The following is a 230686-nucleotide window of genomic DNA, read 5'->3' on the forward strand; positions in this document are numbered from 1 at the left end:
TATCTGGGTAACTCTGTGGGTGATTATAGGTTACGTCATTTCCATTATCAAAATTGTCTACGATTTCATTACCACCTATTGTTGTTCCTATAGAAATAAAATAGCCCGTAGAATTAGGTGAGAAGTTCCAACTAATCGGCATGTTTATAGGAATATTTTCAGCATCATCTGCAGGTGAGATAATTGATGTACAGTTAGGTGCTGTTGGAATAATCTCTGTAGTGAAATTAGTTTCATTACAGCCAGTTGCGTTTCCTACCGCATTATAGGGTGTAATCGTTACGAAATAATCCGTGCCTTCTAGAAAATCCACTGGCGGATTATAAAACGTAGAATTACCATTATCAAAATTATTTAATATATCCGTAGCACCAGGTGTTGTTCCTATAGATAGTAAATAGCCAGTTGCAGTTGCTTCTGTATTCCAATCTATGTTAGTGTCTAAGGCTACATCAATATCATTGTCTGCAGGTGAGATAATAGAGTTACAATTAGGTGCTGAAGTAATAATTTCCGTAGTAAAACTAGTTTCCGTACAGCCAGTTGCGTTTCCAGCGGTATTATAAGGAGTTATTGTAACATAATAAGTTGTGTCTTCTAGAAAATCCATTGGCGGATTATAAGACGTAGAATTACCATTATCAAAATTATTTAATATATCTGTAGTGCCAGGTGTTGTTCCTATAGATAGTAAATAGCCAGTGGCAATAGCTTCTGCATTCCAATCTATGTTAGTGTCTAAGGTTACATCAATATCATTATCTGTAGGTGAGATAAGCGTTGCACAATTAGGGATTGCCTCAGCAGTTGTAAATGAAAATCCGTTAATGCAGCCACTCTCGCCAGAAATACTATTAAAAGCTTGTATCTCTACTAAAATTAATGTGTTAGCAGGGAGATCTGACATTAAGCTTAAAAAAGTCGCATTATTAATTGTTCCAGAAAAAATATTTGATGCTCCAGGTAAGCCTGTACCTATAAAAATTAAATAACTATCAGCATTAAAAGCAGGGAACCATGTAATTGTTTCATCCAGTGATACGTTAATTTGGTTATTTAATATAGATACAGGATGTGGACAACCGACAGGTAAAGTTTCAGTTGTGAAACTAGTTTCTGCACAGCCAGTTGCGTTTCCAGCGGTGTTATAAGGAGTTATTGTAACATAATAAGTTGTGTCTTCTAGAAAATCCATTGGCGGATTATAAGAAGTAGAATTACCGTTATCAAAATTATTTAATATATCTGTAGCGCCAGTTGTTGTTCCTATGGAAAGTAAATAACCAGTGGCAGTAGCTTCTGTATTCCAATCTATGTTAGTGTCTATGGTTACATCAATGTCGTTATCTGCAGGAGAAATAATAGAAGTACAATTAGGTACAAAGCTGTTAATTATAAGAGTGATTTCATTTCTTTCTAAAACTAGCTGTTGTCCATTATAAGGGCTCACCACTATATCGCTACTTACCTCGCAGTGGTAGATACCTGCATCAGTTGATTGTAAGTTGGTAATAATATATGTATCGTTGTCTGGAGCACCTGCGATGCTGTTACCATCTTTAAACCATTCATAATGATTTTGAGCTCCTGAAGCTGTAGTCGTCATTGTAACGTTACCTCCAGTGTTTGCATTAATAATATCTATAGTGTTAACTTTTTCTTGAGGTTCATTAGAATAAAATGGACTTACTGAAATATTATCTCTGTAGTAAATGTGCTCATTTTCAAAATCCCCAAATTGAAAACTGTTATTACTGAAAATATAATAGCTTAAACTAGGCAAGCCGGTAAGGTTAGGTAGTGTGCCAGAAAAATTATTGTTACCTATATCTACTATACTTAGATTGGGATAAGTATTAAAAGAATTTAAAATAGCGGGATCACTTAATAAATTTCCACCCATAGCAAAATAAGTCAGTGTTGTTGTGGAAGGAGGAGGTGTTAATGATGTTAATTGATTTGTAGAAAGGTTGATACTACGCATCAACGGATTGTTGGAAAAATCCATATTTATCAAATTGTTTCTTCGTATCCAACACCTGTTTAGAACTAGATTTTGTGATAAATCAACGGTAGTTAATTGGTTGCTTTCAAAACCTATATATTCGAGTAAAGGAGCTTGGGTAAAATCAATGTTTGTTATGTCACAGTTGTCAGCACTAAATTTTTCTAAAACAGGTTTAGATCCCATTCCGACTGAAGTGATTGGGTTAGCTCCTATATTAATTTCTTCTAGTGCTAGGTTAGAAAATAAATCTATTGTAGAAAGTTGATTGCCATTAATGAGTACTCTTACTAATGCTGTATTTAAAGATAGGTCTAAGGAGTTAAGAGTGCAATTAGCAGCTCTTAATAATTCTAACTGTATATTTAGTGAGATATCAAGTGCTGTAAGTGCGTTATTTGATAACGTTAAATCTGTAAGAGCAAGGTTATTTGAAAAATCTAGACTGGTAAAAAGATTATTGGATAAGTCTAAGTCTGTCAAGCTACTCAATATAGGTAAATTTAATGTGCTTAATTGATTTTGAGATAGATTAAGAATTTCCAGATCTGCTACTCCAGAATTAAAACTAGTGAATTGATTTTCTTCAATATTTAATTCAATAAGGTTGTTGTGAGTTGAAAGGTCTATCCCAGTCAGTTGATTATTAGCGGCATTTACTTCGATAATACTGTTAGGTAAAAGTAATGATGTGATTAAATTGTTAGAAACATTCAAATCTTCTAGAGAGCTAAGATTTGTTAAATCTAATGTAGTTATCATGTTACCTGTGCATCTTAACGTTTTGAGGGAAGTAAAGTCTTGTATACCAGATAAATCTGTGATGTTTCCTGTAGGTATATTTAGAACAGTTATAGTGTTTATGTTTGCAGTAGTGACCTGTCCATCTAGTATGTTATCATAACCACTATTGATTAACTCTTGCTCAAAAAGTATATCTGGTATTATCGTATTTTGACTGTAGCTAACTGTAAGGAACGTAGATATAAATAGTAGGATAAAGGCTTGTCGCATGTTATAATAGTTGAAGATTCAAAAATAATGAAGTTTTTGTAGTTCTTTTCTGATTGAAAGATAATTGAGGTATCTTTATGAGTTCCGCTTTCGCGAAAGCGGAATTAAAAAAAAGCTTTTATTCCTTCTTTTTCTTTTTAGATAGCATGATCTTGATTATAGATATTTTGCTAAGGGTTAAAACAATAATGAAAAAAATAACTACTATAAGAACCCAAATAGGCTGGTCAGACTTATAACCTGTAGTAAGACGTTGCACTACATAATAAATAAGTCCAGCATTCATACCTATCATGCCCAGCGGCATAAGAATGTAAATGAATATAAAAGCGGTGTATTCCATGCCGTTTATTCCTATAGGTATATAAAAAGCATAGGCAACGCCTATAAGTACGTAGCCTAGTAAGGACAATGACATGAGTAAGCCGGCTAACATCAGTACTACACTAGCTATCGATCTTGAGTCTAGGTCATTAGTTTCTTGATTATAAGAAACTGGGTGCATTTCTCCATTTTGATAAGGTTCTCCAGAGCTTATGTTTAATTCTCTAGTTATAACGTCTCCTTGATCCGTAGTAAACTGTACGGTAGGTGCGTACATGGTTGTAGTGTTCCCATCACTGTCTTCACTTTCATAGGTTCTTACATCAATTACTGTTGCTTCATACCTGTGATGTACCACGTTACCATAAAGTCCAGATAATGTTAAACTTAAAAATGTAAAAGAAAGCGCGCACATACACAGATAGACTAATGTGACATAACCCACCATTATGCATCCAGGCTTTTCATCAGGATCTTTATCGCTTGCCATGCGCTGCGCAATGCGGTATGCTATGTAGCATGCAACTAATAATAAAGTGATATAAATAGCTAGTCTCATGGTGTAAAAATAGAAGGTGGCAAGTTATAAAAAGGATTAAAAGGTAACTTAGTTGTAATAGGGTAAAACAAGTTGCTTTAAAAACTAGATTTTCATAGACTTAAGTATTGTTAATGATTAAAAAAGGATGTACTTTTGCAAACCCAAATCGAGAATAAGGAAACCGGTTGGGAATCAAATATTTATATAACTCTTCTTTAAAAGGTTCTATAAGTTTCCGCTACTTTTTTAGAATACAAATTTTAATCAGCAACCTATTATGGCTGAAAATCAAACAAACAAAGAGTGGGACGCTTCACAAGATGGTGTAGCAGACGCTCAAACTGAGAAAAAAACTCCAGTAATTACTTCTCCACAACAAGAAGATCCTGCTGCATTTCTAGACTCTTTTGACTGGGAACGTTATAGTGAAGGAATCGAAAAAGTTGATGAAGAGCAATTAAAGGCTTTTGAAAAATTAGTATCTGACAACTTTGTTGACACTATCGATACTGATGTAATTGAAGGTGTAGTTATCAAGATTACTGATCGTGATGCTATCATTGATATTAACGCAAAGTCTGAAGGTGCTATTTCTCTTAACGAATTCCGTTACAACCAGAACCTTAAAGAAGGTGATAAGGTTGAGGTTCTTGTAGATGTACGTGAAGATGCGACTGGACAATTGATCCTTTCTCACCGTAAAGCACGTCTTATCAAGGCTTGGGAACGCGTTAACAATGCACATGACACTGGCGAAATCGTAAACGGTTACGTTAAATGTCGTACTAAAGGTGGTATGATCGTAGATGTATTCGGTATCGAAGCATTCTTACCAGGTTCACAAATTGATGTGAAGCCTATCCGTGATTATGACCAGTATGTAGATAAAACAATGGAATTTAAAGTTGTGAAAATCAACCACGAATTCAAAAACGTTGTAGTATCTCACAAAGCGCTTATCGAAGCAGATATCGAAGAGCAGAAGAAAGAAATTATCTCTCGTCTAGAAAAAGGACAGGTACTTGAAGGTGTTGTTAAAAACATTACTTCTTACGGTGTATTTGTTGATCTAGGTGGTGTTGATGGACTTGTTCACATTACTGACCTTTCTTGGTCACGTATCAACCACCCTAACGAGGTTGTAGAACTAGATCAGACACTTAACGTGGTAATCCTTGACTTTGACGAAGATAAATCTCGTATCCAATTAGGTCTTAAGCAATTAGAAGCTCACCCATGGGAAGCTCTTTCTGACAAGATCAAAACTGGAGATAAAGTAAAAGGTAAAGTAGTTGTTATTGCTGATTACGGTGCATTTGTAGAAGTAGAAGAAGGAGTTGAAGGACTTGTTCACGTTTCTGAAATGTCATGGTCTACGCACTTAAGAAGTGCTGGTGACTTCGTTAAAGTAGGTGATATCATCGATGCTGAGGTTCTTACTATTGATAGAGAAGATCGTAAGATGTCTCTAGGTATGAAGCAACTTCACCCAGATCCATGGACTGACATTACTACTAAGTATCCTGTAGGTTCTAAGCACTCTGGTACAGTAAGAAACTTTACTAACTTCGGTGTATTTGTAGAACTTGAAGAAGGTGTTGATGGATTAATTTACATCTCTGACCTTTCTTGGACTAAGAAAGTGAAGCACCCATCTGAATTCTGTGCAGTAGGAGATACACTAGAAGTAGTGGTTCTTGAACTAGACGTAGAAGGACGTAAATTATCTCTAGGTCATAAGCAAACTATGCCTAACCCATGGGATAAGTACGAAGGTGAATTCGGTGTAGGAACAACTCACGATATTGAAATTACTGAAACTGTAGACAAAGGTGCTGTAGTTAACTTTAATGAAGATATCTCTGTGTTTATTCCAACACGTCACTTAGAAAAAGAAGATGGTTCTAAATTGAAGAAAGGTGAGAAGGCGCAAATCCAGATCATTGAATTCAACAAAGAATTTAAGCGTGTAGTAGGTTCTCACATGATTCTTCATAAAGAAGAAGAAGCTAAGAATGTACAACAAGCAGCTGCTAAGTCTGCTGAAGAGTCTAAGCCTACATTAGGTGATGCAAACTCTAAGTTACAAGCACTTAAAGATAGAATGGAAGGTAAGAACTAGTAATAGTTTTTAAATTCTAAACTTTAAAACCCTTATCAGTTTTCTGATAAGGGTTTTTTTATTTCTTTTTGTTTTTCGATTATAAAGATGCTGGTTGTGTGATAGTGCACAATTAAAATATAAATGTGGTCACGTATTTGATAGTTGGCCTTACAGATACGAAGTTTTTTAACCAGATTTATGCTTTTGTTTTGTGGTTAATAGGAGGCATTTTTATGTAAACTTCCTTTTTTATTTCAATAAATAAAATACAGACTTTAAGGACAGTTCAAAATACTTATCTTTGCTAGTATAGGCAGTAATTTTACTGCTATAATTTTGAAATTAAATTGGTTTCATGAGTCAAAAATTACTTCTCGACGCCGCAGCTCTGGATATTATACTTCACAGATTAGCTTGCCAATTAATTGAAAATCACGACACATTTGAAAATACGGCGCTTGTAGGTTTGCAGCCTAGAGGTAGTTTTTTGCTGAATAGACTTGCTGAAATTTTAAAAACCGACTATAAGATTAAAAACTTAAAAATTGGTTTGTTAGATATTACTTTCTATAGAGATGATTTCAGAAGAAATGATGAGCCATTAAAAGCAAATTCTACAGAGATTAATTTTTTAGTAGAAAATAAGCGTGTAGTAATTGTGGATGATGTGTTATATACTGGTAGAAGCATACGCGCAGCACTTACAGCTTTGCAATCTTTTGGTAGGCCAGATACTATAGAGTTGTTAACTCTTATCGATAGAAGATTTTCTAGACATTTACCTATACAGCCAGATTATAATGGCAGACAGGTAGATGCAATAAATAATCAAAAAGTAAAAGTGCTCTGGAAAGAGAATGGAGGAGAAGATGCTGTTTACCTTTTAAAAAATGAAGACTAATGAGTGAGTTGAGTGTTGATAATGTTTTAGGGATTAAATACCTTACCGTCGAGGATATCAATTTAATTCACAAAACTGCAGATCAGTTTAAAGAAGTGATCAACAGGCCTATTAAAAAGGTTCCTTCTTTAAGAGATATTACCATAGCAAATCTCTTTTTTGAAAACTCTACAAGAACAAAACTGTCTTTTGAACTTGCTGAAAAAAGATTGAGTGCAGATGTGATTAACTTCAGTGCGGCACAAAGTTCAGTTAAGAAAGGAGAGACCTTAGTTGATACAGTAAATAATATTCTAGCTATGAAGGTAGATCTAGTCGTGATGAGGCATCCTCATCCTGGTGCTGGAGTCTTTCTTTCTAAGCATGTAGACGCTAGAATAGTAAATGCAGGAGATGGCGCTCATGAGCATCCTACTCAAGCGTTACTGGATAGTTATTCCATAAGAGAAAAATTAGGTAGTCTTAAAGGTAAGAAAGTAGTTATAGTGGGAGATATTTTACACAGTCGTGTAGCGTTATCAAACATTTACTGTCTTAAGAAACTAGGAGCCGAGGTTATGGTTTGTGGTCCTGCGACTCTTTTACCTAAACATATTGAATCTCTAGGGGTGAAAGTAGAGCTTAATCTCAAAAAAGCTCTAGAATGGTGTGATGTAGCAAATATGCTACGCGTTCAAAACGAGCGTATGGATATTTCTTATTTCCCAAGTGTTAGAGAATATGTGCAGCAATACGGTGTAAATCGAGAATTGTTAGACAGTCTTAAAAAAGATATCGTAATCATGCACCCTGGACCTATTAATAGAGGTGTAGAAATTACAAGTGACGTCGCAGACTCTGATCAAGCTATTATTTTGAATCAGGTAGAAAATGGTGTCGCTATTAGAATGGCAGTTTTATATTTAGTAGCTGCAAAAATTAGAAGAAATGATTAGTGAAGAACACGATAAGTATATAGTACTAAAAGATGAGCGAGATGATATTAAAGATTTCGCTTCATTTTTAAACCGAATAAAAGACCAATTTACTGGTAAGAATGTAGTCGTAGATCTACTACAGTATGATAAAGCATCTTTAATGGATTTAATTTCCTTTTTAGAATTGAGTAATAATCACAGGGCTTCTAAGCAATCTTTTGTAATGGTAAATACTGCCATTTCTATAGATGAGATTCCAGAAGAGTTAATGATTGTGCCTACTATTCAAGAAGCACAAGATGTGATAGAGATGGAAGAGATTGAACGCGATCTAGGCTTTTAGATCTATTTGCCATGACGCTGCAGCGGTACCTTCTATTTGCTCTAAAACGCTATTTATAGCATTAAAACACACAATTTGAAATTAACAATACTTGGTTGTCACAGCGCAACACCTCGAGATAACGCACGTCCTACGGCTCAAATTCTAGAGATGAAAGGTCATTTATTTCTCATAGATTGTGGAGAAGGTACGCAAATGGCGTTGCGTAAAAATCGTATTAAGTTTGCTCGTATCAAGCATATTTTTATTTCACATTTACATGGCGATCATGTATATGGATTGATAGGTTTAATTTCTACATTTTGTTTATTAAGTCGTGATTCTGAGTTAACTATCTATGGTCCTAAAGGGATTAAAGATTTGATTTTAATCCAATTAAAGTTAGCAAAGGTATATACAGCTTTTGATTTACGCTTTCGCGAAAGCGTAGAAAACATCCCACAACTTCTACTAGAAGATGATTCTCTAACGGTAACCACTATACCACTGGAGCATCGCGTATTTACACACGGTTTTTTATTTCAAGAAAAGCCAGGTGACAGGCGTCTGGATATAGTCGCTTGTGAAGAATATGGAGTAGATCAGGCCTATTATCGTAAGGTGAAACAAGGTCATGATGTGACGTTAGATAACGGTGAAGTCATCGCAAATGAAGAGTTGACTATGGATGGTGATGAGCCTAAAAGTTATGCTTTTTGCAGTGATACGGTTTACAAAGAAGATATCGTACCGCAAATTACAGGAGTTACAGCTTTGTATCATGAAAGCACCTTTTTAAAAGCCCACGAAGATCTTTGCGATAGAACAAAGCATAGCACCGCAGAGCAAGCAGCAACTATTGCTTTAAAAGCGCAGGTAGGAACTCTTATTTTAGGACATTACTCATCACGTTATGGTGATTATGAGCTCTTCAGGTCAGAGGCGAGAGAAGTCTTTGAGAACTGTGAGCTAGCTATGGATGGAAAGGTGTTTGAGTTTTAGTAAAATTATTTACTATAAACAACAAAAGCCCAATCGCAAGATTGGGCTTTTGTTTGTTTAATATATTCTAAGAAAAATTAAATCTTCTTCATTTGCTGCTTCATCATTTTTATCTGATCGGCTAGCATTCCTTGTTTGTCTAGTTTCTTTGCTTCACTAAGTAGGGCAGTTGCTTCACGTTTGCGACGCTTCATCATAGAGATACCTGCTAGGTTTAATTTTGCTACTGCAAGATCTTGATCCATATTAAGGCCTAATGCGATAGCTTTTTTAAAGTATTTCTCAGCTTTGGTCATGTTTTCTTGAGAAATCATAAGACCGTGTAAATAGTTATAATAACCTTGTTGCTTTTGTACTAGAGCTGCTTCTGGATCTGTTATTTTATCTAACCATTTTTTTGCACCTGGGAAATCTTGCTTTCTCAAACGATTAAATGCAAGTAAAATCATTTCGTTTTTAAAGTAAAGAAATATGAAGATTCCTGAAAATAAGATTAAGAAAATTCCTGTAAGAATCTCGTTTCTAGTAAATTGATATATGGCATATGCTACAATAATAGCAGTGATAACCAGTTTGATGTTTTTGTTAAACATTATAGGTGTGTTTTGAAGTTTGCAAAGATAAGGATTTAAGGAGTTTTTGTTTTCAGGAAAGGGTAGTGTTTTATTCTGTAAATGGATATAACCTTTAAAAGTAAAGTGATTAAAGTCTTTTGTCGGTTACTGTAAATTCAAATATAAATTACCGTTTTTGAAGAGTAGAAGTAATATTATGTTTTAAACTATATACAATAAGATTGGATAGACAGAATAGTAAACTATAGTAAAGAGTCTTAAGTATAATAGTCTAGACAAGGAATAGATACAAAGCTATTGCTAGATAAGAACTGAAATGTTAGTTTTAAAATTTTATTCCTTAGCTATTAGATAGGTATTGATCTTATCATTATCTTTAAAGCTGAAAATGAAACTGATTAGGAATTAGTAGAAAAATATTTTCAAAAAAAGTGAATTTCCTGTTGTAAGTAAAATAAGAGTTGTTATATTTGCAGCCGATTAAAATCTAAGGTTTAAAGCCTTTTTATTATATAGATACAGATTTCAAGCTATGGCACAGAAAAGAACATACCAACCAAGTAAAAGGAAAAGAAGAAACAAGCACGGTTTCAGAGAGCGCATGGCTTCTGCAAACGGTCGTAAAGTTCTTGCTCGTCGCCGAGCTAAAGGACGTAAAAAATTATCTGTTTCTACTGAAAGAAGACACAAAAGATAATATGATTTATCTTTAATTATACTTTAGGCGTTAATTCATTAGAATTGACGCCTTTTTTTGTACCCTATTACCAAATTACCTAAGTCCCATAAAATCACTTTATAATGCCAAAAAGAAAAGACCTCAAATCCATTTTATTAATAGGTAGCGGGCCTATAATCATAGGTCAAGCGTGTGAGTTTGATTATGCAGGTTCTCAATCTTTAAGATCTCTAAGAGAAGAAGGAATAGAGACCATTTTAATTAATTCAAATCCGGCAACTATCATGACTGACCCTTCTATGGCAGATCATGTGTACCTTTTACCATTAACAACTACTTCACTTAAACAAATCCTTAAAGAGCACCCACAAATTGATGCTGTACTTCCTACTATGGGTGGACAGACAGCGTTAAACCTTTGTATTGAGGCGCAGGAAAAAGGTATTTGGGAAGATCATAATGTAGATATGATCGGTGTAGATATAGACGCCATTAATATTACAGAAGACAGAGAGAAATTCAGATTGTTGATGGGTGAAATAGGAGTAGGTATGGCGCCACAAGCCACTGCTACTTCTTTCTTAAAAGGAAAGGAAATTGCTCAAGAGTTTGGTTTTCCTTTATGTATACGTTCTTCTTTTACTCTAGGCGGTGCTGGTGCAGCTATTGTCCATAATGAAGAAGATTATGACGAATTATTAACCGTAGGTTTAGAGGTTTCTCCTATTCACGAGGTAATGATCGATAAAGCCTTATTAGGCTGGAAAGAATATGAATTAGAATTACTACGCGATAAGAATGATAACGTAGTCATTATTTGTACTATTGAAAATATGGATCCTATGGGAATCCATACAGGAGATTCTATTACAGTAGCTCCTGCCATGACGCTATCAGACCGCACTTTCCAGAAAATGCGTGACATGGCTATCCACATGATGCGTAGTATAGGTGAATTTGAAGGTGGATGTAACGTACAGTTTGCAGTAAGTCCAGATGAGAAAGAAGAGATTATCGCTATCGAGATCAACCCTCGTGTATCTAGATCTTCTGCACTAGCAAGTAAAGCGACAGGTTACCCTATTGCAAAAATTGCTACTAAACTAGCGCTAGGTTACACACTAGACGAGTTAAATAATCAAATTACCGGTAATACATCAGCGCTTTTTGAGCCTACTTTAGATTATGTAATTGTAAAAATCCCACGTTGGAACTTTGATAAGTTTGAAGGATCTGATCGTACTCTTGGTCTTCAAATGAAAGCCGTAGGAGAGGTAATGGGAATAGGTCGTTCTTTCCAAGAAGCACTTCATAAAGCGACACAGTCACTAGAAATTAAACGTAATGGTTTAGGAGCAGACGGTAAAGGTTATACGGATTATAATCAGGTGATTGAAAAACTAACTAACGCAAGTTGGGATCGTGTTTTTGCTCTGTATGATGCCGTAGCTATGGGTATCTCATTAGATAGAATCTTTGAGATTACTAAAATAGACATGTGGTACTTAAAGCAGTTTGAAGAACTCTTCTTATTAGAAAAAGAAATAGGGAAGTATGATGTGGGCACGCTTTCGCGAAAGCTACTACTAGAAGCAAAACAAAAGGGATTTGCAGACCGTCAGATCGCGCATATGTTAGGATGTCTCGAGTCAGAGGTATATAATTTACGTGAGGAAATGAAAATCAATAGAGTTTATAAACTCGTTGATACTTGTGCCGCAGAATTTAAAGCAGATACACCATATTATTACTCCACATTTGAGGCAGATATAGAAACTGCAGATGGAGAGCGCTATGTGCAAAATGAAAGCGTGGTATCTGACAAAAAGAAAGTAATTGTTCTAGGTTCTGGTCCTAACCGTATCGGACAGGGAATAGAATTTGACTACTGTTGTGTGCATGGAGTTTATGCAGCGCAAGAATGTGGTTATGAAACGATCATGATTAACTGTAATCCAGAAACGGTTTCTACCGATTTTGACACGGCAGATAAATTATATTTTGAACCTGTATTTTGGGAACATATTTACGACATTATACGTCATGAAAAGCCAGAAGGTGTTATCGTACAACTAGGTGGACAGACGGCTTTAAAGCTTGCTGAAAAACTAGAACGTTACGGTATTAAGATTTTAGGAACTAGTTATAAAGCTCTAGATCTTGCCGAAGATCGTGGGTTGTTCTCTGAAATGTTACTTAAGAATAACATTCCTTTTCCTGAATTTGCAACAGCAACTACACCAGCTGAGGCTCTTCAAGTAGCTGAGAAATTAGATTTTCCTATCTTAGTTAGACCTTCTTATGTATTAGGTGGTCAAGGGATGAAAATCGTTATCAATAAAGACGAGTTAGAAGAGCACGTTGTAGATATCTTAAAAAAGATACCTAACAATGTACTTTTATTAGACCATTATCTAGATGGAGCGATAGAGGCAGAGGCAGACGCAATTTGTGACGGAGAGAATGTTTACATTATTGGTATAATGGAGCATATAGAGCCATGTGGTGTCCATTCTGGAGATTCAAATGCGTTATTACCACCATTTAACCTAGGTGACCTGGTAATGCAGCAAATTAAAGATCATACAAAGAAGATAGCACTTGCGCTAGATACAGTAGGGTTGATTAACATACAGTTTGCGATCAAGGATGAAAAAGTATACATCATTGAAGCAAATCCAAGAGCATCTCGTACAGTTCCATTTATTGCCAAAGCCTACAAAGAGCCTTATGTAAATTATGCTACAAAGGTTATGTTAGGTCATAATAAGGTAACTGACTTTGATTTTAATCCGCAGTTAGATGGTTATGCGATCAAGCAACCGGTATTCTCTTTCAATAAGTTTCCTAACGTAGATAAACGTCTAGGACCAGAAATGAAATCTACTGGAGAAAGTATCTTATTTATAGACAGTCTTAAAGACGATGCTTTTTATGACTTGTACGCAAGACGTAGAATGTATTTGAGTAAGTAGCAGTGCTCAACCAAGCATTTTGAATTTATAAATCAAAGCCCTAAAAGTTTTAAGCTTTTAGGGCTTTTTAGTTTGTGGTTTCGCTTTCGCGAAAGATATACTAGTTCGAATACAGTCGATAAATATTATCATCACGAGATTATAAAAAGTTTTAATTTTCGTATTGTTAGTAAGAATTGACATGCCAACTATTCGTGTTTGCATAGTCTAAATCAGTTCCTGATGGTTTAATTTATTGAGTAAAGACTAATTAATTGTCTATATTTATGTTCAATTTTTAATAACTATGAAGATATACGATGGATCATTTAGTAGCGGTATAACGTTAGACCCAACATTAGTTCAAAGATATGAAGTTGGCACATTAGTGATTATTTCTTTTTTTCTAATTTACGTTTGTTTTAAGGTAAAAAAACAAACCTATGAGCAGTTTGTTGAATCAAATACTCCAAGACAGGATAAAGACTTTTCTTATCTTACTAAGGATATTTTAATGCAACCAAGAAGTTTTGAACATGAATTGAAAGGTAGTACTAAAGGTTTTTATTTTCCAATCATTTCTTGGAACAAATATTTTAATAATAGAGTTTACTTCTTCTTAATCATTGCTTTGATTTATTATTTGCTGTTTAAAGATATATAGTCTTAATTTAATAGTTTAAAATATTTTATATCCTAACTTGAAACCTAAAGTTAAATTAGGTCTTGTAAAATTGCCAGGTTCAATATAAAATCCTTCTATTAAAGTATCTTCATTATCTTCTGTAGTACTAATATTATCTAGCTCTTCTTGACTAATTCCAATTGCAATTGATTTTAAAAAACGGACTCCAAGACCTACATAGAAGTCCATTACAAATTTTTTACCTATTGATTTTGTTTCACCAAATTTGAGTGTATAAAGATTAGATTTTCTATTCATTGAATAGTTTTTCAAAAATGGTTCTTGGTTAGGTAAGGAAATCTGATCATCTAAACCAAAGGTGACGTCTTTATATTGATACTCTAAGGCGATGTAATTTCCATAAACGCGTTCTTGATTTAAGTAATATTTAAAGGTTGATTTGATTAAGTAACCAGTTTGTCCGCGTTTAAATTCGCCATCAATGTCTAAATAATGTCCGTATTCTAATCCAAGCGCATAATTTTTATAAAGTTTTATGTCAACTGTTGGACGAATTGATATACCATCAAAAACATCAATTAATGATAGTGGTGCGATACCTGCTATAAGATTGAATTCTTTTTGATCATTTTCTAATTGATTTTGAGAATTAATCAAATTAAAAGTCAAAAGTATTAAAAGTAAAATATGTCGTTTGTTATTCATTAATACTTCTTAAAACTCATTAATTAAATGTTTTCGAGATGGTAAAGGTTACGTAATTGTAAAATTAAATTATAGAGTGCTTCCTTCATTTTGAGTTACATAATCAGTTATTTGTAATAGTTGCCGCTCTTATTTCATCTACAATCCATCCATAAACTCTCCCTTTTTTATTGGTTTGATAGAATAAATTAAATCTTCCAACTATTTCTCTTTTGTTCAAAGGATTTTGAAGAACAGCGTTGAAATAAAGAGTGTTTGCTCTCACAAATTCAAATTTGATATTTTTAATAACGAAGTTATTCATATTAATTGTATCCGTTTTTTTTAAGTCGGTGTCCGAAATTTTAAAACTTTCTTTCTCTATATTTTGTACTAAAAGATATTTAGGTATATCTGCAATAGATATAGTGAAGTTACTGGAAATTAATTGATTGTTTTTGAATTGTCGTTGTCCAAATATTTTAATAAATCCTTTCTCATTCTCTATTTGTATTGGAAAAGAAGTGTTTATAGAATCTTTTGATATTCTAAGAGGTGTCGTTTCTTCCTTTTTAGTTGACTCAATATTTATAGACTTGTTGTCTTCTTGCTGTTTACATGAACTGGTCAAGGTTAATAATAGAATTACAAAAATGTATTTCATGATTTTTTGTTTTCCAAAATAGATCATAACGTATTATTTTTTTGAATCGTTATAGATTTTTTACTAATTGATTTTAGCGGAACACTAATGATCACGAACAGAAAAGCCAAAACGAAAAGTGTGTATTTCATATGTTATTCTTATTACTTTTCAACTTACCCAAAGTTGCTAAAACCCATTTTTTTTTGATCTCTGATATACTTTGATCTTTGTTTTCGTATTTTTTGTTTTCTAGAATAGGGATAAAACTTTTGTCATTCAGGTGTTCTATACATTCTAATACATGAGAAAGGTTATGATAAGGAATGCTAGAGAACTCCTTCTTTAAGATCTCACTAATATTTTTATCTTTTCTCTGGGCTAGTCCAGAAATAGCTTCAAGTCTAACACCTTGATCTTTATCTTTAACTCTATCCCATAAGGCAGTTCTTATTTTAGAGGTATCTAGTTCATTTTGACTGCCTAAACCGAAGGTGGCGTAATCCCTTATGTCAACATCTCGATCAGTTGATAATTTAATCAATGTATCTATTGCTTTATCTTTCTCTATTTTACAAAGTGTGTATGTTAGGCTATACCTTACGTATGCACTTTTGTGAGTGACAAAAGAGCAAAGAATATCAAGTTGTTGATTAGTAATGTTTTCATTATTCCAACTTATTCCAAATAGGGTAGATTCTATAACACGTTTGTTGGTCTCTGTTTTTAATAGATCAAAATAAATCTTTAGAGTTCTTTTTTGAAACAGCCTTGGATTAAAACCAAATTGAGATATAACATCGATCCCTATGATTTTCTCTTTATCTGAGCCTTTTTCTATTAATAATAAGCAACGTTTGTAAATTTCTTTAGTTTTACGTTTTCTTAGCTCACTGATATAATTCAAATAATTATTAGTTGACTTACTTATTTATAAGTCGGTCAAAAATCTTATTGGTGGGATATTGGGTTAATTTATTCACATACGACTTTATACTATTCATTAGCAATTTAATGATTTTTGATTTGTAATTTACACGCTTTCGCGAAAGCGAAACAACCATTATCTTTATTTCTTAAATCTGACTTATGAAAAAGATTCTATTTCTCACTATTATTTTTATTTCAACAACTGTATTTGCTCAAAAAGTAGATTATAAAGCACTGGACAAATACATTTCTCAAACACAAAAAGACTGGAATATTCCTGGATTGAGTGTGGGTATTGTTAAAGATGGTAAAATAGTCTTTGAAAAAGGGTATGGCCAGATGGATGTGAATGAAAACCGCAAACCAGATGAGCATACTCTTTATGCTATTGCAAGTAACACCAAAGCTTTTACGGCGGCAATAATGGCGCAATTGGTAGAAGAAGGCAAGGTGAACTGGAAGGATAAAGTACAGGATCACTTGCCTTATTTTGAGGTATACGACCCTGCAATAAGTAGAATGGTTACGGTAGAAGATTTATTGAGTCATAATGTAGGCTTAGGAACGTTTTCTGGTGATGGTATCTGGTATAAGTCAGAGTTGAGTACAGAAGAAGTAGTAAAGCGCATCAAGTTTGTACCGCAGGCTTATGATTTTAGAGCTGGTTATGGATATTCTAATTTAATGTTTATCACTGCTGGTGCGTTAATTGAAAAAGTAACTGATAAGAGTTTCAAAGAAAATGTTACAGAGCGTATTTTAAAACCTCTAGAGATGGATGATACGGTGGTGAGTGTCAAAGATTTTGGCAGCAATAAGAATGTAGCGACTCCACATGCTATGGATGCAAATAATAGGAATTACACGATTCCCTGGGTAGGTTGGGATAACGTGCAGTCTACAGGTGGTATTATTTCTAGTGTTCATGACATGAGTAAATGGATGATTCTTAATATGAATCATGGGGTTTCAAAGAAAAACGACACGTTATTCTCTGAGCAGAATCGCAATAACATGTGGAATTTACATAATAGCTTTGGGGTAAATCAAGTAAATCGCAATTCTACCGGTTCTCAATATGCTGGTTATGGATTGGGGTGGTTTCTTGGAGATTATCAGGGCAATTTTAGAGTGCGTCACGGTGGTGGTTATGATGGTATGATATCTACGGTACAAATGCTACCAGATGAGAACCTAGGTGTTGTAGTACTTACTAATGGGGTAAAAGCACCGACTAATGCTATTGCTTATTACGTCTTTGATCGTTTCTTAAATCGGGATAAGAAAGACTGGAGTAAAGAAATGCTAGACGGTTATGATAAATGGAAAGAGGGCGATACTAGAATAGCCGACAGAAAAGCAAAACAAGTTAAGGGAACGCAACCTACTTTAAAGAAAGCAGCAATTATAGGTACCTATCATGCTGATATTTATGGAAACTTTGAAGTAAAAGAAATGAATGGAGAACTTAAATTACTATGGGAACACACGCCATTATTAAATAGTACGCTCTCACATTTTAATTATGATGCTTATGAAATCCATTGGGACGAGCCGCAGGCATGGTTTAGTTTTGGAACTGTAAAATTTGAGAGTGATGCTTATGGTAAAGTTACTGGTATCACCTTTGACGTGCCTAATGATGACTTCTTTTTCAACGAGATGAATGCAAAAAGAGTAGAGTAAGTGTATTTTTAAATTGCTCAAAAAAAAGCCTGAATCAATTAGATTCAGGCTTTTTGTATAATAACGTTAAGATTATGTGATAATTAACAATTAGTTTTATTGAAATAAGTAGCTACAACCTGAGAAAATAAATATTATTTGATGGTTGTCATTTCAAGCTGTTATAATAAAATTCTTTAATTACACATTATGAAAAAAAATTACTCTTTTTATAGCGTTCTTACTGCTATCCCTATTACTTTACTTATTCTAGTAGGTTTTTCTAGTGGTCAACCAGGCAATTTTACAGGTTCACCAGGAGATGGAGGTGCGACATGTACACAATGCCACAGTGTATCTTCTGCAAACTTTGGAGGATTGGCTGCGCTTACAGGATTACCTAATGGTTATATGGCAAATCAATCATATAGCCTTAATTTAGATGTGCAAGGTTCTACTTCAACTAAAATAGGTTTTAATATCACTGCAGAACTTGCTGATGGAACTAAAATAGGATCTTGGACGCCAGGAACAGGAACTAGATTACGTACAGACTCTAATGGATTAACCCATAATAGTACAAGTACAGGAAGTGGACAAAATAGTTGGGATATGACGTGGACTGCTCCAGCAACTGATTTAGGTGCGGTAACTTTTTATTATGTTACTAATCAAACTAATAATAATGGATCAACATCTGGTGATCAGGTAACTACTGGTCAAAGTGGTGCTTTGCTTACTAATGGTGATGAAACATTTACTGCTTTTGAAATGTATCCAACACAAGTAACTTCTCTTTTAAATATTAATTTGTCTAATACAGATAATGGAACTTTAATGATTTATAACATGACTGGTAGTAAAGTAAAAACTTTTAAATTAGATCGATTAAATCAATTGAACATGTCAGATCTTACTTCAGGTATTTACCTTGCTCAATTAGTGGTTGATAATAAAATTTCTGTAGAACGATTTATTAAACAATAGAATCTGATTTTTAAAAAAATAGCCGTTCTATTTATTTAGGCGGCTTTTTTTCTTTTATGTGCAACAGATGATAATTCTACGTAAATTGATACTTAGATCTCTTCAAGTATTCTTATTTTAATAAGGAATCTATTTCTGTTGCGCTATCGTATTAGTTAAATAGTACACTTTTATTTCTAGGTGTATCCCAACTTTTTAATAGCCGAAAATGCTTTGTCTACCGTATCATTTTCCACGAGTACACTGAACTCGTTTGTGGTAGAAATAACCTCATGCAATGAGATTCCTTCCCATGCAAAACGTTTAAATATTTGATAATATAAACCAGGAACTTGAGTGTTATTTTCTGGTAAAGCAATACTTATGGCGCTTAAATTGTCTTGTGTGCTCGTCATGATCTCATCGGCAAATTGAGATTGTATTTTTTCCTTCTCACTCATGGATATAACCAGGTTACTTTCATGTATTCCTTTAGAAAATCCATAAAAAATAGTTGTGTTTATGGACTCTAGAATCTTACTATGACTTAAGAATAAAGTGCTAGAATTTTTAAAAGTAAAATCTACAAGATTAGATCGTACCGTTATATCGCCTAGATTATTTAAAATAGACTTTAAGTTATTAGAATGCCTCAAATCTTTGGGCGGATTGTAACGTCGCAACGCCATCATAATGGCACCAGTTTTCACTGGTTTTCTAAGCATGCCACTTATGGGCTCTTGTAATTCTTCTGCTAGGGCAGAGAAATTAATGATGCGTCTAGATAATGCTTCTTCTAGAAATGGTTGAGTAACTAAAATCTCTTCAACACAATCTGCTATGGTTTTCATATTGTTAACTATTTAACAGCTTGTGCAAAATTAAACTAATTTTGTTATATTTTTTCTTTTACCATAGGAGTGGCTGTATTTTTACCTAAAAATTAATAAAATGCTAGTTTTAAAATTTGGTGGTACTTCAGTAGGTTCTGTAGAAAACATGACTCATGTAAAAAACATCATTAATGATGGTACTAAGAAAGTGGTGGTACTATCTGCTATGTCTGGTACTACAAATGCTTTGGTAGAAATATCTGAACAGATACGCTTAAATGAAAAAGAATCTGCACTTATTCTTATACAACAACTGGCTAGTAGTTATCAAAGTACTATAGAGCAATTATTAAATGATAGTGTGCTTATTAAGGAATCTCAAGAATATGTAAATGATGTTTTTACAAATTTAATAGAGCTTGTAGGCTCAGAGCATACTACATTGATTTATAATCAAATAGTTGCTCAAGGAGAGCTATTGTCTACCTTTCTATTCAGTAGATTTTTAAAGCAAGAAGGTATTAACGCTGCATTATTACCTGCTTTAGATTTTATGCGTATCGATAATAATGACGAGCCAGATTCTTTTTATATCAAACAAAATCTAGATAGGATTTTAAATGAAAATAGTGAGGCAGATATTTACATTACTCAAGGCTTTATATGTCTAGATGTTCAGGGTAATGTATCTAATTTACAACGAGGTGGTAGTGATTATACAGCTTCTATAGTAGGAGCAGCCATTGAGGCAGACGAAGTACAAATATGGACGGACATCGATGGTTTCCACAATAACGACCCTCGTTTTGTAGAAAATACGACTGCTATTTCAAACATATCTTTTGATGAAGCGGCAGAGCTTGCTTATTTCGGAGCCAAAATTTTACATCCTCAAACGGTTATACCTGTAAAAGATCTCAATATTCCCGTACGTTTAAAAAATACCATGTCTCCAGATTCTTATGGTACTTTAATAACGCATCATGTTCATGGAGAAGGAATCAAGGCTATCGCGGCAAAAGACGGCATCTATGCCATTAAGATAAAATCTGCAAGAATGTTACAAGCGCATGGTTTTCTTAAAAAAGTATTTGAAATTTTTGAAAAATACGAGACCTCTATAGACATGATTACCACATCAGAAATAGCTGTTTCTCTTACCATAGATAATCCATTACATCTGGATGCTATAGTAGAAGAACTAGAGAAGATAGCTAGTGTAGATGTAGATCAAGGTATGAGTATCGTGTGTCTGGTAGGTAACAATATTATTTATCATGAAGACACACCACATTTATTTCAAGTATTACAAGATGTACCTGTACGCATGATCTCATATGGTGGTAGCAATAATAATATATCATTATTGATCAATACAGATCAAAAATTAAATACGTTACAAAAATTACAAGGCTATGTATTTGAATCCCAACAGGAAAAAGCTGTTGCCTATTAATTATAATAAACAGAGTTAGAAGTAGGTGTTTTTTTTAAAGCACAATCTCTACATTGTAATTTTTTAATTCTTCCTTATAACTAGCGTCAGAGAAGTTTGCAGCAGCGATTTCTTGGGCGCTTTTTTGTTTAATTTGTTTTCTTTTTATGGCTCTAGCAAACCTGCGTACATGAGTCTCGTTACTTATTTTAAGTCCAGGAACAGGTACGGTTTTACCATTTTCATCTTTGGCAACCATAGTTAAAAAAGAAGAATTACAGTGCTTTGTCACACCAGTTTGTATGTTCTCTGCATCTACACGTATACCTACTACCATAGAAGATTTACCTACATAGTTTACAGATGCTTTTAAGGTTAACATTTCGCCTACTTCTATAGGAGCTAAAAAATCTACAACATCCACACTTGCTGTAACGCAGTAGACACCACTGTGTTTTGACGCACAAGCAAATGCAATTTGATCTATTAGAGAAAGAACATAACCTCCATGAATTTTACCAGAAAAATTTGCATTAGATGGTAACATTAATAAGGATAACATGACTCTAGATTGTTCTGGAGATTTAAAAGTATCTTTCATAAAATGTGCTTGTTGTTAAGAGAATTAATTGGATAAGTGTTCCGCTTTCGCGAAAGCGGAATTCCCATCATTAATCTCGATTAAAATGTGGGCTATTTTCTTTAGTAACCTCGGTAATAAAGTATTTTGTATCACCCCAGAAGAAGAAAGTTCCAAATTTCTCTTCATACTTTAACTTCACATATTTACCTTGATATTCCTTGAGTTTTTCGATAATCTCTGGTTGATTATCCATTACAGAGAAAGAGAAAATTTGTGCACCGCTTATACCTTGCGAGATCTCGCCTTCCCAGGTTTTAACGACAAAACCTTTATGTGTAAACTTAATTAATTCTCCACTACGGTACCCATCAGAATAGCTAGCGAAATATATAAATGCATACCATATAACGGCTAGTAGTAATATTGTGGTAAGTATGACTCCTAAAATCTTTTTCATATCATGTAATTTTTAAATAACAATCCGGTTAGAATTGCGATTCCAAAGCTAAGCAATGTACCTATTAATACGTACTCTGTGAGCTTCATATTTTTTGCCTTACTTAAATCACCAAATCTAAAAACAGATTTTGCAGTTAATAATAAGCCTACAGCGCTAAAATGGTCTGTTATAATAAATAAGAATATAAGCAATCGCTCTAACATACCTATCCATTTCCCAGCATTTTTAAGTCCATAAATTCCGGTGTCGTCTTCTGTTAAAGTCCATCTAGTAAAAAATATTTTAAGCATGATGGCCACAGGACTAGTAAGAAATAATACACATAAGATTAATGGCCATAGTATTTGTAAAAACTGTTCATTTATAATAAAGTTAATTCCCGATGTATTTGTTGCTAGAACTACGAGTATTAAAATATGAGCTATTTGATCTATGGTAAATAACCAGCGGCTGTTTTTCTTAGTGGTGAAATATAGTTTACCTGCATCTATTAAAAAATGTGTTACTAAAATGATAAGGGCCACATACCAGTATTTTAAATCCCAAAGAAGAATCCAGGACAACAGTGCATGAATTGCCGCATGAACATAGAGGTGGTAGGAGCGTAGCTGGTGTTTTTCTTTTTGTTTAGTAAAATTATTGGTCTGTAGAATAAAATCACCTAAAAAGTGTGCTATTAGTAACTTAATTAATACTTCCATGGCTCACGTCTTTATAGTATTGTTTAAATAAATGTAGAAGTGCATCTGTCTCTTTATAATGGGCACGATCTAGTCTGCGGCTAGCAGTGGCTTGCTTAATACCTAATTTATCACCCATTTCTTGTTGGGTAATAGTAGGGTTTTTATAAACTTCATATAAAATGGCAGCTGCATTCTCTGTCCAATCATCCATATAAATAAGAGCAATTTTTAATGCAGTATTCATATAATAATCCAGTGGGTTTCCACTTCTTACCATAATGTTTTGCTCCTTATTCTTTAATGAATCTAATAACTCTCCAGATTGTGTTAGAGCATTTCCAGAAGATTTTGCAATATCATTATCTATAACTTGTACATCGCCTACACCTATTGCTATTCTTACATCTAGCATACCGGTTTTTCTCAACGCAGTTTTTAATTTAAGACAGGTTAATAAACCTTGCTCTGGACTATCCATCCATACTTGAAAACTATCGCCACGATATATTTGATACATTCCATTTTTAGAATGTACTTTTAAAATAGGTTCTATGATCTTGAGATAATCATCTGGCTGGTTCTTTTGAGAACCTATTATATCACCTGCTAAGACTACTTGCATAAATTACTTTTAAATTATTACGTAAAAGTGTAATAATTCAAATATATTACATTATTAGGTAATATTTGTATTTATTACATAAAAGTGTAATAAATGTATTTTATTACGTTATTGTGTAATATTTCATTCTTATTACGTAATAGTGTAATATTATAAGTTTAGTCGTTGTTCTTCGTCACTAGCTTCTAGAAAATCTGGATCACTTTCTATAGCACGATTTACCAGTTTTTCATTCAGAGATTTATTAGCTTTGGCACCTAATCTTTTTAAACGTTCTATACGACCTACTAGGTTTCCAGAACCTTCAGTAAGTTTATTCATACTAGCAGAATAAGATTTTTTAACCGTATCTAGTTGTGAACCTACTTTAATTAAATCTTCTGTAAGACCTACAAATTTATCGTACAAAGCACCAGCAGCTGTTGCTATGTCTAGTGCGTTTTTTTGCTGTTTTTCATTTTGCCACATCGTGTCTATAGTACGTAATGTCGCTAATAGAGTGGTAGGTGTAACTATAACTATATTCTTATCAAATGCCTCACTGTATAGATTTCCATCATAATTTAACGCCATGGCAAATGCTGGTTCTATAGGTACAAAAAGAAGTACAAAGTCTGGGCTATCGATGTGGTAATCATGATAGCTTTTTCCAGATAAATCTGCGACGTGTTTTTTAAGAGAAGCAACGTGTTCTTTTAAATAACGTTGTTGTAGATCTTCATCTTCTTCATTAATAAAGCGTTCATAAGCATTGAGCGATACCTTAGAATCGATAACCATTTTCTTACCGCCAGGTAGATTTACGACTACATCAGGAAATAGGGTCCTGCCATCTTCGGTTTTAATAGTTTGTTGTACCTCATACTCAGATCCTTTTTCTAAGCCAGATTTTTCTAAAACACGTTCTAGGACTAATTCTCCCCAGTTACCGCGCATTTTAGCATCTCCTTTAAGTGCTTTGGTAAGGTTGCTCGTTTCTTTACTCATTTGTTGATTCAATTCTTTAAGACCTAATATTTGTTGTCTTAAAGAACTTTGTCTATCGATAGTGTCTTTGTGAGTATCTTCCACTCGTTTTTCAAAACTTTGAATCTTCTCCTGTAACGGACTCAAAATTTGTTCGATATTCTTCTTGTTTTGATCGGTAAATTTGGTGCTTTTCTCGTCTAAGATTTTGTTAGCAAGGTTCTCAAATTCCTTAGTAAATTTCTCGTTTAATTTCTCAATCTCTCCTTGTGCTTCAGTGTGTTTTTCTTCCGCTTTCGCAAAAGCGGTACGTTGCTCAGCTAGTAATACATTAAGATTCTCCTTCTCGATAGCTACCTCACGATATTCTTTATCAAGTTTTTCTAGTCTCGAACTTAATTCTTTCTGGCTCTCAAGTTTTTGCGCTAATTGTGCACTGTACTGACTGTTCTCATGTTTTAAACGATCACGTTCTTGTATCGCAGGTTGTAATTGAGATAGCTGGCTATTTAATTGCCCTTTTTCTGACTCTAGTACATTGAGAGTTCCGGCAAAGCGAGTTTTTGCAAAAAACCACGCTACTACAGCACCGATCACCACACCGATGATTAAAAATAACAACCAATTAAATTCTTGAGACATAAAATAGAGATTTACCGTAAAAATACGATGACTAAATAGGTCTTAAAATAGGAATGCCAGCTAGTTATTCACAAGAAGAATAATTATTTAAAATGGTGCAGGAATATTTAAAATGACAGGCTGTAAAGTTACAGGATGTATAAATTCTAACTGCTCGGCATGCAAGTATAAGCGGTCTTTTTTAAAACCATATAAATCATCACCTATAATAGGACAGTTTAATCCTAATGGATGGGATGCATGAACGCGCAACTGGTGTGTGCGTCCTGTAATAGGGTAGAAGTGCACTCTAGTTTTACCATCTTTACGTTCTATAACTTCATATCTTGTACGAGCGTTTTTACCGTATTCAGGGTCGACCATTTGAAAAGGTCTATTATCCAGATCTACTCTTAAAGCTAGAGATATATAACCACTATCTTCTTTTACCATACCGTCTAATAAAGCAACATATCGTTTTTTAACCGTACGTCTTTCAAATTGATCTTGGACCTTTTTATGAATATCTAGGGACTTAGTAAGTAATAAAACACCTGATGTACTCATGTCTAATCTGTGTACAATTAATGGTCCTGTGGCATCTGGAAAACGTTGTTTCATTCTAGATTCTACAGAGTCGTCTATGACCTTACCTCGTACTGAGAGAAACTCTTCGGGCTTATTAACAGCCATAAGGTAATCGTCTTCATAAATAAGGGGTAGTTCTTTACCTATAGCAGGGTTTTCTAGCATAGGATTATCGTCTACGTCTAGACCTTGTAGCATATGTCCTAAAACTGGTTCACATTTAGAACGGCAAGATGGGTAGAAGTGACCATGTTTACGTATTTGTGATTTTAAAGACTCACCGTACCAGAATTCTGCCATGGCGAGCGGCTGTAAATCATTTAAATAAGCATATTGTAATAATTTAGGCGCGGCACAATCTCCAGTTCCAGATGGTGGTAAGTAAGGAGGTATGTTTTTAAAAAGCTCAATAGCATTTTTACGCTCACCGTTTGCATTTAAAAAATTATAATTTTCAAAAATCCAAGTCTGCAGTTTATTAGACAGGTTTTTACGATCTAACTTAATTTGGTCTATTTCATTTTGAACAGTAGCAATAGCCTTTTCTAGAGGGACGACTTTTGAATCTAGATATACTTTATATTCTTTAAGCAAGAATTTTGCATGCATACCAGCTGTTTGATGGCTGTCTATTAATTTTTGAAAATCTACTTTACTTAGTGTAGATTTTGCTTCTTCCTTTATTTTCTTACGTTCTGCTTTGAGATTTGAATGTTTTTTACGCTGATTATAAATTAAAAGTTCATTTTCAACCTTTAATTTTCCTAGCCTTTTTTTATTGGCAAGGTAGTCTGTGTCGTTCTCTAACGATTCTAAAGTAGCAGTGAGCGTACTTAAAATACCATTTTCTTTGGCATAAAGACCATCTTCCTGAAACATATTAAAAACCAAAGGAGCAAATTCAGTCTCTTTTTGTTCTCCGTTTATAACCCCAGAATGTGCCCATAAATGTCCTAATTTACCTTCTTTATCTCTAACGACAAGTACCCCAAACATTTTCCCTAAGGGATGCTGATAATCTTCTGGACCTAGATTTAAATCAAAAAACCAATTATCTAGACCATCTAAAAAATTTCTTAGTTGTGTCGCTGCTTTTAAAGCAAGTGGATGTGGTTCGTAAAGAAAAGGGAATGTGAATTTTTGAGGTGCATCTATCCTTTCTTCTTCAGAATTAAATCGGCGTAAAATAGAACTCATTAAAGAGTATGTTTTAAAAATCAGTTAATTAACTCTTTGTAAAGATCTTAGTTATTAAGGCCTCATTATCAGTAGTTAAATTAGATGTAGCTTTTAATTTTTTAATAAAACTAGCCACTTCGTCCTTAGATGCTGGACAGCCTAGGTTATCTCCTTTTTCATTAAAAGAAGTCGTTATTATTGTACCGCTCGCGTCTAGTATCACCCAAAAAGGCAAACCAGCACTAGCGCCTTTATAACTAGTAATTAATTCTCTAGATCCAGGGTTTTCTAGTTTTATGTTATCCCCATTTTCAAAAACAACAATAGGTAGCAACACATAATTTTCTTCTATATAAGAAGCGATGGCAGGGTCTTTTAACTGCTTAGTCATGCGATGACACCAGCCACACCAAGATGCCTCAAATTTTACCATCACATGCTTATCAGATTCTACTGCTTCACTAAGAGCTTTGTCCATTAAAGATGCTACAGATTCTTGAGCCGTTGTTACATTAAAAGTGACAACTAGAAATGTTACTAAAAGAATTAAATTTTTCATGTTTTTAATTTTTAATTAAACAAGACTTTGCATACCTACAAGACCATGGTATAGACCTTCTTTAGATAATAAATCACTGTGCGTACCTTGTTCTACTATTTCTCCTTTTTTCATCACTACTATATGGTCTGCATTTTGAATAGTAGACAGTCTGTGAGCAATAACGATAGAGGTTCTATTTTTCATAACTTTTTCAAGAGCATCTTGAACCAGTCGTTCACTCTCTGTATCTAGTGCGCTAGTTGCCTCATCTAGAATTAGGATTGGGGCATTTTTAAGTACTGCACGCGCTATAGAAAGTCGTTGTTTCTGTCCACCACTTAATTTATTACCGCTGTCACCTATGTTGGTATGTATACCTTCTGGCAAGTCTTTGACAAATTCCCATGCATTGGCAATTTTTAAAGCATCGGTAATCTGTTCTTCAGTAGCATTTTTATCACTTAGTGCTACATTAGTTGCGATAGTGTCATTAAATAAGATAGAATCTTGAGTAACGATAGCCATTTGATCACGCAAACTCTTAAGAGTTACGTCCTTAATATTTTGCCCATCTATAGTAATAGTACCATTTTCTACATCGTAAAATCTGGTCAATAGATTTGCAATCGTACTCTTTCCAGAACCACTTTGTCCTACTAGAGCAACACTAGTTCCTTTAGGTATATTAAGCGAGAAATTCTTTAGAACAGGTTCATCTTGATAAGAAAACGTGATGTTGTTTACGTTTACCGCTTTCGCGAAAGCGGGAATAGAAACAGCTCCTTCTTTATCTTCAATCTCATTTTTAGTATGCAGTATTTCTAGAACACGCTCTGCACTCGCATTACCTTCTTTAACACCATAACTAGCTTTTGCAATAGCTTTGGCAGGTGTTAATATTCCGTATGCTAAAGCCATATAAGATACAAAATACTCACCATTTAAATCTCCACCAAAAACCATTTTTCCACCAAACCAAAATAATCCAGAAATGACACATATTCCTAAAAACTCGCTAGTAGGTCCTGCCATACTTCTTCTAAACTGTAATACATTTGAGAATTTGTAAAAACGCTGGGTACTTTTTTGAAATGTATTGTTTAATCTGTCTTCAGCATTAAAGCCTTTAATGACTTTTAGTCCGCTCAATGTTTCTTCTAATAACGATGTAAAATAACCTTGTTCTTTTTGCACATCGGTCGATTGACTTTTTAATTTTTTACCAATTCTAGAAATTATGAATCCAGAAATAGGTATAAAGATCAATACAAATACTGTAAGTCCAGGACTTATAAGTAACATGGCGCCCAGAGTAAAGATTACATTAAGTGGTTCTTTAACTATTAATTCTAGTATAGATAAAAAACTATTTTGAATTTTTTCTACATCACTGCTGGTTCTAACAATTACATCACCTTTTCTCTTTTCTGAAAAGAAGGAGATCGGTAAATGCATGATCTTTTCATAAAGTTCATTTCTTATATCTCTCAACACTCCATTTCTCAAGAATGTAATAAAATACATTCCTAGGTATCCAAAAACATTTTTAAGCAATGCAAGAACTACAATAACAATAATCATTGCTATCAATGCTTTTTCTTGATCTTGATCAACGACTGTAGTGGCATACCAGTTTACATAATTCTCTAGATAATCTTTTACATCTAGTAAACCTAGCCATTCTGGTTTTTCATCAACACGTTCTGTGTTTTGAAATAATACTTTCATCACTGGCATTAACGCTATAAAAGTTAATGTGCTAAAAAGTGCATAAAATATATTACAAATAATATTCAGTATACCATAACGCTTATAAGGCTTAGCATACTGTAAAATCTCTTTAAAATAATTCATTTATTAAATATCAAAACTGGCAAGAATGCCTTTAATTTTATCTTCTAATTGTGTCTGGATTAGGGTGTAATTTTCCACTTTGTCCAGCGCTGTTTTTACAGAGATATAGAACTTTATTTTAGGTTCTGTACCGCTAGGTCGTGCTGCAATCTTTGAGCCATCTGCTAGATAAAAGATTAAAACATTAGATTTAGGAATATCAAGAGTTTCAGTTTTATTCAAATGCTTGTTTTCTCTAGTGCTAGCAGCATAATCTTCTACTATAATGACATCTTGTCCGCCTATTTGTTTAGGTGGGTTTTCTCTTAGGTCTATCATCATTTGTTTAATCTCTGCAGCTCCAGAGATTCCTTTCTTAACTAGAGAGACTAATTTCTCTTGATACACGCCGTATTTAAGATATAGTTTTATCAACTCTTGATAAACGGTTGATGAATTTGATTTTGCAAAAGCATACATCTCGCAAGCTAGTAAGCATGCGGTAACAGCATCTTTATCACGTACAAAATCACCTACCATGTAACCAAAGCTTTCCTCGCCACCACCTATAAAGTGCTGTTGTGGATGGTCTTTAATCATTTTTGCAATCCACTTAAAACCAGTAAGACCTTCTTTACATTCTACGTCATATGCATGCGCTAGATCGTGCATCATAGGTGTAGAAACGATAGTAGATCCTATAAACGGATCTTTCATCGCTTTTATATCGCTTTGCTTTAATAAAAAATCGGTCATGGCAACCATGGTCTGATTACCGTTAAGTAATTTCATGTTACCATCTGTATCGCGCACAGCAATACCTAATCTGTCAGAATCTGGATCTGTACCTATGACCATGTCAGCATCGATCTCATTTGCAAGATCTACTGCCATTTTAAGCGCTTCTGGCTCTTCTGGATTAGGAGATTTTACCGTAGGGAAATCACCATTAGGTACGGCTTGTTCTTCTACGATATGCACATTTGTGTATCCAGCACGTTTTAATGTTTCTGGAATTAGAGTAATACTAGTACCATGTAGACTAGTAAAAACTATTTTTAATTGTGAGCGATCTACATCTCCTGCTATTTTACCTGCTTTGATACTGTCGTCTATAAATACATTATCGTCTGCATCAGTTAGTAATTCTATTAACTCTGGATTACCATTAAAATTCACATCGGCAAATTCTAATGAACCGATTAAATCTAATATTTCTTTGTCTTGTGGTGGTACAAGTTGTCCGCCATCTTGCCAGTACACTTTATAGCCATTATACTCTGGCGGATTGTGACTAGCCGTTAATACAATACCTGCATGACAGTCCTTTGCTTTTACCGTATAAGAAAGCAATGGAGTAGGGCGCAAGTCTGGAAACAGATAAACGTGAATGCCGTTTGCACTAAAAACGTTTGCAACTACTTGTGCCAGTTCTTTAGAATTATGACGGCAATCATAGGCTATAGATACTTTTACTTGCTCGTCAGGAAACTGCTTATTTAAGTATTGAGAAAGACCTTGTGTGTTTTTACCAAGTGTATATTTATTGATACGATTAGTCCCAACACCCATGACACCACGCATACCACCTGTACCAAATTCTAGATCTTTATAGAAAGATTCTTGAAACTCGTCATTATTTGCAGTGATTAATGCTAGAGTACGTGTTACAGTAGACTCATCAAAAGGTGCTTGAGTCCAAGATTGTGCGGTTTTTAAGATCTGTTCTTTATTCATGTGTTGTTGGCTTGTATTCTAAATACAAAGATAAGAATTACTGAGCAGTCTTCGTTGTTGTTTTAAGTTGTTGCATAGTCTGCTATTGTGGCTTTATTATTATTTAAATGAATAGTAAAAAGCCTTCTCCATATCAAATAGAAAAGGCTTTTAAAATTTAATCTCGATGTTCTAAGTAAACAGGTGGTGTTAAATTTCTTCAGCAATTTTATAGCGATCGCCTTGATTACCATTTCTCAAAATTAACTCGCCTAAAAAACCAGCTATAAAGAAAAGCGTACCTAAAACCATAGTGGTAAGTGCAATAAAGAACCATGGATTATCAGTAACTAGAATATAAGGAAGGTCTACAGCCATGCGATACAATTTTGAAACACCTACATATCCTGCTGTTATAAAACCTATCATAAACGTGATAACACCTAGAGTGCCAAAAAGGTGCATAGGTCGTTTACCGTATTTAGATATAAAAGCTATAGTTATAAGGTCTAGAAAACCGTTTATGAATCGCTCATAACCAAACTTAGTAGTACCATATTTACGTGCCTGATGAATGACTTCTTTTTCTGTAATGTCTGTAAAACCAGCGTTTTTAGAAAGCACTGGTATGTAACGGTGCATCTCACCATGTACATCGATATTTTTTACGACCGCACTTTTATATGCTTTAAGACCGCAGTTAAAATCATTAAGTTGTACACCGCTAGTTTTACGCGCTGCCCAATTGAATAATTTGCTAGGTAGATTTTTTGAAATAACACTATCATAGCGTTTCTTTTTCCAGCCGCTTACTAGGTCGTGATTTCCTACGGTAATCATCTTGTAAAGTTCAGGAATCTCGTCTGGAGAATCCTGTAAATCTGCATCCATAGTAATGACTACGTTACCTTGTGTCATTTTAAAACCAGCGTGTAAGGCTTGTGATTTTCCGTAATTGGCCTGGAATTTAATACCTTTTATTGGGTTACGAGAATTTTCTTGTTCTCGCTTTCGCGAAAGCGTACTTATTATACTCCAACTGCTATCTGTACTACCGTCATCTATATAAATCACTTCATAAGATAAGTCCGTGGTTTGCATTACACGGTTTATCCAGGATTGTAATTCTGGGATGGAGTCTGCCTCATTGAGTAATGGGATGACTATGGAAAGGTCCATTTTATTCAAACTCGTAAGGTTTTTCTTTTTTAATGATAAGACTAGAAATTAGGCCACCTACGGTAAACATAATAATATTACCTATGTAGCCTATTATAAGACTGGCATAACCAAATGGTGTAGGGCTAAATTTCATTTGCTGGCGTATTTGCTCTTCTGATACCTGACCTGAAATGTCTTCCATACCGAACCAACTTAATATGGTACTACTCATTTCCATGGCTGCTTTTATGCTTAATTCTACCAGTTCTTCTTTTGCACCAGGATCGATGATGTTAAAGATTAATAAACCAGCAATAACATAACCTAAAAGGGCAATGGCAATGGTGAATATGAAATAGAGTAGGGCAGTTCCAAAACTTAGGTAACCTTCTAGCTGCTTTTTTGCTTGTGTTTGTGACACCACACCTAATATGAAAACAATAATAGATATAGGATAAGTGATTAATGGATTTAAGAACAGTCCTAGATCTATTTGCCACATAGCAAAGTAAGCGACGATAATTAAGGTAAAACCTATAAGGCCATACTTAACCGGTATTTCTTTTATTAAATTATTCATTTAAAAGTGTCATGTTGTATGTTTCAAATATAACGATCAAATAATTACTTACCAGTTTGTGGTATTTTACTGATTATTAAACCTGTGATTAAACCTGGTACGGTAAACATGAGTGTTTTAGTAGCAAAACCTAATGCAAATTCTGATAAAGAATAAGTAGGGGCTTTAAATACATCACTTTTTGCAAGGCTGTTTTGTCCTTTTTCGGTAATTCCACGCCATGCGTCTAGTAATATTTGTTTTGCATTTGTGTCTACATGATTAAGTAAAATGTAATATGTAACAGACTCGGTTATAAAAATCATGAGAATACAAATGAAGTAGGCTAGAACGACTTGTTTAAAAGAAACATTACCTTTTAAAGCGAGTCTACCCCATACTTGTGCGAGGACACCTATAAGAATAGGGTAAAGGTATATGGAAGTGTTTAACAAAGGATTTAAATAATCCTGTGCTTGCCACATGTATATGTAAATTGCTAGAGTGATTAATGCGCCTACGGTTCCTAAAATAAAGGAATTTCTTTTGATCGTTTTGTCCACTAAAAAGATTTTTAATTGAGTTTGCAAATATAAAGCTAGGAACTATGGTTTTATGAGTTACATTTGCTTTAAATTAATTTAGGATTAAAAGGTTGTTATTTAAATAAAAACAGTTAAATTTGCAGCCGCAAAAGAATAAGAATTTAAGTCATGCAAAAAGGAATACACCCAGAGAATTATAGATTAGTAGCATTTAAGGACATGTCTAACGAAGACGTATTCATAACTAAGTCTACTGCTAACACTAGTGAAACAATTGAGTTTGAAGGAACTGAATATCCATTAATCAAATTGGAAATTTCTCGTACTTCTCACCCATTCTATACTGGGGAGAGCAAACTTATTGATACTGCAGGACGTATCGACAAGTTCAAAAACAAATACGCAAAATTCAAGAAGTAATCTTCTCGATTTTTATTTATACAAAACGCCTCGCAATTTGCGAGGCGTTTTTAGTTTATATAATTTTTACATAAGGATCTTTCTAATAACCTAATAGTTCTAACCGCTGGTTAAGTCGTTCTAGAGCAGATGCTCTATGTGGATGATACATTCTAGGGTTGTCCAGCATTAAAATTAATGTGGCAGCCTCTCTTCTATTTAAGTCTTCTAACTTCTTATCAAAATAGTGTAACGATGCGCTGTAAAAGCCTGTATTGTTATTTAAAAAGTCAAAATTACTTGCGTAAAATGCGAGTAGCTGATCATCTGAAAACTGCTGTTCTAATTGATGCGCTAGAACTAGTTTAGGAAATCCATATCTATTTTGCCTACTAGAATAATGAACTATTATTAGTTGTGCTGTCTCTTCACTCATATATTTACCACTACGATTTTCAAATAATGACTCATTAATGTAACTGATTACATGTTTTGTTTTATACATTTCATTAAATGTGTCGAGAATATTATCTGGTAAGGGTTTTGTTTTATGAATACCTGATTCTATGTGATGTAAAGGTGTGCTAAGAGATTTTTTTAGGTGGTATTCTACATATTTATAACCGCAAAAAAAACAGAAGACTAATAAGTATGGAGCTTACTAGAATAACTTTTGCAGTGAAATTAATAACCTTTTTAATCAATAACGATACTTTTAGAATACTAAAATTAAAATAATAGTTAGTACAGCAGGAATGGTTTGTACAAATATAATTTTCTTACTGACTGTAAGGGCTCCGTAAATACCAGCTATAGCGATACAAGCTAGAAAGAATAAACTCACGTTATCTTTCCATATTTCGTTTTCTATGAAGAATGTCCATATTAAACCAGCTGCGAGAAAACCATTGTACAGTCCTTGATTAGCTGCCATCGCAGTAGTCTGTCCGAATAATTCTTTAGGAAAATCACTGAATACTTTACGACCTTTAGTTTCCCAAGCAAACATCTCAAAATACATGATGTAAAGGTGTAAAAAAGCTATAAAACCTATTAAAATAGAAATAAATGTATTCATGATTTATGGTATATTAAGATAAGTAAAGGTAGTGGAAACTTTAATTTATCTATTCATGATCATTAAGGTTAAGGTGGCAACTGTTTTTAGATCTTAATATCTATTTGTAGGTTACTAAGATATCGGTTGCTTTTTGTAAATCGGTTGCATGTATTTCAGTTTTATCAGCAAGGGGAAACTGTTGTTGTCCAGGTCTGGCTATAAAAGCAGCTCTCCAACCGGCCCACATGGCGCCAGCAACATCCCAACCATGTGCTGCGACTAGCATACATTCTTCTGGTGAGACGTTCATTTTATTTGCTGCCCAATTATAAGCCTGTTTAAATGGCTTGAATTTACCTGCATCTTCTATACTAAGCATTTCATCAAAGTACGAAGTGAGACCAGCATGTTCAAACTGTTTTTTTACTCCTTCGTTTGAGGAATTAGTGTATGAAACTAATTTGTACCCATTTTTCTTTAATTGAGACAGTGCTCCTTTAACTTCAGGATGTGCAGATAAACTTCTTAATGACTTTACTACTACATCTCTAGCTTCTTCTTGAGATAACTCTATATCGTTATTTGCGGCAACCATTTGTAACGTTGCTGCACCTATGGAACTAAAATGCTCATATTGATCACCTGCTGATGCAACTAATGAATACTGTAACATAGTGGTAAACCATAATGATAGCAGATCTTCTCTGCCATTTAAAGTTTTACCTATTTCAACTTTTAAAGGGCTTATATCTAATAAAGTTTCATTTACATCAAAGAATAATACTTTGGGTCTTGTCAAAGGTTGCATAAATCTTGTTTTTTTTAAATAAGAAAGAGGTTTAAATTTAATTAAACCTCTTAAATAATACTGTTAGACTTTTGTCAAATTATAATTGAAAATCGCTTAAAGTAAGACCGTTATTAAATTTAATATCAGTCCAGTTTACTTGTACCCATGGAGCGTCTGTCACGATAGCATCCCATGAAGATTTTTTATATTTTCTAGTGGTAGGTAATAATACTCCATTTATATTTTCATATTCAACTTGCATTAAAGCTGGAGTCTCTATGACATTGTAATCTGCGACAGTAAATAGAAACTGATCTACTAGACCGGTTTCTTTGTTGATATAAACCTGATAAATATCAGTAGCTTTCTTTTCGGCTAGGTCAAAAGAAACCTTAACTACATCATATTCTTTATCGTTTATGGTTTTTGATTCTACATATTCATACACAAGGTTGTCATCTAATAATTTAGGCATCATGGCAAACCAATAGAAATTAGTAGGTCTGTTAAATTTTACTTTGTCCAGATACTTTTGCTCAATTATTTGCTCTTCATTATTCTTTAACCAGTAATCATTACCGTCAAATCCTTGCTCAATAATACCGTCTAGATCAGGAAGAGTTCTTTCATGTTTATGGTAATATCCATAAGAAAGTTCTCCATCAAAAATATATTTCTCGTTGGTGACATCAAGTTTTCCGTCTGCTGTGCGGTAAGTTAAAGTGTAAGAGACATCTTTTTTATCCAGTAACTTTTGATAATCACCTACTTTTTGAACCATTTGATACACCAGTTCATGGCCTTTATTCTGGAATTCTTGAGTTGGTTCAGGCTCTATTTCTTGAGCTGTTGTTGCATGTTTATTATCATTACAAGCTAGTAGTAAAAAGCATAATGATAAAGTAAGTAAGTTAAGTTTCATAGTGGTAATAGTTTTATGGAGTTATGAATGAGTTGATATAGTATTATAATAGATCTAATCCATTTTAAATGGATTAGATCTATTTTTAATTTATAAATGATTAGATGTTTGAAGATACATGGTGTGTTAATCTTCTTTCATTAATTCATTAAGAACTTGTTTAAAAGTATCTACAGGTTGTGCTCCAGTAACGGCACTTTTTCTGTCAAAAACTATAGTAGGAACAGATGTTACTCCTAGATTTTGCCAGTAGCTTTGAGCAGTTCTAACCTCGTTACGAGCTTCGTCACTTTCTAGTCTTGCCAGTCCTTCTTCAGCATTTAGGCCTACATCTGATAGAGCTTCTTTAAGTACATCTCTTTTTGATACATCTTTACGTTCACTAAAAAATGCTGTTGTAAATCGCATTTTTAGTTCAGTTTGTTTATCAAATTCTTTTGCATATTCTAGAAGAACATGAGCGTCAAAGGTGTTTACCATTCTCATACCATCAAAATAATCAAAAGTAAATCCTAGTTCTTCTCCAGCGTCAGACATGTGCTGTCGTGAATCTTTTTGTTGTTGTAGAGTAGAACCGTACTTTTCAGCAATATGCTCTGTTAAATCTTGACCAGTAACAGGCATGTTAGGATTTAATTCAAAAGGTTGCCATTCTATAGTAACTTGATCTTGAATTCCTAGCTCATTTATAGCTTTTTCTAATCGTTTATAACCTATGGTACACCATGGGCATACTACGTCAGAAACAATGTCAATTTTTAATTTTTCTTTCATCTTTAAAAAGTTACCAGTTCGCTTATCTGTAGATCGGCTTGTACATTACTGTAATTCTCTACATCTGCTGCAAAAACTGCCGCGTGTGGACCAAATGCCGCTTGAAACGAAGCTACATCATCAAATTTTAAATGAGCAATCGCTACATACGGTGCTAACTCTCCAGGGTTTTTACTTGCTATTCCTAGATCTAGTTCTAGACCTTTTAATGCGTCACCTAATTTGTTAGCAACCATAGGTAAGTGGTTATTTTTATAATACTCTGTATCAAACTTAACATCTTTGCTGTTCGGATACATTACAGATACCTTGATCATTATTTTATTTTTTGAGATTATTAATATTAAGAAAAGTCTGCTAAGACTACATTTTCAGAAAACCCTTCATAAGCGCTCTCTACTTGTTTTGCCATTTCGTCTGGAAATAAGTGAAAATCGCCAGCTTCTAACGCTTTCATGATACCTTCAGAAACATCAGTTGTTGATGATGCATTTTCAAAACCAGCTGTTGCTGCCATGTCCGTATCTATAGGTCCAGGATGTACACTTAATATGCTCACACCTTTAGGACCTAATTCTGTTCTTAAACCTTGTGTTAAAGAATAAGAAGCGGCTTTTGAAGCAGAGTAGGTAGAGAGTTGAGAAAAATTCTTCATAGAAGCGATAGAATTTAATTGTACTAATGCGCCTTTTTTATCTTCTAGTGTTTGAGCAAAAGCATTTGCAACACGTAGTAAACCAAATGCATTTACCTGCAGTTGATTTTCAAAATCTTTTTCTACATCTTCACCTAGAGTACCTTGTGGGTTTCCTATACCTGCGTTATTCACTACTATTTCTACATCACTAGTTTGTTGAGCAAGTGCATTAATAGATTCTGTACTAGATACATCTGCTTGTACGGTAACTACTTGGTCGCCATAAGCATCTTCTAGTTCCTTAGTAGAATTAATATCTCGTACAGCTAAATAAACTTTTTTTGCACCGTGTTTTAAAAACGACTCCACTATTGCTTTACCTATTCCTCGATTTGCACCAGTTACTAAAGCTACTTTATTCTCGATGGAAATACTCATAATTTTGTTTTTTTTAAGTTTACTAAATCTATTAAATAGCAAACCTTCCTAAATTGCTCAAGGAAGGTCTACCGTTTAAAAATGTATTTAAGGGGATTTACATTTTATTTTTTCCAAGCAAATTTTTCAAATGCAGCATCTACAGGTGTGTTTGCGATGTGATTTGTATAATTGCTAATTACTTTTTGCGATAATCCTAAGATAATATCCAGTACTTGTTGCTCTCCATAACCTGCAGCATAAAATGTGTCTAGATCTTCTTGAGAAACGTTACCACGATTGCGTACTAGAGATAATGTAAATGTACGTAGTGCCTCTAGTTTAGAATCTGCTAGTGGTGTTTCATTACGTAATGCTTCTGTGATAGCGTCATCTACTTTCATCATTTTTGCGATTCCTGTATGTGCTGGTACACAATAATGACATCCATGCTCTACATTTATCGTTTGCCATACTACTGTTAACTCATCTGTGTTGAAAGATGAATTCATGAATAATTCATGAAGTTGCTGATACGCTTTAAGTAATTGTGGAGACGCGGCAAGAACACCGTGTAAACCTGGTATCATTCCAAACGATTTCTGTGATCCTTCTAATAATGGTTTACTCTCCTCTGGAGCACTCTCGATGTTGTGAACTTTTAAAGTTGTCATAATTTTAATTTTTATGTTGTTTATGTTAATTATAACTAAACAATCATTTAGTTATAGTGTAAAAAAATAGTTATAAATTATAGAAAGTCATTTCTATGTAATCTTCAATTTCTTGTTTGCTATTTACTCTAGAAGCGGCAGCTAGGCCATGCTTTGCGAGCAATAGATAGTTAGCTTGTTTAAGCACCAGTTCTTCACTTTTAGAAGTATCTGTTTTTAATTTTTCTATGATTAAAGATTTGAGATGTTCCATAAAAGAACCCATTTGTTCTTTAATTAATTCATCTTCGCTTTCAGAAAATTCATTGTACGTATTAGTTACAAGACAGCCTTTTTGATGCTGTCCTTTATAATTAATATCAACCGAATCATAGAAAAACTGTTTCACATCTGCTATACCATTATCAGCATTTTTAAACTTCTCTAGAATCTCGTTTACCTTTGTTTTGTAACAATTTAAACTCTCCAAGAACAATCCATGCTTACTTCCAAAACTAGAATATATAGAAAATTTATTGATGCCCATTTCTTTTTCAAGCATCTGCATAGAAGTGGTTTCATAACCATTGCGCCAAAATAGGTTCATCGCCTTTTCAACTACTTCACTCTCGTTATATTCTTTTTTTCTAGCCATTAGTTCTAACTACGGTACAAAACTAACCTATCGTTTAGTTATTATAAAGTGTTTAACAATAATTTAATGATCTCGCTTTCGCGAAAGCGGAATAAAACCAACAATAAATAAGTTAAAATGTTAATTAATAGCTATTTATGTAATTTGTAATTAAAATATGAGCGTAAATAGGGTAGGTGGAACTAGTTAGATACAAATTTTAAACCAACTATAGAAATGATTAATGTAGTAATAAAAAAGAGTCTCCAGTAAGTAGCAGGTTCATTGAATACTAAGATACCCAAAGTAACCGTTCCTACTGCACCTATACCAGTCCAGACAGCATATGCGGTACCTATTGGGATTTCTCGAGACGCTTTAATAAGTAAAGTCATACTTATAGCTAGGCAAATAACAAAACCTAGATACCAGTATATAGCTGTGGTGCCAGTGGCTTCTTTTGCTTTACCCAGACAGGTAGCAAAACCTATCTCAAATAGACCGGCGATAATTAAAAGAATCCAATTCATTTGTTATTTTTATCGATGTAAATTTATTCTATTGGAGATGATAAAGAAATCTTTAAATTGGATAATAATAATTTGCCAAAAGTAAAAGCCTACAGCATCTGGTAATGGAATCTGTAGGCTTTTGTCATTTTTTAAATAAAATTTATAGATTTTCAATTAACTGTGCAGGAAGTAATTTTTCTAAAATAACTTTTTGATTCTTTTCTAATACTAAGAATTTCCATCCGGTTTTACCATTATCAGATATTCCATAAACATCTTTTTGAGATTGAATTTCAAAAAATCCAGTGGTATCATTATAAACTACGTTTTCTGCTCCAAAGCTTTGTTGAAAAGCAGTTTTGGTCATGCTTATACGTAGTTTTTTATCTTCTTCAGTTTCATGTTCTTCACCATTAATTTTCATGTCCATCTGGCTAGAATAGGTGAGAAGGGAATAATACTTGTTTTCTATTTTTTGAGCATCGTCTATTTTTAAAATAGTAGGGTTCTTTATATCTATCTCCATATCTGGATTATTGAAAGTTTGCTTCATTACTTCCAGCATTTTTGCTTTAGGAATAATGTCAAAAAACTCTGTAGGCATATAATCTAGAGATTTTTCTAGCTCCATATTCACGATAGAATTCAGGTAATTTGTAAAATCTGCCTGAATCTGGTTTTTAGTTTCTTGAGCTAGCGCAATACTACTTACTGTTATAAAAAGTAAGGTTATCAATTGTTTCTGGATGTTCATTTATTCTAGTTTTTTTGTTTTATTAATTCATCGCAGGATCAGACCTACGCACTCCTTCATTAGTATGTACATTTCCTACCTCGGTAATTACTGCACCATCTGGTCCAGCCATTTGCCAGTGTGCCGATTCTACTTCAGCTAATTTTGCAAAATCACCTTCAAAGGCTTCTATAATATGATGAGTAGTCGTTTTTCCATCCCAATGTGAATTAGGTACTATCACTTGTGGGAATTGATCGCTGTTATCTTCTCCTACACCTACTATATAGCTTTTTCCATGTCTTATTAACCAGCCTTCCATTTTTGCTGGATTACCCTTTGCAGCATAATGCATGTGTTCTCCTAACATCTGTCCAGGTAATAAAAAGATGTCCATTAACATGTATTGATCAGTTTCATTATTCACAAACATGACAGACGCTAGTCCTAGTTCTAGATAGTTACCTTTATTATAATCTGTTAACCATATCTTTTCTCTCAATCCATCAAATATAGGGTAATCATGATATTCTAGCATTTCTATAAGTGCATCCTTTGCTTTTTCTTCTAGAAAATTTCCATCGGCATCATAAAATTGTTCATTGGTAAATTTTAATTCTTTCTTTTCTTCTTGAACAGATGCTGTGGTCACTTCTTTTTGAGCGGTTGTAACCGTAGTTTCATCAGGTTTATTCTTACAACTAGCAAATAGTATAGTGGTACATGCTGCGGTTAATAAAATGAGCTTTTTCATAGTCGTTTTGGGTTAAAATTGATGGTTAAGGATAGTTTTAATTCACTTTTTGAATCTTTCAAAGGTCATAATTACCACATTTTTATAGTTCCATTAGTCTCTTTGTAGTTACTTTAACAGTGGATTTATTCATAACGGACACATCAAAAGCCCATAGTTTCATAAAATGAAACTATGGGCTAGAGTAAACAACTTAGTTTTGGATAGGGAAAAGAAAGGCTGTCTACTTATAATATTATCTGGGCTGAGATACTATTATAACTAGTACTTATTGGGTAATCGATTGCTTTAGTAAATGTTATTACTGCTTGCTCTTCTTTTTGAAAAGTGAGAATCGCATTTGAACAGTAAAGATATTTTTTATCAAAATTGATGCAAACATCCTATACATACTCATAAAGCAATTTATTCGATTCAAGTTTAGACTGTAAAAATGTTTAAAGGTTTAATCAATAGATTAACATTTTTATATAAAAATCTCTAGTATTCTTATAATAAGATTACTAGAGATTAAAATAAATGTATTAAAAGTATATATTTATCTAATTCTTAAGTTGTAATTCTTCTCTTTTAGATTCATCAGACAGTTTTTTTTGTTCCCAGTAAGGCTCATTGATACTTTTCTTTAAAGTAGCCTCAGTAACCAGTCCATCACCATCATCTTCTGTCCATGACATGATCTTATAAGGGAATTCTTTTAGTACATCTATCGTTATTTTTCTATCATAATTTACATATTCGATAGTATATTTAGATAGACCAGCAGTTTCAGTTTTACTTATTTTAGCTTTTGCAGGTTGCAATTTCTTGTATGCAAAACGACTGTAAATGGTAGAGAAGATTAAATCAATATCTCCAGTAGGTAACTGTCCTTTATTTAATCTTAAACGTGTCATTAATTCTTCTTCTAACATCGCAACAGGAATATTTTTCTCTGTATCACCGTCGGCTTCAAAATAAGAAAATTGCTTAAATTTATAAGAGTCTTCTTCTAGATTTAATTGAGTAAAAGTATGCCCGCACCATTCTTGTATACTCGTGTTTAATTTTAAAGTATGTGAATATTTTGCTGTGTTTACTGGTGTGAAACTAGAACTAACAATAGAATAATCATAAACACCGGTAGTAAACTTTCTAACATGGTTAAGCTTCATAACAGACACATTATCATCACCAGCCTCTTGTGGGTGATCTAACTTTACCTGCTTATTTAAAGAAAAAGGTTCTGTTACAAAAACTAGAACTACCTCGCCCTCGCGTATATCTCCATAACGTGATTGCTTCAGGTCATAACTATTCAACTCTGCAGTGCCAGAATACCAGTAATCGTTAAATTCTTTATCAGTAACGACATCATTCTTACTAACCTTCGTTTCTGTTTTGGTTTCTATCGCAGTATCCTTATCGGTTTTACAGGCTAGGAATAAATAGATACTTAAGATGCTTATCGCTTTAATTGTAGGACTCATAATTTCATTTTTGTACATTATATAGACACTTTATATCAAAACAGGTTGTATATTTTTTACAGTATATTGTTGATTTATAGCGCTTAAAGCGAAAAATAGAAACAAACTATCACAGAAATAATACAAGCATCATATTTTGGCAGTTTTATAACGTTTCAACTTGAAAATGATAAGTTTCGCAATTGGTAAGCTAAAACTACATATAAATCTCATTAGACCTTCTGTATTCTGACGGGCGCTTACCCATAACTTTACTGAAGGTGTTACTAAAAGTAGGTAAGCTGCTATAACCTACCATATTTGCTATTTGTGATATATTATAATCAGAATTTACTAGATATTCTAGAGATTTGAATATTCTCAACTGCGTGTAGTACTTAATAAACGACATACCTAGATCTTTCTTAAAAAGACGATATAGAGACTTATCTGTCATGCTAAATTTTGATGCCAGGCTAGGTAACAAATGTTCTTCGTCTATCTTATCAGATAGGTAAGTGGTAATACCTATTAATTTAGTGTCAGTAGGGTGTGGTAGTTCTAGATGTAATGAATTAGAAACACTTTGTTCTAGCAAGGTTTTAAACGCATTTACTATAGGGTATTTATTTTTTTGAGATTTTCTTATATCGCCATTCCAGTTTTTAGTATAAAGCAACAGTTCCATTAAAAGGTTATTAATGTGATAGATGCCTTCTTTTTTATAAAACTCATTAGCACTTTTCTTAATAGGAAAGTATAAATTTCTCATAATCACCTTAGGAGAACTAGGGTAGATAGAATGTCGCACACCTGCAGGTATCCACATATAATGTCTAGCAGGTAAATAATACATTCTGGTATCTGTTTTTACATGTACCACACCACCTTCTGTATATAAAAATTGTCCTTTTTTATGACTATGGTGTTCTATTAAAATAGAGTCCATAGGATTGTGATAACAAAATATACTTTTAGAAATTTTATCTACCTCGGTTAAATAATACTTGTTATCCATAAAATGACTTTTTTACTTGAATGCACTAAATTAATAAAACATTGTCTTTAATCAATAAAAAGACATTGAATATCTTACATAAATTGCGACTGTATTTTATTAAAAACTCATTTTGCAGTCTTATTTTATATAAATACAGAATTATTTAACCCTAAAATTATAAAATCATCATATTATGGAAAGAATAAAATATGCCCCTTATTTAGATAAAATTCAGACACCAGAACAGGCCGCTTTTTTAATTAATGATAAAGATATTTTAGGAGTAAGTGGTTTTACAAAAGCTGGTGACAGTAAGTCTGTTTTACCTATGGTGGCAAAAAGAGCACTTACCGAAGATATTAAAGTAACCGTTTTAAGCGGTGCATCATTAGGTTATGACACCGATGCAGACCTTGCAAAAAACGGCGCACTATATAAAAGAATGCCTTTTCAGGCAGACCCAACACTTAGAAAAAGCATTAATAATCACGAGGTACTGTATGTAGATCAACATCTAGGACAGACGGCAGACATGCTACAGAAAATAGATACCTTTAAAATCGATGTTGCTATTATAGAAGCTGTCGCAATTACAGAAGATGGTTACATTATACCTACAACATCTGTAGGTAACTCTCCAGCATTTACAGATAATGCAGATAAAATAATTATAGAAATAAACACATCCTTTCCAGAAAGTTTAATCGGTATTCACGATGTGAAAACCTTAAAAAAACAACCTAATAGAGAGGTCATACCAGTAGTAAATTCAGACACTAGAATAGGAGATCAATTCATTAAAATAGATACCGATAAAGTAGTAGCTATAGTTTATACACAAGTACCAGATAGTCCAGCAGTAATCTCTGCACCAGATGATAAGACTAAGGCCATATCAAAACATATACTAGATTTTCTAGATAAAGAAGTAGAAGAGGGCAGGTTAACAGAATCTCTATTGCCTTTACAAGCCGGAATAGGTAAAACAGCTAACGCTATTTTATCTGGTTTTACAAACAGCAGGTTCAAGAACCTAACCATGTATTCAGAAGTATTGCAAGACAGCACCTTTGAGCTTTTTGATTCAGGAAAACTCTTGTTTGCATCTGCCTCTTCCATAACTGTGACCGAAGAATGTTCTAATAAAATCTTTGCAAATTTTGAAGATTATAAAGAAAAACTACTACTTAGACCTCAAAATATAAGCAACGCTGCAGAGGTTATAAGCCGTCTAGGAATTATAGGAATCAACACCGCCATAGAATTTGATATCTATGGAAATGTAAATTCTACCCATATTCTAGGTACTAATATGATGAATGGAATAGGCGGTTCTGGTGATTTTGCTAGAAATGGTTACCTCAGTATTTTTGCCTGTCCTTCCATATCAAAAGAAGGTAAAATATCTCACATAGTACCTATGGTATCGCATACAGACCATACAGAACACGATGTAGATATACTCGTTACAGAACAAGGCCTGGCAGACATAAGAGGTCTCGCACCTATAGAAAGAGCGCTTTTAATCATTAAAAACTGTGTGCATCCAGATTATAAAACACAGCTTCTTAGTTATTTTGAAGAAGCCTATGCACTGGGCGGCCACACACCGCACATACTGTCCAAAGCATTGAGCTGGCATACCCAACTTAAAATGGAAGGAACCATGAAAATAGAAACAGCCGTTAAGAACGAGAAGAATATCGTTATGGCATATGAGTTATAAGTGATTCCTTTATAAATTCTACAGAAACCCCATAAAAACTACCGTCTGGTTTTTATGGGGTTTTATTAGTTTCATGAATGTAGATAGGGTGGTAAAGGGAATGATTTAAGTTCCGCTTTCGCGAAAGCGAGACAAGTATAATCTTAATATTTATATGATAAATGAACTAGGTAGGTAGGGCAAAGCCTGTAATTGAGAATTAATACGATAGTTTTAATAGAATTCTATCTATCCCATGCAATCAGTGTCATAACAGAATTAGTTCTGCTTTTTTAGTTTTAATAAATACGTTCTAATTTCTTTTCTCAACGAAACTTCAGGTTTGGGTAACGGAATGGTCTGGCCGAATTGTTTACTCCTATTAAATTTAGAAAACATAATTTTATGCTTTTTCCACACGTCAGGATATAACTTTAAGAACATATTAAAGAAGCTCTGTTCGGTTATTTCTCCTTCTATTTTAGAATGTACTTCTTTAAATTTTTCTTCTTGTTCTATGATCATGGGGTTTTTATAAAGTAATAATTAATATTATTTGTAGCCTCTTGCTTTGCTTTTGTTAATTGAAGGAAGAAGTCAAAGATATAACGCAAATAAGGCATTCCATTAAGTTTATACTACAAATAGCTATAGTCTTATTTTGAAAAGCACATAGCAATTGAGAATTATCATGCGTCACTCTTAGTTCTTAGAAGCGCGGTCTATTGCGTGGTCCTTAATTATTTTTCCAGTCACGTCGTTTACAAATAAGCTATCATAACTTTTTGATGGATGGCGTTCAGGATAAATGTATAGATTTATACTGTCGTAAGTGATAAGTTGTATTAAATTATTCATTTTATACTTTTCATATAAATCGTCTAATCTCCAATAAAACTCACCAGTTTTTAATGATAATTTACTGAAATGCCCAAAAGAAGAAATATAAACCACATCATGATCTATTACCGGTTCTGATAAATTAAAAGCGCCTATATGTTGATTCCATTTTATCTCTAAAGATTCTTTGTCGATCGACAAGGCTCTACTACCTGCAGAATCATAATCGGCATAGGTATAGAATAAGAATATATTATTCTTGTCTTCAGTTAGAAATGCCTTTTCTATTCTCATTTCATTTTCTAGCTCGATCTTATGATTATTAAATAATAAATAACCTTTTTTAGCTATCATGTATCGGTTGTCACCTATGGTATAAGTAGTGTCTTTTTCAGTATCGTCTAGTACATCATTGTGTCCTATGGAGTGAATGGTGTAGTCACTACTCAATGTACGAGGAGTATGTGTAGTGGTAAGGTTACTTTTTATTATAGTCTGAAGTTTATCCTTTGAAACATCTGACTTTAAAGTATCTATGGATTCTTTTAAAATAACCTCTTTTTCATTTTTACATGAAAAGGAAATTATAATAGTTGTCATAAGGAGTAAAAAATTCAGTTTACTTTTCATAATTAATCCTAAAGGTATATTAGAGAATAGTAACGGCTTTAACCGCAAGGTTATTTTGGTAAAAAAAGTAAGCGAGTAACAACTATTGATAATAGTACTAAATTAAGCAATTAAATATATAGCGTGTGTGCGCACGGCATGAATATAAAATTGATTTTATCACATCAAAGCATAACAGGAAAGTAGTAGTGTTTTTAAATCGTTATGTATGAGAACCGCCAGTATAGCAGTAGAAGTAGAGTAGTACTAAAATTGTTTCTTACAGAAGAGTATTTACTTAAAAAGTCTAGGATTTTCTAATTAAAAAATGGATGCCTGTGAAATGCTATATTAAATAGCCTCGTTAATTTCAATCCAGTACCCATCTGGGTCTTGAAAGTAAACCTGTCTTATTCCATCCTTGCGTATGTAATCTTTGTTAGGTGTGTTTAACCAGTCTGAGTATTCCACGTCCAATTCTTTTAAGGTATTTATAAAGGAATCTAGGTCAGTTGTGGTTAAAGCAAAATGTACGGCTTTATTAATTTTTATCTGAAAATCAGGTCGTGGAATCAAGTGCAATTGTCTGCCTTCATTAAGGGACAACCATCTCGTTTTTGAGTCAGAGGCGGTATTCTTAATTTCTTTTAATTGAAGTACTTTTTGAAAAAACGCAATAGATGTATCCACATCTGTTACAGAAAGAGCTATGTGATTGAAGAAAAAAGTAGGCATGATATATTTATGATTAGGTTAAAAGACAACTAAGAACTATTGAAGGTGTGTTTTTATTTTTGATGGTCTCTTTTCTATTTGTTTAAATTAGAGTCGTCTAATCGATTGTATGATGTTTTATCTATTAGAATGGGTTTATATTCATTGTCTTTGTGCCATTCATCTATTATTTTTATTTTTCTAAATCTTTTACTTATTAATAACTTCAAAACATTATTGTCATCCGTTGATTCTATTTTTATCCAAAGAGGAATTTCATTTTTGTAGGTAACTAACCTTTCACAAACGTTATTCAAATTTAATTGCTTTCCAATTACGTTTGGTAAAGACCATAATTTCATAATATCATCCGAATTTGTTTTGGATTCTTGTTTTTCAGTTGGGTCATATTTGATAATGTATTCTATTTCCTCAAAATTTTCCATTATGAAGTTTTCTACCTCATTCTCTGATAGAAATTTTTCTAATTGATTTTTTAAGAATTTAGAATTTGTTTTTTGCATTTGACATTTTAGTTTTTCGGATATTCCAATAGAAATGTTTTTAAATCAGTTAGTTTATCTGGTTTTAAGCTCATTTCTCGATAAAAATAAACACTTGGATTTTCATTTCCATCTATCTTAAAATACCAAAACATATATCCTTGGTGCATCATAAAAACAAAGTCATTGTCAGTCAGAAAGTTTTCAGCATTATCTTCTTCTAACAATTCTAAAGCCCATTCTTTTAGCTCACTTTTATTGTGAAATAAGTCAGTTCCAACCATACCCTTTGGAACAGATTTTTGACATTCCAAATAGAACTTTTTATAAATAGATGGAAAATTCAAATTAAGTTCTTGTTCTATTTTATTCAAATTTTCCATATGGTTAAACTAATTAACACAATAGCTATAGATACAACTAGAAATGAATTCACTTAGTTGTTTGTATTAGCTAAAGTTGTAGATGTGAAAGTACAAAACAAATTTAGAATTCATACTTATCACATGTAGCATGAATGGTGGAGTAGGAGTAAATTGCTATTTAATAATGGATAGAAGTGTACTGGTTAGAAATGAAGTGAAATTCACTTGTTTTTTACCACAGTTCTTTGTTGGCAACAGTTTCTTTTATTGAGATTACAGTATGTTGTTTAAATCTTGTCTTCCGACAATTGCCATTATTTCAACAATGTCATTATTTATTTTATAGTAAATACTATCTATTCCGCAAACACATCTTCTGTAGTCTTTTTTTATATAATCAACGGACTCGAATGAAAAAGGCCTTTGGGATATAATTTCAAAATATTTAAAGAATGATTCAAAATACTTATCCGCTTGAGTCATTCCAAATTTTTTAACTCCATAGTGATGGATTCGGATTAAGTCATTTTTAGCTTCGTTACTTAATCGATATTTAGCCATTCAATAAAGTTTTTGATTGAGCTAAAATTTCATTTTTTGATTCGCTTGTAAATCCGCTATTTTCCGCTTTTTCCAATTTAGTTCGAATCCAGTCAATTTCGACTTGTTGTTTTCTAGCTTGCCTAATTAAATCGTTTACTAATTCGCTTTTGCTTGAATATTCTTTTCCATTGACTTGTGCTTTCAGCCATTCGTCGTTAGGTTCTGTAAATGATATACTTTGTCTTGACATAACTCAATTATTTGGTGCAAATATACATCAATTACGAATCACCTTCAAATGTGTTACAACAATCAAAGGCACAATGCCAGTAAGCCATCTCATTGGTATGCTGTTATTTTTGGTTAAGTTGTAGATGTGAAAGTACAAAACAATTTTAGAATTCATACTTATCACATGTAGCATAAATGGTGGAGCAGAAGTAAATTGCTATTTAATAATGGATAGAAGTGTACTGGTTAGAAATTAAGTGAAATTCACTTGTATTTTACCACAGTTCTATGTTGTGTGCAATTTTATAATACTATTATAGGTGTTCCTTCCTCAAGAGAAAAAGAAGTCAGTTTAGCCAACCTCCACACACCATCATCAACTTTCCTTGCTGTCAAATTCAATCTCACTCTTTGATTTTTACTCTTCAAAGTCTGATAATCATATTTTGATAACATATCAAATTCATTATTGTCTGTTGACAATAAAATCCCCAAGCTTTTCCCTTTCTCTTCATAAACTGTAATTCTAATAGTTTTGAAGTCAGAGAGCAATTCTCCATCTTCAGTCAATTCCATATCTTTCCCGCTACCCATTGTATGACGTTTTGTGTCTTTCCAACTAACTTCCATAAATGTCACATAGCCCGAAAATTCTTGTTCAGAATCAATGGGAGCCTCTTTAAGTCTCTTAGAGATTTGCTCAAGCTCACTTAGCTGACTACATGATTGTATCGTTATAAGAAATATCGTTCCTAGAAAAGTAATAAACAGCTTAATGTTATTTTTCATTTTTTTTTTTAAATCCTTGAATGCCAAATAATTGTAATGCTTAGTTTATTGCGCACAACGTTGTTGTATATGGTTTGTTGCGTGGTTTAAGCACTAAATTTAGCAAATAAAAACCGAATAGTAAGTCCGCGAGGACTTTCGTAAGTAGGCAAGAAGCCAACAATTAATTATGCATGATTTACGTGAACTATGCAGTTATGCTGGATTAACACCTATGATAAGGCAAAGCGGAACGAGTATAAATGGAAGAGCACGAATAAGTAAAATAGGTAACCAGAAGTTAAGAAACCTACTGTTTATGTGCAGTTTTAATGCTTGTAAATACAACAAAGCATGCAAGGCAATTTACGATCGAATAGTAGCTAAAGGAAAGAGTAAAAAACTAGCCTTAATAGCTGTCTGTAATAAGCTCTTAAAACAGGCTTTTGCCATAGCAAAATCAGGATTAATATACGATGACGGATATAGAAGTGTACTGGTTAGAAATTAAGTGAAATTCACTTGTTTTTTACCACAGTTCTTTGTTAGCAATAGTTATTTTAATCCTAGATATTCCATATATTCATCAAAGTTCAAAATAGTATTGTTTGGATTAGTTCCCAATGCGCTTTTAATCATTGCTTTGTCAGATGTTACAAATATCATTTTAGAATCTTGAACAGAATTTTGTCCTATATAAAACATCATTTGAATGTCCCAAATAAAGTTTGCTCTATTCTTTTCGAATAAATTAAAATCGCTAGTTATCATATTTTCCATAACCGATTTATAAAGAGCTATTGGTTCAGGAAATACTTTAATAAACTTTTCTGCCATTGGGCGAAGTTCATTCATTAATTCATCTTGACTTTTTGCTTCTAACTGACCTTCTTCAACTAATAATCCACGAGTTATAAAAAGATATCCTAAAGCAATAGAAGTTGATGTTTCTTCTTTTCTTACGCTTTCAAGAGCTTTTTTGCGACCAATTGGGTCATTTTCAAAAACATTCCATCCATTTCGGTTTGGGTCAATTACTTCTAGAAACTTTTCCATTTCTTCTGCAAACCCTTGTTCAACGTCTTTTACATCTTTAGCATTCAAATTCAATTTATGTTGAAATTTTGTTTCAACATATTTATTTGGATTCTTAGCAAAGTGATAAACCATTTGTCCAAATGCTTTATTTGTTTCAACTCTACGATTAATAACTTTATTAAAGAATGATTTACTGATTAATAACTCAGGTGTAGGAATCATTGAATAATCAGTATTATTTCCACTATGATAATAAAGTGCTTTAATTGCTTTTAAACACTTTGTATAAGAACTGTCTTTTTTATTTGCAATATGCGCAAGTAATTCTTTTGCAACAATTGGATTTAATAATGATTCAATTCCATTTTGTTTTTCTCGATGATTTACTTTTTTGATTAAGGCATCAATACCTTTATTTTTTTTGTTGGTTACTAAATACCTATAAGCATTTGTATCGAAAATAACTTTTTCCATTCGTTTATTTAATTATAATCTGTTGGTTTTCGGTGTTCTGGTTAATTATTGCTAACGTTGTTGTATATGGTTTGTTGCGCGGTTTAAGCAACTAATTTAGTAAATAATTACCGACCAAGAAAGTCCGCGAGGACTTTCGTAAGTAAGCAAAAAGCCAGCAATAAATTATATACGGCTTAAGTTTGAAATCACTAAATTAAAGGTTTATAAATAGAAAGAACAAAAGAGAGGAATAAGGTTATTATATACGTAGAGACTTCAGATCTCGTCAACATTGAAAATCCCCTCTCTTTTCTACACAGATTTCGTACAGTTCTATGAGGCTTTTAAGACCTCGATTTTAAGTTGTTGAAACTCGCGTAGGTTGTCCTTTCCAAAAACATATTATAATGAATAAAGATATTAAATATTTCGGAATAGACATCAGTCATTTGGTATTTGATGTTACCGATTCCGATGGTAAATACTATCAGTTTAAGAATAACGTATCAGGCTTTAAAAAGTTGGTAAAGTTGTTAGATGATAACAGTCATTGTGTAATGGAAGCTACTGGATATTATCATTACCAACTGGCTTATTATCTATTAGAATCAGGTAAGAAAGTGTCGGTAGAGAATCCTTTATCTGTAAAGCGATTTATACACTTGACTTTTACGAGTTCGCTTTCGCGAAAGCGGAATTATAGGAAGACATCTGTCTAAAATAAAGACAGACAAAAGTGATTCTAAATTGATTTGTGCTTATGCACAACAGTTAGAATTAAAGCTGTGGCAAGGTAATTCTAAACATCAAATAGAATGCCTTCAAATGACTAGACTACTGTCCATGCTGACCAAACAAAGCACTATGTATAAAAACAAACTACATGGCGAGTCCGTTTTAGGAAATCCAAGTAAAGTAGTTGTCAGTTCTATAAAACGCAGTTTAAAACAAGTACAGAAAGAAATAAAATTAATAGAGGATAAGTTGCTAGCCTTAGTAAAACAGGTGCATCAAGATGTTCTAACACGTTTAAAAAGCATTCCAGGAATAGGAGATAAGACTGCTTTAATGTTAGTTGTTTTAACCGATGGATTTGAACGTTTTAAAAGTGGAAGTGAACTATGCAGTTATACTGGATTAACGCTTATAATAAGGCAAAGTGGAACGAGCATAAATGGAAGAGCACGAATAAGTAAAATAGGTAACCAGAAGTTAAGAAACCTACTGTTTATGTGCAGTTTTAATGCTTGTAAATACAACAAAGCATGCAAGGCAATTTACGATCGAATAGTAGCTAAAGGAAAGAGTAAAAAACTAGCTTTAATAGCTGTCTGTAATAAGCTCTTAAAACAGGCTTTTGCTATAGCAAAATCAGGATTAATATACGATGACGGATATAGAAGTGTACTGGTTAGAAATTAAGTGAAATTCGCTTGTTTTTTACCACAGTTCTTTGTTACCTACAGTTCTTTTTATGTTGATTGGTTAGTCCAAGTTATTAACTTCCATTTTCCATTAATTTTTTTAAACTCATATTCAATTGCTATTCCGTTTTCAATTCCGTTAATTTCGATTAGAGCATTTTCATTTTCGATTATTATAATCTGTTCATATTCTCCAAAAACTTCTTTTTCAGATGTCTTATTTATAGAGATATTTTTTAGGACATATTCACTCTGATTTATTATTCGTTCGTTCAGCTCAAATTCAACTTTTTGGAAATCCTTTATTTTAATTGGAAAATCAACTCTACTTATTTGAAAAGTAGAATCTTTATTAAAAAAATCAAGAAAAAATTTAAATTCAGAATCGATATTTTCAGGAATAATTATTTCAGTTTTATTCTTTAATTCAGATTTTGATTTATCAGTAATAATTTCCGCTTGAGTATCTTTTTTATTTTGTTTACAAGCTGAAATCAGAATGTATAATATTAATAGAATGCGGATTTTCATAATTGTAGGTAACGGCTCAGTGTATGAAACGTAGCGTGTAAAAAGATACTACATTTTGGGTTTAGCACAGAGCCAATTTTTTATATTTTGATTTAACTTCTCAGTTTATAAGCCAAATTAAAAACTTGGCGGTCTTAGCAAATAAAACACAAACCTTTCGATTAAACACTTAATTAGCTATGTTTTATAAACCGTGTTACCCAATGTTAATTCTTTTAAGGGTTTTTAATTACATTTATTTTATTAAGGGATGGAGGTGGAGGTGCAGGAGCTGGTGGTCGACCACTAATACCTTCTTTAGTTGGAATTATTAATTTAAAATCTAGTTTTAAATCTTCAATCTCTTTTTCGTTTATTTGGCAAAATGATCTTTTAAATTTTCTAAAACTCAATGAATCGTAAGCTATAGAATATCCTCTTATAATTTCATCTAATATATCAGATACTTTTTTAGAATTGTCATTTTTTTTAAAATCAAAAACTACTTTAGAATATTTTTCCTCCTCTAAAAGATAATTTGATAAACTATCTCCAATAGAGCTTATTTGAATAAAATCATTTTCAACAAAAGGTAGCTTATCTCTGAGGGTTATAGTAAAATAACTACGGTAGTGTATACCTGGACATAATTTAGGAGTATTGTAAATTAATTTTAACTTTTTTAAATGCTTTATATCAGAGCTATATTTTATTAAATCGCCCCCACAATCATTTAAATTCAAGTTTAAATTTTCCTTTAAAAAGTTTAAATCGACGTCATTAAATACGGAATTAGGCGTTATGTATATACTTTTGTCAAGAGTAAAAATCTTTTTTTTTAGGTTATGGCAAACATCATATTTTATAGATGTATTCTCTTTTTTATTAACAATGAATAGTATAATCGCAATCAAAGGAATTATTGTCAAATAACCCAAAGAAGAATTAATAGATTGCCTTTTTATTTTCATCAGTTGGTAATATTGGGTAACGGGCAAAGGTATAAGGCGTGTGAGGCGTTTTGCTTTAGATCCCTATGTTAGAGATGTTAATTTAGGATTTTAAAGATAGACTAATTTTGAATTATACAGCCTCACAGGTAGCCTTTAAAACGCCTGATACGCTTTATGCTTTGTTCACGCAAGTTATTTGTGGCAGCATGACAAAAGCAAGTATGCACCGGATTTAAGACGAGGCGTTTTACACCTTTGCCCGTTCAGGCCGATTAGTAATTTTGGAGTCTTAAAACAGGCTTTTGCTATAGCAAAAGCAGGATTAATATATGATGACGACGGATATAGAAGTGTATTGGTTAGAAATTAAGTGAAATTCGCTTGTTTTTTACCACAGTTCTTTGTTGGGCAACGTATTTATATTTCAGGATACTTTTCGTATGCTTTTTTATCAATTTCAGATTCAGAAAGTCCTTTTGCTCTTAATTCTCCGCAATAAGTAGCCCTTAATCCAGCTAAATCGTCATATGGATTATTAATCAGTATTGATTGATGTTCTTTCTTTTCCTTTTCTTCCCATTCTTCGTTTAAAAGTCCGAGTAATTCTTCCTGTTTTTCGAACATTATTCTTCTACAATCTTTAGCCGCAATTCTGTTTTTCAATTCGGAGTCGCAAGCCATAGAAAAAGTCACAGAAGAAAATATCCAGTATAATAATTCATTCAAGTCAGAAGTTAATTTCTTTTCATATTCATTTCCTCGTTCCGAAATCACATAATTATAAAGTCCGAAATTATCAACTTCAATATTCGGTGTCGCATCTCCAATAGGTGAGCTAAATGTCGGAAGTAAATAGCTTGGTGCATTTATCTTTTTAGCCAATTGATTTACTATATTTTGTATTTCAGTTACGGTTTTTGTCATATGTTGCACAACGTTGTTGTATAAGATTAGTTGAGTGGTTTAAGCACTTAATTTAGCAAATACAAACAGAATAGAAAATCCGAGAGGAATTTCATAAGTAAGCCTGCATTAGCAATTAATTTTATACGGCTTGTTGTCGTGTCGTTTTTATTTCTTTAAAATTCTCCAAACTATAATTCCGATTAATATAAATGCTAAACTTATTCCAATATATTTTAAAAAATTATTGTGATTCAGATTTTCGTTTTTATTGAAATGTTCACTCACAACCGATTTAGTTTCTGTAAACGCTTTTTGGAATTCAAATTTTTCGATAATGATTTGTTCAGTTTGTGGGTCAAATCCAGTAAATCCGTTTTCGATAAGAACATTTGTAATTATTTTTATCTCTTTGTTAATTCCGTTATTGCTATTCGAATCCCAATAAGGTAGAGAAATTGCAATTTGACTATTAAACATCGAAATTTGATAAGTCGGGAAATTCAGTTCAATATAATCTTCAGATTTACTTTCAAAAACTTCAAAACTCAATTCTTTTTCCAATAAGATTGTCTTAATTTTCAGCATTAAATCTTTAGACACAAAGAGTTCATCTGATTCAGTTGGTTCTGCTGATTCTAAAATCGAATTAGCATTTTCCGCGTTCAGGTCTTTCTTTTTTATGAAATATATTTCGTAACCCACAATGTTCGTCTTAAATGCACCACAACGTTGTTGTATATGGTTTGTTGCGTGATCAAGTTACTAAGTTATTAAATAAAAACCGAATAGAAAGTCCGTGAGGACTTTCGTAAGTAGGCTAGAAGCCAGCAATTAATTATGCATGATTTACGTGAGCTATGCAGTTATGCTGGATTAACACCTATTATAAGGCAAAGCGGAACGAGCATAAATGGAAGAGCACGAATAAGTAAAATAGGTAACCAGAAGCTAAGAAACCTACTGTTTATGTGCAGTTTTAATGCTTGTAAATACAACAAAGCATGCAAGGCAATTTACGATCGAATAGTAGCCAAAGGAAAGAGTAAAAAACTAGCCTTAATAGCTGTCTGTAATAAGCTCTTAAAACAGGCTTTTGCCATAGCAAAATCAGGATTAATATACGATGACGGATATAGAAGTGTACTTGTTAGAAATTAAGTGAAATTCGCTTGTTTTTTACCACAGTTCTTTGTTAGGCAACGTTTTTTTAATTCAGTTTGTTTATCAATTTTGGAATTCCAATTTGCACAGCTAGATTACTTTTTCCTATCGATTCCAAAAATTTGTTTGCTTTTAATTCGTTAATTTTTTGATATTCCGATTTGAATTTAGAGTAATCCATTCCGACCGAGTTCAAATACTTTCCAGCATCACTTTTTTTATCAGCGAGCATTGCAAACATTAGATGTTCAGGTTTAATTTCAGTTGCTCCATAAATCCAAGAATAGAATTTTGCATTTTTTATACTTGTTTCCAATTCTTTGGTCAAGTAATAATTCCCTTCTACTGCTTCGCTCTTTTTTTTAATCAAAGACTTTGAGAGTTGTTCAAATTCCCAATTTTTAGTTTTAAATATTCTGTTCGGTAGATTGTCAGATTTTAGAATTCCTATTAAAAAATGATAAGATGAAATAAAATTCCAACCAAATTCAACTGCTGTTTCTCGGCTGTTTTTTACTAAATCATCAAATTCTTTACTAAATTTCATTTTTTCTCAAATGTTGCCTAACGTTCAGTATAAGAAATCGTAGGGCAGGTGATAAGCACTATCGTTTCGGTTTATTACTTAGCTAAATATAAATATTTTGCTTTTATCTTTTCTTCTATAAATGCCAAATTTTATATTTGGCGGACTTCATAAATAAACACAGAACTTTGAAGTTAACACAAAAGCCCTATGTTTTTTATACCGTGTTAGCCACTGGTTTTTTTCGTAAATATTGATTTTACTTTATCTAAGATACTTTTTTTGCCATATAGAGAATCGTTTTTCTCATCCCATTTAGGTTTATTTTCGATATAGTATTTTTTTAATTTTTCAGAACCTAAATTTTCATACTCATCTTCTAATTCGTCTTCTAAATAACTCCAAATATGATAGGAATCAATTTCGGTTAGGCGTTCTAATAATTGAACTTCTGCTTTTTTAGATAGTTTTTTATGCCAAATAAATTCGAATAAGCCTTCTACTAATTTATGTTCTGAATTAACATTCTTTTCGACAGTTATTTGCTCAATTATGTTTTCAATTCCGAGCTTTAAGTCTTTTAAATCAAAATCCGTAATATCAAATTCAAGAAAATCACAAAGAATTGCAGATGCAAATTCTCTTGTCTTTTCCTCTGATGCTTGAATATCTCTTATTAACCGTTTAAAAAAATCAGTTTTAGAGACTTTTTCTCCGAAAGAAATACGGTCTTTTGTTATTCGTTCAATAATATTTTCTTTATCGAAACTGACTGAATATTTTTCCACCATATTTTCAGAACTCCAACTATTCAATTCAAGAGTAATTCCTGTTTTTTCGGAATTCAGTAATTTAAATTTATGTCCGACGAATGTTTCTTTCATTGCAGTTTGTTCAACTTGTGGCTAACGGGCAAAGGTATAAGGCGTGTGAGGCGTTTTGCTTTGTATCCCAATGTTAAAGATGTTAATTTAGGATTTTAAAGATAGACTAATTATGAATTATACAGCCTCACAGGTAGCGTTTAAAACGCCTGATACGCTTTATGCTTTGTTCACGCCAGTTATTTGTGGCAGCATGACAAAAGCAAGTATGCACCGGATTTAAGACAAGGCGTTTTACACCTTTGCCCGTTCAGGCCGATTAGTAATTTTGGAGTCTTAAAACAGGCTTTTGCTATAGCAAAAGCAGGATTAATATATGATGACGGATATAGAAGTGTACTTGTTAGAAATTAAGTGAAATTCGCTTGTTTTTTACCACAGTTCTTTGTTGGCATTTGTTATTTCGCCAAAGTATACTTAATTAATTGGTTTTCCTTTTCGTCTATTAAAGTTAAACTCCCATCATTTCCGTAAACATAATTCCAGCCAAAAGGTTCGTTTTCTATTCTGTAAGTTTTTGATTCAGCACGTGTTTTAATCAATTCAAGCTTTTGAATTCTTCCATATTTTTTTAAATAAAGATTGTCATCTGACATTTTTACAATCGAAAATTCGCCTTCGTCAATTCGGTCTTTAAATGACTGTCGATACCACTTGTTTAGGACTGCAACTTCACTCAATTTACGCAATTGATTTTGGTGTTTAAAAGATTTTAGAAGTTCGTCAGCAATATTCAAAGTTTTTATTTCACTCAATTTACTTACGAGAATCGGATATTTTTCTTCCTGATTGTATAGTGAGTAATTGTAAAAAGTTAGTGATACACTTTCGAGTTGGTATGCAGGATACTTTCCGCCAAAACTTTCGATAGCTCCACCAATTTCCGCACACATTTCAATTACAGGCCAATATGCTATTTGGCTTTGTCCAATGTAGTTATGAGAAAGGTTTAGTATTGGTAAAAATCCGCTATAACCTCTCGAATTATATCCTTTTGTTCCGTGAATATCAAAAATCAAAGACGTTTTAATCATATTCGATATTGAAATACTGTCAGCAATCTTTAAATCACTTGTTTTGACCAGAATTTCTTGGTCAATTTTATGCAAGTCATTCCAATATTCATTTATTTGAGCGTCTGTTTCCAACTGCTCAATTTCCGCACGATATTCTTTAATTGGAATTTGAGAGAAACCGAAACTTATTGAAAGTAGTGTTGTTAATAAAATGGCAAAGTTCTTTTTCATAATAAATGCCAACGTGTTTGTGTATGATTAGTTGCGTGTTTGAGCAACTAATTTAGCAAATAAAAACCGAATAGAATATTCCGCAGGAATATTCGTAAGTAGGCTAGAAACAAGCAATTAATTATACACGGTGTTACCACACGTTTTTCATTTCAGGTTGATATTTATATGGGTTTTCAAATTCAGTTTTTCCATCGTGATATATTAAAAATTCCACATCATTTTCTTTAAATTCTAAAGTTTCAATTTTATCGATTCCAGTCACGCAAAAGTTATTTCCGACATAATGCTGTTTGTCTAAAATTCCAAATTCGGATTTTGTAATTACTAAACTTTCTCCACAAGCGAAAAATCCGCCAACTCGTACTTCTACGTTATGATTAGCATTAATTTCAGATTTTGAAAAAGGTGGCTGAAATGGCAAAGTGATTAAATAAAAAAACACAAATCCCATTTCCCAAAACATACTTAATATTCCGAAAATGAAAATTGGTATTGTCAAAATTCCGCTAAATATTTTGGTCAAACTGTTTTTAGTCAATCCGAAAAATAGTATTGTAGACAGCAAGAATGTCAGTCCAATTATTGAGGTTGTGTATTTTCCTTTTGGTCGGAAGTCAAAAACCAGAAGTACAATACAGATTAAAATTCCGATTAAAGAGTAAAATGAGATTTTTCTAATAACTTTTTCCAGTTTTGGAAAGTCATATTTTTTCAAAATCAGCACTAAACTAATTCCTGAAAATATTGTTATTAAAACTATAAATGTCGTCATTTCGCAAATGTGTGGTAACGGTTGGGCTATGGTTTCGTTGTGGAATTGTCCACAAGGACTATTCCGCGAGAACCAAGCGTTGGTTTAAAGATAAGAATTTCCGAGTAGGAAATTCCGCCACAATGAATTATAGCCGTTGTTGTACGCAGTTAGCATCCGTCTTCTTTTTTTTCATTTTCAACATAGAAGTAATTGTCTTTAAAAGGAATCTCTTCTATTGATTCGATTTCGATAATTAAATTGTACATATCATTCTGATGAATACTCTTAATCGTTATTCCTCCATTTGCTAATTCCATTTCATCTTTCCAATTCCATTCAGCATATTTTGAATAGATGGTGGGATGCATTTTGTAATCCAACGAATAATAATAAATTGACTTTCTCCCATTTGAGGTGATTTCGAAAGATTTGCAGCGAAATCCGTTTATTATTTCAATCGAATCATTCTGCGTAACAGCTCCTATTTTCGAATTCGCCTGCGTATGGTCGTAGCAGGTAAAAATTAATTGATTTCTTGTTTTATATAAGCTTCTTCCTATTTGGCCATCTAGTATGAATTCGGCACTATCCTTGGCATAGGTTAATCCTCTGTAATATCTGTGGTTTATCTCGTATACATTTCCATTTGGACTTACATTGGCTAATGAATCGGTATTAATTTTTTCTGACGTATATGTCTGTTTGTAGGTTATTCTTCCCTCAAAATATTTATCACTTCTATTTGTAATAAATAAAAATACTATTATTCCAATTATGGTTACTGTTTTCATCTTTTTATAATTGCGTACAACGTCTACGTATAAGAAACGTAGGGCAATTGATAAGCACTTTCGTTTCGGTTTATAACTTAGCTAAATATAAATATTTTGCTTTTATCTTTTCTACTATAAACGCCAAATTTTATATTTAGCGGATTTTATAAATATTCACAGAACTTTCGATTTAGCACAAACGCCCTATGTTTTTTATACACTGTTAGCTATAACGTTTTTTTACCAGCTTAATATTTTCTTCTGTCGTCGTTAAGAAACTAAACTTCTTGTTTTCTTTTTCTATTGTTCTGTCGATAATCATTATACTGTCGTTCAGTTCTTTAATTTTCCACAATTTTTCAACTTTGTCGAAATCGCTCTGCAACTTCATAGTTATGAATTCGGTTGAATTACTTATGTCAATATTTGATTTAGAAATATGATAATAATAAGTAGCTGAAATAGAATCTCCTTTAATTTCGTAAAATGGGGGATATTGAAAATTACTTTCAGAAATTCCTGGTGGTGCAGGCGGTGGTGGTGGTTTTGGTAAACTATCATTTAAGAATAAATCATAATTTTTTTCCTCAATCCAAATTCCGTTTAGTAGCTCTTTATTCCAATGAGCTTTTCTTTTCTCAAGAGTTACTTCATAATCCTTTTCCGAAATTAATAGTCCTTTGAATATGTTTTTGTCTGTTTGCTTTATTGCAATTACTTGTCTGTCAAAAACTAGTATGTCGGTATTGTCAAAAGTTGCGATTCTCCAAGGTAAATTCCTGTCGCTATATTCAAAGACAGTATATGTTGAGTCTTTAAAATCGACTGTCAAAGTATCTTTTTCTCCAATAGAGGTTAAATCAAAAGTATTTCCTCTTAATTCATTCGCAATATCAATCCGTTCAACATTTTTTTGACAACTAAATAGCGTTAAAATCAGAAGTGAAATTATTGTCGGTTTGTTCATTTTCAAATGTTTGCTAACGTCGTTGTATATGGTTTGTTGCGTGGTTTAAGTACTAAATTTAGCAAATAAAAACCGAATAGAAAGTCCGCGAGGATTTTCGTAAGTAGGCTAGAAGCCAGCAATTAATTATGCATGATTTACGTGAGCTATGCAGTTATGCTCGATTAACACCTATTATAAGGCAAAGTGGAACGAGCATAAATAGAAGAGCACGAATAAGTAAAATAGGTAACCAGAAGTTAAGAAACCTACTGTTTATGTGCAGTTTTAATGCTTGTAAATACAACAAGGCATGCAAGGCAATTTACGATCGAATAGTAGCCAAAGGAAAGAGTAAAAAACTAGCCTTAATAGCTGTCTGTAATAAGCTCTTAAAACAGGCTTTTGCCATAGCAAAATCAGGATTAATATATGATGACGGATATAGAAGTGTACTTGTTAGAAATTAAGTAAAATTCGCTTGTTTTTTACCACAGTTCTTTGTTGTGTTTTCGTACTATACGCAATGTTACTTACGCACAACTTTAAATATTACTCGCTTAATTCAAAACTTTTTAAATACTGTTCTGAAATTTTCTTTAATTTTCCGTTTGTCCCTTGTTCATATAATTGTACAAGAGGGATTATTGTTTTACCCTTTAAATGAATAACATCTTCAAGTTCAAATACTAAATTTATTTCATTAAATGAGGTAGAATCATAATCAGGAACTAAAGTGTCGGATTCAACATATAGGCGTTTAAAACCATTAGAATCATATTGTAAATAAATGTCTTTGTAATAATTTTTTTCTTCATTTACTAAAGAGACTAGGACAACTACATTTTTATTCTTTTGACCACTAATTTCTATATCTTTTAGATAAAATATTAAATTTTCAGTTCCGTCTATCGTCTCTATTTCAATACTATAATCATTTACTAAAATCGCGTTTGTTTCATCGTTATATAGACTTGGACTCTTGCCTCTAATATACTCTAGACTTTTATTGTAAGCGTTTCTAAAATTTAGATACGAGATTTTAAATCCAGAAAGCATTGCGTTAACTCGTTGAACCGGTGTTCCGTGATGTGTAGGGTCGCTCCAATCTCCTTTTTCATATAAACTTCTGTAGAAGTTTTTCAATCTTTCATAATTAATATCTCCTCTTGTTCCTAGGTAATAACCAGCTAAAAAATCAGCTTGTAATTCTCTGAATTGGTCTTTTAAAGGTGACATATATTCGCATTGCGCAACGTGAGCAATTTCGTGAGCTAATATTCCAGCAATTGCAATTTCTCCACGACTTGAATTATAAAGTTCATTCACTAACAAATTACGACCAAATCTAACTGTCCCATCAAAATCTCCAACATTACTACCACAGTTTGCCAGTGCATTAGGATTTCTTGAATCATCCATTATATATAAATCTGTGGCTACATCGAACAGTAAATCAATATTTATTTTTTCTGAATTAAATTTAGAGTCTAATTTGGCATTACCTGTGGTCTTTAAAATAGTACCAGCGCCTGCCGAATATCCATTAAAGCATTGAGAATATGTTTTTAAAGCCGAGATAATTATTATCGTAAAAATTAAGTTTTTAAGCATATCAATTTATATTTATTTGGTTTTCGATTAGTTAGCACGATGTTTTTTTGTATGAAACACAACGGTTGTGTATATGGCTCGTAGCGTGCAAATTAGAAAATTATTTTCGGATTGAGCACAAGCCAGATTTTTAAATTTTACTATTTATCTTTTTATTGGAAATCGTCAAATTTAAAAATTTGGCGACTTTCCAAATATGCCTTAACTTCGTGTAAGTAACTAATTAGCTATGAGCTATATACGTCTTAAGTTTGAAATCACTAAATTAAAGGTTTATAAATAGAAAGAACAAAAGAGAGGAATAAGGTTATTATATACGTAGAGACTACAGATCTCGTCAACATTGAAAATCCCCTCTCTTTTCTACACAGATTTCGTACAGTTCTATGAGGCTTTTAAGACCTCGATTTTAAGTTGTTGAAACTCGCGTAGGTTGTCCTTTCCAAAAAGATATTATAATGAATAAAGATATTAAATATTTCGGAATAGACATTAGTCATTTGGTATTTGATGTTACCGATTCCGATGGTAGATACTATCAGTTTAAGAATAACGTATCAGGCTTTAAAAAGTTGGTAAAGTTGTTAGATGATAACAGTCATTGTGTAATGGAAGCTACCGGATATTATCATTACCAACTGGCTTATTATCTATTAGAATCAGGTAAGAAAGTATCGGTGGAGAATCCTTTATCTGTAAAACGATTTATACAGATGAAACTGTCTAAAATAAAGACAGACAAAAGTGATTCAAAGTTGATTTGTGCTTATGCAAAACAGGTAGATTTAAAGCTATGGCAAGGTAATTCTAAACATCAAATAGAATGCCTTCAAATGACTAGACTGCTGTCAATGTTGACTAAACAAAGCACTATGTATAAAAATAAACTACATGGAGAGGCTGTTTTAGGAAATCCAAGTAAAGTAGTTGTTAGTTCCATAAAACGCAGTTTAAAACAAGTACAGAAGGAAATAAAATTAATAGAGGATAAGTTGCTAGCCTTAGTAAAACAGGTGCATCAAGATGTTCTAACACGTTTAAAAAGCATTCCAGGAATAGGAGATAAGACTGCTTTAATGTTAGTTGTTTTAACCGATGGATTTGAGCGTTTTAAAAGTGGAAGTGAGCTATGCAGTTATGCTGGATTAACGCCTATAATAAGGCAAAGCGGAACGAGCATAAATGGAAGAGTACGAATAAGTAAAATAGGTAACCAGAAGCTAAGAAACCTACTGTTTATGTGCAGTTTTAATGCTTGTAAATACAACAAAGCATGCAAGGCAATTTACGATCGAATAGTAGCCAAAGGAAAGAGTAAAAAACTAGCCTTAATAGCTGTCTGTAATAAGCTCTTAAAACAGGCTTTTGCCATAGCAAAATCAGGATTAATATATGATGACGGATATAGAAGTGTACTGGTTAGAAATTAAGTGAAATTCGCTTGTTTTTTACCACAGTTCTTTGTTGTAGGTAGTGCTTTTATTTCCAAAATTCTTCTGATTGTTCTTTTAATTCTTTAACTCTTTTGTCAACAAATTTTCTTTCTCTTTCATCTCTCAAATAATATTCTGGATAATATAAATACCATTGGTTTTCTACTTTAATTATTTGAGGTATTTCAAAATAATATTTTTCGTTGTTGAAATTCATTTCGACAGTTAAATCTGCCCAATTTCCAATAATAGTTCTACCAAATCCACCATAATTTTTCGTTTTTTCGTGTTTGTAATACATTGTGTCAATAGTTGCTTTTCTAATGTCGAAGCCTTTATCTTCTTGCATTATTTCCAATATATATCCTGCCCTGACTAAAAAGTTGTCTACTCTATCGTCATATTTTCTTTTTAACTCGCGATAGATTGCCATAGTATCATTTTCTTGAGGATTGTATTTTATATTATCCACAAAAAGTCGTTTCTGTTTGTTTAATGGGATAGCAATGTTCAAATACTCGGTTGTATCTTTTTTTTGTAAAAATTCAATTACAGTTTTAGCAATATCATAAGGCGAGTTAATAGGCTCATTAATCAATGCTTTTTTTGTTTTTGTGCTCTCTTTTGTTTTATCGATTTTATCCAAGAAATTAATTTCGTATTCATTCGAGCTGTTAGAACTCATATAAAGGTCTTCATTGTCCGCTAAAGTTGTTAAATCAAATTTGACTTTTGATTTTATGAAGTAACCTTTTTCTATATCAAAATAATATGTTCCGTTTCCAATTTCAGTGAGTTCGTATTTACCCTCAAAGTTGTCTGGTAAATCTAACTGTGAAACGTTAATTTCTCCATTTAAGACAGCGCATTTATGTCCATCAATCTCTTCATATTTGGAAAAAATCAAAGTATTAAAACCTTTAGAACTAATTAATGAACCATTTATATTGAACGGTATGTTAAGAGAAACTCTGCAAGTATCTCCAATGCTTAATTTTCTGTTTGGTAAAGGAAGTAAAACACGAACAAAATCATTTGCGGTCGAAGTCATTTGAAATGTTCCGTTAGATTGTAAATCTTGAATTATTGAGTTGGGTTGAGTGTCAGAAATTGTATCGTTACTAAAATCATTTTTTAGTTTAACCTTAATGTCTTCAAAGCTTAAGTCAGCTAAATTTTCGGATTTTCCATTGATTATTAATTTTCCATTTCCACTGATGTAGGATTTGTTACTTTTTTCATCCTTTTTCATTTTGTTCTCACTATTTGTTATTTGTGAGAATGAATAAATGTATTTGCTGTTTGAGTCAAAATTCCATTGGAATGATTCTTTTTCATTTCCACAGCTCAATAGAGTGATTAATATAGCAACTAATAATATTTTTTTCATTCAGTTTTTGATTTGGCACTCGGTTTCTCGCATTACCTACAACTGTTATATATGAGCAATTTACTAAAAAACCATTAACTAACCCTACCATATGGGGTGTATATAAGAACTTTTTTGTTACATTTTATGTATTGCGGTTTTAGGTGTATATAAGAACTTTTTATTATTAAACGTTTAATATTGGCTAGAGCTTCTTTCATTTCTAGACCTAAAAAAGACCAACGCATCTGGTTGGTCTTATAGGTGTGTGTTATGGTATAATAGGGTGGTTTGCGGTTTTGCTTTCGCGCAAGCGGTATTCTTATAATAGAGTATGGTGTGGTGATGGGCTTATTGAGAAACGGCTTCTTTATAGGTTTTTAAACAGCGCTCTCTTGCTTCTTTATGGTCTACCATCATCTCTGGATAACTATCGGTGCCGTACTCTGGTACGTATTCTTTTATGTAGTTGCGCTCTTTGTCAAATTTATCTTTTTGGGTAATGGGATTAAAGATTCTAAAATAGGGCGCAGCATCTACACCGCTGCCTGCTGCCCACTGCCAGTTGCCCACGTTACTGGAGAGGTCGTAATCGAGTAGTTTTTCGGCAAAATAGGTCTCGCCCCAGCGCCAGTCTATTAAGAGGTGTTTTATTAAAAAACTTGCTACTAGCATGCGTACACGGTTGTGCATGTGGCCGGTGGTGTTTAATTCTCGCATACCTGCGTCTACTAGAGCATAACCGGTGGTGCCGGTTTTCCATTTTTCAAATTCGTCCTCATTATTGCGCCACTCGATGCGGTCGTATTTTGATTTAAAGGCTTGGTCTTTAGTATGTGGGAAATGGTAGAGTATCTGCATGAAGAATTCTCTCCATATCAACTCGCTTAGGAATGTCTTGTTGTCTGCATGGTCTGCCTTGCGCACCATTTTACGCACACTTACTATACCAAATCTTAGGTAAATACCCAGTCTAGAGGTTCCGTTTTCTATGGCTGGATAGTTTCTAGTATTCTCGTATTCTTCTATAAGTGTAGGTGTGACGATATAGGCTGGTATTTCTATACTGGATTTTTTAAATCCTATGTCGTTAAGAGACAGGTTGGGTAACCTGCTGTTTTTGATACAGTTATCTAGGTAGTCGTGGGTGTAATAAAATTTTTGATGCTCGCCGGTGCCATGGTCTTTTCTAAAATGTTCTAGCCACTTATTTTTATAGGGTGTGTAAACGACATAGGGATTACCGTCTGCCTTTGTGATCTCGTCTTTTTCATAAATAACTTGATCTTTAAAGGTTTTAAAATCTACATTATGTTGTGCCAGCAGTTGATCTATTTCTAGATCGCGTTCTAGAGCATAGGGCTCATAATCATGGTTAGTAAACACGGTGTCTACTTGATAGTCTTTAAGTAATTGCGTCCATATTTTTTTAGGTGTTCCATAGAGCATGGCTATAGAACTGTCGTGTTCTTCTTGCAGTTGTGAGCGCATGCGCTGCAGTTGCTCATGGATAAAGGTAACGCGTGCGTCGTCTTCTGGTAATTTATCTAGAATATCACTGTCAAATATGAATAGGGGCAGGACAGGAAGATCACTTTTAAGTGCTTCTAGAAGTCCTACATTATCATCGAGTCTTAAATCTCTACGCAGCCAAAATATGTTTACCTTTTTACTCATCGTTTATTTATCCTAAATTTAAAGACCCCTTACCGCCGTTAACACCTATCACCTGGCCGGTAATCCAGCCCTCGTTTTGATTCAATAAAAATACGGCAAGGCTTGCAATATCTTCTGGTGTACCGACACGTTTAAGTGGGTGCATGTCGCCCATTTTTTCTTTTTTGGCATCGTTATTTAAGAGTCTACCAGCGAGTGGTGTGTCTACTAGTGACGGTGCGATAACGTTTACTCTTACCGTAGGAGCATACTCTGCCGCTAGTGCGCGAGCATATCCTTCTATAGCACCTTTTGCAGCGGCTACACTGGTATGAAAAGGCATTCCTGTACTTACTGCAACGGTAGAGAAATAGACTATACTGCTGGTACCGTTTTTAGTCAATAAAGGTAAAACCGTTCTGGTGGCTTTTATTAAGGAGAAAAAATTGATCTCCATATCTTCTTCAAAATGTGATTGCTTCAACATTTTAAAGGGTTTTAGATTAATGCTACCAGGGCAGTACACAAAACCATCTAGAGATTCTGGCAGTAAACTGGTGTCTAATTCTTCTGTAAGTGCATCAAATGGAATGTGTGTCACACTATCTGGTAAATTTTCATTTTCTCTAGAGGCTACGTACACGTTATTTCCTTCATGAAGGTGTTGTACGATGGCGTTTCCTATTCCGTGGCTACCGCCTATAAGTAGTATATTTTTTGACATTTTTGTACTTTTATTTTGTTCTTACTATATAAGTAGAGACTTTAAAATCTCTTATTTTTCTTTAAATGCACCGAAGTGTTTGATGAGTGCGCTTTCGCGAAAGCGGAATATTTCTTCCAACTTTTTCTTAACTAATGGCGTCCCTAATTTACCTAATAGACCGAATGGCAAGCGGTAGTGAATTAAATCTTCCATGAGTGTGCCGCCTTCTATCTCTGTAATAAAATGCTTGTGGTGCCAGGTGGCATAGGGACCGTACATTTGCTCGTCCACAAAAAACTTGCCTTCTTCTACTTGTGTGATGTGAGTCACCCAGTTGGTTTTATAAAAGGGTAGTGGTTTTATAGAGTATTCTATAAGCTGTCCAGGATACATGCCTCTTTCTGTACCGTACTGCACGACCATATCCAGTTCTGGTGGTGTGAGTAGTTTCAGGTTATTTGCATCTGTTAGAAATTCCCATGCCTTATCTATGGAGATGGGTAATTTTTGCTGCGAAGAAAATTGGATTAATTTCAAGTTGTTTTGTTTAAGGTATAAAGGTAACTCTTAAACAAAAGATTTAGAATAAAGACTTGTTAAATTCTGTGCCAACTTTAATGATGACTATAAAAATAACTGTATTTCATGTTTTTGTATAATTATAGAAAACGTAAAACCCTTTTAAAACCTAGTGTTATTAGGTAATAAAAGGGTTTAAAAAGAGTATTTAAAGAGTTTTTAAAAAGTGTAAAAAGAATATTTAAAGAGTTTTAAAAATAGGAGTAGCACCAGCGTCTAGTCGTCATCGCGCCACTCGCCACTGCTGTATTCTTTACCTATAGCTATTTTTACACCTACATTAAAGATAAGGTTAGAGGCATTTAATTTTTTCAATAAATTGGGTTGTATAGGTGCGGTAGAACTGTCATCTCTATAAGAATAGGCGATAGGGTCACCTAGTGTTGTGTTGTACTGTGGCGAGAAGAATAGTTGCACACTGCGACGGAAATAGTAATTGAATCGCAAACCTCCTTCTAGATAAGCACTAGACGAAGACGAGTTCTCGCTGTCACTAGAAAATACTTGTGTATTACCTATACCTATTTGTGATACGCTGTTCTCTGGACTGTTTAAAAAGGCAACTCCACCTTTTACGAAGGCATCAAATTGAAATCTGCCCTGAGTATAAGAATAGGTAGGACCTATGGCTATAGAAGTATTGGTCCAGTTGTTTGCCGTGGCTGCTGTACGATCGTCTGTCTGAAAATCTAGATAACCGAATTCATTGTACTGGTGTCTTAAAGAAATACCTAGTCCTAGATGCTTGTTAGTATAATACAGATATTCTGCTCCTATATTAAGTCCCGATCTAGCGACATCTCCATAATCTGAAAGAGGTTGTGTAACACCTAGATCTATGACTAGATTGTTTCTAGGGACTTCCCTTAAATGTACGGCATCTTTAAAGGGTTCTGTTTTAAGTGAGTCTACTTGTGCCACAGCAGTGGCAGCGACTAGTGATACTATTAATAGGCTGATCTTTTTCATGGTTTAAATATAAGAGTTATGTGGGTATTTAAGAATTCTTTAGTGCAGGATTAATATATTTTTGGCGAGACGCTCAAGGATGTGTCTGTATCTTTAGATTAAATCAATAAAAAACAACGTTATGAGCGACAAGGAACTAGAAGGAAAATGGGATCAGACTAAAGGAAAAGCCAAAGAAGAATTCGGTAAACTCACTAACGATAAATCTACAGAGGCTGAAGGAAAGACTGATCAAATAAAAGGTAAAATAGAAGAAGGAATAGGTGAGGCTAAAAGGAAAATAAAAAATACCTTTGACGATAAATAATACAGCAATGGAAAAATTAACTGAAGCACAAGTAGAAAAGCATTTAGAGAACGTAGAAGGATGGGATTATTATGATGATGCGATCCACACTACCTTTGAATTTGACAATTTTATGGACTGCTTTTCTGTAATGACGCGCATCGCGTTAGAAGCAGAAAAAATGGAGCATCATCCAGATTGGCACAACACTTATGGTACCCTAGAGATTACTCTAAGTACTCATGATGTTAACGGTCTTACAGAAAATGACTTTAAACTTGCTGCTGCCATTGAGCACATAGTAGGTGATGAGTAAGGTATAACACCTTAAAAAATTAAAACTCCTTAATCGATCGTGATTAAGGAGTTTTTTTATGTTTAATAATGTTCTTGCTTTTCAGATGCTCAAGATGATTATTACAGGCTCAGTTGGACCATGGAAATATGCACCTGCTTTATATCTATTACAGAAAAACGTGAGAGACGAAGTGAAGAAATACAGTTGCTATCCACCGACACGTTTTACTTTAAAGCCTTTTTCTTTGAGCATTTCCATAATGCGATCGCGGTAATCGCCCTGTATGATAATCTGGTCGTTTTTAAAACTACCGCCTACACCTAGTTGGGTTTTAAGTTCTTTGGCTAGAATTTTAAAGTCGGCAGTGGCGCCAGTATAACCAGCTATTACGGTATTTACTTTTCCTTTACGTTTTTCAAACTTACATTCTAAAGGATCTTCTTGTAACCAGATGTTGCTCTTTTCTGGTTGTTCTTCTTCTTTAAAATCGTGAGTAGGAAACAGGTTTTTTAATTGATCGCTTAAATCCATAATAGTACTTTATATAGCAAATTTAATAAGTAAATTCTATTTAAACAGTTCTATCTACACTATCATCTGTGATGTCAAAAATAGAACCTTTTTTATCTTGTAAGATAGAAACCCCTTTTTGTAACAATAAGTTATTAGGGTAGGTGATTAACTCGCCTTCGTCGGTTTCTAGTAAGGTATAAAAACCTTTTATATCGCTTATAACCGCGGTAACTGGCAGGTCTTTATCATGTACTCTTATACGATCTCCTATTTTATAGGGAAACGTAAAGTAGAGAATAAAACTAGCCGTAATGTTACTTAAAATACTCCAGTTTGCAAAGAGTGCTACACCTACTACGGCAAATGTAGAACCTAGTGCGACAAAGAAGCCTTTTGTATTAAAGCCCCATACTAGAATAATAGCAATTACACATATGGTCCAGATTATATAACCGGTGTATCTTTTTAAATACTGCTTGCGCAATTCTGATCGATGAATTTTTTGAGACAGCTTTGCAGCACTCCATATAATCAACCGGTGAATTATAAACGTACCTATTAAGAAAGAAACGGTTAATATTACTTCTGGCTTTGAAAAATATTCTTTCATATTCCTAGACTATCTCTCAAAACAGCATCTTTGTTTGCGTTTTTACCCCAGTAAGCAGATTTAATGGACTTCTTTAAAGTACCTGTAGAAACCATAGGTGTAGATCCATCTTTATAACGATCCATCCAGGATAGTATGCGGTAAGGAGATGTCTTTTCTGTTTTGAAAGCAATTGTTCTACCTAGATCTGTAAACTTAACACTGTATAAAAAGCCATCTTCCATCTCGCTTAATTTTGCTACGGCGTCATATGGTTTAGTCTCCACATGTTTAAGTCTTAAAAATTCTGTACTAGGTATGATTTTAATTGCACCAGTAGGCATAGCCTGAGGATCTAGTCTTAACTGCGCAGCGATTTGATTTTCTGTCATGACGTTTTCTATCTCAAAATCATCATTTCCTTCACTTTGAAAATAGGAGTGAAGCATCACCTCATATTCATCACCATCTTGATTCATTTGCATATAAGTCTGTCCGCACCATTCTTGAATGCTGCTGGCTACTTTAATAGCATTGTCTTTTTTATCTAGAGGTAAAAAAGTACTGCTCATAATGTGATAAGGATAGATACCAGTATTAAAATCACGAGTGGCATTGAATTTAAGAACAGGTCTGTTAGAGTCGTTTGCTTGGTCTGCCTTTACCTGGTCTTTTTTATCAAAAGATTCCGTTACAAAAATCATTACCGCAGTTCCTTCTCTCATCTCTCCATATCTAGCCTGACTAAGATCATAACTAGAAATCTCTGCTTCACCACTGTACCAATAATCCTTAAATTCTTGAGTAAGTTCTCTGTTTTCTAGAGTTTCTAGAGGGTCTTCACCTATAATAGTTTTTCCATTACTTTCTACATGGACCTTAGTATCACAAGAAAGTATAGTAAGAGCGACGGCACAAATTAAAAAATATTTCATAGCTATAATTTTATACAAATGTAATTTTTATGATTTTGATATGTATTATAAAATTCTCTAAACAAGGCAAATAAATAAGCAAAAAATAGAAGAATCTAATGATTAGGCAGTTTTTACTTTCTCTTGCATCATTTTGATCTGATCTCTCAGTTTTGCAGCTTCCATAAAATCCAATTCTTTTGCCGCCTTTTCCATCATCTTACGAGTTTCTCTTATTTTCTTTTCTAGTTGTGCTTTAGAAAGGTATTCTGCTTCTTCCTCTGCCGCTTTAAGAGATAGCGTTTCTTCTATGGCATAGGTCGCAGCATTCTTGCGGTACAATGCTGTTTCTAGCTTTTTCTTTATCGCGGTAGGTTTTAAACCATTTGCCTCATTATATGCAATTTGCTTAGAACGACGGTATTCTGTTTGGTCTATGGTTTTTTGCATGCTCTCGGTAATTTTATCGGCATATAGAATAGCGAGTCCATTCACATTACGTGCTGCACGACCTATAGTTTGAGTAAGAGAACGTTGGTTACGTAAAAAACCTTCTTTATCTGCATCTAGAATAGCTACTAGAGATACTTCAGGTAAATCCAGTCCTTCTCTCAATAAGTTAACACCTATAAGAACATCAAAAACCCCACGACGCAAGTCAGATAATATCTCTACACGTTCTAGTGTATCTACATCACTATGGATATAGCGACATCTTACATTAATGCGTGTTAGGTATTTGGTAAGTTCTTCGGCCATGCGTTTTGTAAGCGTTGTGATAAGAACACGTTCATCACGTTCTTCTCGCAATCTTATTTCTTCTACTAGGTCGTCTATTTGATTCTGACTAGGACGTACTTCTATTATAGGATCTAATAAACCTGTAGGTCTTATAATTTGTTCTACGACTACACCATCACTTTGTGCCAATTCATAATCGGCAGGAGTAGCGCTTACATATACTACTTGATTTTGTAGAGCTTCAAATTCTTCAAATTTTAATGGACGGTTATCCATGGCTGCTGGTAATCTAAAACCGTAATCGACTAGATTTTCTTTACGTGATCTATCACCACCATACATAGCGCCCACTTGTGGCACACTCACGTGACTCTCATCTATAATCATTAAATAATCATCTGGAAAGAAGTCTAATAAACAGAAAGGTCTTGTACCAGGTAAACGACCGTCTAGATAACGACTGTAGTTCTCAATACCAGAACAATAGCCTAGTTCTCTTATCATCTCTAGGTCAAATTCTGTACGTTCTTCTAGTCTTTTTGCTTCTAGAGGTTTTCCTATTTCTTTAAAATAGTCAGTCTGTTTTACCAGATCTTCTTGAATGGAATGTATGGCGCCTTGCAGTATGTCTGGAGAAGTCACAAACATGTTTGCCGGATAGATGGTAATTTGGTCAAATTTTTCAAGAACTCTACCATCTACAGGATTAAAACGTTCTATATCTTCTATCTCGTCTCCAAAAAAGTGGATTCTAAAACAAGTATCTGCATAACTAGGGTACACATCTAGTGTATCACCATTAATTCTAAAATTACCACGGTTAAACTCTGCAGTGGTTCTAGAATACAGCGACTGTACCAGTTTGTGCAACAATGCCGTTCTCGCAATGACCTCGTCTTTTTTTATTCTAACAACGTTTTTCTGGAATTCTACTGGGTTACCAATACCATAAAGACAAGAAACAGATGCCACAACTATAATGTCACGACGTCCAGAAAGTAGGGAAGAAGTAGTGCTTAATCGCATTTTTTCTATCTCTTCATTGATAGAAAGATCTTTCTCGATATAGGTACCACTAGAAGGAATAAAAGCTTCTGGCTGATAATAATCATAGTAGGATACAAAATATTCTACGGCATTATCAGGAAAAAAATCTTTAAACTCTGAATATAATTGAGCCGCCAGCGTTTTATTATGACATAGGACTAGGGTAGGTTTCCGTACTTCTTGAATCACGTTTGCAGCCGTAAACGTTTTACCACTACCGGTAACACCTAGTAGGGTTTGAAATCTCTCATTAGCCTCTATGCCTTCCACTAATTGTTTAATGGCTTGCGGTTGATCTCCCGTAGGAGAAAACTCTGATACAATATTAAAATCCATGAATTGTAAAAATAAGATTTTTGTAATTCCGCTTTCGCGAAAGCGAGGTTAAAATAACTACAATGATTAGTTTATCTTTTTAGAGAGAAATGTCCCTTAAAGCTGCGACCGTCGATAAGCTCCACACGATACCAATAATCTGAACTAGGTAAAGGGTTGCCATTATAAGTTCCATCCCAACCAGGACCTACTGGGCTGAGTTGTTTGAGCAGTTTACCAAATCGATTAAAAATGAATATCTGTGCATCTGGCTCTGTGACTATAGCGGTTACCTGCCAGTAATCGTTAAAACCATCTTGATTAGGAGTAAAAAATGGTGGTGCTGCAATTATAGTAGCTGGCGCAGTTATTAAATCACAACCGTTTTTATCCCTTACATAAACGGTATAAAATCCAGGTAGTAAATCAGTAAAAACATTGCTGTCTTGATAAAAGAAATTATCAATACTGTACTCAAAAGGACCGTCACCTATTGCCGTAATTTCTATACGGTTAGAACGTAAAGTGAATTGCTCTATCTCTACATCTATAATTTGCGTAAGTAAGTAGTTAGTAACCGTGGTAGAAGAGGTGTCGTCACAGCCATTACTATCGGTTGCAACAACCGTATAAACACCTTCTTCAGAGACGTTAATACTAGCTGTAGTCTCACCAGTATTCCATAAATAACTAGAAAATCCTGCTGTGGCAGTAATAGTCACTTGGTCAGAAATACATTTAAACAGATCTGGAGTGGTCTGGACAATAGGTTTAGGAAAGACCTCTATGTTTAAAGGTTGCACGTCATAACAGGTTATGAATTCGTTATTCTCTAAACGTACCCATAATACTTCTTGAGGTAAAGTGTTAATATAACTAGTATCCAGTGGGTTTACATCCATTTGAGCATCTAACTGAGAACTGTGAAAAGTGGTAGTAAGATTTCCCAATTGTGTGTTTTCTATGGTATTTACTAATATGGATAGGTCAAATACCTCTATGAGATCTCTAGAAGAATCGTCACAAATAGTAAAGTCTTCTAAAACAGGAATACTAGGTTGTGATACAACTTGAAGATCAAAAGAAGCGGTAGCGTCACAAGTAGTATTTGTATTATTTTCATATCGTATAAATATCTCTTCTCCATTTATAGTATTGTCATACGGCGAGTTGATGGGATTTTGATTAAGATCTGCATCATTTTGAGATAGAAAAAAGCTGTAGTTAAATAGGCTAGCATCCTGACTGCCTAAACCTTGAATAGCTGCTGCTTCTAGATCAAAAGATTCTACACCATCGTTACTAAAATCGTCACACAAGATCAAATCATTTACTGTCGTAGGAACAGGTAGGGCTGCTATTCTCACTTGAAAAGGAGTGGTAACATAGCAACCATTTGAAACCTTATTATCGATACGCACATAATAATCTCCACTAGAAAGAATATCATTATCAGATAAAGCATTAAAATCTTCGTTTGCATCTGCGATACTGGAATGAATGGTAACATCAAATGTGCTGAGACTTTGAGAGCCTATTGCTTGCGTCCTTACTGTTGTAAAATCTATGGGAGCAAAGTCGTCATTAGATATATCATCGCACAACTCTATATCGTTAACCGTTTGTATAACCGGAGTATCTACTATTATTACTGTTCTGGTAGCATTAAAAACCTCTGCAGGTGTGGTGATAATTAGATTAACGGTATAACTGCCAGCTGTGGCATAAATATGTGTAGGGTTAATTTGTGTGGACGTATTATTAAGTGCGCTAGCTGGATCACCAAAATCCCATAAAACAGAATTGTTAGGGCAGGTAGCAATATCGTCTGCAATGAATTGAGTAGGAGCTGTGCTACAACCTTCTACTACAGAAAAAGAAGGGTTGAAAAAGGCATTGTAAAAAGGTGGTAGCCCTTCATTTCCTGTAGTGCCAGGAGTCAAGGCAAGACCATCGTAAACAAAATTGCTCGCAGCACCTATACCGTTAGGGTTATTAATAACCGCTAACCATGGTTCTTCATCTCTAGTGTAATATATCTTTTTATCAGGAGCAATTTGTAGAGCGCCACGCATGGTGTCGTCTCTAGAGTCATTTATATTACTTTCATAAATAGTCACTGGGTTATCTTGAAAGTTAGCAGCAGTGGTATCGTATTGAAGTAATAGTCTCTCTGCAGCTACTAATCCGTTTCCTAATGTGTTGAGATCTACATAGACTAGTCTAGAGTCTAGAGAGAATTCAGTTCCATAGGCTTGGTATCCTGCTGGGAAATTTAATCTAGTAGGATTAGTAACTCTTCCTGTAGCGTTATCAAAGTCAAAAAGCCAGGCACCAACACCAGATTCAAAAGTAATATTAGGATTTACATAATTTTGAGTCATCATAGCTACTTTACTACCATCTGGTGATACTCTTAAGTAACCACGTTTATCTGTAGTTCTAGTAGCAGTGCTTTGCGATAATACCGTTGCCGATAAGTCTATACCACTAGGAGTTAATTTAAATGCGTAAAACTGATCAAAACTACCGCTACCAGAAATACGCTCTGCATAGGTGACAATCCATGCGTCCAGACCATTTGAAGAAACAGCTGCAAATAATTTTTCTGATCCATCAGCTAACAAAGGAATGTTTTTTTGAGAAGCAATTACATCTCCAGATCCATTATCCAGATTCATATCCACAACAGAGTAATATAGACCAGTCCTTGAACTTCCAGCATTAAAATTGAGTATAGAGATGGTAAAGATGTAATAAAGGTCGGGATTATTGGGTAAAGGAATCACAATAGCAGACTGTGTACTGGATGGATCGCCAAACAATCCATTACCGTTAGGCATAACTGTATGATTGCTATTCCATACCGTAATACCGTCTGTATAGAATAATAAGGCACCACAAGCGTCTGATATGGCAGAGCAGCCTTCTATCGTATCAAGTACACCAACATTGTTAGGAATGGCAGTACCGCCATTAAAATCAATACCTGCGTTAGAACCAAAAAACCACCAGTTAGCCTGATTTTGAGAATAGCAAAGTGTCGTTATTAATAGACTAATGAGAACAAGTAGTTTTTTCAACTTTATAATAATTAAACAGTTGGTATATAGTAAAGTGAAAGATACAAAATCTTATTAGGTAGCATATTAAGCTCTAGTAAAATAATTACTAACAAAAAATGCTCACTTTACAAGTGAGCATTTAAGTAATGAAGTAGTAAATGTATTAGATTTTTACTCTCCAGCCATGTTGATCTTCAGCACGGTTGTATTGTATATCTTTTAATGCACCCATTAATAAAGTTGCATAAGAACTTTCTAGTGTAGGAAGTTCAAATTTAAAGTCTTCATGTTTGTAACCTTTGATAGGTACAATTACCGCAGCTGTTCCAGTTCCAAAAATTTCTTTAAGGCTACCATCATTTGCAGCAGCAGTTAGTTCTTTTACAGACACTCTTCTTTCTTCAACGGTAATACCGTGGTCTTTTGCCATTTGCATAATGCTTCTACGCGTTACACCGTTAAGAATACGGTCATTGTTAGGAGCAGTGAGTAATTTGTCACCTATTCTTACAAAAATATTCATCGTACCAGCTTCTTCTAGATATTCATGAGAAGCAGCGTCTGTCCATATAATTTGTTGGTATCCTTCTTCTAGAGCAAGGTTGTTAGGATAGAAACTTGCTGCATAGTTACCAGCAGCCTTTGCATATCCCACACCACCGTCTGCAGCCCTAGAGAACTCTGAAGCGATAATAACACGCACATCACCTTTATAGTATGCAAATGCAGGTGACATAATGATCATAAACTTATACTCTGTACCTGGTGCAGCAGCAACTCCGTTTTCACTAGCTATCATAAATGGTCTTAGGTATAAAGAAAGTCCTTCTCCATATCTTACCCATTCTTTATCTAGGTTTACAAGCTTTTTAAGCCCTTCCATGAATACCTCTTTAGGTACTTCTGGCATAGCAAGTCGCTTTGCACTTTCATTAAAACGTATCCAGTTATCTTCTGGTCTAAAAAGAAATACATCTCCTTCACCATCTTTAAAGGCTTTCATACCTTCAAAAATAGCCTGACCGTAGTGAAATACTTTACAACTAGGCTCTACTTGAATAGGACCATAAGGTTTAATCTCAGCAGTATGCCATTCTCCATCGCGCCATGTACATTCCAGCATGTGATCTGTAAAGGTTTTTCCAAAGGTTAAATTGCTAAAATCTATCGAGTTGATTTTAGATTCCTTTACCTTATCTATAACGATTTCGTGAGTCTTTGTCATGGTGGTTTTATTATTTTTGCAAATATACTTGAATAGTGCATCGAAATTATGTCAATGAATTCTTAAATTTGTACTAATTGTAAACAATTTTCTACAGATATCTGTAGAATTTACTTAATTGTACGTTTAAGTATCTATAAAGATTTATTTTAAGTTGTCCTTATAAAGAAATTGAATTTTGATCTAATGACTTGTATATTAGGTTAATAATTACAACCCAAACCTAACTATTAAAACTATAACCACATGAAAAAGTTAATTATTGGAATTTTTGCATTGTCTCTATTGGTAGCATGTAAAGAACAAAAAAATGTAGAAGAAGACATGCCAGCTGTAAATGATGAGCAAGTTCAAGAAATGGCTTATCTCGATTATGGAGCAAAGATCACAGATAAAGATGTAATCGATGCGATGGAGTTAAGAACCATTTATGATGGTATGACTGTAGGAGATACTACTTCTGTAAAGGTAAAAGGTATGATTGCAGACGTATGTGTAAAGAAGGGATGCTGGATTAAATTACCGGTAGGTGACCAGGCTGCGACTGTAAAATTTAAAGACTATAGTTTCTTTTTACCTAAAAATGGTAAAGGAAAAGAGGTGATCTTGAGTGGTAAGGCCTATAAGAACATTACACCAGTAGAAGAATTACGTCATTATGCTGAAGATGCTGGGAAATCTAAAGAAGAAATAGCAGCTATCACAGAAGAAGAAGTTACGTTAAGCTTTGTAGCAGATGGAGCACTTGTTGAGAAATTTGACAATCCAGATGTAGAAGAAGCAGCAAATACAGAAGAATAAATGAAACGTGAGATCATGACTACAGACGATGGATCAAAAACGATTCATATGCCCGATCTCAATGAACAATATCATTCTAGACATGGCGCCTTACAAGAGGCGCTTCATGTTTTTATAGATACTGGTTTAGAGCATTTTTTAGAGATCTCGCTTTCGCGAAAGCGTAATTTTCAACAAAATCCTATAAAGATTCTAGAATATGGTTTTGGAACTGGTCTTAATGCCATGGTCACTGCATTGCATGATTCTAAAACACCGATAGTGTATACAGCGGTAGAGGCATATCCAGTTAATGATGAAGAGGTAAAAGCCATGGACTATGGTAAATTACTAGGTAATGAAGAGATGTATAAAGATATACATCAATGCAGCTGGGAAGAACGTCATCAAATTAACAATCACTTCTCATTAAAAAAGCAGCAAAAAACTTTTGAGGAAATAGCAGATCAAGATTCTTATGATTTGATCTATTTTGACGCCTTTGGACCTAGTACCCAACCAGAATTATGGACTGTAGATATATTTACAGCCGCCTACAATGCTTTAAAAAGTAATGGAGTTCTCACTACCTATTGTGCAGCAGGACAAGTGAGGCGCAACATGCAATCGGTAGGTTTTATAGTAGAACGTTTACCAGGACCGCCAGGAAAAAGAGAGATGTTAAGAGCTACTAAGAGTCTATAATTCTAGTAGTAATTTATAAATCAACAATCATTTAGCAAATAGTTAGGGCAACAACTTCTTAAGTAGCTTTACATTTGCAAAAAATCATACATTTTTATGTCTAAAGAAGTAAGAGAACAAGAACCAAAGGTATTATGGAATCATTTTGCAGATTTAAATGCTGTACCGAGACCTTCTAAGAAGGAAGAGCGTGTACGTGCTTTTATGGTACATTTTGCAAAACAACATGACCTTATGGTTATGGAAGATGCTATAGGTAATGTGATCATTAAAAAAGCTGCTACTCCTGGAATGGAAGATCGCAAGAGTATCATCATGCAGTCGCATCTAGATATGGTACATCAAAAGAATAACGACACAGATTTTGATTTCTTAACAGAAGGAATAGACATGTTTGTAGATGGAGATATTATCAAAGCGCGTGGTACTACACTAGGTGCAGATAATGGTATAGGTGTCGCGGCGATTATGGCTGTACTTTCTTCTAGCGATATTGCACATCCTGCGATAGAGGCTTTGTTTACTATAGATGAAGAAACAGGAATGACCGGTGCTAAAGAATTAGATAAAAACATTCTTACTTCTAAAATATTATTAAATCTAGATACAGAAGAAGATGACGAGATAGACATAGGTTGTGCAGGTGGTGTAGACATTACTGCAACAAAGAGTTACTCTACTAGCGATGTAGATGCTTCTTATTTATCAAAGAAAATTACTGTAAAAGGTCTTAATGGTGGTCATAGTGGTATGGACATTATAAAAGGTTTAGGTAACGCAAATAAGATGATTGCGAGACTTCTAGATGCGATGCAAAAGAAAGGTGCAGTTCATTTTCAGTCTATTAAAGGTGGTAGTTTAAGAAACGCTATTCCTCGAGAGGCAGTAACAGTAGTGAGTTTTTTAGAGAACGATTTAAACACTATGCTTAATGCATTTCAATCTTGTAAAGAAGCAATTCTAGACGAGTATAAATCTCTAGAAGCAAATATTACTATTTCCTTTGAAGACGCTCCTAATGCAGCTGTGTTAACTCAAGAAGATAGTCGCACACTAGTATATACACTATTAGGAATTCATAATGGTGTGTACCGCATGAGTCCAGATATAGACGGACTAGTAGAAACATCTAATAATCTAGCGCGTGTAACCTTAGAAGATTCAAAATTACAGATAGCCTGTCTCACAAGATCGTCTGTAGATAGTTCTAAGGAAGATCTTGCTAGTAGTATAGTTGCTGTAATGGAACTAGCACAAATGACGACTAAGCTATCTGGTCATTATCCAGGATGGCAGCCTAATGCAAACAGTGCGGTTTTAGATATCGCAAAAGCAAAATATAACGAGCTTTTTAATCATGAGCCTAGAGTAGTAGCCTGTCACGCAGGACTAGAATGTGGTCTTTTAGGAGAACGCTATCCTGGTCTAGACATGATATCATTCGGTCCTAACATAAGAGGAGCACACAGTCCAGATGAGCGCGTAGAGATTAAATCTGTTCAAAAATTCTGGAAATTCCTTCTAGAAATTCTAAAAGAGATCCCAAAAGCATAATTTGCTTAGATAGTACTAAAAGCCCTTGAGAAATCAAGGGCTTTTTTCATGGATTGAATCTAACTAATTAAAGATTCAATTGGTAACAAGCACTTACAACAAGTGCTAGTTCACACTTCTAGGGAGAAGTCATGATATTAAAAAAAACAACAAAGTTTGGATAGATCTCGATGTTAAGTAGATGGCTGATCAATGATATTTAAAAAATCAGCTCTATATTGTTTTTTTTCAAAACAGCCGCCATATACTAGGGTAGTGGTGGTGCTATTTTTATCTTTAATTCCTCGAGAAGAAACGCATAAATGCTTTGCACTTATCATAACGATTACATCTTCTGTATCTAGAGATTCCTGTAAGTCCTTAAGGATTTGCATGGATAATCTTTCTTGTACTTGTGGACGTCTCGCATAATAATCTACCAGCCTATTAATTTTGGACAAGCCTATAACTTTATTCTTAGGAACATAAGCCACATGTGCAAATCCAGTTATGGGTAAAAAATGATGCTCACAAGCAGAATCAATATTAATGTTTTGATCTACAAGCATTTTATTATAGCCATATTTATTTTCAAAGACAGAGAGTTGAGGTTTATTTTCAGGGTTTAAACCAGAGAACAATTCCTTTACATACATTTTGGCAACTCGATAGGGTGTACCGGATAAACTATCATCAGATAAATCAAGACCCAGTTCTTTCATTATTTCGCTAAAATGATACTCTATGGTTTTTATCTTTTCCGCATCTGTTTTGTCAAATGCAGTAGGTAACATAGGTGTATCTGTATTATGCGATATATGATTATCACCTATTAATTCTATTTCTTTTTCATCCATTTTTAATACAACATTTATCATCCTGACATTGACAATATTTCAAATTATATATATGTAATACAGCCAGTACAGTAGCAGTTATGTAGGTTATAGTTTCTGGTATGGAGAATGCTTCTATTTTTTCATTACCTATAAGTAACAATAGAACACACCAATTTGCCCATAAAAGTGGTTTCATGATTTTTCTATTTGTATGTTTAGTAGCATGATATATAGAAAAAAAGGATATAATTATAAATATGTAGTCCAGGTTGGACCACCAGATAGGTTTAGAAATTTCCTGACTCATTGCAGCGGCATGTGATAAGAATAACAGTGGGGTAATAGCGCAATGTATAACACATAGCATACTCACTGCAGCACCTACTATGTCTGGTTTTGGTAATAATAATCTCATATAGTAATTCTCGTTAATGCAACCGAGTTGCAAATATAGAATGTTTATTTGTTAATGCAACTTAGTTGTAATAAATTTGTATTATGGGAATTATAAGAAAAACAGTATCTATAGATTTATTGCTTAATGAATTTGAGCAAGAATCTAATGCCATATCTGCGGTAGACTTAATTAAACGTTTAGATAAACAGATTAATAAAACGACTATTTATAGAGTTTTAGATAAGCTAGAAGATGATGGTGTATTACACTCCTTTTTAGGTTTTGATGGTGTGAAATGGTATGCAAAATGTAAAGGTTGTACAAAATCTGTTCACAAAGATTTCCATCCTCATTTTCAATGTTTGAGCTGTGGTACAGTTGACTGTCTTAATATCCATGTAAATATTCCAGAAATACCTAATCGCGAGGTTTTATTCTCACAGTTATTAATTCAAGGTAAGTGTGAAGCGTGTGCTGCTTAAGATTATAAAAAATAATCTACTTAAAATTAGCTGTCAAATTTAAATTGGACGATTCCGTTTTCAAAAGCCACATGTTTTGAAGGGAAAATTTCTTGTAGTTTATTAGATTTTACAAAGTCACTTATCGACTCATGTGCGATAGATCCTTTATGTATACTAACTACCTCGTCGCACAAAGACATTGCTAGTTGTATCTCATGCGTGGCATAAATAATAGTTTTACCATGCTCATGACAGTAATCTCTCAATTGCAACAGTAAATCTGCCTTATGGTTGATATCTAGATGGCTGGTAGGCTCGTCCATGAGAATGTAATCCGTATCTTGAACTATGGCACGCGCTATTAAAACTCGTTGTAGCTGTCCATCACTTAAAGTGCCTGCCTTGCGATTTTCCAATTGTTTTAAATCAAAACTTTCTAGAGCTTCATTGATTACTTCGTGATCTTGAGCGGCTAGTTTACCTATATAGTTGGTATAAGGAGCGCGACTTAATTCTAATAACTCTCTGACACTTAAAAAATGACTGAACGATCGCTCTGTTAGTACTACAGATATGAATTTAGATCGTTCTACTGCCGTATAATCGTTCCAGTTTTTATTCTCAATAAAGACATTTCCATTGATCAGGTGTTGCCCACTTGCCATGGCTCTCAATAGGGTCGATTTACCAGAACCATTAGTTCCTATGATGGATATAAATTTCGCTTTCGCGAAAGCGAGATCGCCATCAAAAGCAGCAACAACGCAATGACCATAACCTACCTGTATGTTTTCTAGTCTTATCATTAGAAGTGTAAATTACGTTTTCTCATAATCAACCAGATAATGAGTGGTGCTCCCAGTAATGATGTCACTGCATTGATAGGTAAGGAGTAATTTGAAAATGGCAATTGTGATACTAAATCACAGAAAAGTAGGAGCGTAGCACCTAATAAAACAACCGTAGGGATTAATATTTTGTGATTTACCGTAGGTAAAATAAGTCGTGATAAATGCGGTACAGCTAGTCCTATAAAAGCGATAGGACCTGCATATGCGGTAATACTACCAGCAAGAATACTTGTGATGATTATAATTATCCATCTTGTTTTCTTGATGTTAATCCCTAAACTAAGTGCATAACTCTCACCTAATAAGAGCGCATTTAATGGTTTAATAATCCAGATTAATAATATTAAAGCAAGAAAAAACAATAAAATGATGATCCATAAATCGGCCCAGTTGATATTACCTAGACTACCCATGGACCAGAATACATATCTTTTTAATTGTTCACTAGAACTGAAATAACTTAAAATACCTACCACAGCGCTGCTCAAACTTCCTACCATTAACCCTACGATTAATAATCCCATGGTATCTTTAATTCTTAGCGACATGAGAATGATTAACAATAGAACAACAAGACTTCCTACCACACTTGCAGTAATGATTCCAAAACCAGAAATTGCGCCTATTCCTAATGCCGTTGCTCCCATGATAACAAGAGCAACACCTAGTCCTGCACCACTAGAAATACCGAGAACAAAAGGACCAGCCAGCGGATTCCTAAACAAGGTTTGCATCAATAAACCTGCGATGGCAAGACCAGCTCCAGTTAGTATAGCCATAACAGCTCTAGGTAATCGCAGTTCTGTAATGATGTAACGAACTGTCTTGCCAGTTTGTGGATTTTCTAGACCTAACAACGCATCCATCACTTGATGAGGTTTTATATAAACCGTACCTAGACATATGTCTGCAATGAAGAAGACTAGTAGTAAAATGCTCAGTATGAAAAATTGTTTTTTCAATGAATGAAAGGAATAGAATTTTTGCTAATCGAACTGTAAATTTAGTCTTCTAGTGGTTTAAAGAAATACAATTCATGTTCTAATTGTAAATCGGGATGTAAAATCTTAACGAGATCTTTTAAAACTAGATCTGGTCGCATGCTAGCTTCTTCGTAATAGGTAACGCCACCTTTGGCACCTACGGTAAGCGCATGGGTATAAACTTGTTTGTTCTTAAAAGATTTAAAAAGGCCGTATGATTTATTATCTGCTAGCATTTTTGAATAACTAGAATACTGTCCAGGTGCAATCCAGTAGCTAGCCTCACGGCCATCTGTAAGTACTTTTTCTAGTGGATAGGCTAGTGAGCCGCTTCCTGCTGTCTCTTTATATATGTAGTTTGCACCAGCATCATTTAAGATTTTTGCCTGCCAAGAATCTCCATAAGGTAAATACCATTGATCTTTCCACGTTGCACCACTTAGCACATCAGGTTTATCTTCGGTTTTCACTAATTCTAGAGTCTTTAAATATTCTTTTTCTATAGAATTAAAAATACTGTCTGCCTCTTTTTCTTTACCGTATAAAACACCAAAAAGCTTGATCCACTCTGCTTTACCTAGAGGATGTTCTTCCACCCATTCTCCATTATACATAATTGGTACGCCAGCTTTTTGTATTTTTTGATACGTAGGATTACTGTCGTCTATACTAAATCCCATAACCATATCTGGCTCTAGAATTATAGTTGCCTCTACATTTATAAGTTGATTAGTACCTAATTCTTCTACATGACCACTGTCTATTAAAGATCTAACTTCTGGCGAGCTTATATAATCACTAGATGGGAAACCGATAAGTGATTTTTCTTCTCCTAACAATACTAGTGGTGGTATGTGAGTGGTAGAGGTAAGGACTATTTTTTTTACAGGTATTTGAATAGTTCTAGGAATATCTGCTGGAGGAGTAGACTCTATAGTTTTTTTATTGACGAGTTTAAAAGTATAATTAACAGCACTTTCTGGCCATGGATTCATAATGGTTACATAATAACCAGAGCTGGTATTTTTAATTTGAAAACCATGAGCATATTTAATGTCTATTTGTTGATATTCAGTAATATCATCAATTGGTATTACCGTTTTTCCCACTTCTTTTTTACAAGATTGTAAAATAAAAACGAATAAAATTAAGTATATCAGTGGCTGTTTCATAGGTTTCAAAAGTACCAATTCTAATAGAACTAAGGTGAGATGTTTTCAGTAAGGTATAAAAATATTGATCAATTCAATAATCTAACTTGATTAAAATAGTATTTTCGCGGCTTGAAATATGGTTTTTAAGCTGGAAGAAAGTTACGCTTTCGCGAAAGCAAAAAATTAAAAGGGAATCTAGTGCAATTCTAGAACTGTTCCCGCAACTGTAATCAAAACGTCTTTTTAAAAAAGGCGTCTTATAAATTTTATAAGATAAAATCAATACAGTCACTGAGCAAGGCTTGGGAAGACGATTTTATTTTGGAGTCAGGAGACCTGCCATTTTTCAAATCAATTATTGTTCATCTTCGGGATAGAGATAGCGATGGGTTTTTTATGTCAGGTCGAGCGCAGTCGAGACCTTTTGCGTGTGTTATATCGCGGTTTATAGAACTCTTCAAAATTCCTTTCCTGAGCCTAAAAACCTAAAAATGAAAAAACAAATCATCGCTCTAAGCGCAATGATCGCAGTAGCTGTGTCGGGAAATGCACAAGTAGATTCTACTGCAACAAAGCTGGATCAAGTTATTGTAACAGCATCTTCAAAATTTGATTTACAACGCAAAGACAGCGGTAAACCAGTCATTAAAATCACAAGAGCAGACATAGAAGCGCAACGTGCTGCTAACATCGCAGACCTTCTTAACCAGTATGCTGGTATAGAAATTAATGGTTCTAGAAGTAATGCTGGTCAAAACCAGAGTTACTTTGTAAGAGGTGGTAACAGCCGTCAGGTAGCTTTTTTAATTGATGGCGCTCAGGTTAATGATCCAAGTAATATTAATGGAGAATTTGACCTAAGACTAGTAGATATAGACCAAATAGAAGAAATTGAGATTTTAAAAGGTGCTGCAAGTACACTTTATGGTGCAAACGCAAGTACAGCGGTAATCAATATTAAATTACGTAAAGCACCAGAATCTGGTGTACGTGTGAGTGTTGCTTCTTTTATAGGAACAAATAAAAGTAGAGAACAAGCTAATAATGGACCTGATGAGTACAACAACAGTGTGCAACTACAAGGAAGTACTAAAAGTGGTTTTACTTACGGTGCTGGTTTAAATCATCAAAGTACAAACGGTCTTAGTGCAGCAGAAAGTGCTGATGATAATGTACAGTTTGAGGCAGACGAATTTAACCGCATCAACCTGATAGGTAGAGTAGGTTATGATAATAACAAGAACTTAAAAGTGAGTAGTTACCTATCATTTGATGAGTACGTCGCAGAATTTGATAACGGTGCTTTTACCGATGGAGATAACGAGACGTACAGCCGCCAGGTAAGATGGGGAACTAATGCCAACTGGAAATATTCTGATAAAGGAGAGATCGTTTATAACGGTGTAACTACTGCAACTCGCAGAGATACTAGAAGTGGTTTTCCTTCTTTATATAATTCAAACGGAATCTCAATAGACTTATATAACAAGTATACATTTCAATTAACAGAAGAATCTAGCTTAAAAACTATTTTAGGATTCAACTTTAAGAATGAGACGTATGAAGATTTCAGTATCCCATTCGGTAGTACAGAATTTGCACAAAATGCAGATAAGGATAATGTAAATTTCCAGATTTATGATCCTTATTTTAACGTGGTTTATTTAAGCGGTACTGGATTTAACGTTAACGCAGGTGCACGTTATAATTCACATAGTAACTATGATGGAAAGTTAGTTTATAACATTAACCCATCGTATAGATTTAATCTAGGTGAGAATACCTTGAAAGCTTATGCTAGTTATAGTACTGCTTACATCACACCATCTTTGTTCCAACTGTATGCTAACGGATTCGGTAATGAAGAGTTAGAGCCAGAAGAAAACAAAACTCTAGAAGCAGGAATTTCTTGGAGTAAGAATTCTTCTAGTTTAGGTGTTACTGTTTTTCAACGTGAAGAAGATAATCTAGTACAATTTGTAACTGTAGATCCAGTTAACTTTATCTCTCAATACCAGAATGTAGAAGAAGAACTTACTGCAAGAGGTGTAGAGGTTATGGGACAAACGGTTTTATTTGATAAAGTAAATCTTACAGCAAACTATACATTTACAGAAAGAGAAAACGTACCACAATTGAGACGTATTCCTAAGCATAAGGTAAATGCTAGTGCTAGAGTAGAGGTGTTAAAACGTGCGTTCTTAACAGCAAGATACCAGTACAATCACCAGCGTGCAGATGCATTCTTTGATCTGAATACTTTTAGTACTCAAAATGTAGAATTAAAAAGTTATCAATTAGTGGATCTAGACGCCACTTATAAATTGAACAGTAAAGATGTTACTTTCTTTGCAGGTGTTTCTAATTTACTAGATGAAGATTATCAAGAGGCAGTAGGATTCCAGACTAGAGGTAGAACTTACAAAGTAGGTGTACGTTTAGGATTTTAAGAATTCAATACTTATAAATTGAAAAGGCTGCTCGATAGAGCAGCCTTTTTTGTTTTATTATATTTTCACAAGCATTTTATTTCAATAAAAATACTAATGGAATAGCGGCACGACGCTGCCAGTCTTTTTCATTATGTATGTGCCCTTCAAATTTTTTGTACAGTAAGTCCTCTTCTGTATAACCTAGGTCCTTAAACATATCATTTACTCGTAGTTGATAAGGTTCATAATTATAATCTAGAGTTTTAGTACCGTGATCAAAATAGATTTTATGGCTACCAGCTTGCGGAACAGATGTAGGTAATTCCTTAATAAAAGCTTCTCCTAGAAGTGGTACAGGCCAGTGTGTACTTACACAACCTATTTTTCCATATACTTCTGGATATTTAATCATCGCATAAAGTGATATTAATCCACCCATGGAGCTACCCATTATGGCGGTATCCTCTGGTTTTGTAGAGGTTTGAAAATTCTCGTTTACAAATGGTCTTAGCTCATTGGTTAAGAATTTTAAATAATCATCACTGTATAATTTATCATATCCAGTGTTCTTTTTTAGTTCCGCTTTCGCGAAAGCGGACTCGGTCAACTCACCAGGTAACTGTGGCATGTATTCACTAAAACGTTTTTTATTGGTATTCCATGCAGTAACCACGATAGTAGGTTGTATAGCCTGTGCCGTAGTTAGAGAATCCATTTTTTGATCCATTTCCCAAGCAACACCGGTGTAAGCAGTTTCTTTGTTAAAGACGTTCTGTCCATCGTGCATATAGAGAACTTGGTATTTGATACCTTTTTGTGGATAACCTTCAGGAAGCCATATTTCTACATTGCGATTATCTACAAAATTGGATTTAAAATCGTTGTAATATAAAATGGTATCGTTTTGTATTGCTGTGTCAAAACGAGTCATTTGAACTGTTTGCTTTGCAGTAGGTTCAAAAACATTAGTTGGAGAATTGTTTTTACAACTTAAAAATAAGGCAATAGTTGTTAGAATAGAAATAAAGAAAGTTGTTTTCATAAATGGTTAATTTGAGTGGCCGTGTTGCTCTTGTGCATACTGTTGTAATTCTCCCTTACCAGATAATCCTAATTTCTGGATCATGTTTTTTCTATGCTTGTTAACTGTACTTATGGCTGTACCGCGTTCTTCGGCTATGTCCTGACTGGATAGTCCTTTGGCTATGGAAATAAGTATGTCTCGTTCACTTCTAGAGAGTATGTTCTTTTTTACCTTAAAAGATTTGATTTCTTCTAGCTGTGCGGTCATGTGCTCATCAAAGTAAACTTTACCTTCATAAACGTCTTTTACAGCCTGTCTTAAATGTATTAACGGACTGCTTTTAAGTGCATACCCATCTGCACCAGCGTCTAGCATGTCTTTTATAGCACCAGTGTTGTCAAACATGCTTAGGGCTATAACCTTAGTAGACGGTCTTAATTTTTTGATGGCTTTACACAATTCTATACCATTCATGTCTGGCATGCTTATGTCAGTAAGGACCACGTCTGGTAATGAATTTTCTATGCGCTGCATCATCTCTACACCATTACTAGCAGCGTATAAAACTCTAATTATAGGATCTTGTTCTAAAAATAATTTAAGACCATCACTTAGGGAAATGTGATCTTCGGCAATAGCTACTGTAATCATACCAGGGGAATTTCTATACTTATGGTGCAACCACCTTTTTCTATGTTAGAGTCTACTGTAAATGTACCATTCATGTCATTTACTCTCTTTTTTATGTTATCAAGACCCATACCATTTTTTAAGACTTTATTAGGGTCAAAACCTTTACCGTTATCTTCTACCATGATATCCAGTATGTTATCATAACCAGTAATATTTATACTAGCCTCTGTAGCATGAGCATGTTTCATGATGTTGTTAATCAATTCTTGAATAATTCTGAATAAATAGAGTTCTGTAGAGTTGCTTAGACTGCCTTTTAATCCACTGTGAATTACTTCTACATCTAGATCACCAGATTTATTGATTTTATGAGCTAGATCTTTTAAACTACTTATCCAGCCGTCTTCACTTAATACCCTACTGTTTTGCGTGTGAGATAGGGTACGTACTTTTAAATAAGTATCATTAAGAATGTGATGAGCATTTTCAAGTATAGATCTAGAGTCATTATCTAGCGTGCGTTCTTTTACATTTTCAATAGAAACTCTTATGGCAGTAAGAGAGCTACCTAGGTCGTCATGTAAATCTGACGCTATTTTGAGACGTTCTTTTTCTTGTCCAGCGATCATAGCATCTATACTAGCCAGTTCTTGATCTCTCATTAATTTAAGTTCCTTTTGTTCTTGAGCTAGTTTTCTAGCTACCATTATCTTTTTAGTCTTATAAAAATTTAAAAGAAAATATCCTGCGGTACCTAATGCCATGGTGAGTAGGAATAGCAACATATATATGCGCGATTCACTTTTAGAATTTTCAGCTTCTAATTCGGCATTGAGTAATTCTTTTTCGGCAGTTTCATATTTAGTTTGTAATTCATTGAGTTGTTGTGCATTTTGAGAAGCAGACAGGGTATCATTCATGTCTAGATGCTGGTAATAAAAATCTGTGGCAGCTTCAAACTTTTGATTATAAGTAAGAATATCTGCTTTATTGCGTAAAATAGTTAACAGTAATTGATGATCTGATTGAGAACGTGCTAGTTCCTCGGCCTCATTAATATTGTCTAGTGCCGCTGGGTATTCTCCTATAGCAGTTTTTAACATGGCCATATTGTTAACACGTTGTGCTATGGATAATGTATCCTTGGTTTTGCGAGATCTTTTTAAGTTACGTTCAAAATAAAACAGAGCAGAATCGTTCCTACCTTGAAAATAGTGGATGGTTCCCATGTTATTTTCAATGTCTAACAACTCTTTTTGCAAGTCGTTTTCCTCAGCAATGCGCTGCATTTGATAATTATACTTTAAGGCTAGCTGATAATCTTCACCCACAAGTTCAGAATAAAAAGAATTGAATATGCAGTCTATTTTAAGTTTGGGATCATTTAATTCTTCGGCGATGTTACAATTTTCTTCTATAAGAGATGGTGCTGCTGTACTGTATTCAAATACAGCGTTTGCAATATCGATCATATAATCGTTTGCATTATAGATAACCATTTTTCTAGCAAAATTTTTCAGGTTCTTAACCTTTAGTAAGGTCTTATATGCAACAACAAAATCGTTTTCTTTGTATTCTATTATACCTTCATTGAGCAAGTAACTAGCTTGATCCTCTTTGGATAATGAAGAGAAATCGTATTGTTCTAATGCAAGCTTAGTTTTTGCTATCTCACCTTTATCGAGCATGGTAAGCATGTCGTTAAAAGGGACTAATTCTTGTGCAAATAATGATGTATAACTCCATAATAGAGTTAGTAAAAGCAGGGGAAATCTCATATCAGGTATTAGGGTAGGTACAATATAATCTTTTTGTATCAAAGGTTAAAAATACGGATACTATTATAGCAAACTGTTAGTAAAGGTGTAGTTTTTCATCGATAGAGTAAAAAAATAATCATTACCAAATTCGTATTTTTGAGATAAACATATAAAACCTTTAAACTCACTATATTCATGAAATATCTTAAAATTGCTGGTTGCATATTTGCTGCCTCTCTTACGTTTTCTTGTCAAGAGAAAATAGAAAAGAAACAAGAAACGGTTAAAACTGAAAAAGTAATAGATTTCAATTACAATGTCACAGAATTTGCTGACATAGGTGTTTTACGTTATCAAATTCCAGGTTGGGAAGAACTGACTTTAAAACAACAAAAATTAGTCTATTACCTAACCCAAGCAGGTTTAAGTGGTAGAGATATCACTTGGGATCAAAATTATCGTAACAATTTAGTTATAAGAAAAGGTTTAGAAAGTATCTATACCAATTATAAAGGTGATAAAACAACTGAAGAATGGCAACAATTTGAAACCTACTTAAAACGCATATGGTTTGCAAATGGTATTCATCACCATTATAGTATGGATAAGATGAAACCAGAATTTTCTAAAGAATTTTTAGTTACTTTATTGAGAGATCAAAGTCTAATTATGCCATCTGAAGCAGTAGATGTCATGTTTAACGATAAGGATTCTAAAAAAGTAGTTCTTGATAAAGACAAAGATATTGTACTCGAGAGTGCGGTTAATTTTTATGAACCAGGAATTACAACTGAAGAGGCTATAGCATTTTATAAAAGCCAACCAGTTGATAAAGAGACGCCAGTAGAAATAGGATTGAACTCTAGATTAATTAGAAAAGAGGGCAAATTAATGTCAGACGTTTACAAGAGTGGTGGTCTGTACGGTGCTGCAATTGATCAAATCATACACTACCTAAAACTAGCACAAGGCGTTGCAGAAACGGAGCAACAAGAAAAAGCTCTAGGTTTATTAATTGAATATTATCAAACTGGTGATCTAGAAAAGTGGGACGAATATTCTATCGCGTGGAGCACAAGTACAGAAGGTGCTGTGGACTGGATCAACGGTTTTATAGAAGTCTATAACGACCCTATCGCTTATAAAGGTAGCTATGAAACTATCGTACAGATAAAGGATTTTGAAATGTCACGCCAGATGAATGTCTTGAGTGAAAACGCACAATGGTTTGAAGATAATTCACCACTTATGCAAGAGCATAAAAAACCTAAAGTAACTGGAGTAAGCTATAAAACGGTAAATGTAGCAGGTGAGGCAGGAGACGCTAGTCCAGCGACACCTATAGGAGTGAATTTACCTAATAATACCTGGATACGATCTGTACACGGTAGTAAATCAGTTTCTCTTGGTAATATTATTGGTGCTTATGGTAACGCAGGTGGTTCTGGCAGATTAGATGAGTTTGCACACGATGAGAAAGAAATAGAACTTGAGAAAAAATACGGTGCCAAAGCTGATAAATTACACACAGCTCTTCATGAAGTGGTAGGGCATGCAAGTGGTCAGATTAACCCTGGAGTAGGAACGCCTAAAGAAACATTAGGTAGTTATAAATCTACTATAGAAGAAGGTCGTGCAGATCTTTTTGGGCTTTATTACCTTATGGACCCTAAGTTAGAGGAACTAGGCCTTGTCGACGACTGGAAAAATTACGGTATGGCTGCTTATGACGGTTATATAAGAAACGGCATGTTATCGCAGCTCGTACGTTTAGAATTAGGGCAGGATGTAGAAGAAGCCCACATGCGTAACAGACAATGGGTGAGTGCCTGGGTTTATGAAAAAGGTAAAGAGGATAATGTAATTGAAAAAGTGGTAAAGGACGGTAAAACTTATTATGATATTAAGGATTACGATAAATTGAGAGAGCTTTTTGGCCAACTTTTAAAAGAAACACAACGCATTACTAGCGAGGGTGATTTTAAAGCTGGACAGGCACTAGTAGAGAACTATGGTGTAAAAGTAGATCAAGATATTCATAAAGAAGTGCTGGAGAGAAACAGTAAGTTCAAAGCTCCAGCTTATAGAGGTTTTGTAAACCCTGTTATCGTTCCTACTATGGATGGTGATTCTATATCAGGTTTTTCTATTGAACAACCTAAAAGCTTTGAAGAACAAATGCTTATGTACTCAAAGAATTATGGCCATTTAGATTAAGAAATTTATAATTCCGCTTTCGCGAAAGCGAGATCACAAAAAGCACTAGAAGAGATTCTGGTGCTTTTTTTATTTCTGTAAACCAAATTTTATGGCAACGAGAAGTAAAATAAAAGCTATAAAGCCTATAAGTATCCAGAATACGCCTTTGTAATTTTTCTTATGTAATTTTTTATCTTTTAAGTACATAACGGAAATAATGACTACAAAAACTAAGAAAAAACCTATTCCAAAATTAATCTGACCACTACTGAACATAGGATCTTTTAAAACTAATGGCAATGCACTCATAGAAAACTTATTTTTACAAAATTACAAACCAATACTAGCAAATACACCATAGATATGAAGAAACAAATAGAAAGTGTCCATAAATTTCACACCGCTTTTAAATTAGGTAAGAATAGTAAACCGGTTGCTCACATCACAGAACGTAGAAATAAGTTGCGATATGAGTTGATGAAAGAAGAAAATGAGGAATATCTAGAAGCAGCACAAAATGATGATCTCGTAGAGGTTGCAGACGCTTTAGGAGACATGCTTTATATTCTTTGCGGTACAATTATAGAACATGGAATGCAAGATGTCATAGAAGACGTTTTTGATGAAATACAACGATCTAATATGTCTAAGTTAGGAGAAAATGGTTTGCCTATTTATCGAGAAGATGGTAAGGTTCTAAAAGGGCCCACTTATTCAAAGCCTAATTTTGATAAGATTTTAAAGAATTTTATGTAATAATTTTAAAATAGAGTAGTGTAAGTGGCTTCTTATTATGAGAAACCATTATAAATAAAAAGCGAGCTATTTTAAATAGCTCGCTTTTGTAATTTATGATAAGTGTGTTTATCGTTTCAGGGCAAAATGGCCTTTAAAACTACGTCCATCACTTAATTCTACTAAGTACCAGTAATCACTAGATGGCATAGGAGTACCATTATAATTACCATCCCATCCTGCACCGGTAGGGCTTACTTGTTTTAATAATTTACCGTATCGGTCAAATATATAGATAGTAGCATCTGGTATAGTTTCTACAGCTATTACTTGCCATGTGTCGTGGTATCCATCTTGGTTAGGAGTAAAGTAAGGTGGTCCACCTATGATTACGGCATCCATCGATACTGTTCCACAACCATTTTTATCTCTTACAAAAATGGTATAGAAACCAGGATAAAGGTTATTAAATCGCTGACTGTCTTGATATACAAAGTTGTCTAGAGAGAATTCATAATCACCGCTTCCTGTTACAATAGCAGTAAGAGTGTTAGTGTTTACCTCAAACTGTCCTACATCTATACGCTCTATTACAGCTACATCAGACTCTACTACTGTAATTGTTGCCGTACTATCACATCCATCTGCATTAGTTACCGTCACTGTATAATCACCACCACTAGCAACGTCTATAGTTCTAGATGTAGCTCCAGTAGACCATAAGTAACTAGAGAATCCTGCACCTGCATCTATATTTTCTGCAACACCAGCACAAATAGTATAAGGACCTTGATCTGCAATAACCGGTCTAGCAAATACTTCTATTAAGAAACTAGAAACGTCATAACAATCAGTATTTGATGTGTTTTCTATTCTTGCATATATAGTTTGTGCTCTTGTTGTATTAGTATAAGGAAAGGATAATGCGTTCACATCGTTGTCAGCATCTGCCTGACTAACGTGGTATGTAACATCAAAGTCGGTAGTACTTTGTCCATTATAAATGGCAGCATCTTGAGAGCTGAAATCAAACTCTTCAAAGCCATCATTACTCACGTCATCACAACCTACTATATCTGCACCGATTCCGGCTGTAGGCTCCACACTTACTGTAAGAGTAAAGCTTGTGAAATCAGCACAAACTGGGTTTATAGCAGATTCTATTCTTACAAAAATAGTTTCTGGTGTAGTAGTGCTACTAGCATACATAGTAGGTAGCGCAGCAGTATTCATATCTGCATCGTTTTGTGATGGGTGGAAAGTGATATTGAAATCATTTGGATTCTGACCATCTAATACTTGACTATTTGCAAGACTTAGGTCAAATACTTCACTACCATCATTTCCTGGATCATCACAAGTTATCATATCTGCAACAGTGTTTGCTGTAGGAGTAGGGCTTATAACAAATTGGAATGTCGTTGTACTGTAACACATGTCATTATCTGCATTATCTATCCTAGCAAATAAGTTAGGTGTAGAGCTGGTCACAGCATAAGGACTTGCTAGAGGTGAAACATTATTATCGGCATCTGCTTGAGTTGCGTGATAAGTTACATTAAAACTAGTGTTGGTCTGTCCGTTTAAAATTTCTGCATCAAACTGAGATAAGTTAACGTCTTCAGTTCCATCATTAGAAATGTCATCACATACTATTATGTCTGCAGGTGTACCAGCTAGTGGTAATGGATCTACAAAAATGTCAAACATTTCTGTATCATAACATCCGGTATTACTGTTAGTTTGTATTCTCACAAATAAAGTAGTAGAACCACTATTGTAAATAGTAGTTAATGGTGTGGCACCACCTACACTTCCTAAATCAGCATCTGCTTGAGATGTAAAGTACTCTATTGTAAAGTTAGTAGCAGTTTGTGTACCTAATACTTCAGCATCTTTAGTACTAAGATCAAAGTCTTCTAATCCATCGTTAGTTATATCATCACATAACCTGTATTCAGTAACAGGGTTTGCTATAGCTTGCGCGTCTAGAATAATATTGATAGGTGTTGTGCTAGCACAAGTCATGTTATCGCTATTATCAACTCTTACAAAAACAGTTGATGTTCCTAAATTTACGGTGTAAGCTGTGGTGATTTCTGCAGTGTCATTATCAGCATCTGCTTGAGTTGGGTGATAAGAAATTACAAAGTTAGGAGAGGTCTGTCCATTTAATACCGCGGTATCAAATTGTGTAAGATCTATATCTTCAGTACCGTCGTTAGTTACATCATCACAAAGAACTAAATCTGAAACTGGATTTGCTACTGGTAAATCATCTACAATAAGATCAAATGTTGTTGTATCAAAACAGCTTGTGTTTATTAAGTTCTCAATACGTACATACATCGTCTGGCCAGCACTACTGTACATGTCATTAACTGCAGTTGCTCCTCCCACAGTACCTAAATCAGCATCTGCTTGGGAAGTAAAGTATTCTATGTTGAAATCTGCAGCTGCTTGAGTTAACAGTATTTCAGGATTTCTAGTAACAAGGTCAAATACTTCAGAATTGTTATTTGAAATGTCATCACATAATCTATAAGTAGCTATAGGATTTGCTACAGGTTGTGCATCTAGTCTTAATTCAAACGACGTTGTATCAAAACAAGGTTCATTATTTAAATTATCTATCCTTACAAACAAAGTAGTTGTAGCAGTCAGGTCATATGAATTAGGTAGATCATTAGCACCTGTATCAGCATCTGCTTGTGAGATGTGGTACGTTATTACATAATCAGGATCTGTTTGAGTTCCTAAAACTTCGGCATCAAAATCTGAAAGTGTTATAATCTCAGAGTTATCATTTGCAGTATCACACACTGCGACATCCATTACAGCGTTTGCAGTAGGAGTAGACCATATAAAAAGATCTACTTCTGTGGTAGATGTACAACCACCTGGGCTGTTGTCTTGCAACCTTATAAAAATAGTCTCCATATCAGGAGTTGTGTTAGTATAAGAAGTTGGGTTCATAATAGGATTTGAAGCAGTACTTGCATCTGCAGCAGTCACATGATAAGAGATAGTAAATGCAGTTGCTGGTAATCCATTCAGAACTTCAGTTTCGGTAGTTGTTAAATCAAATGTTGATATACCATCATTATCGTCATCACAAACGACTAAGTCTGTAGGTCTAGTAGCACCAGATCCAGAAGCTACTATAACATCAAAGAACCCTGTATCAAAGCAAAGACTTGAAGTAGCATTTTCTTCATTTGTGATCCTTACATAAATTGTTGTAGTACCGACAGGGAAATCATATGGCATTGTAATGCTCGATACATTATTATCTGCAGCATTTTGTGATAAGAAATACTCGATCATAAAATTAGGATCTATCTGGGTATCTAATACTTGTGGAGATTCTGCAATTGTTAAATCTCTAGTTTCTATACCGTCACCATCACTATCACATAAAAATACATCTGCTACAGGATTTGCTATAGGATTTGCATAAATAGTTATGTCTTGAGAGGCTGTAAATCTAAAACCACCATTACGTACAATTAAAGTAACTGTATAAACTCCTGGAGCAGGAAAAGTATGAATAGGGTTAAGAACTGTACTGGTCGGTGAACCATCACCAAAATTCCAAGTTACTGTAGAAGTAGGACAAAAGTCGGCTGTAGATGCTTCAAATTGAATAGGTGTCTGATCACAAAAGTTAACCTGATTGATAGAGGCGCCGCCACTACCACCACCAGAAACAGATTCATATGAGTTAAAAGAAGGTTCAAAGAAGGAAGTTATAAAAGGAGGTAACCCTTCTCTTGAATTATTATTTAAAGGAATTCCATCGTCAATATAATTTGCAGCAGCACCAACTGAATCTGGAGATCTTATCACACCTAACCAAGGTTGACAAGCACGAGCATGATAAATTTTACCATCTATACCTAATTGTAATGCTCCTCTTTCACTATTATTTGCTCCATTTGCAGCAAAAACGAATGGAGTAGAGTTCCATCCACCTCCACTATTTATATTATATTGAAGAATTTCTCTATTAACGGATGTACTACATCCATTTCCTCCAGAAGCAGAATTAGCATTTAGATAAATTAATTGAGAATCAGGTGAAAACTCTGCACCATAAAAATGATCAATAATATTGTTAGAAGTGGTAAGAGCAACAGGATTACTAACTACACCAGTTGCTGTGTCAAAATCAGTAAGATATGCTGTTCCAGCTGGTTCTACAGATGTGTTTGCAATTTTACTTCCATCTGGGGATAATCTTATATAACCACGAGCATCTGTAAGTGAAGATGTTACTGGAAGGGTTGAATCCACACCTCTAGAAGCAAGTATAATACCACCGGCGGCAGGATAAGCACTATATTCTCCACCGTTTTCAAATGTCACGATCCAATAGAAACTACCGTTATCACTTAATGTTGCGGTTACTTTTTCTTGAGTATCAGCTTGTATAAGAATATCTCTACGACCTGCGATAACGTCACCTAGTCCACCATTTAAATTCATGTCTACAATACTGTACCTTAATCCAGCAAAAGAACTTATAGTAATAACAAAATAACGGTCTGCAACACCTAAATCAGGAATAATTATGGCAGATTGTGCACTAGATCCATTTCCAGATAGTCCAGTACCATTAGCCATTGCTACACCGTTTCTATTCCATATAGTTTGCCCATCTGAATACATTTGAAGAATTCCACATGGGTCGGAAATGGTACTACAACCTTCGGCTGTGGCAAGGCTACCGGCAGGAGCTGCTACAGGTGCTCCAGAATTAAAATCTACACTAGCATTATCTCCAAAAAACCACCAGGCGGCTTCTAACTGTCCAAATGACAATATGGGAATCGATAAAAAGAATAAGAGGAAAAGTTTTTTCATGGCTTTATAGTTTTGAGAGCCGTAAATTAGTCATTTTTTTCCAATTCTATAAAATCACAATAAAATAGTTAAATTGATAAATATTTAACATTAAATTTTTAAAGGAAAAGTAATTTTCCTATCCTTGTATTATAAAGATGGCCGGTCTCTTATGTAGATCTGGAATTTGTTTTTTCCATAAATCTACAGTTAATGTCTTAATGAACTCTGTAGGTAAACTTATATCACAGGCTATGCATATTTTAGTCCTACTATTTAAAGAGACTAAAAGTTCTTCAATCATTTTATTATTGCGATAAGGAGTTTCTATAAAAGATTGCGATTGATTATTTTTAATAGAAAAATTTTCTAAATCTTTTAATTTTTTACGTCTTTCTTGCTTATCAATAGGTAAGTAGCCGTTAAAGGCAAAATTTTGACCATTTAGACCACTAGACATCATAGCCATAAGTATAGAACTAGGTCCTACTAGAGGTTGTACTCGTATACCTTTTTCATGAGCTATTGCAATCACGTCTGCACCTGGGTCTGCAATTCCTGGAACACCAGCTTCACTCATTAAGCCCATATCTTTACCTTCTAGGCAGGGTTGTAAGAATGATGGTAACTCGCTAGACTCCGTAAACTTGTTGATAGTAGAAAAACTCAAAGTAGGTTGCGCCTTTGCTGGATGTATACTTTTTATAAATCTTCTTGCCGTTTTTTCATTTTCAACTATATAATCATCCACCATTTCAACTACCTTTTTTACTGATAATGGTAGTACCTCTAGAGGGCTTATGTCACCTAATGTTACTGGGATAAGAAACAATCTTCCTTTTGCTTGCATGGCTTTTAATTGTATTGTGTTATTGTTGTGGATCTCGCTTTCGCGAAAGCGTAACTATTATAAATCTATAATTTGATATATCTTTTTATGGCGTATGTAACTAGCTACAAGATGTAAAACCTGGCCATGATCTTCTATAGGAGTCAAGAGGCTTTTTAACATTTTAATGTCCGTCATTTGTATTCTTAAATTTACAAACGCATAACCAGTGACTCTACCATTTTCTATCAGTATGACACTGCGCTCACTAGCTTCACGACCTTTATCAACTAATATTTTATTGGTAGCTTTAAGACTATAGGTTGTGATAATTTCATTTACTGTTTCATTAAGTAGGTCTAGGGACTCTGTAACTGCTGTATTTTGATGAATGCTTAGACTAGCATCATTATGTGGTAATTTTCTAAATTTTACTGATGTACCGTATTTTTTTTCTAATTTTTCTAAAAAACTATAACCAGATCTAGAAGAAGAAAAGGTGATGATGTAATTAGGGTCTTTAACAACTGATTTTACAAAAAAACGAGGTGTTTGGTTTGTATCGTAATATATATAAAGACCGTGAGAAAAGTTATTTCTTTTAATTCTTCCATTGAGTGCAGGCGTGTGTTTTCTTATCTCAATATGTTCTTTTAAGATAGAGACCATCTCGCTACCGGTTTTTTCAAAAGTAATTTCGGCAACCTTTTTTTGAATCTCTTTTGATTTTTTATTAGAACCAGTAAATAGTTGAGTGACGCGCTTTTTTATGTTTTTGCTCTTGCTGATAAATAGTATAGTACCGTTTACATCATACACATAGAATACACCTGTAGCTGCTGGTAATTGGTCTACTATTGCTTTAAGGTTAGGTTCTATTTTTAAAGGCTTAAAATGTTTTAAGCTTTTTGAAATAATTTCTTTATTAATATCCTTTTGTAATAACAACTTGAACAGTTTTACTGTTGCTAGTGCATCACCAGTAGCACGGTGTCTATCTGTTAATGGTATACCTAATGATCTGGTTAGCTTACCTAAGTTATAACTATCCTGGTCTGGCAATAGGCTTTGTGCCAACTCTACAGTGCAAAGTGTAGGGCGTTCAAATTCATAACCTAATCTATCAAATTCTAACCTGAGCATGCGGTGATCAAATCCTGCATTATGTGCAACTAGGGTAGTACCTTCTGTAATTTCTATGATTCTTTTTGCAACTTCATAAAACTTAGGCGCACGTTTTAACATGGCATTATTGATACCAGTTAATTTTACTACAAAGGGTTGTATTTCTTTTTCTGGATTAACTAGACTAGCAAATTGATCAATAATTTCATGACCATCAAATTTATAGATGGCTACTTCTGTAATGCCTTCTTCATTATATTTTCCTCCAGTGGTTTCTACATCTACTATTGCGTACAAATATTCTGTTTTAAAAGATAGAATTATCTAGTTATTTGAGTGTGTAAGCTAATAAAAAAAGCCATGTAACAAACATGGCTTTTACTTTTTTTATAATAAGATTTATTAAATCTTAGAGCCGTAGATTTTTGTGTAAAGATCTTGATAGCGTGCTTTAATATTTCTACGTTTTAATTTTAAAGTAGGGGTAAGGTGCTCTGCCTCGATAGTCCATTCTTCTGGAGTTAACTCAAAGGTTTTTACACGTTCCCATTTTCCAAACTGTTTATTATGGTGCTCTATTTCTCTTTGAAATCTAGCAATTACTTGTTCATTTTTACAAAGATCTTCTATGCTTGTAAATGAAATGTTTTTGCGCTTTGCCCAGTCTTTAAGGAAATCAAAATTAGGCTGTATAAAGGCCGCAGGCATTTTTTCACCTTCACCTATTACCATAATTTGTTCTATAAAACGGCTTTGTTTCATAGTATTTTCTATAACCTGTGGTGCGACATATTTACCACCAGATGTTTTAAACATCTCTTTTTTACGGTCTGTTATTTTAAGGAATCCTTCAGCGTCTATTTCTCCTATATCACCGGTACGGAAATAACCATCATCATCAATAGCTTCTTTAGTTTTCTCATCGTCCTTATAATAACCTAGCATGCGCTGTGGTCCGTTGATGATTATCTCACCATCTTCGGCAATTTTAACATCGGTATTAGGCAGCATTTTACCTACGGTCCCTATTTTAAAACCTCCATTACGTAAATCGTTTACTGATATTACAGGACTGGTTTCTGTTAATCCATATCCTTCCATAACTGGCACGCCAGCAGCATTAAATACTCTTGCTAGTCTAGGTTGCAAAGCAGCACTACCACTAGCTATGGCTAGTAGGTTACCACCTAGTGCTTCTTTCCATTTTGAGAAGATTAATTTTTTTGCAAGACCTAATTTACGTTCATACCACCATCCATTTGCTCCGTAAGGCTCCCATTCTAGACCTAAATCTACAGCCCAAAAGAACAATTTCTTTTTAATCCCTGTTAAATCCGTACCCTTTGCGATAATCTTGTCATATACCTTTTCTAATAATCGAGGTACAGCACTCATTACTTCTGGTTTTACTTCTTTAAGGTTATCAGATATCTTATCAATAGATTCTGCAAAATAGATTCCTGTACCGGTATAGATATACATATATTGTAACATGCGTTCATATATATGACAAACCGGTAGGAAGCTCAAAGATTTTGAAATTCCGATTTCTATAGGTAAACGACTAGAACTGTGCATCGCATTACTAGCAATGTTCTCATGAGATAACATAACACCTTTAGGACGTCCAGTTGTACCAGATGTATATATTAAGGTAGCTAGATCTTCTATCTTAATAGTTGCCATTATTTCTTCTAGCTCTGACTGATTGCTGTCATCTTTACCTAATTCTTTTATTTCTTTCCAACTTTTACAACCAGGGATGTCGTCAAATGAATATACTTCTATTAAAGAAGCAACTTCATTTTTAATGTTCATGACTTTATCATAAACTTCTTTATCAGAAACAAATACGTATTTTGATTCACTATGATTTAAGACATAAGCATAATCTGATTCTGAAATAGTAGGATACACTGGTACGTCTTGCGCACCTGTTTGCATAATACCTATATCCATAATATTCCACTCGGTTCTATTTGTAGTAGAAATAAGTGCAATTTTATCATTCTTTTGTATTCCTAACCTTAATAAACCTCTTGAAATCGAGTTAGCTTGCTCGACAAAAGATGCCGTTGAAGTTTTAACCCATACACCATTAACTTTAGAAACTAGAGAATCTTCACGTGGATATAATTCTAGTTGATAATGGGGGAAATCGAAAAGTCTTTTATATTGCATGTTGTCCATTTAGATTTTTATACGGCTTAAATATAAGAAATAGGCTGCTTATTAAAATGATAAAAAAACAAATAAATTATCACGATTAATGTAATTATAGGCTCTTAGGGCCAGTCTTTTTAGTGAGTTTGTGAATTTTCCACATGTTTGTAGTCTCAATTAATAATATGGTCTAGACATAAGTTGTATCCTTAAAATATTTTTAAATTATTCCTCTAATCTATAGTTTTAATAAGCTGTAGAAGGTAAATAGTGATTTTTAATACCTTGATTAACAATAATGAAGGTGATAATTTTCAATGTACTATTTTATATTAAATAGGTAACTGATTATTTAATAAAATTAATTTTAATTATAGAATTATTTCCTAAAAATACCGATGAACAACAAATATTTTATGATGAACTATCTATGAAAGAAGCATGGTACGATAGATTAAAAAAATTAATTTGAATCACTCAATAATAACACTAATTAACCATATTACCTGGTTCATTTCTCACTACAGGCGACAAATTTATTATGTTAAGAATAGTTTTCCTGGCTTAAAAATTCACTTTTTTAATTAACAACTCCATAAAAAAAAACCACCTAAATCTTTCATTTAAGAGTAGGTGGTCATTATTATAAAATGCACTATCGAATTTTAAACTTCTACAGAATCTGTTTGATTCCTGAAGACCAATTCCTTCTCAAATGCATCTACCAAAACGATACTGTCTGAAGCTATTTTTCCAGATAAAATCTCCTTAGAAAGTTCATTAAGCACTTCTTTTTGGATGACACGTTTTACCGGTCTTGCACCATACTGTGGATCATAACCTTTTTTAGCTAGCAGTTTGATCGCTTGATCTGTGGCATCAATTATAATTCCTTGTTGTGCAAGAAGTTTGCTAACTCCTTTAAATTGTAAGCCTACAATTTCCTTTATTTCTTCCTTATTTAAAGGTGTAAACATGACAATATCATCGATACGGTTGATAAACTCTGGACGTACACGTTGTTTAAGAACAGCGAGCACTTCATTTTTTGTTGAATCGATTAAGGTTTCTATTTCTCCATTAAAATTCTCAAATTTTTGTTGGATAATATCAGCTCCCATGTTAGATGTCATTATAATGATTGTGTTTTTAAAATCTGCAACACGTCCTTTATTATCAGTTAATCTACCTTCATCTAGTACTTGTAATAAAATATTAAAAGTATCTGGATGTGCTTTTTCTATCTCATCTAGTAATACCACACTATAAGGTTTTCTTCTTACAGCTTCAGTAAGTTGTCCACCCTCGTCATAACCTACATATCCTGGAGGTGCACCTACTAGACGGCTCACACTATGTCGTTCTTGATATTCACTCATATCGATACGAGTCATAGAATTCTCATCGTTAAATAAATACTCTGCAAGTGCTTTGGCTAGTTCTGTTTTTCCTACTCCTGTAGTACCTAAAAATAAAAAGGACCCTACCGGTTTTTTCTGATCTTGTAGACCAGCGCGACTTCTTCTTACAGCGTCACTTACCGCTTGTATAGCCTCACTTTGTCCTACTACACGTTCATGAAGTTCTTCTTCTAGCTTGAGAAGTTTCTCTCTATCACTTTGTAACATTTTAGTTACAGGAATACCAGTCCACTTGGCTATTACTTCAGCAATATCTTCATAAGTAACCTCTTCTTGTATGAGGTTATTAGAATTGTCATTTGCTTCCATTGCAGCTTGTAATCGGTCTAATTCTTCTTGAGCTTGTTTGATTTTACCATATCTCAACTCTGCCACTTTACCATAGTCGCCATCACGTTCTGCACGATCTGCTTCTAATTTAAAGTTTTCAATGTCAGTTTTTGTATTTTGAATATTATCAACGACACTTTTTTCGTTCTCCCATTGCGCATTAAGTTCGTTACGAGATTCTTTAAGGTTTGCCACCTCAGATCGTAAGTTCTTTAATTTTGCTTCGTCATTTTCTCTTTTAATAGCCTCGATTTCTATCTCTAGTTGCATGATTTTACGATCGAGTACATCCAGTTCTTCTGGCTTAGAGTTAATTTCCATACGCAGTTTTGCTGCAGCCTCGTCCATTAAATCAATAGCCTTATCTGGCAAAAATCTATTAGTAATATAACGTTGTGATAATTCTACTGCGCCTATAATAGCCTCGTCCTTAATCTGTACTTTGTGGTGTGTTTCATACTTATCTTTAATACCACGTAGTATAGAAATAGCACTTTCTGTATCAGGCTCATCTACCACAACTTTTTGGAAGCGTCTTTCTAGTGCTTTATCCTTTTCAAAATATTTTTGATATTCGTCTAGGGTAGTGGCACCTATTGCACGCAGCTCACCACGAGCTAGGGCAGGTTTTAAAATGTTTGCGGCATCCATAGCACCTTCACCGCCACCAGCACCTACAAGTGTGTGAATTTCGTCTATAAATAATACTACATTTCCAGCACTGCTAGTTACTTCTTTAACTACCGCTTTTAATCGTTCTTCAAATTCTCCTTTATACTTGGCACCAGCGATAAGCGCCCCCATATCTAGAGAAAATATTTGCTTATCCTTAAGATTATCTGGTACATCACCAGCCACTATACGGTGTGCGAGACCTTCGGCTATTGCGGTTTTACCTACACCAGGTTCTCCTACTAGCATAGGGTTGTTTTTTGTACGTCTGGATAATATTTGAAGAATGCGACGTATTTCTTCATCACGACCTATGACTGGATCTAGTTTCCCTTGATCTGCTAGTTGATTTAAGTTTTTTGCATACTTATTAAGGCTATTGTACGTTTCTTCGGCACTTTGTGAATCTACCTTATTACCATTTCTTAATTCTTCAATAGCCATTTCTAGATTCTTTTTAGAAATACCTTGATCTTTAAGAATTTGTGCAGTCTTTGATTTACCATCAAACATGGAGATCAATAAGTGTTCTATACTTACATAATCGTCTCCCATTTTTGTGGCCAGCGTCATAGATGCATTTAAAACTCTATTAGTCTCTCTAGATAGTTGTAGTTCTCCGCCTTCTACTTTAGGTAACGATGTAATTTGACTTTTAAGTAGTTGTATAACTAGGTCTAAATTCACATTTAGTTTTTTGAATAAAAACGGCAAGACATTCTCGTCTACCATAGTTATCGCAAGTAATAAATGTACGTTCTCAATTTGTTGTTGTCCGTACTCTTGTACAAGTTGCTGTGCTTGCTGCAAAGCCTCTTGGGATTTTATAGTTAATTTATTTGGATTCATATATATTGTTTTAGATGTATTATGTTATGTTGGGTAGTAGTCAATTCTTATACCTTTTTCATAAATTGACATTTAGACAGATTTATATTACATTTTAACAGACATTATGACGTGTTTATAAAAGCATTGTGAGATTTTATGACGCTATAACCTATCTTTGTATCTTAGATTATAATAAGGAGTAGAGCAGGTCTTTATTCCGCTTTCGCGAAAGCGATAAAATTAATAGCATATGGGATTTATGGACAAGCTGTTTAAATCACAGCGAGATATAGCAAAAGAAGAGATGGATGGTATTCAATGGGATACATTAGAATCCATTGATCAGTTGGATAATATTATCAAAAATTCTAGTATCAAACCCAAAGTAATCTTTAAGCACAGCACAAGATGTGGTATTTCTAGAATGGTTTTTAACCAGTTTCAAAAAGGGTATGAAAGTAACGATGACAATGTGACTTATTACTTGCTAGACCTATTATCGTATAGAGATGTAAGCAACGCCGTAGCTCAAAAATTAAATGTGGTACATCAATCACCGCAAGTAATTATTATTTTTAATAAAGAAGTGGTGCATACGGAATCTCACCATGGTATTGATATTAAAAAAGTTCAACAAATTGTAAGTAGTAAAAATTAGAAATATGAAAAAGACTACCATTATTTTAGCACTCACTGCGACATTGTTCCTTTCTTCTTGTGCTACAAATGTATTCACTGGTAAAAAGACATTAAAGCCTATAGGAAATGATCGTCTTTTCCCGATGGCATTTTCTCAATATGATGAATTCCTTGATGAAAATAAGGTAATTACAGGTACATCAGATTCTAAAATGATTGCAACCGTAGGTAGTAAAATTAAAACTGCTGCCCAAAGATGGTTAAATGCAATAGGTCATCCTGAGTATTTAGATGGTTATGAATGGGAATATAATTTGGTTAATGATCCTGCAGTAAATGCATGGGCTATGCCAGGTGGAAAAATAGTTTTTTACACAGGTATTTTACCTATCTGTCAAGATGAAACAGGTGTTGCTATAGTTATGGGGCATGAAGTAGCACACGCACTAGCTAACCATGGTGGACAACGTATGAGTGCTGCTCAATGGCAATCCATCATAGGTACTGGAGTAGCTGTCGGATCACAAGCCGCAGGTCTAGAGTCGGGAACTCAGAATTTAATTAATCAAGCTTATGGTGTAGGATCTCAAGTGGGTGGTATGTTACCATTTTCTAGATCTCATGAGACTGAAGCAGATAAAATAGGACTGTATCTAGCTGCGATGGCTGGTTATAACCCAGACGAAGGTGCTCTTTTATGGGAACGTATGAAAGCAAATAGTGGAGGACAGTCTACTCCTCAAATATTAAGTACACATCCATCTAACGATAGTCGTATTGCAAACCTTAGAGAACTTGCTCCACTTGCAAAAGCAGAGGCAGCAAAATATGGTGTAACTTCATTTAAATAATAAGTTTAATCTATACATAATGTATAGTTAATTTAATAATCATACTTTTAAAGGGTTCTTAATAGAACCCTTTTTTTATGAAACAAATTTTACCACGCGGCTCTAAAAAATTATTAAATGCATGGGCATTTTATGATTGGGCTAACTCTGTTTATTCTCTAGTAATCAATAGTGCTATCTTTCCTATATTCTATGCTTATATAAGTATGAAAGCATATGAAGAAGGGAAAGTCCCAGAAATACTTAAGAACGTAAATAATGAGTCTATAATAATAGTTACTACAGCTATTGCTTTTTTAATAGTTAGTATTATATCACCCATTTTATCTGGAATAGCCGACTACTCTGGTAAGAAAAAACGTTTTCTTCAATTCTTTTGTTATCTAGGTGCATTGAGTTGTATCGGTCTATCACTATTCAGTTTTGATTATTTGTGGCTCAGTTTACTGGTTTATATGCTTGCCTTGATAGGTTTTTGGGGTAGTTTGGTATTTTATAATTCTTACTTACCAGACATAGCTTTTCCGGAACAGCAAGATTCTATAAGTGCCAAAGGTTTTTCTATGGGATACATAGGTAGCGTCATACTCCTTATTATATGTCTTGTTTTAATAGAAGGTGGTTTTTATCCAAAAGACGGATTACTGTGTGAAACTTCCTTAGAAAATTATGTTTTCAATTTAGATCCTGTGCAACTATCTTTTATTCTAGTAGGATTATGGTGGATGGGCTTTGCGCAATATACCTATAGATATTTGCCTTTAGGAACTAAAAAGGATAGTACCCAAGTAAAGAACATTTTTACTAATGGTTTTCAAGAATTGAAGAAGATATGGAGTAATCTTTCTGAAGACCTACAAATGAAGCGCTACTTAGGAGCATTTTTTATCTACAGCATGGCAGTACAAACAGTAATGCTAGTCGCTACTTATTTTGGTACAGAAGAAGTAGAGTGGGAAGAAGATGGGGCAACCATGGGATTAATAATCAGTATACTTCTCATACAGTTAGTGGCTATATTAGGAGCATGGTTAGCTAGTAAGCTTTCGCGAAAGCTAGGTAACATCAAAACTCTAATCGTCATTAATATCTTATGGGCTGTTATCTGTATTTATGGTTATTTTGTGGTATCACCTTTACAGTTTTATATAACGGCTGGTTTTGTAGGTCTTGTAATGGGGTCTATACAATCTTTATCTAGAAGTACGTATTCAAAAATGATTCCTGATGGTAATCCTGATACGGCTTCTTATTTTAGTTTTTACGACGTCGCAGAAAAAATAGGTATCGTTATAGGGATGCTCATATTTGCTATAGTAGGTGAATTAAGCGGTTCTATGAGAGAACCTATATTATTCTTAATAGTTTTCTTTATATTGGGAATCATATTACTAGCTAGAGTACCTAAAATCAAAATTAAACAATAGATTTAAATTACTATAAAATAATACATAATAAGTTTTTCTTATAGTAGATTTGATTTTAACAGTTGTAATCTTAATAAACACTTTTAGAATTAAAATATATTTGAACCATCTAATTAATAAAACACGGTAGTTATGAGTGATAAAAATTCAAAAGTCTGGGATATAAACGATTCTCAAGATATTTCAAAATGTCCATTTATGGGCGGTGGTGCAACTAGTACTGCTGGACAAGGAACAAAAAATAATGATTGGTGGCCTAACCAATTAAGATTAAATGTTCTGCGTCAAAGCGCTACAAAATCAGATCCTATGGATCCAGATTTTGATTATGCAACAGCATTTAAAAGCCTCGATATAGATGCATTGAGAAAAGATTTAACTCATTTAATGACCGATTCTCAAGACTGGTGGCCTGCAGATTATGGTCACTACGGTGGATTATTTGTTAGAATGGCATGGCACAGTGCTGGTACTTATAGAGTAGGTGATGGTCGTGGTGGTGCAAGTATAGGTAATCAACGTTTTGCTCCTTTAAATAGCTGGCCAGATAACGGTAACCTAGATAAAGCAAGATTATTATTATGGCCACTTAAACAGAAATACGGTAAAAGTATCTCATGGGCAGACCTTATGATCCTTGCAGGTAATGTTGCTATGGAATCTATGGGATTAAAGAAATTAGGTTTTGCAGGTGGTCGTGTAGATGCATTTGAACCAGAACAAGATGTTTACTGGGGTAGTGAGACTACATGGTTAGGTAATGAAGAGAGATATGAAGATGGTGAGTTAGAAGGATTATTAGGAGCCTCTCACATGGGATTGATCTATGTGAATCCAGAAGGACCTAATGGGAATCCTGATGCGGTAGGTAGCGCACATGATATAAGAGAAACTTTTGGCCGTATGGCAATGAATGATTATGAAACTGTAGCACTTGTTGCAGGTGGTCATACATTTGGAAAAGCACACGGTGCAGCAGATCCAGAAAAATACACTGGAGCAGAACCTGCTGGTGCTAAGATTGAAGAAATGAGTACGGGATGGAACAGTTCTTATGGTACTGGTCATGGAGATGATACCATTACTAGTGGTCTAGAAGGAGCATGGACACCTAACCCAGATAAGTGGGATCACGATTACTTCAGAGTATTATTAGATTACGATTGGGAATTAACTAAAAGTCCTGCAGGTGCTCACCAATGGAAACCTACTGCTGCCTCTAATGCAGACCAGGCTCCTATGGCTGGTGACGCTTCAAAACGTCAGGATCTTATGATGTCTACAGCAGATATTGCTCTTAAGACTGATCCAGAATACTTGAGAATTTCTAAGCACTTTAGAGATAATCCAGAAGAATTTGAAGATGCTTTTGCAAAAGCGTGGTTTAAATTAACTCACAGAGATATGGGACCATCTTCTAGATATTTAGGTGATCATGTACCAGAAAAAGAAGAATTATGGCAAGATCCTATTCCTGCTGTAAATCATGAATTAGTAAATGAAGAAGATCTTTCATCCTTAAAAGATCAAATTCTTAGTTCTGGACTATCGGTTAACGAGATGGTTGCAACAGCATGGGCTAGTGCATCTACTTATAGAGATAGTGATAAACGTGGTGGAGCAAATGGTGGTCGTATAAGATTATCACCACAAAATCAGTGGGAATCAAACAATCCAGCAAGATTAAGAAAAGTACTTGATGTTCTAGCTGGTATTCAAGAAGCATTCAATGCATCTCAAACTGGAAACAAACAAGTTTCCATGGCCGACTTGATCGTACTTGCAGGTAACGCAGGTGTAGAAAAAGCTGCAAAAGACGCTGGGCACGATATAACTGTACCATTTACAGCTGGTAGAGGAGATGCTACTCAAGAACAAACTGACGTAGAATCTTTCACTTATTTAGAACCTCGTGCAGATGGTTTTAGAAACTACATCAATAGCTCACAGAAAATAGCTGGTGAAGATTTACTAGTGGACAAAGCTAGTTTGTTAGGACTATCTGTTCCAGAAATGACTGTTTTAATAGGTGGTTTAAGAGCAATGGATGCTAATTATGATCAGTCTAACTATGGTGTGTTTACCGATACACCTGGACAGTTAACAAACGATTACTTTGTGAATGTGTTAGATCTTAGTACGACATGGAAGTCTAAGTCATCTTCAGATTTATTATTTGAAGGTCGCAATCGCAAGACTGGTGATTTAAAATGGACTGGTACTCGTGTAGATCTTATATTCGGTTCTAATACAGAATTAAGAGCTATTGCAGAGGTTTATGCAAGTAGTGATAGTAAAACAAAAATGGTTCATGACTTTGTAAAAGCATGGAATAAAGTAATGAATGCAGATCGTTTTGATGTAAAATAAACATCAGTATTTAGATAAAACAAAATCCCCAAATCATTAATTTGATTTGGGGATTTTTATTTTATATTATTTAATCTATAGTATTAGATCTTTGTAATATCACCGCTACCTAATACACTTTTTTTAACTGAGCTAGTAGAGCCTTTATACATTAAATCACCAGAACCTACTATGGACGCTTTAAGTTCACCACCTGTACAGTAAACAGATACGTCACCGCTACCAGCAATAGAGGCATCTACATTGTTGGCTTTTAAATTTAATGCGTCGATATCACCGCTACCAGCAACATTGGCATCTAGGTATTCTGCACGGCCTTTTAATGAAACATCACCGCTACCAGCTATATTTACTTCTAAATTTTCTGATTCTACTTGTGTAGTGATATCACCGCTACCTGCCACTGAAATATCTAGATTTCTAGATTTTAAATTCATATGGCTCGTGATATCTCCACTTCCAGCCATACTTAATGCGTTGATGGACTCTACATTTACAGTCACATTAATGCCTTTACGTGTACTATAGTTAGTACCATCTTTAAGACCTATTTCTAGTTTATTACCTTTAACCTCGATCTCTATATATTCCATAATATTAGATTCGGCCTCTACGGTTATGGTACCTTCTTTTCCTTCTACAAGGATAATATCGATACTACTTTTACCAGATATCTTATCATAGTCAGAAGTATTAAAGGTTTTTGTAATTACTTCTCCGTTTCCTTTAATTCGTTTATTGCTTCCCCACCATTGAGCATTTGCACTATTAAATCCTAAAATGGCTACTAGAAGTATGATGATATGTTTCATGTTATTGTTATTAAGTTAGTTGTTGTTTTATTTTTAGTTTTTTCTAAGACTTACACCACCAAAGCTTGATCTTATATTGATTACAGACGTAGCGTTTTTATCTTTATGATAACCAGATTTTTGCTTTTCGGTGCTATTATTTTCTGAGTCGGTAACCGTTAAATCGTCTGATAGTTTAATACTCGCAAACTCTGTGTCTATGTCAAATTTAAAAGCTGCCTCTGGATGAAAATTGACTTTAATGTTTGTGTATTCACTTTTAATGACCGCATCTTTAAAATTAGGACTCAATTCTTCAATAGTTATAGATCCAAAATCAGTTACCAGGTTAACACTTTCTTTAATATGTCCTAATTTGATAGTAGAATAATCGCCTCTACCTACTAGCTTTATAACATCTTGAGACTGTATAGTTGAGAAATCACCATTAAAATTAATGTCTTTAACATTATCAAACTTTGCCTTAGTATAATCACCACTGTAATCTACTCTTTCAGCACCATGTAGTTCAAAACCGCTGAAGTCAGCTCTAATCGTTCCCGATTTCATATAATCGATATGAGAGTTTTTAGTATAGTCAAAGCTAAGTTCGTTATCACTCGCTAGTAGCTGTCCTATATCAAGTCTACCAAAATCGCACTGTATTTTTGCATGACCTAGCAATCTATCTATGGAAACAGAACCATAATCGTTGCTTATATCTACCGCGGCAGTCACTGGCATTCTAATGATATAATCTATTTTCATATTAGAGCTACTCTTAGAATTATTGCTTCCCATAAGCGTGCTCCATAAACTACTACTGTTGTTATTCTTCTTACGACTTGCATCAGTTCTTGCACTCACGATGGACGATGTTGCACTAAAATCAACATCTATACCTTTAAGCTGTTCTATAACTTTTTGCTCATTATTACCACTTACTTCCACATTAATATCTATGGAAACAGTGGGCTTGTCCCATGTAGTAATGGTTATGTTACCAAACTCGTTTTGAATATCTACCATACAGTTTTTATTAACTGTAAAGGTTTTACTCAATTTTTTAGTCTTGGTGTATTTTCCATAGCCAGGACCGGCTATAAGCATCGCTGGTAATAAAAACAGCAGTACACTAAGTTTATATATATGTTTCATCTTCTTGTTCTTTTAAATTTTTCAGTTGTTCTATTTGCTCCAGAGCAGTTTCTAATAAATCGATTCTATTTTGAAAATTCTGTATCATAGCAGCGATAACGGTTTTACTATCATTGTTAGTAGCAAAGTCTGCTTCTATCGTTTTATAATCCAGTTCTAATCTTGCCAGTGCTGTTTTAGTTGCTGTAACAATACGAGCAGCTTCTGGCGATTGTTCTTTATTTAATCTTTCTAGCTCTTCATTTATGGTACTCGTAAAAAAGTCTTGCGCTTGTGCCATTTCTGGTGACACGCTAGACAGTCCATTATCTACAGGGCTAGAAGGAACCAGATTTAAACCTGTAAAACCTAATAAAATTGCTAGTCCTGCAACTAGCGACCATTTAAACCAAGAGTTCATTCTTATAACCTTGTTACCTTCATGATCTCCATCATTATCTTCAGTAGCAATAGGTATAATAGAATCGTCTACTTCTTCATGATTATCGTTGCAAGCTTCTTCTAGCTTATCAAAAAATCTATTTCTATGGCCACTAGGCAGTGATTCTGTATTAAAATCTTGATCTGCAAACCATTCTTCCATGTTCTTTTTCATATCAGTTGCATTTTATTTCTCAGGCTTTCTTTTGCTCTAGAGATGGTAGTTCTACACATCGCATTAGAAATTCCCATAATCTCACTTATCTCTTCATTATCCATTCCTTCTATAAGGCTTAGGGTTAGAATCTGTCTGTAATTATCCTTTAAAAGTTTCATTACTTCCAGTACTTTTTTGGCAGTCATACCAGCAGCTTCCATATCTATTTGTTCGTCTGCTTTGTTTTCCATTTCATAGGCTACATCGTCATAATCTACTTTGGGCATTTTATTTTCCTTTTTCAATTGTGTAAGGCTGTTGTTTACGACTATTCTTTTTAACCAGCTGCCAAAGGTTGCCTCTCGGTTCCATTGTTTCATCTTAGCAAACGCAGTTATCATGCTATCTTGCATAATATCTTCGGCAAGTGCGGTGTCTTTTACGATTCTCAATGCGACATGATACATACCATTTGCATACTGATCATAAACGCGCATTTGTGCCTTGCGATCGCCTCGTTCACAGAGGTTATAAAGTTCTATTTCGGTTGTTTTTAAGATCACTTGGTTAGTGTTACGCTTTAAAGATGCAATTTATTCTAGCATGTTACACTTCATGGCAAGGATTTTGAAAAATTATTCATCCAGCACTTGGTGTAAAATGAGTAAAGCCATCATTCTAGATACTATAATAGTAGTTTAATAGTTTGATAATCTGTTTTTTAAAGGTTGTAATTCCGCTTTCGCGAAAGCGAATTTATAATAAACATCGTGCTCAAATTAATTTTAAAAAATAAAAGCCAACAGTCTATATGACATTGTGGCGACTGAAAAAGATATGTTCAAACCAAAGAAATTTTCGATAGACAACTTGTCACTTCAAGAATTTGATCAAGATGCGGAATTTATTCCCCTATTGAGCAGCGAGGACGAGGAAGAAATGAATAAGGAAAGCGTTCCAGAGACCTTACCTATATTACCATTGCGTAATATGGTTCTGTTTCCAGGTGTAGTAATTCCTATTACAGCAGGGCGCGATCGCTCTATTAAATTATTACAGGACGCAAACAAAAAAGGTATTGCGATAGGTGTAGTTGCACAAAAGAATGAAGAGATAGAAGAGCCTTCTTTTGAAGACTTGCATAAAACAGGTGTCGTTGCAAAAATCTTAAAGACTTTTAAGATGCCAGACGGTAATACTACAGTTATTATTCAAGGTAAAAAACGCTTTGAAATGGGCGAGATCGTCACAGAGCAGCCTTTTATAACTGCTATAGCAAACGATGTACCTGATGTAAGACCGGTAAAGGAAGATGTTGAGTTTAGGGCAATTATTGAAAAGATAAAAGAACTAGCCTTAGAGATTATTAAAGAAAGTCCTAACATCCCTACAGAGGCGTCGTTTGCGATTAAGAATATCGAGTCAGATTCTTTCTTAGTGAATTTTGTGTCTTCTAACATGAATCTTAAGGTAGAGGAGAAGCAAAAAATTCTAGAGATCAATGATCTTAAAGAAAGAGCGCTAGAGACATTGCGTTTTATGAATATCGAACGTCAGAAATTAGAGCTTAAAAACGATATACAGTCTAAAGTACAGACAGATATCAATAAGCAACAACGTGAGTATTTCTTGCACCAGCAAATGAAAACCATTCAGGACGAATTAGGTGGTGGTGTTTCTTCACATCAAGAGGTAGATGAAATGCGCCAGCGTGCTAAGAAAAAGAAATGGGACGATAAGGTAAAGGAACATTTTGAGAAAGAACTAGTAAAGATGCAACGTATGAATCCGCAAGTGGCGGAATATTCTATACAGCGCAATTACCTAGATCTTATTCTTGATTTACCATGGAACGTGTTTTCAAAGGACAACTTTGACCTTAAACGCGCAATGAAAATTTTAGATCGTGATCATTATGGTCTTGAAGAGGTGAAAAAACGCATTATAGAATATCTAGCGGTTTTAAAACTGCGTAATGATATGAAATCTCCTATTCTATGTCTTTATGGACCTCCTGGTGTAGGTAAAACGTCTCTAGGTAAATCTGTTGCAGAGGCACTAGGACGTGAGTATGTACGTATCTCACTAGGTGGATTGCGTGATGAGGCAGAAATACGCGGACATCGTAAAACCTATATAGGAGCGATGCCAGGACGTATTATTCAATCTATAAAGAAGGCAAAAACCTCTAATCCTGTTTTTGTACTGGATGAGATTGATAAATTAAGTAACTCGCATAATGGAGATCCTTCTAGTGCGATGCTAGAAGTACTGGATCCAGAGCAAAACAATGCTTTTTATGACAACTTCCTAGAAATGGGATTTGATTTAAGTAAGGTAATGTTTATAGCAACGAGTAACAGTTTAAATACCATACAGCCAGCATTGCGCGACCGTATGGAGATTATAAATGTTACTGGTTATACGATAGAAGAAAAGGTAGAAATAGGAAAGCAACACTTACTACCTAAGCAATTAAAAGAACACGGACTGGATAAGTCGCATCTTAAAATCGCAAAACCACAAATAGAAAAAGTAGTAGAAGGTTATACTCGTGAAAGTGGTGTAAGATCGCTCGATAAACAACTTGCAAAAATGGTACGTTATGCTGCCAAAAGTATTGCAATGGAAGAAGAGTACGATCTCAAAGTGACTAATGAAACGGTTATTAAAGTATTAGGCGCTCCTAAAATGGAACGTGATAAATACGAGAATAATGATGTGGCTGGTGTAGTAACTGGACTGGCATGGACTAGAGTAGGTGGTGATATTCTATTTATCGAGTCTATACTATCTAAAGGTAAAGGTAACTTAACCATTACTGGTAATATAGGTAAGGTGATGAAGGAAAGTGCTACTATAGCAATGGAATACATCAAAGCAAATGCAGATGAACTAGGTATAGACAGTTCTATATTTAACAACTATAATGTACACATACACGTACCAGAAGGTGCTACTCCTAAAGATGGACCTAGTGCTGGTGTAACGATGTTAACGTCTCTAGTATCTTTATTTACACAGCGTAAAGTAAAGAAAAGTCTTGCGATGACTGGAGAGATCACTTTAAGAGGTAAAGTACTGCCAGTAGGTGGTATTAAAGAAAAGATTCTTGCTGCAAAGCGTGCTAGAATTAAAGAAATCCTTCTTTGTGAGCAAAACCGTAGAGACATAGAAGAAATTAATGCTGATTACTTAAAAGGCCTTACTTTCCATTATGTAAGCGATATGAGTAATGTTCTAGAACTGGCTCTTACTAAGCAAAAAGTAAAAAATGCAAAGAAGTTGAGTTAGAACTCAAAATCTAAATATCAAAAAGCTCGAGATGTTGTTCTCGAGCTTTTTTTTGTTTTAATTTATAATAATATAAGATCATTATCTAGATTCATAAAAAAAGGAACAGTTCAACCTGTTCCTTTTTTTCTATTAATATTAGTTCAATAACTAAGTACGGTTTACTTCACTTTTTCAATACTAAAACTTGTAGATATAGAAGAACCTGTCCCACCAGTATTAGAACGTAAAAGAATCCCATCATAATCAGATGAGGATACCGAGGAATCATAGGTGCCTATAATTCTAAATCTATAAACATGTGTGCTGTCTAAATCTAGGTAATTTGCTATACCATAACTTTCTTGTCTAGCACTAGCAAACTCATCTGACTGTATATCTCTATGTTTAAATGTACGTCTTAAAACCCATCGATTATCGGTATTATCCCACATGCCTATTAAAATATCAAGATCTGTAGATGTACCAGTGAATCCACCTATGTCAAAATCCATTTCGACTTTATAAGTTCCGTTAGATACTGGTGTATATAAACTAGTAGAAGTGTCATATTCATCAAAAAGATCTACTAATTCTTGATTTAGGTTGATATCATAAAAAGTCTGATCTTGATCTAGCTCGAGATTAGAACCTAAAAAACCGATAAATCTCAATCCAGGCGTATCGTTATCTATGGCTACATTTACTAAGGTTCCATCAGGTAAAGAATGAACTGGTAAAGTGAGTGACTTTGTATTTGTTAACTCTCTTACCCTTAAACCACCATCTATATCAACTTCTTTAGTAGGAGATGTTGTATTGATTCCTACTTGTGCAAAAACAGGTATTATAAATAAAAGAAGTGCTACGGTAATGAAATTCTTCATGCTTTGAGATAATTCTAAGGTTACTAATTACAGTTACAATAGTAAAATTCAATCAACACAGAATTATCACGATAATATAAATTTATCGTCCGTGGCTATTATAGCTTACTATAATCCACCACCAATTTAGCATACCATTTGGCTAGATCTTTGGCAATAGCCTTATGATTGTTGACTAGTTCTGTAGCGAGTCTAGAATTTGATTTTTCTTTTAAGGAAGGATTTGCAGTTAAATATCCCTGAAATTTACCAGCATCATCTACAATTTTAGGTGCTTTATTAGAAACCTTATTCCATGGAGATAGTGGGTTATTATCGTCTCCATAATTATTTAAATCATTCCAGATAGATGCATTGCTAAAACTACTTCCATAATCTCCAAAGGCATTCCAAATAGATTTACTATCAAAACGAGAACAGTCCAGACAGCCTAAATAAACGGTATAATCGCTACCACCATATAAATGTAGATTTTGTGATGTAGCGTAAGAGCTTGTTGCAATAAGAGTTATTATAAAAAGTAATTTTTTCATCTAAGTAGTGTTTAAGATTTCAAGTTTTTTAGAATTATGTCCATATCAACTCACATATCCCAAATATGTTTTCATTTAGAAATCTTCATTCAAAATTAATCGAAATAAGCACAATCATTCCTAATTTTCTCATAACTCATAACTCATAACTCTTCTACTGATATCCTGCGGCTTGTAAATTAAACAGTTTTTCATATAAATGGGGTTGTGCCATCAGTTCTTCATGGGTACCTATTTCTGCAACCACACCATCTTCTAGAACTAGTATTCTATCTGCCATTCTAACGGTAGAAAAACGGTGAGATATAATGATGCTCGTCTTTCCCTTAGTAAGTCCTATAAAGCGTTCAAAAACGTCGTATTCAGCTTGTGCGTCTAGTGCGCTGGTAGGCTCGTCGAGTACGATAACATCGGCATCTTTCATGTAGGCACGGGCTAGTGCTACTTTTTGCCACTGTCCGCCGCTTAGTTCTTGTCCTTTGGCAAATCTACGTCCTAGTTGTTGATCTATTCCGCCCTTCATAACTGCCACTACTTGGTCTGCTAGACTGCGCTGTGCAGCGTCGGTAATCATGACATCATTATTCAACTCGTCAATATTACCTACGGCGATATTCTCACGCAAACTGAATTCATATTTAAAGAAGTCTTGAAAAATGACACCAAAGCGTTTTCTAAACTCTTGTTTATTAAACTTAGAAATATTAATTCCATCTAATAAAATCTCTCCTTGGGTAGGCTCGTAAAACCTCAATATCAATTTAATAAGTGTTGTTTTACCGGCACCATTCTGACCTACAAAGGCTATTTTTTCACCTACTTTAATCTTAAAACTTATTCCTTTAAGAACTTCTACATCACTACCAGCATAGCCAAAATGTACATTTCTAATCTCAAATCCTTCTTTAATGACCTCTGGAATAGGAGTGTAGTTAGTTGCCTCGTCAGTGATTTCTATATCTAGAAAGTCAAAGTAGTCTCTCAAATAAAGCGAACTCTCTGATATAGCAGTAAAACGAGAGAAGAAACCTTGTAAATTATTACGCAATCTGTTAAAAGATCCAGATAAGAAGGTAAGTTCTCCAATACTTAGTACTCCTGTGATTACTTTAAAAATGATGAATATATAAGCTCCATAATAAGATAGAATACCTATAATATTAAACAGCGATCCATAGATACTTTGTTTAATAGATAGCTTTTTATTGATCTCATAATAATCACCAGATAATTTATTAAACCTAGCTGCGATATAATCGGTAAGCCCAAAGAGTTTTACCTCTTTTGCTGTTTGATTATTAGCTCCTATAAAACGTAAGTAATCCAGTTCACGACGCTCGGCAGTCCAGCTACGTGCTACAGAGTATCTATGCGAGCTGTATTTTGCCTCATTGATAAATGATGGTATAATGCTTATTACCAATAAGATGATCAATAAAGGCTCAAAGTAAATCAAACCAGCAATTAAGGATGTTATAGAGATAATACTTTGCACCTGACTCAAAGAAGCACTCATTAAACCTACACGACCGCTAGTTTGCTGTCTTGCACGTTCTAACTTGTCATAAAAATCTGGATCTTCTAACTGTTCTAGAGTCAGCTCGTTAGTTTTTCTTATAATTTTTTCTGATGAAGCGTTAGAATATAAATCACCTATTAATCCATCGGTTAAGTTAATTAATCTATTGAGCAAGTCTGCTGCTATGGCAACTACTAGCTCTATAATCACATATTTCCAGAGCAAGTCTAGATTTTGATCTTCTAAGGATATTTGTAAAATAACCTCGTCTATAATCAATTTACCTACCCATAATAGCACTACCGGACTAATTGCGGTGAGTAATCTAGCGGTAAAATTGGTTATAAACAGTTTAGGACTCACTCTCCAGATTTCTTTAAAAAATCTAGGTAGTGTCTTCAATGCGCTGAAGGAGAATGTTTTTCCTTTTTTACTTTGTTCTTTTATGGATGCAGGTACTCTTCTCGCCACGATGTAGTTTTAGAACACAAAGGTACGTTACAAGGATTTGTTTTGTGGTGTTCTCGCTTTCGCGAAAGCGGAATTATCAACCGTTTATTATGGTAATTCTTTTCCTAAAGCAGCTATATAAATCTGGAACCATTGCTCTAAAGTCATCTCCATATCTAACGAACGTACAGCTGTTTTAATACGCTCGATTTTACCAGTTCCTATAACAGGAATTATGTTAGAAGGGTGTTTTAAAAGCCACTGATAGATTACTTTATCTATATTAGGCTCATGTAATTCTTTAGCTACTTTTTTAATAGCGTTAAGAACACGAGTTCCTTTTTCTGTCTTAGGAAATAGTAATTCACCACCGGCAAGTGGTGACCATGCCATAGGTTTTATCTTTTTAGAGATAAGATAATCGAGATTTTGATTTTCAAAATGCTCTAGACAATAGGGCGATATTTCTATCTGGTTAGTTACTAGAGGAGCAGTCGTGTAGGCCTGTAATGATTCTAGTTGTTGGGGCAAGAAATTAGAAACTCCATAATGCAAAACCTTACCACTAGATGTTAAATGGTCAAAGGCTCTTGCGACTTCTTCTGGATTAAAAAAGGGTGATGGTCTATGTAATAAAAGTACGTCTAAATAGTCTGTATGTAGATTTTTAAGGGATTGTTCTACCTGAGAGATGATGTAACTGGCACTGTAATCATAATATTTTACCTCACGATCTGGAAACTTATCAGATGTTAATTTGATCCCACATTTAGTAATCAACTGCATACTATCACGCAGTGAAGGTTCTAACTGTAGCGCTTTACCAAAGGCAGCCTCACATTCATAATTTCCATAAATATCTGCATGATCAAATGTGGTGACTCCTGTTTCTATAGATTCTTTAAGAAAAGACAGTAATTCTTGATCGCTTTTATTCCAATCTAGAAGTCTCCATATCCCTAAAACTATTCTTGATATTTCTAAATCGCTATTTAAGGATGCTTTCATGTGATTTTATTTCAAAGTTATGGTTATATATGATGTAGTTCTATTTTGAGAAATTACAATTTAAGTAAGATTACCGTACTCCTTTCACTTTAAGATCTATGTAAACTTCTTGTGTACCGTGAAATTCTTTTTGGTAATCTATATCTATCGCATACTTGATGTTGTATAGTGCTAATACCTTATCTAGATCTTCTTTCTTACGTTGTACCACTTTTATATGCTGTAAATAATTAATTAAAGTCGATATACCCAAACCCATAGGTGCAAAGCTTATAGCAATAAATGTTAAGGGATAAGTGTAGAATCTTACAGATGTTTTATTAGCAACATCATTAATATGATAAGCTATTAAATAACCAGTAGCTATAATTATTAAACCTATGAATATGAAAACAACTGTATAAGAATAAGTGAGTAAACGTTTTCTTTTTAATTGATCGTATTCTAGATTTATTTGCTTCAGTTTTTCTTCAAATAGATTACCTAGTAGAATTTTAGAGCATGTTTTATTAAAAGCAGGCTTGCGAGAGGTAAGACCACATACTAAGCCTAGTTTAAAATCACTTTTTTTATGCTCACATAGATCACAATGTCTGGTTAGTTCCATAGATATAGATAGGTTTATTTGAGCCTGAAGTAATTAAGAAGTAAATCCAAATGCATATAATTAATATAGCCAGTTAAATTACAACATAATGTAAATCTAACTGGCTATTTCTATATTAAAATTATGGATTTGTAGACCATAGTGCTGCACTTTTAAGCATGGCTCTTCTAGGTAGTTTTAATCCTGCGATAATTAACTCTGCAAAGTCTTCTGGTTGTAAAACACTGTCCTCAGAATCTTTAGTAGCGATTCCTAAATCTATAGACATGTCAGACGCGATAGTACTAGGTGTTAACGTACAAACTCTAATGTTGTTTTTACGTACTTCTTTCATTAATGATTCTGACATACCGATTACAGCAAACTTTGATGCAGAATATGCAGACGTAGTTGCATTACCACTTAATCCTGCAGTAGAAGATACATTGATAATTTCTCCTTCATTTTGATCGATTAAATAAGGTAGTACTTCTTTAGTAACGTAATACATTCCCATCACGTTAGTTTGCATAATTTGTGTCCATTGATCTACAGGCATATCGTTTAATGTACCAAATGCCGCTATACCAGCATTATTCACTAATATATCTATAGAACCTAGAGTATCAACTAGTGTTTTTACACTCGTTTTAACCTCTTCATAATTGCTCACATCAAAAACGGCATATGTCGCTTTTACTCCTAATTTTTCAATCTCGGCAACAGTTGCCTTTAAAGCCTCTTCATTTCTACCAGTGATCGCAACATCTACACCTTCTTGTGCAAACGCTAGAGCTGTAGCTTTTCCTAGACCACGGCTTCCACCTGTTATGATTGCTTTTTTACCTTTTAAATCTTGCATTTATTTAGTTTTTGAATATGTGTTTATGTGGTGAAAGCTAGACTAAATAGAATTTGTAAATCATTCCTTACATGTCTCTAAATCGTATAACTTCAAGTAGCTAAATTATAGATTTTGAATGAATCTTTTGCCTTTTTTTACGCTAATGATTTGTAAAATTTAGGTGAAATATTTATGCTACCTCTAGGGCAAAGATTTTAGTCAGGCTGTTAGATTTAAATTCCGCTTTCGCGAAAGCGGAACAGATACTAGAAAATAATTTATAACCAGCTAGAGATGCCTTTTAAAAGCTCTATTGCTGGTGATGCTGCCATACAGTCTGCACAATGGTTATACATGAAAAGGCAATCTATTAAATCTGTCACCATGTGAAATAATAATCCTATACCTATGATTTTAAATGGTTTCTTGAAAAAAAGTAAGCTTATGTAAATTAAAATGACATAATAGGAGTGTAGTGGATGGTAGTTAATACTGCATCTGTGGGCTTCAAATACTGGTGAGGCTAGCAAATGGTCTAGATCTACTAACATAGTGGCTAGTAGAATTATATAGGTTTTTTTCCATTCTTTTTTAAAAAACACAATAGCTATGGCTAGTGGAAAGAAGATGTGTAAAAAGTAATGGACAAAGGTTTGCATTAAGATAGATGTATGGATAACTTAAGGTAGTACTTAGTTATAAGTATTTACTTTAATTCTTTCTTAAGATCGTCTATTTCTAGAACGTATGGATCTGTACCTAGCATGATAAAATCTACTCTTAGGGTGAAAAGGATGTCTTTTTGAGTCTTATCTTCAAAAACTAATAATCCCTCAAAACCTGGCTGGCCTAGTTTAAAAACAGTTTTTGATTTATAGAGTAACTCTACGTATTTAACTTTTTTCCAATTGATGTTATATGATTTTGCGCTAGTGATTATAGCGTCATAATCTTCTTTAAGTAATTTGTTATACCCTTCTCTTTTTAGTGATTTTACTATGGCCTTATTTTTATCTGACATGCGCAACTCTGGAGCATCGGCAGCTTTTCTTAATAGTTCTATGGCTACCATATGTTCTTTAAAAATGGTATATGTAAAAGCATCTTTTTTGGCAATTTGTTTTGTCATTTCTTCCATTTGCGCTTTCATCGCAGTAATGGTCTCATTTTGAGCAATGCTTAATTGAAAAAAAAGAAAAAGGAGTAGTGTGGCTGTTAATTTGTTCATGTGCTATGCTTAGAATAATCTATTACAGTTTCAAAGATATACATACTATCATTTTAAATGGGTATAATATCGTTTTTTGAATAGGTAGTAGAATTCAAATTTTAATAAAACTAGTGTAGTTAGTGATAGCTTATGGATGATTATTTAAAGTAACTCATTAGTATTAGTATACTTATTTAAAACGAAGTCGTGAATAATAGCTTTAAAATTAATATTTTCTGTTTATACTTTAAGTCATTTAATTTAAAAATATTTAAACATAATAACACAAAATAATACTAAACTCATACAATAAATATGAGTCGTGTCTTACTTTAGCTTTATTAACCGATAGTGAGTATTGATTCTATGATTTTAAGAAACAAGAACAACTGGCAATTGAGTATTGCTATTTTATTATTCCTAATAATTACGGCATGTTCAAAACAGGACACTATACGACCTGAAATAGAAAATTATCTAGTAAAGTTAGATAGTACCCTACAATCAAATACAGATGAGTCTATAATAGAATTAGATAGCTTACTTAATAATACAGATGATTTAAGTACGCTAGAAAATGCCATGTTACTTTTTAATAAAGGAGAGGCACAGTATTTAGATTTTAAATATGAAGATGCTTTTAATACCCAACTTAAAAGCTATGAGCTATTTACAGCTTTAAATGATAAGTATAATGAAGGTCGCTGTTTAATCACACTTAGTGGCGCATCTTTACATATGGGTGATCTAGAGGCATCACAGGTATATGCATTAAAGGCATTAAGTTTATCACAGTTAATCGGTAACAAACGTACTGAGGGAAAGGCTTATAATCAGCTTTTTAAGCTTCATTATGAGTTAAAAGATTATGATAAAGCGTTATCATATATAGAAAAAACGGACAGTTTATATTCTCAACAAGCAGATACATTATCTATTATAGCAATAAAGAATAACAAGGCTAGTATTTATGTAGAACAAAAAGAATATAACAAGGCTTTAACCACCTATTCTGAAGCAATGACGTTAAGTCAATCTAAGCGTGATCCTAAAATACTGGTTAGTGTTCTTAATAATATAGGTTATACGTATATAGAAGCAGGAAAATATGATGATGCTGAAAGGTTTTTAAGGGGTGCCGTGACTTTGAATAAAAATATCAATTCTATAAATGCAGCACCATACAAAGGGTTGGGTAATTTATTTTTATTGACTTCTAGAATAGACTCGTCTTTGGTTAATTATAATAAAGCTCTAGACATCTATAAGTCTAATAAAAATATTAATGAAGAGATAAGAGTAAGGGATAAGCTGGTTGCTGTTTCTTTATTTTATGGGGACTATGCCAAAGCATTAAATAATCAGATAGTTAGAGATAGCTTGCAACTAAATTTAAGTCGTATGGAACAAGAAAATCTTTTAGATTTTGTCAATGTTAAATACGAAGTGAAGCAAAAAGAAACAGAAATTAACCATCAAAGAGAGATTAATTCTACAAATCGATTGCTTACCATAAGTATGATTTTATTATTTGTATCTCTAGCAGTGGTGACAGCGGTTTTTGTTTACAACGGTAGATTGAGAGCAGCAAATAAGTCTTCAAAATTAGAACAGAGTTTATTGAGGGTACAAATGAATCCTCATTTTATTTTTAATACCCTTGCGGCTATTCAGAACATTACCTTAGAAGGGGATGCTATTAAATCTTCAAATTATATAGCAAAGTTTTCTAAGCTCATAAGGCAAAACTTTGATTATGTAAGAAAGGAATCTATAACTCTAGAAAAAGAGATTTCTATGATTTCTAATTATATTGAAACCCAGCAATTACGTTTTAACAATGTGTTTTCTTATCATATAGAATTGGCAGATACTATAGATAGGTCTGCAGTTAAAGTGCCGCCTATGCTATTGCAACCTTTTATAGAAAATGCAATAGAATATGGACTGAAAGAGAAAAAAAATGGTGGGCAGTTAGAAATCAGAATATTACAAGATAATGACGAAGTGTTATTTATCGTTTCAGATAACGGATTGGGAAGATCTGCAAAGGCAAAACAAGAAAAGGTCTCTGAAGAATTACACGCAACATCTATTTTTAAAGAACGTTTAAAAATGAGAAAGAAAGGTGAAGAAAAAACCTTTACTATAGAAGATTTATTTAATGAAGATAAGAATCCAATAGGTACTAGAGTATCTTTTAAATTGAAACTTTCATGATAAAAGCTGTTATAATAGAAGATGAGTTTAATGCATTAAACACGCTGGATAAACTTATCAAGTACACACAAAAAGACATTGAAATTATTGCAAAAATTGATAATGTTAAAGAAGCTATTTCTTTTTTAAAAAAGCAAAGTGCAGATCTCGTATTTCTAGATATAGAATTGATAGGTGGTAATGCTTTTCAAATTCTAGAGGCACTAGATACTATTGATTTTAAAATCATTTTTACAACTGCATATGATGAGTTTGCTATAAAAGCAATCAAATTTGATACTATAGATTATTTACTTAAACCTATAGATAGTGATGAATTGACAGAATGTATAGATAGATTTAGAAAAGGTTACCAGAAAGAACAAATTTATAAGGATGCGGTAGATCAAGTTTCTGAAATTAATCAAAAAGAAATAGAAAAAACCTTATTAATAAAAACAGTCGATGCACAATATTTCTTGCAAACCAAAGATATAGTACGATGTCAGTCTGATGGTGCTTATACCACTTTTCATACCGTAGATAAAAAGATAATGAGCGCTCGCAATCTTAAATACTACGAGAATATTCTTAGTGAGCATACTTTTGTACGTGTACATCAATCGCATTTGGTGAATGTGAAATACATCAAAACGATCAACTCTAATAATACGGTCTGTTTGACAAATGATGAGAGTATACCTGTTGCTACACGCAAAAAATCGTATTTAAAACAAATTCTAGCCGCCTTATAAGGGCAAATACAAAACAGAAAACGGCGTTTGTAAAACGCTTACTAGTTTCCCTTTATTCCCGACTTAATTTTGAGGTAAATAAAAAAATAACCTTAAAATATAATATCATGGGATTAAAAGAAAATAGATTTACAAAGACATTTCAAGAAGAACAATTTCCTGCTTTAAAAGCTCAAATAATTGAAGCAGCTGGTTTTGATATAGTATTCAATATAGAGTGGTCTACTTTATTTGAAGATCGTTTTCTACACCTTTATAATGAATCTTATCCTCAAATTTATTTCTTACCTATAATTGAGGCTTTCAAGTCTATTTGCAGTGATGAGATGGGTAAAGAGGCTCTAGCAGATAGTCTAAAGGAAATACATATCACAAATACCAAAGATCACCACAATCCTGCAAATGCATATTCATTTACAGATGGTGTTTTAACGATGGATCACAGTCCTATTCTTAATGCTAAGGATGTAGAAGATAGGACAAATGTCTTAACAGATTTATTAGAGAATAATTTATAGATACCCATTAAAATTTAGTGTAAAACTTAATAGGTAGTATTATGTACAGATTCTTTGTTTTTGTCATTCTGTTTGTGATTCTTTTATTATTTGTTAGTTGTGGTGTTTCTAACGTAAATGCTAGAAAAGGTTTTGTAGCATTTTTAAACACGCATCATAACAACAAATATGAAATTATAACTTTCAAAAGTCATTTTAATACGGCTAATATGAATCCCAATATATATTGGGTAGAATTAGCTCTTAAAGAGAACCCTGAAATCGTTATCAATTTTGAATGGGATGCAAAAAATAAAGAATTGTATGTACCTAATTATTCAAATAAACAAAATAGCATTACGGCTTTAACAGACTATCAACTGCAGGCGATCGTATTGAGAAGAAAGTTGCATGAAGTTCTCGATAAAGATGTCTTATATATGGATGTAAGTGTCTTTAATCATACGATAAGTATAACAACTGCAAGCGATCCAACACTTGAGGATTTAAAATATTTCTCTACAAAAATATGTAGCGTTCTTGATAACTATCCTGATACCTGGACTAGTGAAGCTCACGTAGATTTTAAATTAATTACAGAGGTCAAAGGTTTTTACGAACTTATTGTAAAACCTAATACCTATGATGATACTAATGATTCATACAAATATTATCCTGATGCTGTAGTAATTAATAACTATGGGTCTGAAAAGGCTCAAAGGATTGATAATCTTATACAAGAGGAATTTGCCACTGCTAGTTCTTCCATTTATTTAAAGGCTATATGGGTAGATCAAAAAAACCTCAAGTCATTAATTATTTCTTTTGAAAAGCACGTACCTCTCAAGGACAAAAATGAAAAGAGTCATTTAACGGAAGGAGTAGGTAGGTATCAAATACATATGCATTATCCTAATCTAGTAATGGAAAGTTTAACCTATACAGATTATAACACAATAGATAGGGAACATATGAATTCCTATTTCCTAGATCAATTACCAGAAGATTTTACCTTTCTAATAGAGCACTCATAACAAGTTTTTAAAACATGGATAATTCAAATTATTATAAGGCATTTGTTGCCCAGACTACAGAAGAAATTCTGCATGCTATTTTTAAAAAAGAAGAAGATATTCTTATTGGCGTTTCATTAACTAACGGTGCTTATATAGAGGGTACTGTTCTAGATATAACGACTGATAGCAATCAAAACAAATCGATTTGTATGATTACTAGAGGTGAAGAGATTTCTTTTTTTAATCTATATAACATTGCTTTAGTAACTATAAAGCAACCTAAGAAAATGGTGGTGGAATTATCTAAAGGAAAGATAAGCAGGCCATATTCCTCAACAGATAAAAATCTTACCGTTTTACAACTTAAAATTTGGTTGAGAAATGAGAAACATTTATTGGGTGAACAAATTCAAAATTTTAATGTAGATCGCCTCTCGTTGGATAAATTAAACAATAGATTAAATGTTAAAGACTTCTTTGAAGCATTAGTACCAGCTATTGATTTAATAACAGCAGACGCACTAGGTAAAGATGCCTGGTCAGGTGTAGAAACAATTGTATTAGAAGAAGCAGAAACCTTACAGCTTCAATTACAGACAGGAGTATTAACTATCTCAGTAGCTATACATAAAGCCCTTCCTGCAAACCTTTCTAAAATATTAGAAGAAAAATTACTTCAATTATTATAAAGGATAATTGAAAATCAAAAACTCAAAAAATTAATTCTAAAAATAAAATATTATGGGACTTAAAGAAAAAAGAATAATTCAAGCATTTCAAAATGATGTTTTTCCAGGATTAGAGACAGAAATTAATAGAGCTGCAGGCTACACTGTACCACTAGAAATTTCTTGGAATACACTCATGGAAGATAGATTCTCACATTTATATAATGAGACCTTTCCAAAAGTATACTTTATACCACTAATAGAAGCTTTCAAAGTAATAGGTAGCGATTCTATGGGTGTTGAGTTATTAAAATCAGGTTTAAAAAATGTGATAATCATAAATGAAAATGATGAACACAATTCAGATCGTGCCATTACATTTGAAGATGGTGTTTTAAAAATTAACCACAGTCCGGTAGTAAATGCAGATAGAGTTGAAGAAAGAACAGCACGCATTACTTCTTTACTAGAAGATAAATTAGAGGAATTTGCAGAATCTCCTGCAGATAATACTACTGATTCTACAGCTACTGCAACAAATGAAGGATCACAAGAATCAGAAAATCAAGAAAAAACAGTAACTATTCAAGAACTGTATAATCAATCCAATGTTTTATCTCATGAAAAGCAAGAGATTTTTAGTGAGATAGTAGCAGGTCTAGACTGGAATTGTGATATGCTAGAGGGAAAAGTAACCTTTGGAGAAGATAAAGTATTTGACATCCAGGTATTAGGTACTTATTCTCAAAATGAAAAAAGCTGGTTATGGGCTTGGGCAAATAATCAAAGTGGTATCCCAGAAAAGTTTTTACAGACATCACAAGCAGTAAAAGCACTAGGAGAGATCTATAAAATAGATGATTTAATAGCTCCTAAAATGCAAGCAGAAACAGATCCAGGTGTTTACTTTGCAACTATTGCATCTGTAATGGCTAAGGAGAGCTGTTATCTGCCTTTAGATTTTAAAGGGTTAACCGTCTATGTAACGATAACTTCTGAAGAAGTAGAAAGTAAAGTAAGAACAGAGCCAGCTTTATTATGTTCTCACTTCTCTTATGTCGCAGCAAATTATAATTTCCCTCATAAATATAGCTTGTATTTCTACCTTAAGAATAAAGGTTATGAGATCGATCTACCAGGTAATAACATTATTGCAAAAAAGGGAGAAGATCAAATTCTTGGAATCTTTGACCTTAAGGGTAGATTAATGAAAATCACTAATTCTAAAATAACAGTTCAAGCCTAGGATTATGTCGTACACTTCAGAAACACTCACAGAATTAGAAAAAGAACATCAACTAGCATTAACAAATGCACAAGAAAAGATGTTAAGTGAATTGAGCGATGCACAAGCATCTGGTAATCATGCAAAATTACAAGAAGCAAGTATAGATTTTCAAAATCTAACCACAGAGCTCGCTGCAGAATATGCTAAGCGCATAGAAGAAATAAATGCTTTAAATCTTAAAGCAATAGTAGATAAAGAGCCAGAAATATATACTAATAAAAGAGCAGATGTGGATCTAAATCTATTAGTTTATGATGGAGATAGAGATTACGTTATTGCTTTTAAAGAAGATGAGTTAATACAGAAAACTCTAGAAAAAGTAAATGAAGGTAGTAAATTTAAGTCTAGAAAACATTTATTAAAATCTAGTTTAAGACTTACTAAAACTCTTGCACCTATGTTACATGACATAGGAGAGCATTGTAAAAAAACGCTTAAACTAAAAGCAGACATTGAATTCTTTGTATACCAAAGCGATATTTTTAACGCCTCTTGTTATCCTCCAGACGATAATAAACTATACATTATTTTATCTTCTGGAATACTAGAACGTTTTTCAAAAGAAGAATTAACCTTTGTTGTAGGACATGAAATAGGTCACGTACTTTTTGAACATTTTGATTACCCAGTAAGACAGATTCTTGATCATGGAGAGAATGATCTTGCACCTATTCACGCTATGAAATTATACGCTTGGAATAGAAATGCAGAGATAAGCGCAGATAGAGCAGGGTTATTATGTTGCCAGGATTTTGAAGCCGTAGGACGTACTTTCTTTAAATTATCATCTGGTGTAACTACAGACTCATTAGACTTTCAACTAAATGCTTATATCGAGCAATTTGTAGATCTAGAAGAAATTTTAAATGATTCTAACCATGATCCATCAGACTGGTATAGCAGCCATCCATTCAGTCCATTAAGAATTAAAGCGTTAGAGTTATTTAACAAAAGTGAAACTTACGCCGTTTTTAATGATTCTATAAAAGGTGAAATTACAGAAGAGGCCATGGAGTTAGAAATTAAACGCATCATGTCTCTAATGGAACCAGAAAATCTTGATGATCAATCTGAGCATTCTGAAAAGATACAGCGATTAATGTTTTTAGGTGGTTACCTTATTTCAAATGCAGACGGCGTTGTGGACGATTCAGAAATACAGGCTCTAAGCAGTATTGTGGCTCCTAAAATATTTGCAAACTGTATGATGACCATCAAAGGACTTACAGAAGATGAGATGATAAGCGAGGTACAACAACTCACTCGTGAATTACATATCGTACTCTCTGTAATGCAAAAATTAAATATTCTACGCGATTTGTCTATTATCTCATATGCAGACGGACATATAGATGAAAGCGAGGTAGTCGTCTTATACAATCTAGCGAGACTATTACATATCAATACTGACTTTATAGATCGTGTTATCAGTGATGCACAAGGAATAGATTAGATTAATAGTTGGTATAATTCCGCTTTCGCGAAAGCGGAGTTTATTTAAGGTTATAGGGAACCTTTAAGAAGGAGAAGGTAGCAATTTAAGTATTGCTACCTTTTTATCGTTTTAATTTAATACAGTTTCTAGATTCATTAAAATCCCAGTGCTTCTAAAACTACAATTTTAGGTAATTCTTTAGTTAAAATACTGTCTATGAAAATCCCTGATTTATACGTGCCATCTACAAAATAAATCACTCCATAGCCACTCCATATACCATCTTTATATTCTCCTACATATTTGATGACATCTTTATAATTTTCGTTACTAAATGATTTATAATTGGACCATTTAGTAATCCCAAAACCGTTTTTTGCATCATCCTTATACGTTCCTATAAAACTATATCCAGGATCTTGAAAAAGCGTCAGACCATTAGGTTTTGTATCTTTCCAATTACTGAAAATGTAACTGTTACTCTTTAATTTGTACTGTACTCCATAACCTGTATAAGTATCATTTTTTCCAATACCAGTGTACCAGCCACCATCTTCTAATTCCCATGCTACTGTATTATTACGATTAGTTTTATAAGAGTCATCCTCTGTGCCGAATAGCCAGTACCAGTTGTTTATGTATTTATATTTTGATTGATTTGCCTTGTGATAAACCTCTGCTTTTTCTTTTGGTGTTGCTGTCTGCGCATTTATGGAATAGGAACAAGCAAGAAATAATACTAGGATTGCAAATTGATTTTTCATATAATATTTTGTCAAATTTTGAAATATAAAATTAAGGTTTTGAATCTCTAATCAATAAATTTTAAGCTGCGTATTTTAATTTTTATGACAAGTTTATGGTATACATAAAGCTAGTGAAATAGATAGATTTCTTTTCTATTGTGGATAATGGGAAGGTTTTCAAAGTGTATTATAATTCAAAAAAGGGACAAATAATTTAAACCATCTGTTTTAAAGGTTACGTAAACTTTAAAAGGGTACGAACAACCAGATTTTCAGATTATGTTTTAGTAAATTTGCAGATAGAGAATGTATAGTTTTCATTATTTCATTAAAATAAATTTATGAGTACAGAGAAAAAAGTATGGTTTATTACTGGTGTATCATCAGGGTTAGGTAAACAATTAGCTAAAGAAGTATTATCACAAGGACAAATAGTAGTAGGGACTTTTAGAAAGCAAGAACAAGTTGAAGCTTTTAATAATGAAAATCCAGGTAACTCTTTTGGTGTACTTGTAGATGTAGCTTCTACACAAATGATCGTGGACGGTGTTAAAACTATACTTGATAAATTTGGTAAGATCGATGTTGTTGTAAATAATGCTGGTTATGGTATTATGGGTAGTATCGAAGAAATTTCTGACGAAGAAGTAAGAAGACAATTTGAGGTTAACGTTTTTGGTGTATTAACTACTATTAGAGAAATATTACCGGCTATGCGTAAACAACGTTCTGGTCATATTATTAACGTTACTTCTATTGCAGGACGTATAGGTTCTCAAGGTTTAGGTATCTACAACGGTTCTAAATTTGCACTAGAAGGAATAGGAGAGGCGCTTGCAGCAGAATTAAAGCCACTTAACATCAAAGTAACAAACGTAGAGCCAGGTCCATTTAGAACAGAGTGGGCAGGAAGTTCTGCAGCTTATGATAATACAAAAATCGAAGATTACGAAAGCACAGTAGGTGAGCGTATCAGAAGTTTACAAGAATTAAGCGGTAACCAGCCTGGTGATCCTGCAAAAGCTGCAAACGCGATCTATAAACTAGCACAACTAGAAGAGGCTCCAGTGCATTTACCATTAGGTAAAATAGCTTATGAAGTTTTTGGAAAAGTAAACAACGGATTAATCGAAGAGCTAGCTAAATTTGAAGATTTAGGTAAGCCATGTGATTTTGAATAAGTTTATGTAATTCATTTATATCATATAAAAACCGCCTCTTAGGCGGTTTTTTTGTTTACAATTGTAATACTTTAATTAATTCTTCTTTTATGATGTCTCTTTTTAATAGAAAAAATATAATCAACTGTATATCTATTAGCTTTTGTGCGGCATTGATTTATGGATGTTCTACTGGAAAAAGTTCAGTGAACAATAATGAAAGCACAACAGCATCTTACAATTTAAATCCAAATCTCACTCCTTCAGAAAACTTTGATTTATCTCATTGGAAAATTACTTTATCATCAGGAGAAGAGAAAAGCGTAGAAGAAATTAATAATGGATTTACATTAGATAATCAATTCTATACAGACTCTAAAGATGGTGGTATGGTCTTTAAAAATTATCCTAAAGGAGCAGGGACAACGGTAAATTCTACTTATTCCAGAGTGGAATTACGCGAGATGTTGCGTGGAAAAAATTCTAGTATCGATACCAAAGGTATTAATGGTAATAATTGGGTTTTTAGTTCTTCTACCAAAGAAAATCAAGAAATAGCTGGCGCTGTAGATGGTGTTTTAAGAGCTACTTTAAAAATCAATAGAGTTACAGAAACTTCTGGTAGTCCAGATCAAGTGGGTAGGATTATCATAGGACAAATTCATGCCAGTGATGACGAGCCTATCCGTCTTTATTATCACAAACAGCCAGATCATAGAAAAGGAGCTATTTATTTTGCTCACGAACCACGTAATAGACCAGATATTTATGAAAATATGTTAGGCAATTATGTGAGTGAAAAAGGAAGTACCGCTGGAAAATACAACGGTTCTAGTAGCCCTAGTAATGGAATTGCTCTTAACGAAGAGTTTTCTTATAGAATAGAGGTAAAAGGTAATCTGTTAAAAGTAGATCTTTTTGATGAAAGTGGTAAAAACATATCTTCTAAAGAAATAGACATGTCTACAAGCGGTTTTGCAAACGACTGGTTGTACTTTAAAGCAGGTATCTACTCTGCAAATAAAAAAGTATTGAGTTCTTCTGACTATGAGCAGGCTACTTTTTACAAGTTAGAGGTTTCTCATTAAATAGACACAGCCTCTAATTATTCATTAGAAGAAATAAAAACAGTTTTTGCAATTATCTATGCGCATCTTAATTAAAACTGATTGTTAAATGTTACCGTTGCAAAGGGATAAGCTATTATTCAAAGCCAATAAAAACTTATAAAAACATAACATGTCATCCAGCTATTTAAACTGTTTGTGAGTAAAAATAATAATGTCTGTATAGTACGGTAAATCATTATATTCATCTACCTTTAAGAGTCATTTAAATTTATGTCTATTTTTAAATCGTTTACCGAGCAGTCTATCAAGAAGCAAATGTTGTTTCTTGCGGTACTGTTTATAATCATAAACTGTGTAAGCAATTTATTTTTTGATATAACTATTTTTAGATCGGTTAGACTATTGTCTTCCTTAGCTGTTTTAACTTATTTCCTGGTAAAAATAGGTCATCAAAGCAAATGGATTTATATCATATTCATTTCACAATGCGTGTCTGATGTAGGTTTTCTCTTTTATGATTACAACTTTGGGCCCTACTTATTCCTTTTAACCTCTATCATCACATACCTTATCTATGTAATTAGAATTTTTAAAGATATTGAATGGAGTAAGTTTTTATGGTATGAAATTATCGCCTATATCGCGATGGCCACTTTTAATTGTCTTTCTTTTAATTACTTACTAAACAATCTAGTAGACTTATTTGAATCCCAAGTCCTGTTTTGCATTGTACACATTACTGGCTTTGTAGGTATAACATCATGTCTTATTTGTGGTTTAAATAATTCTACAAAAATCAGTAACAAAACATCTTATTACTTGTACGCATGTATAGCTTTTGTATTCGCAGATTTCTGTGCTATGATCGCTCATTACTACGAGTTTCATCCACAATTTTTTTATTTATTAGAACGAGGTAATTATTTATTTGGTTTGTTTATACTTTCTAAATATGCCTTAATGGATTTTAGAGATTATAATTCACTTAACGGAGCGAGAGTAGGTGATACCGCTACTATATAATAAGTTGATATAAATCATTCATTTAATAATGTCTTATTTAGGTGCATTCACCCATTTCAGTAATTTTTATTCTGATTTAAAGTCTCAGACCTAATAATGTTATCTAAATAGCTTTCCCTTTCTAATGGCACATGATGCAGTAATGATCGTAAGCGTTACATTTATTTTCTAACAGGTTTAATTTTTAATTATCAAAAAAATAAAACTCCCCAAAACAAAAAATCCCTAAACCAACGGTTTAGGGATTTTAAATATTAACTGTTTACAGTCACTACGACTGTAAACTAAATAAGCATTGCTTACTTCACTTCTTCAAAGTCTACGTCTTCTACATCACTTGTGTCATCAGCAGCTGCGCCAGCGTCACCTGCAGGTTGTCCACCTTCTTGTTGCGCTTTAGCCATTTCTTCACTAACACCAGCCCAAACTTGGTTTAATTTTTCCATAGCAGGATCAATTACAGTAAGTTCTTTAGTTTCAAAAGCTACTTTTAATTCGTTAAGAGCTTCTTCAATTGGAGCTTTTTTATCAGCTGGAATCTTCTCACCAAATTCCTCAAGTTGAGTTTCCGTTTGGAAAATCAATTGATCTGCAGCGTTAAGTTTGTCAGCTGTTTCTTTTGCTTTTGCATCAGCATCAGCATTTGCAGCAGCATCTTGCTTCATTTTCTCGATTTCTTCTTCAGACAGTCCAGAAGAAGCCTCGATACGGATATCTTGTTTCTTACCAGTTGCTTTATCTTCAGCACTTACTTTAATAATACCGTTTGCATCGATGTCAAAGGTTACTTCAATTTGTGGAGTACCTCTTCTCGCTGGTGCGATATCAGATAAGTGGAATCTACCGATAGTATTGTTATCGTTTGCCATAGCACGCTCACCTTGGATTACGTGAATCTCAACACTTGGTTGATTATCTGCAGCAGTAGAGAATACCTGAGATTTTTTAGTTGGGATAGTTGTGTTAGACTCAATTAATTTAGTCATAACACCACCCATAGTCTCGATACCTAAAGAAAGTGGAGTAACATCAAGTAAAAGAACGTCTTTTACATCACCAGTTAATACACCACCTTGGATAGCAGCACCTACAGCAACAACTTCATCAGGATTTACTCCTTTTGATGGCTTCTTACCGAAGAATTTCTCTACAGCTTCTTGCACAGCAGGAATACGAGTAGAACCACCTACAAGAATAATCTCATCGATATCACCTGTAGAAAGACCTGCGTTTTTCAATGCAGTTTTACATGGCTCGATAGTTCTTTTTACTAAGTCAGAAATTAATTGCTCAAAAGCAGACTTTGTAAGAGTTTTTACAAGGTGCTTAGGTCCTGAAGCAGTAGCAGTTACATAAGGTAAGTTAACCTCAGTTTGCGCACTAGAAGAAAGCTCAATTTTAGCTTTTTCTGCAGCTTCTTTAAGACGTTGTAAAGCCATTGGGTCCTGACGTAAATCAATACCTTCAGCAGCGTTAAAATCGTCAGCTAACCAGTTAATGATTTTTTGATCAACATCATCACCACCTAGGTGAGTATCACCATCTGTAGCAAGTACTTCAAATACACCGTCACCTAATTCTAGGATAGATACATCATGTGTACCACCACCAAAATCAAATACTACGATTTTTTGATCTGTATCTTTTTTATCTAATCCATAAGCTAGTGCCGCAGCAGTAGGCTCATTAATAATACGCTCAACTTTAAGACCAGCGATCTCACCAGCTTCTTTAGTTGCCTGACGTTGAGAATCGTTAAAGTATGCAGGTACAGTAATTACTGCTCCAGTTACTTCTTGTCCTAAATAATCTTCAGCAGTTTTCTTCATTTTTTGAAGAATCATTGCACTTAATTCTTGTGGAGTATAAAGACGACCATCGATATCAACACGTGGTGTATCATTATCTCCTTTTACTACAGAGTAAGGTACATATCCAGTTTCTTTAGAAGATTCACTGAATTTGTTACCCATAAAACGCTTGATAGATGCAACCGTTTTAGTTGGGTTAGTTACTGCTTGTCTTTTTGCAGGATCTCCTACTTTAATTTCACCACCTTCTACAAAGGCGATTACAGATGGAGTTGTTCTTTTTCCTTCTGCATTAGGTATTACTACAGGCTCGCTTCCTTCCATTACGGATACACAACTGTTAGTTGTACCTAAGTCTATTCCTATTATTTTACTCATTATAAATGTATTTTAATTTTTAGTTTCAATTTTTATTATGCTTTCCTTAAGTCAATGTTTGTGCCATGACATAAGTAGTGACATGATGTCATTTCTATATGACATATTGATTTAATTTATGTTTTATAAAATGTGTTATGTGTGTTACGCTTTCGCGAAAGCGGACAAAACCAAAGTTCTCCTTATTTATTGAGCTAAATATGGCAGTAAAATACTGTCTTACAATGGCAGTCGTACTAATGAATTATTAATTTTAAAGTGTTGTAATCACTATTTAATAATTAAAGTGTCTATAACCTACATTATGTTTACTTTTACCCAGCAAATTTGGAAAAAGAATGTCACAAAGTACCCCAGTAAAAATAGAAGCTATAAGTGTATTTGATATGCTCAAAATAGGTGTAGGACCTTCCAGTTCTCACACGCTAGGACCATGGAGAGCGGCACGTAACTTTTTAGGAAAACTGAAGGATAAAAATAGATTGCATCTAGTTAAAGAAATAGAAGTAGACTTGTACGGTTCTCTATCTCTTACTGGTAAAGGTCATGCTACTGACCTAGCTTGTATATTAGGATTAACAAATGCAGACCCTCAAACTTGTGACATAGATGAGATACCACAAATAGTAGATTATATTACAAATCAAAAATTATTGCAACTGGACGGTGTGCACTTAATTAATTTTGATCCTAAGACTCAAATACATTTTCACCGTAAATTTTTACCATATCATCCCAACGGTTTTAGATTTAAGGCTACCTTAAATACCGGCAAAGTCGTTTTTGAAACTTACTATAGTATAGGTGGCGGTTTCTTTGTTCAAAAAGAACGTAAAAGATCTGCTCGTAAAGTAGCCCTTTTTGAATGTTTTCCTAGACCTATTTCTAAGGCGACAGAATTACTAGCATATTGCGAGCGAGAAAACAAATCTGTTTCTCAAATAGTTCTTGAAAACGAAGAATACCTACACGATCCAGTAGACATCGATCAAAGACTTAAAGAAATTTGGGACGTGATGCTCGATTCCATGTACACAGGTTGTCATACAGAAGGTGTTTTACCAGGTGGTCTTAATGTGAGAAGAAGAGCATATGACACCCATGATCGATTACAGAAAGGAAAACCGTATTCTAATAAAGAAGAATGGATAGAAGCTATACGTAATACTGAGGTTAAATTTAGAGAAATTTTAAAATGGGTTTCTTGCTTTGCACTAGCTGTAAATGAAGTAAATGCATCGTTAGGTCGTGTGGTAACTGCTCCTACTAATGGTAGTGCCGGTGTTATACCTGCTGTAATCATGTATTACATGACCATAGAAAATCACGATGCAGATTTTAACGACGTAAAGAAATTCTTATTAGTCGCAGGAGAAATAGGAGCGTTGTTTAAAAAAGGAGCGACCATAAGTGCTGCAATGGGTGGCTGTCAGGCAGAAATAGGTGTAAGTAGTGCCATGGCTGCAGGTGCTTTAACAGAGCTTATGGGTGGTACACCAGCCCAAGTTCTTATGGCGAGTGAAATAGCAATGGAGCATCATTTAGGTTTAACATGTGATCCTATAGGTGGACTGGTACAAATACCTTGTATAGAACGTAACGCAATGGGAGCAATTAAAGCTATTAATGCTTGTGAAATGGCTCTCGATGCCGATGCTAAAAATGCCAAAGTACCTCTAGACAAAGTGATAGAGACCATGTGGCAAACAGCACTAGACATGAATACAAAGTATAAAGAAACTAGTGAAGGTGGTCTTGCAGTAAATGTAGCACTGTCTGATTGTTAAAATCGCGGTTTATTTATCTAGATTTTATGAAAATGCTGGCAATTATACAAATTGTTTGTTGATACCTTTGAGGTCTACTTAAATTACATGATCAGAAAAATTCATTTTAACATTGTCGTCGTATTTATACTTCTGGCACTATCTTCTTGTGCTGTAAAATCATTACAATTTGTAAATAATGAAAATACAACGCTTAAAACTACAGACTCTGAATATAGGAGCTTCTTTCTACTAGGTAATCTTAATTCAAAAACATCTCCTAATGATGATTTTAAAGCTATAATTAATGATATAAAGTCTAAAACAACAGACACAGATTACACCTTAATATTAGGTGATAATGTAAACTCAGAAAACTTTAATAAAAAAGACAAAGATGTAGCAGATAAAAATGCTTTTAAAGAACGACTGCAACTTATTAAAGGAATTGAGAATAACATTTATGTACTGCCAGGTAACCAAGACTGGAATGATGAGGGACTTGAAGGGCTCAAGAACATAGAAAAAATGGTAGAAGCCCAATTGGGTAACGACGAGGCTTTTCAACCAGAAAATGGCTGTCCTATGGAAGAAATAGACATATCTGACACCATGCACTTAATTATAGTAGATTCTCAATGGTACATAGAAGATTGGGATCAAAATCCTAAGTTTAACGATGAGTGCGAGATCAATACCAGAGAAAAATTCATTGCAGCATTATCTGACGAGATGCGCAAACAGCGACACAAGACTGTTATTATTGCGATGCACCATCCTTTATATTCTAATGGAACTTATGGCGGCCAGATGGGACCATCTACTGTATTTAAACCAAGCGTAGATAATTTATATGTACCGGTGTTAGGTAGCGCATGGAGTTTTATACGATCGCAAGGTGGTGTTTCTAGACAGGACCGTTATAATCCATTGATGAATGAGTTAATGGAAGAAATAAAAGCTGCATGCAGTGATCTGGATCGTGTCTTCTTTTTAAGTGCTCATGAGAAGTCATTGCAATACATGGATCATGGAAACATAAAGCAGATTATTTCTGGTTCTACTGTGCATACCGGAATTGCCAGTTTAGGAGATAAAGGAGTTTTGAGTAGCGGTGTTAATGGTTATGCTGAGTTGCGAGTTTTTAAGGATAAATCTTCTCAAGTGTTTTTCTATCAAGTAAAAGATGGAAATGTGGTAGAGGTTTATGGCGGTTCCGCTTTCGCGAAAGCGGAAAAGTTCCATCTAGATTCTTTAAAACCTATTACAGATAGATTTAAGAAAGCATCTGTATACTCACAGGAAGAAGTGGATAAAGATGACGATTATGAGAAATTTTATGGGCGTCATTACCGCTATTTATATGGTAAGAAAGTAAAAGCTCCGGTAGTAATGCTCGATACTTTATATGGAGGTGTTAAAGTAGAGCGAGCTGGTGGTGGTAACCAGACTCAAGGATTGCGACTGGTAGATAGTCTCGATAGAGAATATAATATGAGAGCGCTAGAAAAAGATGCGATACAATTCTTGAAAAGTGCTGGTTATGGAACTGTGGATGTAGAAGAATATTTTGGTGGGACATTTTCACAAGAACTTATAAGAGATTTTTATACAGCAGCACATCCTTATGGAGCGTTTGCAGTACCTAGACTTGCTGGAGCTATTGATTTAAACCACACACATCCTGTTTTATACTACGTGCCTAAACAAGAGACCTTGGGTGATTTTAATGAAATACATGGTGACCGCTTATACATGATCGTAGAAAAACCAGATAAATCCTTTGATAACCGTCACATGTTCGGTAATAATCAAGATGTAGAAAGCACGCCAGATTTATTTGAAAAAATGCGAGAGGATGAAAAAAACCGTGTGGATGAAAAGCTCTTTATACGTGCTCGTATTTTTGATATGTTATTAGGTGATTGGGACAGACATGAAGACCAGTGGAGATGGGCAGAAATAGTAGATACAGAAGATGAGGATAAGAAATCTTACATCGCGGTGCCACGAGATAGAGATCAGGTGTTTGCAAGATTTGATGGTAATTTATTAGACTTTATGCGCAAGTATGTCAAAGGAGCTAGACAATTTGGTGTTTATGGTCCAGACATTCCTCATATTAAAGAATTTAGTCAGAGTGCTATTAAATTAGATCGCGCTGTTATACAACGCAGTGGTTTTGACTTATGGTTAAAAGAAGTTCAATACATACAGGACCATCTAACACCTGATATAGTTGCTAAGGCATTTAATGAAATGCCCATAGAAGTTAGAGATGACTTATGGCAGCAAACTCAAGATGATCTTATCGCTCGTAAAGCAAATTTAAAAGATATAGTAACTCGCTATTACGATCATTTTCTAGCATTTCAGACCTTAAAAGGAACTGATAAAGATGATTTATTTGAGATAAATAGATTGCCTAATGGAATTACTGACATAAAAGCATATCGCATTAAAGATGGAGAAAAAGGTACCGTATTATTCTCAAGGTCTTTTGATAACCAGAAGACTAAGGAAATCTGGATTTATGGATTAGATGACGATGATGTGTTTAAAGTAAGTGGTAGAGGAGATAACTTAATTAAAATAGTCATTTCTGGAGGTAAAGGAAATGATGTTTATGACATAGATAAAGGACGTAAAATAGAAGTCTACGATTACAAGTCAGAGAAGAATAAATTAGAATCAAATAAGGGTGCTAAAGTTGTTTTTAGAGATGATTATGATATCAACCATTATGATACAGAAAGAGTCCCTAGTACAAGCCGTAAAGTAGATTTTATATTAGATTATAACCCAGATTATGGTTTTAGTCCTACCATAGGATTTGAAAAAATAAAAATAGGTTATGAGCGCAATCCTTATACCACTATGTATGGAATAAAGGCTCAATATTATTCACTCACACAATCTGCAAAATTTGATTTTAACGCAGGTTTAGGAAATGCCTTAGGACACTGGAATCTAGAGTTTAATGCAAAACTTACTACTAATAATTATACTGAGAATTTCTTCGGATATGGCAATCTATCCACATTTGATAAAGACACTGACTATGACACAAATCGTGTACAGTTTCAAAGACAAGAAGCTGACTTGCACATTAAAAAGATAGGTGGTTATGGTAGTACTTTTGATTTAGGTATAGGCTATAAAGCAGTTGAGTTTAACAGTGATTATCCTGATGTAATAGAGATCAAATCGCAACGAGAAGATTATTTAAATTTTCATGCTGATTATACTTATCAGAGCCTAGATAATAAACGTTTCCCTACCAGAGGAATGCTTTTTACAGCAAATATTTCATTTACTGACGATTTATCTAACGAGCGTAATTTCTTTTCTATAGATCCAGATCTTACCTTCTGGAATGCGATAGATGATAATAGAACCATCGTTTTAAAAACTAATCTAGGTGCACAAACTAGAATAGGAGATAGGCCTCATTTTTATCAAGCTGCAATGCTAGATAACAACAGCGGATTAAGAAGCTATAGAAATGAACGTTTTATAGGTGATTACTCCATATATGCAAGTGGTGATGTTTTATTAGATTTAAAACCTATTAAAACAAGATTGTTACCTATACGTATTACACCATACGTAGGTTTTGATATAGGTCAGGTAGGTATAGAAAATCAAAAAAGTTCTAAATTTTATAACAGTTATGGTGGTGGATTTAATCTAGGAATGTCTGGACTTTTTACCTCTAAGGTTTCTTATTTCCATGGTGCAGAAGGTGGTAGATTACAATTAGGTCTTATACTTTCTAAATAGTTATGGAATAATTTACTTCTTTTATATTCCGTAATATTGACGGTAAACGTAACAAACAGTACATTTATACCACTAATAAAGTATGATGACTAACGACCAAGTTCTAGCCGCTGGCTTACCTAATATAGAAGAAACTGATTTTCAAAAACACCCTAAGAGGTTTTTGAACAAAAAACTAATCGCAACTTTGCTCATTTTTGTACCATCTCTATCAGGTGTAATTATACCTTACTTTACTGCTAGTGAACATCCATGGGTATGGCAAACCACTGGTAGTATATGGTTAGTAACATTGATTATTACTATTTTTCTTGCGTATAAAGGCTACTTCGTAAGAGGTTATGTACTTAGAGAACAAGATATTACTTATAAAAAAGGCTGGCTGTTTCATAGTCAGATTACGGTACCATTTAATAGAATACAACATACCGAGATCAATCATGGTCCTATAGACCGCATGTTTAAATTGTGTCAACTGGATATTTTTACTGCTGGTGGTAGCTCTAGTGATTTAAGTATAAGTGGTCTAGACCCAGAAGATGCTGCAAAATTAAAGGAGTATATCTCAGGTAAATTATCGCACTATGCTTAATTTATCGACACCACAAAGACAAAGTAAGAAGATCATAGCCTTTTACCTTTTTAAAAGTATAAAAGGACTTTTATTTTATTTCTTATTTGCAGCCATAGGTACTAGGTCTATGGGAGAAGAAGCGTGGTACATCATCGCATTAATTTCTTTTGTAGTGATTATGTCACTAGTATCTCCTGTAATTAAGTATATCTATTTTACTTTTCACCTAGAGAGTGACGAGTTGATTATACAAAAAGGACTTATTCAAAAAGAGCGCAAAGCAATACCTCTAGAACGTATACAATCCATTAATATCACACAAAATGTTGTGCAACGTATTCTAGGTATCGTTTCTCTAGAAGTCGATACTGCAGGATCTAAAGCCAAAGAATTAGAAATACCTGGATTAGATCGAGAATTTGCAAGCCAATTTAAAGAGCTATTACAAGAACGTAAAGAAGAAATAGTAGAAGTTTTTAATGTAGAAACAGAATCTGCCATTGTTAACAATGATCTAGAATCTAATACGGAATTTAACGATACAACCGCAAATACAATTAAAAAAGAAACAACCTATAAAAAGCTAAAGGAACAGATAGAAACACCTATTCTTAAACTAGGTTTAATGGACCTTCTCAAAGTAGGTATAACACAAAATCATTTAAAAAGTGGAGGCCTAGCCATAGGTGTTGTATTCGGTAGTTGGTACAATATTAAGGAGATTCTAGAAGAGTATTTTGGCGACTGGTTAGAGCAGTTTTCTTTTGAAAATGTTATTTCTGGAACGAGTATAGGTCTGGCAGTTGCTACCATTGTTGCATTTTTGTTTTTCTCTGTAATTATAAGTTTGATACTAGCAATTAATAAGTATTGGAATTTTAGCATGGTAAAAAAAGGTGCCGATCTAGAAATTGAAATGGGGTTATTAAATAAAAAGGAGATCAAAATACCATTAAGTAAAGTTCAGATCTTAGAGTTTCATTCTAATCCGTTGAGGAAATTATTAGGTTTTCAAACGGCACAAATATTTCAAGCACAGTCTACTAATGATAAACTAAGTCATGTGTCTGTTCCTGCATGTACGGTGGCACATCAAAAGGTTCTACAGCACTTAATATTTAAACAACCGGTCGAAGAAACTGAAATTGAGTTGATTTGCAATCCATGGTCTCATGCGCGGCTACGTTTTTATATACTCTCTATTTTTATAATACCTAGTGTAGGGACTGCCATTTATTTTGAGCAATACTTAGCTATCATTCCTTTGTTATTATTCATGATTCTATTGATCTGTATGGCATTTATGTACGGTAAAAAAAGCAAGATTGTTAAGGACGATGATTTTGTGGTATTTAAAAAAGGATGGCTTTTCCCTAAAACTATTATCTCACCTATTTTTAAAACACAGGCTGTAGAAAAATGGCGCAGTGTATTTCTTAAACGTAGGAGAGAGGCTCATTTTAAATTACATACAGCAGCTGGTACAAGAGGGTTGCGTTATTTCAAAGAAGATCAATTAAATACATTGATTAATACTGTTAACAATCAGGTGATTTGCAGTGAACAGAAATGGATGTAGATATATAATTCCTTTCTTTGATTATAATTTTTATAATTCCGCTTTCGCGAAAGCGGAACTCCTATATGCATTTTTAATAGTAATTAGATTTGAGGTGTTTTCTAATTTTATCTTCTTAAAACTTTCACATTTATTAAACATTTGTATCTACAAACATATAGTACCTTTGTATCGTGCACGACACAAATTACAAAATGAACAAAGAAGAGCAATTAAAATTGAGCAGTCAGGTATGTTTCCCGATATATTCTGTGTCGAGACTACTGACTAAGGCTTACAAACCGTACTTAGATAGAATGGGGATTACTTATCCTCAATATCTTGTATTACTCGTTCTTTGGGAAAATGATAGTGTGACTGTAAATGAAATTACATCAAAACTATATCTCAATACAAACACGGTATCTCCTCTATTAAAGAGGATGGAAACAGCACATTTAATAGAACGTAAACGATCTAAAAGTGACGAGCGTAGTGTTCTTATTGAGTTGACATTAAAAGGTAAAGAACTTAAAACCATCGCCAGTGAGGTGCCAGATAAATTATTGCAAGTGTTACTAACGACTAATGTGCAATTACCAGATATTATGACTTTAAAAGAAACTCTAGAAGAGTGGATAGAAGTTTTAAGTGAACAAAAAAATAAACAAAATAAATAAATTAATATGGAATTATTAGAACGTCTACAGTGGAGATATGCTGCAAAAGCTATGAATGGTAAAAAAGTACCACAGGACAAAATGGATAGAATTCTAGAAGCAGCTAGACTAGCAGCTACTTCTAGTGGTTTACAACCTTTTGAGATTTTTGTGATTAAAAGTCAAGAGATAAAGGAAAAAATACGCCCTATCGCATGGAATCAGTCTGTGGTAACAGATTGTTCTGATTTATTAGTGTTTGCTGCATGGGATAAGTATACAGAAGATCGTATCAACTACATGTTTGACCTAGTTAATGAAAAGAGAGGTTTTAAAAATGAAGGTTGGGAAAATTACCGCCAACAATTGTTAGGTATTTATCCACAACAAGCTGACGAGATTAGTTTTAACCATGCTGCAAAACAAGCTTATATTGCTTTTACGCACGCTATGATTGCTGCTGCATTTGAAGAAGTAGATGCGACACCTATGGAAGGTTTTGATGCAGATGCTGTAGACGAAATTTTAGGATTGAGAGAAAAAGGATTGAGAAGTACGGTATTACTACCTATAGGTTACAGAAACGAGTCTGAAGACTGGTTAGTTAATCTTGAGAAAGTAAGAAGAAGTACAGAGGAATTAGTCACAGTAATTGATTAAGGAAAATTGAAGAAGTTTAAAAATATAGCTATCGCTTTTGTTCTATTTGCAGCATTAGGTTGTAGTGAGAAGAAAGAAAATAAGGCTGAAACAGCTGAATTAGAAAATAACAGTAAAATTAAAAAAGAAAATAAAATGAAAGTATTATTTGTTTTAACATCGCACGATAAATTAGGAGATACAGGAAAGAAAACTGGTTTCTGGGTAGAAGAGTTTGCAGGACCATATTATACTTTAAAAGATAAAGGAGTAGAAATTACTCTTGCTACACCTAATGGTGGACAAGCGCCTATCGACCCTTCTAGTGCATCACCAGATGCTGCTACTGAGTTTACAGAAAGATTTGATAAGGATGAGGAAGCTCAAAAACTTATCAATACAACACACAAATTAACTGACGTTAATGCTGCTGATTATGACGCAGTATTCTATCCAGGTGGACATGGTCCATTATGGGATCTTGCAAACGATGCAACTTCTATAAGTTTAATTGAGACTTTTAATAGTCAGGATAAACCAGTAGGATTTGTATGTCACGCACCTGCTGCATTGAAAAGTGTTAAGGGAACTGATGGTAATCCACTAGTTAAAGGTAGAAAAGTTACAGGATTTACAAACTCCGAAGAAGATGCGGTACAATTAACTGATGTAGTGCCTTTCTTAGTAGAAGATATGCTTCAAGAAAATGGCGGTATTTATTCTAAAGGAGATGACTGGTCTGAGTATGCATTACAAGATGGTAATTTAATTACAGGTCAAAACCCTGCATCATCTGTACTAGTAGCAGAAAAATTATTTGCTGCGGTTAAATAATTCTATTTATATAAATTTAAAAAGGGCTTATTTCTATTAAGAGGTAAGCCCTTTTTTTATATCTTAAATTCTCTATAAATCAATGTAGTAAACAGATTCTAGAAATAACTTTTCAGCGATTTCTTGATTTTTATCGTCCTTTAATTCTTTTAGAACACCAGCTATTTTAACTCGATTTTCTGGTAGTTTTTGAGATCCTTTTATATGAGCGATTAAGAAAGTAATATCAGATTCTTGATCTCTTATTTCATACACATCATATCTATCCATGATAGGAATCATGGTAAACGTTGTAACGCTGCCGGTCATAATAGGTACCATTATAAAACCGTTAAAATCATTTTTAGACTCCGTTAATTTGGGGATACCAGTGATGATGGTGTTTGCAGATTTAATACCAGTAGATTGTACTTGTGATGGTAGAAATTCCTGTGGCTTATACTTTAAATATGTTTCTTTAAGATTCTCATCTAGTTTAGAAAGAACTTCAGCTTTTTGTGTCTTGTCCAGTTGTGCTAGTGATAATTCTAAAAATAGAATCATTTGTTGTTGGTCATTAAAAAGCCCACCTACTTTTCCTAGTTCGGCTTTAGAAATAATACCGTCGTCTGCTCTAGTGAGTATGTTATAAAATCGACCACCATTATCAAGTATAGAAATAGCATCATTTGGGTGTTTAAAAGGTTCTATTTTTTTCATAATACTGTTGATTTTATAGGTTAGAAAGAACTATTTATTGTGAGTTTTTATTCTTTTTTAAATACCTTTTCTTTAATAGATTTTATTTTCTTTTTGACCTTTTTTCTCTTAGAAAAAGCATTTGAAATAGCCATAGTTGTTAATAACGCGATAAAAGCAATAGTACCTAATGCACCACCATAACCATTAAAGAAATTTCCTTTATTAATGTATATCACACTGAAGAGAATACCGGCAAGAGCGAGACGTAAATAACTACCTTTAGAATGTGAGGCAACCATACCTATAAATGAAGTACCTATAAAAACTATAGGTATACTCTTTGATAAATATTCATTTAATACATCAGGGAAAATATAAAAAAACAAACCTACTATTAATGCTAACAGTGCAGATGCTCTTACTGCGCCTTGCTTTAAATGTTCATTTACATAATAGGTAAGAACAGATCCTAATATACCGACTAGTACTATGATTACATAATTCATATCGATAACCAGTTTAATAAATATATGACTACCACACCCAAAAAGGCAATCGAACCTAGTTTGCCACCTATACCTAAGAATAGATTCTTAGAGAGCATGAAAAAGACACCTGTCAGTACACCAGCAGTAACTATAAAACCTACAGATGGTGATATTTCTACACTAGACATACCTACAAATGCACCACAATAAATAGCGGCAGGTAATTTTTTTAAGTAATCTGATTTTTTGTTTAATGCAGGTATAAATGATGCTGTGGTTCCTGTAATCCCTGCTGCAAGTACACTGCCTAAATCTCCATAAACATTAAGGGAATAACAAATTAGTGCACCTATGGGAACCCAAATAACTACAGATATTTTTTCATAAGAATGATCTTCATGATGCAAGTCTAAATACCGGTACCCAAAGAATATAGTGAGAGCGATAAGAAGTACAGAGGTAACTATTAGAAAATTATTAGATTCATAATTCTCTTTTAAGGTCATTAACAAGAAGGTAATCTGCATTATAAAAACAGTTATTACCATAAAGAATCTAATGGCCTTATGTCTCTTCATGAGCTGTATTTAGTTTAAATTCTAAACAAATTTAAAGTAAAATAGGAGAGAAGCCGGCAGAATAGAAGACTAGTTCTAGACTTTTTTAAAAAGCTCAACAAAAACAAATCTTTCCAATTGTATAAATCAAAAAAGGCTAATTGTTTTTTAATTTACAATTAGCCTTAAAATGTAATGTGAGACTTACCTATTAATCAATAGGTAATAGAACTTTGTTTACCGTAAAACTCATTTCAGAAATATCTGGTGTAACCTCATTAATTCTAGAATTAGTAAAATATAAGTAGTTATTATAGATACTAAAAGTGTCTGCCCATTTTACTTTATCACCTTCTACAAGCGTGCGAATAGAGCCATCTGGCTTTCTGTATTGTATTTTATTACTCTCCAAATCTGCGTAGTATAGATTTCCTGATTGGTCAATGATCATTCCGTCAGGAGCAGCAGTTTTTGCTTCTAGTTTTACGTTTTTTTCTATCTCACTAGATAAAACTAATGAATCTGTACTTACAGAATATAAACTGTAACCAGTAAGTGCATGATAATAAAGGCGGTCGTTTTTTGTATCCAGAGCTATTCCGTCAGAATGTACAGTGTTGTTCCATACCTTATTATTAAAAGTTAAGCTAGAAACTTCAGCAGTAGTAGATGTATGATCTGTTAGAACTCTCGTTGATTTCTTAGTTTTTAAATCAACAATCACTAATCCTGCATGTCCAGAATCTGTTAAATAGATTTTGTTATTTTCCTTATCTACTCTTAAATCGTTGATATAAGAATCTTTAAAATAACTATCTGAATTTAGAAATATAGTCTCTACCAGCTCATCTGTATTAAAATCAAACACATAAACACGTGGAGCGTCCAGTACATTTTTAAATAAAGGACTTCTAGTATCCACTACATATAAAAGGTTTTCAAAAGCTACAACAGATTGCACACCTACGAATTGTGTATCACTTATTGGTAGGTCTATTTCCCATGAATTCCACTCATGATTAGGATAGCTCATTTGCTGCCCATCTTCTTTTATTTCCATTACAGAATTGGTAACCCCTTTTCTCCATCTAGGAAAATTTACAAAAATACGTCCAGAATCAGATAAGGTTACACCGGTAACTTGCTGTCCTTTAAACTCTGTCACCACATCTATTTGTGGTTCTATAATTTCTATTGATTCAGAAACTTTGATATCTACGGTATCTCTAGTTTTATCTTTACAAGAACTAAAGATTGCTAAACAAATAGATAGAATTGCTATATTTTTTTTCATGATGTAAAGTTAGATAAATATTCAATTATTTAGCATACGCACCAGAAGAATAGGTCAACTCATAACTATGAGTATATATCTCAAACACAATACCAAATGGGTCTTCTACATAACACATTTTGAATGGTTTTTCCTTAGGGTAATACTCTCTAATAGGCATTCTTTGTTTACCTCCATAAGCCACTATTTTCCCTATTAATTCTTCAATATTAGGATCTTGAACAGAGTAATGAAATAATCCTGTGTTAAACGGATTAAACTTTGGTGCTTTCTTCACTCCATGAGGGAAAGAAAATAACTCGATTCCAATACCGTCAGACGTAGATAAATGAGCAATTTCAAATTCTGTCCATTCCTCGCCAAAAACGTCAATACACATTTGACCTATCGCGGTTCCTTTTTCTTTTTTAACCGTTGCAGGTACCATAATAACATACCACCCCATTACTTCAGAGTAAAATTTAACGGCCTCGTTAATATTAGGTACAGTAAGTCCTATATGAGAGAATGACTTAGGGTAATCTTTATTAGTATCCACAACATTTATTTTAGATTTCAAAAATACTCTATATTTGCCTTATTAGAAATAACTTACCTAAAAGTACTATAGTTACCTAAAAGAGTAAATTACACATTATTAAATATTTAATAAAAATTATTTTGAAAAAAAATAACATTTGCCCATTAAATTACACCATGGGATTGATAGGTACTAAGTGGAAACCATTAGTATTATTTCATTTATTAGAAGGCGGTTTAAGATCTGGAGTTCTTCAAAAACACATCCCTGGAATCTCTAATAAGATGTTTACTCAAACGGTCAGAGAACTTGAAAAAGACGGTTTAATTTCAAGAAAAGTTTACCCTGTAGTGCCTCCCAAAGTAGAGTATCAACTAAGCGATAGAGGACAGTCGTTAGAGCCTATTTTGAGAGCTCTGGATCAATGGGGTTTAAAGGATGTTACCATTATTGATATGCCACAAGTATAGAATATAGAGATTGGCTTATTTGTTAGCATATATACAGTCTTTTGTACGAGTGTTTTTTTCTATTCCGCTTTCGCGAAAGCGGAATCTTAAATACCACTTTTAAAAACTATGAACTTTAAAACAATAAAAGCTCTCTTGTTATATGTAAAGAGAGCTTTTAAAATCATGATTTGAGTAAATAATGATTAATCGATGTTAAAACTATTTTCTATAATTCTAAATCCTTGAGAATTCTTTTGATGGTCTTCTAAAGCCTCTTGAGTTAATATTGCGTAAGAACTACCTTGATTAGTAAACGCTATAATCTTACCTTGATGTTTTAAACCCATTGTGGTAAATTCAAAGGATGAAGTACGTGATTTAATAGTGCTAAATTCATCGTCTTCTATAGGATCAAAATTTAAATTGTTTATAAAACTATTCAATTTTAATTCTTCTATATTCATATCTATCATAAGGTCATGGTCTAGTATGTAATCAAAGGAAACTATAGTCATCAGTCCGCTAGAATTAAGGCCTTTTTTTTCTACTGCCATATAATAAATACCTTCTTCAATAAGCTCTTCATCGGTTACATGCCAGTCTTCTGGATAACTGAAAGAGAAACCATTACCTTGATATTTACTTTTATTTACACTACCGTCATCTGTACTAGTGGTCGCGTGGTTTTCAATATTTACTGTAGTATCGGTTGCATTTTTACAAGAGGTTATTAAAAGAAACGCAAGTAAAAAAGTCAGAGAAGTTTTCATAAGGTTGGTTTAGGTTAGTTGTAAATAAAGTTATTGTATTTTAAGATTTAAAAATAAAGGAAACTATGATTAATTACCTAGTTATTGCTTCTAATTGATTTGATTAAGATGTCTTGCTAGAAAAACACCTGTACTAGAACATGCCTGCAGTAGATAGCCACCAGTAGGGGCGTCCCAATCTATCATCTCACCTATACAATATTGATTAGGTAGGATTTTAAGTTCATAATTTTCTGTTAGGGCGTCTCTATCGACACCACCTACGGTAGATATAGATTCTTCTATAGATGCGGTATTGATTATCTCTAAAGGAAATTGTTTTATATGACTAGCCAGTATTTCCTTATTAAGGTACGATTCTTTTGATAGATAGAATTTTAATAGATCTATTTGTGGAAGACTTAATTTGAGCTCTTTCTTTAATATGTCCTTTGTCGTTCTATAATTAGACAATTTAATTTTTGAAATTACTTTTTCTAAGGATAAGGATGGTTTAAAATCTATAAATATAGTAGCTGTAGAATGAGTAATCAATTGCTGTCTTATTTGAGGGCTAAGACCATAAATGGCGTTACCTTCTAGACCAAATTTAGTAATAACAGCTTCTCCTTTCTGGACTACATCATTACAGCAAATAGCTATATTTTTTAAAGGTGTACCTTCATTTAATTCTATAAATTTAGAATTCCAATTAATGTTAAAACCACAATTAGACGCCTGAAAAGGTTGAATGTCTATCGATTGACCTTGAAATGTAGATAGCCAGTCACCAGTAGAGCCAGTTACACTCCAGCTGGCACCGCCTAGAGCAAAAATGGTATAATCTGATTTTACTGCATGATCATTAATAATGGGGTAATTATGTGTATCCCAACCGCTGAAGGTATGTTCATATTTAAACAAGACACCTTTCTTTTTAAGATGATTTAATATAGAATTCAGAACTTGAATAGGCTTTTTTCCATCTTCAGGATAGACTCTTTTACTACTGCCTACATAAGTAGGGACGCCTATTTGTTCTAACCAGTTTCTAAAATCTTGATTTGTAAAATGAAGTAGGGCAGTAGATAGAAAATTATTAGGTGTGTATCTATTGATTAATTTTTCTATAGATTCTGAATGCGTTAAGTTAAAACCACCTTTTCCGGCAACTAAAAATTTGCGGCCAGACGTTTTGTTTTTCTCATAGATAGTGGTAGAAAACTTTTCCTTATCTAGAAAAGCAGCCAGCAAAAATGCTGATGGACCACCACCTATAATAGCAACTGATTTTTTCATGAAACAAAAGTAATTATAAGAATCTTGTATTATTCTATGATTTCATAATCAATACTTAGTTTGCGCAACGCTCGCAATGCCGATCCTGAATTTTTATCACTAACCTCAATATCTACCGCATCACCTTCTAACAATATATCAGTAAGCTCATTTGCAAGAGATTCACTTATACCTGAAGAAATTTCTACTATACACCTAGCTATATCTCTTTTATTAGGTCGTTGATCGTCGCAAGAGAGTAAGTTCAATTTCATAATTAGTATTTAGTATTTAGTATTGCAATATACTAGAGTTCATATAGCTCTATACTACACTGTATATGAAAATAGCAGTATTCCACAATTTAAAAAAGATGCTTAAAGTTTATTTGATGGTTTTAAATTCCCAAAAAGCATTTTTAGGCATGGAGGCTTCTACCGTTTTATTCTCTTTTGTATTTAATTCTGGATAGGTTAATTTCCAGGCGTGTAAACACACTGATAGGTTTAAGTATTTCTGATCAGAGCCATATTTTTCATCTCCTATAATAGGGCAACCTATATGTGATAACTGTGCTCGTATTTGATGGAATCTACCTGTTCTAGGCTTTACCTCTAATAGGTAACCATATTTATTCTGTCCTAGAATTTGATAAGATAGAGTAGCGTCTTGAGCGTTTTTAGTTTTAGTAGGTACTATATCTGCTCTTTTTTCTAGCCGATTCTTTACTAAAAAGTGTTGTAAGTTTTGTTTGGTTTTAGGTGGTTTATTACTGACTATAGCGAGGTATGTTTTTTGAACTCTACGACTACTAAAAAGCTCATTAAAAGCAACTAACACACTCTTTTTCTTAGCAAAAACAAGTACACCACTAGTCACGCGGTCTAATCTGTGAACGACACCCACATAAGGTTTCTTCTTTTTCTTAGCTATATAATCATGTACTTGATTTTCTACAGTAAGAGATTCAAAAGGACTTTTTTCGGTTATCAGCCCTGCAGCCTTATTTACAACTATAAAGTCGTTGTTTTCATGTACGATTTCTAAAAGAGCCATGCGGTCATTTTATTTTCAACGTTTAGTGTAGTGATAATGCTATCTTAGAATACAATTATGGATAGCCTAGATAGGGTTTTCTATAAAATGTTTTTCCGATACAACTATAGTTTTGGCCCAGATATCACCTACACGTTGATTATTTAATGTGTTATTGATAGTAATTATACCTATAATGCCCAAAGGGAACATATCTAGTGGATCTAACAGGTGGCGTTTAAGTGACTCTATAAAAGTGAGTTTTCTTTGATGACCAGTTGAAGGTATAGGCATTATTCCTACAAGAGAGTTACCTAAAGTAGCTCCTAGTGTTATTTCTAAAATTACTGTGAGAACTAACCATAAAGCTATTGGAATCAAAGCTGGGAATCCATTTAAAGAATAAGTTCCATATTCATCTCGAGTTCCTAATCCAAAAATCAACATAAAAGTAAAGCCGTAAATAATGGTGTAATCTATTAAACCTGCAAAGAATCTTTTTCCTGTATTAGGTTTGGTTTTTAAGGACTTCATAGATAGAGAATTTGTGATAAGTTGTTTTTAAAATGATGGTAAAAATAAAGAAAAGCCATAGATGTAGATACCACCTAAAATTAAAATCACTAAATAATCAATTTTCAATTTTACCTCTTTTAAATCAATTATAATAGATTTTAAATTTTGCTTCTCAGAAGGAACAACTTTAGTATTTGCTATATAATCACCTATGCGTCTTTTTGGATTAATGAAAGAAATAATAACCTCTATAGGCCAAGCAATACAAATGGTTAGATTACGAATAAAACACTGTAATTCTGTAGCTTGTAGACCTGTTTTGCGATTTATTATTTGATATCCTAATATTCTTTTTGCAGGACTTTTACCTTTCAAAAAATCCTTATTTGAATAGATAAAAATGATAAAGAAAAAAGGTATGAGATCCATACGATATACTAAGTTCCTAAATATCATCATAAGTACTATAGCTATAGGAATAGTAATACCGCAAAGGATAAAGTGATCTAAAAACATACTAGATATTCTGTGAAATCTATGTGAGCGATTAGAAAAACTATTAAATCGTTCAGTAATAGTTTCTTCTTGGTATTGATCAACGTTCTTATTCATCTTTCAGTAGTTAGAAACACATCTATATAAACATAATGAGAATGTAATATAAATTTTAATCTATTTCTATTAATAGTTTTGTTTAGTAGTACATTTAAATTCCGCTTTCGCGAAAGCGAGAACATCACATAAAAAAGTCCATTAAAATTTACGTTTAATGGACTTCTATTATAAAATTAAAAGAATTTATTTCTTAATCAAACCTATCTCTACAAGACGCTGGTGCAAGAAATCTCCTGCAGTAATGTCATCGTATTGTTTAGGATTATCCTCACTCACACACTCTTCTAGACAGTCCAGTTTCATATCGCTACGTGGATGTAAGAAAAACGGAATAGAGTAGCGGCTAGTGTGCCATAAATCACGAGGCGGATTTACCACACGGTGAATAGTAGAACGCAATTTGTTATTAGTATGACGTTGCAACATGTCACCTACATTAATAACTAGCTCGTCTTCCTTTGCAATAGCATCGATCCACTCACCATCACGACTTTGTACTTGTAAACCTGGTGCACTAGCACCCATTAATAAAGTAATAAGGTTGATATCTCCATGTGCACCAGCTCTTACCGCATTTTCTGGCTCGCTGGTAATAGGTGGATAATGAATAGGTCTAAGAATAGAATTTCCATTACTTGCCCAGTGGTCAAAGTATTTTTCATCCAGACCTATGTGTAAAGAAAGTGCTCTTAAAACATAAATACCAGTTTTTTCTAGCATTCTATAAGCATCCATTCCTGTTTTATTAAAGTCAGGAAGTTCTTCTACGATCACGTTATCAGGATAATTATCTTCTATATCTACATCTGGAGCAACCTCTTGTCCAAAATGCCAGAATTCTTTTAAATCTCCTTCTTTTTTACCTTTGGCATGTTCCTTACCGAAGGATACATAACCACGCTGTCCACCTAATTCTTCACGCTCATAACCTAATTTAGTAGGTTTAGGTAGTTGAAAAAATTTCTCTACCTCTTTATAAAGTTGTTCAACAAGCTCGTCAGATAAAAAATGGTTCTTAAGTGCGACAAAACCTATTTCTTCGTAGGCATTACCTATTTCTTTAATAAATTTTTCTTTTCTCTTAGGATCTTCACTTAGAAAATCTGCTAGATCTACGCTAGGGATATTAATCATGGTACTAATTATATTTATTATTTTCTAAAATCTCAATGATGTAGCCAGTAATAACTCATTACGAGTGTACAAAGGTGCAATATTTAATTGCACTTGAGATTCATTCAATTTACTTTTATTTTTAAAGATAACACTCTTTATCAAAGGATGCAGCCAGTAAGCTATTTTTGTTGATAAAATTCCTATTCCAGCTCCTGCTGCCACGTCGCTCAGCCAGTGTTTATCATTATAAATTCTCAAAAAACCAGTACTTGCAGCTATAGTATAACCGGCAATACTGTACCAGGGTGATACATGTCCATATTCTTGGTGTAAAAACTCTGCAGCCATGAATGATATAGCAGTATGCCCAGATGGAAAACTACTTTGTGACTTACCGCTAGGTCGTCTTATATTAGTATTATTCTTAATAAGATTTACAGACGAATATAAAAATAGAGTAGACGTACCTAGAATAACCGTTTTATCTAACATGTTGTTACGCCCTTTAATACCAGCTAGATCAAGACCATAAACTGCTGCAATAGGCACAAAAAGAGTATAATCATCTATGTCTATCTTGGTACCATCTGGTTGAAGAGTTGTTCTTAAATCTTGATCCCACTTTTTAATAGGATCGTTTTTAATGCCTATTACACCATAAGTAACAAGTCCTGCAGGTATAAATAGAGATTGGTACTTAAATTTCACATCTTTATTTATAGAAATAGAGTCAGCAGGCTGTTGTTGTCCATAACACATTATAGCACAAAATAGAACTAAGAATAAAAAAGGTAGCTTCATTAAAACAACAATTGTTAATACAAAGTTAGTAAATGAAAGCTTGTAACTAACTATAACGTTAAAGTAAGACGATAGATTATCTTACATTTGATTTACAGTCCACAATAATGATAGACACAAATCACACAAATTTAGATCAGCTTTATAAGAATACCCTAGATAAAGAGGTACTTATAGGTTTATATAAGAAAATGTTACTTCCTCGATTAATAGAGGAGAAGATGTTGATTCTATTACGTCAAGGTCGCATTTCAAAATGGTTTTCGGGCATAGGTCAGGAAGCTATTTCTATAGGCGTAACAGCTGCTATGCATAAAGAAGAATATATTTTACCTATGCATAGAAATCTTGGGGTTTTTACCACAAGAGAGATTCCGTTATGGAAACTCTTTGCGCAATGGCAAGGTAAAGCAGACGGTTTTACAAAAGGTCGTGACCGTAGTTTTCATTTTGGCACACAAGACTATAACATAGTCGGTATGATTTCACATCTAGGACCACAACTAGGTGTTGCAGACGGTATTGCACTAGCTCAAAAACTAAATAATACTGGTAGAGCAACAGCCGTTTTTACTGGAGAAGGCGGTACGAGTGAAGGTGATTTTCACGAAGCACTTAATGTGGCCAGTGTATGGAATTTACCAGTTCTTTTCTGTATAGAAAATAATGGCTATGGCCTTAGTACACCTACTACAGAACAGTACAATTGTGAAAACCTAGCAGACCGTGCATTGGGTTATGGAATGGAATCTCATATTATAGACGGTAATAATATTATAGAGGTCTACACAAAAATAGCTGCTATTCTCAAGGATATTCGTGAGAATCCGCATCCTGTATTGATAGAATTTAAAACTTTTAGAAGACGTGGTCATGAAGAGGCTAGTGGTACTAAATATGTACCAGATGAATTATTAAAATATTGGGAACAACGTGATCCATTAACACGTTTTGAGCAGTATTTGTTAGAAAACAACATCATCACTAGCGATAATGTGTTAGAATGGAGTGAAGAAATTAAAAAAGATATTAATGATGGTTTAGATACCGCTTCCGCGAAAGCGTTACCTAAAACAACACCAGAACAAGAACTGTCAGACGTTTTTAAATCCCACAATTTTGAATCTGTAGCACCTAATAATTCTACTCAAAATTTACGATTAGTAGACGCTATAAAAGATGGACTTGATGCTTCAATGGCAAAGTATGACAACTTAGTCATCATGGGACAAGATGTTGCAGAATATGGAGGTGTCTTTAAAATAACTGATGGTTTTGTAGCAAAATATGGTCGTGAGCGAGTGAGAAATACGCCTATATGTGAAAGTGCCATTGTTGAGGCTGGTATGGGACTAAGTATAGCAGGAATGAAGGCTGTGGTAGAAATGCAGTTTGCCGATTTTGTAAGTAGTGGATTTAATCCTATTGTTAACTACTTAGCAAAATCATATTACCGCTGGAATCAGCAGGCAGATGTAGTAGTAAGAATGCCATGTGGAGCAGGTGTAGGAGCAGGACCTTTTCACTCTCAATCTAATGAAGCATGGTTTTACACTGTACCAGGTCTTAAAATAGTATATCCATCTTCTCCTGCAGATGCTAAGGGATTATTAATAGCATCTATAGAAGATCCTAATCCGGTTTTATTCTTTGAACATAAAGCACTTTACAGATCGGTATATGATGACGTCCCAGATGGATATTATAATATAGAGTTAGGAAAAGCGTTAACTATACGAAGTGGAGAACAAGCAACTATCATAACATTTGGTGCAGGAGTACATTGGGCAAAGCAGTTAATCGATGAAGAAAAATTAGATATAGATCTTATTGATCTTAGAACATTATTACCTATTGATAATGAAAGTATTATAACCTCTGTAAAGAAAACAGGTAAAGTTCTCGTTCTTACCGAAGATAACCTGACAGGTAGCATAGCGAGTGACATTGCTGCATTTATTAGTGAAGAATGTTTTGAGTTTTTAGACGCTCCAGTCATGAGATTAGGTAGTATAGATACACCGATACCATTTGAAAAAGGACTTGAAGATAATTACCTACCTAAAAATAAATTGAAAGAAAAATTAAAAAAACTGTTAAATTATTAACTTTAGGCTAATAAAAATTATATTTTTGAATGCCCCTTTACGAACCTAATCAACAACATATTATGAAATTTATGGATGAGGCGGACAACTTCCGCTATGTACTATGGGCACTTACGATCATATTTGCCTTTTTAGTGTTTTTTGGACCTAACCCAGAAGGTGGTAGTTTAATGCCTACAGCGGTTACTTTATTTTCTTTATTCTCTTCTTTATTGGTTATTTATTTAATCTTAAAGTTTGTACAGAAAAGAAGATACAGAGATAATGATTCAAATTAACATTTGATTTACTTCTAGCCGTTATCTTTGGATAGTGGATGTAGAATACGATATTATAATTGCCGGTGGTGGACTTTCAGGTCTGACAGCGGCAATTTTGTTTTCTAAAAACTATAAAGTTCTATGTATAGATCCTGAAAGTTACCCTAGGCACAAAATGTGTGGTGAATATTTGAGTAATGAAGTAATGGATTTTTTACGTGCTCTAGATATAGACCTGGATCAAGAAACATCTATTAACCTAGAACAATTAAACTTTACTACCACAGATTCTAAACAAATTAAATGCAATTTACCGCAAGGTGGCAAAGGCATTTCTAGGTATCACTTAGATCATTTACTTTTTAAAAAAGCGAGTCTTAAAGCTACTTTTATTGAAGATAAAGTGCTTGATAGTAATATTAATAAGGATACATTTACCGTAACCACTTCTAGAGATCAATTTACTTGTAAACAGTTTATTATGGCTACTGGTAAACGCTCTATACTAGATAAAAAGCTAGAACGCGATTTTATGAAATATAAATCGCCATGGTTAGCTGTAAAAATGCACTATCAATATGATATGCCAGATAATCTAGTAGAACTACATAACTTTAAAGGTGGCTATGCAGGTATTTCAAAGGTTGAAAACGGTCATGTAAATCTTTGCTATTTAGCTAATTATGAGTCTTTTAAGAAACATAAAAATGTAGCAGATTTTAATACTGCAGTGTTATCAAAGAATAAACATTTGGCCTCATTTTTAGACAATGCGACTCCTGTTTGGGAACAGCCTATCACGATATCTCAAATATCTTTTGAAAAAAAACTAGCCGTAGAGGGTCACATACTTATGTTAGGAGATACTGCTGGTTTAATACATCCGCTTTGTGGTAATGGAATGGCTATGGCCATACATAGTGCACAAATAGCATTTAAAAGTCTAGAACCATTTCTTCGTAATCAAATATCGAGAGACCAATCATTATCAGATTATTCACAAGAATGGAATAAAACATTCCGTAAGCGATTATGGATAGGACGACTATTGCAAGGTATTCTTTTAAATAAAACGTATACATCGCTAGGACTCTGGTTTCTAAGTAAACTGCCTTTTTTACTGCCTATAATTATTAAAAAAACACATGGGAAACCTATCTAATATAAAATACAGATCTAACCATCGCAATACAGATCCAGAATGGATGGATGACCCTAATCTAGATCAGGTCACATTACAACATGCGGTAGATGATATTAATACAGTAAATCGATTACTCAATGGCTTTAATTTTACTTTAAAAGCAATTAAAAAAGAACTACAAAAATATCCTAACAAAGCACTAACCATTGTAGATGCAGGCTGTGGTGACGGTGAGATGTTGCGATTTTTAGAAAAGAATTTGAAACAAGAAAACATCTCTTTTCTAGGTCTCGATTTTGCAGCTCGTTCTATTGAAAAAGCTAGATTGAAGAGTGAAGGTTTATCAAGATTACGCTTTCGCGAAAGCGATATTCTTAAAATAAACCCATCTGATTTAAAATGTGATATTTTAATAAGCTCCTTAACGATGCATCATTTTGATGATAATGAGATAATTACATTTCTAACTAAATTCAGAGAGATCACAAGTAAAACTATTATTATCAACGACTTGCATAGACATAAACTTGCATTTCTATTTTTTAAATATTTAAGTCCTATTTTTATAAGGCATGAGATTTCAAAACATGATGGCCTAATAAGTATCGCATCTGGTTTTAAGGCTAGGGACTTTAAAAAATATGCTAAAGCTATAGGCGTTAAAAATGACCGATTGACATGGAAGTGGTCGTTCCGATATATATGGATTATTCCAGTTTAAATGAGTGTAAAAATAAAAAGTGTAGCAACGGTAACACCGCAGTATTATAAAGAAACTAAGGATATTTTACCATTTGTAGAAGAATGGCTTTCTGGTCAGGAGGAGCGTTTAAGACGTAAAACTATTAAGATTTTTGAAGGTGCTGGTGTTGATAAACGTTATTCTATCATGGATCCTATAGAGGTATTTACAAGTACTTCTTTTCAAGATCGTAATGATATTTATAGAAGAGAAGTGGTACCACTAGCGCAAAAAGCGGTAGAAAAAGCACTAGAAAAAGCATCGTGGAAAGCTCAAGAGCTAGATTATATCATAACTGTAAGTTGTACAGGTATAATGATACCGTCTATAGATGCTTATTTAATCAACTCTATGGGAATGCGACAAGATATTGTGCGTTTACCAGTAACAGAAATGGGCTGTGTGGCAGGAATATCTGGTTTAATCTATGCAGAGAATTTTTTAAGAGCAAATCCTGGTAAAAAAGCTGCAGTAATAGCAGTAGAAGCACCTACGGCTACGTTTCAATTAGGAGATTTTTCTATGGCAAACATGGTTAGTGCGGCCATATTTGGCGATGGATGTGCCTGTGTTTTACTATCTTCTTGTGATGAGGATAGTGGACCAGTGATAAAAGGACATGAAATGTACCATTTTCCAGATGCTACACATATGATGGGTTTTGACCTAGTGAATAGTGGTTTACAAATGGTGCTCGATAAATCTGTACCGGATACTATTGCGAGCCATTTCCCAAAAATCATACATCCGTTTTTAGAGAAAAACGGATTAGAAATAAAAGATATAGATCATTTAATTTTTCACCCTGGAGGTAAAAAGATAGTACAAACTGTTGAAGGATTGTTCTCTGATTTAGGAAAGAATATTGATGACACAAAAGAGGTTTTACGTCTTTATGGAAACATGAGTAGTGCAACGGTACTATTTGTTTTAGAACGCTTTATGAGTCGTAACATAAAGAAAGACTCTAAGGGATTAATGTTAAGCTTCGGACCTGGGTTTACGGCACAAAGAATACTTTTAGAATGGTAAAAGACTTTGAAAATAAATACGGTTTGATACTAGGCGGCAGTAGTGGTTTAGGATATGCCAGCGCTTTAAAACTTGCCCAACATGGAATGAATCTCATCATATTTTATCGTGCTTCTAGAATGCAGGCAGTAGCTATTGATGCCAAATTTGAAACATTAAGATCTTACGGTATCGAGTTACTTACAGTAAATAGTGATGCCACAAGAGAAGATAAATTAGAAGAGAATACAGCAAAAATTATTGAATTTCTCAAAGGACAAAAAATTAGTGTCTTGTTACACAGTATCTCTAAAGGCAATTTAAAACCTCTTACTGGTGAGCAAACGTTAACTACTAGTGACTTTCAGCAAACCATCCATTCTATGGGAATAAGTCTCTACAGCTGGACCAAAGCTTTATTTGATGCGCAATTATTTGCACAACCTGCAAAAATTTTAAGTTTTACTAGTGAAGGTAGCACAAGACCCATGAAATCATATGCAGCTGTTAGTGCTGCAAAGGCAACCCTAGAAGCTATAAATAGGAGTATAGCTATAGAATTTGCTCCATTTAAAATATCTTCTAATTGCATACAAGCTGGTGTTACAGATACTTTAAGTCTAAGTATGATACCGATGTATAAAGAACTTAAGAAAGAAAGCTTAAAAAGGAATCCGCATAAAGAATTAACTACTCCAGAGCGTGTTGCAAATGTGGTGTATTTGATGAGTAGAGAAGAGGCGAGCTGGATAACTGGTACAATTGTAAAAGTGGATGGCGGTGAGAGTTTACAGTGATTTTAATTAAAATCTATATTGAATGACAACGATCAAAAGTGAAATAATAGGTGTTTTAAGACAGAATGATGAGTTTGATGATTGGTGGGAAAGTGAATTAATTGAGATTCCATTTTTTGACAATAAGAAACTAAAAATTACATTCACTGATCTAAATCCTAGTCAAGATCTTACTTTCATACAAGATGCAGATATTGCGCTTCGTAGTTTTTTAGAAAAACGAGTTACAAATCGTTTAACTATTAGCGACGCGATATTCAAAAATTGTATGGATTTTTTAAAAGCAGTCGAATATGATGAAGCAGATAAAATGCTTTGGGATATTCAATATAAAGAGGAGATATGGAATTTCGTTTATCCAGAGAATATTTATGTCTCTAGAAGTGATGCAGATATTTATATTAACGCTATCTGTGAATGTGAGTGGGAACATGAACATGGACTTCAACTAGTATTCTTTAAAGGTATAAAACTAACTAGAGTGAGTAGTCAAGACGGTCACTTAACTGAATCAGAAGCCTACAATATTAATGAAAACGAATTAATAGGCCCAAATTCTAAAACAAAGGGTGTTTCGAAACCAAATACCTGGTGGAAAAAATTTTGGACATAAATTATTTAAATCACTTGTAATTTTAATTAATAAAAATGCTTCTCAACCCTTTAGAAAAAATAGTAGCCAATTTACCCTATGGTGATGGGTTCAAATTTGTAGATCAATTACTTGAATTAGATGAGGATAGTGTGATTGGTATTTACCGCTTTCGCGAAAGCGAGTACTTCTATAAACATCATTTTAAGGACCAACCAGTAACGCCAGGTGTGATACTTATAGAATGTATGGCTCAAATAGGACTAGCCTGTTTAGGTAGTTATTTGATGCGTGATAAGGATAGTAAACCACAGTTTGTGTTTACAGAAAATCACATTAACTTTTTAAACACTGTTTTACCAGAAACTACGGTTATTGTAAGTGCAAAAAAAGACTACTTTCGATTCGGAAAACTGAAAGTAGTCGTTCAAATGATGGACGAAAATGAAAATAAAATCGCCGAAGGATGGATGAGTGGTATGATATTGACAGAATAAACATCTTTAATTAATGTTCTTACCATCTATTTCATAGCTCATATCCAAGCTTACTTATTCAAATTCCAGTTATAATCCATGTAACGCACACGAGCGTCTGCATTAATTTTTACTTTGCTGTACTTATTAAGAAAGTCAACGATATCACCCTCTTGTGTAAAATCTTTTTTAAACCATTTAAAGATATTTGATATCTCAACACGATCTGCTGTAATAGAATTACGTTTAGAATCATTAACAAATTGAACAGCTAGTTGATGGAGCTGACTATCTACTTTATCTGCAACAAAAGCCTCATTCATTAGAGGTGGACAAGAGAACGATGCACAATTAATACCGAAATGAATACGAGGATCATCCATTTTTCTTAATATTTGATGTTCTATCTCTTCTAGATTGATCCATTTATCACCTATTTGCCAGAAACGTTGTTCCCATGGGTTTTTAATATCCTTGATACTTTCTGTAGGGTAATTTCTTAAGATTAAATCTATAGTCATTGCATTATAAGCATTCATATAATAAGCTAGTAGATCATTTTTAGTCCATGAATCTTCTGGCGCGTTGTTTTTAATAAGAACTATGTAAGAGCTTAATTTTTTACGTTCTTTTTTTAAACCTGCATAATCTACGTGACCATCGTCAGTAACATATTTTTTAAGTAGTTGATCAAAGCTACTATGATCTATAGTTGTACTAGTTTCTATAGCTGGAACAGGTGCTTGAATTACTGTTTCTTCCATAGACTTCTCTTCCTTAGGCTCTTGCAGACTATTCTCAGTTATTTTAGGAACTTCAAGATTAATGGATGGCGTTTTTTTAACAGCTTCCATCAAAGCAGGTTGTGATACAGCAACCTCATTAGACATCGGTACTGACACCTCCTTAGACTTAGGATGTTCTTCAGCTATTTTTTTTTGTGAATTACACGATGTTATAAATAAAACAACGGTAAGTAATGCAAGTAAATTTCTCATAATTGTAATTTTTAAAAGTATTGACCTATTCCGAATACGAAACCGTTAGTAGCGTTATTACCGACACCAAAGCCGTAATCAAAACGTATGACAGCGTTAAAGATACGTTTATGAATAAAACGTATTCCCAAACCTGGGTTAATTTTGAGCGTACTTCCATCGACTAGGTCATCAAGACCACCATTAGGCTTGCGCCAGGTTCCAGCATCTATAAAAGTGTTACTTTGTAGTACAAACCAGTCTTTTTCATATAGCGTGTGACGGTATTCTGTATTAAGAGTAATTTCTGCTGTACCGCGACCTGCGCTATTTCCTGCGCCTCTTATATTAATTTGATTATCTAGTGCAAAAGGAGCAAACCTTGACTCATTAAAAGAAGCGTAGGCTAGCTTTAATCTATTTGCCCAGTTTCCTTTCTTTCCCACTTTTTGAAAGTATTGGAAATCTGTTTGCGCTATAAGTTCATCTTTTAATAAACCTTCTCCACCAGTAATTAACTCTAGGCTTGTAAAGTTCCTATAACCAGATGTGTATTGATAATCTATCTCAAGGTGGTTGTTCTCGTACTCTCCTAAAACGCTCCATTTTTTGGCACTAAGTTCTTGTGGTACCTCGCTAGTAATGATACCATCTAGGTAACTATATTCTTGGTCAGAATATCGTACACCTAATTGAAAATTATTATGAAAATCTAATTCATATAAGGCATAAACTTCAGCACTTTGATTATCAAATCTATAATTTACGGTATTATCATTATCAAAGAATATAGGCTCTCTTAAAACGTTATTTTGATAATTTACACCTATCCCTAATTTATTGGTAAATAAGTAAGGAGCTTCCCAGAAGACTCCATAAGAATCAAAAATGTTACGCCCATAATAACCACCTATCAATTGATTTTCTCCAAATAAGTTGAACTCAAATAATGATAATCTAAAAGCAAAACTCTCGTCATTTGCTTGTGACGCACGTACACCAGGGATAATGGTAAAATTCTCTACTATTTCATAAGTAAGAATATATGCCGTAGAATCGCTTTTATCTAGCGTGAATGTAGCCTTTGCCACACCAGGTAATCTATTCAGTCGTTCTACATCTGTAGCGACCTGAAAAGGATCATAAATATTACCTGCTTTTACTTTGACTAATCTTTTAAGAAAAGACTCTTTAGTCCTTTTTAAACCTGTAAATTCTATACTTTTTACAATTATATCTTGAGCATTTAAAACACCTGCAAATAAAATAAAAAGGAAAAATGTAATTTTTTTAAACATCTAACTACTTGTTGATTGATATAGCAAAATTACCTTGTTACTCGGATATAAAGTTCAAAAGAATCATAATTATCATCACAGAAGTATAAAACTAACGGGATAAAATTGTGAACTATTGACCATTTGCATTGCTATTGTTAAAATGCTTATTCATAAATAATAGATTATGTAATTTAGTAAAACTATGAATGCACATAATAAGAATAGAGTAGTAATAACAGGAATGGGAATTGTAGCACCTAATGCTGTTGGGGTTCCCGCTTTCGCGAAAGCGTTACAAGAACAAATCTCTGGAATACGATTTGATCCACAACTAGCCGATTTAAACTTTGGCTGTCAAGTATCAGGAACACCACAAATTACAGAAGAATTATTAGCTGAAAACTTTACAAACTTACAATTGAGAGGCTTAAAAGCAACCGGATTAGTCTATGGTGTGATAGCTGGTAAAGAAGCTTTTAAAGATGCAGGTCTAGAAATAGCTGGTCCTGATGTCGCCATGAAGGATATGGGAATCATATTCGGTACTGGGCAAAGTGGAGGCGAGAAATTTAGAGAAGCCATTCTATTAATAGATCAAAAGAAAGTGCGTAGGTTAGGAAGTACCAGTGTTATACAGACCATGACTAGCGGTATAAGCGCCTGGCTTGCCGGAGAATTAGGCTGCGGTAACCTAGTAACAAGCAACTCGAGTGCGTGTTGTACTGGTACCGAAGCTTTTTTAATGGGATATGAGCGCATAGCAGCTGGTAAAGCAACACAAATGTTAGTCGGTTCTACCAGTGATTCTGGACCTTATATCTGGGGTGGTTTTGATGCCATGCGTATTTTACCTACTAAGTATAATGAAACTCCAGAAAAGGCGAGTAGACCCATATCTTGCGATGCTGCTGGATTTGTACCAGGATCTGGTGCAGGTGCGTTTATTTTAGAAAGTCTAGAGAGTGCTTTAAAACGTGGTGCAAAAATATACGGAGAAGTTCTAGGAGGTGCTTTAAATTCTGGTGGACATCGTGGAGACGGCTCTATGACAGCGCCTAATGGACAGGCAGTTCAAGACTGTATAAAATTAGCTTTAAAAGATGCCCAAATTAAACCGCAAGAAATAGATGCTATCAATGGGCACCTTACTGCAACCTCTAAAGATGCTTTTGAAGTGAAAAATTGGTCTGTAGCTTTAAATAGAAAAGGAGAAAACTTTCCTCTTATTAATACCTTTAAATCTTATGTAGGTCACTGTCTTGCTGCAGCTGGTAGTATAGAACTGGTGGGTACAGTATTACAATTAAAGAATAACGTAGTTTATGGAAACAGTAATATCACCTCTTTGCATCCTGATATAACGGATGTAGTAGATTCTAATTGTATACCTAATCAAATGGTAAATAAAGATTTAAAAATTGTTGCCAAAGCTAGTTTTGGTTTCGGAGATGTAAATGCTTGTGTTATTCTCAAAGAATACAGGGATTAACTACAATATCCTCACAAAAAATTTCAGTTTTCAGTTTCCTTATGTAATCTCATTATATATAGTTAAACTGACCTATATAGACTTCTTTAATTCAACTTTTGATAGTATTTTTAGAGAAGTTATGAAAATATAAACATGCAAGAGAAAGAAATTGAACAACAGCTTTTTAAAATAGTAAAAGTGTATTTACCACAAGATGTAGAATCTACTGCCATAGAGCTAGATAGTCATTTAATGCAAGATCTAGGAATTAACAGTGCGCATCTAGTAGATATAGCGCTAGATGTGGAGGACGCTTTTGATATTATGCTAGATGAAAAAGATATGGAAGAAATGCAAACGGTTAAGGACGCCATACAAATAGTCAAAGCAAAAACAGCTTAATCAATTTTCTCATTAAAAATAAGACCTATGTCTAGATTACCTAAAATAGAAAGATTTAAAAACGAAGTAGAATCTAAATACCAGATTTTCAATGGTATTTTCATGACACTACCATTTGATCAAATCTCTAATACGGGAGGTTTATTGCCTCTTTTTCATGAATTATGTGTAAAGGGATATGAAAAAGGAAAAAACCCAACAGAAATAGTTCAGTATTTCTTTGATAAATACTTAAGAGATAGTAGTGATGAAGAGCGACAGTCTATGCTCTTTAAGTTTATACAATACATAGAACGCCAGGTTGTACTATTCGATGCGATAGAAGATGCTGCATTTGGTAAAGTAAATAACCTGGATGGTCGTGGTTCTCTACGTAGTGTAAAGGACGAGGCCGTTGCCTTAAACAAGACCGAAGAACTTGCAGCCTATCTTAAAGAGTTTAAAGTAAGACCGGTATTAACAGCGCACCCTACACAGTTTTATCCTGGTTCTGTATTAGGTATTATTAACGATCTAGGTGTTGCTATTAAGGCAAATGAGATTCAAGAAGTAAAATTATTACTTTCTCAATTAGGTAAAACACCGTTCTTTAAAACAGAAAAGCCAACACCTTTTGACGAGGCGATAAGTTTAATATGGTACCTAGAAAATGTATTTTATCATGCTATGGGTAACATTTATGACTACCTAAAAACACATATTGACAATCCTCAAGAATTTAAAAATCAAATAGTTGAAATAGGTTTCTGGCCTGGTGGTGATAGGGATGGTAATCCATTTGTAACCACAGATATTACACTAGATGTAGCAAAGAGGCTACGTGCAACTATTTTTAGAAACTATTACCGCGATGTAAGAAAACTGCGTAGAAGACTAACTTTTAAAGGTGTAGAAGAGCAACTTACTTCCATAGAAGGAATGTGCTATCGAGCTATTTTTGATGTAGAAATTTTAGATTTTACAGCTTCAGATCTTATTGAGAAACTTAACAGTATCAGAACTATTGTTATAGAGCGTCATAACTCGCTGTTTTTAGATCAGATAGATAGTTTTATTCATAAAGTAGAGCTATTTGGTTTCCATTTTGCAACCTTAGACATAAGACAAGATAGTAGTGCACATGACGCGGTTTTTGATGAGATTCTCGCTTTCGCGAAAGCGGAACTACCATCCAACTATAACGACTTATCTGAGGTAGAAAAGATCAACGTACTTGTAGAGGTAGAAGGAGCTCTAGATCCTAACGAATTTAAGGACGAGTACACCCAACGCACATTGAGTAGTATATATGCCATAAAACATATACAAGAACGCAATGGTGAAAAAGGATGTAATCGCTACATCATTTCTAATACGCAAATGGCTTCTCATATTATGGAAGTCTATGCAATGTTGCGACTTTGTGATATGAAAGAGCCTAATATAGATGTGGTACCGTTATTTGAAACCGTGCCTGATCTAGTAAATGCACCACATGTCATGAAATCGCTTTATGAAAACGAGAAATACCGTTCTCATGTTAAGAGACGTGGTGATACACAACATATTATGCTAGGTTTTAGTGATGGGACTAAAGATGGTGGTTATTTAATGGCAAATTGGGCTATTTATAAAGCAAAAGAAGAGCTAACCAGAGTATCTAGAATGTATGGAGTATCGATAGTATTCTTTGATGGTAGAGGTGGACCGCCAGCCCGTGGTGGTGGACAGACACATCAATTTTATGCTTCTATGGGAACAAAGATTGAAGCAAAACACATACAGTTAACCGTACAAGGACAAACCATTAGTTCAAAATTTGGTACACTAGAAAGTTGTCAATACAACCTAGAACAAATGATAAGTAGTGGTGTGAGCAATGCAGTTTATGCTAGTGATGCAAATGACTTCTCTGCTACAGACCAAGCTACAATGGATCAACTAGCAGAAACTAGTTATAAAACCTATACCGACTTTAAGGCGCATCCTCAATTTCTATCTTATTTAGAAAAAATGAGTACCTTAAAATATTACGCAAAAACTAATATAGGTAGTAGACCTAGTAAAAGAGCAGGTAGTACAGAATTAAGATTTAAGGATTTAAGAGCTATACCTTTTGTAGGATCTTGGAGTCAATTAAAACAAAACGTTCCTGGATTTTATGGAGTAGGTACAGCACTAGAAACTATGGAAAAAGCAGGCAATTGGGACGCTGCTCAATCTTTATATAATAACAATAAGTTTTTCCGTACATTATTGGATAATAGTATGATGAGTCTTACAAAGTCATTCTTTGGTTTAACTGCTTACATGGAGCATGATCCTGTTTATGGAGAATTCTGGAAACTGATTTATGCAGAGTATGAACGTTCTAAAAAGTACATGCTTAAGATTTCTGGAATGACTGCTCTTATGGATAATGAAGTAGCAGGAAGAGCAAGTATACAGGCTAGAGAAAAAATAGTTTTACCACTATTAACGATACAACAATACGCACTTAAAATGGTCCAAGATATACAGAATAATGAAGCATCTGGTAGTCTAGAGATTTATGAGCAAATGGTGACTAGATCTCTTTATGGGAATATAAACGCAAGTCGTAATTCTGCTTAAGGAACTGGTTGCATTCTAAATTATATATATAAAATAGGAAGTCTTTCTTTAATTAAGATAGACTTCCTATTAGATACAAGATCATATATATAGTACACTTAAAAATCCTTGAATTCACTTCAAGGATTTTTTTCATGCTGATAGTAAATTATGTTCCTCTACAAGTTCATTCATAAGCGTATCTACAGCGATACTTACCGACTTTTTAAAATTTAGAGATTCTATCTCACAAAACACGTTTTTGTCTGATAACGATACTTGAATCATCGCAACTTCTCTCGTTCTATTCTTGATATCAAACATTTTTTTATAGGTGATATCTATCTTACGTATTTTAGACTCTTCGTGTAGTACTTGTAATTTTTCGGTTGTAAATTTTTCTAACTTCTTGTTAGTAGGGACATGAACGTAGTTAAAATGAATCATTTTTCTTGGCTTTTATAATACCTACGTAAGAATTACAATCGCGGTTTTAAAAAAATAAGAAAAATAAGTGAACGACATGAAAAATGACAGTACGTCTACTTTTCTGTATTCAAGGATTCTTTTTGTTTTTCTTTTTCTTGAGGAGTCGCAGGGTAGTAGATAGAAAACAAAGCCCCTACCAGTAACGACACAAATATTACTACAAGAGAGATCCATTCTGGTAAATGAATATAGTGAACAAATAACATTTTAAGTCCTACAAAGGCAAGTATAGCCACTAGACTGTAATGAATATATTGAAATTTATCTAAAAGATTTGATAAGAAAAAGTACATACTACGTAATCCCATAATAGCAAGTATATTACTAGAAAAGACTAAAAAAGGATCCTTAGTGATGGCTAGAATAGCAGGAATAGAATCTAGGGCAAAAAGAATATCGGTAATTTCTATAACCACTAGCGCCAAAAATAATGGTGTCGCTATACGCTTACCCATTTTCTTAATAAAGAGCTGTTGTCCCTCTATACGATCTGTAACAGGGAAAAGTTTTTTAGCAAATTTATAGATCTTGGAAGTCTTAGGGTCAAATTCTTCTTCTTTACTACACAACATAGAATAAGCAGTATAGAGTAGAAAACCACCAAAAATGTAGGTCATCCAGCTTATCTCGTTAATTAACGCAATACCGAATAGAATCATCAATGCTCTGAAAACTAATGCTCCTACAATTCCCCAAAATAACACACGATGCTGGTATTTTGTACTAATAGAAAATGATTTGAAAATTACCGCTATTACAAATATGTTATCTATGCTCAGTGATAATTCTATAAGATAACCGGTTAGGTATTTAAGAGCGGCGTCTGCACCGCTTAATTGGTCAGGATTAGCTAGATAGCCAGCGTCATAAATAAAATAAATGACTGCAGTAAAAGCTAGTGCGATACCTACCCAAAGAGCCGTGAATTTTGACGCTTCTTTGGTACTTATAACATGTGCATTTCTATTAAATACAAATAGATCCAATCCTAAAAAGATAGTTACTAAAACAATAAATGAAATCCAGACGATCATGTGGTGAGGTTTACGTAAACATAAAAAATCCAGCTATAAAAGCTGGATTTTAAAAAGTAATTATATCTTAAAATTTAAGGAATATGGATGGATGAAGTATCTACATCAAAGAATTCTAAAATTTCATTATATAATTTGATTTCCTTTGCTCTCTTGCCTTCTATTGCTACAGGAAAGATAAGCATTTCTGGATCTTTTTGTAATACTTTAATAGCACCATCACAATCTATATTGTTATCGGTTCCATATTTATTCTCAAAGGTAGCATGATCAGTATGTATCAAATCTCTAACTCTTAGATTCATTACATCAGCAATTTCTGTCCACGTTGTACCTGCCACTTTATCCTTACTGACATCTATAGCCAGTAAATCTTTACCTGCAGAGCTTGCATAAGCAAAGATCTCTTTATGATTTTTCTGATTAGAATTATAAAACAATACTATTTGTTTAGGGCTTGTGGCTAGTGAGATCATATTAGGGATGTGTAATTATGGTTGCTTTTCTTTTTTCGCATTGTGTTTTAAGTTGGTTTACAACTTTATTTACCGACTCATGAAACGTTGCATGACTTTCTTCGGCAAAGAGTCGTGGGCCAGGAGCACTTAATCTTATCTCAGTGATCATTCCTGTCTCATCACTTGACGTGTTTTCTGTCTTATAAAAAACATCTGCTCGAGTAATCCAGTTGTATCGATCAAAAATGGTTTGTAATTTCTCTTTAGTATATTCTTCAAGTTCTGTACTTCCTGAAACGTGTTGGTAATTAAATTGAATGTTCATAATGTTGATTTTTAGATAAAGTTAATTCACAAATCTGCTATTACTTGGGGTTTTAATTAAATCTTAGTACAGCTTTAATAAAGTATTAAGCTTTGAAGAATTAACTGTTAATCTATAATTAATATTAATTAATCTAGTATATTAACTTAATAACTTTAACTATTCTTAAATAGATTCTTTAGGTTCTCGCTTTCGCGAAAGCGGAATTAAAAGCAACTTTATACACTTTAAAATGAAAAAATATAAATATTTAATCCTCATTAGTATTTTAGTATTGATACTTTCTTCATGTAAATCTAGTTTTACAGAAGCAGATCGCACCAAACTTAAAGATCTACAAAACGAATTAATAAACAACAATCTCGTTTTTAAAGCAGATGCTGCCTTACCTTTTAACTCGCAGGCAGTTAATAATGCCATCAACGATATTCTTATACGTAATGGAAATAGTGCTAGCCGTATCAGTTTAAGTGGTGATAATTACACTCTTAAAATAGCAGGAGAGAAGGCTGTCTTTAATTTACCTTTTTATGGAGAACGTAGAACAGGTGGTGGTTATAATGATGACAATTCATTTGACTTTACTGGTGAAATAAAAAATGTGAGTCAATCCATAGTGGCAGACTCTAACTATATTTCTTATGAATTTGATGTAAGAAACGACACAGAAAGCCTTAGTGTAGAACTTAAAATATTCTCTAGAGAAACAGCTCATTTAATTATCAATAGTTCACAACGTTCTTACATAAAGTACGATGGTCATTTAAACATCGAGCCGACAGAATAAAGATCGCCTCAGTTTTTATTCATTTATTGTATAAATGACATCACCACAGGTTAACATATCTATACCATGATAAGGATTTTGCACAGCCGGTTCCATACTTAACCATATCGCCCCTTTATCTCCATTTACCATAGGGCATTTTTGAATATAAAGAGGTTCACTTAGATCTTCTAGTTTCATGAAATATGTGATAAGATTCTGATTAAGGATTATATACATATTTCTTTGCTCTTCTATATCTTTTATATCTATAATAGATGATAAGATCTCAATAGCCTCTTTTACAGAGGTAGATTCTTCCTTATTCAGGTCATTTAATGAAATCGAACTCAATTTGCTTTGTATAGCTATAGCATGGGTGACTATGTTCTTACTATCCACTTTTATAAAAGCATTTTTAAGTTTTAAGTATTGTGGTAAAATGCTTTTTAGCGTTGTTTCCAATTCTTTGGTAATATTTGGTTGATCAGTATTGGCACTAAAGTTTTTATCTTTATTCATCATGGAATTCTTGCCTTGTAATTGTGCAGCTGCATCTACTGTAAATGCGCCATTAGTTACTATCGCATCACCATTTTCTAGACCATCAACCACCTGATAATTATCTCCAGATCTATTGCCTAGAGTAATTTCTCTCATTTCAAAAATAGGCTGGTTGGGACTCGTTTTTACATAAACTATCGATCGCTTTCCAGTCCATAAAACGGCACTAGCAGGTATTGTTACAGATTTAGACACCGTAGGAGTAGAAGAGGTTTTAACCTTACCAGTTACAAACATACCAGGTTTAAAAAAGCCTTCTTTATTTGCGATAGTAGCTCTTATAGTAACAGTTCTAGTATTAGTGTTTAAAATAGGATCTATAAAAGAAACTGTCGCATCATAATTCTTATTAGGGTTAGCATTTGTAGTAACAGCTATTTTTTGCCCTATCTTAAATTGCATAATTTGATTTTCATAAGCATCAAACTCTGCCCAGACACTATTTAAATTGCTTACTTTTAGAATAGGTTGCCCTTGTTTTACATAATCTCCTTCGTTTGCCATAACCTGAGCAACTGTACCTGATACCGTTGCATACACAGGGAAATTCTCTCTGACCTTTCCAGAAGTTTCAATGGCAGTGATTTGCTTTTCTGATAACTTCCAGTTTTTCAACTTATTTCTTACGGCATTATAAAGTGCCGGCTGACTTTCTTTTAAGGAGGCTGTTGTAATTAATTCTTGTTGCGCTGCTACTAGGTTAGGTGCATAAATAGTAGCTAGTAACTGTCCACGACTTACTTGCTGTCCTTCATAACTTACATTTAAGCGTTCTATACGTCCATCAAAATAACTCGCCTGTACTGTATTGTTCTCTTCGTTGGTCGCAATTTTACCAGATAGGGAAATTGAGTTTTCATCCATATTACTAGAGCTGTTGCCTATTATTGTAGTTTGAATATTTGCCAGTGCCATTGCATTATCTGTCATTTTAATCTCATTCATAGCTAGACCGTCTTGGCTAGAGCTAGCAGGTATAAGATCCATAGCACAAATAGGACAATCACCAGGTTCTGAAAGCATAATTTGAGGATCCATAGAACAGGTCCACATTTCTGTACCTTCATTTTCATGATTGTGTTGCTCTACTTGAGAAGTGTTGCTAACCTTATTTACGGACGCTACACTATCATTACCAAAAATGAGCCAACCTGCAATTAATCCCACTATTGCGGCGATAATTATATATATAAAATTCTTATTCATAATTCTTAATTTATAGTCTTAGAACGTAATCTAAGAGCGTTTGCAATAACAGACACAGAGCTAAAACTCATCGCTAGAGCTGCAATCATAGGTGATAATAGTAAACCGAAAAAAGGAAATAATACCCCAGCAGCAATAGGAATACCTAATGTATTGTATAACAAGGCAAAAAACAGATTTTGTTTAATGTTGCGCATTACTGCAGCACTAAGATTTTTTGCTTTTACAATACCGTGAAGATCTCCTTTTACTAGAGTTATCATCGCGCTTTCTATTGCTACATCAGTACCAGTTCCCATCGCAATACCTACATTACTTTTTGCTAGTGCTGGTGCGTCGTTGATACCATCACCTGCCATGGCAACTATATAGCCTTGCTGCTGTAGTTTTTCAACCTCTTTTAATTTATCTTCTGGTAGCATACCTGCCTTAAACTGTGCTAGATGTAACTCTGTAGCAACAGCTTGTGCAGTTTCTTGATTATCACCAGTTAACATAATAACGTCTATTCCCTTATCTTGAAGTTCTTTTATGGCTTTGGTGCTCGATTCTTTGATCTTATCGGCTATCACAACATAGCCTTGTACTTCTTTATCTATAGCCAGATAGGAAACCGTTTTACCTTGCTTTTGAAATTGTTGCACCTCGTTTTTCATTTCTGCAGAAACAGAAACTTGTGCATGTTCCATCATTTTAAAGTTACCCAGGGAAACTTGTTTTCCATCTACTATTCCTTCCACACCTTTACCAGTAACTGCACTGAAATCTTCCGTTTTGAATACATCTATTTCTTGCTGCTTTGCATAATTTACTGTCGCCGCAGCTAGTGGATGCTCACTAGAATTATTAATAGAAGCGATGATTTTGGTTAATTCGCTTTCGCGAAAGCGAGATCCAAAAACACCTATTTTCTCTACCGTTGGTTTTCCTTCAGTAATAGTACCTGTTTTATCAACGATTAAGATATTTACCTTATCCATAATCTCAAGAGCTTCGGCATTTTTAATAAGTACTCCGTTTTGTGCTCCTTTACCTACACCTACCATAATAGACATAGGTGTTGCTAATCCTAACGCACATGGACAGGCGATTATTAAAACCGCAATAGCATTTACTAATGCAAAAACATAAGCTGGTTCTGGACCCCAAATGCTCCATACCACAAATGTGATTATGGATACTGCCACAACTATAGGTACAAAATAACTAGAAATCGTATCTGCTAATTTTTGAATAGGAGCACGGCTACGACTCGCATCGTTTACCATATGCACTATCTGTGATAGAAGCGTGTCTTTTCCTACCTTCTCGGCTTTTAATAAAAACGACTGATTTCCGTTAATCGTACCGCTATTTACTTGATCACCTACCGTTTTACTTACAGGAACAGGTTCTCCAGATATCATCGATTCATCTACGGTGGTATTACCTTCTATAATACTACCGTCCACTGGAATTTTATCGCCTGGTTTAACACGTAATATATCTCCTTTTTCAATTTTATCTATAGAGACTTCTTGTTCTTTACCATCTATTACTCGTACTGCTTTATTAGGTGCAAGTTTGAGTAATTCTTTTACAGCAGTATTAGTTTTTCCATGAGCACGAGCTTCTAATAATTGGCCCATCAATACTAGGGTAAGAATAACCGTGGCAGCCTCAAAATAAACATGGACTGCACCTGATTCTGTCTTAAATTGAGCAGGAAAAAAATCTGGAATCAACATACCAAAAAGACTAAACAACCATGCTACACCAGCACCGATACCAACTAGTGTAAACATATTGAGATTCCAACTGATTATGCTGCGATAAGCCCGCTCAAAAAACATCCAGGTGGCGTAGAAGACTACTGGCACCGATAAGACCAGTTGCACCCAATTCCACGATTTTTGATCCATTATATCGTACAATGGATTGTTAGGTATCATCTCACTCATCGCTATAATAAAAATAGGTAAGGTGAATCCTAGCGCTAACCAAAATTTATGAGCTAGTTTTTTATAAGTTTTCTCTTCTGCAGTAAGGTCTGGCTCCATAGGCACGAGATCCATACCACAGATAGGGCAGTCGCCAGCCTCATTCTCCACAACTTCTGGGTGCATAGGGCAGGTCCATTGCTCACTTGTTGTAGCATTAAGATTTTGCTCTTCTACCAGATCCATTCCACAAACTGGACAGTCGCCTGGTTGCTCATAGGTTTTATCACCTTCACAATGCATAGGACAGTAAAAAACACCTGTTCCATGACCATTTGTTGATTTCTTTTTTTCCTGTGAGTTTTCTACAGGTTGCTCACCTAATAAATGTATAGAGTAGTGGCTGCCTTCTTTTTGCATAGCAGCTTGCAACTTTTCTATAGAGATTTCTTGATCATATTCCAGAGTAGCTTCAGCATTTTCTAAGTTTACAGAAGCCGTGGTAACACCTTCTATTTTAGAAAGTGTTTGTTCTACATGATTACGACAACCGTTGCAGGTCATGCCGTGTATGTGATAGGATTTTTTCATGAATTCAGTTTTATAAATGAATTACTGCGTTAGATTATTTTAATCTATTCCTTTACTTAATTTCTCTTTGTACTGTACCACATTTAAGCATCTGACTGCCATAATATGGATTGCGTATTTCTTTACTATCACTAAGCCAATTTGTCCCTCCATTATACATAGGACAGTGCTGCTCATAGAGAGGTTGTTCTGTACCAGTAATGGCAATCATATCTGTGATATTTTTACTTAATTCTTTAAAATACTCTCGTTGAGTTTTAATGTCTTTTTCAGAAATAAGGATAGCGTTTTTAATAGCCTTACTCAACACTTCTTTTAGTCCATCTTGCTTATTTTCAATACTAATAGAGTTATTGAAGTCATTTAATGAATTAGATAAGTATTCACTGTGAATAGTAGCTTTGTCTTTATCATCTTTTACTAAGGCGTCCTTCAAATTGAAGTAATTCTTTAAAATGTTTTCTGAGCTTATATTTTTCTCTGGTGTAATCTCTTTACGCTCTGTTTCTACAGTTGCATTCTCTTCTGTTTTCTTGCAAGAAACAGTGAATATTAAGGTTGCTATAAGAGCTATTTTTACTAAGTTAATTTGTATTGTATTCAATTTATTTTCTTTTAAGTAGTGTAATAAATAAGAGTATAAAATTATCCTATTTATGAAGATTACTATATCATAATTATGGTTAGAATCTACATAATTTGGTCCAGTGGGTTTCTATCATTTTTTTGCAATTTCTTATAATCTGTAAGACTCATACCGGTTTCTGATTTAAACTGACGGCTCAAATGGTTAGAATTACTATAATTGAGTAGCTCACTTATCTCTGTAAAGTTATTTTCTTGTAGCTGTATCAACTCTTTCACCTTTTCCATTTTAAGTTTTATAAAGTATTTCTCAATCGTGATGTGTTCTTCACTAGAGAATAACTTACTTATTTTAGAATATTCTTTATTCAGCTTTTGTTCTAAAAACCTTGAAAGGGTAGAGTCTAACTGTAATGGTAGCTTTTTTAAAAGTTCTATTAATTCTTTTTTAATCTCTTCTACCAATTGTTTTTCTGGTGCGAGTAAAACCTCAAAACCGTTTTCTTCTATAACCTTAGTTATGCTTTTAAACTGCATCGAATCTGTTTCTTGATAGATGATAGAGCCTAATTCTATATGGAGCAGTTCTATACCTAATCGTCTTATATCGTTCTCTATTACTTTGATACAGCGATTACAAACCATGTTTTTGATGAATAACTTCTTTTCCATTGCTTAGTTCATTAAATAGTTAATCACAGCAGATTGTACGTAATAGTTCTCTATCGCATTTACTTGCTCTATTTGAAATTTCAATTGTAATTCTTGAATATCGAGAACGTCTTTAAAATCTATAGTTCCCGTTTCATAGTTTTTAATAAGAATTTCTTCGGCATCGTGAGCTTGTTTTAGGTTTTTATCTAGAGTTTCATAAGCTATACGGGCTTGGTTGAGTTGTGATCTAGCTCTAGCAAAAGCCGTATTTAATACATTTAAACGTTCTTGTTTCTCAAACTCTATTTCTTGCTGTCGCAATTCATTTTGCTTAGAAATGGACTTGTATCGTTTATTAAATATAGGAATAGAAACAGTAACCATAGGCATAAAAACATCTTTACCATTATCTACGATATTTAAATCTGCTCGCTCGCTAACTGGCAAGTAATCAAATCCTACACCTATAGAAGGCAATCCCTCGTGCTTATTCAAAACTTCTGACTGTACCACAGATTCATATAGTTTGTCATACTTTAAAATTTCAGGATTCACATCTATAGCACTATCTACTAGTTCTAAGTCTACTAGAGGCAAGCTCATTACCTCAGTTATCTCTATAGTTTCTGTATCTTCTTTATTCAGTAAATTATTAAATAGCGACTGTGACGCTTTAAAATCTTCTTCTAGAATATCGATTTGTTGTTGTAATTCATTGATACGTATTTGTAGCCTCAATACATCTACAGCACTAGCTTTACCGACGGTTACAGATGTTAATGCTAGTTGCTCATATGCGTTTAAAAGCTGTATGTTTTTACCGAGTGCGGCTTGTTTTGCTCTTATGGAATACAGCTGATAATAAGTCTGCGAGACAGATAGCGCCAGTTTACGCTTTGCAATGGTTATCTCCACATAATCAGCATCTGCTAGTGAGGTGGCATAGTTCTCTCTAGCGGTTATCGTGCCGAACCATGGCAACATCTGTTTCACACCTATACGTGCTCTTTGTGCACCGACACGTGTTTCTGTCTCGCTTACAAAATAGCCTAAACTTACCTCTGTATTAGGTATCCAGTCTGCTTCATTCACTTTCTCTTGCGATATATTATGTCGCATTTCAACGGCTCTTATTTCTAGATTATTAGCCTGTGCTTCTTTAATTAAAGTTTGTAATTGTTGCGCTTTCGCGAAAGCGGAAACCAAAAAAACATAAAAAACTATACTATTATATCTCATTTTTTGATCTTTTAAGTTGGTATTCTTTTTTCCAGCTATACAAAACCGGAACTAAAAAATAGGAGGTAACATCGATGATCATACCTCCAAAAATAGGGATGGCCATAGGTATCATAATATCGCTTCCTTTACCAGTAGAAGTAAGTACAGGCAGCAATGCGAGTATGGTCGTTACCGTGGTCATTAAGCATGGTCTAATGCGTTTACCTGCTGCAAGTAAGGTGGCGTTTCTTATTTCTTTTTCATCTGTAGGTTGCTCTTTATCAAATGTTTGTGTGAGATAAGTCGCCATAACCACACCGTCATCTGTTGCGATACCAAAAAGGGCAATAAATCCTACCCAAACGGCTACACTTAAGTGAATCGTTTTCATATTAAATAGATCGCGCATATTCTCACCGAAGAGGTTAAAGTTGAAAAACCAGTCCTGACCATACAACCATATCATGATAAAACCACCTGCAAAAGCTACGGCGATACCAGTAAAAACCATAAGTGATGTAGCGACAGATTTAAACTGAAAATAAAGAATGATAAAGATTATAATTAGGGCTAGTGGCACCACAACAGCTAGTGTTTTCTCAGCCCTTAACTGATTCTCATAAGTACCAGTAAAACTATAACTTATACCTTGTGGCACGATAAGATCACCGCTAGCGATGTGTTTTTGAATCAGCTCTTGAGCATTTTCGACCACATCAACTTCGGCAAAATTGCTTAATTTATCAAAGAGTACATATCCTATCAAGAAAGTATCTTCACTCTTAATAACCTGTGGTCCTTGCTCATATCGTATTTCTACAAACTCACTCAATGGTACCGGACTGCCTTTATCTACAGGGACATAAATACCTTTTAAATCTTCTGGTGTGGTTCTTAGTTCTCGAGGATAACGCACTCGCACCGCATAACGTTCTCGACCTTCTACCGTTTGTGTAAGTGGCATGCCACCGACAGCGACCTCTAGAATTTCTTGAACATCGCTTACTGATATACCATAACGGGCTAGTTGTTCTCTTTTTATATCGATGAGTAAATATGGTTTACCAACTATACGATCTGCAAAAACGGCTTGTTCCTTAACACCAGTGACTTGTTTTAGTATGCTCTCTAATTCTACACCAAATTTTTCTATCGTTTTTAAATCAGGCCCTTTTACCTTAATTCCCATAGGAGCACGCATACCAGTTTGTAACATAATAAGTCGCGTCTCGATAGGTTGCAACTTAGGCGCAGAGGTTACACCAGGTAATTTAGTAACCTTGATAATCTCGTTCCATATATCATCAGGATTATTGATTTCTGGTCGCCAGTTGCGGTAGTACTCACCATCTTCATCTTCTATAAGGTCTTCTCTTTGAGCTTTTATTCTTAGAGCTGCATGATCATAACTTGCTCCTTTATCAATAGGTCGATTAGGGTTGATAATCAGTTGGTTATTTTTAAGAACATAAAAACCATCTTCATTTACTCGGTAACGCTGTCGTTCACCTTGTGCATTACGCATAAACTCTGGCTTGTATTGAATCATGTTCTCGTACATAGAAAGCGGTGCAGGATCTAGTGCAGACTCTGTTCTACCAGATTTACCTACCACGGTTTCTATTTCGGGAATACTTGCTACAGCCATATCCAGTTGCTGTAATACACGTTTATTCTCTTCTACGCCTGAATGAGGTAGGGAAGTAGGCATCAATAAAAAAGAGCCCTCATTAAGTGCTGGCATGAACTCCTTACTGGTATCACGCATTATCAAAATACCTAGCGTCAGTACGGTAAGTGGTATAATTAAAAACAATATTTTATTTGCGAGTGCCCATTTTAAAATACGTTCATAATACCTTCTTAACAAGGTAAAAGCTCCTAAAAGTCCAAAACAAATAAGAGAAACAAATACTAAATTGAGTCCTATGTTGCGGTCAAATCCAAGAGGTCTCCAATAATTTGCTAATATAAACACGATAGCGATGGCTGCTATGGCGATGTTTATGTAGTTAGCACGCTTTCGCGAAAGTGTACCCAACAAAGACCACAGTGCTACAATTGAAAAACCTATCAGTACTAGCCCTAACCAATAACCATAAACGATAGATGTGATACCTAAAAGTAATAAAAGTGCATTGATCACTAATTTGAATCGGTTTCCAATAGTAGTTTTTCTAAACAAAAACGCAGCAAATGGAGGTATTAAAAATAGGGCAACGATAAGAGATGCAGTAAGCGCCATGGTTTTAGTAAATGCGAGTGGGCGGAATAGTTTTCCCTCAGCACCTATCATGGTAAATACTGGTACAAAGCTAATTATGGTAGTTAAAACAGCAGTGAGTATCGCACCAGAAACCTCTGATGTGGCGTTATAAATAACCTCATTAATAGTAAAAGGAGTACCATCTTCACTGACTCGTAGTTTTTCATCATGTAGATGACGTATCATATTTTCGGCAAGTATGACGCCTACATCTACCATAGTACCTATCGCTATGGCTATACCAGAAAGTGCAACGATGTTTGCGTCTACATGAAACAATTTCATAGCTACAAAAACCATAAGAACTGCTACGGGCAATAAACCAGAGATAAGTATGGATGCTCGCAGATTAAATACCATAATTATAATGACTAAAATGGTAATTAATATCTCTATAGTAAGAGCCTCGCTCAAGGTATGTAAAGTCTCTTTAATCAATACAGTACGGTCGTAAAAAGGAACGATGGTAAGCTGTGAAACTCTACCGTCTGATAGGGTTTTAGTTGGTAATCCAGAACTAAGTTCTGCTATTTGGGCTTTTACATTATTGATAACCTCTAATGGATTTGCTCCATAACGTGCGATTACCACGCCGCCTACCACTTCGGCACCTTCTTTATCTAGAATACCACGTCTAGCTGCTGGTCCTAAATGTACGTTTGCAATGTCTTTAATGCGCAACGATGTAAAACCTTTAGAATCTACAACAGCACTTTCTATATCGCTTATGGATTTTATATAACCGAGACCACGTACCAGATATTCTGCCTGATTAATCTCTAGAGTTTGCGCGCCTATATCTTTATTACTTTCCTTAACTGCTTTTACAACGGCAGCCATTGTAATATCGTACTGACGCATTTTTTCTGGATCGATATCTATTTGATATTCTTGTACATAACCGCCTATTGAGGCTACTTCAGAAACTCCAGTAGCTGACGATAAACCGAATTTCACATAATAATCCTGTATGCTACGTAACTCGTGTAAATCCCAACCACCGGTAACATTGCCTTCTTTATCACGACCTTCTAGAGTGTACCAAAAGATCTGTCCTAATCCAGTTGCATCTGGTCCTAAAGTAGGGTTAACGCCTTCTGGTAAGAGGTTAGACGGTAACGAATTGAGCTTTTCTAGAATGCGACTGCGTGACCAGTAAAACTCTGCATCTTCTTCAAAAATGATGTAGATGCTAGAGAAGCCGAACATAGAAGAACTACGTATAGTCTTTACTCCAGGAATACCCAACAATGAAGAGGTGAGTGGATAGGTGATTTGATCTTCTATATCTTGTGGAGAACGACCTTCCCACTTTGTATAAACTATTTGCTGGTTCTCTCCTATATCTGGAATTGCATCTACCGCTACAGGGTCAGATGGTAAAAAACCTAAATTCCAATTAAAAGGTGCGTTGATAGTACCCCAGCCTACAAATAGGCAAAGAAGTAATACAGCTATTAATTTGTTTTCTATAAGAAATTTAATCGCCTTATTAAGCATAAGTATTGATTATTAAAATGTTGAAAAGATATATGTCTAATAATGACACATGTATTTATAACCCAATACAGCAAAAGCCGTTTTGAGTTAGATTTTCAAAAAACTAATTAATCAGATTAAAAAAGACTGGTGCAGGACTTGCACATCTCGCTTAGGAATAGGAGGCGAGTAGTGTATAAAAGGAACCTCGAGTGAAGCAGTACTTTCAAAAACACTTAAATAAGAATAGGTAAATGAGGCAATGAACAATTGCTGATTAAAAGTGATTTTATCTAAAGATGTTTTAAGATCTTCCTGACCTTGTTTAATCACTTCATGATCTGTACAACATGATTTTTTTTGAACTGTAGGTAATTCACAATCAGCCATAACAGCCATAGATTTTTCCATACCGCAAGATTTTACTTTACTTGCAAATGAAAAATCTACCAACGTATCTCCACAATAATGCATGTCCACAGTAAATGACATCGTAGTAAATAGAACTACGCAAGTCATAAATATGGCAAGTGTTTTATGTGTAAATTGTTTCATTATCACAAATTTACTCAATTTCTAACTATCATTAAGCCAATTAACAAATAGATAATAAATAAGCTGATTTGTTTTAAAATTGAAATCCTAGAATCGCATCGTAATGTAGATAGTAATGCTAGGTAGATCATTTTCAATCTTACGATTAATAATCAAAGCTTATTATTTCTAAATAACGCGCTGATTACTGTTCTAGGGAAAGTATTCTAGACATTACTGCTTACTATTATTAATATGATAGAAAGTGATTGTTTGTTAAATCAGATGGTTTAAATGTGAATGCTCATTATGGGTAACAAATAATAGTAGAGTATGAATTGAGAGAAGCAAGTTGTTAATTATTCTATTTGACATAATATATATTATGATTCATTTAATATTATATGTAGAAATAACAAGGAACCACAGCTATTACGACGATATTACCATTTATAAGCTATTCATAGAATTGACTATAATGTATTCTTTTACATTATAAATTAAATACACGATTCTCAGAGACTTGAAATTAGTAAATTTTATAACTGGATTCGTTTCTGTAAAATCTCAATCAACTCATTAGAACCATATTTGTAAATATCTTTAATATCCAGCACGGTTATTTTATTATGCCAGGTTGAACCAAAAACCTCTTTAATTATTTTCAAATGCTTGTTTTCCATGACATAGATTTTATCAGCAGCATCTAATTGTTTTAGCCTTAAATAATTTGTCCCTAGATTATTACAAGTCTTTTTATTTGTTCCAGCAGATTCATAATTATTTTCCGCAAATAAATTACTGAAATAATCCTCTGCAGTTTTAGAACGATCTTTGTTTGCTGAACAGATAAACAATATATTTTTCATAGCTAAGAACTTTTTCGCATGCCAAATATATTTACTTCATATGGTGATCTGATTACAAAACGTTAGTTAATCGGATTTACATTTCTAGCATAACTACTATTGTAAACAAAAAAAGGAGAATAATTTTCATTATTCTCCCTGGGGCTAATTCAGTATGTGATCTAATTCATATCAATAATACCAACAACTTCATAGGCTCTGGTCCCATCATATTGTATCTTTTCATACAGTACATTTGCATACTCATAATAAGTTTCTCCATCAAGAACTACTTTCTCATAATCGTCTGGTAATTCATATACTATAGTTCCTATTTCAGGTTCTATTACTTCATATTCATTATCAACTTGATTATAAAAAATTCCATTTACATTGTAATAATTATGGTTATTAAAACGTACTGTTCTATAATTAGCAGGTAATACATTTATTCTAAAACCAACTTTAGGCGCTATTACAATATATCGACCTCTAGACTGTGTATAATATTTATTATTAGAGTAATAATAATTTTGACCATTGTGACGTACTACTGTTCTATTAGGCACGTTTCTAACAGAAATCACTTTCTTTTTGGGTGTTTTATAAGTAACTCTATTACTAGCTATTCTACCTTTAGTAGATCTACTAGGTGTCGTTACTGTTCTCGTTTTAGTAATCGTAGTGGTTGTTTTTCTATTGTCTTTTTTAATGGTAGTACTTCGCGATTGAGCATTGACTTGAACAGTCACTGCTAGTAAAAAAGCGATAGGAACAATATATCTTTTAGTAATTGATTTCATGACTTTCTATTTATGTGATTAAACTTTGCTATACTTCACTTATATGACGCACATCAAGCAGAAAGGTTTAAAATACCCTATCACATACATTTGTTAAAATCTCCTATCACTATTAAAATATTTTCAGACCATTAGAAAAATTAGGCATAAAAAAAGGCACACTATTGCGTGTACCTTTATTGTAAATAATAATGAAAATATTATTTCAGTAAACCTAGTAATCCTGTTAATTCTGTTAGGTTTAAACTAGAGTTATTATCCTTATCTAAAACATTGAAGTTTTCAGAAACAGATCCTATTGCCTCTGTAGAACTTATTGCCTCATCTTTATTTGCATCTAACAAAGTAAAAAGACTAGAAATTTGCTGTACTGTAGAGTTAGAACTTAAAGAACTTAACAATGTTGCCGCTTGCGATATGCTAGAAGTGTTCATATTCTTAACGCTGTTACAACTAGTCATTGATGCTACTACTATTATTGCTAATGCTACTTTTTTCATGATGTATTTTTATTTATAACTGTAAAGGTAATGGCACACTTGATTCAAAACTAAACGAGAAATACATGTGTTTTAACAATCGTTAAAACACCTATTTAAAGGTTGTAATGCGTTTTTACAACTGCTTTTTAACTATTACAATAAAAGTTTTTCCATCCACTACTCCATTCCGTTCGCATCAACCATAGCTTAATAATTAGATTAAATTGATCTCATTTTACCCTTACTTTTAGGAGAGAATTTTTATGTTTTGATAAAATACATCGTTCATAATTCAATTATATGTTTACATTTGTGATGTAAACTTTAGGAGTAGCTATTAAATTAGTTTGAGAAAAATCCTTAGAACCTGATTTGGTTAATACCAACGTAGGGAAAAGTTATCAGCTTGTTGTATGCACAACACTGCACCTTTTCTATTCTCAAAACTTTTATCGTTTATAACATTACTCACATAAAGTAATTTATATCTCATGATAAACATAAAAGTAAATAACACTTTTCATAAAATTCAACCTAATAGCACTGTACAAATGGTACTCACCACACTCGCTATACCGGTTAATGGAATTGCTGTAGCTATAAATCAAGACATTATTACGAATACAGATTGGGATAAAAAAATCTTAATCGACGGCGATCAAATTCTTATAATAACTGCCACTCAAGGTGGTTAGTTGTCATTCAACAACTTATAGCTACTCACCTCCTACACATCAAAAATCTAACCTACTATAAGCATAATTACTCATAGTCCATAACCTTATTACCATGAAGAGCAAAGACACCGCACCCAAACAAGACGGAATAACTAGACATCCATTTCCTAATTCTACAAAAGTGTATGTACCAGGAAAAATCCATCCTCAAATCAAGGTTGCCATGCGAGAAATTGCATTGAGTGACACGATAGACTCGATGACCAAAAAGAAAACACCCAATGAACCAGTCACCGTTTACGACACTTCCGGTCCCTACACAGATCCTAATAAAGAAATCGATGTTCATAAAGGAATAGAAAGAATACGTGAACAATGGATTTTAGATAGAAACAACGTAGAGCAATTAGAAGAATTCTCATCAGAGTATTGCAACGCGCGTTTAAATGATAAAAGCCTGGATCACATGCGTTTCTCTTTATTAAAGAAACCATTAAGAGCCAAAAAAGGTGAAAACGTTACCCAATTGCATTATGCCAAAAAAGGCATCATTACTCCAGAGATGGAATATATCGCTATACGTGAAAACCAACGTATAGATGAGATGACCGAAATTAGAAAGCAGCACAAAGGAGAACATTTTGGCGCTTCTATTCCAGATAAAATTACTGCAGAATTTGTACGCTCTGAAGTAGCAAGAGGTCGTGCCGTAATCCCTTCTAACATCAACCATCCAGAGGCCGAACCTATGATACTAGGTAGAAACTTCTTAGTAAAAATCAATGCAAACATTGGTAATTCTGCCGTGACCTCTTCTATAGAAGAAGAAGTAGAAAAAGCCGTTTGGGCATGTCGCTGGGGTGCAGATAATATTATGGATTTATCTACCGGAGAAAACATCCATGAAACTCGAGAGTGGATTATCCGTAATTCTCCTGTTCCTATAGGTACTGTACCTATATATCAGGCACTTGAAAAAGTAAATGGAGTTGCCGAAAATCTAACTTGGGAAATTTTCCGTGATACACTAATAGAACAAGCTGAGCAAGGTGTGGATTATTTTACCATACATGCTGGTGTATTACTGCGTTACATTCCTATGACCGCAAAACGTGTTACCGGTATCGTCTCTCGTGGCGGTTCTATCATGGCAAAATGGTGCTTGGCACATCATAAAGAAAGTTTTTTATACACCCATTTTGAAGACATTTGTGAGATCTTAAAACAATATGATGTTGCCTTCTCTCTAGGAGATGGATTACGTCCAGGTTCTGTGGCAGATGCTAATGACGAAGCTCAATTTGCAGAATTAGAAACCCTAGGTGAGTTAACCCAAATTGCTCGCAAGCACGAGGTGCAGTGTTTTATAGAAGGTCCAGGCCACGTACCTATGCACATGATTAAGGAGAATATGGAAAAGCAAATTGAGGTTTGTGATGAGGCTCCATTTTACACTCTAGGTCCTTTAACCACAGACATCGCACCAGGTTACGATCACATTACTTCAGGTATCGGTGCTGCTATGATTGGTTGGTTTGGTTGTGCTATGTTGTGCTACGTCACACCAAAGGAACACTTAGGTTTACCTAATAAAGAAGACGTGCGTGTAGGTGTTGTTACCTATAAACTGGCTGCCCATGCTGCAGATTTAGCCAAAGGTCATCCAGGTTCTCAACACCGTGATAATGCATTAAGTAAAGCACGTTTTGAATTTAGATGGTACGATCAATTTAATCTAGGTCTTGATCCAGAACGCGCCCTTGAATATCACGATGAAACCCTACCTGCCGATGGTGCAAAGGTGGCGCATTTCTGTTCTATGTGCGGTCCTAAATTCTGTTCTATGAAAATATCTCAAGAGGTTAGAGATTTTGCTGCCGTTAATGATATCGTGGATAACGAGGTCATCGCTAGAGGAATGGAAGAAAAATCTAAAGAGTTTAAAGAAAAAGGATCTGAGGTATATCTATAATATTTTAAGGGAGTTCCCACGCTTTAAACTAAAAAGCGTGGGCGGGCTTTCCGTTATATCTTTTGCCAAAAAAGCAAAAGGATGCCACTGCAATCCCTAACTCAAATAACACTTCTTAACTATGATAATTCTTATTGCTCCAGAAAATGATATTTCAAACGAAATTGAAATATTGAACCAGTTGTTTGAAGAAGGTTTAATGTATTATCACCTGAGAAAACCAGCAAAAAATTACCAAGAACACGTTGCATACATAAATATGATTGATAAGGAGTATCACAACAGAATTGTAGTGCATAATCATCATGAATTGATCAATGAGTTTAACTTAAAGGGAATTCATTTTCAGGAACAGAAAAGAATAGATCATATCGATACTCCTAGTCAGTACTTTAAAAATTTGAGCCTTTATGGAAAAACGATAAGCTCTTCTTTTCATGAATCAGAGGTTTTAGAGGCCTGTAAGTTTGAATTTGATTATCATTTATTAAGTCCTGTTTTCTCTTCTATTTCAAAACAAGGTTATGAAGGCCGCGGTTTTAATGTGAATTCCATCGATAAAACCATCATAGGCATGGGCGGTATAAATACAGAAACCATAGAAGAAACTTTGCAGTTAGGTTTTAAAGGTATAGGTGTTTTGGGCGGCGTGTGGAATACCGAAAATCCATTAGAGAGTTTTAAAAGAATTAAAAAGCAATTTGAGAAATCAAGCTTAAAATAGATACACTGATTGCGTTAAGGATAGAACGGCATGTCTGAGCTCTTTTTGTGATTTTTCTTCACAAAAAAGCGAGTAGTGATAGCCTGGTCCTTTAGGGAACGCCGTAGTAAAAATTTAAGGGGAAACTATAAAATTAAAATGTTGAAAAATATAAAATACATACTTACCATAGCCGGCATAGATCCTTCTAGTGGTGCTGGTATCACCTCAGATATTAAGACATTTGAAACGCATAACTTGTATGGTCTATCTGTTTGTACGGCAGTAACTGTGCAAAATGATATTGAGTTTAAGAAATGTCTATGGATAGAGAAAAAAGATGTTTTAAACCAGTTAGGGACCTTATTAGAGCGTTTTAAAATTACCGCGGTTAAAATAGGAGTTATTGCCTCATGGGATCTTTTATTAGAGGTGCTTATCACCTTAAGAAAGTACAATCCTGAAATTAAAATTGTACTAGATCCTATTTTAAAAGCAAGTGCTGGTTTTACTTTTCATAGTTCTCAAAATCTAAATGTTTTTGAAAAAGTTCTAGAACACTGCGATTTTATAACTCCTAATTATGAAGAAATACAGGAAATATTTCCAGATAAATCGATCGAGGATACTATAAAAGTTATGGTTCAAAAGACAAATATCTATTTAAAAGGTGGTCATAGAATGGATAAAAAAGGTTGGGATGAAGTGTATTATGATGTAGATAAAAAGCTGGTCCTACCTCCTATTTCTACTGGAGTTGTTTTTGAGAAACATGGTAGCGGTTGTGTTTTATCATCTGCTCTTGCGTCCTATTTATCACAAGGTTTATCAATAGAAGAAGCCTGTACGAACACTAAACGATACATAGAACAATTTTTAACTTCTAACGAGACTTTATTAGGTACTCATAATTATGAAAATTCATGATCGATACATTACAATATATCACGCAAGGTATTGCACCGCAAGATCATGTAGAAAATATACGTAAAGCATGTTTAAATGGTATTACCTGGGTGCAATTGCGTATAAAAAATACAGATTATAGAACTGTTTTAAAAACAGCAATAGAAGCTAGAAAAATCACTAATGAATTTGGGGTTAAATTGATCATAAACGATCATTATAAAATCGCAAAAGAGGTACAAGCAGACGGCGTACATCTAGGTAAAACAGATACTTGTCCACTAATAGCACGTCAGTATTTAGGTAATGATTTTATCATAGGTGGTACAGCAAATACTCTAGAAGACTGCCGTATCCTTCTAGATAAAAAAGTGGATTATATAGGTTTAGGACCTTATCAGTTTACAGAAACTAAAAGGAATTTAAGTCCAATTCTAGGTGTTAAGGGTTATCGAGATATAGTTAAAGAATTGAAAACCAAAACACCTATAATCGCTATAGGTGGTATTGCTATTAATGATGTAGCTCCTATTCTAAAAACTGGTGTTTATGGTATAGCTGTTTCTGGAGTGATAACGAGTAACATGTCTAGTATAAAAGAGTTTCAAGATGTTTTAAAGGCCACGTATTTACCAGAATAAACGTGCGAATAGAAAGTCAAAATTTTAAAAAGAAAAAATGAACAACCTACTAAAGATTGCCGATAAAGAATTTAGTTCTCGTTTATTTACAGGAACAGGAAAATTTAGCTCTTCACAAATAATGAAAGAGGCATTACTAGCTTCTCAAAGTGAATTGATAACCGTTGCTTTAAAAAGAGTCGATGTTCAAAATGAAAATGACGATATTCTATCTCATTTAAATCATAAACATATCAACTTACTGCCTAACACATCTGGAGTTAGAACTGCCAAAGAAGCCATTTTTGCTGCAAAATTATCTAAAGAAGCGTTAGGAACAAATTGGGTGAAATTAGAAATACATCCAGATCCAAGATATTTATTACCAGACCCTATAGAAACATTAAAAGCGGCAGAAGAATTAGTAAAGTTAGGTTTTGTCGTGATGCCTTACATTCATGCAGATCCTGTTTTATGTAAACGTCTAGAAGATGTAGGTGTGCAATGTGTCATGCCTCTAGGTGCTCCTATAGGAAGCAATAAAGGATTAAAAACTCAAGATTTTCTAGAGATAATTATAGAACAATCTAATGTGCCGGTAATAATTGATGCTGGTATAGGCGCACCATCACACGCAGCATATGCGATGGAATTAGGCGCAGATGCTGTTCTAGTAAACACAGCGATTGCAGTATCTCAAGATCCAATTAAAATGGCTGTGGCTTTTAAAATGGCGGTTGAAGCTGGTAGAATGGCATACGAAGCAAAGCTGGCACCTATAAGTAAAAAGGCTGCTGCAAGTAGTCCATTAACTAATTTCTTAAATTAAAGTATGAGTCATTTTAAAGATTTATTTGACACCTATAATTGGGATATTACTCTAAAGAACATTTATGATAAAACGGCTCTAGAGGTGAGCGCTGCTTTATCAAAAGATAAACTGGATATGGAAGATTTTAAAGCACTACTTTCTCCAGCCGCACAACCTTTTATTGAAGAGATGGCACAAAAAAGCCAACTCTTAACTAAAAAACGTTTTGGCAATACCATGCAAATGTACGTGCCTATGTATCTAAGTAATGAGTGTCAAAATATCTGTACCTATTGCGGATTTAGTATGACTAACAAAATACCTAGAAGGACGTTAACCGATGCTGAAATTTTAAAAGAAGTAGCTTTTCTAAAAGCAAAAGGCTACGATCACATTTTATTGGTTACTGGAGAAGCAAATAGAACTGTAGGTGTTGAGTATTTAAAGAATGCTATTCAATTGATACGTGCTCAATTTTCAAATATTACTATTGAAGTGCAACCTTTAGATCAAGATGAATATGAGTTGTTGGTAGAAAATGGGCTGTATGCAGTGCTCGTATATCAAGAGACTTATCACAGAGAGGAGTATAAAAAACACCATCCCAAAGGGAGAAAATCTAATTTTGATTATCGATTAGACACTCCAGACAGATTAGGGAAAGCTGGTATTCATAAAATAGGATTGGGTGCTTTATTTGGTCTAGAGGACTGGCGTGCCGATAGTTTTTTTACCGCTTTACATTTAAAATATTTACAGAAAACTTATTGGAAAACGAAGTACTCGATTTCTTTTCCAAGATTGCGACCACATTCTGGTGGTTTAGAACCTAAAGTAGAAATGACAGATGCCGATTTAGTCCAATTAATATGTGCTTTTAGACTCTTTGATGAAGATATAGAGTTATCCATGTCTACCAGAGAAAGTGAGCTGTTTAGAGATCATATCGTAGAACTAGGTATTACATCTATTAGTGCAGAATCTAAGACCAATCCTGGTGGTTATTCTGTAGAGCCGCAATCATTAGAACAATTTGAAATATCTGATGAAAGAAGTACAGAAGAAATCGTTTCTATGCTTAAAAGTAAAGACCTAGAAGTGGTATGGAAAGATTGGGAACACTTTGAAAACGCATCAACATCATGAGTCTAACTAGAGAAGAGAGGAAACAATACGACCGTCACATATTACTTGATGAAATAGGCGAAAAAGGACAGCTGAAATTAAAAAAAGCGAGAGTCTTAGTCATAGGTGCTGGTGGATTAGGTTGTCCAGTTCTACAATACCTAACGGCTGCAGGAGTCGGAACCATAGGTGTAATAGACGATGATGTGATAGAACAAAGCAATCTACAACGTCAGATTTTATATACTATAGATGATATTGGGAAATCTAAGGCAGCAACAGCAATAAAGCGTTTATCAAGGTTAAATCCGTTTATTAATTTCCATCTATTTCCAGAAAAATTGAATTCAAAAAATGCGATTGAATTATTTAATGATTATGACATTATTGTAGATGGCAGTGATAATTTCCCCACTCGTTATCTTGCTAACGATGCAGCTGTAATAACTAACAAACCTCTAGTTTATGGAGCTATTTTTAAATTTGAAGGTCAAGTAAGTGTATTCAATTATAAAGGCAGTGCAACATATAGGTGTTTATATCCAACATCACCTGATCCAAAAGATTCACCTAATTGCTCAGAAATAGGTGTTCTAGGTGTGCTACCTGGAATTATAGGTAGTTTACAAGCCAATGAAGTTATTAAGATGGTGTGCGGCATAGGTAACGTGTTATCTAACCAACTATTAACCTATAATATGCTCACCATGCAACAAATGGTATTGGCTTATAAAAAGAACACTTCTATAGAAATCAATGAATTAAATCCTGATTATAATTATGCTTGCGGTATAAAAGTCGATGATTATGGGATTACTAAAAATCAATTAAAAGCACTTCATGAAAATTATGATTTATTAGATGTAAGAGAACTTCATGAAAGAGAATTACATCATATAGGCGGTCACCATATACCATTAAGTGAGTTAGAAAAAAGAAGTTCAGAAATAACTACTGATCGAGACCTCGTAGTGTATTGTAAATCTGGAATACGCAGTAAAAAAGCCATTCAAATACTGAAACAAATTGGGTTTAAAAACACATTGTTTTACCTGAACGACTCTATATTTTAATTAATTGATTTAAAAATGATTAAGAGACATTGAGTAAACTAGTTATTCATATAAATAATTATCTCAAATCATTTAACCATCTTGGGATTAAAGATGGTTTAAGAATTCATAAAATCAATAATATCTTGCTCTATAATTTGTGGGTTTGCACCTTCACTACTTGCGACTAACGCTCCTACTGCACAAGCATAATTAATAGCTTCTTGTGGTAGATTTTCTTTAAGTAACTTACTGATTAAAGTTGCCAAAAAGGAATCTCCAGCACCTACGGTATCCACGACTTCTACTTGATAACCACTGTTATAATAGAAGCTATCATTATAATATAAAATAGCACCGTGACGTCCTTTTGTAACACAAATAGTTTTTGTGTCGGTAAAGTCTGCAATGAATTTAATATTCTGTTCTAAAGAGTGCGTTTTTGAGTCGAGCAACTCTCCTATTTCAAAAATCTCATCATCATTAAATTTAATAAAATCTGCTTGTTCCATTAAATGAATTAAAACCTCTTTTGTATAATACGGCTCTCTCAGGTTCACATCAAATATTTTATACGAAGCTATTTTTAAAAGCTCGTATAAAGTATGTCTAGACGTTTCATCTCTTGCAGCCAAACTACCGTAGATAAAAGCATCGGCGTTTTCGGTCAGTTTCTCGTTTTCTTCAGTCAACTGGATTTTATCCCAAGCTCTAGGATACATAATATCGTAAGAAGCAGAACCTTTCTGGTTAAGCATAACCTTTACTTTTCCAGTTTTTAACTCCTTATGGACTTGAATATGATCAGCATTCACACCTTGTTCTACTGTGTATTCTTTTATTTCGCTACCTTTTTTATCATCTCCTATACTGCTGATAACAGAAACTGAATTACCTAAAGATTGTAAACGCAAGGCAACGTTTAAGGGAGCTCCACCTATTTTTTTGTGTGTAGGAAAAACGTCCCAAAGCACTTCACCATAACAAACTATATTCTTCATTTCCATCTGTTTAATTCTTAGCGTTTAAGTTGATCACAGATTGCTCTACTCCATTCTTTGTAATATCTTGATATGCTTTTGTAAATGCATCTTTAAAAATAGTAGAAGAAGATAAATTTCCAAAAATAGACTCTAGCGTTAAAAAGCTAGCAGGCTCTATAACAGAAGCAACAGCTTTTTCATGAAGCTGTGATTTCATCGCATCCTTTATTACTAATTCCTTCCCATTTTCATCCTTACCTAGACTATAAATAGCCCATGCTGCTACTACAAAAGCTGCAAGCTCTACCGATCCTTTTTCAACCAACTGTGCTTTTACAGTTGGTAAAATGAAGATGGGAAACTTTGCTGAACTCTCTGAACAAATACGATCGATTTGATCTTTAATGTTGATATTTCCAAAGCGTTCTATTAACGAGTCTTTATATTCTTTTAAATTAATCCCTTCTAGATCACCTAATGTAGGAGTCACCTCTATATCCATATAGTTATGCAAAAATGTACTGATATTAGAGTTCGAAACAGACTCATCTATGGTATCATATCCTATCAATGCTCCCAGAATCCCTAACACAGAATGTCCTGCATTAAGCAAACTCAATTTCATTTTTTCGTATGGTTCTACATTTTCTACAAATTGCGCACCTACAGTCTCCCATGCCGGTCTACCTTCTATAAAATCATCTTCTATGACCCATTGCTTAAAAGGTTCACAAACTACAGGCCATGCATCTTGTACTCCTGTGGTTTCTTTTAAATTAGTAATATCACTAGCAGCTGTTGCAGGAGTAATTCTATCTACCATTGCATTAGGGAAAGATACGTGACACTCTATCCAGTCTACTAACTCTGGAACTGCTTTAGCCACATAACTCAATAACATTCTTTTAGTCATGTGACCATTTCCTTGAATATTATCACATGACTGAATAGTACAACCTTTTAAACCACGCTCTTTTCTTAATTTTAATGCTTGTGTTAAATAACCAAATATTGTTTTAGGAGCATCAGGATTCTCTAAATCATGTTGTATGGATGGAGTACTAAAATCAAATTCTTTGGTAGCCTCATTATAATTATAACCACCTTCTGTAATGGTCAATGATATAATTTTAACCTCTGGACTGGCCATTTTTTCTATTACAGCAAGCGTATTCTCTGGTGCATATAGATATTCTACTATAGAGCCTATAACTCTAGTAGTTTGTGTACCATCTAGTTCTTTAACTATTAATGTGTAAAGTCCATTTTGATTCTTTAAGGTTTGATAAATTTTAGTATCAAATTCTAGTAATGCAATTCCGCAAATTCCCCATTCAGAAGATGAAGGATCATGCAATAATTGATCTGTATAAAAAGCTTCATGAGATCTGTGAAAACCACCTATACCTACATGTACAATCCCTGTTTTAACCTTTGTTCTATCGTATGTCGGTACGGCGATACTTTCTGAAATTTTTGAAAGGTTCACTGTATTAAGTTGATAATTTTTCATCTGAATAGTTTAATTATTTGCTTTCAAATCTTTGAAGTAAAACGGCAAATATGATAATCGCTCCTTTTACCACTTGTTGAGGATAAGAAGGAACATTTAATAGGTTAAGAATATTACTGATAAGTCCTAAAATTAGAACTCCCATAAGCGTATTTATAGCAGTACCTCTACCACCATTTAAGCTAGCACCACCTATAACTACTGCCGCAATAGCATCTAGCTCCCAAGACATTCCCATATTAGGAGATCCTAAATTTGTTCTAGAAGCAACTATAATAGCAGCTGTCGCAGCTAGCGCTCCAGATATAGCATAAACTAAAAACTTATATTTATTTACCTTAATACCTGATAATCGAGAAGCCTCTTCATTACTACCTATAGCTATGATCAAACGACCAAAAACATTATAACGAAGCATCACCATAGCAGCGATAACGATTAGAAAAAATACAATCGCAATATTAGGTACTCCTAACGTAGAATTGTTTGCAAAGTCAGACATAAAAACACCACCTGCCGTTTTAAAAGTTACTGGTGATCCTTTAGAATAAATAAAACCTAAACCTCTAGCTATAGTCATTAACGCTAGTGTGGCTACAAAAGGAGCCATTTTTTGATAGGCGACTAGATAACCTGAAATACTACCTAAACTAAAACCAATAACTATGGTTAGTAATATAGCTAGTGGCAAGACGACTAGATTAACCAATATGGCAAAAGTTACTGCCAGCAATGCGACCAGCGAGCCTACAGATAAATCAATACCACCAGTAAGAATTACGATTAACATACCGATACTAATAATACCTATTCCAGATACTTGCTTGAGTAAATTAGTAATATTTGCCGATGTGAAGAACACATCAGAAATTAATGCTGAAAATATAACGAGTAAAATAAAAATGAATACCGTATTATATTTGACTAAAAACTTAAGAATCCCACCAGGACTGCTCAGTTGTTCTTTTAATGTTAAAGCCATAACGTGAATTTTATATAGTTTGAGTTTGTTGTTTTAATCGTTTACCTATAGAGTAACGCAGTATATTTTCTTCTGTAAATTGGTCTTTTTGTAGCTCTCCATAAATAGTACCTTGATGCATCACTAGAATACGGTCTGAGATCCCCATAATCTCTGGCATGTCAGACGATATAACCACTACTCCTACTCCTTTTTTTGCCACTTCATTGATGAGATTATAGATTTCGATTTTTGCTCCGACATCTACACCACGAGTAGGCTCATCTATAAATATCACTTTACTATCGATACTCAGCCATTTTGCTAATGCCACTTTTTGTTGATTTCCACCACTTAAATTTTTAACGTTAACCTCAGAACTTGGTGTTTTAATGTTTAATTTTTCAATAAGGCCTAATACCTTTTTGTACTCGTTTTCTACATTAATAAAACCTAATTTACCAGAGATAGATTTAAAGCTCGTGACGCTTATATTACGTCTTATAGAAAGCGGTAAAAACACTCCTTCTTCCTTTCTATCTTCTGATACAAAACCTATTTGAAAAGCTGCAGCATCAACTGGAGATTTAGTTTTAATCTCTTTACCGTCTAGGATTAATGTTCCTGATTTCTTTTTATCTGCTCCAAAAATTAATTTTGCAGTTTCTGTTCTCCCACTACCACCTAAACCAGCAATTCCTAACACTTCTCCAGGTCGTACACAAAAAGAAACATCATGTACAATAGTATCTCTAGCTGTTAGGTTTTTAACTTGAAAAACAGGCTCGGTTCCTATTTCTACATTTCTAGCAGGAAATAAATCTTTTAAATCACGTCCTATCATTAATCTGATAATACCATCTGTATCGGTCTCTGATATAGGCATACTTCCTGTATCTACTCCATCTCTAAGAACTGTGACAGAGTCTGCTATTTTGATAATTTCGTCTAGATGGTGTGATATGTAAATGATAGAAATTCCTTTCTCTTTTAATCTAAACAGATTATCAAATAACTTTTTAGTATCGGTAGGATCAAATACCGTTGTTGGTTCGTCTAACACCAGTACTTTAGTGTCTTCTGAAAGTGCTTTTGCAATCTCGACCACTTGCTTTTGCACAATGCTTAGATCTCTCACTTTCGCGGAAGCGTCAATAGTAAAGCCTAATGAATCTAATAACTCTTGGGCATCTCTAGTAATCTTATCCCAATTCATCCAGAATTTGCTAGCACCTAGTTTGTGTAAATAAACATTTTCTGCTACCGAGAGATCGTTTACAAGAGATAGCTCTTGATAGACCACACTTATTCCTAAAACCTGACCTTCATGAGTATTTTTAGGATTAATCTCTTGTCCATTTAAACGTACCGTACCGGTATCCTTGTGATGGACACCACTCAAAATCTTGATCAATGTCGATTTACCAGCGCCATTCTCTCCTAGTAAAGCATGGATCTCTCCTGGCTTTACTTTTAAATTCACATCTTTAAGAACAGACACCACACCAAAACTTTTTGATATTCCTGTCATTTCTAGACGATAGTCGTTTTCTGAATTTTTCATAACCATACTAGTTAGACATTAAAATAATGCATTGGGATTATAGTACTGCGCTGCATTTTCTTTGGTAATGAGCAATGGAACAGTAAAAGATTTTTTAGGGAAATCTCTTTTACCGTTCATGTATTCCATTGCGTATTTTACAGAGTTGATACCTATTTGAACTGGACTATTCATAGCTGTACAACCATAAAAGTCCGTTTCCATGATGTATTTAATGGCTTCTTTCTGACCATCTGCACCAGCAACTATTAGAATATCATCTGTTTTACCTGCTTGGGCTATAGCTTTTATGGCACCTAGAACACAAACATCTGATTCTGTTATTACTACGTTTACATCTGGATGAGCAACGAGAATGTCTTCCATAGCTTTTAAACCACCTGCATAAGACCATTCTGTATAAGCTTGTGTCTTTATATTAAGATCTATTTTACCTTGTGTTCTCAGTTGCTCTTCTGTAATACCTTGTAACAAGCCTTGTTTACGTGTTCTCCCTACTGGGTTACCAGCGTTACCACTCAATAAAGCAATGTTCATTTCTTTATTTCTCATTTCCTTTGCCAGCCACTCTCCAGCCAGTTCACCATTTGCTAGATTATTGGATTGTATGGTAGTTACAACGTTTGCGCTATCGTCTATAGAACTATCTATAATAAACACAGGTATTCCAGCTTTAGTAGCGATGTTAGTGATACCTACCAGTGCATCAGGATCTTTTGGGTTTAACAACAAAGCGTCTACACCTTTGGTAATAAGATCTTCGACAGCAGCTATTTGTTTAGTAATATCGTCCTGACCGTCGGCAGATAAGAATATCATTCCATTCTTCTCTGTAGTAGATTTAATACTTTGTAACAACGCCTGATAATATGGAGCATTTAAAGATGGTGTACAATAGCCTATTTTCTTACCTGTTAGATCCAGCTCACTATCAAAAATATCTCCTGTAGATTCCTGACTACTTGAATCTGTTGTGGTACCTGCATCTAGATGTTCTACACAGCTAGAAAAAGTCGTACAAAAAACGACCAATACTGCTGGTAAAAACAAGCTCTTAAAAGCAGACTTTAAGTTTATATTTTTCATGATTTAAATATTTGAATAAATAATAAATTCTTAGTATAAATTAATGATTTTCATTTTATTACTATAAATATAAGGACTATTTCACACTTTAAAACAGCGTGATATCCAGTTGTAAAACAGTTCTTTCTTGCTCAGGATTCCACATAGCTGTTACTGCCACAGGCACTTGATATTCTAGTACAGAAAACCTCTTGCTGTAGGTTGCTCCTACATTAATAATATTACCAGAACTCTCTGTGTAGAATGTTTTATCTGTAAAGAAAGACCAGGCACCACCAGCAAAAACAGATAAGTCAGCTGTCTCATTTTGCCATACTTTACTACTTACCTCAAAGTATTGCGTCCACGAGTTCTTTAAATTACCATCTTCTTCTATCTCAAAATCTCCAGAACCACCATTTATAATAGTGGCTAGATATAATAAGGTATTAGGAGTTACATTATAACCGAAGTTGACATCTACAAAGTTGTACCCTTGCGTTCTATCATAACTCCAGTAACTTAATTCATCACCACGTTCTTCTACACCAGTATAGTTATTATGAGAAACAGCCTCTATAAAAAACCGATCAGAAAAACGGTATTTGGTATAAATAGAAAATTCTCTATAATAAGCACTTTCATTCTCTCCAGTAGTAATGTTCTCTACATCTACAGAAGAAAAACTCGCTCCACCCCAAACACCAAATGTAAATTTCTTATTTCTAGTATTGTATTCTAGACTCGTAGCAAACAGCGCACCTGGATGTACGACAAATCCATGCCAGGTATGCATGTTCTTTAAATGACCACTTATACTAAAAGGTTCATAACTGTCCATCTCATTATCTACCGTACTCATTTCTTTTTCTACCACTTCATTCTCTACGGTAGTAACATCTTGTGCTTGTACATTAAACCCTCCTGCAAACAACATCATGCTTATAGAAACTAGAATAAAAGACCTTTTATAAAAGGATTGTTTTTTACACGCTTTCGTTTCCATCAATTGATTATTATCTAACATAATTAAGCTTTTTAATGAGACATGTTTTATAAACGTCTTTTTTACGTTTGTTTTTCAAATGTATTACAATAAATGGATTAAACACTATAATATTTAAATATTTGTATAGTATTTTATCACATAACTGCGTTATATTGATAAAACAGAGCGTAAAATGACAAAATCGTAAATAAAAAATTACCGTTTAAATGACGTTTAATAGTGTTTCAAAAAAGATAATGTATATATTGCAATCACTTAGTCTTATAAATAACTTAAGAATATGAACCCAAAAAAAATAGATAACATATCGGTAGATTGTGTTGTTTTCGGCTATGATATAAATGCAAAATCATTAAACGTCTTATTGATTAAGCGTTATCTAGAATCAAAAACTACACAAGAGGTTCTTGTAAACGATCATGTTCTTACCGGTTACCATGTACATAAAGAAGAGACACTCGACCAGACCGCAACACGTGTTCTTAAAGAATTAACTGGACTTACAGACCAGTATAAAAAGCAATTTAAAGCATTTGGTAATCCAGATCGTTTAACTAGTAAGAAAGACTTGTTATGGATAGAAAACGAAGGTTTTAACTCTAGAACTATAACCATAGCCTATTATTTTCTATTAAAAACTGAAGATGTAGATCTAGATAACAACATTAACAGTGCTAACTGGTTTCCTGTTACAGCATTGCCAGAACTAGGTTTTGACCATGAAAAGATAATTCTAGAAGCCTATAAAGACCTTAAAGTAAAATGCCTGTCAGAGCCTATTATCTTTAAATTATTACCAGATAAATTTACTATCAACGAGGTACAAGACCTCTACCAGTCTATATTAGGTATAGAAATAGACAACCGTAATTTCAGAAGAAAACTCATCAATAAAAAGTACATTATCGCACTAGATGAAAAACAAGTAGGTGTTTCTAAAAAACCAGCTCAACTTTACATGTTCAGTAAAGATGTCTATGATAAGGTATTTGAAAAAAATTACTTGATCAGCATTTAAAAACGAGTTATTAACACGCTTTTGTTATCATTTATTTAATCTTTTAACTTTTAAAAATATAAGGGCGCTGTAAATCTTTTATTTTTGTTTATTCCAAATAAGCACTAAACAGCCCATAATGATCCCCAAACTACATTACCGTTCTCAAGCCAGTTCTACCATAGACCACCTACAAAACATTCAAAAAGCATGTAGCTGTGGTGTAGAATTAGTACAACTGGACTTAGATCACATACCTGTAAAAGATCATTTGAACCTGGCCGAAGAGGTTATAAAAATAACCGCACATTTTCAAACCAGGCTAGTCATAAAGACCCATTATAAAATTGCACACGAGATTAAGGCAGACGGTATTTTTCTAGAACCTCAAGACCACAGCATTGAACATGCTAGAAAACATCTCTATACATGGCAAACGATAGGCGCTACAGCGCATACCTTGCAAGACTGTGAAAACCTTATATCTAAAGATGTAGATTACATCGCATTAGGACCATATAAAGCTATAAACGACTCTACTATAACACCTTTAGGAATAAATGGGTATACTGCAATAGTAGACGCATTAGAAACCTCTACTCCTATTCTAGGTTACGGTAACGTCACCACAGAAGATGTAAACGATATACTTGAGACAGGAGTCTCTGGATTATTAGTTGCACAAGGTTTACATGCCGATTTTAACAGCATTAAAAAATTCAACCAACTCTTAGGAGCATCTGTGGTAGAGGAAATGCGCCATTCTTTTAAATAATTACTTCATACTCAAAGTACACAACATAGTTTTAAAAAGGTAATACCTTCTATGTATAGAATAAGGTAGTTAATAACCTGCCTAGTAATGACTACCCATTTAATGACTTACTATTTTTACTATTAAGTAATAATCAGTAACTCATTAAATGTGCACTTCATTTATTTCATTTTATACCCATTAAAACAGCCGTATCCATTAACTTTGAATAGAAGATGAAATCCGTTGGGTTTTATGATTTTACCTTAAAAGCAGATCTTATGAAAAATAGTATTTTTATTATAGGCATCCTGATACTTTGCGCCAGTTGTTCTACCTCAAAAATGACCACTGCCTCATGGAAATCAGACGGTTTTGACAACCAGACCATCGATAAGATATTAGTATATGCTAATACCGATGACCAGAAACTGCAAAAAGAATTTGAAGACCAAACCGCCCAAATTCTAATCAAAGAAGGCATTTTTACCTATAAAATGCACGATATCTTTCCAGACATCGTCTATAAAGAAGTAAGAACCCAAGAAGAAATAGCTGCCTTTGTAGAAGACTGCAAAGAAAAACAAATCAGTAAAATTCTTTTTGCGACAAAAAAATCACAGACCGTAGATACCGTAATGAGTAAATCACTACACAATTACATGAACGGTTTACATACATTAAGTCTAGAGCGTTATAATGACGATGAGCCAGAGTACGACACAAAACAAGTAACTACCTATGTCATAGAAGCTGCGGTTTATGATATTAATGAACCGTCACAAAATGCTCCCATTGCAACCACCAGCGTTACCGCAACAGACCCAAAATCTTTAGATAAAATAAAAGACCAATTACTTAAATCTATTAAACAACTCTTTAATAAGTAAACCAGTCCCCCTTTTTCCATTTACTTAAAGCAATAGAACCCCTATATTTCTATGGGCGTTTCCCTAAAAAGGGTCCCGCTTTCCACTATATCTTTTGTTTTAAAAAGAAAAACAAAAGGATGCCGTTGCAATCGGTAACGCGAGTAGAAAAAAAGCAATCTATACACTAGATAGTAGATCTTATATAACCAGCAAAGTACCATAAAAATGAGCGACACCTTACCCATTAGTATAGACACTATAGTAGTAAAAGATCTCGATGGTAACGTGGTAGATCTCATGCAAGAGCACAAAAACCAAGTGCAGTTATTACTTATCTATAACAATGACTGTCTAGGCTGCACAGGTCGCGCCATACCACTCGCCTATGAGTTTCAACTGCAATATCCCAGTATACAAGTAGCCGCTATACACAGCGATTTTAAAAAACGCGAGGGAAACAAAGAAAACATAAAAAGCATATTTACCACCGGCCAGATTCCCTTCCCTATTTACATAGACCAACACCACAAAGTCTACGACCAGTTTAAAGCAGAAGGCACACCACAGTGGTTATTAATTACCAAAACTGGTGATTTGTTCCGTTCTGTATTTGGATCACAGGATAACGCTAAGAACCGTTTGTTTTATGCATTGGAGAGTTTGGTGGGTTAACCCTTACGGTTTCCCGCAATAAAGCCAGATATTTTTCCCTCTTTCGCGAAAGCGGAACTGTAGAGAACAAAGAACTTTTAAAATTTTAAAATCTCTAAACTGCTAGAAGCAAACGACCTAAAGGGACTTGATTCAATTTGTGAATATCTATTCGGTTTTTTAAAGATTTGGGTTGTTGTGCTAGGGTATATTTGGCACCCATAAAAACAAAAAAGATGAGCGCAACCTGGTACGAATGTAAAGTGAAATATAGAAAATTTGATGAAGCGTCAGGAACACAAAAGATAAAGACAGAACCGTTTCTAGTAGATGCGATTTCTTATACAGAGGCTGAGAGTAGAATCACTCATGAAATGGCGGCTTACCTGCCAGAGAGTGAAGAGATTAAGATTACTAATATTAAGGTGGCAAACTTTGCAGAGATCCACCCTTTTGAGAATACGGATAGATGGTTCAAGTCGCGTGTGTCTCTTATCGCCTTTGACGAAGAAAGCGGCAAGGAACGTAAGACTAATTTATATTTACTAGTGCAAGCTAACGATGTAAAAGAGGCTTATGACAACACGGTAAGCACGATGGCAGACACGATGGGAGAATACACGATTCCTGCAATTTCAGAATCGCCTATTATGGATGTATTTCCATATTTTACTGGAGAAGAGAATGATATGGAGCGTTTAAAGGCTTTTGTCGCATTAAAAGATTCTACTCCAGAACCGGTAGGAATTATCGATGCACAACTGGACCATGATGATGTTCTCGCTGCTGCCGAAGAGGAATAACTTATTCTATTTAAAATAGTATACCACATATGTAATTACAGTATTATATAAATTACTGATGTTTAAAATCCCTTAGAAATGAAAGAATCATTTTTAAGGGATTTTTTTTATGTAATTAGATCTTAAACACTCCATTATCAGGATAAGATAATCGTGATTTAATAGAGTCGCTATAAATAACCTTGTTAAAGAATGTGCTATCTATTTTATGATGCCTAATTTTGTACACTCTTTGAGGTTTTAGCGTTTTTATACCCTACGCTAGAATTATTAAAAACAGCCTTATTATGTATGCAAAACACTTTTTATACGATTATCTAATTGAGATGGGCATGTCGGTCACTTATGCTAGATATATCAATATGATCGCGCTACTTATCGCTTTATTGATAGTAGCATTACTCGTAGATTATATAGTGAAAAGAATTATTGTAAATCTGTTTACCCAGTTTACAATTAAGACTAAAACAAAGTTTGATAATTTCTTGGTTACTAACAAAGTACCCAAAAATGTGGCGCACATTATACCGCTTATTCTTGGTCTAGAGTTTATACCAGTAGTCTTTGCCGATTTTCCATATTTTGAGAATATGGTAGAAAAGGGTTTTAAGGTTTTTGCCATAATTCTTACCCTATGGATTGCACGTAGTTTATTGAGTGCACTCAAGGATTATTTTAAAACACTATCTAGATTAAAGGATAAACCTATAGATAGCTACATACAGGTATTTATGATTTTTGCTTGGGTAATCGGTATATTTTCTGCTTTTGCGATTATCACTGGTATAGAATTCATAAAATTCATGACCACACTGGGTGCGGCGTCTGCTATAATCATACTTGTTTTTAGAGATACGATATTAGGTTTTGTAGCCAGTATACAGGTTTCTATTAATGATATGGTGCGTATAAGCGACTGGATTACTTTTGAAAAATACGGTGCAGACGGTACGGTGGTAGAGATTAATCTATCTACGGTAAAGGTGCAAAACTTTGATAAAACCATTACTACTATTCCTACTTATGCGCTCATATCTGACTCGTTTAAAAACTGGCGAGGCATGGAAAACTCTCCTGGTAGACGTATAAAAAGAGCCTTAAACATTAAGTTAGATAGCATCACTTATCTATCTAAAGATGAAGTAGATACCTTAAAAAAAATCGACCTCATTTCTAGCTATGTAGAAAAGCGCCAGGCAGCTATCGATAGCTATAATGAGAAAAATAATATCAATAAAGAACTTCCCTTGAATGGACGTAATATGACTAACATAGGCGTTTTTAGAAAATACATAGAGACCTATATTGAGAACCATTCTGGTATCAATAAAGACATGATGATTATGGTGCGACAGCTCGCTCCTACTAGTCAGGGCATGCCGCTAGAGATCTATGCCTTCAGTAGTGATAAGAGATGGGAAAACTATGAATACATCATGGCAGACATCTTTGACCATACCATTGCAGCTGTTCCTTATTTTAATCTAGAACTCTTTGAAGAACCGAGTAATTCTAGTTTTAAGAATCTCAAACCGCTTTCTTAATTACAGTATAGCATATAGATTTTTGTGTGTTCCGCTTTCGCGAAAGCGGAATTTACATTCCCACACCTAGACTTTATTACATCATTTTGATAATTCTTAAAATGATGGCTGTATAGATTCTTACTTCTAGCATCACTCCTTTTCCATAATTTACTTGTCAGCACGCCACTAATATCTTGCTATAAGCTTATTTTAACATAATAGACCTCTTATTATAAAAGTTATGATAAACCCATGTTGAGATATTGTTAAACGGTATTCTTACGGCGTTCTTGTTGCCTATCTTTAAGAAAAGACAAGATATTATGAAAAAGGAAACCACAAAAACAGAAAAAGAATTAACCTACAATCCAGAAATAACGCAGCACGATAAAGATCTATTAAATCAGGACAATGCTAACTTGCACAGCGATAATAATGCAGACCAGCAACTCATCGATAGAAAAGAAAAAGTAGATTTTACAGGTGGTGATCTAGATATACCTGGTAGAACTGCAGCCCAAAAAAGCAACGGTACACCAGCCTTAAATGATGAGGAGAACAAATTACACAGTCAGGGCGGTGACCGTCATAATAATCTAGAAAGAGATGACGCTGCTAGATAGTAAACGTCCCTAATTTTTAAATAAAAAAAGCTTTCTACAGAGAACTGTTAGAAAGCTTTTTTTATGCATTCGTATTAGAGCTATCTATACTATACTTAGTTTTTAATAAGGTCAAATGATAATTTAATACCTTGAATAATCATACCTGTACCTATTATCGCGATAATAAGTCCCATAATTTTACCAATTACAGATATTACGTTATTTCCTACTATTCTCACAATTAGATCACTCAATTTAAAGGTGAAATAAGTAAGCAAACTCATAAAACCAAAAATAGCGATCACTAAAATAATTTGTAACATCTCAACTTTAGACACAAAATTCATCGCGGTAACGATAGTACCGGGACCTGCAAGAATAGGAATAGCAAGTGGTGATACGGCTATGTTCTCATCTATGTTTACATTATCAATGCTTTTTACACTAGACTGCTTAGACTGCAGCATGTCAAAACCTATGAAGAATATCAAAATACCACCAGTAATTTTAAAGGCAGGAATACTGATGTTGAACAATTCAAAAATAAATTTACCTAGAAGAACAAACACGGTCACAATAATAAAAGCAATGATGTTTGCTCTTCTATTAATGTCGAGTTTTGTTTTTTTATCTGCTCCTTGAGTAAGCGATAAAAAAACGGTCATGTTAGATATAGGATTAGTTATCGCAAAAAAACCTGTAAATACAGTGATACAAAAGGTTATCATGTTATCCATACTATTAAATCTTAATTATTTCATGTCGTAAATACGAGGCGGCAATATTAGATATATTACCGCTAACTATAACACAATTAAGAGTTTATAATGCATTTTATGATATCAATTCAATTTACCTATTTTACTTGAAGATACCACAATTTAAGAAGGAGTTTTAAGCCAATTCTTTCATTATTTCTGAAAATAACTCATAAGATCTTATTCGGTCATTTGTGTCATAAATATTAGTGACAGCAATTAACTCATCTACCCCAGTTTTTTCAATAAAGTCTTTTACTTGTGCTTTAACTTTACTCTTACTACCTATAAAAGAATACTTCAACATTTGATGTACTTGAGGATGTTTTAATAACTCTCTAAATTCATCATTCATCTCTGTACCAGGTTGTACATAATCACGGTTACCAGTGAAGATTCCTACTATCATGCGTATTAATGAGGTGGACATTCTTTCTGCTTCTTCGTCAGTGTCTGCTATAATAATGTTGACACCTGCCATTACATAAGGTTTTTCTAGATCTTGTGATGGTGTAAACTCATTGCGATAGATCTGTATAGCCTCCATTAAATGAGTTGTAGCAAAATGACTTGCAAATGCATATGGCAACCCTTTTCTAGCCGCAAGGTGTGCACTGTCTGTACTAGAACCGAGTATATAAATAGGTACGTCTACGCCTTCGGCAACGGTAGCTCTTACTTGCGCAGTGGCATTTTCTTTAGAAAAATAAGTTTGTATTTTTTCTAATTCGGCTGGAAAAGAGTGCGCTGCCTGCATGAAATCAGATCGTATAGCTTGTGCGGTTTCTCTATCGGTACCTGGTGCTCTACCCAGTCCTAGATCTATACGATTAGGATATAAAGATGCTAGCGTGCCGAATTGCTCTGCAACGATAAGTGGCGAGTGATTGGGCAACATGATACCTCCAGAACCTATGCGCAAAGTATTGGTACTTTGTGCTACATACCCTATCAATATAGATGTGGCACTACTAGCAATATTAGAAGCATTATGATGCTCTGCCAGCCAGTAGCGCGTATAACCGTACAATTCTGCATGTTGAGCCAGTCTCAAAGCATTGTTATAGGTTTCTTTAAGTGTATGACCTTGAGAAACTAATGCCAGGTCTAGAATGGAATATAAAACAGGTTTTGTATTCATAAAATATAAGTTGCTCAGTGATCAACTATCCAGTAAAAGAAATATTGTAATGTATCTATAAAACTAAAATCATTCTTATAAGATGTATAAGCAAAATTAGGATTTCCAACTTACAATTTCTTCTAGTTCTCTTCTAGTTTTTGGGTGTTCTGGATCTGCTTTTCTATAACCGAATGCAGTCATAAATGACAAGCCATATTTATTGATATCTACACCAAATTTATCTTGTAATAAAGCCTCTGCTTTTTCTTGATGAAAACCTTCTATAGGACAAGAATCGATACCGATCAATGCTGCAGCAGTCATCATGTTACCTAATGCGATATAAGTCTGTTTTGACGACCAGTCGAATAATTTCTTATCTGTATTAAGGTTAAAATCACGTTCTTGAAATTCTCTATAAAACTTAGAATACATCTCCATCACATCTTCTGGCAGTTGCTTAACATCTTTCATCATACGTGTGATATAATCTGCATCATGTTTTATCATAGGTGCTTTCATACTTAGTCCTAAAACAAAATGACTAGCCGTATCTAATTTTAAAGGAGCACCCCAAGCCACAGGTTTTAATAATTCACGTAGCTCTTTATTTTGGACAACTATAAAATGCCATGGTTCAAAACCAAACGAACTAGGTGATAGTTGTGCGGTTTTAAGAATAAACTCCATATCTTCATTAGATATTATTTTAGAAGCATCAAATTCTTTTGTTGCATGTCTATAACGGAATGCGTTGAGTATTTCTTCTTTTGAAATGTTAGGTGTGTTCATGAATTTAAAATTTGCTATTTACACAGGCACAAAGATATTAGTACCAACAAGCTTAATTAAGGTATTAATAAAGGATATATAGGTACAAATCAAGGTTAATTACCTATATCATAGATAACCATAGAGGGAATTGATTAAATTTGATCAAAATACCAGATAAATGAATGTTATAGAAACATATAAACCTTTTGAAATACAAGAAATAGAATTAACAGAATGGAAGCCTCGCCCTGTTAAAAATAATTTCTTTGAACTGGTACTTATAAAATCTGGAGAAGGCACCCAATGCATTAATTACAACCTTTCACCTTATCATAAAAACAGCCTGTTTCTATTACCACCTTTAAAATGCCATTCTTTTACGGTAGAGAAACCTACCACATTTGTCTTTTTAAAATTTACAGATTCCTTTTTCAAGGATATAGGGAAAATTAATATTGATAGAAATGAATGGTTTAAAGAAGCATCTTTTATTCTATCTAATTATAATCAGTTGCCAGGTGATATAATTAAAGACGAAATAGATAGAAAACATCTCGAGAGTATTGTACAAATTATACTAGCCGAGTCGAGAAACTATGGATCTACTTCTATTAACCTAATAACTAGTTTAATGACTAGTATACTAGAAATTTTAATAAGAAATATAAAAAAAGGAACTTACAGCGAAGTTTCAGATAACACTACAGATCAAAGAATCACAAAAATGCTTAACTACATCAATGAGAACATTGATAAAACAGAACTTTTAAAAGTTGATCACCTCGCTAGTGTATTTATGATGTCACCTACCTATGTTAGTGAGTATTTTAAAAAACAAGTAAATATGTCCTTAAGAGAATATATTATTAAAGCAAAACTCAAACTTGTAGAGATACGTCTTCTTAACTCTAACTTTACACTTACTCAAATAGCAGATGATCTAGGTTTTACAGACATAAGCCATTTATCAAAAACCTTTAAACGTTATACAGGTATATCTATAAGAGAATTTAAAAGAAATGGCGAGTATATGTTGTTAAAACGAGCTCGATGTACTGGTTAAAAGACCTTTAAAAAAATCTATCTTATTAAATTTCAATAAATTACAATTTTCCTGTAAATATTAAAAAAACCATATACAGAAATGGAAGTATGCTCAGGAATATCCAGAATGATTGCTTAGACAGCTTACGTTTATACCTATTCATTAACAAGCCTGTATTAACTAGTGACCAGAATACGGTAGCAAAAAGTATGATTATAGAAATAAGGTTTAATTTACCGTAGGTAAGAGTCCCCTCATAAGAAGGAGCTATATATCCACACACTGTACCCACAGATAAAATTAGTAGGATAAGAAGGGTAAGTTTCTTGAAAATATTAAGATTTTGAAACCAAGTCATTTATTAAATAAGTTAATTTAAAGATAAGTTTTGTTTAACAAAAGGTAAAAATATTTCATTCTTTTGAGAACATTTTACGGTTTCCCTCATTTAACAAAAAACTAGTTAAAAAACATCAAAATTCACCTTTCAACGTCTAATAATTTGTTAAAACGACCTGTGACACTTCTTTGAGTATGTAGAAATAAGTAAGAATTGACAAAATTCCCATCACAAAAATAGAATGACTTAAAAAAAAACGAGAACCTATTACTAGATTCTCGTTTTCTAAAAAATATGTTTTGGAAAAACTACTCTCCTGGCATAGGTACTACAACACCATTTTCTGGTTGTGCATAGAATGCAGCTGGAGTTTCTACAAACTCAACATTTGTAATAGATGCTACACCTATCTCATTAGTATAACCTTCTTCTTTACTCCAGTTACGGAAAGACCATTTAGACGCAAATGGCACACCATCTACAACAGTAAGTTCTTCATATTTTGCAAAATGAGGTTCTTCTTCTGCAGCTTCAACACCTTTTCCATAACTAACAATGTATGCAACACCGTCAAGTACGTTTGTTTTAGGATCTTTATATACCACATACCAGTCTTCTGACGTGTCTCCTACTCCATTCTCAAAAGATAATCTAGAAGTTGGATATTGTGTATCTCCATAAGTAAGCATTTCTTCACTAGACCACTGTGTACCTGGATCATTTAATTTATATGGCATTGCAAAGAAATAAGACCATGTGAAAATGTGAAATCTTGTCATAGGATTTGCAGCTAGCTCTTCATTACTTGCATACACCTTATCACCATCAAAAACGATTACACTACCGTCTTTGTTATCTATGCGTACCATAGAACCATCTGTCTTTTGAGTAATTTTACCATCTAATAAAGTATTACCACCAAAGGCAACCGTAAAATCATAAGCTACCGCATCATTAGATAGAAAAGCTTCTTTCTTATGTGCTATTTCTATACTGTTAGTAAACGTTGTGATTTCTGATTGTGCTTCTGGCATCTCTGTAGTTGCAGCAGGTGCTTCAACCATTTCTTTTACCTCTTTTTCTTCTTTACAACTAGTAAGAATGCTTATAGCCGCTAGTAGGAATAAAACTTTTTTCATGGATATTATGTATTTGATTTATTTAAGAATACAAAAGACTAAGTTATTTGTCACATAATGAGCTATTAGGCTGTTAAACTTGTGCTAAGAAATATAGGCCGCTATATGCATCTTAAATTTGGTCAACTGTATCAAAAAACTATCTTCGCGGCATGTGGATGTATTTAGGTCTTTTGGCCGCTTTATTTTTAGGCTTACATAACTTATGTAAGAAGCATGCCGTACAAGGAAATGAGGTTTTCCCTGTGTTATTAGGCACCATAACAGCTGGGTTTCTTTTTATAGTACCGTTTTATATAGGTTCTATTTTCTATCCAGATATTACTAGAGAACTAGGTTTTTATATAGAAACTATTCCATGGACCACGCACGGTTTTATACTTATAAAATCTATGATCATGGCATCTTCCTGGATACTCGCTTACCAGGCATTAAAACACTTACCACTTACCATAGTCACTCCTATACGCTCTGCAGGACCATTTTTCACCTTTATAGGTGCTATTGTTATTTATAAAGAAGCACCTAACAACTGGCAGTGGTTGGGCTTTTTTATGATTATTCTATCGGTGATTATGTATTCACAAATAGGTAAAAAAGAAGGCATACATTTTAAAAGTAACAAATGGATTTTTGCCATAATAGGCGCTACTTTTCTAGGTGCATCTAGTGGTTTATATGATAAATTCCTGATTCAGGGGCTTTTACTTAATCCGCAAACGTTGCAATTCTGGTTCTGTTTTTACACCATATTAATATTGCTGGTTATATTATCCATAACGTGGTTTCCATATGCTAGTAAAAGAAAAGCTTTCAAATTTCGCTGGACCATTCCTGCAGTAGGAATCCTATTACAAACAGCAGACTACTTCTACTTTAAAGCACTTCAAGATCCAGAGGCTTTGATCATGTTATTAAGTGCCATAAAACGCAGTCAGATAATCATAGCTGTTGTTTTGGGAGGTATTTTATTTAAAGAAAAGAACAAACGCAAAAAACTGATTCCTCTAGCGGGCATCATGATAGGTGTGTTTTTGATTTTGTATTCTTAGAGTTAGATAAAAGTTCCGCTTTCGCGAAAGCGTACACCATCACCATTATTTCTAAGCAAATACTGAGAACTTCAGTAAATTTGCATCATTAATTCAGACATTTATACCTATTAAAACATGATCAACAACATACCATGTCCTTCTTGTGCTACGCCTATACTTGTAAACACAGAAGAATTTTTAAAAGGCACCACTTTTGCATGTTCTAATTGTGATGTAAAGTTAGGCATAGAAGAAAAAACAGATTTAGATCAAGAGAAACTAGATCTATTCAAGAAGTTTACCAAAACTAAAAAGGAAAGAACGTCTGTCATTCCATGTCCAGATTGTGGTGCAGCCATTACCTTTTACGAGAGAGATTTAAAAAAAGGTAAAACCATCTCCTGTTCCAGTTGCAATGCTAGCGTTGCTTTATAACTTAAAAGAAACTGCGAGATTCTTAATTATGTTGAGAGTTTATTCTTCAAAACTCTCTTCTCGACCATCACTATGTAGCGCAAATCTGCCTTTAGTTCGATCATGTACTTGCTCTTGTTGAGGCCACGGCCAGCCACCGAATTGTGTCTCTTGATAATCTGCAAAGGCTTCTCTTATTTCTTGTTGTGTATTCATGACAAATGGCCCGTGCTGCGCCACCGGTTCATTAATAGGTTTACCCTGTAAAACAAGTATATAAGAGTCTGATGTGCTATTTGTTATCTCTAAATCTACAGCGGCATTTACTTCTATAGAGTGATTTTCATGCACCGCAGTGCCAGCGATATGGATAGCTGTCCCACGATAATAATATAAAGTCCTTGTAGTTGTACTCGATTTTGCTTTGGGCAGTGTATAAGTTGCACCAGCTTCCATCTTTATAGTTACCACAAGCACTTCGTTATCTTCATGCGCTGCCCATGAATCTGGTGTAGGATCTAGAGCACGCAATTGATTGATCTCTCCAGCAATAAGATCTACCGTTGTGATTTTATCCTGACTATCTCTATAATTAATAGCCGGAATATTCTCTTTCCACAGCATTTTAAAATGTGGCGGCACCATTTTACTTGCTCGAGGTAAATTGAGCCATACTTGAAACATCTCTAGTGTATTCTCCTTATCTTCTTGTAATAAGGGAAACATCTCACTGTGTAATATACCTTTTCCGGCAGTCATCCATTGAACATCTCCTGCGCCAAAACGACCTGCACCACCTAATGAGTCAGAATGATCTACAAAACCTTCTTTATTTATAGTTATGGTTTCAAAACCACGATGTGGATGGTATGGGAAACCAGGCACATTACTACCATGGTACATTCTATAACCGTCTTTAATTGTAAAATCATTGCCTATATTTCTACCAGCTTTTTCTCTTTCAGGAACACCTAGATCTGCATTACCTGCCGGATAATAGTCTCTGTGATGAGCACAAAATAAGAATGGATCTTTCGTTTTCCATGGAAAACCTAGTGGTGAAATGTTTTTTATTACAGTAGACATATACGTTTCTATTATTTATCGTCTTCATTAAAGACACGTAAAAATGGGCCAAAGAAATTTAAAAAACACTTATAGAATCCATAAAATTACAGAAGGTTTGTTGTGGTATTCGCTTTCGCGAAAGCGGAAACATAACATTATTAAATTTAAAATCAATTGTTAGCCGTTTACCAGAAAGAAAATACACTTAATAAAATAGACTTAAAATACTACCTCTCTAAAGAGGTTTTAATGAAATCCTCTTATCTTTGATATGGAATAAGATTTAATATTCTTAATGCAACAAATTAAACAACATCTTGAGGGCATCGCGCACATTACAGATAAGGATTGGGAATTCTTTATCTCAAAATTGACGCATCGATTAATACCTAAAAAGACTGTTTTTTTGGGTTTAAATGAGGTAGAAAATCACATTTCTTTTATTCAATCTGGTGTGGTGCGTCTTTTTATACCTAAGGATGATACAGAAAAGGAAATCACTTTTGGCTTTAGTTTTAAAAACCAATTTGTGAGTGCTTATGATTCTTTTCTTACCAGACAGCCTTCTTCTTATCAGTTACAAGCACTTACAGAAACAAGTATTTTAAGCATTACCTACGACGATTTACAAGACGTTTACAAAAACACACAGATAGGAAATCTAATAGGTAGACTCACAGCAGAACGTCTTTTCTTACTTAAATCTAGTAGAGAACAAAATTTACTAAACCTCACAGCAGAAGAACGTTACCTTAAGCTATTTAAAGAAAGACCTGAGCTACTAAGAATTATGCCTCTCAAATATATAAGTTCTTATATAGGTGTAACCGCACAGGCTTTGAGCCGTATTAGAAAACGAATTTCTTGATCTAGGTTCATAGTTTAAGAACACAACTGCTTTTACCTTTGTAAAAAAAATAGATTATGGCAGTTATACTTCTAGTACTGGTACTATGGTACGGTGGGCTTTTCTTTCAATCCTTCTTTTTACATAGATATGCAGCTCATCAAGTTTTTACAATGTCTAAAACCATGGAACGCATCACTTTTGTACTTACATGGATTTTTCAAGGCTCTAGTTATCTAAGTGCTTATGGATATGGAATCATGCACAGAATGCATCATGCTTTTACAGACACAGAAAAAGATCCACACTCACCATCTTATGATGATAATATGTTTGCGATGATGTGGAAAACAAAGACTACGTATCAAGACATTAATAAAAATCGAGTTCCAGTTGAGGCTAGATTTACTAAGAATGTACCACAATGGAAAGCGTTTGACTCTTTTGCAAGTTCTCGTTTTTCTAGATTGTTATGGATCACGCTTTACATATTATTCTTTGCATACTTTGCTACAGCATGGTGGCAGTGGTTATTATTACCTATCACTTTTATGATGGCACCTATACATGGTGTGATTATCAACTGGTTCGGTCATATATATGGCTATGTTAACTTTAAAATGAAGAATACTAGTAAAAATCTTTTTAGATTTGATTTCTTAATGATGGGTGAAGGATATCACAATAATCACCATAAATATGCAAATAGAGCTAATTTTGGTGTGAAATGGTACGAAATTGATGTAACTTACCTCATTATTAGATTACTGAATACTGTAGGTATTATTCAATTAAAAAGAACAGGACATTAAAGCACAGCCCTTTTTTTTTTAAGAAGAGGAATCCTCTCTACGGTATCCAAACCTGTAGGGGGATTTTGTGCTTAAATTAAAGTTGACCGAGAGCAACCAGATCATTTACGTAATTCTTTAATCAGAATTGTGATTGCTTACTTACTAAAACCAAGCTCTTTTCAACTAAAAAAGCCAAGTCTAACGACTTGGCTTTTTAATTTAATAACTATATCTATTACTTCTTATCCTATTATATAAACAACAAAATAAGAGTAAGCACTAGCCCTGCTGCGGCAAATATGATTCCTTTTCTAAATATCTGAGTACCTGGCATGAACATCCAGAAGGCCGATATAACAAAGAATAAAAGCGATACACCAAAGAAAATATTAAGAAAGAACAATGGCTCTCCTGATTTTGCTTTATGAAAATGCGTCATTTTATCAAGTATGTAAGGAAGTTCTTTTTTTACAAAACTAGCTTCTCCAGTAATGCTATTATAACTACCACCTTTAAAGTAGTAAACGCCGGCTTCTTCTTTACTTATTTTAAGATTTTTGATTTTGAGAGCAGGTCCTACCTTATCCTTAGATAAACGAGCTTCTACTGTTTTCTCAATTTTAATTTCGTTCTTTAATGCATCTGTATCTCTGAAGATCAAAGCGACTCCACTAATAGCATAAACGGCCATGATTCCTGCCAAAAAGAAGCCTAAGTGCCTGTGTAATTCGCGCATTTTTTGAGATGTCTTTCTGCCCATAATAAAGTATTGTCTAGATTTATGTTAAATGACAAATCTAATGGACTAAAAAAGAAAATGACGCACTTTTTTATAAAAAAATATGGATCAAAAATAAATGAACCAAAAACAGCTCACAAAAATTATGAGTTAATACCACTACTGTAATTATAGAATGCCTAGCATGGAATAGAATCGATGAAATACTCTTTGCAATACCTTATAACTACAGCCCATACAGACCACTGTAGACAAATAAAAACAGTTATTCACCCTGATACACAATTGATTAATAACTATTAAAATTTGTTTTCTCATAATCATTTACTAGTTAAAGTTTGAAAAAATAGATGAATTCGTAATTATTATACGAATAAATCAATAATTTGGTAACAACCTTTAAACCAATTATCAAATGAAAAAACTATCCTTATTAGTTCTATCCATTTTCATTTTTACAGCTTGTAATAATGAAGAGGCAGACTTTCAGGCAGAAACATCTGTAAGTAGTAAAACCCTCACCATTCAAGAAGTGAATCAATACATATCTGACCAGTTGCAACAATCTGGAGATGTAGACTGGACACATGCACCTGCAAACGTACTGTACAGTGCCATAATGCATGGTGATGGTATTCTTAGTTTAGGTTATGGACAGCCAGGTGAGCATTTTGCACAAGTAAAAACAACAGACCTAATTGCAGCAAAACAAAACGCTATCTCTATTGCTGCTAATAAAGAAGGAATCAATAAAACAGAAGATTTCCTTATTGCCGCTGATGAATTACTTAACTCTATTGAGCTTAAAATCAATAATTTAGAAACTGTAATCGCTTTACAAGCTGCTAACAACATACGTTATATAGATCCTATAGGTTATGGTTTATATGTAGATCCTAATGGAGTCGTTTTAAAATCTAGTTCTGGCTGTGATCAAAGCGGACAAAGTATCAATAGCAATGACTATACAGTTATATCACCTAACGCATGGAAACCATGGAATTACAACATACACAACATAGACGATGCCTGGAATTATAGTACAGGTGCTGGTGTTACCGTAGGACTTATCGATACAGGAATAAGTGCAAATCAAAGTTTACTAGGTAGTGATTTTAATGACGGCGCTTCTTCTGGACGTAGTATTCAAAAATTCGGAACTTTTATAGACTCTAACTGGTGGTGGAGCAATAATACAGATGGACCTAATGACCGTTGTGGTCATGGAACGACTATGGCGTCTACTATAGCCAGCCCACGTAATAACGACGCAATGCCAGTAGGTGTGGCTTATAACTCTAACATGGTAGCCTATCGCGGTACAGAAGACGTGCTACTTAACGACTATCATGAACGTAAAGGTGTAAGTAACGCTCTCAAGGCTCTAGGTAACCGCAACGATGTAAAGATAATCTCTATGTCTATAGGTTATGTATGGAGCATAGGTAATGTAAAAGATGCTGTAAAATATGCCTACTCTCGCAACAAGATGATAGTTGCCGCAGGTGGTACGTCTACATCACTTACTAGCTGGTACGGTGTTATTTTTCCTGCAAGTATGAGTGAGACAGTTGCCGTTACTGGATTAAAAGATAATGGATATAACCGTTGCGATATTTGTCATGAAGGTAGCGAGATAGATTTTACAATTATCATGCAACGTGCTAGTGACGAGTCTAGAACTGTACCTACTTTAGGATTCAATAATGGGACACGTAAATACGTAGGTGGTAGCTCTGTCGCGACCGCTACAACGGCAGGAATCGCTGCGCTAATATGGAGCAAAAATCCTAGCTGGTCTAGAGAGCAAGTTTTAAATAAAATGAAGCAGTCTAGTGAGTTCTATCCTAGTCGTAATTCAAGATTTGGTTATGGAAATATAGATGCTTTACAAGCAGTTCAATAGATCAATTAATTATTAACTTAAAAGCCTTTATCTTATTGAAGATAAAGGCTTTTTGAATTTTAAAAACTAAGTATAGACATTGCCTATAGTACGAGAATATGTTAAATTACAACTTGTCTAAGATCTCTTTTGGATCGGCACGGAGCTTGTAATCTTCTTCTATAAAATGGTACTCAATAATACCATTTTTTCCTATTACATAAGTAGCTGCAAGAGGTAATTCTTGGCTTGTATTTCCCTGCGTTCCATCTAGATCAATACCGAATTTTTTATACAGTCCTTGTAGGTCTTCTGGAAGTGTAAAAACCAGATTCATGGCTCTAGCTAGTTCATTATTTTTATCAGTAAGAATGTCAAATGTGAGCTCATTCTTCTCGTGAGTAGTCATAGAATTATCTGGAGTCTCTGGAGTAATTGCGATAAGCCTCGCTCCTTTTTCTTCCATCTCTGGTAAAAAATGTTGCAGTGCTTTTAATTCTAGATTACAATAGGGACACCATCCACCACGGTAAAATGAAAGTACTACTTTGTTAGTTTTTAAAATCTCGTTGACATCTACCAGTTCGTTATTTTGATTAGGTAATTGAATTGCTGGTATTTTATCTCCTGTCTTCAGAGATTTAGAAACGATATGAGACGCTTTAAGCTCTTCAATACCCTTAGACATGATTTCTTGTGATTCTCCTGGATGACGTGATGCGCTACCTTCCGCTAGAGACTGTAATTGTGCTATAAGATTCATTTTATTTCCTTTTTTATGGTTACCCAATATTAAAAGATAAATCTCACAGAAGTATAAATTCCTAATTAAAGAAAACCTAAATTTTAGATTTTAAGAGGTAATAGTTGTGTAATCTTAATAAACACACCTCGCTCCTATTTCTTATTGCGTTTTGCTTTGCGTGCTTTTTTCTCTCTGTATTCCTTAATACGTTGCGCTCTTGCAGACAGTTGTATGCTATCATAAGACTCTGGCAGGTTATTCTCATACTCCTTCCAGTTTTTACGAGCCTTAAAGTAGTCAAATTCTATCGCCGCTTCTTGGTCTTCTAACTTATCGTCTGTAATGCTGTTTAATAAGATATCTTCTATGTAAAAGTCTTCTATAACAGCCTCAGGACTGTATTCTTCTTTTAAAGAGATATCAAAAAGGCTCGCTGTTTTATCAAACCAGAAAGCACTCCAGCCGCTACGCAGTCTTCTCAAAAGCGCATAAGCGGTGTCACCGGTCTGTCTATGAATGAGTTTTATGAGTATTTGTCCTTCGGTTTTTGTTAGTTTCTTAAGTTCGGCAGTAAATTCTTCTTCTATGTATTTTTCTACCATTTTAGAGTATTTCTTCTTTTGGTTTTTAGTCCTAAGAGAAGACAGTCGTTGATCTAGAACAGTAAGTCGTTCTGCCGCAAGTTTTGCATACGGCCACACTTTTAATACTTTACGTTTTAAAATCAGGTATTTAATACGCTCGTATCTGCTCTCAAATTTTAGATCTTGTAAGAGCAGGACACTATTTAATTCTATCGCATTGATAGAATCTCCATCTACATAAAAATATTCGGCAGGAGATTTTATGATCGAGTCCTTTGATACAGGCTGTGGTGATGGTGTCTGTTGCGCTTTCGCGAAAGCGAGACCACAAAAAACCATTAATAAAACGATAACCTTATTCATCATATTCATTTACACACTAAAAGTATTCCAAAAATAAGAAACCCTATAATATACAAGCGTTTTTGAGCATAGATTATTATCTTCACGTTCTAAAATTTATCACATGGCTGAAAAAAGCATTTTAAATAAAAAATCTCTCGACTTTCTTGAAAAATACCTAAATACGGCCTCTCCTACTGGTTATGAATGGAACGGTCAAAAGGTGTGGATGGACTACTTGAAACCATATGTAGATGAGTTTATTACTGATAATTATGGTACCGCAGTAGGTGTTATTAATCCTGATGCAAAGTTTAAAGTCGTTATAGAAGGACATGCTGACGAGATCTCGTGGTATGTAAATTACATTACAGATGATGGTCTTATTTATGTGGTGCGCAATGGTGGTTCTGACCATCAAATAGCACCGTCTAAAAAGGTAAACATTCATACTAAGAAAGGAATTGTGACTGGAGTCTTCGGATGGCCGGCAATTCACACACGTTCTCGTGCCAAAGAGCAACCGCCTAAACCTGACAACATCTTTATAGATACTGGTTGTGAGACTAAGGAAGAGGTGCTAGAACTAGGTGTAGATGTAGGTTGTGTAATCACGTATCCAGATGAGTTTTTTGTGTTGAACAAAAACAAATTTGTATGTCGTGCGCTAGATAACCGTATGGGTGGTTTTATGATAGCCGAGGTGGCTCGTTTATTAAAGGAGAACAAGCAAGAATTGGATTTCGGTCTATATGTAACTAATTCTGTACAAGAAGAAATAGGATTGCGTGGTGCAGAGATGATTACTCAAACCATAAAACCTAATGTTGCGATTGTTACCGATGTGACTCATGATACTACCACACCTATGATTGATAAAAAATCAAATGGTGATGCAGCTATAGGAAAAGGACCTGTCCTGGCCTATGCTCCTGCTATACAGAATAACCTGCGCAACCTAATTATGGACGCGGCAGATGCTAAGGATATCCCTTACCAGCGTCGTGCAACATCACGTTCTACTGGTACAGATACAGATGCCTTTGCTTATTCTAACGGTGGTGTACCTAGTGCGCTTATCTCATTACCTTTACGTTACATGCATACTACGGTAGAAATGGTACATAGAGATGATGTTGAGAATGTCATTAAGATGATTTATGAATCTTTATTGAAAATTGAGAACAATCATGATTTTAATTACTTCTCTAATAAGAATGAAGGTTTATACTAAATCATAAAAGATCTTTTAAGTAAATAATTACTTAAATAGATTGTAATTACAAATCCCTACTGGCTAGCGCCAGTAGGGATTTGTTTTTTAAGGGAGTTCAAGGTGATTAATTTTAACTTAGATTGTTGAAAACTCGGCTTTTAGTTGAGGGGAGATTTGTCTAGTTTTACTAACTTAATTATAAATAATAGGGATTGGAAATGGTAGACGAAATGGAAAAAAATATAAGATTTATTAAAGATGATGAGATGTCAGAGGATGATTATCTATGGAAATATTTAGATTTACATAAATTCTTATCCTTAATATTTTCTGAATCTATTCACTTAACTAGACTAGATAAATTTGAAGATAAAAGGGAAGGGATTTCACTTAATCATTTACTATTTAAAAAATTTAAAAAAGAAACAGACGATAATGAAGTTTTTAATACAATAAGAGAATTGATGACTGTTGATAATTTCGGTAGTGAAATGAATAAAATTGATGATGACATTAAAAAAGTACAACGTTTTAACTACGCTAGTTGTTGGGTAATTGGAAAAAAACATACAGAATCTGTAGCTATGTGGAACTTATATAGTGACCCAAAAAGTTTAGCTATAAGAATAAAATACTCCGATTTCAAAAATAAAATTTTAGAAAATAGCTTTAAAACAGACGGTTGTATAAAGGAATTAATTTGTTCGCCTATATAGATTATTTAAACTTCCAAGACAGCACAAATATTTCAGGAAATTTTGACAACTTATCAGATAGTGTTTTCTTAAAAGATATCAGTTTCAAGCATGAAAATGAATTTAGAATCATTGCTAGAGAAAATGTGACAGAAATACCTCCAATTAATTATCAACCAAATATATCCCGAGATCATACTAAGAGATATTACGATTCGAAATATAATAAAGCAGGAACAAAAATTAAATTAGAAAACTTTAATGATTACAATTTCGAAATAGTTCATCATCCAAAATCAACTGACTGGACAAAAGATAACATTAATAAAATTATAAAAAAATTTGAAGTTAATTTCAATGTTTTTGATTCAAATCTTGAATTAAAATAAACTCAGCACAATCAAAACCTACCCAAAAATGAAACCTTTACTTCTATTACTATTTATATCCAACTTTGCTTGTGCTCAATACTGGGGCGGCCAAGAAATTAAAGAAACTCAATTGGAAAGTTGGATTCCAAAATTTGTATTAAAATATGCCGGTTCTTATCATTTTGGTGAAAGTGAAAGTGAATCTGAATTACATTTATATTTCAGTGGAGATGTTATCATAGGTCAGGTGCATAATGCCTATTGGGAAGAAAAAAAGGTATTATCGCGTAAGCGCAATTTTATCAATCTTACTCATATAGAAATAGACAAGAAAGGGAATTTTACCAGCGACCAGTATCATGGTAAGTTTGTGACTTTTACTAATGAGTCTGGAGAGGTCTACAAAGCCTTAAAAATAGATAACCCATGGACCAGCTGGATAGAAGACAGCGCATATGAAATAGGAACTAAAACAAGGTTAGTTTTTGAAAACATCTATTACGGTAACTATCCAAAATCTTCTTACAGAAAATTAGAACCCAATGAATTGAAAAAGATGTCTAAAAGTGAGTTGGCCATTATGCGAAATGAAATATATGCTCGATATGGATATATCTTTAATAAAAATGGCAAGATGGATCAATATTTCAGAAAACAAGACTGGTACCATGCAGAGCATAAGAATGTAGATCGCTTTTTGAATGAAATTGAAATATATAATATTCAATTAATTAAGAGTCTGGAATAGGAATTTAAAATACCAATTACCAGAATTCAATAAAACAATTCCATACCAACCACTCTATTATGAAAACCACACAACTAAGATATTTATTCACATTTTGTATTTTATTAATAGCAGTACAAAATGGTATCTCTCAAAATATTTACGATAACAAATTAGGAGATTGTGATACCTCAAGATTTGGACTAGAAAGTAAAGTAGAACAGGCAAAAATAGAAGACTCTAAAATCATAGATGCTATTAAGAACAGCCTTAATGAAAAAGCTTTTCAAAAACTAAGAGGTGTATTAAAATTACAGATTATCGTCTATACTGATGGCTCTTCTTGTCTATTCAGTTATGAGAATGAGACCAATTTAAAAGCAAGTGAGTTAGATATAGACTACATAAAAACTGCTGTAGATACTGATTTAGTATGGAATAAAGTAGAAGAAAATGTAACCGCCTTAATAGAAATGAATTTTAAAAAGCGTAAAACAGTAATTAGAAGAATGGGGATTCATGGCGATCTAGGATGGCATATACTTAAAAAGTAAAACATGCCTTTTCTAGGACAGCAAGGGTTTGGGATATTATTAGATCGCTTTATAGAATTCTCTAGTGTTAGAGGTCTTGTGGGCCGTTCTTTACTCTTTTTTTGTGCGGTGACTCTTTGGATTTTTGAGAATGAACTTTTAATTCATATCCTACTCATTTTAGGAATCATATTAGGTATTTCATTGATATTATGGAAAGTTCTTGAAAAAAGTAAGGATAAAGACCTGTCCTAATTTAAAACTAGTGTAGAATATTTTAACAGCTACTTATAATTCTAAAATAGATTTAATCAAGTCGTTATTCAGTATCTCATCAATAATTTTAGACGCTTGTATAGGTGTTTGGGCAGGATGGCTTTGAAATACTCTCTTATTCAACTCTTCTACCGTATCTGTAAATGGTATTGCTGTATTTTTAGACATCTCTTTTATAGTAGATTTATATCTCGTATTAAAATTAAGATTATCAGGATCTACCTTTCCTTCTTTAATATAACCTCTCATTTTTTTAGAACATCTACAGGGGTTTTTAACATTAACGAGTCCGCATTTTTTATTCATCCAGTTGTATAGCTCCTGCCTGGTCCTCATTAATTTGATTCTAAAATTACCTGGTGTAATTCCTAGTATCTCACCACCTAGATTGTGATCTATGTCAAACATTTCTCCTAGGATGTAAATCATGCGTTGTTCCTTAGATAAGCAGAGCAACATGCCTGTAGTACAATTAATTCTTATCTCTTCAATAGAATCTTTAAATTCATTTTGTTCTTGGTCGTTTAATTCAAAACTAGGCACAGAATCTATAGAGTTAAAATAACTCTCAAAGCTCACTAATTTTAATTTTGCATTTTGTTTTTTACTATTCAAAAAATGGTTCACGGTAATGCGGTACAACCATGTAGTAAATTTACTTTTACCTTTAAATTGAGAAAGAACCGTAATTACCTTTATAAAAACCTCTTGAGTTAAATCTTCAGCATCTTGTGTATTACCAGCCATTTTAAGAGCTAGATTATATACAAACATCTGGTGTCTAATAATTAAGCCTTGTAACGCTTTTTTATCTCCATCTATCGATAGTTCTACAAGTTGTGTATCGGTATAGTCGGAATAATTACCTGATAAAAGATTCTTCATAATTTGAATTTTAAAAGCCTCATTTCAAACAAATTGAAACAAGGCTTAATTTAAGAAATAATAAATTCTCTACAATTATATAGAGTTAATTCCACCTTGTACAGCAATTTCTTCACCGATGATATAAGAAGAATCATCAGATGCTAAAAACAATACTGCTTTTGCTACCTCTTCTGGATCGCCAAAACGCTTTAAAGCTGTTTGTGCTGTAATAGCCTCTGCAGCTCCAGTAAGAACATCATCTGGTAAACCGATTTTACCCCAAAATGGAGTACCGATAGGTCCAGGACTAACTGCATTCACTCGTATTCCTCTAGGAGCAAGCTCTGCAGACGCAACACGTACCACAGATCTAAGAGCTGCTTTACTAGCACTTAATAAACTACTACCACCGAAACCAACTTCGTTTAAATAAGAAGTAGTCATAATAACAGACGCCTTATCATTTAAACTCTTGATACCTTTTTGTAGCGTGAAGTAAGAACCTTTAAAGTTCACATCCATCATATCATCAAAAAATGCTTCATCAGTATCTTCTACAGGAGCCAGTTTTCCTTTACCTACATTTACAAATAGAGTATCTACTCCACCAAATTTTGATGTTGTTTCAGAAAACAATCTTTCTAAATCTGCGTGATTAGTAACATCACCTTGAACCGCATAACTGTTAGAACCTAATTGTTCTACAGCAGCATCTAGCGCCTCTTGTCCTCTACTGAAGATAACTACTTTAGCGCCATTATTAATAAATTCTTGAGCCGTTGCAAGACCTATTCCACTTGCTCCACCTGTAATTACCGCTACTTTACCTTCTAATTTTCCCATTGTTCTATTTTTTTAAATATTTTAAACATATTAATAGTGTATCTATAACTTGGACAACAGATAAATGGACGTGTTACAAAACTATTTTTAAAACAATGATTAAAGCTATATTTGATGGACTCTCCTATTCTCATATAACTAATTTATTTTAAATCTGTTATATAAAATTTACTAGACATTTCAGTATGTCGCAAAAAATTAAATTATCGTATATTTAAAACAGTAAGCTTTAAAACATTGAAACGTATTAATCCATTCAAAGTAATTAAATGCACTTAAAATCTAGAATTAAACAATGAATCTTCAACCCTTAAGAATTGAAGCTGGTTGGCAAGTGACCTACAACCAATTTTATGAAGTGGATCCCATACCAGGTCATGAGTCCTATTTTGAAGGTTCTAGTTTA

225 protein-coding genes, 4 pseudogenes and 2 riboswitches (2 of these 231 running past the window's edge) are annotated in these 230686 nt (G+C 33.9%); of the genes and pseudogenes, 90 read left to right on the forward strand and 139 right to left on the reverse strand.

Annotated elements, in window-relative coordinates; translation table 11 throughout:
• On the reverse strand, positions 1–3019 hold the 5' portion of the coding sequence (locus ACJJVN_RS07800; RefSeq protein ID WP_405377711.1) for a T9SS type B sorting domain-containing protein. It extends 347 nt beyond the left edge of the window; only the first 3019 of its 3366 coding nucleotides appear in the window; the start codon lies at positions 3017–3019; its stop codon lies beyond the left edge, outside the window.
• 118 nt (positions 3020–3137) lie between these two features.
• Positions 3138–3902 carry a DUF3592 domain-containing protein gene (locus tag ACJJVN_RS07805; protein ID WP_405377712.1) on the reverse strand — a complete coding sequence of 255 codons (765 nt, stop codon included), beginning with the start codon at positions 3900–3902 and terminating at the stop codon, positions 3138–3140.
• Positions 3903–4161: 259 nt separating this feature from the next.
• On the opposite strand from ACJJVN_RS07805, the gene rpsA reads away from it, so the two are divergent.
• From rpsA to ACJJVN_RS07830, 5 genes are all read left to right on the forward strand, one after another.
• Complete coding sequence (rpsA, locus tag ACJJVN_RS07810) at positions 4162–6006, forward strand: 30S ribosomal protein S1 (RefSeq protein ID WP_104515149.1); 1845 nt, start codon at positions 4162–4164, stop codon at positions 6004–6006.
• Between the two features lie 337 nt (positions 6007–6343).
• Positions 6344–6889 (forward strand): bifunctional pyr operon transcriptional regulator/uracil phosphoribosyltransferase PyrR, encoded by a 546-nt coding sequence (pyrR, locus tag ACJJVN_RS07815; protein ID WP_405377713.1) that lies wholly within the window; start codon positions 6344–6346, stop codon positions 6887–6889.
• Positions 6889–7824 carry an aspartate carbamoyltransferase catalytic subunit gene (locus tag ACJJVN_RS07820; protein ID WP_104515147.1) on the forward strand — a complete coding sequence of 312 codons (936 nt, stop codon included), beginning with the start codon at positions 6889–6891 and terminating at the stop codon, positions 7822–7824. The genes pyrR and ACJJVN_RS07820 overlap by 1 nt, the downstream gene beginning before the upstream one ends.
• Positions 7817–8149, forward strand: coding sequence for a ribonuclease Z (locus ACJJVN_RS07825; protein ID WP_405377714.1), 333 nt, complete (start codon positions 7817–7819; stop codon positions 8147–8149). The genes ACJJVN_RS07820 and ACJJVN_RS07825 overlap by 8 nt, the downstream gene beginning before the upstream one ends.
• Positions 8150–8224: 75 nt before the next feature.
• A complete protein-coding gene (locus ACJJVN_RS07830; RefSeq protein WP_405377715.1) occupies positions 8225–9130 on the forward strand; it encodes a ribonuclease Z in 906 nt (301 codons plus the stop codon).
• 77 nt (positions 9131–9207) lie between these two features.
• Here the strand turns inward: ACJJVN_RS07830 and ACJJVN_RS07835 are convergent, their stop codons facing one another.
• Complete coding sequence (locus tag ACJJVN_RS07835) at positions 9208–9723, reverse strand: hypothetical protein (protein ID WP_104515143.1); 516 nt, start codon at positions 9721–9723, stop codon at positions 9208–9210.
• A 514-nt stretch (positions 9724–10237) separates the two neighbouring features.
• Between ACJJVN_RS07835 and rpmH the strand changes: the two genes are divergently transcribed.
• The 3 genes from rpmH to ACJJVN_RS07850 all read left to right on the forward strand — a co-directional run bounded on the left by rpmH (position 10238) and on the right by ACJJVN_RS07850 (position 14002).
• Positions 10238–10402: a 50S ribosomal protein L34 gene (gene rpmH, locus ACJJVN_RS07840; protein ID WP_082438615.1), complete on the forward strand. Its 165-nt coding sequence runs from the start codon at positions 10238–10240 to the stop codon at positions 10400–10402.
• A 104-nt stretch (positions 10403–10506) separates the two neighbouring features.
• Entirely contained in the window at positions 10507–13359 is a 2853-nt protein-coding gene (gene carB, locus ACJJVN_RS07845; RefSeq protein ID WP_104515142.1) for a carbamoyl-phosphate synthase large subunit, read from the forward strand.
• A gap of 286 nt (positions 13360–13645) precedes the next feature.
• Complete coding sequence (locus ACJJVN_RS07850) at positions 13646–14002, forward strand: hypothetical protein (RefSeq protein WP_405377716.1); 357 nt, start codon at positions 13646–13648, stop codon at positions 14000–14002.
• A gap of 15 nt (positions 14003–14017) precedes the next feature.
• Here the strand turns inward: ACJJVN_RS07850 and ACJJVN_RS07855 are convergent, their stop codons facing one another.
• The 3 genes from ACJJVN_RS07855 to ACJJVN_RS07865 all read right to left on the reverse strand — a co-directional run bounded on the left by ACJJVN_RS07855 (position 14018) and on the right by ACJJVN_RS07865 (position 16218).
• Positions 14018–14689, reverse strand: coding sequence for a hypothetical protein (locus tag ACJJVN_RS07855; protein WP_405377717.1), 672 nt, complete (start codon positions 14687–14689; stop codon positions 14018–14020).
• 103 nt (positions 14690–14792) lie between these two features.
• On the reverse strand, positions 14793–15332 hold the full coding sequence (locus tag ACJJVN_RS07860; protein WP_146080382.1) for a hypothetical protein: 540 nt from the start codon (positions 15330–15332) through the stop codon (positions 14793–14795).
• Positions 15333–15459: 127 nt separating this feature from the next.
• Positions 15460–16218 (reverse strand): hypothetical protein, encoded by a 759-nt coding sequence (locus tag ACJJVN_RS07865; RefSeq protein ID WP_405377718.1) that lies wholly within the window; start codon positions 16216–16218, stop codon positions 15460–15462.
• 182 nt (positions 16219–16400) lie between these two features.
• Here ACJJVN_RS07865 and ACJJVN_RS07870 point away from each other — a divergent pair, with 182 nt between their 5' ends.
• Positions 16401–17927, forward strand: a complete 1527-nt coding sequence (locus ACJJVN_RS07870) for a serine hydrolase (RefSeq protein ID WP_405377719.1) — start codon at positions 16401–16403, stop codon at positions 17925–17927.
• Between the two features lie 189 nt (positions 17928–18116).
• Positions 18117–18893 carry a choice-of-anchor V domain-containing protein gene (locus tag ACJJVN_RS07875; protein WP_405377720.1) on the forward strand — a complete coding sequence of 259 codons (777 nt, stop codon included), beginning with the start codon at positions 18117–18119 and terminating at the stop codon, positions 18891–18893.
• Between the two features lie 176 nt (positions 18894–19069).
• Here ACJJVN_RS07875 and ACJJVN_RS07880 read toward each other — a convergent pair whose 3' ends face one another.
• Complete coding sequence (locus tag ACJJVN_RS07880; RefSeq protein ID WP_405377721.1) at positions 19070–19723, reverse strand: hypothetical protein; 654 nt, start codon at positions 19721–19723, stop codon at positions 19070–19072.
• A 100-nt stretch (positions 19724–19823) separates the two neighbouring features.
• Here ACJJVN_RS07880 and ACJJVN_RS07885 point away from each other — a divergent pair, with 100 nt between their 5' ends.
• Entirely contained in the window at positions 19824–21161 is a 1338-nt protein-coding gene (locus ACJJVN_RS07885) for an aspartate kinase (protein ID WP_405377722.1), read from the forward strand.
• 34 nt (positions 21162–21195) lie between these two features.
• On the opposite strand, the gene ACJJVN_RS07890 is transcribed toward ACJJVN_RS07885, so the two are convergent.
• The 12 genes from ACJJVN_RS07890 to ACJJVN_RS07945 form a co-directional block, all read right to left on the reverse strand.
• The gene (locus tag ACJJVN_RS07890; RefSeq protein WP_104515133.1) at positions 21196–21741 is read right to left on the reverse strand and encodes an acyl-CoA thioesterase; all 546 of its coding nucleotides are present in this window, start codon (positions 21739–21741) and stop codon (positions 21196–21198) included.
• A 70-nt stretch (positions 21742–21811) separates the two neighbouring features.
• The gene (locus ACJJVN_RS07895; protein ID WP_104515132.1) at positions 21812–22180 is read right to left on the reverse strand and encodes a 6-phosphogluconate dehydrogenase; all 369 of its coding nucleotides are present in this window, start codon (positions 22178–22180) and stop codon (positions 21812–21814) included.
• Complete coding sequence (locus ACJJVN_RS07900) at positions 22177–22884, reverse strand: DUF3307 domain-containing protein (protein ID WP_405368919.1); 708 nt, start codon at positions 22882–22884, stop codon at positions 22177–22179. Before ACJJVN_RS07900 ends, ACJJVN_RS07895 begins: the two co-directional genes overlap by 4 nt.
• Complete coding sequence (locus ACJJVN_RS07905) at positions 22868–23488, reverse strand: winged helix-turn-helix transcriptional regulator (RefSeq protein ID WP_104515130.1); 621 nt, start codon at positions 23486–23488, stop codon at positions 22868–22870. Before ACJJVN_RS07905 ends, ACJJVN_RS07900 begins: the two co-directional genes overlap by 17 nt.
• Before the next feature lie 150 nt (positions 23489–23638).
• A complete protein-coding gene (gene rmuC, locus ACJJVN_RS07910; protein WP_405377723.1) occupies positions 23639–25096 on the reverse strand; it encodes a DNA recombination protein RmuC in 1458 nt (485 codons plus the stop codon).
• Positions 25097–25183: 87 nt separating this feature from the next.
• Positions 25184–26860: an RluA family pseudouridine synthase gene (locus ACJJVN_RS07915; RefSeq protein ID WP_405377724.1), complete on the reverse strand. Its 1677-nt coding sequence runs from the start codon at positions 26858–26860 to the stop codon at positions 25184–25186.
• A 28-nt stretch (positions 26861–26888) separates the two neighbouring features.
• Positions 26889–27401 (reverse strand): thioredoxin family protein, encoded by a 513-nt coding sequence (locus tag ACJJVN_RS07920; protein ID WP_405377725.1) that lies wholly within the window; start codon positions 27399–27401, stop codon positions 26889–26891.
• Positions 27402–27416: 15 nt separating this feature from the next.
• On the reverse strand, positions 27417–29237 hold the full coding sequence (locus ACJJVN_RS07925; protein ID WP_405377726.1) for an ABC transporter ATP-binding protein: 1821 nt from the start codon (positions 29235–29237) through the stop codon (positions 27417–27419).
• 3 nt (positions 29238–29240) lie between these two features.
• Complete coding sequence (locus ACJJVN_RS07930) at positions 29241–30953, reverse strand: phospho-sugar mutase (protein WP_405377727.1); 1713 nt, start codon at positions 30951–30953, stop codon at positions 29241–29243.
• A gap of 189 nt (positions 30954–31142) precedes the next feature.
• A complete protein-coding gene (locus tag ACJJVN_RS07935; protein ID WP_405371223.1) occupies positions 31143–32111 on the reverse strand; it encodes a glycosyltransferase family 2 protein in 969 nt (322 codons plus the stop codon).
• 1 nt (position 32112) lies between these two features.
• Positions 32113–32673: a DUF4199 domain-containing protein gene (locus ACJJVN_RS07940; RefSeq protein WP_405377728.1), complete on the reverse strand. Its 561-nt coding sequence runs from the start codon at positions 32671–32673 to the stop codon at positions 32113–32115.
• Positions 32674–32717: 44 nt separating this feature from the next.
• Positions 32718–33215, reverse strand: coding sequence for a DUF4199 family protein (locus tag ACJJVN_RS07945; protein ID WP_170034547.1), 498 nt, complete (start codon positions 33213–33215; stop codon positions 32718–32720).
• Between the two features lie 150 nt (positions 33216–33365).
• Between ACJJVN_RS07945 and ACJJVN_RS07950 the strand changes: the two genes are divergently transcribed.
• Entirely contained in the window at positions 33366–33617 is a 252-nt protein-coding gene (locus ACJJVN_RS07950; RefSeq protein ID WP_104515121.1) for a type B 50S ribosomal protein L31, read from the forward strand.
• An 82-nt stretch (positions 33618–33699) separates the two neighbouring features.
• Here the strand turns inward: ACJJVN_RS07950 and ACJJVN_RS07955 are convergent, their stop codons facing one another.
• The 14 genes from ACJJVN_RS07955 to ACJJVN_RS08020 form a co-directional block, all read right to left on the reverse strand.
• The gene (locus ACJJVN_RS07955) at positions 33700–34101 is read right to left on the reverse strand and encodes a transglycosylase domain-containing protein (protein WP_405377729.1); all 402 of its coding nucleotides are present in this window, start codon (positions 34099–34101) and stop codon (positions 33700–33702) included.
• Between the two features lie 210 nt (positions 34102–34311).
• Positions 34312–34674: a DUF1304 domain-containing protein gene (locus tag ACJJVN_RS07960; protein ID WP_405377730.1), complete on the reverse strand. Its 363-nt coding sequence runs from the start codon at positions 34672–34674 to the stop codon at positions 34312–34314.
• Between the two features lie 100 nt (positions 34675–34774).
• Positions 34775–35464, reverse strand: coding sequence for a haloacid dehalogenase type II (locus tag ACJJVN_RS07965; RefSeq protein WP_405377731.1), 690 nt, complete (start codon positions 35462–35464; stop codon positions 34775–34777).
• A 79-nt stretch (positions 35465–35543) separates the two neighbouring features.
• Complete coding sequence (locus ACJJVN_RS07970; protein WP_405377732.1) at positions 35544–36368, reverse strand: DUF6503 family protein; 825 nt, start codon at positions 36366–36368, stop codon at positions 35544–35546.
• A 126-nt stretch (positions 36369–36494) separates the two neighbouring features.
• Entirely contained in the window at positions 36495–37142 is a 648-nt protein-coding gene (locus tag ACJJVN_RS07975; RefSeq protein ID WP_405377733.1) for a DsbA family protein, read from the reverse strand.
• Between the two features lie 2 nt (positions 37143–37144).
• Positions 37145–37459, reverse strand: a complete 315-nt coding sequence (locus ACJJVN_RS07980) for an EthD family reductase (protein WP_104515115.1) — start codon at positions 37457–37459, stop codon at positions 37145–37147.
• Between the two features lie 26 nt (positions 37460–37485).
• Positions 37486–38217 carry an SDR family oxidoreductase gene (locus tag ACJJVN_RS07985; protein WP_405368898.1) on the reverse strand — a complete coding sequence of 244 codons (732 nt, stop codon included), beginning with the start codon at positions 38215–38217 and terminating at the stop codon, positions 37486–37488.
• A gap of 104 nt (positions 38218–38321) precedes the next feature.
• Positions 38322–38870, reverse strand: a complete 549-nt coding sequence (locus ACJJVN_RS07990; protein WP_104515113.1) for a carboxymuconolactone decarboxylase family protein — start codon at positions 38868–38870, stop codon at positions 38322–38324.
• Positions 38871–38940: 70 nt separating this feature from the next.
• Entirely contained in the window at positions 38941–39504 is a 564-nt protein-coding gene (locus ACJJVN_RS07995; protein WP_405377734.1) for a TetR/AcrR family transcriptional regulator, read from the reverse strand.
• A gap of 182 nt (positions 39505–39686) precedes the next feature.
• A complete protein-coding gene (locus ACJJVN_RS08000) occupies positions 39687–40013 on the reverse strand; it encodes a DMT family transporter (RefSeq protein ID WP_405368894.1) in 327 nt (108 codons plus the stop codon).
• 142 nt (positions 40014–40155) lie between these two features.
• A complete protein-coding gene (locus tag ACJJVN_RS08005) occupies positions 40156–40749 on the reverse strand; it encodes a hypothetical protein (RefSeq protein ID WP_405377735.1) in 594 nt (197 codons plus the stop codon).
• A 22-nt stretch (positions 40750–40771) separates the two neighbouring features.
• Positions 40772–41482, reverse strand: coding sequence for a hypothetical protein (locus tag ACJJVN_RS08010; RefSeq protein ID WP_405377736.1), 711 nt, complete (start codon positions 41480–41482; stop codon positions 40772–40774).
• 542 nt (positions 41483–42024) lie between these two features.
• Positions 42025–42951 carry a septum formation inhibitor Maf gene (locus ACJJVN_RS08015; RefSeq protein ID WP_405377737.1) on the reverse strand — a complete coding sequence of 309 codons (927 nt, stop codon included), beginning with the start codon at positions 42949–42951 and terminating at the stop codon, positions 42025–42027.
• Between the two features lie 196 nt (positions 42952–43147).
• The gene (locus tag ACJJVN_RS08020; protein WP_405377738.1) at positions 43148–43948 is read right to left on the reverse strand and encodes an AraC family transcriptional regulator; all 801 of its coding nucleotides are present in this window, start codon (positions 43946–43948) and stop codon (positions 43148–43150) included.
• Positions 43949–44123: 175 nt separating this feature from the next.
• Here ACJJVN_RS08020 and ACJJVN_RS08025 point away from each other — a divergent pair, with 175 nt between their 5' ends.
• The gene (locus tag ACJJVN_RS08025) at positions 44124–45656 is read left to right on the forward strand and encodes a succinate CoA transferase (RefSeq protein WP_405377739.1); all 1533 of its coding nucleotides are present in this window, start codon (positions 44124–44126) and stop codon (positions 45654–45656) included.
• Between the two features lie 258 nt (positions 45657–45914).
• Here ACJJVN_RS08025 and ACJJVN_RS08030 read toward each other — a convergent pair whose 3' ends face one another.
• The 8 genes from ACJJVN_RS08030 to ACJJVN_RS08065 all read right to left on the reverse strand — a co-directional run bounded on the left by ACJJVN_RS08030 (position 45915) and on the right by ACJJVN_RS08065 (position 50229).
• On the reverse strand, positions 45915–46160 hold the full coding sequence (locus ACJJVN_RS08030) for a hypothetical protein (protein ID WP_405377740.1): 246 nt from the start codon (positions 46158–46160) through the stop codon (positions 45915–45917).
• A 177-nt stretch (positions 46161–46337) separates the two neighbouring features.
• On the reverse strand, positions 46338–47075 hold the full coding sequence (locus ACJJVN_RS08035; protein ID WP_405377741.1) for a hypothetical protein: 738 nt from the start codon (positions 47073–47075) through the stop codon (positions 46338–46340).
• Positions 47076–47435: 360 nt separating this feature from the next.
• A complete protein-coding gene (locus ACJJVN_RS08040; protein WP_405377742.1) occupies positions 47436–47819 on the reverse strand; it encodes a VOC family protein in 384 nt (127 codons plus the stop codon).
• A 74-nt stretch (positions 47820–47893) separates the two neighbouring features.
• Positions 47894–48322, reverse strand: a complete 429-nt coding sequence (locus ACJJVN_RS08045; protein WP_405377743.1) for a hypothetical protein — start codon at positions 48320–48322, stop codon at positions 47894–47896.
• 8 nt (positions 48323–48330) lie between these two features.
• A complete protein-coding gene (locus ACJJVN_RS08050) occupies positions 48331–48684 on the reverse strand; it encodes an SMI1/KNR4 family protein (protein WP_405377744.1) in 354 nt (117 codons plus the stop codon).
• 255 nt (positions 48685–48939) lie between these two features.
• Entirely contained in the window at positions 48940–49227 is a 288-nt protein-coding gene (locus tag ACJJVN_RS08055; protein WP_405368878.1) for a type II toxin-antitoxin system RelE/ParE family toxin, read from the reverse strand.
• Positions 49220–49459, reverse strand: a complete 240-nt coding sequence (locus tag ACJJVN_RS08060; RefSeq protein ID WP_405377745.1) for a type II toxin-antitoxin system ParD family antitoxin — start codon at positions 49457–49459, stop codon at positions 49220–49222. Before ACJJVN_RS08060 ends, ACJJVN_RS08055 begins: the two co-directional genes overlap by 8 nt.
• Before the next feature lie 284 nt (positions 49460–49743).
• On the reverse strand, positions 49744–50229 hold the full coding sequence (locus tag ACJJVN_RS08065; protein WP_405377746.1) for a hypothetical protein: 486 nt from the start codon (positions 50227–50229) through the stop codon (positions 49744–49746).
• A 184-nt stretch (positions 50230–50413) separates the two neighbouring features.
• Here ACJJVN_RS08065 and ACJJVN_RS08070 point away from each other — a divergent pair.
• Positions 50414–50719: pseudogene (locus ACJJVN_RS08070) on the forward strand (transposase); the annotation flags it as partial.
• A gap of 44 nt (positions 50720–50763) precedes the next feature.
• Here ACJJVN_RS08070 and ACJJVN_RS08075 read toward each other — a convergent pair.
• A complete protein-coding gene (locus ACJJVN_RS08075; protein WP_405377747.1) occupies positions 50764–51720 on the reverse strand; it encodes a hypothetical protein in 957 nt (318 codons plus the stop codon).
• A gap of 389 nt (positions 51721–52109) precedes the next feature.
• On the opposite strand from ACJJVN_RS08075, the pseudogene ACJJVN_RS08080 reads away from it, so the two are divergent.
• Positions 52110–53124, forward strand: a pseudogene (locus ACJJVN_RS08080) (IS110 family transposase).
• 50 nt (positions 53125–53174) lie between these two features.
• Here the strand turns inward: ACJJVN_RS08080 and ACJJVN_RS08085 are convergent.
• The 4 genes from ACJJVN_RS08085 to ACJJVN_RS08100 form a co-directional block, all read right to left on the reverse strand.
• Positions 53175–53657, reverse strand: coding sequence for a hypothetical protein (locus ACJJVN_RS08085; RefSeq protein ID WP_405377748.1), 483 nt, complete (start codon positions 53655–53657; stop codon positions 53175–53177).
• A 215-nt stretch (positions 53658–53872) separates the two neighbouring features.
• Positions 53873–54607: a hypothetical protein gene (locus ACJJVN_RS08090; protein ID WP_405377749.1), complete on the reverse strand. Its 735-nt coding sequence runs from the start codon at positions 54605–54607 to the stop codon at positions 53873–53875.
• Between the two features lie 399 nt (positions 54608–55006).
• Positions 55007–55513: an Imm63 family immunity protein gene (locus ACJJVN_RS08095; RefSeq protein WP_405377750.1), complete on the reverse strand. Its 507-nt coding sequence runs from the start codon at positions 55511–55513 to the stop codon at positions 55007–55009.
• A 147-nt stretch (positions 55514–55660) separates the two neighbouring features.
• Positions 55661–56197, reverse strand: coding sequence for a hypothetical protein (locus ACJJVN_RS08100; protein ID WP_405377751.1), 537 nt, complete (start codon positions 56195–56197; stop codon positions 55661–55663).
• Positions 56198–56347: 150 nt separating this feature from the next.
• Between ACJJVN_RS08100 and ACJJVN_RS08105 the strand changes: the two are divergent.
• Positions 56348–56653: pseudogene (locus ACJJVN_RS08105) on the forward strand (transposase); the annotation flags it as partial.
• A 49-nt stretch (positions 56654–56702) separates the two neighbouring features.
• On the opposite strand, the gene ACJJVN_RS08110 reads toward ACJJVN_RS08105, so the two are convergent.
• The 6 genes from ACJJVN_RS08110 to ACJJVN_RS08135 form a co-directional block, all read right to left on the reverse strand.
• Complete coding sequence (locus ACJJVN_RS08110) at positions 56703–57203, reverse strand: Clp protease N-terminal domain-containing protein (RefSeq protein WP_405377752.1); 501 nt, start codon at positions 57201–57203, stop codon at positions 56703–56705.
• Positions 57204–57409: 206 nt separating this feature from the next.
• Positions 57410–58066, reverse strand: coding sequence for a hypothetical protein (locus ACJJVN_RS08115; protein ID WP_405377753.1), 657 nt, complete (start codon positions 58064–58066; stop codon positions 57410–57412).
• A 398-nt stretch (positions 58067–58464) separates the two neighbouring features.
• A complete protein-coding gene (locus ACJJVN_RS08120; RefSeq protein ID WP_405377754.1) occupies positions 58465–59313 on the reverse strand; it encodes a hypothetical protein in 849 nt (282 codons plus the stop codon).
• 133 nt (positions 59314–59446) lie between these two features.
• Positions 59447–60088 (reverse strand): hypothetical protein, encoded by a 642-nt coding sequence (locus ACJJVN_RS08125; RefSeq protein WP_405377755.1) that lies wholly within the window; start codon positions 60086–60088, stop codon positions 59447–59449.
• A 149-nt stretch (positions 60089–60237) separates the two neighbouring features.
• Positions 60238–60861: a hypothetical protein gene (locus tag ACJJVN_RS08130; protein ID WP_405377756.1), complete on the reverse strand. Its 624-nt coding sequence runs from the start codon at positions 60859–60861 to the stop codon at positions 60238–60240.
• A 205-nt stretch (positions 60862–61066) separates the two neighbouring features.
• On the reverse strand, positions 61067–61810 hold the full coding sequence (locus ACJJVN_RS08135; protein ID WP_405377757.1) for a hypothetical protein: 744 nt from the start codon (positions 61808–61810) through the stop codon (positions 61067–61069).
• Between the two features lie 143 nt (positions 61811–61953).
• On the opposite strand from ACJJVN_RS08135, the pseudogene ACJJVN_RS08140 reads away from it, so the two are divergent.
• Positions 61954–62259 (forward strand): annotated as a pseudogene (locus tag ACJJVN_RS08140) (transposase); the annotation flags it as partial.
• A gap of 82 nt (positions 62260–62341) precedes the next feature.
• Here ACJJVN_RS08140 and ACJJVN_RS08145 read toward each other — a convergent pair.
• Positions 62342–63403, reverse strand: a complete 1062-nt coding sequence (locus tag ACJJVN_RS08145; protein ID WP_405377758.1) for a hypothetical protein — start codon at positions 63401–63403, stop codon at positions 62342–62344.
• A gap of 458 nt (positions 63404–63861) precedes the next feature.
• Between ACJJVN_RS08145 and ACJJVN_RS08150 the strand changes: the two genes are divergently transcribed.
• Positions 63862–64833: an IS110 family transposase gene (locus tag ACJJVN_RS08150; protein WP_405377759.1), complete on the forward strand. Its 972-nt coding sequence runs from the start codon at positions 63862–63864 to the stop codon at positions 64831–64833.
• A 49-nt stretch (positions 64834–64882) separates the two neighbouring features.
• Here ACJJVN_RS08150 and ACJJVN_RS08155 read toward each other — a convergent pair whose 3' ends face one another.
• The 5 genes from ACJJVN_RS08155 to ACJJVN_RS08175 form a co-directional block, all read right to left on the reverse strand.
• On the reverse strand, positions 64883–66226 hold the full coding sequence (locus ACJJVN_RS08155; RefSeq protein ID WP_405377760.1) for a hypothetical protein: 1344 nt from the start codon (positions 66224–66226) through the stop codon (positions 64883–64885).
• 330 nt (positions 66227–66556) lie between these two features.
• Complete coding sequence (locus tag ACJJVN_RS08160) at positions 66557–67882, reverse strand: cryptochrome/photolyase family protein (RefSeq protein WP_405377761.1); 1326 nt, start codon at positions 67880–67882, stop codon at positions 66557–66559.
• Positions 67883–67889: 7 nt separating this feature from the next.
• The gene (locus ACJJVN_RS08165) at positions 67890–68585 is read right to left on the reverse strand and encodes an SDR family NAD(P)-dependent oxidoreductase (RefSeq protein WP_104514765.1); all 696 of its coding nucleotides are present in this window, start codon (positions 68583–68585) and stop codon (positions 67890–67892) included.
• A gap of 51 nt (positions 68586–68636) precedes the next feature.
• Positions 68637–69104: an SRPBCC family protein gene (locus ACJJVN_RS08170; protein ID WP_104514766.1), complete on the reverse strand. Its 468-nt coding sequence runs from the start codon at positions 69102–69104 to the stop codon at positions 68637–68639.
• 258 nt (positions 69105–69362) lie between these two features.
• Positions 69363–70115: a hypothetical protein gene (locus tag ACJJVN_RS08175; protein ID WP_104514767.1), complete on the reverse strand. Its 753-nt coding sequence runs from the start codon at positions 70113–70115 to the stop codon at positions 69363–69365.
• A 121-nt stretch (positions 70116–70236) separates the two neighbouring features.
• Here ACJJVN_RS08175 and ACJJVN_RS08180 point away from each other — a divergent pair, with 121 nt between their 5' ends.
• Together ACJJVN_RS08180 and ACJJVN_RS08185 are read left to right on the forward strand one after the other, a co-directional pair.
• Positions 70237–70422: a CsbD family protein gene (locus ACJJVN_RS08180; RefSeq protein WP_405368367.1), complete on the forward strand. Its 186-nt coding sequence runs from the start codon at positions 70237–70239 to the stop codon at positions 70420–70422.
• Positions 70423–70429: 7 nt separating this feature from the next.
• Positions 70430–70717: a 4a-hydroxytetrahydrobiopterin dehydratase gene (locus ACJJVN_RS08185; protein WP_104514769.1), complete on the forward strand. Its 288-nt coding sequence runs from the start codon at positions 70430–70432 to the stop codon at positions 70715–70717.
• Between the two features lie 189 nt (positions 70718–70906).
• On the opposite strand, the gene ACJJVN_RS08190 is transcribed toward ACJJVN_RS08185, so the two are convergent.
• From ACJJVN_RS08190 to ACJJVN_RS08215, 6 genes are all read right to left on the reverse strand, one after another.
• On the reverse strand, positions 70907–71230 hold the full coding sequence (locus ACJJVN_RS08190) for a translation initiation factor (protein ID WP_405377762.1): 324 nt from the start codon (positions 71228–71230) through the stop codon (positions 70907–70909).
• 40 nt (positions 71231–71270) lie between these two features.
• On the reverse strand, positions 71271–71822 hold the full coding sequence (locus ACJJVN_RS08195) for a mechanosensitive ion channel family protein (RefSeq protein ID WP_405377763.1): 552 nt from the start codon (positions 71820–71822) through the stop codon (positions 71271–71273).
• The gene (locus ACJJVN_RS08200; RefSeq protein WP_405368373.1) at positions 71819–72736 is read right to left on the reverse strand and encodes a septum formation inhibitor Maf; all 918 of its coding nucleotides are present in this window, start codon (positions 72734–72736) and stop codon (positions 71819–71821) included. Before ACJJVN_RS08200 ends, ACJJVN_RS08195 begins: the two co-directional genes overlap by 4 nt.
• 102 nt (positions 72737–72838) lie before the next feature.
• Positions 72839–74839 (reverse strand): excinuclease ABC subunit UvrB, encoded by a 2001-nt coding sequence (gene uvrB, locus ACJJVN_RS08205; RefSeq protein ID WP_405377764.1) that lies wholly within the window; start codon positions 74837–74839, stop codon positions 72839–72841.
• Positions 74840–74910: 71 nt separating this feature from the next.
• Entirely contained in the window at positions 74911–77901 is a 2991-nt protein-coding gene (locus tag ACJJVN_RS08210; protein ID WP_405377765.1) for a T9SS type B sorting domain-containing protein, read from the reverse strand.
• A 145-nt stretch (positions 77902–78046) separates the two neighbouring features.
• Positions 78047–79108: a branched-chain amino acid aminotransferase gene (locus ACJJVN_RS08215; protein ID WP_104514775.1), complete on the reverse strand. Its 1062-nt coding sequence runs from the start codon at positions 79106–79108 to the stop codon at positions 78047–78049.
• Between the two features lie 246 nt (positions 79109–79354).
• On the opposite strand from ACJJVN_RS08215, the gene ACJJVN_RS08220 reads away from it, so the two are divergent.
• From ACJJVN_RS08220 to ACJJVN_RS08230, 3 genes are all read left to right on the forward strand, one after another.
• On the forward strand, positions 79355–79909 hold the full coding sequence (locus tag ACJJVN_RS08220; RefSeq protein ID WP_405377766.1) for a DUF4920 domain-containing protein: 555 nt from the start codon (positions 79355–79357) through the stop codon (positions 79907–79909).
• Entirely contained in the window at positions 79910–80593 is a 684-nt protein-coding gene (mnmD, locus tag ACJJVN_RS08225; RefSeq protein WP_405377767.1) for a tRNA (5-methylaminomethyl-2-thiouridine)(34)-methyltransferase MnmD, read from the forward strand. It abuts the gene before it with no gap.
• 96 nt (positions 80594–80689) lie between these two features.
• Complete coding sequence (locus ACJJVN_RS08230; protein WP_405368382.1) at positions 80690–82147, forward strand: aminoacyl-histidine dipeptidase; 1458 nt, start codon at positions 80690–80692, stop codon at positions 82145–82147.
• A gap of 173 nt (positions 82148–82320) precedes the next feature.
• Here ACJJVN_RS08230 and folE read toward each other — a convergent pair whose 3' ends face one another.
• Both folE and ACJJVN_RS08240 read right to left on the reverse strand, forming a co-directional pair.
• Positions 82321–82983 carry a GTP cyclohydrolase I FolE gene (folE, locus tag ACJJVN_RS08235; protein ID WP_104515187.1) on the reverse strand — a complete coding sequence of 221 codons (663 nt, stop codon included), beginning with the start codon at positions 82981–82983 and terminating at the stop codon, positions 82321–82323.
• Positions 82976–83380 (reverse strand): MerC domain-containing protein, encoded by a 405-nt coding sequence (locus tag ACJJVN_RS08240; protein ID WP_405368385.1) that lies wholly within the window; start codon positions 83378–83380, stop codon positions 82976–82978. The genes folE and ACJJVN_RS08240 overlap by 8 nt, the downstream gene beginning before the upstream one ends.
• Before the next feature lie 83 nt (positions 83381–83463).
• On the opposite strand from ACJJVN_RS08240, the gene ACJJVN_RS08245 reads away from it, so the two are divergent.
• Positions 83464–83844, forward strand: coding sequence for a Fur family transcriptional regulator (locus ACJJVN_RS08245; RefSeq protein ID WP_104514780.1), 381 nt, complete (start codon positions 83464–83466; stop codon positions 83842–83844).
• A 26-nt stretch (positions 83845–83870) separates the two neighbouring features.
• Here the strand turns inward: ACJJVN_RS08245 and ACJJVN_RS08250 are convergent, their stop codons facing one another.
• The 3 genes from ACJJVN_RS08250 to ACJJVN_RS08260 are packed head-to-tail and all read right to left on the reverse strand — an operon-like array spanning position 83871 to position 86832.
• Positions 83871–84632: an ABC transporter ATP-binding protein gene (locus ACJJVN_RS08250; protein WP_405377768.1), complete on the reverse strand. Its 762-nt coding sequence runs from the start codon at positions 84630–84632 to the stop codon at positions 83871–83873.
• Positions 84632–85639, reverse strand: a complete 1008-nt coding sequence (locus ACJJVN_RS08255; protein WP_405377769.1) for an iron chelate uptake ABC transporter family permease subunit — start codon at positions 85637–85639, stop codon at positions 84632–84634. Before ACJJVN_RS08255 ends, ACJJVN_RS08250 begins: the two co-directional genes overlap by 1 nt.
• A gap of 41 nt (positions 85640–85680) precedes the next feature.
• Positions 85681–86832: an ABC transporter substrate-binding protein gene (locus tag ACJJVN_RS08260; RefSeq protein WP_405377770.1), complete on the reverse strand. Its 1152-nt coding sequence runs from the start codon at positions 86830–86832 to the stop codon at positions 85681–85683.
• 126 nt (positions 86833–86958) lie between these two features.
• Positions 86959–87173, forward strand: a riboswitch (cobalamin riboswitch).
• Between the two features lie 132 nt (positions 87174–87305).
• Here ACJJVN_RS08260 and ACJJVN_RS08265 point away from each other — a divergent pair.
• Positions 87306–89264 carry a TonB-dependent receptor plug domain-containing protein gene (locus tag ACJJVN_RS08265; RefSeq protein ID WP_405377771.1) on the forward strand — a complete coding sequence of 653 codons (1959 nt, stop codon included), beginning with the start codon at positions 87306–87308 and terminating at the stop codon, positions 89262–89264.
• 76 nt (positions 89265–89340) lie between these two features.
• Here ACJJVN_RS08265 and ACJJVN_RS08270 read toward each other — a convergent pair whose 3' ends face one another.
• Genes ACJJVN_RS08270 through ACJJVN_RS08280 form a run of 3 tightly spaced genes read right to left on the reverse strand, consistent with a single transcriptional unit; the run spans position 89341 to position 92681 of the window.
• Positions 89341–90288, reverse strand: coding sequence for an alpha/beta hydrolase (locus ACJJVN_RS08270; RefSeq protein WP_405377772.1), 948 nt, complete (start codon positions 90286–90288; stop codon positions 89341–89343).
• A 6-nt stretch (positions 90289–90294) separates the two neighbouring features.
• Positions 90295–90921 carry a response regulator gene (locus ACJJVN_RS08275; RefSeq protein WP_405368398.1) on the reverse strand — a complete coding sequence of 209 codons (627 nt, stop codon included), beginning with the start codon at positions 90919–90921 and terminating at the stop codon, positions 90295–90297.
• A complete protein-coding gene (locus ACJJVN_RS08280; protein WP_405377773.1) occupies positions 90918–92681 on the reverse strand; it encodes a sensor histidine kinase in 1764 nt (587 codons plus the stop codon). The genes ACJJVN_RS08275 and ACJJVN_RS08280 overlap by 4 nt, the downstream gene beginning before the upstream one ends.
• A gap of 177 nt (positions 92682–92858) precedes the next feature.
• Here ACJJVN_RS08280 and ACJJVN_RS08285 point away from each other — a divergent pair, with 177 nt between their 5' ends.
• Positions 92859–94880: a dipeptidyl-peptidase 3 family protein gene (locus tag ACJJVN_RS08285; RefSeq protein ID WP_104514786.1), complete on the forward strand. Its 2022-nt coding sequence runs from the start codon at positions 92859–92861 to the stop codon at positions 94878–94880.
• Positions 94881–94949: 69 nt separating this feature from the next.
• Here ACJJVN_RS08285 and ACJJVN_RS08290 read toward each other — a convergent pair whose 3' ends face one another.
• The gene (locus ACJJVN_RS08290) at positions 94950–95171 is read right to left on the reverse strand and encodes a hypothetical protein (RefSeq protein WP_405377774.1); all 222 of its coding nucleotides are present in this window, start codon (positions 95169–95171) and stop codon (positions 94950–94952) included.
• A gap of 54 nt (positions 95172–95225) precedes the next feature.
• On the opposite strand from ACJJVN_RS08290, the gene ACJJVN_RS08295 reads away from it, so the two are divergent.
• Positions 95226–95618 carry a nucleoside triphosphate pyrophosphohydrolase family protein gene (locus ACJJVN_RS08295; protein WP_104514787.1) on the forward strand — a complete coding sequence of 131 codons (393 nt, stop codon included), beginning with the start codon at positions 95226–95228 and terminating at the stop codon, positions 95616–95618.
• A 108-nt stretch (positions 95619–95726) separates the two neighbouring features.
• Here ACJJVN_RS08295 and ACJJVN_RS08300 read toward each other — a convergent pair whose 3' ends face one another.
• The 5 genes from ACJJVN_RS08300 to clpB form a co-directional block, all read right to left on the reverse strand.
• The gene (locus ACJJVN_RS08300) at positions 95727–100463 is read right to left on the reverse strand and encodes a T9SS type B sorting domain-containing protein (protein ID WP_405377775.1); all 4737 of its coding nucleotides are present in this window, start codon (positions 100461–100463) and stop codon (positions 95727–95729) included.
• A gap of 118 nt (positions 100464–100581) precedes the next feature.
• Positions 100582–101292, reverse strand: a complete 711-nt coding sequence (locus ACJJVN_RS08305) for an SAM-dependent methyltransferase (protein WP_405377776.1) — start codon at positions 101290–101292, stop codon at positions 100582–100584.
• Positions 101293–101349: 57 nt separating this feature from the next.
• Positions 101350–102693 (reverse strand): exonuclease domain-containing protein, encoded by a 1344-nt coding sequence (locus ACJJVN_RS08310; protein WP_405377777.1) that lies wholly within the window; start codon positions 102691–102693, stop codon positions 101350–101352.
• A 105-nt stretch (positions 102694–102798) separates the two neighbouring features.
• The gene (locus tag ACJJVN_RS08315; RefSeq protein ID WP_405377778.1) at positions 102799–104577 is read right to left on the reverse strand and encodes an AMP-dependent synthetase/ligase; all 1779 of its coding nucleotides are present in this window, start codon (positions 104575–104577) and stop codon (positions 102799–102801) included.
• Between the two features lie 647 nt (positions 104578–105224).
• Complete coding sequence (gene clpB / locus ACJJVN_RS08320; protein ID WP_405377779.1) at positions 105225–107831, reverse strand: ATP-dependent chaperone ClpB; 2607 nt, start codon at positions 107829–107831, stop codon at positions 105225–105227.
• Positions 107832–108063: 232 nt separating this feature from the next.
• Here clpB and ytxJ point away from each other — a divergent pair, with 232 nt between their 5' ends.
• The 4 genes from ytxJ (at position 108064) to katG (ending at position 113100) form a co-directional block, all read left to right on the forward strand.
• Positions 108064–108471, forward strand: a complete 408-nt coding sequence (ytxJ, locus tag ACJJVN_RS08325; protein WP_104514792.1) for a bacillithiol system redox-active protein YtxJ — start codon at positions 108064–108066, stop codon at positions 108469–108471.
• A gap of 4 nt (positions 108472–108475) precedes the next feature.
• On the forward strand, positions 108476–109303 hold the full coding sequence (locus ACJJVN_RS08330; protein ID WP_104514793.1) for a M48 family metallopeptidase: 828 nt from the start codon (positions 108476–108478) through the stop codon (positions 109301–109303).
• 77 nt (positions 109304–109380) lie between these two features.
• A complete protein-coding gene (locus ACJJVN_RS08335) occupies positions 109381–110730 on the forward strand; it encodes an MFS transporter (protein ID WP_405377780.1) in 1350 nt (449 codons plus the stop codon).
• 132 nt (positions 110731–110862) lie between these two features.
• Entirely contained in the window at positions 110863–113100 is a 2238-nt protein-coding gene (gene katG / locus ACJJVN_RS08340; protein WP_405377781.1) for a catalase/peroxidase HPI, read from the forward strand.
• An 83-nt stretch (positions 113101–113183) separates the two neighbouring features.
• Here the strand turns inward: katG and ACJJVN_RS08345 are convergent, their stop codons facing one another.
• The 4 genes from ACJJVN_RS08345 to ACJJVN_RS08360 are packed head-to-tail and all read right to left on the reverse strand — an operon-like array spanning position 113184 to position 116189.
• Positions 113184–113912, reverse strand: coding sequence for a head GIN domain-containing protein (locus ACJJVN_RS08345; protein ID WP_405377782.1), 729 nt, complete (start codon positions 113910–113912; stop codon positions 113184–113186).
• 33 nt (positions 113913–113945) lie between these two features.
• Positions 113946–115049, reverse strand: a complete 1104-nt coding sequence (locus ACJJVN_RS08350) for a hypothetical protein (protein ID WP_405377783.1) — start codon at positions 115047–115049, stop codon at positions 113946–113948.
• Positions 115033–115644, reverse strand: coding sequence for a hypothetical protein (locus tag ACJJVN_RS08355; RefSeq protein WP_405377784.1), 612 nt, complete (start codon positions 115642–115644; stop codon positions 115033–115035). The genes ACJJVN_RS08350 and ACJJVN_RS08355 overlap by 17 nt, the downstream gene beginning before the upstream one ends.
• On the reverse strand, positions 115641–116189 hold the full coding sequence (locus ACJJVN_RS08360) for an RNA polymerase sigma factor (RefSeq protein WP_405377785.1): 549 nt from the start codon (positions 116187–116189) through the stop codon (positions 115641–115643). Before ACJJVN_RS08360 ends, ACJJVN_RS08355 begins: the two co-directional genes overlap by 4 nt.
• A 274-nt stretch (positions 116190–116463) precedes the next feature.
• On the opposite strand from ACJJVN_RS08360, the gene lon reads away from it, so the two are divergent.
• Positions 116464–118920: an endopeptidase La gene (gene lon, locus ACJJVN_RS08365; protein WP_405377786.1), complete on the forward strand. Its 2457-nt coding sequence runs from the start codon at positions 116464–116466 to the stop codon at positions 118918–118920.
• A 161-nt stretch (positions 118921–119081) separates the two neighbouring features.
• Here the strand turns inward: lon and ACJJVN_RS08370 are convergent, their stop codons facing one another.
• From ACJJVN_RS08370 to ACJJVN_RS08405, 8 genes are all read right to left on the reverse strand, one after another.
• Positions 119082–119786, reverse strand: coding sequence for a hypothetical protein (locus ACJJVN_RS08370; RefSeq protein ID WP_405368426.1), 705 nt, complete (start codon positions 119784–119786; stop codon positions 119082–119084).
• A gap of 98 nt (positions 119787–119884) precedes the next feature.
• Positions 119885–120319: a hypothetical protein gene (locus ACJJVN_RS08375; RefSeq protein ID WP_405377787.1), complete on the reverse strand. Its 435-nt coding sequence runs from the start codon at positions 120317–120319 to the stop codon at positions 119885–119887.
• Positions 120320–120473: 154 nt separating this feature from the next.
• On the reverse strand, positions 120474–122309 hold the full coding sequence (locus ACJJVN_RS08380) for an ABC transporter ATP-binding protein (protein ID WP_405377788.1): 1836 nt from the start codon (positions 122307–122309) through the stop codon (positions 120474–120476).
• 87 nt (positions 122310–122396) lie between these two features.
• Positions 122397–123296 carry an aldo/keto reductase family oxidoreductase gene (locus ACJJVN_RS08385; protein WP_405377789.1) on the reverse strand — a complete coding sequence of 300 codons (900 nt, stop codon included), beginning with the start codon at positions 123294–123296 and terminating at the stop codon, positions 122397–122399.
• A gap of 70 nt (positions 123297–123366) precedes the next feature.
• A complete protein-coding gene (locus tag ACJJVN_RS08390; protein ID WP_405377790.1) occupies positions 123367–123903 on the reverse strand; it encodes a hypothetical protein in 537 nt (178 codons plus the stop codon).
• Positions 123904–124024: 121 nt separating this feature from the next.
• Complete coding sequence (locus tag ACJJVN_RS08395) at positions 124025–124744, reverse strand: 3-ketoacyl-ACP reductase (protein WP_405377791.1); 720 nt, start codon at positions 124742–124744, stop codon at positions 124025–124027.
• Between the two features lie 260 nt (positions 124745–125004).
• Complete coding sequence (locus tag ACJJVN_RS08400) at positions 125005–125385, reverse strand: DUF6122 family protein (protein WP_405377792.1); 381 nt, start codon at positions 125383–125385, stop codon at positions 125005–125007.
• 47 nt (positions 125386–125432) lie between these two features.
• Entirely contained in the window at positions 125433–125954 is a 522-nt protein-coding gene (locus ACJJVN_RS08405) for a hypothetical protein (protein WP_405377793.1), read from the reverse strand.
• Positions 125955–126302: 348 nt separating this feature from the next.
• On the opposite strand from ACJJVN_RS08405, the gene ACJJVN_RS08410 reads away from it, so the two are divergent.
• The 7 genes from ACJJVN_RS08410 (at position 126303) to ACJJVN_RS08440 (ending at position 133812) form a co-directional block, all read left to right on the forward strand.
• Positions 126303–128156 (forward strand): tetratricopeptide repeat protein, encoded by a 1854-nt coding sequence (locus ACJJVN_RS08410; protein ID WP_405377794.1) that lies wholly within the window; start codon positions 126303–126305, stop codon positions 128154–128156.
• Positions 128153–128890 (forward strand): LytR/AlgR family response regulator transcription factor, encoded by a 738-nt coding sequence (locus tag ACJJVN_RS08415; RefSeq protein ID WP_405377795.1) that lies wholly within the window; start codon positions 128153–128155, stop codon positions 128888–128890. Before ACJJVN_RS08410 ends, ACJJVN_RS08415 begins: the two co-directional genes overlap by 4 nt.
• A 107-nt stretch (positions 128891–128997) precedes the next feature.
• Positions 128998–129408, forward strand: a complete 411-nt coding sequence (locus ACJJVN_RS08420; RefSeq protein WP_405368440.1) for a hypothetical protein — start codon at positions 128998–129000, stop codon at positions 129406–129408.
• 41 nt (positions 129409–129449) lie between these two features.
• The gene (locus ACJJVN_RS08425) at positions 129450–130421 is read left to right on the forward strand and encodes a hypothetical protein (RefSeq protein WP_405377796.1); all 972 of its coding nucleotides are present in this window, start codon (positions 129450–129452) and stop codon (positions 130419–130421) included.
• A gap of 14 nt (positions 130422–130435) precedes the next feature.
• Positions 130436–131092 (forward strand): hypothetical protein, encoded by a 657-nt coding sequence (locus tag ACJJVN_RS08430; protein WP_405377797.1) that lies wholly within the window; start codon positions 130436–130438, stop codon positions 131090–131092.
• Between the two features lie 52 nt (positions 131093–131144).
• Entirely contained in the window at positions 131145–132317 is a 1173-nt protein-coding gene (locus ACJJVN_RS08435) for a DUF6882 domain-containing protein (protein WP_405377798.1), read from the forward strand.
• A gap of 4 nt (positions 132318–132321) precedes the next feature.
• Positions 132322–133812 carry a M48 family metalloprotease gene (locus ACJJVN_RS08440; RefSeq protein WP_405377799.1) on the forward strand — a complete coding sequence of 497 codons (1491 nt, stop codon included), beginning with the start codon at positions 132322–132324 and terminating at the stop codon, positions 133810–133812.
• A gap of 137 nt (positions 133813–133949) precedes the next feature.
• On the opposite strand, the gene ACJJVN_RS08445 is transcribed toward ACJJVN_RS08440, so the two are convergent.
• Complete coding sequence (locus ACJJVN_RS08445) at positions 133950–134558, reverse strand: hypothetical protein (RefSeq protein WP_405368448.1); 609 nt, start codon at positions 134556–134558, stop codon at positions 133950–133952.
• Positions 134559–134881: 323 nt separating this feature from the next.
• Between ACJJVN_RS08445 and ACJJVN_RS08450 the strand changes: the two genes are divergently transcribed.
• From ACJJVN_RS08450 to ACJJVN_RS08460, 3 genes are all read left to right on the forward strand, one after another.
• On the forward strand, positions 134882–135721 hold the full coding sequence (locus ACJJVN_RS08450) for an oxidoreductase (protein WP_104514810.1): 840 nt from the start codon (positions 134882–134884) through the stop codon (positions 135719–135721).
• A gap of 89 nt (positions 135722–135810) precedes the next feature.
• Complete coding sequence (locus ACJJVN_RS08455; RefSeq protein WP_405377800.1) at positions 135811–136788, forward strand: polysaccharide lyase family 7 protein; 978 nt, start codon at positions 135811–135813, stop codon at positions 136786–136788.
• 843 nt (positions 136789–137631) lie between these two features.
• A complete protein-coding gene (locus tag ACJJVN_RS08460; RefSeq protein WP_405377801.1) occupies positions 137632–137793 on the forward strand; it encodes a hypothetical protein in 162 nt (53 codons plus the stop codon).
• A gap of 299 nt (positions 137794–138092) precedes the next feature.
• Here ACJJVN_RS08460 and dnaK read toward each other — a convergent pair whose 3' ends face one another.
• Positions 138093–139982, reverse strand: a complete 1890-nt coding sequence (dnaK, locus tag ACJJVN_RS08465; RefSeq protein ID WP_104514813.1) for a molecular chaperone DnaK — start codon at positions 139980–139982, stop codon at positions 138093–138095.
• Positions 139983–140320: 338 nt separating this feature from the next.
• Here dnaK and ACJJVN_RS08470 point away from each other — a divergent pair, with 338 nt between their 5' ends.
• From ACJJVN_RS08470 to ACJJVN_RS08500, 7 genes are all read left to right on the forward strand, one after another.
• Entirely contained in the window at positions 140321–141769 is a 1449-nt protein-coding gene (locus ACJJVN_RS08470; protein ID WP_405368454.1) for an L-serine ammonia-lyase, read from the forward strand.
• A gap of 87 nt (positions 141770–141856) precedes the next feature.
• Positions 141857–145531 (forward strand): metallophosphoesterase, encoded by a 3675-nt coding sequence (locus tag ACJJVN_RS08475; RefSeq protein ID WP_405377802.1) that lies wholly within the window; start codon positions 141857–141859, stop codon positions 145529–145531.
• A gap of 85 nt (positions 145532–145616) precedes the next feature.
• Positions 145617–146123: a PH domain-containing protein gene (locus ACJJVN_RS08480; RefSeq protein ID WP_405377803.1), complete on the forward strand. Its 507-nt coding sequence runs from the start codon at positions 145617–145619 to the stop codon at positions 146121–146123.
• A complete protein-coding gene (locus tag ACJJVN_RS08485; protein WP_405377804.1) occupies positions 146116–147684 on the forward strand; it encodes a PH domain-containing protein in 1569 nt (522 codons plus the stop codon). Before ACJJVN_RS08480 ends, ACJJVN_RS08485 begins: the two co-directional genes overlap by 8 nt.
• Before the next feature lie 194 nt (positions 147685–147878).
• The gene (locus tag ACJJVN_RS08490; RefSeq protein ID WP_405377805.1) at positions 147879–148343 is read left to right on the forward strand and encodes a MarR family winged helix-turn-helix transcriptional regulator; all 465 of its coding nucleotides are present in this window, start codon (positions 147879–147881) and stop codon (positions 148341–148343) included.
• Positions 148344–148349: 6 nt separating this feature from the next.
• Entirely contained in the window at positions 148350–148982 is a 633-nt protein-coding gene (locus tag ACJJVN_RS08495) for an NAD(P)H-dependent oxidoreductase (protein ID WP_405377806.1), read from the forward strand.
• A 6-nt stretch (positions 148983–148988) separates the two neighbouring features.
• Complete coding sequence (locus tag ACJJVN_RS08500) at positions 148989–149795, forward strand: type 1 glutamine amidotransferase domain-containing protein (RefSeq protein ID WP_405368464.1); 807 nt, start codon at positions 148989–148991, stop codon at positions 149793–149795.
• 72 nt (positions 149796–149867) lie between these two features.
• Here the strand turns inward: ACJJVN_RS08500 and ACJJVN_RS08505 are convergent, their stop codons facing one another.
• The 5 genes from ACJJVN_RS08505 to ACJJVN_RS08525 form a co-directional block, all read right to left on the reverse strand.
• On the reverse strand, positions 149868–150494 hold the full coding sequence (locus ACJJVN_RS08505) for a hypothetical protein (protein WP_405377807.1): 627 nt from the start codon (positions 150492–150494) through the stop codon (positions 149868–149870).
• 47 nt (positions 150495–150541) lie between these two features.
• Complete coding sequence (locus ACJJVN_RS08510; RefSeq protein WP_405377808.1) at positions 150542–150982, reverse strand: hypothetical protein; 441 nt, start codon at positions 150980–150982, stop codon at positions 150542–150544.
• On the reverse strand, positions 150979–151542 hold the full coding sequence (locus ACJJVN_RS08515; RefSeq protein WP_104514822.1) for a hypothetical protein: 564 nt from the start codon (positions 151540–151542) through the stop codon (positions 150979–150981). Before ACJJVN_RS08515 ends, ACJJVN_RS08510 begins: the two co-directional genes overlap by 4 nt.
• Before the next feature lie 190 nt (positions 151543–151732).
• Positions 151733–152815, reverse strand: a complete 1083-nt coding sequence (locus tag ACJJVN_RS08520; protein ID WP_405377809.1) for an L-dopachrome tautomerase-related protein — start codon at positions 152813–152815, stop codon at positions 151733–151735.
• A gap of 25 nt (positions 152816–152840) precedes the next feature.
• A complete protein-coding gene (locus ACJJVN_RS08525) occupies positions 152841–153353 on the reverse strand; it encodes a VOC family protein (protein WP_405377810.1) in 513 nt (170 codons plus the stop codon).
• A 158-nt stretch (positions 153354–153511) separates the two neighbouring features.
• Here ACJJVN_RS08525 and ACJJVN_RS08530 point away from each other — a divergent pair, with 158 nt between their 5' ends.
• Positions 153512–153805 (forward strand): winged helix-turn-helix transcriptional regulator, encoded by a 294-nt coding sequence (locus ACJJVN_RS08530; protein ID WP_405377995.1) that lies wholly within the window; start codon positions 153512–153514, stop codon positions 153803–153805.
• Positions 153806–153990: 185 nt separating this feature from the next.
• Here the strand turns inward: ACJJVN_RS08530 and ACJJVN_RS08535 are convergent, their stop codons facing one another.
• From ACJJVN_RS08535 to ACJJVN_RS08570, 8 genes are all read right to left on the reverse strand, one after another.
• Positions 153991–154557, reverse strand: coding sequence for a PsbP-related protein (locus ACJJVN_RS08535; protein WP_104514823.1), 567 nt, complete (start codon positions 154555–154557; stop codon positions 153991–153993).
• 90 nt (positions 154558–154647) lie between these two features.
• On the reverse strand, positions 154648–155835 hold the full coding sequence (locus ACJJVN_RS08540; protein ID WP_405377811.1) for an NAD(P)/FAD-dependent oxidoreductase: 1188 nt from the start codon (positions 155833–155835) through the stop codon (positions 154648–154650).
• Between the two features lie 29 nt (positions 155836–155864).
• Positions 155865–156089, reverse strand: coding sequence for a hypothetical protein (locus tag ACJJVN_RS08545; RefSeq protein WP_104514825.1), 225 nt, complete (start codon positions 156087–156089; stop codon positions 155865–155867).
• A gap of 109 nt (positions 156090–156198) precedes the next feature.
• Positions 156199–156870, reverse strand: coding sequence for an RluA family pseudouridine synthase (locus ACJJVN_RS08550; RefSeq protein WP_405377812.1), 672 nt, complete (start codon positions 156868–156870; stop codon positions 156199–156201).
• Between the two features lie 66 nt (positions 156871–156936).
• A complete protein-coding gene (locus tag ACJJVN_RS08555; protein WP_405377813.1) occupies positions 156937–157383 on the reverse strand; it encodes an RDD family protein in 447 nt (148 codons plus the stop codon).
• Positions 157384–157410: 27 nt separating this feature from the next.
• Positions 157411–157977 (reverse strand): RDD family protein, encoded by a 567-nt coding sequence (locus ACJJVN_RS08560; RefSeq protein ID WP_405368479.1) that lies wholly within the window; start codon positions 157975–157977, stop codon positions 157411–157413.
• 186 nt (positions 157978–158163) lie between these two features.
• Positions 158164–159114 carry an isopenicillin N synthase family oxygenase gene (locus ACJJVN_RS08565; protein WP_104514827.1) on the reverse strand — a complete coding sequence of 317 codons (951 nt, stop codon included), beginning with the start codon at positions 159112–159114 and terminating at the stop codon, positions 158164–158166.
• Between the two features lie 24 nt (positions 159115–159138).
• A complete protein-coding gene (locus ACJJVN_RS08570) occupies positions 159139–159897 on the reverse strand; it encodes a phosphatase PAP2 family protein (protein ID WP_405377814.1) in 759 nt (252 codons plus the stop codon).
• A gap of 107 nt (positions 159898–160004) precedes the next feature.
• Between ACJJVN_RS08570 and ACJJVN_RS08575 the strand changes: the two genes are divergently transcribed.
• The 8 genes from ACJJVN_RS08575 to ACJJVN_RS08610 are packed head-to-tail and all read left to right on the forward strand — an operon-like array spanning position 160005 to position 167048.
• On the forward strand, positions 160005–162005 hold the full coding sequence (locus tag ACJJVN_RS08575) for a thiamine pyrophosphate-dependent enzyme (RefSeq protein WP_405377815.1): 2001 nt from the start codon (positions 160005–160007) through the stop codon (positions 162003–162005).
• A gap of 29 nt (positions 162006–162034) precedes the next feature.
• Positions 162035–162283, forward strand: coding sequence for a hypothetical protein (locus ACJJVN_RS08580; RefSeq protein ID WP_405377816.1), 249 nt, complete (start codon positions 162035–162037; stop codon positions 162281–162283).
• Between the two features lie 34 nt (positions 162284–162317).
• Positions 162318–163427 (forward strand): NAD(P)/FAD-dependent oxidoreductase, encoded by a 1110-nt coding sequence (locus tag ACJJVN_RS08585; protein ID WP_405377817.1) that lies wholly within the window; start codon positions 162318–162320, stop codon positions 163425–163427.
• Positions 163411–164130 carry a methyltransferase domain-containing protein gene (locus ACJJVN_RS08590; protein ID WP_405377818.1) on the forward strand — a complete coding sequence of 240 codons (720 nt, stop codon included), beginning with the start codon at positions 163411–163413 and terminating at the stop codon, positions 164128–164130. Before ACJJVN_RS08585 ends, ACJJVN_RS08590 begins: the two co-directional genes overlap by 17 nt.
• Positions 164131–165183 (forward strand): type III polyketide synthase, encoded by a 1053-nt coding sequence (locus tag ACJJVN_RS08595; protein WP_405377819.1) that lies wholly within the window; start codon positions 164131–164133, stop codon positions 165181–165183.
• On the forward strand, positions 165177–165959 hold the full coding sequence (locus tag ACJJVN_RS08600) for an SDR family oxidoreductase (RefSeq protein ID WP_405377820.1): 783 nt from the start codon (positions 165177–165179) through the stop codon (positions 165957–165959). Before ACJJVN_RS08595 ends, ACJJVN_RS08600 begins: the two co-directional genes overlap by 7 nt.
• Positions 165960–165981: 22 nt before the next feature.
• On the forward strand, positions 165982–166572 hold the full coding sequence (locus tag ACJJVN_RS08605; protein WP_405377821.1) for a DUF6985 domain-containing protein: 591 nt from the start codon (positions 165982–165984) through the stop codon (positions 166570–166572).
• A 35-nt stretch (positions 166573–166607) separates the two neighbouring features.
• Entirely contained in the window at positions 166608–167048 is a 441-nt protein-coding gene (locus tag ACJJVN_RS08610) for a 3-hydroxyacyl-ACP dehydratase FabZ family protein (protein ID WP_104514835.1), read from the forward strand.
• A 50-nt stretch (positions 167049–167098) separates the two neighbouring features.
• Here the strand turns inward: ACJJVN_RS08610 and ACJJVN_RS08615 are convergent, their stop codons facing one another.
• Together ACJJVN_RS08615 and ACJJVN_RS08620 are read right to left on the reverse strand one after the other, a co-directional pair.
• Positions 167099–168025: a DUF547 domain-containing protein gene (locus tag ACJJVN_RS08615; protein WP_405377822.1), complete on the reverse strand. Its 927-nt coding sequence runs from the start codon at positions 168023–168025 to the stop codon at positions 167099–167101.
• Between the two features lie 11 nt (positions 168026–168036).
• Positions 168037–169302 (reverse strand): POTRA domain-containing protein, encoded by a 1266-nt coding sequence (locus ACJJVN_RS08620; RefSeq protein WP_405377823.1) that lies wholly within the window; start codon positions 169300–169302, stop codon positions 168037–168039.
• A 184-nt stretch (positions 169303–169486) separates the two neighbouring features.
• On the opposite strand from ACJJVN_RS08620, the gene ACJJVN_RS08625 reads away from it, so the two are divergent.
• From ACJJVN_RS08625 to ACJJVN_RS08635, 3 genes are all read left to right on the forward strand, one after another.
• Entirely contained in the window at positions 169487–170773 is a 1287-nt protein-coding gene (locus ACJJVN_RS08625) for a beta-ketoacyl-[acyl-carrier-protein] synthase family protein (protein ID WP_405377824.1), read from the forward strand.
• A gap of 135 nt (positions 170774–170908) precedes the next feature.
• Positions 170909–171157, forward strand: coding sequence for an acyl carrier protein (locus ACJJVN_RS08630; RefSeq protein WP_104514838.1), 249 nt, complete (start codon positions 170909–170911; stop codon positions 171155–171157).
• A gap of 27 nt (positions 171158–171184) precedes the next feature.
• On the forward strand, positions 171185–173749 hold the full coding sequence (locus ACJJVN_RS08635) for a phosphoenolpyruvate carboxylase (RefSeq protein WP_405377825.1): 2565 nt from the start codon (positions 171185–171187) through the stop codon (positions 173747–173749).
• A gap of 132 nt (positions 173750–173881) precedes the next feature.
• Here the strand turns inward: ACJJVN_RS08635 and ACJJVN_RS08640 are convergent, their stop codons facing one another.
• The 4 genes from ACJJVN_RS08640 to ACJJVN_RS08655 form a co-directional block, all read right to left on the reverse strand.
• The gene (locus tag ACJJVN_RS08640; protein WP_405377826.1) at positions 173882–174175 is read right to left on the reverse strand and encodes a hypothetical protein; all 294 of its coding nucleotides are present in this window, start codon (positions 174173–174175) and stop codon (positions 173882–173884) included.
• A 95-nt stretch (positions 174176–174270) separates the two neighbouring features.
• Positions 174271–175251 carry a TerC family protein gene (locus ACJJVN_RS08645; protein WP_405377827.1) on the reverse strand — a complete coding sequence of 327 codons (981 nt, stop codon included), beginning with the start codon at positions 175249–175251 and terminating at the stop codon, positions 174271–174273.
• A gap of 74 nt (positions 175252–175325) precedes the next feature.
• Positions 175326–175727 carry a hypothetical protein gene (locus tag ACJJVN_RS08650; protein WP_405377828.1) on the reverse strand — a complete coding sequence of 134 codons (402 nt, stop codon included), beginning with the start codon at positions 175725–175727 and terminating at the stop codon, positions 175326–175328.
• A gap of 1 nt (position 175728) precedes the next feature.
• Positions 175729–176034, reverse strand: coding sequence for an HPF/RaiA family ribosome-associated protein (locus ACJJVN_RS08655; RefSeq protein ID WP_104514843.1), 306 nt, complete (start codon positions 176032–176034; stop codon positions 175729–175731).
• A 232-nt stretch (positions 176035–176266) separates the two neighbouring features.
• On the opposite strand from ACJJVN_RS08655, the gene ACJJVN_RS08660 reads away from it, so the two are divergent.
• Positions 176267–176821 carry a DUF4251 domain-containing protein gene (locus ACJJVN_RS08660; protein ID WP_405377829.1) on the forward strand — a complete coding sequence of 185 codons (555 nt, stop codon included), beginning with the start codon at positions 176267–176269 and terminating at the stop codon, positions 176819–176821.
• Between the two features lie 15 nt (positions 176822–176836).
• Here ACJJVN_RS08660 and ACJJVN_RS08665 read toward each other — a convergent pair whose 3' ends face one another.
• The 10 genes from ACJJVN_RS08665 to ACJJVN_RS08710 all read right to left on the reverse strand — a co-directional run bounded on the left by ACJJVN_RS08665 (position 176837) and on the right by ACJJVN_RS08710 (position 189970).
• Positions 176837–178570, reverse strand: coding sequence for an efflux RND transporter periplasmic adaptor subunit (locus tag ACJJVN_RS08665; protein WP_405377830.1), 1734 nt, complete (start codon positions 178568–178570; stop codon positions 176837–176839).
• A gap of 5 nt (positions 178571–178575) precedes the next feature.
• Positions 178576–181080 carry a heavy metal translocating P-type ATPase gene (locus tag ACJJVN_RS08670; protein ID WP_405377831.1) on the reverse strand — a complete coding sequence of 835 codons (2505 nt, stop codon included), beginning with the start codon at positions 181078–181080 and terminating at the stop codon, positions 178576–178578.
• Positions 181081–181132: 52 nt separating this feature from the next.
• Positions 181133–181684 carry a DUF3347 domain-containing protein gene (locus ACJJVN_RS08675; RefSeq protein ID WP_405377832.1) on the reverse strand — a complete coding sequence of 184 codons (552 nt, stop codon included), beginning with the start codon at positions 181682–181684 and terminating at the stop codon, positions 181133–181135.
• Between the two features lie 86 nt (positions 181685–181770).
• Positions 181771–182337, reverse strand: coding sequence for an AraC family transcriptional regulator (locus ACJJVN_RS08680; RefSeq protein ID WP_104514848.1), 567 nt, complete (start codon positions 182335–182337; stop codon positions 181771–181773).
• 3 nt (positions 182338–182340) lie between these two features.
• Positions 182341–183558 carry a TolC family protein gene (locus tag ACJJVN_RS08685; protein ID WP_405377833.1) on the reverse strand — a complete coding sequence of 406 codons (1218 nt, stop codon included), beginning with the start codon at positions 183556–183558 and terminating at the stop codon, positions 182341–182343.
• Positions 183548–187306: an efflux RND transporter permease subunit gene (locus ACJJVN_RS08690; protein ID WP_405377834.1), complete on the reverse strand. Its 3759-nt coding sequence runs from the start codon at positions 187304–187306 to the stop codon at positions 183548–183550. The genes ACJJVN_RS08685 and ACJJVN_RS08690 overlap by 11 nt, the downstream gene beginning before the upstream one ends.
• 111 nt (positions 187307–187417) lie before the next feature.
• Entirely contained in the window at positions 187418–187840 is a 423-nt protein-coding gene (locus ACJJVN_RS08695) for an HYC_CC_PP family protein (protein WP_405377835.1), read from the reverse strand.
• 518 nt (positions 187841–188358) lie between these two features.
• Positions 188359–188688, reverse strand: a complete 330-nt coding sequence (locus ACJJVN_RS08700; protein WP_405377836.1) for a phosphotyrosine protein phosphatase — start codon at positions 188686–188688, stop codon at positions 188359–188361.
• Positions 188689–188849: 161 nt separating this feature from the next.
• Positions 188850–189470 (reverse strand): DUF6515 family protein, encoded by a 621-nt coding sequence (locus ACJJVN_RS08705; RefSeq protein ID WP_405377837.1) that lies wholly within the window; start codon positions 189468–189470, stop codon positions 188850–188852.
• Positions 189471–189670: 200 nt separating this feature from the next.
• A complete protein-coding gene (locus tag ACJJVN_RS08710; RefSeq protein ID WP_104514854.1) occupies positions 189671–189970 on the reverse strand; it encodes a hypothetical protein in 300 nt (99 codons plus the stop codon).
• Between the two features lie 298 nt (positions 189971–190268).
• Positions 190269–190363, forward strand: a riboswitch (TPP riboswitch).
• Between the two features lie 80 nt (positions 190364–190443).
• Between ACJJVN_RS08710 and thiS the strand changes: the two genes are divergently transcribed.
• From thiS to moeB, 8 genes are all read left to right on the forward strand, one after another.
• Positions 190444–190647 (forward strand): sulfur carrier protein ThiS, encoded by a 204-nt coding sequence (thiS, locus tag ACJJVN_RS08715; protein ID WP_405377838.1) that lies wholly within the window; start codon positions 190444–190446, stop codon positions 190645–190647.
• 94 nt (positions 190648–190741) lie between these two features.
• Positions 190742–192601 (forward strand): phosphomethylpyrimidine synthase ThiC, encoded by a 1860-nt coding sequence (thiC, locus tag ACJJVN_RS08720; protein ID WP_405377839.1) that lies wholly within the window; start codon positions 190742–190744, stop codon positions 192599–192601.
• A 121-nt stretch (positions 192602–192722) separates the two neighbouring features.
• Positions 192723–193325, forward strand: coding sequence for a thiamine phosphate synthase (locus ACJJVN_RS08725; protein WP_405368524.1), 603 nt, complete (start codon positions 192723–192725; stop codon positions 193323–193325).
• A 141-nt stretch (positions 193326–193466) separates the two neighbouring features.
• Positions 193467–194231: a hydroxymethylpyrimidine/phosphomethylpyrimidine kinase gene (locus tag ACJJVN_RS08730; protein WP_405377840.1), complete on the forward strand. Its 765-nt coding sequence runs from the start codon at positions 193467–193469 to the stop codon at positions 194229–194231.
• On the forward strand, positions 194228–194851 hold the full coding sequence (gene thiE / locus ACJJVN_RS08735) for a thiamine phosphate synthase (protein WP_405377841.1): 624 nt from the start codon (positions 194228–194230) through the stop codon (positions 194849–194851). Before ACJJVN_RS08730 ends, thiE begins: the two co-directional genes overlap by 4 nt.
• A 37-nt stretch (positions 194852–194888) precedes the next feature.
• Positions 194889–195659: a thiazole synthase gene (locus tag ACJJVN_RS08740; protein WP_405377842.1), complete on the forward strand. Its 771-nt coding sequence runs from the start codon at positions 194889–194891 to the stop codon at positions 195657–195659.
• A gap of 3 nt (positions 195660–195662) precedes the next feature.
• Positions 195663–196787: a 2-iminoacetate synthase ThiH gene (thiH, locus tag ACJJVN_RS08745; protein WP_405377843.1), complete on the forward strand. Its 1125-nt coding sequence runs from the start codon at positions 195663–195665 to the stop codon at positions 196785–196787.
• Complete coding sequence (gene moeB / locus ACJJVN_RS08750) at positions 196784–197839, forward strand: molybdopterin-synthase adenylyltransferase MoeB (RefSeq protein WP_405377844.1); 1056 nt, start codon at positions 196784–196786, stop codon at positions 197837–197839. The genes thiH and moeB overlap by 4 nt, the downstream gene beginning before the upstream one ends.
• Before the next feature lie 98 nt (positions 197840–197937).
• Here moeB and ACJJVN_RS08755 read toward each other — a convergent pair whose 3' ends face one another.
• The 6 genes from ACJJVN_RS08755 to ACJJVN_RS08780 form a co-directional block, all read right to left on the reverse strand.
• Positions 197938–198819, reverse strand: coding sequence for a carbohydrate kinase (locus ACJJVN_RS08755; protein WP_405377845.1), 882 nt, complete (start codon positions 198817–198819; stop codon positions 197938–197940).
• A gap of 10 nt (positions 198820–198829) precedes the next feature.
• Positions 198830–200314 (reverse strand): mannitol dehydrogenase family protein, encoded by a 1485-nt coding sequence (locus ACJJVN_RS08760; protein ID WP_405377846.1) that lies wholly within the window; start codon positions 200312–200314, stop codon positions 198830–198832.
• Positions 200315–200327: 13 nt separating this feature from the next.
• Positions 200328–201296, reverse strand: a complete 969-nt coding sequence (locus ACJJVN_RS08765) for an ABC transporter permease (protein WP_104514862.1) — start codon at positions 201294–201296, stop codon at positions 200328–200330.
• 10 nt (positions 201297–201306) lie between these two features.
• Positions 201307–202839 (reverse strand): sugar ABC transporter ATP-binding protein, encoded by a 1533-nt coding sequence (locus ACJJVN_RS08770; protein ID WP_104514863.1) that lies wholly within the window; start codon positions 202837–202839, stop codon positions 201307–201309.
• Positions 202840–202857: 18 nt separating this feature from the next.
• Positions 202858–203925, reverse strand: a complete 1068-nt coding sequence (locus ACJJVN_RS08775; RefSeq protein ID WP_405368540.1) for a substrate-binding domain-containing protein — start codon at positions 203923–203925, stop codon at positions 202858–202860.
• Positions 203926–204013: 88 nt separating this feature from the next.
• Positions 204014–204931 carry a hypothetical protein gene (locus tag ACJJVN_RS08780; protein ID WP_405377847.1) on the reverse strand — a complete coding sequence of 306 codons (918 nt, stop codon included), beginning with the start codon at positions 204929–204931 and terminating at the stop codon, positions 204014–204016.
• A gap of 262 nt (positions 204932–205193) precedes the next feature.
• Here ACJJVN_RS08780 and ACJJVN_RS08785 point away from each other — a divergent pair, with 262 nt between their 5' ends.
• The 6 genes from ACJJVN_RS08785 to ACJJVN_RS08810 all read left to right on the forward strand — a co-directional run bounded on the left by ACJJVN_RS08785 (position 205194) and on the right by ACJJVN_RS08810 (position 210534).
• A complete protein-coding gene (locus ACJJVN_RS08785) occupies positions 205194–205931 on the forward strand; it encodes an NrtR DNA-binding winged helix domain-containing protein (RefSeq protein WP_405377848.1) in 738 nt (245 codons plus the stop codon).
• A 118-nt stretch (positions 205932–206049) separates the two neighbouring features.
• The gene (locus ACJJVN_RS08790; protein WP_405377849.1) at positions 206050–206685 is read left to right on the forward strand and encodes a thiamine phosphate synthase; all 636 of its coding nucleotides are present in this window, start codon (positions 206050–206052) and stop codon (positions 206683–206685) included.
• Positions 206686–206945: 260 nt separating this feature from the next.
• Positions 206946–207554, forward strand: coding sequence for a hypothetical protein (locus tag ACJJVN_RS08795; RefSeq protein ID WP_405377850.1), 609 nt, complete (start codon positions 206946–206948; stop codon positions 207552–207554).
• A gap of 207 nt (positions 207555–207761) precedes the next feature.
• On the forward strand, positions 207762–208208 hold the full coding sequence (locus ACJJVN_RS08800) for a TlpA family protein disulfide reductase (RefSeq protein WP_405377851.1): 447 nt from the start codon (positions 207762–207764) through the stop codon (positions 208206–208208).
• A gap of 215 nt (positions 208209–208423) precedes the next feature.
• Positions 208424–208990: a DUF4494 domain-containing protein gene (locus ACJJVN_RS08805; protein WP_104514870.1), complete on the forward strand. Its 567-nt coding sequence runs from the start codon at positions 208424–208426 to the stop codon at positions 208988–208990.
• A gap of 287 nt (positions 208991–209277) precedes the next feature.
• Positions 209278–210534 carry a mechanosensitive ion channel family protein gene (locus ACJJVN_RS08810; protein ID WP_405377852.1) on the forward strand — a complete coding sequence of 419 codons (1257 nt, stop codon included), beginning with the start codon at positions 209278–209280 and terminating at the stop codon, positions 210532–210534.
• Here the strand turns inward: ACJJVN_RS08810 and ACJJVN_RS08815 are convergent.
• Positions 210531–210698, reverse strand: coding sequence for a hypothetical protein (locus ACJJVN_RS08815; protein WP_405377853.1), 168 nt, complete (start codon positions 210696–210698; stop codon positions 210531–210533). The two genes, ACJJVN_RS08810 and ACJJVN_RS08815, sit on opposite strands and share 4 nt — an antisense overlap.
• Before the next feature lie 141 nt (positions 210699–210839).
• Between ACJJVN_RS08815 and ACJJVN_RS08820 the strand changes: the two genes are divergently transcribed.
• Positions 210840–211139 (forward strand): hypothetical protein, encoded by a 300-nt coding sequence (locus ACJJVN_RS08820; RefSeq protein ID WP_405377854.1) that lies wholly within the window; start codon positions 210840–210842, stop codon positions 211137–211139.
• 95 nt (positions 211140–211234) lie between these two features.
• Here ACJJVN_RS08820 and ACJJVN_RS08825 read toward each other — a convergent pair whose 3' ends face one another.
• The 3 genes from ACJJVN_RS08825 to ACJJVN_RS08835 form a co-directional block, all read right to left on the reverse strand.
• The gene (locus ACJJVN_RS08825) at positions 211235–211858 is read right to left on the reverse strand and encodes a MarC family protein (protein ID WP_405368553.1); all 624 of its coding nucleotides are present in this window, start codon (positions 211856–211858) and stop codon (positions 211235–211237) included.
• Between the two features lie 157 nt (positions 211859–212015).
• On the reverse strand, positions 212016–213020 hold the full coding sequence (locus tag ACJJVN_RS08830) for an LLM class flavin-dependent oxidoreductase (RefSeq protein ID WP_405377855.1): 1005 nt from the start codon (positions 213018–213020) through the stop codon (positions 212016–212018).
• A 96-nt stretch (positions 213021–213116) separates the two neighbouring features.
• A complete protein-coding gene (locus ACJJVN_RS08835) occupies positions 213117–213794 on the reverse strand; it encodes an NAD(P)H-dependent oxidoreductase (RefSeq protein ID WP_405377856.1) in 678 nt (225 codons plus the stop codon).
• A 160-nt stretch (positions 213795–213954) separates the two neighbouring features.
• On the opposite strand from ACJJVN_RS08835, the gene ACJJVN_RS08840 reads away from it, so the two are divergent.
• Positions 213955–214839, forward strand: coding sequence for an AraC family transcriptional regulator (locus ACJJVN_RS08840; RefSeq protein ID WP_104514876.1), 885 nt, complete (start codon positions 213955–213957; stop codon positions 214837–214839).
• A gap of 40 nt (positions 214840–214879) precedes the next feature.
• On the opposite strand, the gene ACJJVN_RS08845 is transcribed toward ACJJVN_RS08840, so the two are convergent.
• Complete coding sequence (locus tag ACJJVN_RS08845; RefSeq protein ID WP_104514877.1) at positions 214880–215179, reverse strand: hypothetical protein; 300 nt, start codon at positions 215177–215179, stop codon at positions 214880–214882.
• A 290-nt stretch (positions 215180–215469) separates the two neighbouring features.
• Complete coding sequence (locus ACJJVN_RS08850) at positions 215470–216300, reverse strand: DUF6503 family protein (RefSeq protein ID WP_405377857.1); 831 nt, start codon at positions 216298–216300, stop codon at positions 215470–215472.
• A gap of 152 nt (positions 216301–216452) precedes the next feature.
• On the opposite strand from ACJJVN_RS08850, the gene ACJJVN_RS08855 reads away from it, so the two are divergent.
• Entirely contained in the window at positions 216453–217352 is a 900-nt protein-coding gene (locus tag ACJJVN_RS08855; protein WP_405377858.1) for an EamA family transporter, read from the forward strand.
• Positions 217353–217469: 117 nt separating this feature from the next.
• Positions 217470–217769 (forward strand): hypothetical protein, encoded by a 300-nt coding sequence (locus tag ACJJVN_RS08860; protein ID WP_405377859.1) that lies wholly within the window; start codon positions 217470–217472, stop codon positions 217767–217769.
• Positions 217770–217808: 39 nt separating this feature from the next.
• On the opposite strand, the gene ACJJVN_RS08865 is transcribed toward ACJJVN_RS08860, so the two are convergent.
• Positions 217809–218834, reverse strand: coding sequence for a pirin family protein (locus ACJJVN_RS08865; RefSeq protein ID WP_405377860.1), 1026 nt, complete (start codon positions 218832–218834; stop codon positions 217809–217811).
• Positions 218835–219111: 277 nt separating this feature from the next.
• On the opposite strand from ACJJVN_RS08865, the gene ACJJVN_RS08870 reads away from it, so the two are divergent.
• Positions 219112–219684 carry a Crp/Fnr family transcriptional regulator gene (locus tag ACJJVN_RS08870; protein WP_104514882.1) on the forward strand — a complete coding sequence of 191 codons (573 nt, stop codon included), beginning with the start codon at positions 219112–219114 and terminating at the stop codon, positions 219682–219684.
• Positions 219685–219740: 56 nt separating this feature from the next.
• On the forward strand, positions 219741–220475 hold the full coding sequence (locus ACJJVN_RS08875; protein ID WP_104514883.1) for an acyl-CoA desaturase: 735 nt from the start codon (positions 219741–219743) through the stop codon (positions 220473–220475).
• A gap of 232 nt (positions 220476–220707) precedes the next feature.
• Here ACJJVN_RS08875 and ACJJVN_RS08880 read toward each other — a convergent pair whose 3' ends face one another.
• A complete protein-coding gene (locus ACJJVN_RS08880; protein WP_104514884.1) occupies positions 220708–221217 on the reverse strand; it encodes a PepSY domain-containing protein in 510 nt (169 codons plus the stop codon).
• 394 nt (positions 221218–221611) lie between these two features.
• On the opposite strand from ACJJVN_RS08880, the gene ACJJVN_RS08885 reads away from it, so the two are divergent.
• Complete coding sequence (locus tag ACJJVN_RS08885; RefSeq protein ID WP_405377861.1) at positions 221612–223102, forward strand: S8 family peptidase; 1491 nt, start codon at positions 221612–221614, stop codon at positions 223100–223102.
• A 106-nt stretch (positions 223103–223208) separates the two neighbouring features.
• Here ACJJVN_RS08885 and ACJJVN_RS08890 read toward each other — a convergent pair whose 3' ends face one another.
• The gene (locus tag ACJJVN_RS08890) at positions 223209–223844 is read right to left on the reverse strand and encodes a peroxiredoxin-like family protein (RefSeq protein WP_405377862.1); all 636 of its coding nucleotides are present in this window, start codon (positions 223842–223844) and stop codon (positions 223209–223211) included.
• 134 nt (positions 223845–223978) lie between these two features.
• Positions 223979–224773, reverse strand: coding sequence for a DUF4294 domain-containing protein (locus ACJJVN_RS08895; protein WP_245890645.1), 795 nt, complete (start codon positions 224771–224773; stop codon positions 223979–223981).
• A gap of 103 nt (positions 224774–224876) precedes the next feature.
• Between ACJJVN_RS08895 and ACJJVN_RS08900 the strand changes: the two genes are divergently transcribed.
• From ACJJVN_RS08900 to ACJJVN_RS08925, 6 genes are all read left to right on the forward strand, one after another.
• Complete coding sequence (locus ACJJVN_RS08900) at positions 224877–225986, forward strand: M42 family metallopeptidase (RefSeq protein ID WP_104514887.1); 1110 nt, start codon at positions 224877–224879, stop codon at positions 225984–225986.
• Between the two features lie 194 nt (positions 225987–226180).
• Positions 226181–226684, forward strand: coding sequence for a hypothetical protein (locus ACJJVN_RS08905; RefSeq protein ID WP_405377863.1), 504 nt, complete (start codon positions 226181–226183; stop codon positions 226682–226684).
• On the forward strand, positions 226669–227052 hold the full coding sequence (locus ACJJVN_RS08910; protein WP_405377864.1) for a hypothetical protein: 384 nt from the start codon (positions 226669–226671) through the stop codon (positions 227050–227052). The genes ACJJVN_RS08905 and ACJJVN_RS08910 overlap by 16 nt, the downstream gene beginning before the upstream one ends.
• A 28-nt stretch (positions 227053–227080) precedes the next feature.
• Positions 227081–227782, forward strand: a complete 702-nt coding sequence (locus ACJJVN_RS08915; protein WP_405377865.1) for a YARHG domain-containing protein — start codon at positions 227081–227083, stop codon at positions 227780–227782.
• Positions 227783–227841: 59 nt separating this feature from the next.
• Positions 227842–228315, forward strand: coding sequence for a hypothetical protein (locus tag ACJJVN_RS08920; protein WP_405368580.1), 474 nt, complete (start codon positions 227842–227844; stop codon positions 228313–228315).
• Positions 228316–228318: 3 nt separating this feature from the next.
• A complete protein-coding gene (locus tag ACJJVN_RS08925; protein ID WP_405377866.1) occupies positions 228319–228549 on the forward strand; it encodes a hypothetical protein in 231 nt (76 codons plus the stop codon).
• 33 nt (positions 228550–228582) lie between these two features.
• On the opposite strand, the gene ACJJVN_RS08930 is transcribed toward ACJJVN_RS08925, so the two are convergent.
• Positions 228583–229455, reverse strand: coding sequence for an RNA polymerase sigma factor (locus ACJJVN_RS08930; protein ID WP_405377867.1), 873 nt, complete (start codon positions 229453–229455; stop codon positions 228583–228585).
• Positions 229456–229530: 75 nt separating this feature from the next.
• Positions 229531–230280, reverse strand: coding sequence for an SDR family oxidoreductase (locus tag ACJJVN_RS08935; protein WP_405377868.1), 750 nt, complete (start codon positions 230278–230280; stop codon positions 229531–229533).
• Between the two features lie 295 nt (positions 230281–230575).
• On the opposite strand from ACJJVN_RS08935, the gene ACJJVN_RS08940 reads away from it, so the two are divergent.
• On the forward strand, positions 230576–230686 hold the beginning of the coding sequence (locus ACJJVN_RS08940) for a hypothetical protein (RefSeq protein ID WP_405377869.1). Its footprint extends 498 nt past the window's final position; 111 of the gene's 609 nt are visible here — the first part of the coding sequence; it begins with the start codon at positions 230576–230578; its stop codon lies off the right edge, out of view.

The sequence above is a fragment of the Nonlabens sp. Asnod3-A02 genome (assembly GCF_045063755.1).
GTDB lineage: Bacteria > Bacteroidota > Bacteroidia > Flavobacteriales > Flavobacteriaceae > Nonlabens > Nonlabens xylanidelens.

Excerpts from the sequence above, each read along its gene's own strand:
- ACJJVN_RS07805 (WP_405377712.1), bottom strand. The coding sequence starts at position 3,902 with ATGAGACTAGCTATTTATATCACTTTATTATTAGTTGCATGCTACATA.
- rpsA (WP_104515149.1), top strand. The coding sequence starts at position 4,162 with ATGGCTGAAAATCAAACAAACAAAGAGTGGGACGCTTCACAAGATGGT.
- pyrR (WP_405377713.1), top strand. The coding sequence starts at position 6,344 with ATGAGTCAAAAATTACTTCTCGACGCCGCAGCTCTGGATATTATACTT.
- ACJJVN_RS07820 (WP_104515147.1), top strand. The coding sequence starts at position 6,889 with ATGAGTGAGTTGAGTGTTGATAATGTTTTAGGGATTAAATACCTTACC.
- ACJJVN_RS07825 (WP_405377714.1), top strand. The coding sequence starts at position 7,817 with ATGATTAGTGAAGAACACGATAAGTATATAGTACTAAAAGATGAGCGA.
- ACJJVN_RS07835 (WP_104515143.1), bottom strand. The coding sequence starts at position 9,723 with ATGTTTAACAAAAACATCAAACTGGTTATCACTGCTATTATTGTAGCA.
- rpmH (WP_082438615.1), top strand. The coding sequence starts at position 10,238 with ATGGCACAGAAAAGAACATACCAACCAAGTAAAAGGAAAAGAAGAAAC.
- carB (WP_104515142.1), top strand. The coding sequence starts at position 10,507 with ATGCCAAAAAGAAAAGACCTCAAATCCATTTTATTAATAGGTAGCGGG.
- ACJJVN_RS07850 (WP_405377716.1), top strand. The coding sequence starts at position 13,646 with ATGAAGATATACGATGGATCATTTAGTAGCGGTATAACGTTAGACCCA.
- ACJJVN_RS07855 (WP_405377717.1), bottom strand. The coding sequence starts at position 14,689 with ATGAATAACAAACGACATATTTTACTTTTAATACTTTTGACTTTTAAT.
- ACJJVN_RS07860 (WP_146080382.1), bottom strand. The coding sequence starts at position 15,332 with ATGAAATACATTTTTGTAATTCTATTATTAACCTTGACCAGTTCATGT.
- ACJJVN_RS07870 (WP_405377719.1), top strand. The coding sequence starts at position 16,401 with ATGAAAAAGATTCTATTTCTCACTATTATTTTTATTTCAACAACTGTA.
- ACJJVN_RS07875 (WP_405377720.1), top strand. The coding sequence starts at position 18,117 with ATGAAAAAAAATTACTCTTTTTATAGCGTTCTTACTGCTATCCCTATT.
- ACJJVN_RS07880 (WP_405377721.1), bottom strand. The coding sequence starts at position 19,723 with ATGAAAACCATAGCAGATTGTGTTGAAGAGATTTTAGTTACTCAACCA.
- ACJJVN_RS07885 (WP_405377722.1), top strand. The coding sequence starts at position 19,824 with ATGCTAGTTTTAAAATTTGGTGGTACTTCAGTAGGTTCTGTAGAAAAC.
- ACJJVN_RS07890 (WP_104515133.1), bottom strand. The coding sequence starts at position 21,741 with ATGAAAGATACTTTTAAATCTCCAGAACAATCTAGAGTCATGTTATCC.
- ACJJVN_RS07895 (WP_104515132.1), bottom strand. The coding sequence starts at position 22,180 with ATGAAAAAGATTTTAGGAGTCATACTTACCACAATATTACTACTAGCC.
- ACJJVN_RS07900 (WP_405368919.1), bottom strand. The coding sequence starts at position 22,884 with ATGGAAGTATTAATTAAGTTACTAATAGCACACTTTTTAGGTGATTTT.
- ACJJVN_RS07905 (WP_104515130.1), bottom strand. The coding sequence starts at position 23,488 with ATGCAAGTAGTCTTAGCAGGTGATATAATAGGTTCTCAAAAGAACCAG.
- rmuC (WP_405377723.1), bottom strand. The coding sequence starts at position 25,096 with ATGTCTCAAGAATTTAATTGGTTGTTATTTTTAATCATCGGTGTGGTG.
- ACJJVN_RS07915 (WP_405377724.1), bottom strand. The coding sequence starts at position 26,860 with ATGAGTTCTATTTTACGCCGATTTAATTCTGAAGAAGAAAGGATAGAT.
- ACJJVN_RS07920 (WP_405377725.1), bottom strand. The coding sequence starts at position 27,401 with ATGAAAAATTTAATTCTTTTAGTAACATTTCTAGTTGTCACTTTTAAT.
- ACJJVN_RS07925 (WP_405377726.1), bottom strand. The coding sequence starts at position 29,237 with ATGAATTATTTTAAAGAGATTTTACAGTATGCTAAGCCTTATAAGCGT.
- ACJJVN_RS07930 (WP_405377727.1), bottom strand. The coding sequence starts at position 30,953 with ATGAATAAAGAACAGATCTTAAAAACCGCACAATCTTGGACTCAAGCA.
- ACJJVN_RS07935 (WP_405371223.1), bottom strand. The coding sequence starts at position 32,111 with ATGGACCTTTCCATAGTCATCCCATTACTCAATGAGGCAGACTCCATC.
- ACJJVN_RS07940 (WP_405377728.1), bottom strand. The coding sequence starts at position 32,673 with ATGAATAATTTAATAAAAGAAATACCGGTTAAGTATGGCCTTATAGGT.
- ACJJVN_RS07950 (WP_104515121.1), top strand. The coding sequence starts at position 33,366 with ATGCAAAAAGGAATACACCCAGAGAATTATAGATTAGTAGCATTTAAG.
- ACJJVN_RS07955 (WP_405377729.1), bottom strand. The coding sequence starts at position 34,101 with ATGTATAAAACAAAACATGTAATCAGTTACATTAATGAGTCATTATTT.
- ACJJVN_RS07960 (WP_405377730.1), bottom strand. The coding sequence starts at position 34,674 with ATGAATACATTTATTTCTATTTTAATAGGTTTTATAGCTTTTTTACAC.
- ACJJVN_RS07965 (WP_405377731.1), bottom strand. The coding sequence starts at position 35,464 with ATGCAACCTTTGACAAGACCCAAAGTATTATTCTTTGATGTAAATGAA.
- ACJJVN_RS07970 (WP_405377732.1), bottom strand. The coding sequence starts at position 36,368 with ATGAAACTTAACTTACTTACTTTATCATTATGCTTTTTACTACTAGCT.
- ACJJVN_RS07975 (WP_405377733.1), bottom strand. The coding sequence starts at position 37,142 with ATGAAAGAAAAATTAAAAATTGACATTGTTTCTGACGTAGTATGCCCA.
- ACJJVN_RS07980 (WP_104515115.1), bottom strand. The coding sequence starts at position 37,459 with ATGATCAAGGTATCTGTAATGTATCCGAACAGCAAAGATGTTAAGTTT.
- ACJJVN_RS07985 (WP_405368898.1), bottom strand. The coding sequence starts at position 38,217 with ATGAGTATTTCCATCGAGAATAAAGTAGCTTTAGTAACTGGTGCAAAT.
- ACJJVN_RS07990 (WP_104515113.1), bottom strand. The coding sequence starts at position 38,870 with ATGACAACTTTAAAAGTTCACAACATCGAGAGTGCTCCAGAGGAGAGT.
- ACJJVN_RS07995 (WP_405377734.1), bottom strand. The coding sequence starts at position 39,504 with ATGGCTAGAAAAAAAGAATATAACGAGAGTGAAGTAGTTGAAAAGGCG.
- ACJJVN_RS08000 (WP_405368894.1), bottom strand. The coding sequence starts at position 40,013 with ATGAATTGGATTCTTTTAATTATCGCCGGTCTATTTGAGATAGGTTTT.
- ACJJVN_RS08005 (WP_405377735.1), bottom strand. The coding sequence starts at position 40,749 with ATGAACATCCAGAAACAATTGATAACCTTACTTTTTATAACAGTAAGT.
- ACJJVN_RS08010 (WP_405377736.1), bottom strand. The coding sequence starts at position 41,482 with ATGAAAAAGCTCATTTTATTAACCGCAGCATGTACCACTATACTATTT.
- ACJJVN_RS08015 (WP_405377737.1), bottom strand. The coding sequence starts at position 42,951 with ATGAGTCCTACAATTAAAGCGATAAGCATCTTAAGTATCTATTTATTC.
- ACJJVN_RS08020 (WP_405377738.1), bottom strand. The coding sequence starts at position 43,948 with ATGGATAACAAGTATTATTTAACCGAGGTAGATAAAATTTCTAAAAGT.
- ACJJVN_RS08025 (WP_405377739.1), top strand. The coding sequence starts at position 44,124 with ATGGAAAGAATAAAATATGCCCCTTATTTAGATAAAATTCAGACACCA.
- ACJJVN_RS08030 (WP_405377740.1), bottom strand. The coding sequence starts at position 46,160 with ATGATCATAGAACAAGAAGAAAAATTTAAAGAAGTACATTCTAAAATA.
- ACJJVN_RS08035 (WP_405377741.1), bottom strand. The coding sequence starts at position 47,075 with ATGACAACTATTATAATTTCCTTTTCATGTAAAAATGAAAAAGAGGTT.
- ACJJVN_RS08040 (WP_405377742.1), bottom strand. The coding sequence starts at position 47,819 with ATGCCTACTTTTTTCTTCAATCACATAGCTCTTTCTGTAACAGATGTG.
- ACJJVN_RS08045 (WP_405377743.1), bottom strand. The coding sequence starts at position 48,322 with ATGCAAAAAACAAATTCTAAATTCTTAAAAAATCAATTAGAAAAATTT.
- ACJJVN_RS08050 (WP_405377744.1), bottom strand. The coding sequence starts at position 48,684 with ATGGAAAATTTGAATAAAATAGAACAAGAACTTAATTTGAATTTTCCA.
- ACJJVN_RS08055 (WP_405368878.1), bottom strand. The coding sequence starts at position 49,227 with ATGGCTAAATATCGATTAAGTAACGAAGCTAAAAATGACTTAATCCGA.
- ACJJVN_RS08060 (WP_405377745.1), bottom strand. The coding sequence starts at position 49,459 with ATGTCAAGACAAAGTATATCATTTACAGAACCTAACGACGAATGGCTG.
- ACJJVN_RS08065 (WP_405377746.1), bottom strand. The coding sequence starts at position 50,229 with ATGAAAAATAACATTAAGCTGTTTATTACTTTTCTAGGAACGATATTT.
- ACJJVN_RS08075 (WP_405377747.1), bottom strand. The coding sequence starts at position 51,720 with ATGGAAAAAGTTATTTTCGATACAAATGCTTATAGGTATTTAGTAACC.
- ACJJVN_RS08085 (WP_405377748.1), bottom strand. The coding sequence starts at position 53,657 with ATGAAAATCCGCATTCTATTAATATTATACATTCTGATTTCAGCTTGT.
- ACJJVN_RS08090 (WP_405377749.1), bottom strand. The coding sequence starts at position 54,607 with ATGAAAATAAAAAGGCAATCTATTAATTCTTCTTTGGGTTATTTGACA.
- ACJJVN_RS08095 (WP_405377750.1), bottom strand. The coding sequence starts at position 55,513 with ATGACAAAAACCGTAACTGAAATACAAAATATAGTAAATCAATTGGCT.
- ACJJVN_RS08110 (WP_405377752.1), bottom strand. The coding sequence starts at position 57,203 with ATGAAATTTAGTAAAGAATTTGATGATTTAGTAAAAAACAGCCGAGAA.
- ACJJVN_RS08115 (WP_405377753.1), bottom strand. The coding sequence starts at position 58,066 with ATGAAAGAAACATTCGTCGGACATAAATTTAAATTACTGAATTCCGAA.
- ACJJVN_RS08120 (WP_405377754.1), bottom strand. The coding sequence starts at position 59,313 with ATGAAAAAGAACTTTGCCATTTTATTAACAACACTACTTTCAATAAGT.
- ACJJVN_RS08125 (WP_405377755.1), bottom strand. The coding sequence starts at position 60,088 with ATGACGACATTTATAGTTTTAATAACAATATTTTCAGGAATTAGTTTA.
- ACJJVN_RS08130 (WP_405377756.1), bottom strand. The coding sequence starts at position 60,861 with ATGAAAACAGTAACCATAATTGGAATAATAGTATTTTTATTTATTACA.
- ACJJVN_RS08135 (WP_405377757.1), bottom strand. The coding sequence starts at position 61,810 with ATGAACAAACCGACAATAATTTCACTTCTGATTTTAACGCTATTTAGT.
- ACJJVN_RS08145 (WP_405377758.1), bottom strand. The coding sequence starts at position 63,403 with ATGCTTAAAAACTTAATTTTTACGATAATAATTATCTCGGCTTTAAAA.
- ACJJVN_RS08150 (WP_405377759.1), top strand. The coding sequence starts at position 63,862 with ATGAATAAAGATATTAAATATTTCGGAATAGACATTAGTCATTTGGTA.
- ACJJVN_RS08155 (WP_405377760.1), bottom strand. The coding sequence starts at position 66,226 with ATGAAAAAAATATTATTAGTTGCTATATTAATCACTCTATTGAGCTGT.
- ACJJVN_RS08160 (WP_405377761.1), bottom strand. The coding sequence starts at position 67,882 with ATGAGTAAAAAGGTAAACATATTTTGGCTGCGTAGAGATTTAAGACTC.
- ACJJVN_RS08165 (WP_104514765.1), bottom strand. The coding sequence starts at position 68,585 with ATGTCAAAAAATATACTACTTATAGGCGGTAGCCACGGAATAGGAAAC.
- ACJJVN_RS08175 (WP_104514767.1), bottom strand. The coding sequence starts at position 70,115 with ATGAAAAAGATCAGCCTATTAATAGTATCACTAGTCGCTGCCACTGCT.
- ACJJVN_RS08180 (WP_405368367.1), top strand. The coding sequence starts at position 70,237 with ATGAGCGACAAGGAACTAGAAGGAAAATGGGATCAGACTAAAGGAAAA.
- ACJJVN_RS08185 (WP_104514769.1), top strand. The coding sequence starts at position 70,430 with ATGGAAAAATTAACTGAAGCACAAGTAGAAAAGCATTTAGAGAACGTA.
- ACJJVN_RS08190 (WP_405377762.1), bottom strand. The coding sequence starts at position 71,230 with ATGGATTTAAGCGATCAATTAAAAAACCTGTTTCCTACTCACGATTTT.
- ACJJVN_RS08195 (WP_405377763.1), bottom strand. The coding sequence starts at position 71,822 with ATGAAAGAATATTTTTCAAAGCCAGAAGTAATATTAACCGTTTCTTTC.
- ACJJVN_RS08200 (WP_405368373.1), bottom strand. The coding sequence starts at position 72,736 with ATGAAATATTTTTTAATTTGTGCCGTCGCTCTTACTATACTTTCTTGT.
- uvrB (WP_405377764.1), bottom strand. The coding sequence starts at position 74,839 with ATGGATTTTAATATTGTATCAGAGTTTTCTCCTACGGGAGATCAACCG.
- ACJJVN_RS08215 (WP_104514775.1), bottom strand. The coding sequence starts at position 79,108 with ATGACAAAGACTCACGAAATCGTTATAGATAAGGTAAAGGAATCTAAA.
- ACJJVN_RS08220 (WP_405377766.1), top strand. The coding sequence starts at position 79,355 with ATGAAAAAGTTAATTATTGGAATTTTTGCATTGTCTCTATTGGTAGCA.
- mnmD (WP_405377767.1), top strand. The coding sequence starts at position 79,910 with ATGAAACGTGAGATCATGACTACAGACGATGGATCAAAAACGATTCAT.
- ACJJVN_RS08230 (WP_405368382.1), top strand. The coding sequence starts at position 80,690 with ATGTCTAAAGAAGTAAGAGAACAAGAACCAAAGGTATTATGGAATCAT.
- folE (WP_104515187.1), bottom strand. The coding sequence starts at position 82,983 with ATGGATGAAAAAGAAATAGAATTAATAGGTGATAATCATATATCGCAT.
- ACJJVN_RS08240 (WP_405368385.1), bottom strand. The coding sequence starts at position 83,380 with ATGAGATTATTATTACCAAAACCAGACATAGTAGGTGCTGCAGTGAGT.
- ACJJVN_RS08245 (WP_104514780.1), top strand. The coding sequence starts at position 83,464 with ATGGGAATTATAAGAAAAACAGTATCTATAGATTTATTGCTTAATGAA.
- ACJJVN_RS08250 (WP_405377768.1), bottom strand. The coding sequence starts at position 84,632 with ATGATAAGACTAGAAAACATACAGGTAGGTTATGGTCATTGCGTTGTT.
- ACJJVN_RS08260 (WP_405377770.1), bottom strand. The coding sequence starts at position 86,832 with ATGAAACAGCCACTGATATACTTAATTTTATTCGTTTTTATTTTACAA.
- ACJJVN_RS08265 (WP_405377771.1), top strand. The coding sequence starts at position 87,306 with ATGAAAAAACAAATCATCGCTCTAAGCGCAATGATCGCAGTAGCTGTG.
- ACJJVN_RS08270 (WP_405377772.1), bottom strand. The coding sequence starts at position 90,288 with ATGAAAACAACTTTCTTTATTTCTATTCTAACAACTATTGCCTTATTT.
- ACJJVN_RS08275 (WP_405368398.1), bottom strand. The coding sequence starts at position 90,921 with ATGATTACAGTAGCTATTGCCGAAGATCACATTTCCCTAAGTGATGGT.
- ACJJVN_RS08280 (WP_405377773.1), bottom strand. The coding sequence starts at position 92,681 with ATGAGATTTCCCCTGCTTTTACTAACTCTATTATGGAGTTATACATCA.
- ACJJVN_RS08285 (WP_104514786.1), top strand. The coding sequence starts at position 92,859 with ATGAAATATCTTAAAATTGCTGGTTGCATATTTGCTGCCTCTCTTACG.
- ACJJVN_RS08290 (WP_405377774.1), bottom strand. The coding sequence starts at position 95,171 with ATGAGTGCATTGCCATTAGTTTTAAAAGATCCTATGTTCAGTAGTGGT.
- ACJJVN_RS08295 (WP_104514787.1), top strand. The coding sequence starts at position 95,226 with ATGAAGAAACAAATAGAAAGTGTCCATAAATTTCACACCGCTTTTAAA.
- ACJJVN_RS08300 (WP_405377775.1), bottom strand. The coding sequence starts at position 100,463 with ATGAAAAAACTTTTCCTCTTATTCTTTTTATCGATTCCCATATTGTCA.
- ACJJVN_RS08305 (WP_405377776.1), bottom strand. The coding sequence starts at position 101,292 with ATGCAAGCAAAAGGAAGATTGTTTCTTATCCCAGTAACATTAGGTGAC.
- ACJJVN_RS08315 (WP_405377778.1), bottom strand. The coding sequence starts at position 104,577 with ATGCAATATAAAAGACTTTTCGATTTCCCCCATTATCAACTAGAATTA.
- clpB (WP_405377779.1), bottom strand. The coding sequence starts at position 107,831 with ATGAATCCAAATAAATTAACTATAAAATCCCAAGAGGCTTTGCAGCAA.
- ytxJ (WP_104514792.1), top strand. The coding sequence starts at position 108,064 with ATGGGATTTATGGACAAGCTGTTTAAATCACAGCGAGATATAGCAAAA.
- ACJJVN_RS08330 (WP_104514793.1), top strand. The coding sequence starts at position 108,476 with ATGAAAAAGACTACCATTATTTTAGCACTCACTGCGACATTGTTCCTT.
- ACJJVN_RS08335 (WP_405377780.1), top strand. The coding sequence starts at position 109,381 with ATGAAACAAATTTTACCACGCGGCTCTAAAAAATTATTAAATGCATGG.
- katG (WP_405377781.1), top strand. The coding sequence starts at position 110,863 with ATGAGTGATAAAAATTCAAAAGTCTGGGATATAAACGATTCTCAAGAT.
- ACJJVN_RS08345 (WP_405377782.1), bottom strand. The coding sequence starts at position 113,912 with ATGAAACATATCATCATACTTCTAGTAGCCATTTTAGGATTTAATAGT.
- ACJJVN_RS08350 (WP_405377783.1), bottom strand. The coding sequence starts at position 115,049 with ATGAAACATATATATAAACTTAGTGTACTGCTGTTTTTATTACCAGCG.
- ACJJVN_RS08355 (WP_405377784.1), bottom strand. The coding sequence starts at position 115,644 with ATGAAAAAGAACATGGAAGAATGGTTTGCAGATCAAGATTTTAATACA.
- lon (WP_405377786.1), top strand. The coding sequence starts at position 116,464 with ATGTTCAAACCAAAGAAATTTTCGATAGACAACTTGTCACTTCAAGAA.
- ACJJVN_RS08370 (WP_405368426.1), bottom strand. The coding sequence starts at position 119,786 with ATGAAGAATTTCATTACCGTAGCACTTCTTTTATTTATAATACCTGTT.
- ACJJVN_RS08375 (WP_405377787.1), bottom strand. The coding sequence starts at position 120,319 with ATGAAAAAATTACTTTTTATAATAACTCTTATTGCAACAAGCTCTTAC.
- ACJJVN_RS08385 (WP_405377789.1), bottom strand. The coding sequence starts at position 123,296 with ATGAAAGCATCCTTAAATAGCGATTTAGAAATATCAAGAATAGTTTTA.
- ACJJVN_RS08390 (WP_405377790.1), bottom strand. The coding sequence starts at position 123,903 with ATGGAACTAACCAGACATTGTGATCTATGTGAGCATAAAAAAAGTGAT.
- ACJJVN_RS08395 (WP_405377791.1), bottom strand. The coding sequence starts at position 124,744 with ATGCAAGATTTAAAAGGTAAAAAAGCAATCATAACAGGTGGAAGCCGT.
- ACJJVN_RS08400 (WP_405377792.1), bottom strand. The coding sequence starts at position 125,385 with ATGCAAACCTTTGTCCATTACTTTTTACACATCTTCTTTCCACTAGCC.
- ACJJVN_RS08405 (WP_405377793.1), bottom strand. The coding sequence starts at position 125,954 with ATGAACAAATTAACAGCCACACTACTCCTTTTTCTTTTTTTTCAATTA.
- ACJJVN_RS08410 (WP_405377794.1), top strand. The coding sequence starts at position 126,303 with ATGATTTTAAGAAACAAGAACAACTGGCAATTGAGTATTGCTATTTTA.
- ACJJVN_RS08415 (WP_405377795.1), top strand. The coding sequence starts at position 128,153 with ATGATAAAAGCTGTTATAATAGAAGATGAGTTTAATGCATTAAACACG.
- ACJJVN_RS08420 (WP_405368440.1), top strand. The coding sequence starts at position 128,998 with ATGGGATTAAAAGAAAATAGATTTACAAAGACATTTCAAGAAGAACAA.
- ACJJVN_RS08425 (WP_405377796.1), top strand. The coding sequence starts at position 129,450 with ATGTACAGATTCTTTGTTTTTGTCATTCTGTTTGTGATTCTTTTATTA.
- ACJJVN_RS08430 (WP_405377797.1), top strand. The coding sequence starts at position 130,436 with ATGGATAATTCAAATTATTATAAGGCATTTGTTGCCCAGACTACAGAA.
- ACJJVN_RS08435 (WP_405377798.1), top strand. The coding sequence starts at position 131,145 with ATGGGACTTAAAGAAAAAAGAATAATTCAAGCATTTCAAAATGATGTT.
- ACJJVN_RS08440 (WP_405377799.1), top strand. The coding sequence starts at position 132,322 with ATGTCGTACACTTCAGAAACACTCACAGAATTAGAAAAAGAACATCAA.
- ACJJVN_RS08445 (WP_405368448.1), bottom strand. The coding sequence starts at position 134,558 with ATGAAAAATCAATTTGCAATCCTAGTATTATTTCTTGCTTGTTCCTAT.
- ACJJVN_RS08450 (WP_104514810.1), top strand. The coding sequence starts at position 134,882 with ATGAGTACAGAGAAAAAAGTATGGTTTATTACTGGTGTATCATCAGGG.
- ACJJVN_RS08455 (WP_405377800.1), top strand. The coding sequence starts at position 135,811 with ATGATGTCTCTTTTTAATAGAAAAAATATAATCAACTGTATATCTATT.
- ACJJVN_RS08460 (WP_405377801.1), top strand. The coding sequence starts at position 137,632 with ATGATCGCTCATTACTACGAGTTTCATCCACAATTTTTTTATTTATTA.
- dnaK (WP_104514813.1), bottom strand. The coding sequence starts at position 139,982 with ATGAGTAAAATAATAGGAATAGACTTAGGTACAACTAACAGTTGTGTA.
- ACJJVN_RS08470 (WP_405368454.1), top strand. The coding sequence starts at position 140,321 with ATGTCACAAAGTACCCCAGTAAAAATAGAAGCTATAAGTGTATTTGAT.
- ACJJVN_RS08475 (WP_405377802.1), top strand. The coding sequence starts at position 141,857 with ATGATCAGAAAAATTCATTTTAACATTGTCGTCGTATTTATACTTCTG.
- ACJJVN_RS08480 (WP_405377803.1), top strand. The coding sequence starts at position 145,617 with ATGACTAACGACCAAGTTCTAGCCGCTGGCTTACCTAATATAGAAGAA.
- ACJJVN_RS08485 (WP_405377804.1), top strand. The coding sequence starts at position 146,116 with ATGCTTAATTTATCGACACCACAAAGACAAAGTAAGAAGATCATAGCC.
- ACJJVN_RS08490 (WP_405377805.1), top strand. The coding sequence starts at position 147,879 with ATGAACAAAGAAGAGCAATTAAAATTGAGCAGTCAGGTATGTTTCCCG.
- ACJJVN_RS08495 (WP_405377806.1), top strand. The coding sequence starts at position 148,350 with ATGGAATTATTAGAACGTCTACAGTGGAGATATGCTGCAAAAGCTATG.
- ACJJVN_RS08505 (WP_405377807.1), bottom strand. The coding sequence starts at position 150,494 with ATGAAAAAAATAGAACCTTTTAAACACCCAAATGATGCTATTTCTATA.
- ACJJVN_RS08510 (WP_405377808.1), bottom strand. The coding sequence starts at position 150,982 with ATGAATTATGTAATCATAGTACTAGTCGGTATATTAGGATCTGTTCTT.
- ACJJVN_RS08515 (WP_104514822.1), bottom strand. The coding sequence starts at position 151,542 with ATGAAGAGACATAAGGCCATTAGATTCTTTATGGTAATAACTGTTTTT.
- ACJJVN_RS08520 (WP_405377809.1), bottom strand. The coding sequence starts at position 152,815 with ATGAAAAAAAATATAGCAATTCTATCTATTTGTTTAGCAATCTTTAGT.
- ACJJVN_RS08530 (WP_405377995.1), top strand. The coding sequence starts at position 153,512 with ATGGGATTGATAGGTACTAAGTGGAAACCATTAGTATTATTTCATTTA.
- ACJJVN_RS08535 (WP_104514823.1), bottom strand. The coding sequence starts at position 154,557 with ATGAAAACTTCTCTGACTTTTTTACTTGCGTTTCTTTTAATAACCTCT.
- ACJJVN_RS08540 (WP_405377811.1), bottom strand. The coding sequence starts at position 155,835 with ATGAAAAAATCAGTTGCTATTATAGGTGGTGGTCCATCAGCATTTTTG.
- ACJJVN_RS08545 (WP_104514825.1), bottom strand. The coding sequence starts at position 156,089 with ATGAAATTGAACTTACTCTCTTGCGACGATCAACGACCTAATAAAAGA.
- ACJJVN_RS08550 (WP_405377812.1), bottom strand. The coding sequence starts at position 156,870 with ATGGCTCTTTTAGAAATCGTACATGAAAACAACGACTTTATAGTTGTA.
- ACJJVN_RS08555 (WP_405377813.1), bottom strand. The coding sequence starts at position 157,383 with ATGAAGTCCTTAAAAACCAAACCTAATACAGGAAAAAGATTCTTTGCA.
- ACJJVN_RS08560 (WP_405368479.1), bottom strand. The coding sequence starts at position 157,977 with ATGAATAAGAACGTTGATCAATACCAAGAAGAAACTATTACTGAACGA.
- ACJJVN_RS08565 (WP_104514827.1), bottom strand. The coding sequence starts at position 159,114 with ATGATTAATATCCCTAGCGTAGATCTAGCAGATTTTCTAAGTGAAGAT.
- ACJJVN_RS08570 (WP_405377814.1), bottom strand. The coding sequence starts at position 159,897 with ATGAAGCTACCTTTTTTATTCTTAGTTCTATTTTGTGCTATAATGTGT.
- ACJJVN_RS08575 (WP_405377815.1), top strand. The coding sequence starts at position 160,005 with ATGATAGACACAAATCACACAAATTTAGATCAGCTTTATAAGAATACC.
- ACJJVN_RS08580 (WP_405377816.1), top strand. The coding sequence starts at position 162,035 with ATGCCCCTTTACGAACCTAATCAACAACATATTATGAAATTTATGGAT.
- ACJJVN_RS08590 (WP_405377818.1), top strand. The coding sequence starts at position 163,411 with ATGGGAAACCTATCTAATATAAAATACAGATCTAACCATCGCAATACA.
- ACJJVN_RS08595 (WP_405377819.1), top strand. The coding sequence starts at position 164,131 with ATGAGTGTAAAAATAAAAAGTGTAGCAACGGTAACACCGCAGTATTAT.
- ACJJVN_RS08600 (WP_405377820.1), top strand. The coding sequence starts at position 165,177 with ATGGTAAAAGACTTTGAAAATAAATACGGTTTGATACTAGGCGGCAGT.
- ACJJVN_RS08605 (WP_405377821.1), top strand. The coding sequence starts at position 165,982 with ATGACAACGATCAAAAGTGAAATAATAGGTGTTTTAAGACAGAATGAT.
- ACJJVN_RS08610 (WP_104514835.1), top strand. The coding sequence starts at position 166,608 with ATGCTTCTCAACCCTTTAGAAAAAATAGTAGCCAATTTACCCTATGGT.
- ACJJVN_RS08615 (WP_405377822.1), bottom strand. The coding sequence starts at position 168,025 with ATGAGAAATTTACTTGCATTACTTACCGTTGTTTTATTTATAACATCG.
- ACJJVN_RS08620 (WP_405377823.1), bottom strand. The coding sequence starts at position 169,302 with ATGTTTAAAAAAATTACATTTTTCCTTTTTATTTTATTTGCAGGTGTT.
- ACJJVN_RS08625 (WP_405377824.1), top strand. The coding sequence starts at position 169,487 with ATGAATGCACATAATAAGAATAGAGTAGTAATAACAGGAATGGGAATT.
- ACJJVN_RS08630 (WP_104514838.1), top strand. The coding sequence starts at position 170,909 with ATGCAAGAGAAAGAAATTGAACAACAGCTTTTTAAAATAGTAAAAGTG.
- ACJJVN_RS08635 (WP_405377825.1), top strand. The coding sequence starts at position 171,185 with ATGTCTAGATTACCTAAAATAGAAAGATTTAAAAACGAAGTAGAATCT.
- ACJJVN_RS08640 (WP_405377826.1), bottom strand. The coding sequence starts at position 174,175 with ATGATTCATTTTAACTACGTTCATGTCCCTACTAACAAGAAGTTAGAA.
- ACJJVN_RS08645 (WP_405377827.1), bottom strand. The coding sequence starts at position 175,251 with ATGATCGTCTGGATTTCATTTATTGTTTTAGTAACTATCTTTTTAGGA.
- ACJJVN_RS08650 (WP_405377828.1), bottom strand. The coding sequence starts at position 175,727 with ATGATCTCACTAGCCACAAGCCCTAAACAAATAGTATTGTTTTATAAT.
- ACJJVN_RS08655 (WP_104514843.1), bottom strand. The coding sequence starts at position 176,034 with ATGAACATTCAATTTAATTACCAACACGTTTCAGGAAGTACAGAACTT.
- ACJJVN_RS08660 (WP_405377829.1), top strand. The coding sequence starts at position 176,267 with ATGAAAAAATATAAATATTTAATCCTCATTAGTATTTTAGTATTGATA.
- ACJJVN_RS08665 (WP_405377830.1), bottom strand. The coding sequence starts at position 178,570 with ATGAATAAGAATTTTATATATATAATTATCGCCGCAATAGTGGGATTA.
- ACJJVN_RS08670 (WP_405377831.1), bottom strand. The coding sequence starts at position 181,080 with ATGAAAAAATCCTATCACATACACGGCATGACCTGCAACGGTTGTCGT.
- ACJJVN_RS08680 (WP_104514848.1), bottom strand. The coding sequence starts at position 182,337 with ATGGAAAAGAAGTTATTCATCAAAAACATGGTTTGTAATCGCTGTATC.
- ACJJVN_RS08685 (WP_405377833.1), bottom strand. The coding sequence starts at position 183,558 with ATGAGATATAATAGTATAGTTTTTTATGTTTTTTTGGTTTCCGCTTTC.
- ACJJVN_RS08690 (WP_405377834.1), bottom strand. The coding sequence starts at position 187,306 with ATGCTTAATAAGGCGATTAAATTTCTTATAGAAAACAAATTAATAGCT.
- ACJJVN_RS08695 (WP_405377835.1), bottom strand. The coding sequence starts at position 187,840 with ATGAAACAATTTACACATAAAACACTTGCCATATTTATGACTTGCGTA.
- ACJJVN_RS08700 (WP_405377836.1), bottom strand. The coding sequence starts at position 188,688 with ATGAAAAATATATTGTTTATCTGTTCAGCAAACAAAGATCGTTCTAAA.
- ACJJVN_RS08705 (WP_405377837.1), bottom strand. The coding sequence starts at position 189,470 with ATGAAATCAATTACTAAAAGATATATTGTTCCTATCGCTTTTTTACTA.
- ACJJVN_RS08710 (WP_104514854.1), bottom strand. The coding sequence starts at position 189,970 with ATGAAAAAAGTAGCATTAGCAATAATAGTAGTAGCATCAATGACTAGT.
- thiS (WP_405377838.1), top strand. The coding sequence starts at position 190,444 with ATGATAAACATAAAAGTAAATAACACTTTTCATAAAATTCAACCTAAT.
- thiC (WP_405377839.1), top strand. The coding sequence starts at position 190,742 with ATGAAGAGCAAAGACACCGCACCCAAACAAGACGGAATAACTAGACAT.
- ACJJVN_RS08725 (WP_405368524.1), top strand. The coding sequence starts at position 192,723 with ATGATAATTCTTATTGCTCCAGAAAATGATATTTCAAACGAAATTGAA.
- thiE (WP_405377841.1), top strand. The coding sequence starts at position 194,228 with ATGATCGATACATTACAATATATCACGCAAGGTATTGCACCGCAAGAT.
- ACJJVN_RS08740 (WP_405377842.1), top strand. The coding sequence starts at position 194,889 with ATGAACAACCTACTAAAGATTGCCGATAAAGAATTTAGTTCTCGTTTA.
- thiH (WP_405377843.1), top strand. The coding sequence starts at position 195,663 with ATGAGTCATTTTAAAGATTTATTTGACACCTATAATTGGGATATTACT.
- moeB (WP_405377844.1), top strand. The coding sequence starts at position 196,784 with ATGAGTCTAACTAGAGAAGAGAGGAAACAATACGACCGTCACATATTA.
- ACJJVN_RS08755 (WP_405377845.1), bottom strand. The coding sequence starts at position 198,819 with ATGAAGAATATAGTTTGTTATGGTGAAGTGCTTTGGGACGTTTTTCCT.
- ACJJVN_RS08760 (WP_405377846.1), bottom strand. The coding sequence starts at position 200,314 with ATGAAAAATTATCAACTTAATACAGTGAACCTTTCAAAAATTTCAGAA.
- ACJJVN_RS08765 (WP_104514862.1), bottom strand. The coding sequence starts at position 201,296 with ATGGCTTTAACATTAAAAGAACAACTGAGCAGTCCTGGTGGGATTCTT.
- ACJJVN_RS08770 (WP_104514863.1), bottom strand. The coding sequence starts at position 202,839 with ATGAAAAATTCAGAAAACGACTATCGTCTAGAAATGACAGGAATATCA.
- ACJJVN_RS08775 (WP_405368540.1), bottom strand. The coding sequence starts at position 203,925 with ATGAAAAATATAAACTTAAAGTCTGCTTTTAAGAGCTTGTTTTTACCA.
- ACJJVN_RS08780 (WP_405377847.1), bottom strand. The coding sequence starts at position 204,931 with ATGTTAGATAATAATCAATTGATGGAAACGAAAGCGTGTAAAAAACAA.
- ACJJVN_RS08785 (WP_405377848.1), top strand. The coding sequence starts at position 205,194 with ATGAACCCAAAAAAAATAGATAACATATCGGTAGATTGTGTTGTTTTC.
- ACJJVN_RS08790 (WP_405377849.1), top strand. The coding sequence starts at position 206,050 with ATGATCCCCAAACTACATTACCGTTCTCAAGCCAGTTCTACCATAGAC.
- ACJJVN_RS08795 (WP_405377850.1), top strand. The coding sequence starts at position 206,946 with ATGAAAAATAGTATTTTTATTATAGGCATCCTGATACTTTGCGCCAGT.
- ACJJVN_RS08800 (WP_405377851.1), top strand. The coding sequence starts at position 207,762 with ATGAGCGACACCTTACCCATTAGTATAGACACTATAGTAGTAAAAGAT.
- ACJJVN_RS08805 (WP_104514870.1), top strand. The coding sequence starts at position 208,424 with ATGAGCGCAACCTGGTACGAATGTAAAGTGAAATATAGAAAATTTGAT.
- ACJJVN_RS08810 (WP_405377852.1), top strand. The coding sequence starts at position 209,278 with ATGTATGCAAAACACTTTTTATACGATTATCTAATTGAGATGGGCATG.
- ACJJVN_RS08820 (WP_405377854.1), top strand. The coding sequence starts at position 210,840 with ATGAAAAAGGAAACCACAAAAACAGAAAAAGAATTAACCTACAATCCA.
- ACJJVN_RS08825 (WP_405368553.1), bottom strand. The coding sequence starts at position 211,858 with ATGGATAACATGATAACCTTTTGTATCACTGTATTTACAGGTTTTTTT.
- ACJJVN_RS08830 (WP_405377855.1), bottom strand. The coding sequence starts at position 213,020 with ATGAATACAAAACCTGTTTTATATTCCATTCTAGACCTGGCATTAGTT.
- ACJJVN_RS08835 (WP_405377856.1), bottom strand. The coding sequence starts at position 213,794 with ATGAACACACCTAACATTTCAAAAGAAGAAATACTCAACGCATTCCGT.
- ACJJVN_RS08840 (WP_104514876.1), top strand. The coding sequence starts at position 213,955 with ATGAATGTTATAGAAACATATAAACCTTTTGAAATACAAGAAATAGAA.
- ACJJVN_RS08845 (WP_104514877.1), bottom strand. The coding sequence starts at position 215,179 with ATGACTTGGTTTCAAAATCTTAATATTTTCAAGAAACTTACCCTTCTT.
- ACJJVN_RS08850 (WP_405377857.1), bottom strand. The coding sequence starts at position 216,300 with ATGAAAAAAGTTTTATTCCTACTAGCGGCTATAAGCATTCTTACTAGT.
- ACJJVN_RS08855 (WP_405377858.1), top strand. The coding sequence starts at position 216,453 with ATGTGGATGTATTTAGGTCTTTTGGCCGCTTTATTTTTAGGCTTACAT.
- ACJJVN_RS08860 (WP_405377859.1), top strand. The coding sequence starts at position 217,470 with ATGATCAACAACATACCATGTCCTTCTTGTGCTACGCCTATACTTGTA.
- ACJJVN_RS08865 (WP_405377860.1), bottom strand. The coding sequence starts at position 218,834 with ATGTCTACTGTAATAAAAAACATTTCACCACTAGGTTTTCCATGGAAA.
- ACJJVN_RS08870 (WP_104514882.1), top strand. The coding sequence starts at position 219,112 with ATGCAACAAATTAAACAACATCTTGAGGGCATCGCGCACATTACAGAT.
- ACJJVN_RS08875 (WP_104514883.1), top strand. The coding sequence starts at position 219,741 with ATGGCAGTTATACTTCTAGTACTGGTACTATGGTACGGTGGGCTTTTC.
- ACJJVN_RS08880 (WP_104514884.1), bottom strand. The coding sequence starts at position 221,217 with ATGGGCAGAAAGACATCTCAAAAAATGCGCGAATTACACAGGCACTTA.
- ACJJVN_RS08885 (WP_405377861.1), top strand. The coding sequence starts at position 221,612 with ATGAAAAAACTATCCTTATTAGTTCTATCCATTTTCATTTTTACAGCT.
- ACJJVN_RS08890 (WP_405377862.1), bottom strand. The coding sequence starts at position 223,844 with ATGAATCTTATAGCACAATTACAGTCTCTAGCGGAAGGTAGCGCATCA.
- ACJJVN_RS08895 (WP_245890645.1), bottom strand. The coding sequence starts at position 224,773 with ATGAATAAGGTTATCGTTTTATTAATGGTTTTTTGTGGTCTCGCTTTC.
- ACJJVN_RS08900 (WP_104514887.1), top strand. The coding sequence starts at position 224,877 with ATGGCTGAAAAAAGCATTTTAAATAAAAAATCTCTCGACTTTCTTGAA.
- ACJJVN_RS08915 (WP_405377865.1), top strand. The coding sequence starts at position 227,081 with ATGAAACCTTTACTTCTATTACTATTTATATCCAACTTTGCTTGTGCT.
- ACJJVN_RS08920 (WP_405368580.1), top strand. The coding sequence starts at position 227,842 with ATGAAAACCACACAACTAAGATATTTATTCACATTTTGTATTTTATTA.
- ACJJVN_RS08925 (WP_405377866.1), top strand. The coding sequence starts at position 228,319 with ATGCCTTTTCTAGGACAGCAAGGGTTTGGGATATTATTAGATCGCTTT.
- ACJJVN_RS08930 (WP_405377867.1), bottom strand. The coding sequence starts at position 229,455 with ATGAAGAATCTTTTATCAGGTAATTATTCCGACTATACCGATACACAA.
- ACJJVN_RS08935 (WP_405377868.1), bottom strand. The coding sequence starts at position 230,280 with ATGGGAAAATTAGAAGGTAAAGTAGCGGTAATTACAGGTGGAGCAAGT.